The sequence below is a fragment of the Priestia sp. GS2 genome (assembly GCF_036409025.1).
GTDB classification, from domain to species: Bacteria; Bacillota; Bacilli; order Bacillales; family Bacillaceae_H; genus Priestia; species Priestia aryabhattai_A.
This window is the reverse complement of record NZ_JAZGJX010000001.1, coordinates 2,088,066-2,318,751: the sequence shown is the minus strand read 5'-3', so window position 1 is coordinate 2,318,751 and position 230,686 is coordinate 2,088,066. Positions and strand designations below refer to the sequence as shown.

The 230,686-nt window shown below is 36.3% G+C and carries 219 protein-coding genes, 2 pseudogenes and 1 riboswitch (2 of these 222 only partly in view); of the genes and pseudogenes, 170 read left to right on the top strand and 51 right to left on the bottom strand.

The annotated features are described in order from the left end of the window. The 14 genes from V2145_RS11970 to V2145_RS11905 form a co-directional block, all read left to right on the top strand. A protein-coding gene (locus V2145_RS11970) for an ABC transporter substrate-binding protein (RefSeq protein WP_330987785.1) crosses the window boundary here: on the top strand, positions 1-164 show its final stretch. It extends 1,159 nt beyond the left edge of the window; the window shows 164 of its 1,323 coding nt (coding positions 1,160-1,323); the start codon falls outside the window, past its left edge; its stop codon occupies positions 162-164. Positions 165-228: 64 nt separating this feature from the next. Next, positions 229-1,167 (top strand): carbohydrate ABC transporter permease, encoded by a 939-nt coding sequence (locus V2145_RS11965; RefSeq protein ID WP_311858521.1) that lies wholly within the window; start codon positions 229-231, stop codon positions 1,165-1,167. An 18-nt stretch (positions 1,168-1,185) separates the two neighbouring features. After that, positions 1,186-2,007, top strand: a complete 822-nt coding sequence (locus V2145_RS11960; protein WP_311858519.1) for a carbohydrate ABC transporter permease — start codon at positions 1,186-1,188, stop codon at positions 2,005-2,007. Between the two features lie 54 nt (positions 2,008-2,061). Then, on the top strand, positions 2,062-3,423 hold the full coding sequence (locus tag V2145_RS11955) for an FAD-dependent oxidoreductase (protein WP_330987784.1): 1,362 nt from the start codon (positions 2,062-2,064) through the stop codon (positions 3,421-3,423). 3 nt (positions 3,424-3,426) lie between these two features. Next, entirely contained in the window at positions 3,427-5,973 is a 2,547-nt protein-coding gene (locus tag V2145_RS11950; protein ID WP_330987783.1) for a glycoside hydrolase family 38 C-terminal domain-containing protein, read from the top strand. A 43-nt stretch (positions 5,974-6,016) separates the two neighbouring features. Continuing rightward, complete coding sequence (locus tag V2145_RS11945; protein WP_094909670.1) at positions 6,017-7,696, top strand: ROK family protein; 1,680 nt, start codon at positions 6,017-6,019, stop codon at positions 7,694-7,696. Between the two features lie 14 nt (positions 7,697-7,710). Beyond that, positions 7,711-8,604 carry an ROK family protein gene (locus V2145_RS11940; RefSeq protein ID WP_330987782.1) on the top strand — a complete coding sequence of 298 codons (894 nt, stop codon included), beginning with the start codon at positions 7,711-7,713 and terminating at the stop codon, positions 8,602-8,604. 11 nt (positions 8,605-8,615) lie between these two features. Beyond that, the gene (locus V2145_RS11935; RefSeq protein ID WP_330987781.1) at positions 8,616-9,569 is read left to right on the top strand and encodes an acetylxylan esterase; all 954 of its coding nucleotides are present in this window, start codon (positions 8,616-8,618) and stop codon (positions 9,567-9,569) included. Positions 9,570-9,584: 15 nt separating this feature from the next. Then, complete coding sequence (locus V2145_RS11930; protein WP_330987780.1) at positions 9,585-11,123, top strand: DUF4127 family protein; 1,539 nt, start codon at positions 9,585-9,587, stop codon at positions 11,121-11,123. Continuing rightward, positions 11,117-11,806, top strand: a complete 690-nt coding sequence (locus V2145_RS11925) for an N-acetylmannosamine-6-phosphate 2-epimerase (RefSeq protein WP_094909676.1) — start codon at positions 11,117-11,119, stop codon at positions 11,804-11,806. The genes V2145_RS11930 and V2145_RS11925 overlap by 7 nt, the downstream gene beginning before the upstream one ends. Positions 11,807-11,965: 159 nt before the next feature. Beyond that, positions 11,966-13,339 (top strand): HAMP domain-containing sensor histidine kinase, encoded by a 1,374-nt coding sequence (locus V2145_RS11920; protein WP_330987779.1) that lies wholly within the window; start codon positions 11,966-11,968, stop codon positions 13,337-13,339. 1 nt (position 13,340) lies between these two features. Beyond that, complete coding sequence (locus tag V2145_RS11915; protein WP_131886928.1) at positions 13,341-14,018, top strand: response regulator transcription factor; 678 nt, start codon at positions 13,341-13,343, stop codon at positions 14,016-14,018. A gap of 127 nt (positions 14,019-14,145) precedes the next feature. Continuing rightward, a complete protein-coding gene (locus tag V2145_RS11910; protein WP_311858509.1) occupies positions 14,146-14,718 on the top strand; it encodes a YdhK family protein in 573 nt (190 codons plus the stop codon). 136 nt (positions 14,719-14,854) lie between these two features. Further along, positions 14,855-15,940, top strand: a complete 1,086-nt coding sequence (locus V2145_RS11905) for a peptidyl-alpha-hydroxyglycine alpha-amidating lyase family protein (RefSeq protein WP_330987778.1) — start codon at positions 14,855-14,857, stop codon at positions 15,938-15,940. 26 nt (positions 15,941-15,966) lie between these two features. On the opposite strand, the gene V2145_RS11900 is transcribed toward V2145_RS11905, so the two are convergent. Continuing rightward, positions 15,967-16,707, bottom strand: a complete 741-nt coding sequence (locus V2145_RS11900; RefSeq protein ID WP_311858506.1) for an SDR family NAD(P)-dependent oxidoreductase — start codon at positions 16,705-16,707, stop codon at positions 15,967-15,969. Positions 16,708-16,817: 110 nt separating this feature from the next. Between V2145_RS11900 and V2145_RS11895 the strand changes: the two genes are divergently transcribed. The 21 genes from V2145_RS11895 (at position 16,818) to wrbA (ending at position 39,811) form a co-directional block, all read left to right on the top strand. After that, positions 16,818-17,654 (top strand): LysR family transcriptional regulator, encoded by an 837-nt coding sequence (locus tag V2145_RS11895; protein WP_330987777.1) that lies wholly within the window; start codon positions 16,818-16,820, stop codon positions 17,652-17,654. A 460-nt stretch (positions 17,655-18,114) separates the two neighbouring features. Continuing rightward, positions 18,115-18,351 carry a hypothetical protein gene (locus tag V2145_RS11890; RefSeq protein WP_330987776.1) on the top strand — a complete coding sequence of 79 codons (237 nt, stop codon included), beginning with the start codon at positions 18,115-18,117 and terminating at the stop codon, positions 18,349-18,351. Positions 18,352-18,535: 184 nt separating this feature from the next. Then, positions 18,536-19,324, top strand: a complete 789-nt coding sequence (locus V2145_RS11885; protein ID WP_330987775.1) for a sugar phosphate isomerase/epimerase family protein — start codon at positions 18,536-18,538, stop codon at positions 19,322-19,324. Positions 19,325-19,342: 18 nt separating this feature from the next. Continuing rightward, entirely contained in the window at positions 19,343-20,440 is a 1,098-nt protein-coding gene (locus V2145_RS11880; protein WP_210608471.1) for a Gfo/Idh/MocA family protein, read from the top strand. Positions 20,441-20,513: 73 nt separating this feature from the next. Continuing rightward, entirely contained in the window at positions 20,514-21,422 is a 909-nt protein-coding gene (locus V2145_RS11875) for a sugar phosphate isomerase/epimerase family protein (protein ID WP_330987774.1), read from the top strand. Between the two features lie 256 nt (positions 21,423-21,678). After that, positions 21,679-22,071, top strand: a complete 393-nt coding sequence (locus V2145_RS11870) for a C-glycoside deglycosidase beta subunit domain-containing protein (protein WP_210608469.1) — start codon at positions 21,679-21,681, stop codon at positions 22,069-22,071. Between the two features lie 29 nt (positions 22,072-22,100). Next, a complete protein-coding gene (locus V2145_RS11865; protein WP_330987773.1) occupies positions 22,101-23,090 on the top strand; it encodes a sugar phosphate isomerase/epimerase family protein in 990 nt (329 codons plus the stop codon). Positions 23,091-23,181: 91 nt separating this feature from the next. Next, complete coding sequence (locus tag V2145_RS11860) at positions 23,182-25,695, top strand: GH39 family glycosyl hydrolase (protein ID WP_330987772.1); 2,514 nt, start codon at positions 23,182-23,184, stop codon at positions 25,693-25,695. Positions 25,696-25,938: 243 nt separating this feature from the next. Next, complete coding sequence (locus V2145_RS11855) at positions 25,939-27,072, top strand: Gfo/Idh/MocA family protein (RefSeq protein ID WP_330987771.1); 1,134 nt, start codon at positions 25,939-25,941, stop codon at positions 27,070-27,072. A gap of 18 nt (positions 27,073-27,090) precedes the next feature. After that, on the top strand, positions 27,091-27,561 hold the full coding sequence (locus tag V2145_RS11850; protein ID WP_330987770.1) for a C-glycoside deglycosidase beta subunit domain-containing protein: 471 nt from the start codon (positions 27,091-27,093) through the stop codon (positions 27,559-27,561). After that, complete coding sequence (locus V2145_RS11845; RefSeq protein ID WP_330987769.1) at positions 27,548-28,525, top strand: sugar phosphate isomerase/epimerase family protein; 978 nt, start codon at positions 27,548-27,550, stop codon at positions 28,523-28,525. Before V2145_RS11850 ends, V2145_RS11845 begins: the two co-directional genes overlap by 14 nt. Positions 28,526-28,962: 437 nt before the next feature. Next, positions 28,963-30,384 carry an MFS transporter gene (locus V2145_RS11840; RefSeq protein ID WP_330987768.1) on the top strand — a complete coding sequence of 474 codons (1,422 nt, stop codon included), beginning with the start codon at positions 28,963-28,965 and terminating at the stop codon, positions 30,382-30,384. 247 nt (positions 30,385-30,631) lie between these two features. Continuing rightward, positions 30,632-32,044 carry a DHA2 family efflux MFS transporter permease subunit gene (locus V2145_RS11835; RefSeq protein WP_330987767.1) on the top strand — a complete coding sequence of 471 codons (1,413 nt, stop codon included), beginning with the start codon at positions 30,632-30,634 and terminating at the stop codon, positions 32,042-32,044. A gap of 73 nt (positions 32,045-32,117) precedes the next feature. Next, entirely contained in the window at positions 32,118-33,053 is a 936-nt protein-coding gene (locus V2145_RS11830; RefSeq protein WP_330987766.1) for an AraC family transcriptional regulator, read from the top strand. A gap of 100 nt (positions 33,054-33,153) precedes the next feature. After that, positions 33,154-34,101 carry a VOC family protein gene (locus V2145_RS11825; protein WP_330987765.1) on the top strand — a complete coding sequence of 316 codons (948 nt, stop codon included), beginning with the start codon at positions 33,154-33,156 and terminating at the stop codon, positions 34,099-34,101. A gap of 28 nt (positions 34,102-34,129) precedes the next feature. Further along, on the top strand, positions 34,130-35,236 hold the full coding sequence (locus tag V2145_RS11820; RefSeq protein WP_330987764.1) for an alpha/beta hydrolase family protein: 1,107 nt from the start codon (positions 34,130-34,132) through the stop codon (positions 35,234-35,236). 21 nt (positions 35,237-35,257) lie between these two features. Beyond that, positions 35,258-36,166 carry a fumarylacetoacetate hydrolase family protein gene (locus V2145_RS11815; protein ID WP_330987763.1) on the top strand — a complete coding sequence of 303 codons (909 nt, stop codon included), beginning with the start codon at positions 35,258-35,260 and terminating at the stop codon, positions 36,164-36,166. 24 nt (positions 36,167-36,190) lie between these two features. Beyond that, on the top strand, positions 36,191-36,946 hold the full coding sequence (locus V2145_RS11810) for a cyclase family protein (RefSeq protein ID WP_330987762.1): 756 nt from the start codon (positions 36,191-36,193) through the stop codon (positions 36,944-36,946). A 34-nt stretch (positions 36,947-36,980) separates the two neighbouring features. Further along, a complete protein-coding gene (locus V2145_RS11805; protein ID WP_330987761.1) occupies positions 36,981-38,135 on the top strand; it encodes an FAD-dependent oxidoreductase in 1,155 nt (384 codons plus the stop codon). A gap of 288 nt (positions 38,136-38,423) precedes the next feature. Beyond that, positions 38,424-39,032 carry a flavin reductase family protein gene (locus V2145_RS11800; protein ID WP_094909682.1) on the top strand — a complete coding sequence of 203 codons (609 nt, stop codon included), beginning with the start codon at positions 38,424-38,426 and terminating at the stop codon, positions 39,030-39,032. A gap of 167 nt (positions 39,033-39,199) precedes the next feature. Continuing rightward, complete coding sequence (wrbA, locus tag V2145_RS11795) at positions 39,200-39,811, top strand: NAD(P)H:quinone oxidoreductase (RefSeq protein ID WP_025910328.1); 612 nt, start codon at positions 39,200-39,202, stop codon at positions 39,809-39,811. 55 nt (positions 39,812-39,866) lie between these two features. Here wrbA and V2145_RS11790 read toward each other — a convergent pair whose 3' ends face one another. Next, the gene (locus V2145_RS11790) at positions 39,867-40,895 is read right to left on the bottom strand and encodes a serine hydrolase domain-containing protein (RefSeq protein WP_131886924.1); all 1,029 of its coding nucleotides are present in this window, start codon (positions 40,893-40,895) and stop codon (positions 39,867-39,869) included. Positions 40,896-41,058: 163 nt separating this feature from the next. After that, complete coding sequence (locus tag V2145_RS11785) at positions 41,059-41,817, bottom strand: MBL fold metallo-hydrolase (RefSeq protein WP_330987760.1); 759 nt, start codon at positions 41,815-41,817, stop codon at positions 41,059-41,061. Between the two features lie 117 nt (positions 41,818-41,934). On the opposite strand from V2145_RS11785, the gene V2145_RS11780 reads away from it, so the two are divergent. From V2145_RS11780 to V2145_RS11750, 7 genes are all read left to right on the top strand, one after another. Then, positions 41,935-42,348 (top strand): Lrp/AsnC family transcriptional regulator, encoded by a 414-nt coding sequence (locus V2145_RS11780; protein ID WP_330987759.1) that lies wholly within the window; start codon positions 41,935-41,937, stop codon positions 42,346-42,348. Between the two features lie 68 nt (positions 42,349-42,416). Continuing rightward, the gene (locus V2145_RS11775) at positions 42,417-42,884 is read left to right on the top strand and encodes a hypothetical protein (protein ID WP_025910331.1); all 468 of its coding nucleotides are present in this window, start codon (positions 42,417-42,419) and stop codon (positions 42,882-42,884) included. A gap of 145 nt (positions 42,885-43,029) precedes the next feature. After that, a complete protein-coding gene (locus V2145_RS11770) occupies positions 43,030-43,581 on the top strand; it encodes a sigma-70 family RNA polymerase sigma factor (RefSeq protein WP_061786297.1) in 552 nt (183 codons plus the stop codon). Beyond that, positions 43,566-43,973, top strand: coding sequence for a PadR family transcriptional regulator (locus V2145_RS11765; RefSeq protein WP_061786296.1), 408 nt, complete (start codon positions 43,566-43,568; stop codon positions 43,971-43,973). Before V2145_RS11770 ends, V2145_RS11765 begins: the two co-directional genes overlap by 16 nt. 4 nt (positions 43,974-43,977) lie before the next feature. After that, complete coding sequence (locus V2145_RS11760) at positions 43,978-45,243, top strand: FtsW/RodA/SpoVE family cell cycle protein (RefSeq protein ID WP_061786295.1); 1,266 nt, start codon at positions 43,978-43,980, stop codon at positions 45,241-45,243. A 140-nt stretch (positions 45,244-45,383) separates the two neighbouring features. Next, on the top strand, positions 45,384-45,875 hold the full coding sequence (locus tag V2145_RS11755) for a GNAT family N-acetyltransferase (RefSeq protein ID WP_061786294.1): 492 nt from the start codon (positions 45,384-45,386) through the stop codon (positions 45,873-45,875). Beyond that, complete coding sequence (locus V2145_RS11750) at positions 45,853-46,512, top strand: DUF3885 domain-containing protein (RefSeq protein WP_025911927.1); 660 nt, start codon at positions 45,853-45,855, stop codon at positions 46,510-46,512. Before V2145_RS11755 ends, V2145_RS11750 begins: the two co-directional genes overlap by 23 nt. Positions 46,513-46,549: 37 nt before the next feature. Here V2145_RS11750 and V2145_RS11745 read toward each other — a convergent pair whose 3' ends face one another. The 3 genes from V2145_RS11745 to V2145_RS11735 are packed head-to-tail and all read right to left on the bottom strand — an operon-like array spanning position 46,550 to position 47,543. Continuing rightward, positions 46,550-46,963 carry an ArsI/CadI family heavy metal resistance metalloenzyme gene (locus tag V2145_RS11745; RefSeq protein ID WP_330987758.1) on the bottom strand — a complete coding sequence of 138 codons (414 nt, stop codon included), beginning with the start codon at positions 46,961-46,963 and terminating at the stop codon, positions 46,550-46,552. Positions 46,964-47,012: 49 nt separating this feature from the next. Then, positions 47,013-47,315, bottom strand: a complete 303-nt coding sequence (locus V2145_RS11740; protein ID WP_094909687.1) for an ArsR/SmtB family transcription factor — start codon at positions 47,313-47,315, stop codon at positions 47,013-47,015. A 30-nt stretch (positions 47,316-47,345) separates the two neighbouring features. After that, on the bottom strand, positions 47,346-47,543 hold the full coding sequence (locus tag V2145_RS11735) for a hypothetical protein (protein WP_025907646.1): 198 nt from the start codon (positions 47,541-47,543) through the stop codon (positions 47,346-47,348). Positions 47,544-47,799: 256 nt separating this feature from the next. On the opposite strand from V2145_RS11735, the gene V2145_RS11730 reads away from it, so the two are divergent. The 9 genes from V2145_RS11730 (at position 47,800) to V2145_RS11690 (ending at position 55,651) form a co-directional block, all read left to right on the top strand. Further along, entirely contained in the window at positions 47,800-48,150 is a 351-nt protein-coding gene (locus tag V2145_RS11730) for an ArsR/SmtB family transcription factor (RefSeq protein WP_094909688.1), read from the top strand. 15 nt (positions 48,151-48,165) lie between these two features. Beyond that, the gene (locus V2145_RS11725) at positions 48,166-49,464 is read left to right on the top strand and encodes an arsenic transporter (RefSeq protein WP_094909689.1); all 1,299 of its coding nucleotides are present in this window, start codon (positions 48,166-48,168) and stop codon (positions 49,462-49,464) included. A 24-nt stretch (positions 49,465-49,488) separates the two neighbouring features. Then, a complete protein-coding gene (gene arsC / locus V2145_RS11720) occupies positions 49,489-49,908 on the top strand; it encodes an arsenate reductase (thioredoxin) (RefSeq protein ID WP_025907651.1) in 420 nt (139 codons plus the stop codon). 94 nt (positions 49,909-50,002) lie between these two features. Next, entirely contained in the window at positions 50,003-50,377 is a 375-nt protein-coding gene (gene arsD, locus V2145_RS11715) for an arsenite efflux transporter metallochaperone ArsD (RefSeq protein WP_330987757.1), read from the top strand. Positions 50,378-50,389: 12 nt separating this feature from the next. Further along, positions 50,390-52,162, top strand: a complete 1,773-nt coding sequence (gene arsA, locus V2145_RS11710; RefSeq protein ID WP_094909692.1) for an arsenical pump-driving ATPase — start codon at positions 50,390-50,392, stop codon at positions 52,160-52,162. A 44-nt stretch (positions 52,163-52,206) separates the two neighbouring features. Continuing rightward, a complete protein-coding gene (locus V2145_RS11705) occupies positions 52,207-52,635 on the top strand; it encodes a protein-tyrosine phosphatase family protein (protein ID WP_330987756.1) in 429 nt (142 codons plus the stop codon). A gap of 23 nt (positions 52,636-52,658) precedes the next feature. Continuing rightward, positions 52,659-52,943 carry an adhesin gene (locus tag V2145_RS11700; protein WP_076513916.1) on the top strand — a complete coding sequence of 95 codons (285 nt, stop codon included), beginning with the start codon at positions 52,659-52,661 and terminating at the stop codon, positions 52,941-52,943. 143 nt (positions 52,944-53,086) lie between these two features. After that, positions 53,087-53,968: an HAD family hydrolase gene (locus tag V2145_RS11695; protein WP_131886918.1), complete on the top strand. Its 882-nt coding sequence runs from the start codon at positions 53,087-53,089 to the stop codon at positions 53,966-53,968. 123 nt (positions 53,969-54,091) lie between these two features. Further along, positions 54,092-55,651: an APC family permease gene (locus tag V2145_RS11690; RefSeq protein ID WP_094909695.1), complete on the top strand. Its 1,560-nt coding sequence runs from the start codon at positions 54,092-54,094 to the stop codon at positions 55,649-55,651. Positions 55,652-55,694: 43 nt separating this feature from the next. Here the strand turns inward: V2145_RS11690 and V2145_RS11685 are convergent, their stop codons facing one another. From V2145_RS11685 to V2145_RS11665, 5 genes are all read right to left on the bottom strand, one after another. After that, on the bottom strand, positions 55,695-55,859 hold the full coding sequence (locus V2145_RS11685) for a hypothetical protein (protein WP_165932499.1): 165 nt from the start codon (positions 55,857-55,859) through the stop codon (positions 55,695-55,697). Between the two features lie 18 nt (positions 55,860-55,877). Next, a complete protein-coding gene (locus V2145_RS11680) occupies positions 55,878-56,855 on the bottom strand; it encodes an SDR family oxidoreductase (protein ID WP_094909696.1) in 978 nt (325 codons plus the stop codon). Positions 56,856-56,998: 143 nt separating this feature from the next. Further along, complete coding sequence (locus V2145_RS11675; RefSeq protein WP_311858490.1) at positions 56,999-59,467, bottom strand: heavy metal translocating P-type ATPase; 2,469 nt, start codon at positions 59,465-59,467, stop codon at positions 56,999-57,001. Positions 59,468-59,498: 31 nt separating this feature from the next. Further along, a complete protein-coding gene (locus V2145_RS11670) occupies positions 59,499-59,858 on the bottom strand; it encodes an ArsR/SmtB family transcription factor (RefSeq protein WP_094909698.1) in 360 nt (119 codons plus the stop codon). A 141-nt stretch (positions 59,859-59,999) separates the two neighbouring features. After that, entirely contained in the window at positions 60,000-60,503 is a 504-nt protein-coding gene (locus tag V2145_RS11665) for a peroxiredoxin family protein (RefSeq protein WP_094909699.1), read from the bottom strand. A gap of 195 nt (positions 60,504-60,698) precedes the next feature. Here V2145_RS11665 and V2145_RS11660 point away from each other — a divergent pair, with 195 nt between their 5' ends. The 18 genes and pseudogenes from V2145_RS11660 to V2145_RS11575 all read left to right on the top strand — a co-directional run bounded on the left by V2145_RS11660 (position 60,699) and on the right by V2145_RS11575 (position 81,998). After that, positions 60,699-61,193 carry a GNAT family N-acetyltransferase gene (locus V2145_RS11660; protein ID WP_094909700.1) on the top strand — a complete coding sequence of 165 codons (495 nt, stop codon included), beginning with the start codon at positions 60,699-60,701 and terminating at the stop codon, positions 61,191-61,193. Positions 61,194-61,397: 204 nt separating this feature from the next. Then, the gene (gene nikA / locus V2145_RS11655; protein ID WP_311858725.1) at positions 61,398-62,963 is read left to right on the top strand and encodes a nickel ABC transporter substrate-binding protein; all 1,566 of its coding nucleotides are present in this window, start codon (positions 61,398-61,400) and stop codon (positions 62,961-62,963) included. A gap of 20 nt (positions 62,964-62,983) precedes the next feature. Next, the gene (gene nikB / locus V2145_RS11650) at positions 62,984-63,919 is read left to right on the top strand and encodes a nickel ABC transporter permease subunit NikB (RefSeq protein WP_078989927.1); all 936 of its coding nucleotides are present in this window, start codon (positions 62,984-62,986) and stop codon (positions 63,917-63,919) included. Positions 63,920-63,924: 5 nt separating this feature from the next. Next, entirely contained in the window at positions 63,925-64,758 is an 834-nt protein-coding gene (nikC, locus tag V2145_RS11645; protein WP_025907661.1) for a nickel ABC transporter permease subunit NikC, read from the top strand. A 5-nt stretch (positions 64,759-64,763) separates the two neighbouring features. After that, positions 64,764-65,567 carry a nickel import ATP-binding protein NikD gene (gene nikD, locus V2145_RS11640; RefSeq protein WP_094909701.1) on the top strand — a complete coding sequence of 268 codons (804 nt, stop codon included), beginning with the start codon at positions 64,764-64,766 and terminating at the stop codon, positions 65,565-65,567. Between the two features lie 26 nt (positions 65,568-65,593). Further along, positions 65,594-66,424, top strand: coding sequence for a nickel import ATP-binding protein NikE (nikE, locus tag V2145_RS11635; RefSeq protein WP_330987755.1), 831 nt, complete (start codon positions 65,594-65,596; stop codon positions 66,422-66,424). A gap of 57 nt (positions 66,425-66,481) precedes the next feature. Next, a complete protein-coding gene (locus V2145_RS11630; protein WP_330987754.1) occupies positions 66,482-67,798 on the top strand; it encodes an MATE family efflux transporter in 1,317 nt (438 codons plus the stop codon). 85 nt (positions 67,799-67,883) lie between these two features. Then, the gene (locus V2145_RS11625) at positions 67,884-68,360 is read left to right on the top strand and encodes a nucleoside deaminase (protein WP_330987753.1); all 477 of its coding nucleotides are present in this window, start codon (positions 67,884-67,886) and stop codon (positions 68,358-68,360) included. Positions 68,361-68,471: 111 nt separating this feature from the next. Continuing rightward, on the top strand, positions 68,472-69,326 hold the full coding sequence (locus tag V2145_RS11620; RefSeq protein ID WP_330987752.1) for an MBL fold metallo-hydrolase: 855 nt from the start codon (positions 68,472-68,474) through the stop codon (positions 69,324-69,326). Further along, complete coding sequence (locus V2145_RS11615; protein WP_330987751.1) at positions 69,323-69,745, top strand: cytidine deaminase; 423 nt, start codon at positions 69,323-69,325, stop codon at positions 69,743-69,745. Before V2145_RS11620 ends, V2145_RS11615 begins: the two co-directional genes overlap by 4 nt. A 217-nt stretch (positions 69,746-69,962) precedes the next feature. Continuing rightward, on the top strand, positions 69,963-70,967 hold the full coding sequence (locus V2145_RS11610; RefSeq protein ID WP_330987750.1) for an aldo/keto reductase: 1,005 nt from the start codon (positions 69,963-69,965) through the stop codon (positions 70,965-70,967). 159 nt (positions 70,968-71,126) lie between these two features. Further along, positions 71,127-71,453, top strand: a pseudogene (locus V2145_RS11605) (DNA topoisomerase III); the annotation flags it as partial. A 379-nt stretch (positions 71,454-71,832) separates the two neighbouring features. After that, complete coding sequence (locus V2145_RS11600; RefSeq protein ID WP_330987749.1) at positions 71,833-73,575, top strand: ATP-dependent nuclease; 1,743 nt, start codon at positions 71,833-71,835, stop codon at positions 73,573-73,575. After that, positions 73,572-75,197, top strand: coding sequence for an ATP-dependent helicase (locus V2145_RS11595; RefSeq protein WP_330987748.1), 1,626 nt, complete (start codon positions 73,572-73,574; stop codon positions 75,195-75,197). The genes V2145_RS11600 and V2145_RS11595 overlap by 4 nt, the downstream gene beginning before the upstream one ends. Before the next feature lie 488 nt (positions 75,198-75,685). Then, positions 75,686-75,970 (top strand): site-specific DNA-methyltransferase, encoded by a 285-nt coding sequence (locus V2145_RS11590; protein ID WP_330987747.1) that lies wholly within the window; start codon positions 75,686-75,688, stop codon positions 75,968-75,970. An 8-nt stretch (positions 75,971-75,978) separates the two neighbouring features. Next, complete coding sequence (locus V2145_RS11585) at positions 75,979-77,487, top strand: site-specific DNA-methyltransferase (RefSeq protein ID WP_330987746.1); 1,509 nt, start codon at positions 75,979-75,981, stop codon at positions 77,485-77,487. A 15-nt stretch (positions 77,488-77,502) separates the two neighbouring features. Continuing rightward, positions 77,503-79,428, top strand: coding sequence for a site-specific DNA-methyltransferase (locus V2145_RS11580; RefSeq protein WP_330987745.1), 1,926 nt, complete (start codon positions 77,503-77,505; stop codon positions 79,426-79,428). After that, the gene (locus V2145_RS11575) at positions 79,425-81,998 is read left to right on the top strand and encodes a DEAD/DEAH box helicase family protein (RefSeq protein WP_330987744.1); all 2,574 of its coding nucleotides are present in this window, start codon (positions 79,425-79,427) and stop codon (positions 81,996-81,998) included. Before V2145_RS11580 ends, V2145_RS11575 begins: the two co-directional genes overlap by 4 nt. A 419-nt stretch (positions 81,999-82,417) precedes the next feature. Here V2145_RS11575 and V2145_RS11570 read toward each other — a convergent pair whose 3' ends face one another. The 3 genes from V2145_RS11570 to V2145_RS11560 all read right to left on the bottom strand — a co-directional run bounded on the left by V2145_RS11570 (position 82,418) and on the right by V2145_RS11560 (position 85,756). Beyond that, entirely contained in the window at positions 82,418-83,947 is a 1,530-nt protein-coding gene (locus V2145_RS11570) for an FAD-dependent monooxygenase (RefSeq protein ID WP_330987743.1), read from the bottom strand. 77 nt (positions 83,948-84,024) lie between these two features. Beyond that, positions 84,025-84,375, bottom strand: a complete 351-nt coding sequence (locus tag V2145_RS11565) for a DoxX family protein (protein ID WP_330987742.1) — start codon at positions 84,373-84,375, stop codon at positions 84,025-84,027. A gap of 196 nt (positions 84,376-84,571) precedes the next feature. Next, the gene (locus tag V2145_RS11560; protein WP_330987741.1) at positions 84,572-85,756 is read right to left on the bottom strand and encodes a YhgE/Pip domain-containing protein; all 1,185 of its coding nucleotides are present in this window, start codon (positions 85,754-85,756) and stop codon (positions 84,572-84,574) included. A gap of 184 nt (positions 85,757-85,940) precedes the next feature. On the opposite strand from V2145_RS11560, the gene V2145_RS11555 reads away from it, so the two are divergent. The 4 genes from V2145_RS11555 (at position 85,941) to V2145_RS11540 (ending at position 91,454) form a co-directional block, all read left to right on the top strand. After that, positions 85,941-86,546 carry a TetR/AcrR family transcriptional regulator gene (locus V2145_RS11555; RefSeq protein WP_330987740.1) on the top strand — a complete coding sequence of 202 codons (606 nt, stop codon included), beginning with the start codon at positions 85,941-85,943 and terminating at the stop codon, positions 86,544-86,546. A gap of 243 nt (positions 86,547-86,789) precedes the next feature. Next, positions 86,790-87,629, top strand: a complete 840-nt coding sequence (locus tag V2145_RS11550; protein WP_330987739.1) for a TnsA endonuclease N-terminal domain-containing protein — start codon at positions 86,790-86,792, stop codon at positions 87,627-87,629. After that, entirely contained in the window at positions 87,626-89,782 is a 2,157-nt protein-coding gene (locus V2145_RS11545) for a transposase (protein WP_330987738.1), read from the top strand. The genes V2145_RS11550 and V2145_RS11545 overlap by 4 nt, the downstream gene beginning before the upstream one ends. After that, the gene (locus tag V2145_RS11540) at positions 89,757-91,454 is read left to right on the top strand and encodes an ATP-binding protein (protein ID WP_330987737.1); all 1,698 of its coding nucleotides are present in this window, start codon (positions 89,757-89,759) and stop codon (positions 91,452-91,454) included. Before V2145_RS11545 ends, V2145_RS11540 begins: the two co-directional genes overlap by 26 nt. A 74-nt stretch (positions 91,455-91,528) precedes the next feature. Here the strand turns inward: V2145_RS11540 and V2145_RS11535 are convergent, their stop codons facing one another. Next, a complete protein-coding gene (locus V2145_RS11535; RefSeq protein ID WP_330987736.1) occupies positions 91,529-92,125 on the bottom strand; it encodes a GNAT family N-acetyltransferase in 597 nt (198 codons plus the stop codon). A 142-nt stretch (positions 92,126-92,267) separates the two neighbouring features. Here V2145_RS11535 and V2145_RS11530 point away from each other — a divergent pair, with 142 nt between their 5' ends. From V2145_RS11530 to V2145_RS11510, 5 genes are read left to right on the top strand one after another with little or no spacing between them, the layout of a single operon-like run. After that, positions 92,268-94,127, top strand: a complete 1,860-nt coding sequence (locus V2145_RS11530) for a TnsD family transposase (protein WP_330988139.1) — start codon at positions 92,268-92,270, stop codon at positions 94,125-94,127. Continuing rightward, positions 94,108-95,643 carry a Tn7-like element transposition protein TnsE gene (locus V2145_RS11525; protein ID WP_330987735.1) on the top strand — a complete coding sequence of 512 codons (1,536 nt, stop codon included), beginning with the start codon at positions 94,108-94,110 and terminating at the stop codon, positions 95,641-95,643. The genes V2145_RS11530 and V2145_RS11525 overlap by 20 nt, the downstream gene beginning before the upstream one ends. A gap of 10 nt (positions 95,644-95,653) precedes the next feature. After that, positions 95,654-97,384, top strand: coding sequence for a dsDNA nuclease domain-containing protein (locus V2145_RS11520; RefSeq protein WP_330987734.1), 1,731 nt, complete (start codon positions 95,654-95,656; stop codon positions 97,382-97,384). Next, positions 97,374-97,949 carry an ABC-three component system middle component 1 gene (locus tag V2145_RS11515; RefSeq protein WP_330987733.1) on the top strand — a complete coding sequence of 192 codons (576 nt, stop codon included), beginning with the start codon at positions 97,374-97,376 and terminating at the stop codon, positions 97,947-97,949. The genes V2145_RS11520 and V2145_RS11515 overlap by 11 nt, the downstream gene beginning before the upstream one ends. Before the next feature lie 2 nt (positions 97,950-97,951). After that, on the top strand, positions 97,952-100,867 hold the full coding sequence (locus V2145_RS11510) for an SMC family ATPase (RefSeq protein ID WP_330987732.1): 2,916 nt from the start codon (positions 97,952-97,954) through the stop codon (positions 100,865-100,867). Between the two features lie 248 nt (positions 100,868-101,115). Here the strand turns inward: V2145_RS11510 and V2145_RS11505 are convergent, their stop codons facing one another. Next, positions 101,116-101,346 (bottom strand): helix-turn-helix domain-containing protein, encoded by a 231-nt coding sequence (locus V2145_RS11505; protein WP_330987731.1) that lies wholly within the window; start codon positions 101,344-101,346, stop codon positions 101,116-101,118. Between the two features lie 122 nt (positions 101,347-101,468). On the opposite strand from V2145_RS11505, the gene V2145_RS11500 reads away from it, so the two are divergent. Beyond that, positions 101,469-102,767: a GIY-YIG nuclease family protein gene (locus V2145_RS11500; protein ID WP_330987730.1), complete on the top strand. Its 1,299-nt coding sequence runs from the start codon at positions 101,469-101,471 to the stop codon at positions 102,765-102,767. A 116-nt stretch (positions 102,768-102,883) separates the two neighbouring features. Continuing rightward, on the top strand, positions 102,884-105,040 hold the full coding sequence (locus tag V2145_RS11495; protein ID WP_330987729.1) for a type IA DNA topoisomerase: 2,157 nt from the start codon (positions 102,884-102,886) through the stop codon (positions 105,038-105,040). Between the two features lie 92 nt (positions 105,041-105,132). Here the strand turns inward: V2145_RS11495 and V2145_RS11490 are convergent, their stop codons facing one another. From V2145_RS11490 to V2145_RS11475, 4 genes are read right to left on the bottom strand one after another with little or no spacing between them, the layout of a single operon-like run. Then, on the bottom strand, positions 105,133-105,831 hold the full coding sequence (locus V2145_RS11490) for a hypothetical protein (RefSeq protein ID WP_330987728.1): 699 nt from the start codon (positions 105,829-105,831) through the stop codon (positions 105,133-105,135). Next, positions 105,824-107,473, bottom strand: coding sequence for a hypothetical protein (locus V2145_RS11485; RefSeq protein ID WP_061786386.1), 1,650 nt, complete (start codon positions 107,471-107,473; stop codon positions 105,824-105,826). Before V2145_RS11485 ends, V2145_RS11490 begins: the two co-directional genes overlap by 8 nt. Before the next feature lie 19 nt (positions 107,474-107,492). Further along, entirely contained in the window at positions 107,493-110,987 is a 3,495-nt protein-coding gene (locus tag V2145_RS11480; RefSeq protein WP_330987727.1) for a helix-turn-helix domain-containing protein, read from the bottom strand. Between the two features lie 4 nt (positions 110,988-110,991). Further along, the gene (locus tag V2145_RS11475) at positions 110,992-112,212 is read right to left on the bottom strand and encodes a hypothetical protein (RefSeq protein WP_076513887.1); all 1,221 of its coding nucleotides are present in this window, start codon (positions 112,210-112,212) and stop codon (positions 110,992-110,994) included. 204 nt (positions 112,213-112,416) lie between these two features. Between V2145_RS11475 and V2145_RS11470 the strand changes: the two are divergent. Then, positions 112,417-114,264, top strand: a pseudogene (locus V2145_RS11470) (DNA topoisomerase 3); the annotation flags it as partial. 86 nt (positions 114,265-114,350) lie between these two features. Here V2145_RS11470 and V2145_RS11465 read toward each other — a convergent pair. From V2145_RS11465 to V2145_RS11450, 4 genes are all read right to left on the bottom strand, one after another. Next, complete coding sequence (locus V2145_RS11465; protein ID WP_330987726.1) at positions 114,351-115,520, bottom strand: macrolide family glycosyltransferase; 1,170 nt, start codon at positions 115,518-115,520, stop codon at positions 114,351-114,353. Between the two features lie 368 nt (positions 115,521-115,888). After that, complete coding sequence (locus tag V2145_RS11460) at positions 115,889-116,842, bottom strand: ABC transporter permease (protein ID WP_330987725.1); 954 nt, start codon at positions 116,840-116,842, stop codon at positions 115,889-115,891. Next, on the bottom strand, positions 116,839-117,543 hold the full coding sequence (locus V2145_RS11455; protein WP_131886908.1) for a hypothetical protein: 705 nt from the start codon (positions 117,541-117,543) through the stop codon (positions 116,839-116,841). Before V2145_RS11455 ends, V2145_RS11460 begins: the two co-directional genes overlap by 4 nt. Beyond that, positions 117,543-118,394, bottom strand: a complete 852-nt coding sequence (locus V2145_RS11450) for an ABC transporter ATP-binding protein (protein ID WP_131886907.1) — start codon at positions 118,392-118,394, stop codon at positions 117,543-117,545. Before V2145_RS11450 ends, V2145_RS11455 begins: the two co-directional genes overlap by 1 nt. Before the next feature lie 127 nt (positions 118,395-118,521). On the opposite strand from V2145_RS11450, the gene V2145_RS11445 reads away from it, so the two are divergent. The 18 genes from V2145_RS11445 to V2145_RS11360 all read left to right on the top strand — a co-directional run bounded on the left by V2145_RS11445 (position 118,522) and on the right by V2145_RS11360 (position 136,556). Then, positions 118,522-119,112, top strand: a complete 591-nt coding sequence (locus tag V2145_RS11445; RefSeq protein ID WP_131886906.1) for a TetR/AcrR family transcriptional regulator — start codon at positions 118,522-118,524, stop codon at positions 119,110-119,112. 233 nt (positions 119,113-119,345) lie between these two features. Continuing rightward, complete coding sequence (locus V2145_RS11440) at positions 119,346-120,794, top strand: DHA2 family efflux MFS transporter permease subunit (protein ID WP_330987724.1); 1,449 nt, start codon at positions 119,346-119,348, stop codon at positions 120,792-120,794. A gap of 62 nt (positions 120,795-120,856) precedes the next feature. Beyond that, a complete protein-coding gene (locus V2145_RS11435) occupies positions 120,857-120,991 on the top strand; it encodes a hypothetical protein (protein ID WP_330987723.1) in 135 nt (44 codons plus the stop codon). A gap of 170 nt (positions 120,992-121,161) precedes the next feature. Beyond that, on the top strand, positions 121,162-121,998 hold the full coding sequence (locus V2145_RS11430; RefSeq protein ID WP_330987722.1) for a diaminopimelate epimerase: 837 nt from the start codon (positions 121,162-121,164) through the stop codon (positions 121,996-121,998). Positions 121,999-122,021: 23 nt separating this feature from the next. Beyond that, on the top strand, positions 122,022-122,837 hold the full coding sequence (locus V2145_RS11425; protein WP_330987721.1) for an SAM-dependent methyltransferase: 816 nt from the start codon (positions 122,022-122,024) through the stop codon (positions 122,835-122,837). After that, positions 122,824-124,131, top strand: coding sequence for an opine metallophore biosynthesis dehydrogenase (locus V2145_RS11420; protein WP_330987720.1), 1,308 nt, complete (start codon positions 122,824-122,826; stop codon positions 124,129-124,131). The genes V2145_RS11425 and V2145_RS11420 overlap by 14 nt, the downstream gene beginning before the upstream one ends. Before the next feature lie 18 nt (positions 124,132-124,149). Continuing rightward, positions 124,150-125,760, top strand: a complete 1,611-nt coding sequence (cntA, locus tag V2145_RS11415; protein WP_330987719.1) for a staphylopine-dependent metal ABC transporter substrate-binding lipoprotein — start codon at positions 124,150-124,152, stop codon at positions 125,758-125,760. Positions 125,761-125,816: 56 nt separating this feature from the next. Continuing rightward, positions 125,817-126,749 (top strand): nickel/cobalt ABC transporter permease, encoded by a 933-nt coding sequence (opp1B, locus tag V2145_RS11410; RefSeq protein ID WP_094909712.1) that lies wholly within the window; start codon positions 125,817-125,819, stop codon positions 126,747-126,749. A gap of 1 nt (position 126,750) precedes the next feature. Further along, positions 126,751-127,647, top strand: a complete 897-nt coding sequence (cntC, locus tag V2145_RS11405) for a staphylopine uptake ABC transporter permease subunit CntC (protein ID WP_330987718.1) — start codon at positions 126,751-126,753, stop codon at positions 127,645-127,647. Between the two features lie 4 nt (positions 127,648-127,651). Continuing rightward, complete coding sequence (gene cntD / locus V2145_RS11400) at positions 127,652-128,467, top strand: staphylopine uptake ABC transporter ATP-binding protein CntD (protein ID WP_330987717.1); 816 nt, start codon at positions 127,652-127,654, stop codon at positions 128,465-128,467. Then, complete coding sequence (locus tag V2145_RS11395) at positions 128,460-129,206, top strand: ABC transporter ATP-binding protein (RefSeq protein ID WP_094909715.1); 747 nt, start codon at positions 128,460-128,462, stop codon at positions 129,204-129,206. The genes cntD and V2145_RS11395 overlap by 8 nt, the downstream gene beginning before the upstream one ends. Before the next feature lie 12 nt (positions 129,207-129,218). After that, entirely contained in the window at positions 129,219-130,391 is a 1,173-nt protein-coding gene (cntE, locus tag V2145_RS11390) for a staphylopine family metallophore export MFS transporter CntE (RefSeq protein ID WP_094909716.1), read from the top strand. Positions 130,392-130,617: 226 nt separating this feature from the next. After that, positions 130,618-131,409: a SurA N-terminal domain-containing protein gene (locus V2145_RS11385; RefSeq protein WP_094909717.1), complete on the top strand. Its 792-nt coding sequence runs from the start codon at positions 130,618-130,620 to the stop codon at positions 131,407-131,409. A gap of 116 nt (positions 131,410-131,525) precedes the next feature. Continuing rightward, positions 131,526-131,891: a DUF3221 domain-containing protein gene (locus tag V2145_RS11380; protein WP_094909718.1), complete on the top strand. Its 366-nt coding sequence runs from the start codon at positions 131,526-131,528 to the stop codon at positions 131,889-131,891. 199 nt (positions 131,892-132,090) lie between these two features. Continuing rightward, on the top strand, positions 132,091-133,299 hold the full coding sequence (locus V2145_RS11375; protein WP_094909719.1) for an MFS transporter: 1,209 nt from the start codon (positions 132,091-132,093) through the stop codon (positions 133,297-133,299). A 282-nt stretch (positions 133,300-133,581) separates the two neighbouring features. Further along, a complete protein-coding gene (locus V2145_RS11370; protein WP_094909720.1) occupies positions 133,582-134,325 on the top strand; it encodes a GTP cyclohydrolase II in 744 nt (247 codons plus the stop codon). Beyond that, positions 134,322-135,413: a bifunctional diaminohydroxyphosphoribosylaminopyrimidine deaminase/5-amino-6-(5-phosphoribosylamino)uracil reductase RibD gene (gene ribD / locus V2145_RS11365; protein ID WP_094909721.1), complete on the top strand. Its 1,092-nt coding sequence runs from the start codon at positions 134,322-134,324 to the stop codon at positions 135,411-135,413. Before V2145_RS11370 ends, ribD begins: the two co-directional genes overlap by 4 nt. A gap of 267 nt (positions 135,414-135,680) precedes the next feature. Further along, positions 135,681-136,556 carry a helix-turn-helix domain-containing protein gene (locus tag V2145_RS11360; RefSeq protein WP_330987716.1) on the top strand — a complete coding sequence of 292 codons (876 nt, stop codon included), beginning with the start codon at positions 135,681-135,683 and terminating at the stop codon, positions 136,554-136,556. A gap of 474 nt (positions 136,557-137,030) precedes the next feature. Here V2145_RS11360 and V2145_RS11355 read toward each other — a convergent pair whose 3' ends face one another. After that, on the bottom strand, positions 137,031-138,761 hold the full coding sequence (locus V2145_RS11355) for a glycoside hydrolase family 13 protein (protein WP_330987715.1): 1,731 nt from the start codon (positions 138,759-138,761) through the stop codon (positions 137,031-137,033). Between the two features lie 239 nt (positions 138,762-139,000). Between V2145_RS11355 and V2145_RS11350 the strand changes: the two genes are divergently transcribed. The 5 genes from V2145_RS11350 to V2145_RS11330 all read left to right on the top strand — a co-directional run bounded on the left by V2145_RS11350 (position 139,001) and on the right by V2145_RS11330 (position 145,045). Beyond that, positions 139,001-140,251, top strand: coding sequence for an extracellular solute-binding protein (locus V2145_RS11350; protein WP_330988138.1), 1,251 nt, complete (start codon positions 139,001-139,003; stop codon positions 140,249-140,251). 21 nt (positions 140,252-140,272) lie between these two features. Next, on the top strand, positions 140,273-141,568 hold the full coding sequence (locus tag V2145_RS11345) for a carbohydrate ABC transporter permease (protein ID WP_330987714.1): 1,296 nt from the start codon (positions 140,273-140,275) through the stop codon (positions 141,566-141,568). Between the two features lies 1 nt (position 141,569). Next, entirely contained in the window at positions 141,570-142,406 is an 837-nt protein-coding gene (locus V2145_RS11340) for a sugar ABC transporter permease (protein WP_094909725.1), read from the top strand. A 75-nt stretch (positions 142,407-142,481) separates the two neighbouring features. Further along, positions 142,482-143,636, top strand: a complete 1,155-nt coding sequence (locus V2145_RS11335; protein WP_330987713.1) for an ROK family transcriptional regulator — start codon at positions 142,482-142,484, stop codon at positions 143,634-143,636. 74 nt (positions 143,637-143,710) lie between these two features. Beyond that, the gene (locus tag V2145_RS11330) at positions 143,711-145,045 is read left to right on the top strand and encodes an alpha/beta hydrolase (protein ID WP_330987712.1); all 1,335 of its coding nucleotides are present in this window, start codon (positions 143,711-143,713) and stop codon (positions 145,043-145,045) included. A 43-nt stretch (positions 145,046-145,088) separates the two neighbouring features. Here the strand turns inward: V2145_RS11330 and V2145_RS11325 are convergent, their stop codons facing one another. Both V2145_RS11325 and V2145_RS11320 read right to left on the bottom strand, forming a co-directional pair. Beyond that, the gene (locus tag V2145_RS11325) at positions 145,089-145,235 is read right to left on the bottom strand and encodes a hypothetical protein (RefSeq protein WP_165932497.1); all 147 of its coding nucleotides are present in this window, start codon (positions 145,233-145,235) and stop codon (positions 145,089-145,091) included. Between the two features lie 16 nt (positions 145,236-145,251). Then, entirely contained in the window at positions 145,252-145,473 is a 222-nt protein-coding gene (locus tag V2145_RS11320; protein WP_035319860.1) for a DUF3892 domain-containing protein, read from the bottom strand. 146 nt (positions 145,474-145,619) lie between these two features. Here V2145_RS11320 and V2145_RS11315 point away from each other — a divergent pair, with 146 nt between their 5' ends. The 4 genes from V2145_RS11315 (at position 145,620) to V2145_RS11300 (ending at position 148,718) form a co-directional block, all read left to right on the top strand. Beyond that, on the top strand, positions 145,620-146,297 hold the full coding sequence (locus V2145_RS11315; RefSeq protein WP_330987711.1) for a class I SAM-dependent methyltransferase: 678 nt from the start codon (positions 145,620-145,622) through the stop codon (positions 146,295-146,297). A gap of 72 nt (positions 146,298-146,369) precedes the next feature. Then, on the top strand, positions 146,370-146,723 hold the full coding sequence (locus V2145_RS11310; RefSeq protein WP_256993226.1) for a DUF4183 domain-containing protein: 354 nt from the start codon (positions 146,370-146,372) through the stop codon (positions 146,721-146,723). Between the two features lie 18 nt (positions 146,724-146,741). Next, positions 146,742-147,155 carry a DUF4183 domain-containing protein gene (locus tag V2145_RS11305; protein ID WP_094909730.1) on the top strand — a complete coding sequence of 138 codons (414 nt, stop codon included), beginning with the start codon at positions 146,742-146,744 and terminating at the stop codon, positions 147,153-147,155. Positions 147,156-147,668: 513 nt separating this feature from the next. Next, a complete protein-coding gene (locus V2145_RS11300) occupies positions 147,669-148,718 on the top strand; it encodes an N-acetylmuramoyl-L-alanine amidase (RefSeq protein WP_330987710.1) in 1,050 nt (349 codons plus the stop codon). 186 nt (positions 148,719-148,904) lie between these two features. Here V2145_RS11300 and V2145_RS11295 read toward each other — a convergent pair whose 3' ends face one another. From V2145_RS11295 to metA, 3 genes are all read right to left on the bottom strand, one after another. Beyond that, positions 148,905-149,387 carry a hypothetical protein gene (locus tag V2145_RS11295; protein WP_094909732.1) on the bottom strand — a complete coding sequence of 161 codons (483 nt, stop codon included), beginning with the start codon at positions 149,385-149,387 and terminating at the stop codon, positions 148,905-148,907. A 188-nt stretch (positions 149,388-149,575) separates the two neighbouring features. Beyond that, the gene (locus V2145_RS11290; RefSeq protein WP_442956782.1) at positions 149,576-149,926 is read right to left on the bottom strand and encodes a YkvA family protein; all 351 of its coding nucleotides are present in this window, start codon (positions 149,924-149,926) and stop codon (positions 149,576-149,578) included. A 735-nt stretch (positions 149,927-150,661) separates the two neighbouring features. Beyond that, entirely contained in the window at positions 150,662-151,570 is a 909-nt protein-coding gene (gene metA, locus V2145_RS11285) for a homoserine O-acetyltransferase MetA (RefSeq protein WP_330987708.1), read from the bottom strand. A 323-nt stretch (positions 151,571-151,893) separates the two neighbouring features. On the opposite strand from metA, the gene V2145_RS11280 reads away from it, so the two are divergent. From V2145_RS11280 to V2145_RS11255, 6 genes are all read left to right on the top strand, one after another. Further along, positions 151,894-153,582: a formate--tetrahydrofolate ligase gene (locus V2145_RS11280; protein WP_330987707.1), complete on the top strand. Its 1,689-nt coding sequence runs from the start codon at positions 151,894-151,896 to the stop codon at positions 153,580-153,582. Positions 153,583-153,704: 122 nt separating this feature from the next. Further along, positions 153,705-154,241 (top strand): hypothetical protein, encoded by a 537-nt coding sequence (locus V2145_RS11275; RefSeq protein WP_094909736.1) that lies wholly within the window; start codon positions 153,705-153,707, stop codon positions 154,239-154,241. 71 nt (positions 154,242-154,312) lie between these two features. Next, complete coding sequence (locus V2145_RS11270) at positions 154,313-154,789, top strand: glutathione peroxidase (protein ID WP_210608401.1); 477 nt, start codon at positions 154,313-154,315, stop codon at positions 154,787-154,789. Between the two features lie 107 nt (positions 154,790-154,896). Further along, the gene (locus V2145_RS11265) at positions 154,897-155,553 is read left to right on the top strand and encodes an HD domain-containing protein (protein ID WP_330987706.1); all 657 of its coding nucleotides are present in this window, start codon (positions 154,897-154,899) and stop codon (positions 155,551-155,553) included. After that, positions 155,534-157,432, top strand: coding sequence for an ABC-F family ATP-binding cassette domain-containing protein (locus V2145_RS11260; RefSeq protein WP_330987705.1), 1,899 nt, complete (start codon positions 155,534-155,536; stop codon positions 157,430-157,432). Before V2145_RS11265 ends, V2145_RS11260 begins: the two co-directional genes overlap by 20 nt. Before the next feature lie 73 nt (positions 157,433-157,505). Then, positions 157,506-158,630 (top strand): conserved virulence factor C family protein, encoded by a 1,125-nt coding sequence (locus V2145_RS11255; RefSeq protein WP_094909740.1) that lies wholly within the window; start codon positions 157,506-157,508, stop codon positions 158,628-158,630. Between the two features lie 32 nt (positions 158,631-158,662). Here the strand turns inward: V2145_RS11255 and V2145_RS11250 are convergent, their stop codons facing one another. Next, positions 158,663-159,520: a polysaccharide deacetylase family protein gene (locus V2145_RS11250; protein ID WP_330987704.1), complete on the bottom strand. Its 858-nt coding sequence runs from the start codon at positions 159,518-159,520 to the stop codon at positions 158,663-158,665. 209 nt (positions 159,521-159,729) lie between these two features. Between V2145_RS11250 and V2145_RS11245 the strand changes: the two genes are divergently transcribed. The 16 genes from V2145_RS11245 (at position 159,730) to rarD (ending at position 171,976) form a co-directional block, all read left to right on the top strand. Beyond that, a complete protein-coding gene (locus V2145_RS11245) occupies positions 159,730-160,164 on the top strand; it encodes a BrxA/BrxB family bacilliredoxin (RefSeq protein WP_094909741.1) in 435 nt (144 codons plus the stop codon). A 113-nt stretch (positions 160,165-160,277) separates the two neighbouring features. After that, positions 160,278-161,063 (top strand): class I SAM-dependent methyltransferase, encoded by a 786-nt coding sequence (locus V2145_RS11240; protein ID WP_330987703.1) that lies wholly within the window; start codon positions 160,278-160,280, stop codon positions 161,061-161,063. 191 nt (positions 161,064-161,254) lie between these two features. After that, the gene (locus V2145_RS11235; RefSeq protein WP_165932496.1) at positions 161,255-161,857 is read left to right on the top strand and encodes a YpjP family protein; all 603 of its coding nucleotides are present in this window, start codon (positions 161,255-161,257) and stop codon (positions 161,855-161,857) included. A 152-nt stretch (positions 161,858-162,009) separates the two neighbouring features. Next, positions 162,010-162,726, top strand: a complete 717-nt coding sequence (locus tag V2145_RS11230) for an anthrax toxin lethal factor-related metalloendopeptidase (protein ID WP_330987702.1) — start codon at positions 162,010-162,012, stop codon at positions 162,724-162,726. Positions 162,727-162,846: 120 nt separating this feature from the next. Then, positions 162,847-163,161 carry a thioredoxin family protein gene (locus tag V2145_RS11225; protein ID WP_131886888.1) on the top strand — a complete coding sequence of 105 codons (315 nt, stop codon included), beginning with the start codon at positions 162,847-162,849 and terminating at the stop codon, positions 163,159-163,161. 148 nt (positions 163,162-163,309) lie between these two features. Beyond that, entirely contained in the window at positions 163,310-163,813 is a 504-nt protein-coding gene (locus tag V2145_RS11220) for a DinB family protein (RefSeq protein WP_330987701.1), read from the top strand. A gap of 202 nt (positions 163,814-164,015) precedes the next feature. After that, positions 164,016-164,197, top strand: a riboswitch (cobalamin riboswitch). 162 nt (positions 164,198-164,359) lie between these two features. Beyond that, positions 164,360-165,301: an ABC transporter substrate-binding protein gene (locus V2145_RS11215; protein ID WP_131886886.1), complete on the top strand. Its 942-nt coding sequence runs from the start codon at positions 164,360-164,362 to the stop codon at positions 165,299-165,301. A gap of 82 nt (positions 165,302-165,383) precedes the next feature. After that, positions 165,384-165,992, top strand: coding sequence for an adenosylcobinamide amidohydrolase (locus V2145_RS11210; protein ID WP_330987700.1), 609 nt, complete (start codon positions 165,384-165,386; stop codon positions 165,990-165,992). 5 nt (positions 165,993-165,997) lie between these two features. Next, entirely contained in the window at positions 165,998-166,981 is a 984-nt protein-coding gene (cbiB, locus tag V2145_RS11205; RefSeq protein ID WP_094909748.1) for an adenosylcobinamide-phosphate synthase CbiB, read from the top strand. Continuing rightward, positions 166,956-168,032 (top strand): threonine-phosphate decarboxylase CobD, encoded by a 1,077-nt coding sequence (cobD, locus tag V2145_RS11200; protein ID WP_094909749.1) that lies wholly within the window; start codon positions 166,956-166,958, stop codon positions 168,030-168,032. The genes cbiB and cobD overlap by 26 nt, the downstream gene beginning before the upstream one ends. Continuing rightward, the gene (locus tag V2145_RS11195) at positions 168,032-168,592 is read left to right on the top strand and encodes a bifunctional adenosylcobinamide kinase/adenosylcobinamide-phosphate guanylyltransferase (RefSeq protein ID WP_094909750.1); all 561 of its coding nucleotides are present in this window, start codon (positions 168,032-168,034) and stop codon (positions 168,590-168,592) included. The genes cobD and V2145_RS11195 overlap by 1 nt, the downstream gene beginning before the upstream one ends. Next, positions 168,583-169,365 carry an adenosylcobinamide-GDP ribazoletransferase gene (locus V2145_RS11190; protein ID WP_330987699.1) on the top strand — a complete coding sequence of 261 codons (783 nt, stop codon included), beginning with the start codon at positions 168,583-168,585 and terminating at the stop codon, positions 169,363-169,365. The genes V2145_RS11195 and V2145_RS11190 overlap by 10 nt, the downstream gene beginning before the upstream one ends. Beyond that, positions 169,323-169,937, top strand: coding sequence for a histidine phosphatase family protein (locus V2145_RS11185; protein WP_094910151.1), 615 nt, complete (start codon positions 169,323-169,325; stop codon positions 169,935-169,937). The genes V2145_RS11190 and V2145_RS11185 overlap by 43 nt, the downstream gene beginning before the upstream one ends. After that, positions 169,889-170,326 carry a bifunctional adenosylcobinamide kinase/adenosylcobinamide-phosphate guanylyltransferase gene (locus V2145_RS11180; protein ID WP_094909752.1) on the top strand — a complete coding sequence of 146 codons (438 nt, stop codon included), beginning with the start codon at positions 169,889-169,891 and terminating at the stop codon, positions 170,324-170,326. The genes V2145_RS11185 and V2145_RS11180 overlap by 49 nt, the downstream gene beginning before the upstream one ends. Then, complete coding sequence (locus tag V2145_RS11175; RefSeq protein WP_094909753.1) at positions 170,323-170,895, top strand: cob(I)yrinic acid a,c-diamide adenosyltransferase; 573 nt, start codon at positions 170,323-170,325, stop codon at positions 170,893-170,895. The genes V2145_RS11180 and V2145_RS11175 overlap by 4 nt, the downstream gene beginning before the upstream one ends. A gap of 136 nt (positions 170,896-171,031) precedes the next feature. After that, a complete protein-coding gene (gene rarD / locus V2145_RS11170; protein ID WP_094909754.1) occupies positions 171,032-171,976 on the top strand; it encodes an EamA family transporter RarD in 945 nt (314 codons plus the stop codon). 97 nt (positions 171,977-172,073) lie between these two features. Here the strand turns inward: rarD and V2145_RS11165 are convergent, their stop codons facing one another. Continuing rightward, positions 172,074-172,400 (bottom strand): MerR family transcriptional regulator, encoded by a 327-nt coding sequence (locus tag V2145_RS11165; protein ID WP_025907707.1) that lies wholly within the window; start codon positions 172,398-172,400, stop codon positions 172,074-172,076. A 223-nt stretch (positions 172,401-172,623) separates the two neighbouring features. On the opposite strand from V2145_RS11165, the gene V2145_RS11160 reads away from it, so the two are divergent. After that, the gene (locus tag V2145_RS11160) at positions 172,624-172,761 is read left to right on the top strand and encodes a hypothetical protein (RefSeq protein ID WP_247600375.1); all 138 of its coding nucleotides are present in this window, start codon (positions 172,624-172,626) and stop codon (positions 172,759-172,761) included. A gap of 59 nt (positions 172,762-172,820) precedes the next feature. Here the strand turns inward: V2145_RS11160 and V2145_RS11155 are convergent, their stop codons facing one another. Continuing rightward, entirely contained in the window at positions 172,821-173,741 is a 921-nt protein-coding gene (locus V2145_RS11155) for a CobW family GTP-binding protein (protein ID WP_330987698.1), read from the bottom strand. Between the two features lie 253 nt (positions 173,742-173,994). Between V2145_RS11155 and panE the strand changes: the two genes are divergently transcribed. Further along, positions 173,995-174,930: a 2-dehydropantoate 2-reductase gene (panE, locus tag V2145_RS11150; RefSeq protein ID WP_330987697.1), complete on the top strand. Its 936-nt coding sequence runs from the start codon at positions 173,995-173,997 to the stop codon at positions 174,928-174,930. Continuing rightward, positions 174,927-175,694 carry a GIY-YIG nuclease family protein gene (locus tag V2145_RS11145; protein WP_094909757.1) on the top strand — a complete coding sequence of 256 codons (768 nt, stop codon included), beginning with the start codon at positions 174,927-174,929 and terminating at the stop codon, positions 175,692-175,694. Before panE ends, V2145_RS11145 begins: the two co-directional genes overlap by 4 nt. Before the next feature lie 44 nt (positions 175,695-175,738). Here V2145_RS11145 and V2145_RS11140 read toward each other — a convergent pair whose 3' ends face one another. Beyond that, positions 175,739-176,035 carry a hypothetical protein gene (locus V2145_RS11140; RefSeq protein ID WP_247600307.1) on the bottom strand — a complete coding sequence of 99 codons (297 nt, stop codon included), beginning with the start codon at positions 176,033-176,035 and terminating at the stop codon, positions 175,739-175,741. A 253-nt stretch (positions 176,036-176,288) separates the two neighbouring features. Between V2145_RS11140 and V2145_RS11135 the strand changes: the two genes are divergently transcribed. From V2145_RS11135 to proC, 4 genes are read left to right on the top strand one after another with little or no spacing between them, the layout of a single operon-like run. Then, complete coding sequence (locus tag V2145_RS11135) at positions 176,289-177,176, top strand: 5'-3' exonuclease (RefSeq protein WP_330987696.1); 888 nt, start codon at positions 176,289-176,291, stop codon at positions 177,174-177,176. A 46-nt stretch (positions 177,177-177,222) separates the two neighbouring features. Then, positions 177,223-177,570, top strand: a complete 348-nt coding sequence (locus V2145_RS11130; RefSeq protein WP_330987695.1) for a YojF family protein — start codon at positions 177,223-177,225, stop codon at positions 177,568-177,570. Positions 177,571-177,585: 15 nt separating this feature from the next. Beyond that, positions 177,586-178,251, top strand: a complete 666-nt coding sequence (bshB2, locus tag V2145_RS11125; RefSeq protein ID WP_330987694.1) for a bacillithiol biosynthesis deacetylase BshB2 — start codon at positions 177,586-177,588, stop codon at positions 178,249-178,251. Between the two features lies 1 nt (position 178,252). After that, positions 178,253-179,056, top strand: coding sequence for a pyrroline-5-carboxylate reductase (gene proC / locus V2145_RS11120; protein WP_330987693.1), 804 nt, complete (start codon positions 178,253-178,255; stop codon positions 179,054-179,056). Positions 179,057-179,104: 48 nt separating this feature from the next. Here the strand turns inward: proC and V2145_RS11115 are convergent, their stop codons facing one another. Continuing rightward, on the bottom strand, positions 179,105-179,500 hold the full coding sequence (locus V2145_RS11115) for a thiol-disulfide oxidoreductase DCC family protein (RefSeq protein WP_330987692.1): 396 nt from the start codon (positions 179,498-179,500) through the stop codon (positions 179,105-179,107). 155 nt (positions 179,501-179,655) lie between these two features. Here V2145_RS11115 and V2145_RS11110 point away from each other — a divergent pair, with 155 nt between their 5' ends. Both V2145_RS11110 and V2145_RS11105 read left to right on the top strand, forming a co-directional pair. Further along, positions 179,656-180,222 carry an RNA polymerase sigma factor gene (locus V2145_RS11110; protein WP_330987691.1) on the top strand — a complete coding sequence of 189 codons (567 nt, stop codon included), beginning with the start codon at positions 179,656-179,658 and terminating at the stop codon, positions 180,220-180,222. Then, positions 180,219-180,962 carry an anti-sigma factor gene (locus tag V2145_RS11105; RefSeq protein WP_330987690.1) on the top strand — a complete coding sequence of 248 codons (744 nt, stop codon included), beginning with the start codon at positions 180,219-180,221 and terminating at the stop codon, positions 180,960-180,962. The genes V2145_RS11110 and V2145_RS11105 overlap by 4 nt, the downstream gene beginning before the upstream one ends. A 44-nt stretch (positions 180,963-181,006) precedes the next feature. Here V2145_RS11105 and V2145_RS11100 read toward each other — a convergent pair whose 3' ends face one another. Next, complete coding sequence (locus V2145_RS11100) at positions 181,007-182,383, bottom strand: YjiH family protein (protein WP_397428355.1); 1,377 nt, start codon at positions 182,381-182,383, stop codon at positions 181,007-181,009. Positions 182,384-182,636: 253 nt separating this feature from the next. Next, a complete protein-coding gene (locus V2145_RS11095) occupies positions 182,637-183,071 on the bottom strand; it encodes an Hsp20/alpha crystallin family protein (protein WP_094909766.1) in 435 nt (144 codons plus the stop codon). Positions 183,072-183,407: 336 nt separating this feature from the next. Here V2145_RS11095 and V2145_RS11090 point away from each other — a divergent pair, with 336 nt between their 5' ends. Together V2145_RS11090 and V2145_RS11085 are read left to right on the top strand one after the other, a co-directional pair. After that, positions 183,408-183,806: a helix-turn-helix transcriptional regulator gene (locus V2145_RS11090; RefSeq protein WP_094909767.1), complete on the top strand. Its 399-nt coding sequence runs from the start codon at positions 183,408-183,410 to the stop codon at positions 183,804-183,806. A 361-nt stretch (positions 183,807-184,167) separates the two neighbouring features. Beyond that, the gene (locus V2145_RS11085; RefSeq protein WP_165932513.1) at positions 184,168-184,446 is read left to right on the top strand and encodes an AbrB/MazE/SpoVT family DNA-binding domain-containing protein; all 279 of its coding nucleotides are present in this window, start codon (positions 184,168-184,170) and stop codon (positions 184,444-184,446) included. Positions 184,447-184,475: 29 nt separating this feature from the next. Here V2145_RS11085 and V2145_RS11080 read toward each other — a convergent pair whose 3' ends face one another. Beyond that, on the bottom strand, positions 184,476-185,846 hold the full coding sequence (locus tag V2145_RS11080; protein WP_330987689.1) for an MATE family efflux transporter: 1,371 nt from the start codon (positions 185,844-185,846) through the stop codon (positions 184,476-184,478). 114 nt (positions 185,847-185,960) lie between these two features. Between V2145_RS11080 and V2145_RS11075 the strand changes: the two genes are divergently transcribed. Next, a complete protein-coding gene (locus V2145_RS11075; RefSeq protein ID WP_094909770.1) occupies positions 185,961-186,719 on the top strand; it encodes an SDR family NAD(P)-dependent oxidoreductase in 759 nt (252 codons plus the stop codon). 56 nt (positions 186,720-186,775) lie between these two features. On the opposite strand, the gene V2145_RS11070 is transcribed toward V2145_RS11075, so the two are convergent. Continuing rightward, on the bottom strand, positions 186,776-188,290 hold the full coding sequence (locus tag V2145_RS11070) for a phytoene desaturase family protein (protein ID WP_094909771.1): 1,515 nt from the start codon (positions 188,288-188,290) through the stop codon (positions 186,776-186,778). Positions 188,291-188,432: 142 nt separating this feature from the next. Between V2145_RS11070 and V2145_RS11065 the strand changes: the two genes are divergently transcribed. The 5 genes from V2145_RS11065 (at position 188,433) to V2145_RS11045 (ending at position 194,560) form a co-directional block, all read left to right on the top strand. Beyond that, positions 188,433-189,545 carry a glycosyltransferase gene (locus V2145_RS11065; RefSeq protein ID WP_131886879.1) on the top strand — a complete coding sequence of 371 codons (1,113 nt, stop codon included), beginning with the start codon at positions 188,433-188,435 and terminating at the stop codon, positions 189,543-189,545. Continuing rightward, positions 189,542-190,021: a glycosyl-4,4'-diaponeurosporenoate acyltransferase gene (locus V2145_RS11060; protein WP_311858437.1), complete on the top strand. Its 480-nt coding sequence runs from the start codon at positions 189,542-189,544 to the stop codon at positions 190,019-190,021. Before V2145_RS11065 ends, V2145_RS11060 begins: the two co-directional genes overlap by 4 nt. 620 nt (positions 190,022-190,641) lie before the next feature. After that, complete coding sequence (locus V2145_RS11055; RefSeq protein ID WP_094909773.1) at positions 190,642-192,573, top strand: LTA synthase family protein; 1,932 nt, start codon at positions 190,642-190,644, stop codon at positions 192,571-192,573. 198 nt (positions 192,574-192,771) lie between these two features. Continuing rightward, the gene (locus tag V2145_RS11050; protein WP_256993268.1) at positions 192,772-193,401 is read left to right on the top strand and encodes a 5-bromo-4-chloroindolyl phosphate hydrolysis family protein; all 630 of its coding nucleotides are present in this window, start codon (positions 192,772-192,774) and stop codon (positions 193,399-193,401) included. Positions 193,402-193,414: 13 nt separating this feature from the next. After that, positions 193,415-194,560 (top strand): toxic anion resistance protein, encoded by a 1,146-nt coding sequence (locus V2145_RS11045; RefSeq protein WP_094909775.1) that lies wholly within the window; start codon positions 193,415-193,417, stop codon positions 194,558-194,560. Positions 194,561-194,597: 37 nt separating this feature from the next. Here V2145_RS11045 and V2145_RS11040 read toward each other — a convergent pair whose 3' ends face one another. Beyond that, entirely contained in the window at positions 194,598-195,236 is a 639-nt protein-coding gene (locus V2145_RS11040; protein ID WP_094909776.1) for a hypothetical protein, read from the bottom strand. 1 nt (position 195,237) lies between these two features. Beyond that, positions 195,238-195,756, bottom strand: coding sequence for a hypothetical protein (locus V2145_RS11035; protein WP_094909777.1), 519 nt, complete (start codon positions 195,754-195,756; stop codon positions 195,238-195,240). Between the two features lie 185 nt (positions 195,757-195,941). Between V2145_RS11035 and V2145_RS11030 the strand changes: the two genes are divergently transcribed. Then, positions 195,942-196,079: a hypothetical protein gene (locus V2145_RS11030; protein ID WP_165932494.1), complete on the top strand. Its 138-nt coding sequence runs from the start codon at positions 195,942-195,944 to the stop codon at positions 196,077-196,079. A gap of 4 nt (positions 196,080-196,083) precedes the next feature. Then, the gene (locus V2145_RS11025) at positions 196,084-196,860 is read left to right on the top strand and encodes a polysaccharide deacetylase family protein (protein ID WP_094909778.1); all 777 of its coding nucleotides are present in this window, start codon (positions 196,084-196,086) and stop codon (positions 196,858-196,860) included. Positions 196,861-196,877: 17 nt separating this feature from the next. Here V2145_RS11025 and V2145_RS11020 read toward each other — a convergent pair whose 3' ends face one another. Beyond that, positions 196,878-198,353, bottom strand: a complete 1,476-nt coding sequence (locus V2145_RS11020; RefSeq protein ID WP_094909779.1) for a potassium/proton antiporter — start codon at positions 198,351-198,353, stop codon at positions 196,878-196,880. Between the two features lie 234 nt (positions 198,354-198,587). After that, on the bottom strand, positions 198,588-199,985 hold the full coding sequence (locus V2145_RS11015; protein ID WP_330987688.1) for a M28 family peptidase: 1,398 nt from the start codon (positions 199,983-199,985) through the stop codon (positions 198,588-198,590). Positions 199,986-200,233: 248 nt separating this feature from the next. Here V2145_RS11015 and V2145_RS11010 point away from each other — a divergent pair, with 248 nt between their 5' ends. The 7 genes from V2145_RS11010 (at position 200,234) to motB (ending at position 208,118) form a co-directional block, all read left to right on the top strand. Beyond that, positions 200,234-200,602, top strand: a complete 369-nt coding sequence (locus tag V2145_RS11010; protein ID WP_094909781.1) for a hypothetical protein — start codon at positions 200,234-200,236, stop codon at positions 200,600-200,602. A gap of 231 nt (positions 200,603-200,833) precedes the next feature. After that, positions 200,834-202,192: an L-cystine transporter gene (locus V2145_RS11005; protein WP_179289191.1), complete on the top strand. Its 1,359-nt coding sequence runs from the start codon at positions 200,834-200,836 to the stop codon at positions 202,190-202,192. 427 nt (positions 202,193-202,619) lie between these two features. After that, on the top strand, positions 202,620-204,116 hold the full coding sequence (locus tag V2145_RS11000; protein WP_330988137.1) for an aldehyde dehydrogenase family protein: 1,497 nt from the start codon (positions 202,620-202,622) through the stop codon (positions 204,114-204,116). Between the two features lie 147 nt (positions 204,117-204,263). After that, on the top strand, positions 204,264-205,514 hold the full coding sequence (locus tag V2145_RS10995; RefSeq protein ID WP_165932493.1) for a cytochrome P450: 1,251 nt from the start codon (positions 204,264-204,266) through the stop codon (positions 205,512-205,514). A 99-nt stretch (positions 205,515-205,613) separates the two neighbouring features. Beyond that, positions 205,614-206,279 (top strand): serine/threonine protein kinase, encoded by a 666-nt coding sequence (locus tag V2145_RS10990; RefSeq protein WP_131886878.1) that lies wholly within the window; start codon positions 205,614-205,616, stop codon positions 206,277-206,279. Between the two features lie 221 nt (positions 206,280-206,500). Continuing rightward, complete coding sequence (gene motA / locus V2145_RS10985) at positions 206,501-207,295, top strand: flagellar motor stator protein MotA (protein ID WP_094909785.1); 795 nt, start codon at positions 206,501-206,503, stop codon at positions 207,293-207,295. Further along, positions 207,288-208,118 (top strand): flagellar motor protein MotB, encoded by an 831-nt coding sequence (gene motB / locus V2145_RS10980; protein ID WP_094909786.1) that lies wholly within the window; start codon positions 207,288-207,290, stop codon positions 208,116-208,118. Before motA ends, motB begins: the two co-directional genes overlap by 8 nt. 33 nt (positions 208,119-208,151) lie before the next feature. Here motB and V2145_RS10975 read toward each other — a convergent pair whose 3' ends face one another. Continuing rightward, positions 208,152-208,481, bottom strand: coding sequence for a hypothetical protein (locus V2145_RS10975; protein ID WP_094909787.1), 330 nt, complete (start codon positions 208,479-208,481; stop codon positions 208,152-208,154). A 151-nt stretch (positions 208,482-208,632) separates the two neighbouring features. Here V2145_RS10975 and V2145_RS10970 point away from each other — a divergent pair, with 151 nt between their 5' ends. The 3 genes from V2145_RS10970 to V2145_RS10960 all read left to right on the top strand — a co-directional run bounded on the left by V2145_RS10970 (position 208,633) and on the right by V2145_RS10960 (position 212,566). Then, positions 208,633-209,325, top strand: coding sequence for a YqjF family protein (locus V2145_RS10970; protein WP_094909788.1), 693 nt, complete (start codon positions 208,633-208,635; stop codon positions 209,323-209,325). Between the two features lie 238 nt (positions 209,326-209,563). Then, a complete protein-coding gene (nhaC, locus tag V2145_RS10965; RefSeq protein ID WP_131886877.1) occupies positions 209,564-210,961 on the top strand; it encodes a Na+/H+ antiporter NhaC in 1,398 nt (465 codons plus the stop codon). A 198-nt stretch (positions 210,962-211,159) separates the two neighbouring features. Next, a complete protein-coding gene (locus V2145_RS10960; protein ID WP_094909790.1) occupies positions 211,160-212,566 on the top strand; it encodes an amino acid permease in 1,407 nt (468 codons plus the stop codon). A gap of 175 nt (positions 212,567-212,741) precedes the next feature. Here the strand turns inward: V2145_RS10960 and V2145_RS10955 are convergent, their stop codons facing one another. Then, on the bottom strand, positions 212,742-213,044 hold the full coding sequence (locus V2145_RS10955) for an antibiotic biosynthesis monooxygenase family protein (protein ID WP_330987687.1): 303 nt from the start codon (positions 213,042-213,044) through the stop codon (positions 212,742-212,744). 215 nt (positions 213,045-213,259) lie between these two features. On the opposite strand from V2145_RS10955, the gene V2145_RS10950 reads away from it, so the two are divergent. The 6 genes from V2145_RS10950 (at position 213,260) to V2145_RS10925 (ending at position 219,891) form a co-directional block, all read left to right on the top strand. Continuing rightward, positions 213,260-214,138 carry a peptidylprolyl isomerase gene (locus V2145_RS10950; protein ID WP_330987686.1) on the top strand — a complete coding sequence of 293 codons (879 nt, stop codon included), beginning with the start codon at positions 213,260-213,262 and terminating at the stop codon, positions 214,136-214,138. A gap of 31 nt (positions 214,139-214,169) precedes the next feature. Beyond that, positions 214,170-214,325 (top strand): hypothetical protein, encoded by a 156-nt coding sequence (locus tag V2145_RS10945; RefSeq protein ID WP_153301180.1) that lies wholly within the window; start codon positions 214,170-214,172, stop codon positions 214,323-214,325. A gap of 111 nt (positions 214,326-214,436) precedes the next feature. Next, complete coding sequence (locus V2145_RS10940; RefSeq protein WP_094909793.1) at positions 214,437-215,108, top strand: response regulator transcription factor; 672 nt, start codon at positions 214,437-214,439, stop codon at positions 215,106-215,108. 28 nt (positions 215,109-215,136) lie between these two features. Beyond that, positions 215,137-216,480 (top strand): sensor histidine kinase, encoded by a 1,344-nt coding sequence (locus V2145_RS10935; RefSeq protein ID WP_256993231.1) that lies wholly within the window; start codon positions 215,137-215,139, stop codon positions 216,478-216,480. A 147-nt stretch (positions 216,481-216,627) separates the two neighbouring features. Next, a complete protein-coding gene (locus V2145_RS10930) occupies positions 216,628-218,007 on the top strand; it encodes an allantoinase (protein ID WP_094909795.1) in 1,380 nt (459 codons plus the stop codon). Between the two features lie 393 nt (positions 218,008-218,400). Continuing rightward, positions 218,401-219,891, top strand: coding sequence for a peptide MFS transporter (locus V2145_RS10925; RefSeq protein ID WP_094909796.1), 1,491 nt, complete (start codon positions 218,401-218,403; stop codon positions 219,889-219,891). Between the two features lie 23 nt (positions 219,892-219,914). Here the strand turns inward: V2145_RS10925 and V2145_RS10920 are convergent, their stop codons facing one another. Then, complete coding sequence (locus V2145_RS10920; RefSeq protein ID WP_094909797.1) at positions 219,915-220,322, bottom strand: hypothetical protein; 408 nt, start codon at positions 220,320-220,322, stop codon at positions 219,915-219,917. A 220-nt stretch (positions 220,323-220,542) separates the two neighbouring features. On the opposite strand from V2145_RS10920, the gene V2145_RS10915 reads away from it, so the two are divergent. Together V2145_RS10915 and V2145_RS10910 are read left to right on the top strand one after the other, a co-directional pair. Then, positions 220,543-221,886 carry a 2-hydroxycarboxylate transporter family protein gene (locus V2145_RS10915; protein WP_330987685.1) on the top strand — a complete coding sequence of 448 codons (1,344 nt, stop codon included), beginning with the start codon at positions 220,543-220,545 and terminating at the stop codon, positions 221,884-221,886. A 26-nt stretch (positions 221,887-221,912) separates the two neighbouring features. Then, entirely contained in the window at positions 221,913-223,160 is a 1,248-nt protein-coding gene (locus V2145_RS10910; protein WP_094910154.1) for an NAD(P)-dependent malic enzyme, read from the top strand. A 30-nt stretch (positions 223,161-223,190) separates the two neighbouring features. On the opposite strand, the gene V2145_RS10905 is transcribed toward V2145_RS10910, so the two are convergent. From V2145_RS10905 to V2145_RS10885, 5 genes are all read right to left on the bottom strand, one after another. Next, on the bottom strand, positions 223,191-224,012 hold the full coding sequence (locus V2145_RS10905; protein WP_330987684.1) for a Cof-type HAD-IIB family hydrolase: 822 nt from the start codon (positions 224,010-224,012) through the stop codon (positions 223,191-223,193). 163 nt (positions 224,013-224,175) lie between these two features. Further along, positions 224,176-224,736 carry a DUF4825 domain-containing protein gene (locus V2145_RS10900; RefSeq protein WP_165932492.1) on the bottom strand — a complete coding sequence of 187 codons (561 nt, stop codon included), beginning with the start codon at positions 224,734-224,736 and terminating at the stop codon, positions 224,176-224,178. A gap of 70 nt (positions 224,737-224,806) precedes the next feature. Then, positions 224,807-225,538, bottom strand: a complete 732-nt coding sequence (locus V2145_RS10895) for a ZIP family metal transporter (RefSeq protein WP_131886871.1) — start codon at positions 225,536-225,538, stop codon at positions 224,807-224,809. Positions 225,539-225,575: 37 nt separating this feature from the next. Then, on the bottom strand, positions 225,576-226,271 hold the full coding sequence (locus V2145_RS10890) for a YetF domain-containing protein (RefSeq protein WP_131886870.1): 696 nt from the start codon (positions 226,269-226,271) through the stop codon (positions 225,576-225,578). 106 nt (positions 226,272-226,377) lie between these two features. Further along, positions 226,378-226,962: a TIGR00730 family Rossman fold protein gene (locus V2145_RS10885; RefSeq protein ID WP_094909803.1), complete on the bottom strand. Its 585-nt coding sequence runs from the start codon at positions 226,960-226,962 to the stop codon at positions 226,378-226,380. A 301-nt stretch (positions 226,963-227,263) separates the two neighbouring features. Here V2145_RS10885 and aspA point away from each other — a divergent pair, with 301 nt between their 5' ends. The 3 genes from aspA to V2145_RS10870 form a co-directional block, all read left to right on the top strand. Next, positions 227,264-228,694, top strand: a complete 1,431-nt coding sequence (aspA, locus tag V2145_RS10880) for an aspartate ammonia-lyase (protein WP_131886869.1) — start codon at positions 227,264-227,266, stop codon at positions 228,692-228,694. Between the two features lie 61 nt (positions 228,695-228,755). Next, a complete protein-coding gene (locus V2145_RS10875; RefSeq protein ID WP_094909805.1) occupies positions 228,756-230,084 on the top strand; it encodes an NAD-dependent malic enzyme in 1,329 nt (442 codons plus the stop codon). 145 nt (positions 230,085-230,229) lie between these two features. Further along, positions 230,230-230,686: the 5' portion of a PH domain-containing protein gene (locus tag V2145_RS10870; RefSeq protein ID WP_094909806.1), read on the top strand. Its footprint extends 26 nt past the window's final position; only the first 457 of its 483 coding nucleotides appear in the window; its start codon is at positions 230,230-230,232; its stop codon lies beyond the right edge, outside the window.

Genomic DNA, 230,686 nt, shown 5'->3' with positions numbered 1-230,686 from the left:
TATTAATTCCACCTACGGAAAACAGTGCAGACTTACGTGAAGCTACTAAAAATATCTTTGTGAAGAATTTGCAAGGGAAAGTTACGCCAAAAGAAGCTTTAAAAGAGTTAGCTGAGGAGTGGAACAAGTCGTTTGAAGAAACAGGTGAAGAAGTAACGTTTTAGGTAATAGAAAAAAGAATAGCTTGCTAGTAAGCTATTCTTTTTTGTTTATAAAGGAGAGTAGGGTATGGAGAGAGAACACGTTGTATTACATAACAAAGTAAACGTTATTTCGAAGAAAAAGCGCAAGGTAGGCATGAAACAATTATCCCCGTGGCTCTTTTTGCTTCCTTCTATCATCATTTTAGGAACGTTCTTAGTGTTTCCGATATTAGAAGCATTTAAATGGAGTTTATTAGATTATAAAATTATCGCAGGTACGGGTGAGTATGTTGGGCTAGCGAATTTTAAAGAGTTATTTGGTGATAAAAATTTCTGGACAGCTCTTGTTAACACATTAGTATTTTTAGTTATCGTTCTTCCGCTCAATGTTTTTTTGCCAATGATCTTAGCGGTTCTTGTAAATCAGAAAATTAAAGGTGTTTCGACCTTTCGAATTCTATATTACCTTCCTGTCATTACGCCTATGGTTGTAGCTGCGCTAATGTGGAAAATGCTTTATTCACAAAACGGACTTGTATCTGCAGTTCTTGTTAAACTTGGATTGTTTGATGCTCCAACGAATTTACTTGTACAATCAACAACGGCTCTAGTTGCAGTTGCTGTAATCACTGTGTGGAAAGGTCTAGGATATTACATGATTATTTACTTAGCAGGCTTGCAAAGTATCCCAAAAGATGTTTATGAGTCTGCTAGCATTGATGGAGCGTCGATTTTTCAACAGTTTCGCCATATAACAGTTCCAATGTTGACGCCTTCTCTCACGCTTGTTTCTGTGATGACAATCATTGCTGGAATGAAGGTTTTTGAAGAAATTGCGCTTACAACTGGTGGTGGACCATCTGGTGCTACAACCACGTTAGTTATGTACATCTATGAGAAATTTATGAGGTTAGATGTAAGCATTGCCTCAGCAGCAGGAATTGTGTTGCTAATCCTAGCAATTGGTGCATCACTTCTTCAAATGAAGGTAACAAGTAAACGTGAAGATGATTTAAGAGCTTAATGAGAGGAGAAGACATACATGCAACCGAAATTGTCTCAAAAATTCATCCTATACTTATTAATGATATTAATTACTTTCTTAACAATTGGACCCTTTATGCTTACGCTATTGATGGGATTGAAATCTCCAGGAGAAGGGATTTATACAAGCATTTTGCCAGCAAACCCAACCATAGATAACTTTGTAACTGCATTTGATAAAGCTAACTTCGGTACGTATTTTATCAATACGGCAATTGTAACCATAATAGCAATTCCATTAAATCTTTTATTTTGCAGCTTGGCAGCATATCCTCTAGCTCGAATGAACTTTAGAGGACGAAGTATAGTATTAGCTTTAATTATTTCTACAATGATGGTTCCATTTCAGCTCTACATGGCTCCTTTATTTCAGCTAGCTGGTGAGCTCGGGTTACGCAACACGTACCTAGGTCTTGTAGTCATGCAAGTTTCTACGGCATTTGGAATCTTTTTAATGCGACAAGCTTATTTGCGAATCCCAAAGGAATTAGAGGAATCCGCTTATTTAGATGGTGCAAATCAATTGAAGGTATGGTATCTTGTCGCCTTGCCGTTGGTAAAGCCAACGCTTGTTACCCTAGCAATTTTTACATTTATGGGAACATGGGGAGATTATTTGTGGCCTCTTTTGAATTCTACCGAAAGTAGTATGTACACCCTCTCTATTGGATTAGCGCAGTTATCTCAGAATTTTGATGGATCTAATTTAAAATTAATTAGCGCTGCTTCAATCTTAACTACGCTTCCAACATTGCTGATTTTTATTTGGCTTCAAAAGTATTTTATCTCTGGAGCAACGGATGGAGCTGTAAAAGGGTAAGGAGGTAAACTACACTATACACTTTTGGTTGTCATAGTTAAATCAGGGGAAGGGTTGAACGTATTGAAACAAATTATGTTTTTTAATCGGGCTATTCCTGTTATTTATGAAGTTGATTGTGTTGTTGTTGGAGGAGGCACAGGTGGTGCTGCGACAGCTATCGCTGCATTGGAAGAAGGGCTTACAGCCCTTGTTGTCGAGAAAATGATATCCCTCGGTGGAACCCAAACTAATGCCTTAGTATCACCTATGATGCCGACTTATGTAAAAAGTCAACGAGTGAACCAGCTTATTATTGAAAGGCTGCACAAAGAAAATATCAGCACGAGTGATGGTACCACAGCATGTAGTTGGTTTAATGTAGAAACCCTGAGCTATGTTTTGGAGCAGTTGATTATAGAACGAAAAGGGCATATATTGTATGACGCCAATTATATTGACTGCCTGAAAGAAAATAACAACATTTCATACATTATTGTCAATACATGTGATGGTCTCGTCGCAATAAAAGGAAAAACTTTCGTGGATGCGACTGCTGATGCTATGTTATCTCGAAGTGCCGGAGTAAGAGTGGAAGCTGGAAATGTGGATGGACAAAATCAACAGATATCTTTTCGTTTTGAAATGGGTGGAATAGACATTCCAACATTGCGGCACTATGTGTTATCAAAAAACGAACAATTTTGTCAAATTGAAAACGCCAGTTTTTTTGAAATTGCGATGGTACCAGGTAAGGGCCACGTCTTAGAACCCCTCTTTCAAAGCGCATACGAAGCAGGGGATTTAGTAGAAGAGGACCTCCGATATTTTCAAGCATTTACGCAGCCTGGAAAACCAACGGTAATGTCATTTAACTGCCCTCATATCCCAGGTGTTTTTCAGACTACTAGCCCCATGTTGCGATCTCAAGCGGTAACTAAAGGCCGTGAAATGATCCATCGTTTGGCCGCTTTCTTGAAAAAATATATCCCTGGATTTTCTAATGCGTATTTACTAAAGGAAGCGACGCAGCTGGGAATTAGAGAGTCTTATCGTATCATTGGAAAATACGTATTAACAGAGCAAGACTATGTAAATCGTGCACGCTTTAATGATGGAATTGCACAAGGTGATTGGTATATTGACGTACACAGTGTAGGGAATCAGTATGTAAATGAATCGAAGTATACAAAAGGTGAGTATTACGAAATTCCGTACCGATCGCTTATCACATATGAGGTTAGTAACCTAATAGTAGTAGGACGTCATATCTCTAGTACATTCCTTATGCAGGCTTCTTTGCGTATTCAGCCGACTGTTCGCAGTATGGCCCAAGCTGCTGGAATGGCCTGCGCTTATTCTCTAAAAGCGAATATTCCATTAAACGAAATTGATGGTTCGTATATAAAAGTGTTACTTGAACATATGGAGGCATAAAGCATGAATCGAATTAAAGAAGTACACATTTTAAACCATACGCATTGGGATCGTGAATGGTATGAAACGTTTGAAGAATTTCGCTATAAGCTTCGAAACGGTTTGAGATATGTTCAAAGACTTCTTGACGAGGGACAGATTGAATCCTTTTTTTTAGATGGGCAAACAATTGTTTTAGATGACTTTAAAGAGATTGTAAATGAAGCGGAGTATGAGAAGCTGCTTCAGTATATCAAAAATGGCAAAATAGAAGTAGGTCCATGGTATTTATTAGCAGATGAATTTTTAGTATCTGGAGAATCAATAATAAAAAACTTGGAACTTGGCATTAAAAAAGCAAAAGAGTCTGGGTCAACTTATAAAATTGGCTATCTTCCAGATACCTTTGGTCATAATAGTCAGATGCCGCAAATTTTCCAAGGTTACAATATTCCTTTTGCCCTTATATGGAGAGGTGCTGTGTCAAACACATTAGAAAATGAATGGGTTGGAGCAGATGGAAGTTCTGTTCGTACAGTGGTTTTGCCATTAAAAGAAGGATATTATCAAACATTTTTAAAACATAAAGGTTTCATTGAAGAGACCGATGATTATATAAGAAGAAGTGAGCCATATGTGACACAAGGAAAGCTCTTATTGATGAACGGAGCAGATCATACTTACACATGTGAGAACCTAGACAAGCGAGTTGCTCAATTAAATGAACAATTCCAAGATATTACGTTTAAGCAGTCGTCCATGTCAGCTTATATCAAAACGTATGAGGGCCAAAAGTTTTCTGAGAGGATCTACGAAGAGCAGCGTAATCCATCTAAAGTGTTTATTCTGCCAGGCGTCTATTCGACTCGTTCTTATTTAAAAAGAGATAATCAACGTTGTGAAGACGAGGCTGTCAGTGTTATGGAAGCTTTAAACGTTTGGACTAATGGAAATACAAACTCAGAACAGTTTATGGAATATGTTTGGAAGTTAATTCTACAAAACCAACCTCATGATAGCATCTGTGGTTGTAGCATTGATGCAGTTCATACAGAAATGGAGGTTAGGTCTCAAAAAGCACTTCACGCAATTGAACAGTTTAAAAAAGACATATTAAATAATGAATATCCATTTGAATTTTTAGATGAAACGGTTGAAAATTCGTACCTATATTGCATAAATAATCTACCGTTTGCAGCGGTGTATCCTGTATATGCTCAAATAAAAATTCCAGCAACACAAGATTTGGGAGCCATTAAACTGTTTTATAATGAAAAAGAACTATCGTTTGATTTATTAAAAAGAGAGCAAAAAGAAGGTTTTTTTCGGCATATTTTAGCAGAGCCACACTACGGTGAATATGTATACTACGATGTCTTATTCATGCTTGAGTTTAACGGTGTTGAGACAAAAAGAGTGGAAATTAAACGAGCGGTTGCTCACCAAGAGACCATTACGGACTCCAAAGAGACATTTATTGAGAATGAATTTTATCGCATTACTTGGGATAATAGGGGGCTAAAAGTTGAAAATCGTAAAACGGGAACGGTATACGATAACCAACATCAATTAATATCATCACTTGATGCAGGAGACACATACAACTATTCACCTCCTATTAATGATCAAACGAGTAAAGCTAACCTAGTAAAAGTAACAGATGTTGTAAAAGGAAAAAACTATCAGTCTCTCACGCTTCATTATGAAATGAATCTACCCGCTTCATTAAATAAAGAGAGAACAGGTCCAAGTAAACACAATGTGATGAACACAATAGTTACAACAGTAAAGCTCTATAAGCACAACAAGCAGATTTGTTTTAAAACAGCTGTTCATAATCAAGCGAAGGACCAAAAATTACGTGTGGGCTTCCAAGTTAGAGCAGCAGATTATAGCTATTCAGATACAGCGTTCGATGCAAGAAAAAGAGAAACAATTCGAGATAAACAGGTAGATGTGCCAAAAGATAAAGAGGCTATCATGAACCAATATCCAACGTATTCTAGTGTTATCGCAAATGATCATCAAGTTGTTCATCGAGGTATGCAAGAGTATGAAGTAGATAGGTTAGAAGATGAGGACTATGTATTCTTAACAATGATTCGAAGCGTTGGATGGTTATCTAGACGGGATTTGCGAACGAGAGGGAATGGTGCTGGGCCAAGCTTTGAAGTAAAAGGTGCACAGTGTTTAGGTCAATATGAGTTTGAGTACGCCTTAATAGTGGGAGAGCATAATCATTCGTGGAATAATGGAAGAGCGTTAAGACAATCAGTTGTTACTCAACAGTCCATGGCTTATGAACGTGAACAGCAGCTGTTTATCCAGTCTTCACAAAAGATTGTGCATTCATCATTTATGCAAGCAGGAAAAGGTGCGTTTTATATACGAATGTTTAATCCATCTGAGCTAAATGAACCCACAATGCTATCGTTCGGAATTAATGTCGCAGAACTGAGTGAAGTAAACTTTGATAATGAAATTATGTACACGTACGAGGCAAAATCAGACGTAGAAATATCGTTTAAGCCAAAGGAAATAAAAACACTTTTAGTCAAAAGAGGAGAGTAGCAGAACGATAGTGTTCTGATTTTAGAAATGAAGGTGATCGGTAATGAGAAAATTTATAGCATTTGATATTGGCGGTACGCTAATTAAATATGGTGTGCTTACGGAAGATGGAGTGTTTGTAGAAAAATATGAATGTGAAACAGAAGCACACTTAGGCGGTCCTCGTATTATTGAAAAGGTAAAAAAATATGGAAGTCAGCTTCTTGAGACAAACAGCGTTAGCGGGATATGTATTAGTACAGCTGGACAAGTGGACTCAAAAAAAGGGGAAATTCTGTACGCTTCTTCACTCATTCCAGAGTATACGGGGATGCCTTTAAAAAAAGAATTAGAAGCATATTTTAACCTGCCCGTAGAAGTTGAAAATGATGTCAATTGTGCTGGATTAGCAGAGTCGTGGATTGGAACAGGGAAAGATGCTAAAAGTATTTTTTGCCTAACAGTTGGTACGGGAATTGGAGGTAGCTTTATTCTAGATAATAAGCTGCACACGGGTCATAGCTTTAGTGCAGGTGAAATTGGATATATTCCCATTGAAGGAAGTCAATTTCAGGAGTTAGCATCAACTAGAATATTGGTTCACAATGTTGCCAAACGAAAAGGGATTCCAGAACAGCAATTAAACGGTAAAGGTATTTTTAACTTTGCCCGTCAAGGCGATGAAATTTGCATTCAAGAGATTGAAAGGTTGGTATATTATCTGTCAAAAGGGATTACCACAATAGCATATATGATGAACCCTGAGATGATTATAATCGGGGGCGGTATAACTGCACAAAAAGATTATTTATATCCTCTTATTATGAAACAATTACAAAAAGACGTAATGCCAGCTGTATTAGATAAAGTGCAAATTAAAATTGCAAGAAATTTAAATGATGCCGGAATGATTGGAGCACTTCGACACTACTTATTACAAGAAGCGTTACAGCCGTTAAAGAGTATTACAACTATTATCGAGTCGAATAGTCATAAGCTAACGAAAAGAGAGCAAATGATTGCGAAGTATATCATCCTAAACTTAGAAACGGTTCCAAACAAAACAATCTCTGAGATGTCACGTCAAATTAACGTTTCTGAAGCAACCATTACGCGATTTTGTCAGAAGCTAGAATTTGGATCTTACAACAAGCTGAGATTAATGGCGAAAGAGGCAACGGTTAGTACAAGAATTTATGAGCATTCAGAATTAACAAGCTTAACAGCAGTTAAGCAAACATATATGAATATGCTAGCTAAATTTGATAGCCTTTATAAAATTGAAAATGTTGAAGTCTTTAAAAAGCAGCTGAAAAAGGTGAAGCAAATCTATTTATACGGAGCAGATGACATGGCATTTGTTGCCACACAATTAAAGTATAAGTTCATGAAACTAGGAATAGCAGCTGATGCTTTTTCAAACTTATACGAAATGGAGATGTCTACTTATGCAATGAGAGAACATACAGTCGTGATAGGGTTGAGCTCCTCAGGCTATTCAACAGATGTAGTAAAGATGATGGAGCGTGCTAAAGAACTAGGGGCACTTACAATCAGTATTACAAGCCAACAAGATTCTCCTCTTTCCCATGTATCAGATATGCGATTACTAATTCCAGCGTCAGAGGATATTAACGGAGCTAGCTGCTCTATTAATGAGGTTTCTTCTTTTTATTTATTAGACGTTCTATTACAAGAATTAAAGAGTAATGAAATGGAAGTAAATCAAAAAAGCATTATGTAAATGGAGGGAGTTACGTGTTAATAGGGGCTGTTGAAGCGGGAGGAACAAAGTTTGTCTGCGGTGTTGGGAATGAAAAAGGGGATATTATTGACTATACGTCATTTCCAACAACAGGGCCTGAACAAACGTTATACGCTGTATACGATTATTTTTCTGCATACAATTTGCAGGCGCTAGGAGTAGGTTCATTTGGACCAATTGATTTAGATAGCCAAAGTAAAACCTATGGCTATATCACCGCAACTCCAAAAAGAGCTTGGACGAATTATCCGTTTCTTCAAATGTTAAAAGAACATTTTTCTATTCCGATTGCGTTCAGTACGGATGTAAACATAGCAGCTTTTGGTGAATATACCTTTGGAGCTGCTAGAGGTCTTAATAGCTGCATATATATGACAGTTGGAACAGGGATTGGTGTTGGTGCAGTAGTGGGAGGAGATATTTTACACGGAATGAGCCACCCTGAAATGGGTCATATTTTTGTAAAAAGACATCCGAGGGATTCCTTTTCAGGTGTGTGCTCTTACCACGGAGATTGTTTGGAAGGTTTGGCTTCAGGTCCAGCTATTGAACAGCGGTGGAATGAAAAAGCATATCACCTTCCTGTTCAACATCAAGGTTGGGAGATAGAAGCAGACTACCTTGCTCAAGCGTTAATGAATTATATCCTCATTCTTAGTCCTAAAAGGATAATCTTAGGGGGAGGAGTAATGAAACAGACACACTTATTTCCGATGATTCGCAGAAAGCTTGACTTTTACATGAATAATTACATACAACACCCATTACTTCAAGAGCTTGACACTTATATTGTTCCTGCATCATTGGGAGATTTAGCTGGTTTAAAAGGAGGGATTGCTTTTGCTAAGCAATTCATCACTCGTAATCCCAAGACTACCTCTGAGTAAGGAGGCATCTGATGGACAATTCTACATTCTTTCAATCGAATAATGTTAACGAAAAACCAAACTTAACAAGGCAGCCCGATTTTGAAGAGTTTTGGCGTACGCGCATAGAAGAAAGTACAAAGCAATTGTTAAATATTGAAGTAAATAAAAGGGCGTACTGGATTGAAGGGCTTGAAGTATCGGATGTATCTTTTAATGGGTTTCGAAATTCGCGTATTCATGCTGTATATATCCGTCCAAAGAGAACAACTCAAAAAGTACCTGCAGCAGTGGTGTTTCATGGCTACAATTGGAATACTCTGCAACCACATCAAATGTTTAAATATGCTATTCAAGGCATTCCAATATTGCTAGTAGAAGTACGCGGTCAGAACATTAAGTCTTCAGATAATAATGGTTATCCATATGGAGGTTCTGCAGGCTGGATGACTTTGGGGATACATAGTCCAGATGATTATTACTATAGCTATGTATATATGGATGCATATCGGAGTGTTGATGTGTTGAGAGCGCTATCAAAAAAATCTGTCGTTCTTGTTGATGGAAGTAGCCAAGGGGGAGCTTTGGCAGCAGTGACAGCGGCCTTACAAACTCAAATATGTGCAGCCTTTGTAGATATTCCTTTTCTAGCTGCTATTCATGAATCTATCAATCTTGCAACAGAAGGACCTTATCAAGAAATTAATCATTACTTTCAAGTGCACGATCCGCTTCATAAAACGAGAAATGACGTATTGAAAACGTTAAGTTACGTAGACTGTTTAAATTTTGCAAGTTACATTACATGCCCGACTCTAGTAGGTGTAGGACTAAAAGATGTTACTTGCCCTTCACCTGGTACTCTGGCTTTCTATCAACATCTATCAGCGAGAAAAGATATAAGAATATATCCAGAGTATGGTCATGAATTGCCGCCAATACATGATGAAGAGAAGTTAGCATTTTTAGCAGGTTATTTGTTATAAGAAAGGAGAAGTTACGTGAACATTGCATATCTACCAATTGATGAGCGTCCTTGTAATACAGATTATGTAAGACGCATTGCTGATTCTTCAGCAGAGGTTAAGCTTTTCTTACCGCCTCAAGAAGCATTAGGTTATAAGAAGCTTCCTGCTGATAAAGAAATGATTTGGAAATGGATAACGGACGTAGCCTCAGAAGTGGAAGCCATTATCTTAAGCATTGATATGTTAATATACGGAGGGCTATTGCCATCTCGAATTCATTATTTAAGAAATACAGAAGCAACTTTATGGATCGAGCGTTTGCGTTCTTTACGCAAGGAGCATCCAGGTTTACTCATCTATGCTTCAAATTTGATTATGCGAACTCCCAAATATAGTTCGAGTGATGAAGAGCCTGACTATTACGAAGAATGGGGAGAGCATATTTTCTTAAGGGCGTATTTACAGAATAAAAAGCAGCGTGAACATCTAAAAAAAGACGAAGAGTTACAGCTTCAAAATCTTATTGACACCATTCCGAAAAAGTATATAGACGACTATGAAGAGCGAAGAGCTTTTAACTCTACTATTAATACGAGCATGTTAAAGCTTGTAAAAGAAGGAACTCTTACATTTTTAGCGATTCCACAAGATGACAGTTCAGAATATGGTTATACCTCTATAGATCAAGCGAAAGTTATGAAAGGAATTGAAGCGCTTCGCTTACATCAACATGTACAGATGTATCCAGGAGCGGATGAGGTAGGGGCAACATTATTAGCTCGTGTTTATACTCAATTAAAAGGAAAGCGCCCACGAATTTATCCTATATGGAGCAGCACCTTAGGGCCTCAGCTTATCCCAATGTACGAAGATCGACCTTATCAAGAAAGTTTAAAAGCACACCTTTTTGCAGCCGGATGCCAGCTAGCTGAGACGGCAACGGAAGCGGATATCATTTTAGCTTACAATACCCCCGGGCGCGTAATGCAAGAATCATGGGACCAGAGCGATAAAGATATTACATATACAAGTTTCAGGCATCTACTAACCTTTGTAGATCAGATAAAGCAGTTTTTAAATCAAGGAAAACAAGTAATTGTGGCAGATTGTGCGTATGCCAATGGTGGAGATAAAGAACTGATTACGCTGCTTGATGAAGAGAGGTTATTAGACAGACTTTTATCGTATAAAGGATGGAATACAAACTGTAATTCGCTTGGTACAACACTTTGTCAAGGCGTACTTGGACTACAAGGGAACAAGCAAAAGATTATTGAAAATATTATCTATCACATTATTGATGATTATATTTATCAAGCAGAAGTGCGTATGAAGATGGTAGAGGATTTTTTACCATTACATAACCTTACATATTTTAATTTGAAAGATAAAGTTGCGTTAGTAAATAAAGAGCGTAATAAGAGAGTAAGGGATGCTTATCAATTATTAATTCATCACAGTTTTGAAACAATCACCCGTGTAGATGTTCAAACGTTTGCCCCTTGGAATCGAATGTTTGAGTGTGGTTTGATCTTAAAATGTGAACAAAGCGAGGTTTCTAAAAAATGTTAGAAAAGATAAAATCAGGATTAGTCGTGTCTTGTCAGGCATTAGAAGACGAAGCGTTATATGGTGCGGATATCATGAAGAAAATGGCTGATGCCGTTACTAGAGGTGGCGCAATGGCAATACGTGCCAACGGAATAAATGATATTCTTGCTATTAAAATGGCCATTAAAGTACCTATGATAGGAATTATAAAAAGAGAGTATCCGGATTCAGAGGTCTATATTACACCTACTATAAAAGAAGTAGAGCAGCTAGTTGAAGCAGGGGTAGAGTTAATTGCAATTGATGCTACTAATCGTTTGAGACCTAACGGTGTAGCGTTACAAGATTTTATTAAAGAATTAAAAAACAGATTCCCAAAGCAAAAATGGATGGCAGATTGTGCGACATTAGAGGATTGTTTAGGAGCTGAAGCTCTAGGTTTTGATTGCGTAGGTACGACGTTATACGGATATACTAAGGAAACGTTAAATAAAAAACTATACGAACATGATTTTGAATTCCTTAAGGAAGTTGTTGCTCATGTAAATGTACCCGTTATTGCAGAAGGAAATGTTCTTACACCTGAGCAAGCGGCAAAGGCTTTAGAGTACGGAGCACATGCGGTAGTGGTAGGAGGAGCGATTACGCGTCCCCAACAAATTACAGAACGTTTCGTAGCAGCAATTAAAGAGGTTACTAAATAATAAAGAAAAAGAGATGCCAACTCTATGATTGGTATCTCTTTTTCTTTGGTACTTATTTTAACAAGGTGAATAGAAACAAATTTTGTGAAGGGGTATCTGCACACTTTCTTCATATCTATCCTTTATAATAGATGTACATTAACAGGGGAAGTGAAAGAAGTGAATAAAGTATCCATTAAACTGGGACTATTGTTTTTAGTTTTCATCTTGGTTATTGAAGCAGGTTTATTTTTCTATTTATATACAGGATTAGCGAACACACGTATTTCAGAAGAGTTAGAGAGCTTGAGAGTAAGAGGAAATAGTCACCGAGAAGTATTAGAGCAACATCGTGATCCCGTAACGCTTAGTCACGTTGCATTGATGGAGTCAGAGACGGATACGGATGTTGTCATTACCAACATAAATGGGAAAGTGTTGAGTTCTTCAACTCCTCTTATTACAGGAGCAAAAGAGGCTGTGAATGAGTGGAGAGATAAACAGTTGCCTTATGAAGGGGAGATTTTGCAAAGAGATTGGAAACAAAATCCTTATATTGCAACAGCTTCTCCAATTGAAGTAAATGAACGCCAAGTTGGTACAGTGTATATGTTTAAAGATACGAAAGATATCAAAGGAATGATTGATCGCCTCCAGCATCACTTTTACATAGCTGGTGTTATTTCCATTTTATTCGCGATTGTTACAACATTTGCTTTATCAAAGCTAATCACAGCACCTTTAGTTAAAATGAAGCATGCGACAGAAAAGATTAGTCAAGGTCATTTGATGGTAAAACTGGGGGCGCATTCTCGGGATGAGGTTGGGCAGTTAGGAACATCCATTCAAGCGCTTGCCAATGAACTGCAGCGTTTAAAAAAAGAGAGGAACGAGTTTTTGAGCAGTATTTCGCACGAACTTCAAACGCCGCTGATGTATGTAAAAGGTTATGCAGATATGGCAAAGCGTCATGAAACAAGTGAAGAAAACCGAACAAAATATTTAAGGATTATTGAAGAAGAGGCTGCGAGAATTTCAAAACTTGTAAAAGATTTATTTCAGCTTGCTCGTTTAGATAAGAATACGTTTCTCATTGAAAAGCAAAAAGTTGAACTTCACTTTTATTTAGTAAAAATCTGTGAAGCATTTCAATTAGCTTTAAGTGAAAAGAATGTCCATATTGAACTAAATTGTCCTAAGCATGTAAACGTACTAATTGATGAGGAGCGTTTTATGCAAGTCATTACAAACGTTTTAGATAATGCCTTAAAGTATTCTGAAACAAAAAAGATTTTAATGAGCGTTGAAGAAGGTAATTCACACGTCAAGCTGTCTATTCAAGACTACGGAGTGGGAATTCCAAGTGAAGACGTCCCATACGTATTTGATAAATTGTATCGCGTAGATAAATCAAGGTCTCGAAAAAATGGAGGCTATGGTTTAGGGTTATCGATTGTAAAAGATATTGTAGAGGCACATGGTGGAAAAGTAGAGATGACAAGCATAGTAGAAAAAGGAACAACCGTGAGGATTTCATTGCCAAAGGAGCGTTAATATGACTGCGATTTTATTAGTAGATGATGAAGTGAGAATGCTGGACTTATTAGAACTGTACTTAGCTCCACATGGTTTTTCATGCATGAAGTGTGAAGATTCTACAAAGGTAGAAAAGCACCTAAACAACAACCCAATGATTCAGCTAGTACTACTCGATTTGATGATGCCTAAAAAAGACGGTTGGACAGTTTGTAATGAAATTAGAGCTAAGTTTAGAGTCCCCATTATTATGCTGACTGCTAGGGATCAAACGGAGGATGTTGTAAAAGGTTTAAATAGCGGAGCGGATGATTATATTACAAAACCGTTTAGTGAAGAAGAGTTACTGGCTCGAATACAGGCTGTATTGAGAAGAACCGGTGTAGAAAAGAAAGAGGTTTCCTATAAGGAGCTTCACGTAAACGAAGAAAGCAGAGAAGTTATTTATGAAGGTGAGAGTATTTCAATGACCAAAACAGAATTTGAGTTACTTTGTTTATTTTTAAAGCATCCCAATCGTGTCTTTCCTCGTGAAGATTTGGTTACGTTGATTTGGGGCTATGACACAGAAATTGAAGGGCGAACGGTTGATTCCCATATGCGTAATCTCAGGGAAAAGCTTAGAAGCGCTGGCTTTCCAATTGAGCAACACCTTCAAACTGTGTGGGGAGTGGGATATAAATGGGACGTTCCATAAATAATCGCATCTTAAATTGCGTTTCTTCATAAAATCTGCACATTTCTTTTTTACACTAAACGTATATCGTTAAACCATTCGTAAAAAACTAGTGAGCGAATGAGAAAATTGTAAAAGAGGGATGAAGATGAAAAGATCACTATTTCTGATTGGGCTAGCGGCAATGCTTGGTTTAGCAGGATGTGCAGGAAACAAAGATGAGAGCAAAGAGATGAATTCAGAAGATAATCAAAAACAAGAACAAAAAGAAGAAGATCATGCACATATGAATCACTCTAGCTCAGGTGAAGTACCAGAAGGTTTACAAGAAGCTAAAAGCCCAACGTATAAAGTCGGAAGTAAAGCAACGCTGATAACTGATCATATGCCAGGGATGAAAGGTGCAGAAGCAACCATTGTCGGTGCATATGATACAACAGCATATGTGGTATCTTACACGCCTACAAACGGCGGAGAGAAGGTAACGAATCATAAGTGGGTCATTCAAGAAGAAATAAAAGATGCGGGTGAAAAAGAGATACCAGCAGGAACAAAAGTAGTTCTTGAAGCAAATCATATGGAAGGCATGGAAGATGCAGAAGCAACGATTGATTCTGCTGAAAAAACAACGGTATACATGGTCGATTATATGTCTACAACTGACGGTGAAGAAGTGAAAAACCATAAGTGGGTGACAGAAAGCGAGCTTACAAAAGAATAAAAATAACAAAGCATAGGTTGAACCCTATGCTTTTTTTCTACGCCTTAGGTCTGAGTATAATTTCAAACCTATGACTTTGGAAAAAGTGTTGAAAACTGCTTATACTAATTAAGGAGTAAGCAAGGAGGAAGACAATATGAAGCACAAAAAGAAAATCATCACGGGCCTAGTACTAATAGGAGGAATCACTTCACTTCTACTGTTCTTTTCAGTGGGCAAAGCAAAAACCATCTATAAAGAAGCGCCTGTTACGATAGATATACCACAAATGTATGAAACCAATATCGTTTGGCCTGTGGAAGCAAAAGATAAAAAAACAGCTGGTGAAGCAAGTGGTGTAGCAGTTGATTCAAAAGACAATATTTATTATCTTCACCGAGCAACGGCTACATATGGAAATGATGAAGTAATTAATAAAGACACGGTTGTCGTGCTGGATGCTCAAACCAAGGAAGTCAGAGATACGTGGGGAAAAGGTTTATTTAAGTCTCCACATGGCTTAGAAATTGATAGCGAAGACAACGTTTGGATAACGGATATTTCTCAAAATAAGATTTATAAGTTTTCGCCTGAAGGAAAACTGTTAGGTACATTTGGGTCGGACTATCCGTTTTATATGGAAGCGGCTCTTCGAATCCGAAACGTCCTTCCGAAGTTTCCAACAGGAATGGATGAATATACCTTTGCGAGACCAACGGATGTAACTGTATTAAAAGATGGATCTTTCGTTGTGAGCGATGGCTATCGTAATCGCCGAATTGTAAAATTTGATCAAAACGGAAAATTCATTTGGGAAAAGAATTTGCTTGGTAACAAAGACGGTGAATTTAATTTACCTCATGGTATTAGCCATGACGAAAACGGGAATCTCTACGTTGCAGATCGAAATAATGCACGTATTCAAGTGTTCGACAAGGACGGTAACTTTCTTGATAGCTGGAATTCTAAAGAGTTAGGAAGACCGTTTGGCGTCGAGGTTGGTGATGACGGGAACGTTTATGTAGCGGATGGAGGTAACAGCTTATATCCAGAAGGAGGAAAAGGGTCTCATCAAGTCGTGGTGTTAAATACAAACGGTGAAGTTATTCAACGCTTTGGTTCGTGGGGAGAGAATAAAGGTCAGTTAAAAATCCCTCATGATATTGCTGTTAACAGCAAGGGAGATATTTACGTAGCAGAGCTAGAAAACAAGCGTTTACAGGAATTTAAGAAGAAAGATTAGCTATGGAGTAGGTCTCCATAGCTTTTTTAGGTAAGTGTTTGTCCATTATCAATTGTGACTACCTGCCCTGTAATAGATGGTTGAGTGAGCATAAATAAAATGCTGTCAGCAATTTCTTCAGGTGAGGATATACGCTGAAGCGGTAAATGCCCTGCAAGCTCATACATCTTTTCTTCATACCCAGTCCACCAAGGTGTATCAACAGCTCCAGGTGCAATACAGTTTACACGAATATGAGGTGCAAGTGTAACTGCGAGGGACTTTGTCATTGTATGAATAGCAGCTTTTGTTGCAGCATACGGAATAGATGAACCAATTCCAGTTACTCCAGCGACGCTTCCAATATTGACAATGGACCCACCTTTTTTCATATAAGAAACAGCTTCTTGTACGCAGTGAAACATTCCTTTTACGTTGGTCTTGTATAAAGAATCCCATATTTCACCAGAAGCTTTTTGTAAGTCATTCATTGCAATTTGACTGGTGATACTTGCATTATTAATTAAACCATCAATGTGCCCAAATGCGTGTACAGTTTGCTGAATCATTTTACGAACGTCAGATTGACTAGCTACGTCTGCTTTTGAAAGAATGGCTTTTCCTCCTAGTGTTTGAATACGTTTTTGCAGTATTTCCGCTTCTTTTTCTGAACTTCGATAATTAATAACGACTTTTGCGCCAGCTAGTGCAAGCTTTATAGCAGTTGCTTTTCCAATCCCGGTCGCGCCTCCAGTGATAATAAAAACTTTATCTTTTACATTTTCCACGTGAATCATCCCCTTCTATAGAAATGATTATATCTCCCCGGTAAAAATTAGTATAATAGTTATAAATAATACAGATATCATTTTAACTAATATCAAAGAGGAGAGCGGATATGGAAAGCAATGATTTAAAGATTTTTAAAGAAGTTGCAGAAAACAAATCGATTTCAAAAGCAGCAGAACAGCTAGGTTATGTTCAGCCTAACGTAAGTCAACGAATCAAGGTATTAGAAAACGAATTAGAGGTTTCATTGTTTAAACGAACGAATAGAGGTGTAAAGTTAACGAAAGAAGGAGAGATTCTAATTGACTATACAAATCGGATTTTAACCTTAATGAATGAAGTTAAAGATACGTTAGCAAGTGAAAAAAGCGAAAAAACCTTGACAATTGGAGCATCGCAAACTGTTTCAGCAGGTAAAATCCCACAGCTTATTACCGATTTTTTAGAAAACTATTCAACCGTTTTGATTAAAGTGAAAACAGCTCAAGAACAAGTGTTAATGAAATGGTTAGAAAGTGGAGATATTGATGGAATGTTTATTAGCGGCAAGTATGAGCCAACTGCTTTCCAAAAGGTCTATACTTATTTTGAAAGCATAGCTATTGTTTCGTTTGATAAAAATGTTCATCAATCAAAAGCGCTTATCGTAAACAGTGATTTAAATTGTGTATATCGAAAGAAGCTTCTAGCATATGCAAAAAAACATAACCAAGAGAATAAAAAGATAATCGAATTTGATTCTTTAGAAGCGGTAATGCAGGCTGTTCAAAACGGGTTAGGAATAAGTGCACTTCCTTTAAGTTTAGCTAACACAAGAAAAAATGAATGCTTTCATATTCAGCAATTAGTAGAAGGTCCTATTGAAATTCATTTTATCGTTAGGAGAGAACACGAAAAAAGTAAAGGGCTAAAAACTTTTTCTGGATTTTTACGAAACGAAACATAATTTATAAATACGTTGTTTCCCCCTCTAAAATTTGTGATACGCACTAGAATGACAAGTTCATTCAGCGTACAAACTAACAAAAGAAGGAGGCTATTATGACTGAGTAAGTAGTAAAAACAGGACACACGAGATGTTCATTATTGTTGAGCAACATGGTTATTTAAAATTACTTTGGTCGCGTTGTCATACCAATTGCAGTGCCTGCAATTTAAGAATCGTTTCACTTGAAGGCAAGGGAATTAGGAATTGTTTTTTCCATTTATACATATTCATATACAATTATGCAAACCCGTGTAGATAGTTTACTAGACATGTGCGGTATGAAGATTATGTCATCGGGTTTACTCACCGCAATATCTTGGTTAATTGCTACTCTTTTAGGAATTGTAGTTGGGTGACATTAAGTGAATTACGATTGCTGAGCAAAAGTCATTATAACAACGAGAGGTGAAAGACAATAATGCGCATTGTGAAGCCTTCTAAAATACTGATTACTTCTGTGTCTAAAAAGCAAATTACAAATGTCTTATTGTATGATTGTTGTATTGGGACACTAAGTTATGTTCTATTTGGATTTAATCATCGTGGTTTTTTTGCTTTTACAGGCATAGCAGGAAGTATCATCGTACCTATCTTAATGAAGAAGGCCTTTTCTACTTCTTTCTTTAATAAGAATTACATCATCAAAGTTAGATAGTATAAAAAGAGGTTAAAAATCACCCGTTGATTTTTAACCTCTTTTTTTGAAATGAAAAACGAAAAATATATATGTCTAAAAATGCTTCCCCTTTGATTAAGAGTTTGAAAGTCAGATTGACTCAGCTTCGATAAGATATATATAACAAAAGAATTATTGGAAAACAAAGGAGGGAGTTATTTTAATGCTTGAACTCGGTATCATTGCAAAACCAGTTGAAAAAAGCTTTCAATACGCACAGCAAAAAGAGCTTAGCTTTGTTGAGCTATGTATAAATGAAGGGCAAGATGTGTCAGCATTTTATGATCAAAAGGAGAAGTTAAAGCAGTATAAAAAAACCTATAACGTTAATGTTGGTTCGATTGGTAGATGGAAATCGCTACGCATTGACAAAAAGGGGCGCATCATTGAAGAAGAATTAGATAAATGTTTTCAGCTAATTGATGTAGCAAATGAGTTAGAGTGCTCTAACTTCGTATGTGGGTGTAACTATGTGGAGGAGCTATCCTACTATGAAAATTGTACAGCAGCCATTCAGTTTTTCTCACTGTTAATCGAGTACGGGAAACAAAAGGGTGTAGATGTGTCATCTTACAATTGTCGAAAAGGTAATTTTGTTCACAGTCCAGAAGTGTGGAAAATCGTACACGGTCATTTGAAGGAATTAGGAATTAAATTTGATCCATCTCATAGCCGTTACTTTGGAGGAGATTATCTGCAAGAGACAGTGGACTGGGGTCAGCGTTTTAAGCATGTACATTTGAAAGGCTCACTGCTTGTCAATGGAATAAGAATTGATGATCCGCCTGCAGGATTGGATCAAACAGATTGGAAAACATTTGTTTCTTTACTGAGAGTTAAAGGATATTTAGGAGGATTAAGCATAGAGCCTCACTCATCTGTTTGGACCGAAGAATTAGGTGAAAAAGGAATTGATTACACAATTAAATATATGAATGACCTATTAGTGTGACAAAAGGGGATGTTAGAAATGAAAAATGAAAAGTTAAGATACGGATTGATTGGAGCAGGAAGTAACGCTATAAAAAAGCATTTAAGTAACTACTTATTGATTCCAAATGTTGAGCTTATAGCTGTATGTGATGTGAATATCGAGCAGGCGAAAGCTGTAGCAGAGCAATATGGAGCAGACAGCTTCTATCAAAATTATGAAGAAATGATTAAGCTGGAAAAACTTGATTTTGTTAGCGTTTGCACACCTAATTCTCTGCACGCTGATATTGCTGTTTACGCATTAGAACATGGTGTACACGTACACTGCGAAAAGCCGTTAGCTATTAATGGTGCAGAGGCACAGCGAATTGTTCATGCGAAAAATCGAGCCAAAAAAAAAGTGATGGTGGGCCTTAATAACCGCTTTACGAACGAAGCGGTCTATTTAAAAAAATTTATTGATGCAGGTCACTTGGGAGAGATTTATAAAGCTAGAGCAGGATGGATTAGAAGAAGCGGGATACCAGGCAGAGGTACTTGGTTTACAAATAAACAAGTAGCAGGTGGGGGGGTTATGATTGATTTAGGGGTCCATTATTTAGATTTGGCACTATTTTTGATGGGAATGCCTAATCCATCATACGTTTCAGGAGCCATTCATCATCACTTTAATCAAACCACAACGCGTAACCGAAATGGTTACCAGGGAAATCCAAAAGGTATCTTTAACGTAGAAGACAGCGCAAGTGGCTTTATTGGTCTTGAAAGAGGCGCCACTATTCATTTTGATTTTAGTTGGGCGTCTAATATTGAAGAAGATCAAACGTTTATTGAATTAGCCGGTTCAAAAGGAGGAGCTACGATTATCAACGGAGAGTTGAAAATTTACTCAGAAGTTTTAGACACTTGCGTAGATATTTTGCCTAAGCTTCCTACTTCACATAAATTGATGAATGAATTTGAGCATTTTATTAGTGCCATTAAGAAACAAGGTGATTTAATGGCTCCAGCTGAACACGGTGCTTATATGATGAATATAGTTGATCATTTTTATGAATCAGCCGCTAAGCAGCAGCCAATCTTTTTTAAAGAAAACAAAAGTCAGTTTAAAGTCGCATCATCGACGTATGGATAAAGGCGATGACGTGCTATAAAAAGCGTTACCACTACTATACAGTGAAAAATTAAACGTGAAGAGGAGTTATTTTATGAAACTAGGTTTTAACAGTGCAATTTTGAATGGCTGTACATTTGAAGAAGTAATTGATTTTGCAGCGGATAATGGTTTTTCTTGCGTTGAACTTTGTGCTTGGCCAAGAGGAAAAGCGCTTCGTAAATACGCAGGAGTAACGCATATCGACGTCGATCTTTTAGATGTAGACTATATTAAAAATTATACCGAGGCAAAAGGAGTTCGTATTTCAGCTATTGCTTATTATCCTAATCCTTTAAGTGATGATGAAGAAAGGAACTGTCATGCAATTGCTCATATCAAAAAGTGTGTTGAAGCGGCTCATAAGCTTGATATTAACTTGGTAAATACGTTTATTGGAAGAAATCAGTATCAGACAATAGAAGAAAACTTACTTGTTGTAAAAGAAGTATGGAAGCCTATTGTTGAATTTGCGGAAGAGCTAGGGGTGAAAATTGCAATTGAAAACTGTCCAATGCTGTTTACTGGAGATGAATGGCCAGGTGGACAAAATTTAATGACAACACCAGCTGTTTTTAGAAAAGTATTCGAGCTCATTCCGAATCAAAACTTTGGCTTGAATTTTGATCCGTCTCACTTTGTATGGCAGCAAATGGACTATATAAAGCCAATCTATGAATTTAGAAATCGAATTCACCATGTCCATTTTAAAGATATTAAGATATATAAAAATCGTTTGGATGAGGTGGGCGTAATGGCAACCCCTCTTGAATATATTTCTCCGAAGCTTCCAGGGCTTGGTGATGTTGATTGGGGGAAATATATCTCGGCGTTGACTGATATTGGTTACTTCGGCTATGCAGTTATTGAAGTTGAAGATAAAGCGTTTGAAAGCTCTTTAAAAGCAAGAAAAGACTCTATTAATTTAAGTAAAAATTATTTAAAACAGTACTTTCCTTACTAAGAGTTGACCATGTTTTTCACCAAGAGTATTCAGCCAATCTCTAAAATCAAGATAGGAAAAGACTGAGTGAATGGAGTAATAATATAACAATAAGAATATTATTTGGAGAAATCGATTGTTGTCACGGCAAAGTAGTCAAGGTTATCTATAAGGGATGCTTTTCAATTCTTTGCTACTTTTCTAAAGCGTTTACAAAGTTTGATAGAAGCAAATGTGAAATAACCTAGCATATGGTGTAGATGGGGAGGAACGGTTAATGTTTGAACAATACATGATTTGTGAAGACGGTTTTAAAAATGTGAAAGAAAACAATGAGGTAATTGGTTTTGAGATTCAGCTACGCATTCCTTATTATAGAGGAATTGCCCTTTCTCTTATTAACAGCATTGATTTAAAAATTGATGAAGTAGAGATTCCGCATAAGGATTTGGTGTTTAAAATAGAAACTGGAGAATTTCCTTATGAAGAGCTACCAACCGTTATTAACAATCGCTGGGAATTTGGAGAAAAAGCAAGATTATTCGTTGCTAAACAAGGTGGATTAACAGAAGGTGCACATGAAATAACTGTAAATATAAGCTTGCGAATTTCATATTTGCCTTGGCCGAATATAGGAGAAGATACAAAGGAACTTGTACTTGCTAACTAAAATGATAATAGAAATTTGGAGGGATAAATATGGGGGAACAAGGGCTTATTAAAAGAGGTGTTTCTTTATATAGCTATCAAGAAGAGTTTTATAAAGGAGAACTAACGCTTGAGCAATGCATTGCAGAGGTATCTAAGACGGGTGCAACGGGAATTGAGCTTTTACCTGAACAAATGATAAAAAGATTTCCAAAGGTAACGGATGAATTTGTAGATACTTGGTTTGGGTGGATGGACCATTATAAAGTAGAACCCGTAGCATATGATGCATTTTTAGATAATAAATTGTTTGCAAATCGTTCACTCACCTTAGAAGAAAATGTAGAGATGATGATAAGAGATTTAAAACTAGCTAACAAATTAGGGTTTTCGATACTAAGAACGCTCGTTTCCACTCCTCTTGAGGTTGTTCAAAAAAGTCTTCCGTACGCAGAAGAGTACGGAGTGAAAATAGCGCTCGAAGTTCATGCACCATTTACGTTTGGTACCCCGTGGTTTGAGGAAAGGATGAACTACATCACTGACAGTGGAACAAAGTGGTTTGGAATTATGCCTGATTTAGGAATCTTTGTAAAAGAAATTCCGCCGGTTATGGAGCAACGGTATATAAGAGATGGTGGAACACCTGAGATTATTAAATTTGTGAGTGAAAGATACGCACAAGGGATGGATAAAGATGAAACGTTAGCAAACGTACAAGCAATGAAAAATGCAAATGAAGTTGATCGTAACTACGCTGAGTTTGCTCGACACCTGGTCTATACAGATCCAAACATTTTGAGGGATTATATTCCTTATATCATGCATGTTCACGGAAAATATTACGATATTACATCTGATTTGAAAGAACCAAGTATACCATATAAGGATATTGTTCAAGTTTTACAAGATGCTGGGTATAATGGATATATTAACAGCGAATATGAAGGGAATCGACATATTCAAGACTATGCCCAAGTAGATAGTATAAAGCAAGTTAAGAATCATCAAAAGCTCTTAAAAAGCTTAATAGATTCATAATAATAAATGCAGAGAAACTGCTCAGAAAGCAGTTTCTCTCTTACATGTAAACGATAAAAGGATGTAAAAGATGTTTGCTGGAGGTTATCTTATGATTAGCACTAAACCGTTGCAAAAGCCAATTGATTTAAAACTAATTGATATTTTTACTATGCAAGAAAGAAGCGTTTTGAATCATGCACATAAAGAAATTGAGTTAATCTATGTTGTGAAGGGAACGTTAGATGTCAAAGTTAGAGAGAAACTGTATCAATTAAACGAGCAGGATTTCCTCATTGTGAATTCTAATGAACCACATTCTTTAATGTCCAATGCAGATAATTTGTTTAGCATCATGCATTTTAATTACCTCCAATTATCTTCTTTATTGTCTCAGGAAAATATACAATTTACCTGCAATTCAATTGAAAATCCTCAGAAAGAAAACCAAAAGCTGTGCTTAATCATTGAAGAGTTACTATCTGTTTATCTAAAGCAACCTCATTCGTCAGTAGTGGAGGTGTTAGAAAAAACACTTAAATTGGTTTCAAGGTTAGAATCGTTTTACTTAGAGAAGCAAGAGAGTTTACTAGTTGATGTTGATTCCGTAGACAAAGGAAATAGTCAAAGGCTGAGTGAAATATTAGAATATGTTCGAGCACATTTTCGAGAGCCGCTATCTTTAGAAGAAGTAGCAAGCGTTCAGTATATTACTGTTCCCTATTTATCTAAGTTTTTTAAAAAACAAACAGGCAAGACATTCTCTCAATACGTAAATAAAGTTCGATTAGCCTATGCAGTTAACGAATTAACGTTAACTGATAAGTCAATTACGCGAATTGCTTTAGATAATGGCTTTCCTAACCTAGCAGCTTTTAATCGTGTTTTTACAGAGCATTATCATGAAAAGCCTATCGATTATCGAAAAAAGAAGCTCTTAGATAAGAAAAGCGAAGAAACAAAGATTATAGTGGAGGAAGCACAGGACACACAGAAGACGGTGAGAGAACTAAAGCACTATTTACGTACTAACGCAGCGTCTCAAGTTCATTTTGATCTCCTTGAAAATTCAGTGCAAGAAGTATATACGGTTAAAGCAGAAAAAGCTCAGGCCTTTACTAAGTATTGGAATAAAATGATTAACTTAGGATACGCAACCGATTTGTTAAGCTCAGATATGCAGGAACAAGTAGCGCTTTTACAAAAAGAGTTGAGCTTTACATATGGAAGGTTTTGGGGGGTGTTCAGCGATGAGATGCATATTGAAGACTATTCAACTGAACAGGTCAGCTATAATTTTTCTAATGTGAACAAGGTGTTAGACTTTTTAGTGAATCATCGCTTGAAACCTTTTATAGAATTAGGACCGAAGCCAAAAATCCTCTCTAAAAAATTTAATGACTCGCTTTTTTTGCAAAGAAGCAGTGAAAAAAATCCAGAAGATTGGAGAGGTTTAATTAGAGCGTTTCTTTTCAACTGCATCGAGCGATATAGCGTTGAAGAGGTTGAAAGTTGGTATTTTGAAATTTGGAGTCATGAAATTGATCCCATACAGGAACAAGAAAAAGAACGTTCAGAGACAACAAAGCGACACGATCCCAAACAGTTTGAAGAATATTTTCAGCTATTTAGCTATTTGAAAACAGCGATTAACGATATTATTCCAAGAGCTAAAGTAGGTGGGTGTGGCTTAACGATGGATGTTGAAAAAGAAAAGCTTAATTTGTTTCTTAGAGAATGGCACAAAAAAGACGTGCACCCAGATTTTTTATCCATTTCTCTTTATCCAATTGAAGTTGACCGGAAAACTACCAAAGTAAATAAACAAAACGTACTATCTGTGAATCCTAATTATATGGAACATAAAATTCAACAAGTAAAACATGCTTTAGGAAACTCAGGTTTTCAAAACCTTGAATTAAATGCTACTGAATGGAATATTTCTATTTCAAATCGAGAACTATTAAACGATAGTTGTTTTAAAGCCACATACATTACCAAAAATATAATAGATAATTTAAATGGGTATATTAATATAATGGGCTACTGGATGTGTTCGGATATTTTTAGTGATTTTAAGGATGCGAGAAGCTTAATTTATGGTGGGGCTGGATTATTAACAAAAAGCGGAATTCGAAAGCCAAGCTATCATGCCTTTACATTATTAAAACAATTAGGAGAGATTTTAGTTGCTAAAGGCGAAAATTATATTGTAACGAAAAAATCAGGAGATCGCTATCAGGTTTTGTGCTTTAATTACAAGCATTTTGACTACGCATATTACCTATCTCCAGAAGGAACAACAACAATTAATGAGCAATATAGCATTTTTGAGAATAATGAGGACTTGAATATTTCAATAGAAATACAAGGAGTGAGTAACGGAACGTATCGAATTAAAGAGCGCAAAGTTAACCGTCATTACGGAAGTGTATTAGATGAGTGGCTGAACTTTGGCTCAGTTGATGATATAAAACCTGACGAAGTAGAATACCTAAAGCAAAGGTGTGCTCCTTATATGTCGGTTGGACATGATACGATTGGAAATCATGCGATCAAGCTGAATGGAAAGCTAAAGCCGCACGAAGTAAGACTTTATGAAGTAACGTTATTAATTAGAGGTTAGAATCTATCTATAAGATTCTAACCTTTTTTAGCTAAGAAATTTTTAGTCAACTTTAATACTAGTTTAAAAATTAAGTAGTCTTTTTTAACCTTCCTGTTATTAGTAGGAAAAGCATTAAAAATAAGGCTCAAAATCGAAAGTTTACATATTAAAAAGTCAAAAGAAAAAAGAGTGATTCAGCGATAAAATTAAAGATGTAAACGGATTCAATTTAAATTATTAATGAAATGGAGTGTATATCTAATGAAGAAATTAAAAATTGGTATCATTGGCTGCGGAGGAATTGCAAACCAAAAACATTTTCCAGCTTTAACTCATTTAAAAGATAGATGTGAAATGGTTGCTTTTTGTGATGTAGTTGTGGAACGAGCTCAGAAAGCAGCTCGTGAGTTTGGAACTGGGGATGCAAAAGTGTATGAGGATTATCGGGAGTTATTGAAAGATGAAACTATTGATATTGTACATGTTTTAACACCAAACGTTATGCACAGTCCAATTACCGTAGCGGCATTTGAAGCTGGAAAGCACGTAATGTGTGAGAAGCCGATGGCTCACACTACTGAAGCGGCTCAAAAAATGATGGATGCATGGAAAAAATCAGGGAAGAAGTTTACAATCGCGTATCAAAATCGTTTCCGTGAAGAAATTCAAGCATTGCATAAGTCATGTGAAAATGAAGAGCTAGGAGATGTTTACTTTGCAAAAGCTCACGCGGTGAGAAGACGTGCAGTACCAACTTGGGGTGTTTTCCCGGATAAATCCCAGCAAGGTGGTGGACCTTTAATTGATATTGGAACACATGCCCTAGACATTACGCTGTGGATGATGAACAACTATAAACCTGTGTCAGTAACTGGATCAGTGTTTCATAAGCTAGGTCAGTTACCTGAAGCGACGGAAGGGAACTTATTTGGTGAATGGGATCCTGAAACGTTTGAAGTAGAAGATTCTGCATTTGGCTATATAAAAATGGAAAACGGAGCAACTATTTTCTTAGAGTCTTCGTGGGCATTGAACGTATTAGATGCGAGAGAAGCAGCAACAACCCTTTGTGGAACTAAAGGAGGAGCTGAGGTCATTTCAGGTATGGGCTTTAAAGAGAAAGAGCTTATATATAACTCTTCCCACCATGGACGCTTAGTGGAAGAGCGAAAGTCACCAATTGGAAACATTGCTTACTTTGAAGGCGGAAGCAAATCTCCAGAAGTATTAGAAGCAAAGCAGTGGCTAGAAGCAGTAGAAGAAGATAAAGAGCCGCTTGTGAAACCAGAAGAAGCTTTTGTTGTGACTAAAATTTTAGACGCTATTTATAAATCAGCAGAAACTGGTAAGGAAGTTGTGTTTGAACAGAATGAAAATGTTGCCGTATACAAATAAGAAGCGGGAGGGGATATCATGACTTTTGTAATGAGATTAGAATTTGTGGATACAGTATGCGACGACAGTCTTATTCATACCTATGTGAATAATCAAAAATTAGGCTACGAATTCCAAGTAAGACTTAGCTATTACCGAGGCCACTATTTATCATGTATTGAAGAATTGAAAGTAATGGTTGATGGTGAAGAAGTTGACCCAACGGATATGACGTTTTGTCTGAATAATAAAGAATTTACCATGGCACAAATTCCTTATTTAATTTCAGAGTTTTGGAAGGTTAATGAAGCAGCAACAATAAAGGTATATGCGCCTGGCGGATTGGAAGATGGAGAGCATACAATCGACGTAACGCTTTTACTACGCAATGCCTATATGTATGTTCCGGGTAACACCCCAAAACATAATTATGCTGTACTGAATTCTTCTGGTAGTAAAACGCTACCTGTAAGGGTAAAGAAGGGAGTAAAAGTCGATGAATCAAATTAAGCTAGGCGTTTCATTATTTAGCTTTTCGACCGATTTTGTTAAAGGTAAGCTCTCACTTGAAGATTGTATTTCTTCTGCTGCAGAAATTGGTGCTGAAGGCTTTGAGCTAGTTGGAGCAACGATGCTTCCTTCATATCCTTATGCGACAGATAAAGTAATTAATGAGTTTAAGGCAATGACAGATCACTATGGAATTGATTTTGTGTCCTATGGAGCAAGCGCCGATCGAGGCGTCATGACGGGAAGGGACCTCACTGACGATGAGTTAGTGCAATCAGCGATTTTAGATATAAAGACGGCTAACAAATTAGGGTGTAAGATGATGAGAGCACAGCCGCATCTATCGCCAGCTGCTATCGAAAAACTAGCGCCATATGCAGAAAATTACGGAGTAAAAGTGGGAGTGGAAATTCACAACCCGGAGATTCCATCCTCTCAAAAAACAAAGGCATATGTAGAGATGTTTGATAGAGTAGGATCTGAATATATTGGTCTTGTACCGGATTTTGGATGTTTCGCTACAAAACCTAATAAAGTATACTGGGACGAAGCGCTAGAAAAAGGAGCTCCTCTCAAGCTGTTGGAACTAGCAGCGAGCTTACGTTATGATGGTGTTCCAAAAGATCAAGCCATGAAGCGTTTAATTGAAGCAGGAGCTAATAATGCAGTTATGGGTGCTTTTCAAGGAATGTACGGCTTTGTCACATTTTCTCGCAAGCCGGATTTGGAAGGATTAAAAACTATTATGCCATATGTTATTTATTTTCACGGTAAATTTCACTATATGTTCGACCATCTTGAAGAAGCTAGCATTCCCTATGAAGATATCTTAAAAGTAATCCAAGGTGCCAACTTTAACGGATATATTATGTCTGAATATGAAGCATCTGACCAAGCTGTTGAAATGACTAGAAAGCATTTACAAATGGAAAAAATGTTATTAGGAAGACAATATCAAGTATAAAGTAGAGGCTGGGGCATAAGGGTTCAGTCAGTGATCTATCCGAACTATTGGGAGTTAACTACTTTCGATAGCTCGGATATTTTTTGTTAGTTCGGAATTCAGGTTTAAAAAGTAGTGTCATGGTGTGTAAGATAATAGGCTCTGCTTTCTCCCTGTGAAAGCTAGTGCCTGCAGCACTGGAACCTCTTTCTGTATTAAGAGCTATTGCAAAAGAAATAGATGAATTATTAATCTTCTTTTCTAGCATGAAAAAAGAAGGAGATTAAATATTAGCTGTTGTAGGTGTAAGAAATACATATCGACCGGGTGATAAGCTATATAAAATAAAAACAAGAAAGCGTTTTCTTTTTAGGGATAAGAGAGTGGATTGAAAGTAGAAGACAGAAAAATCTAATAATTAATTTAGCTGCTTGAATTATGTATAAGGGGTGAAGGGAATGGAGAGAAATTTAAATACGAGTCATGCGGTAACAGAAACGGTTGTTTCACATTCTACGGTAGAATCGTCTGAAAAGTTACCGTTATCAACAAAGATAAGTTATGGTTTAGGTGACTTTGGTAGTCAATTGTTCTGGACATTTAGCGGATCGTACTTAACAATTTTCTATACGGATATAGTAGGTCTTACACCAGCAATTGTAGCAATGATTATGCTAATCTCTCGTATTTGGGATGGAATTAATGATCCTATGATGGGCATGATTGCTGATCGCACAAAATCAAGGCACGGAAGGTTTAGACCATATATTTTGTACGGGACGCCGCTTTTAGCTTTATTTAGCGTACTCACCTTTACAGCACCAGGCTTTGGAGGGAGTCTAGAAGCTAAAATTGCTTGGGCTATCTTTACGTACATTGGGCTTGGGATGTTATTTACGTTAGTAAATTTACCTTATGGCTCCCTTGGAGCGGTTATAACAAAAGATCCTGGAGAAAGAACTGCGCTTAGCTCGTTTCGGATGCTTTCCACAAACTTAGGTACTATTTTACTTAGCATTATCACAATGCCGCTTATTGTTTTCTTTAGTGGAGGAGCGGGAGAACAGATAACGGCTCGAGGCTATACGATTACTGCTTTTATATTAGCTCTTATAGCTGTACCAATGCTGTATCTCGTGTTCTTTAAATGTAAAGAAGTGGTTCAGCCAACGTACACAGGAAAAATATCCTTTGAAAAATCATTAAAAGCTATATTTACTAGCAAATCATTAATCTGTATTTTCTTTATCTTACTACTATCTCTGACTGCATTTTTTGGTAGAATAGGCATTCAAATCTATTATTATTTATATGTTATTGAAAGAATGGATTTAGTTGCTTTATTCATGCCACTGCCAGCGATAGGAGCAGTATTCGGAATTATGCTTTTTGCGAGGTTTGCTAAACGATTTGGTAAGAAAAGAATGCTTTATATTGCTTATACAGGATCTGCGTTGTCGTTAGTATTTTTATATTTCGTTGATTACAGTAATTTACCACTGCTGTTTGCTGGTACCTTTGTATTCGGATTAATGCAGTTTTCAACACCAATCGTTGTTGCAATGGTTCCAGATGCCATCGATGAAATTGAGCATAAGAACGGCATACGCATTGATGGAACCGCTTACGCTGCAACGAGCTTATCCACAAAGTTTGCAAGTGCATTAGGTGGAGCTGGAACAGTAGCTTTATTAGGTTACTTTGGATATAAAGCAAATGCTGAACAAACGGCAGAAGCCATCAATGGTATTAATGTTGTGGTAAACATTGCTCCAGCGGTTTTATTCTTAATAGCCATTATCCCTGTTATGTTGTACGGTTTAACAGAAGATAAGCTAAAAACAATTCAGGATGATTTAAACCAACGTGCAAGCTCGTAAAGACAGCTCTTTCTAATAGTTACAGTTTAAATATGAAGCACGCATCTTCGATTATGGAGAAGCGTGCTTTATCGTGGTCAGAAGGATAACAAAAAGGTGTTAATTTTTAACCTGTGTGTATGTCTCTTAAAAGAAAAGATAAAAAATGACCGCATGTATAAAAAAAATGCGGCAGTTTTTAACCAGTAAAACAATTAAAATAAAAATAAATAAACATATCATATTGAAAATATAAGGAGTCGATCAAATGCAGGAACAAACGATAACACCGCCTGTTAACAGAAAGCTGTTGATGATGGTTCTACTGGCAGGTGTTTTTTTAGCTTTATTAAATCAAACGATTTTAATTACAGCACTTCCAAAAATTATCAGTGATTTTGGAATTCAAGCAAGTCAAGCGCAGTGGCTTATTACATCATTTATGCTTGTTAACGGTATTATTGTACCAGTATCAGCATTTTTTATTAGTAAATTTTCTACGCGCCAGCTCTTTTTTACCTCAGTCATCATTTTCTTAGCTGGAACAACGCTTGGAGGCATCGCTCCTACATTTTCCGTATTGCTTGCTGCGCGCTTTATTCAAGCTGTTGGAGCTGGAATTATCATGCCGCTTGTATCCAATATTATTCTATTAATTACTCCTCGGGAAAAAAGAGGATCAGCTATGGGGCTAATGGTGCTTGTAATCTGCTTTTCACCAGCAATAGCTCCTACGTTAGCGGGGGCAGTAGTTGATATATTTTCTTGGCGATATTTGTTCTACGGCACGCTACCTTTAACATTAGCCGTTTTAATCATGTCATTATTTTCGCTGAAAAATGTAACTGAAACCAATCAAGCTGAAAAACTAAGTATACCTTCTGTTTTCCTATCAACAATAACTTTTGGATCCATTCTCTATTCTTTAAGCTTAGCTGGAGAATTAGGGTGGATGAATCAACAGACAATAATGTTTGGAGCGGTTGGTATTGTTGCACTAATTGCACTTATTGTCCAACAATTGAAGCTAGCTAATCCAATGCTTGAACTGAGAGTATTTAAATATAAAATTTTTACATTTTGCTGTGTGATGATGACCGTTGCATTTGGAACAATGCTAGGGGTGGAAACGCTGTTGCCAATTTATACGCAGGAAGTGGAAGGAGTCTCTGCTCTTGAATCAGGACTCATTTTATTACCTGGTGCCGCCTTGATGGGAATTATGTCACCGTTTATAGGCCGTTTTACAGATAAAGTAGGAGCTAGATCACTTGTTATTGCAGGTTTTTTAACCATTACTCTCTCAACAATTCCTTTATCATTTAGCGGTTTACAGTCTTCGATTACATTATTAGTTGTTTTGTATACAATTAGAATGGTAGGGATTGGTCTTGTCATGACACCTTTACAAACAGCTGCGATGAATGCTATTCCTCAACGTTTAATTGCTCACGGGGTAGCAGTATACAGCACGTTAACTTCAATAGCTGGATCAGTTGGAATATCGGTAATTGTTAGCTTATATATGAATATGACGAATGGATTAGCCTCTGAAAAAATAGCATTAGGCACAACGTTTCTCATCATTACAATCATTAGTGGCTTCACAATACTATTAGCTCTTAAATTAACCAAACAACAACGTGTAGTACGCTCATCTGAAATGGCAAGTGAAAAATAAGCAGCATTGAAAAAGAGATTTACTTATGAGTAAATCTCTTTTTCGTATTATAAAACTAAAAGGAGCTACGAACATGAAATATCCTTACGAACAAGTAAGCGTGAATGAAGATTTACCTGTGTTCACCATAATGACAAGCGTAAAAGTTGTATCAAAGCATTGGCATAATCGAATTGAGTTCTTATTTTTACTAAAAGGACAGGTGGATGTGTTTGTTGGTAGTAAGAAATATACATTATCACAAAATGACTTACTCCTCATTAATAGCAACGAAGTGCATGGTGTTGAAAGTAATCATGATAATGTCATTCTTATGGTTCAAATCCCTATTTTGTTTATAAAAAAGTGCTATAAGTCGATTGAGCAAGTACAGTTTGAATGTTACTCAGCCGGAAAACAGAATCAGCAACAGTATAATGAGATTCGATCTTTACTCGCACAGCTTTATATGACTTTGGACAAAAAGAAGAATCATCATGATTTAAAAGTCCATTCTCTTTTACTAGATTTGCTTTATCAATTAGTTAGTCGCTTTAAAGTAGAGAAAGGAATACGAGCAGCCAAGAAAGATATTGAGCGAATGAGTCGATTAACAGAATATATTCATAAACATTATATGCACCCAATTACATTAGATGAGCTAGCTGCAATTGAACAGCTAACACCGCCTTATGTATCAAGATATTTTCAGAAGCAAATGGGGCAAACTTTCTTAAAATATGTAAACGGCGTTCGGCTGGAGCATGCTGTTCATTATTTAGTAGAAACGGACATGTCCATTATCCAAATTGCTTTAGAGTGTGGCTTTGCGAATCTAAATTCATTTCATAAATTATTTAAAGATACATTTCATACTACGCCGCAGCAATATCGAAAAATGCACGTACACCACTTAAGTAATGAAAGGAGAAAAAAGAATAAAAAACAATATGATTTTATTGAGAAAAACGATAGTCAATATTTACATAAATATTTAGAAAAAGATAAAAAACAGTATGATTTTTCTTAAAAAAGTAAACGTTTTCAAAGGTGTTATTTTCTATAATTAAGGTAGATAAAGCGCTGTAATGCAGCGTTCAAAAAATTCTTTATTATAGGAGGTAGTATAAATGTATAAAAATCTACATTATTTTTCCCATCTTGCACACGTTGAATTAATGAGTCCGAAATTAGAAGAGTCAGCTAACTTTTTCAAGAATGTTATTGGTTTAGAAGAATCAGGGCGCAGAGGGAAATCCATTTACTTCCGTGCTTGGGGAGAGCATTATCATCATAGTTTGAAAATTACGGAAGGGCCAGAACCGGGACTTGGCCATATTGGTTGGCGTGCTGATAGCCCAGTTTCTTTAGAAGAAGCAGCTGCGCATTTAGAAAAAATGGGTCAAGGAATCGGTTGGGTTGAAGGAGACTTAGGGCATGGAAAAGCCTATCAGTTTCAATCTCCAGATGGTCATTTAGAAGAAATATTCTGGGACGTCGAAATTTATGAAGCGCCGACGTTACTTCAAAGTAAGTGGAAAAATCGTCCGCAAAAAAATCCTGGACGTGGTATTTCACCTCGCCGTCTTGACCATATTACGCTACACAGTAACGATGTAGCCAAAGACCGCGAATTCTATCAAAATATTGGATTCCGCTACAACGAAGGAATCTTTTTAAATGCAGAAGAGCCTGGAAGCCCAGAAATTGGTGCTTGGCTTTCAGTAACCAATCTTTCTCACGATATTGCATTCTTAAAGTCTCACACTGGCAAACCAGGTGGTTTTAATCATGTATGCTATGCGGTGGAAAGTCGTGAAGAAGTATTATTAGCTGCAGATCACATTTTAGAGAGCGGATACGAGCTAGCGATGGGAGGTCCGACGCGTCATGCTCTTGCTGAAGGATTTTTCTTTTATGTAGATGAGCCGGGTGGCAATCGATTTGAATTATATGCCGGTGCCCATCTTGTCTTTGCGCCGGACTTTGGTCCATATCGTTGGAGTCTAGAAGAAAATCCAAACGATGCTTGGGGTCGTGAAATGCCTTGGGATAAATCCGGAAAAATCATTAAATAACAACGATGAGATGAAGGAGTGTTTGTGAATGTGGCGTTATTTTCCTGATAATTATATGTGGTCATATCAAATTGTAAGAATGATTAGCCAATCATATTTTGGGGGAGGAGAGGTTAATGAAATTTTAGATGCTGCGAGCAAAATGGAACTTGGCGATTTTGAAAGCTTTCATCGAGAGTGGATGAACACAGGTCATAAAGCGTTATCTAAAGCCAATGATGCAATGGATAAGGGTAATAAAGAAACCGCTCGTGAAGCTTATTTACGCTCAGCAAATTATTTCAGAACCGCTGAATTCTTTCTTCAGCCTGATGATGAGCGCAAAATTCCAACGTATTTAAAGTCAGTTGAGTCGTTCAAAAAAGGGAGCGAATTGCTAGACCACCCACCAAAAGTAGTGAATATTCCATTTGAGCACGCATCTTTGCCTGGTTATTTCTTTGAAGCACCAGGTCAAAAGAATGGTCCAATGATGGTGATGTTTGGAGGTCTTGATTCTACGGCTGAAGAGCTATATTATGGGCCGGCACAGTTTTTAAATGCACGAGGCATTTCGTTATTAGCTTTAGATGGTCCTGGACAAGGTGGAGCTCTTCGTCTTCACCATATCCATTCTCGTCATGATTATGACGTAGCTGGGACGGCTGCTTATGAATGGGCAGTAGATAATCTAGATGTTGATCGGGATCGAATTGGTGTTATGGCTGTGTCAATGGGAGGTTATATGGCTGCACGCTGTGCCGCTTTTGAACCACGATTTAAAGCATGCGCTATTTGGGGAGCTGTGTACGATTATAACGATGTATGGGCGAAGCGTCCTGACAATCATCCGCTAGCAAAAATTTTACAGCATATTTTTGGAGTGGAGGATATGTCAGCAGCGCGAGCAAAGCTTCAGCACTATAACTTAAGAGGAGTAGCTGACAAAATTAAAGCTCCAACTTATATTATTCATGGTGAAGATGACCATCAAAATAAAGTGGATAATGCGTATAACGTATACAATGACTTAACGTGTTCCAGACACCTGAAAATTGTTCCAAAAAGCAGCCCAGGCTCATCACACTGCCAGGTTGATAATATTACAGAAACCTATGAAATGTATGACTGGATCAAGGAACAATTAGAGAAGTAATTGAGGCAGGAGGCTATATAAATGAAATTTGTAACCTTTTATAACCAGGTAGGGAATCAACGTGCTGGTTGTTTGAAAGATGATCAAATAATTGATTTAGAGAAAGCTTCCAACGGAGACATTCCAAGTTCAATGCTAGAAATTATCCAAAACCAGCAAACCTATTTGCCTTTCATTCAAGAACTGTTAAAGTCAGAGGAAGTTTCTTCTCAGTCTATTGACGAGGTAAAGTTGGCACCACCTCTTTCTAACCCACCGAGCTTTCGTGATTTTGTTGCGTTTGAGAAGCATGTCAAAAATGCGACAAAGCGAAATGGTGATAAAGTGGCACCTGAATGGTACGAAATGCCAATCTTTTATTTTTCCAACCCTCACTCTTTGAAGGGACCAAATGAAGAAGTGAAGAGACCGGCTAAGTGTATGCGTCTTGACTACGAACTAGAGTTGGCGTGCATTATTGGTAAAGAAGGCATAGATATTAAAGCAGATGAAGCGGAAGAATATATTTTTGGTTATACCATTTTAAACGATTGGTCTGCGAGAGATCTTCAAATGAAAGAAATGAAAGTGCTCCTTGGACCAGCTAAAGGAAAAGATTTTGCAACATCCATTGGCCCTTATATTGCTACAAAAGAAGAGTTTGAACCATATAAAGTAAACGGACGTTTTGATTTGGAAATGACGGCTAGTGTTAACGGGGCAGTCCTTTCCAAGGGCAATTTTAAAGATGTATTTTATACGTTTGGTGAAATGATAGAAAGAGCATCAGAAGGAGTGAAGCTATACCCAGGAGATATTATTGGGTCTGGAACCGTTGGTTATGGATGTATTATGGAGTTTGGGATAGAAGTACACCGTTGGCTGGAGCCAGGGGATGAAGTGGAGTTATCAATTACAGAGCTTGGTTCATTAAAAAATATAATCGTTTAAGGAAGAAAGGATTGAATTATATAAATGAAAATCGTTGACCTTAGCGTTTCGATAGAAGAAGATTTGAAAGATCCGCTGCCATTTTCGATTCGATATGAAACGCATGAAGAAGGGGCAGATTTCGGAGCAAAATTAGTTGGAGTTTCTCCAGATGACTTTCCAGAGAGAAAAGGACTAGCAGGCGAATTTATGACTTTAACAAGTCATGCCGGAACCCATGTAGATGCTCCGTGGCATTACTGGCCCACAGTTGAAGGAAAGCCTTCTCGAACAATCGATGAGCTTCCTTTAGAGTGGTTTTTTAGCGATGGTGTTGTACTAGATTTTACCGATAAACCACCTGGATATGCGGTGACGGTCCAGGATCTAAAAGCTGAACTTAAGCGCATTAACTATATACTAAAGCCGTATGATATTGTCATGATTCGTTGTGATGCTGATAAACAGCGGTATAACGTTAAGTACAGTGAAATTCATGTAGGCGTGACGGCAGAAGCAACGCTATGGCTGACTGGACAAGGCATTAAAGTAATGGGGACAGACGGTTGGGGCTGGGATATTCCGTTAGCAGTTCAAGCAGCTGATTATAAAAAAAATCCAAGAGACGGGGTGCTATGGGCAGCTCATTATGTTGGAAGAGAAAAAGAATACTGTCAAATTGAAAAACTAGCAAATCTAGATCAATTACCACCTTATGGCTTTAAGGTTTCAGTTTTTCCCGTCAAGATAAAAGGTGCAAGCGGAGGTTGGACGAGAGCCGTAGCTATGCTTAATACGTAAACTAAACCTTTGTATAAAAGGAGAGTGATGAGTGATGAAAGATAGACAGGTACAAAATGTTTTAATTGTCGGCGGAGGCATTAGCGGTTTATCTGCTGCATTAGCACTCCAAAAAGCTGGAATTGAAGTAGAGGTTGCTGAAAAAGAGTTAGACTGGAACGTTTACGGGGTTGGTATCATTCAACCACCTAACGCGCTTAGAGCGCTAAACGAAATTGGGTTAGCAGACGCGTGTATAAAACAAGGAACTTCCTACTCGGGCTTTGATTATTACACAGGGCAAGGTGACTTTTTGTTTTACACTCCTTCTCCAACAATTGAAGGGTACCCTGGCGTCAACGGAATTTCAAGACGAAAGCTGCACGAGATTTTGTTTAACGCAGTAGAAAAAGCAGATACGAAGATTTATATGGGCACAACCGTGAGTCAGATTCAAAACGATGAACACAAAGTAACGGTAGAGTTAGATAATGGTATAACGAAAACGTATGATTTAGTAATTGGATCAGACGGAGCAAATTCAAGCCTGAGAAACCTACTTTTTACCGATGTCGAGCAGCGCTATAGCGGTCAGGGAGTATGGCGCTATAATTTGCCACGACGAAAAGAAATTGATAAAGGTCTCTTTTATTATGGAAAAGATTCAAAAGCTGGATTGGTGCCGATGTCTGAAACAGAGATGTATCTGCTTGTAACGACTCATGAACCTGGAAATCCCAAATTTCCTAAAAGCGAGCTCCATTATTTATTAAAGAAGCGGATTTCTGTATTTGGAGGTGTCATTGCGGAAGTAGCTGAACATATTGTTAATCCAGACGAAGTGGTATATCGTCCAATTTTTACGCATTTAATGCCAAAACCTTGGTATAAAAACCGCGTCGTGCTCGTTGGAGACGCTGCACACGGTACTGCTCCTCACTTAGGTCAAGGAGCATCGATTGCAATTGAAGATGTCATTGTACTAGCAGACTTACTAAAGCGGAACTTTAGTGTTTCAGAAACGCTAGAAGCATTTATGGAAAAGCGTTTTGAGCGCTGTAAGCTTATCGTTGAAAATTCTAATCAGCTTGTAGAATGGGAACTGTTAAAAGCAGCAGGTCAGCTAAAAGAAAAAGTTGACGTAGGAAAATATGTAAAAGAAACGCTTGAAAAAATGAATGCTCCGATACTAACGGAATTGAACGTGTAAGCAAATTTTTAGTTGTAACCGCTATCGCAATGCTATTAGCCGAATCTACCTCTAGGTTCGGTATTCTTTTGAAAGTTTCTGTTAATTAGCTGTTGACAGAAGAGAAGCATTCGTTTTATAATTATCTCGAATTCAAGATAAAAATAACTTCTTTTTACGGCTTGCAAAAGTAAAATGCATATTTTTTTCGACAAATATCTCGAATTCGAGAATTATGATATAGAGATTAGAGTTTATGCATTTTATGACCGTGGAATTAAATAGTAAAACGAAGTAGGAGTGAGTTCATTGCTATCAATTGATCCATCTGCACAAACGGAAAGAGAAAACTATAAGCTTCTAACGGGAAGCATTATTCCAAGACCGATTGCTTTTGTGACAACGCAGTCAACAAACGGAATAATTAACGCAGCACCTTTTAGCTATTTCAATATTGTCTCTGCAAACCCGCCGATGATTTCGATTTCAGTCCAGCGTAAAAGCGGCGAAATGAAAGATACGGCAAGAAACATTATGGAGAAAAAAGAGTTTGTGATTCACATCGTCGATGAAGACAATGTTGAGCAGGTGAATATGACGGCAGCTAATCTTCCAGCTGAAGAAAGTGAAGTCGAAGTAGCTAAGTTGATTTTGACCGAAAGTAAAAAGGTTTCGGTACCGGGAGTAAAAGAAGCAAAGGTTCGCTTTGAATGTGTACTTGAACAGGCAATTCCCTTAGGAGAAGGTGAAGAAACAAGTACCGACTTGCTTATTGGAAAAGTTGTTCAGTATCACATTGAAGATCAGCTATATGATAAAGGGCGAATTGATCCACACGGCCTTAAAGCTGTTAGCCGCTTGGCCGGCAATGACTACGCTAAACTTGGTGAGACTTTTACAATTGCAAGACCAGAATAATAGCAGTTTCATGTAACAATACATCTTAGAAATAAAACAGAATACCGACTTAAGGGGGTGATTTTACTCATCCAGATGAAACAGCGGTATGAATACGCATATAGAGGTGAAGAGAAATGGGATTTTTAGATAAATTATTTGGAACATCAACTAAGGAGGAAGAAAAAATGGAAAATGTAAAATTAGCGGTTATCTACTATAGTTCAACAGGTACAAACTACCAAATGGCGCAGTGGGCAGCAGACGGTGCAAAAGAAGCAGGTGCAGATGTAAAAGTATTAAAAGTACCTGAAACAGCTCCACAAGCAGCAATTGATTCAAATCCAGCTTGGAAAGCACACGTAGAAGAAACAGCTGCTGTACCAGAAGTAACGCTTGCTGATTTAGAGTGGGCTGATGCAATTATCTTTAGCATTCCAACTCGTTTCGGAAACGTACCAGGACAAGTTAAGCAGTTCTTAGATACAACGGGTGGACTGTGGTTTAACGGTAAATTAGCAAACAAAGTTGTTAGTGCGATGACATCTGCACAAAACGCACACGGTGGTCAAGAACAAACTCTTTTATCTCTATACACAACAATGCATCACTGGGGCGCGCTTGTTGCGTCACCAGGATACACAGATCCAGTCATTTTCAGTTCAGGTGGGAACCCTTACGGAACAAGCGTAACGGTTGACCAAAATGGGAAAATGGTTGAAGATGTGGAAGCAACAGTGAAGCATCAAGCAAAGCGTACAGTAACAGTAGCTGGATGGGTAAAACAAGGCAATCAATAATAGCGTAAAAGCTCAACGTTAATTAGACGTTGAGCTTTTTTATTTACATAAGCATTTAATAAGAGTTAAAAAGTTCTTCTTCAACAGCTTTCATGATAGGAAAGGCCCCATGTGATTTGTTTGAGCAAATAACTGCAGTGACAGAGCACTTTGGATAAAAAGCAGAGTGAAAGCTAACCCCTGGGTCATAACCCATAATATGATATTTGAAAATAGCTCTTTCTCTTTTCTCTATCCACACCCCATAGCCATAAAAACTATTTTCATTATTGGTTTCAGTATGAGGGGTAAGCAAACGCGTAGTATATTTCTTACTGAGTAGCTGATGATTTAAAAGAGAATTCCACAAGCGGTTCATGTCATAAACCGTTACAAACGCTCCGCCATCTGCACCTCCTTTAGCAGGAAGGGAGTAAATATTTGTTTTCCACTTGTTGTCTGGAAAGTCAATGTAGCCAAGTGCTGTATGATTTGGCAAAGCATCGAGTTCAAAATAGCCAGAGCTTGTCATATGTGCTTTATGTAGGATCTCTTTTTCTACGTATGTATGAAATGAAAGCTGAGTTGTTTGCTCTATAATTAAGCCGAGTAGGATATAACCGGCATTATTATAATGAAACTGCTCTTCAACTTTATACTTCATCGGTTCATATTGGAAAAAAGGAAGAAATTCTTCTAAGTTTCTTATTTTGTACATTGGGGTTTTTGTCCACAACTCTTCAAAATCATCCATCACTTCTTCATCAAAATAGTCAGGTATTCCAGCTGTATGCGTTAAAAGGTGATGAACAGTAATGGTTTCATCAAAACGAGGAAAATCAATATCAAGGCAATCTTTTAATCTTGTTTCAAACGAAAGGACGCCTGCTTCTACAAGCTGACAAATCGCAATAGCTGTAAAGAGCTTACAGCCAGATGCAATACCATATCGCGTAGCAAGGCTATTTTTTATTTGGTCAGCTCGATTGGCGTAGCCGTAGCTACTTTCAGCCAGTATATGGTGTTCATCTTTAATAAGAATACTTCCAGAAAAGTTAACTTTCTTTTGGATATCGCTAATAACGCTTAAAATATTCGTATTCAATGTAGTTCCCTCCGCCATCGTTCAGATCTTTTGAAATTATCTAATCCTTTCTCTATGTAGTTACATATTGCAATTGAGATTTCCTTCTAAATGATGTGAGAAGGACATTAGATAAAAGTATAAATGAGCCAGGTTCTTCTGAAGAACCTGGCTCATTAATCTATTAAAAGGAGTAAGCTTCACCGTCTTCTGGAACGAGAAGATGACTACTGAGTTGTTTTTCAGTAGCAAAAAGCTTTAATTCAGCTCTTGATAGCGTCCAATGATTTACGGCTTCCATATGAACGGAAATAATAGTTGCTTCAGGAGCAAACTGATGAACATGCAGGATGTCTTCTTTCCCCATCAAAAGTGAACCGCCTTCAAGGAATTGATTATCTCCACCATTTACAACAATAACGTCTGGCTGGTGGGCTGAGAGATTCTCTTTTACTCCTTCATACCAAACTGTATCACCTGCAACGTACAGCGTTTTTTCATCTTCATGCTTAAAGACAATTCCACACACTTCCCCAGTTAGCTTAAGAATCTCACCGCGGCCATGTTCACCGTTTGTTTTAATTAGCTGTATGCCTGCAAATTTTGTCTGTTCAGTTAACACTTCAATGTTTGTAAAACCAGCTTTTTTTACTTCAGCTTTATCCGCTTCATTTTGTACGAATAACTTTATATCGTTGTCTAATAGTTCTTTAGCAGTCTCATCAAAATGATCTAAGTGCAGGTGAGTGAGAATCACTGCATCTACATTTAATAATTGTGTTACAGGTACTGGTAGCGGCACAAGTGGATTACGTTGATCTTGTCGTACAGAGTTTGGAAATGGAGGGTACGTACCTTGATCCGCTAACATAGGATCAATTAAAAAGGTTTTATTCGCATAGGTAAGAACAAGAGTTGCATTTCGAATTTGTTGGATCTTCATGTTTTTAGCTCCTTTTCTTTAATTTACGTATAGTTTATAGTAAAAGTAACCCAATATTACATAGTGAAAATCAAGTGTTTTCACCGTTTTACTTGATTAATGAAAGGATTTGAAATTATGTTAGACCAAACCGACTTGTCCATACTGAAAGAGCTATCCAAAAACAGTCGGATTACGATGAAAGAGCTGGGTGAAAAGGTACATTTAACTGGACAAGCAGCTGCATCGAGAGTCTTAAAGTTAGAGGACGCTGGTATTATTGAGCAGTATACGATTAAAGTAAATCAGCAAAAGCTTGGCTATCATGTTCATGCAATGATCACTATTTATACAACGAGTCCTTATCATGAGGCTTATTTATCGTTTATTAACACGCAGCGTGACTACGTCGTTCACAACTATAAAATTAGCGGAGACGGCTGTTATCTATTAGAATGTAATTTTCCTTCCAATCAAGAGCTGGACCAATTTTTAGAATCTTTAAACGGTCATGCTAACTATAAGCTGTCTATAATTATTAACAAAAGCTGACTAAAAAAAATTGCGCTGAATAGTTTAATACAGAATGTAAAACTCAAATAATGCAGCAGGGGGATACGATGAGAAAAGTTTCTTGGTTAAGCATAGGAGTGTTTTTAATCTTTATCGTCACTGCGTGTATAGCTGAAGATTATGATGTGGGTCCACCTACGGCGCATCTCTACGCAGAAAATGCTTCGTCTGTAAGGTTAACAGAAGCGAATATTAGCTGGGCTTCATCAAGCGGAGATGTAAGTAAAACGGTAGATGATATTTGGGAGTTCGCCTTATCACAAAAGGACATTAACGCTTCTAGAAATGAAAAAGTATTTCTAGATTTTGAAGAAAACAAAGAAAACGGTGGAGATATTTGGACGAACCCAACTATAGCAGCTAATCTTTGGAAGGAAGAGCAAAAGGTTGAACTTAAAATGAATGAAAATCGAGAATTTGAAATGCCTAAAAGTACAGGTAGATATGTGTTGGAAGTTACCTTTACAACCTCAAGTGGTACTGCTCAATACGTAGGAAGTATACTTGTTAAATAATATGTTGAATGCAAAAACCTCACTTCCAAGTGAGGTTTTTTATTAATGTAGACTGTTTTTCTGCAGATGCCAGTTTAATAAAATAATAGAAATTTAAAACCTTTTTTTTGTAGCGTCGTCTAATAATGTGAAAGGAGAGAAAGAAGTGAAAGAATGGACTGCAGAATGGATTAAAGTAAATGATTATGACTTTGTCATAGATGAAATTATGGATTGTTATGGAGATGATATATTAAAGCTGGCGTATTCTTATGTACATAGTAAAGAGATTGCGGAGGATTTAGCTCAAGATATTTTTATTAAGTGTTATAAAAATCTTCACACATACAATGGTAAATCAAAGTTTAAAACATGGCTTTGGCGCATTGCTATCAATCATTGTAAAGATTTTTTGAAAAGTTGGTATAACAACAAAGTCATTATGACTGAAAATCAATATCCCACTTCTTACATAAATAGATCAGGGATAGAAGAAAAGGTTATTCAGAAGCAGGAAGACCAACAATTAATTTCAGCAATCATGCTGCTTCCGGTTAAGTACCGAGAGGTTATTTACCTATATTATTTTGAAGAGAACTCAATTAAAGAAATTGCACTGGTGACTGAAACCGGTACTAATACCGTTAAAACAAGGCTTAGACGTGCGAAAGCACTTTTAAAAAATGCACTGGAGGAGAAAAAATGGATAAGCGTTTAAAACAATTAAAACAAAAAGTAAATAAACAAGCGTTTAATAGCTTAAAGTTTACCTCTTTTCATAAGAGGAAAGTGAAAGAAGCCATCTTACGCCATCAGCATAGTGAAGGTGAAATTCTCGTAGCAATTATGCAATTGCTAGTAAGTGAACAAAATGGGTATGAGCTTTGCAGTTTAATACGCAGCAGAGGAATTTTTCACTTTGAAAATAATGAAGGGGCTCTATACGTCTTATTACACGAATTAGAAAGTCGACGATTAATTGATACAAGATGGTCTACAGAAGAAATTAAGTATTATTACTTAAATCAACAAGGGAAGAAAGCGTTGAAAAAAGCAGAGAAGCGAATGCAATCCAAAAAGTTGAGCTTTCATGAAATTTTAGAGGGGTAACGCTATGATTAATCAGAGAAATACATTTTTACAAACGATAAAAGAACAAATTAAATCAAAAGAGGCTCAAGAATACGTAACAAAAGAACTTCAACATCATTTAAACGAGGCAAAAGATTATTGGAAACAAAAAGGCGTAGATTCAGATGAGGCAGAGCAAAAGGCCATCTTACATATGGGCAACCCTATTGTATTAGGTCAAAAGCTAAATCAGATTCATCGACCTAAAATTGACTGGATTACAATTAGTTTATTAATTACGAGCCTTCTATTAGGTTTTCTACCACTAGTTGCGATAGGCTACGCTCAAGTCAATTACTTTTTAGTGCATAAGTTATTGTTTATGGTCTTTGGCATAGCGCTTGCCATACTTTTGATGCTTATTGATTATAGAAAGTTGATGAATAAGGGGCTGGGATTTTATTTAGTGGGCTGTTTTTTACTTTTATATATTATTTATAGATCTGACTCAGGGGTATTTTCTCTTACTGTAAAAGTAGGACCGCTCACAATTGAAAGCCTAATGGCTCTGCCGTTTTTCTATTTAACTTGGGCGTCTTTTTTTCAAAGTCGGCAATTTAAAATTTGGCAATTTATGATTTTATTCACTATAAGCGCTATTTTGTTTAGCATGACGGCGAGCGCAACCGCATTCTTTATTTATGGTGTGATGACCTTTTCTATGATTTGGTGGAGCAAGTTTAATAAAATAAAAATCATGTTAGTATTAGGTAGCTTTTTTATGATGATTTTTATTTATATAGGAGTTTCTCTACAGCAAATGAAGGCTTATCAAATCGAAAGCCTATTAGCATTTCTTAATCCTTATGAATTCGTTACCGGAAATTCTCTAAGGTTTCAAATCCCACAGGTTCATGAAATGATAAAAAGCTCTGGTTGGTTTGGAACAAAAGAAACAACTGCGTTTATTCCAGAAGCTCACACGAATTTTGTTTTTCTTAGTTTTATTTATCATTACGGCTGGCTATTAGCTCTTATTCTGTTAGGAATTCTTAGTCTCTTGGTGATTCGGATTGTACAAGTAACGGGTAAAATAAACAATTCGTATAGTAAACTGCTATTAGTTGGAGCTGTAAGTGTATATGCAACGCAACTGATTGCAAACGTTGGAATGCTGGTTGGCTTTTTCCCATTAACAAGCATGCCAATGCCTTTTATTAGCTATGGTTTGATGCCCATTGCTCTTAATTCCTTTTTTATTGGAATGGTGTTGAGCGTATATAGACGAAAAGATATAGCAATGAACTAAAGACAAAGAGCTTCTCTTTTCGTTTTTCTACTTTACATAATAAGACTATACGCAACTATAACGGTTATCCAATATATGGACATAGTGAGAGCTCTAAATTAAAATTAACACCAGCAAATCTAGTTACAAGGGGAATAGATATGGCACATACATATAAAATTGAAAAAGCAGTGCTAAGTGATGTAAAGGGGATCATTTCACTGAGAGTTGAACTGTTAAAAGAAGTGAACGAGATTAAAACACAGGAAGAAGAAAAGACAGTGATGGAAGCAACGGAAAGATACCTAAAAGAAGCGATGGAAAAAGGGGAGTTTGTCTCGTTTGTTGCCAAAGATGGAGAAGAGATTGTTAGCGTAAGTGGCTTATCTTTTTTTACGAGACCACCTTATTTAGAAAACTTAAAAGGCAAGGAAGCTTATCTCTTAAACATGTATACGCTCCCTTCTCATCGGAAGCAAGGATTGGCGCGAAGAATCCTTCAAGAATGCATGAAAGAGTGTCAAAAACGCGAAGTGAAAAGAGTGTGGCTACATGCTTCACAAGCGGGAGAGGCGCTGTATAAAAGCATAGGATTTCAGTTTAAAGGTAGTGAAATGGAGTTGTTTTTGCATGAAAATGAAGGAATATCTTAATAAAGCGTTTCCTGAAGTTGAGCTAATCCCAAGCCTTTATTATCAATGGGATCTGAGTATCCATTTTACGCTGGGGCAAAATAGTTATCAATTGACGGATAAGGGTGAAACAAACATAGGTTACTTTGCGAAGGTTTACAATCAAGTACACACAATATTTAATGAGGTTTTCGAAGGGGATGATGAGCTATTTCTTGTGACAAATTTATATAAATATATAGGAGAGAAACAACCTACACGGAAGCTAAACGTCTACAACCGCTATGTTAAAAATAAAAGGTTGTTAACGCATCTTCAAGTTGAGACATACCCGTATCCGTTTGAAATTGAAGAAGGTAAGTATGAAATGCAGCAGTTTTCTTTACGTTGTAAGGTGAGAGACATTAAAGTTAATTCGCTTATAAAAGCTGCTATTCATGAGGACTTTCCCCTAAAGCCAAAGCTTGGTGGCTATCCACCAGGTTATCCAGATGTATTCTTCGTTAATGTGACGAAAAACGTAATGTTATTTATTTACGATGACCGAGGCTGTGAAGTGCTTGGTCTTGATAAACAACAGATGAACAATATCTATAAAAAATATAGGAAATGGGTTGATGAACTCGATCGTGGGAAAATAGAACGTAGCTTACAATAAACAGTAAGGAGCTACAAGCTCCTTACTGTTTCGTTGTTTAAGAACAGCATTCACATTCCGTAGTATCTGCAGCAGGCAAAGTGGCTTGATTATCTTTTGTATAGAAAAACTCCCATTCGTTGCCATCAGGGTCTGTTACCCAAAACTTATCCTGTAGGGCATAGCAGCAGTTTGTATCCATTTCCTCACGAGCAAAAAAACCTTCTTTTTCTAAGCGGACTTTATGTTCATGGATTTCGCTAGCAGCTTCTACTTGAAATCCAAAGTGATTTATTTGGTTTCCATTTACTTCATCCCGTACGTTTAGCGTGAAATTTAGCCCAGGTTGATTTAATAAAAACTTCGCATAATCTACTTTTACTTTCACAGGCTTAACTCCAAAAAGCTTTTCATAAAAAACGACTGATTTGTCTAGATTTGTGACGTTTACCCCTACGTGAACATATTTCATAAAATATTCCCCCTAAGAATTTTTTTGAGTTTTTAGCAGAACTAATAGGTTAAGATGAGCAAGAGCTTTCTTTACGGAGTAAACAGCAGAGCTCATCCGATAAAAGGTGATTTACTTCTTCATCGTTTAATGCGTAATAGCTCCATGTGCCTTTTGTTTCTTTCGTAATTAGATTAGCGTCTAGAAGAATCTTTAAATGATAAGACAGCTTAGACTGAGGTATACCAAAAAAATCCGTTAAATCACATACGCAGGTTTGACCGCGCTGACACAGCTCATGCATAATTTCTAATCGTCGTTCATCAGCAAGTGCCTTAAATTTTTGTTCATATTGTTTGAATGAATGTGTCATAGTAATGCTCCTTAATCAATTTTTTTTGATTTATTGTGTAAATGCAAGGTAGGCTTTTTCAAAGTTAGAATAAGTTGTTTTGCCTCTAAGAAGTGGATCATAGTTGAAGAATCGTTTAAATATAAGCTCTTTAGCTTCATGTGCTTTCATCGTTTGAGTGTTCATAACTAGTTGAAAATAAGAAATAAAGTACTCTACTGAAAGGTTTCCAGAATTGTTTACTCTCACTTGTTCATCACCTTCACTTTCTTCATCAAATTTTCTTGATGAATTAAGCATAAATGGAAATTTCAGATAAATCAAGTTGTTTAATCAAATTTTTTTGATTTATTAAGATTAGCTTATGCCTCAAGACGTTCATACTTTTTTCTTTACCGCTTATACTAAAAAAGTCTTGAAAATTATTTCAAACAATATTATAGTTTATATAAACATATAAGCAAATTATTATATATTAATTCATTTTTGTATGGGAGGTGTCACGATGGAAACTAAAACGGTCGTTGAAATGGAAAAAGCGGCTCAAATTCTAAAGCTGCTCGGTGATAAAACGAGATTATCTATGATGAAGCTGATGGAACATAGTGAGTGCTGTGTATGTGAATTCGTTGATATTTATGGTGCAAGTCAGCCTGCAATCAGTCAGCATCTCCGCAAGCTAAGAGATGTAGGGCTAGTAAGAGAAAGACGAAAAGGACAATGGATCTTTTATTCGCTTAATAAAGAAAGCGAGAATTATCATTTTATAATTAGTATACTTGCGTCGATACCAAGCCAAGATCAACGCTTAAAAGAGTTAGAAGAAAAAGGGCTTCGTATTAATTGTTGTGAGTAATTGGAGGGTTAAAATTTGACATCAGTTGTTTTAGCATCACTGATCTTTTTGGTGACTTTAGTGTTTGTTATCTGGCAGCCAAAGAATTTATCGATTGGCTGGTCGGCGATGGGGGGAGCAGTTATTGCCCTTCTAGTTGGCGTTGTTAACTTTGGTGACGTTTGGGACGTAACGCAAATTGTTTGGAACGCTACGTTAACGTTTATTGCTATTATTATTATCTCATTAATTTTAGATGAAATTGGCTTTTTTGAATGGGCAGCCCTTCACATGGCGCGTGCTGCTGGTGGAAATGGTATTCGTATGTTTGTGTACGTTTCCTTACTTGGCGCGTTAGTTGCTGCATTTTTTGCAAATGACGGTGCGGCGCTTATTTTAACGCCGATTGTACTTGCAATGGTTCGAGCATTAAAACTCGATGAAAAGATGGTATTTCCGTTTATTATTGCAAGTGGATTTATAGCTGATACAACATCGTTACCGCTTGTGGTAAGTAACTTAGTAAACATCGTGTCTGCTGACTTTTTCGGTATTACGTTCTCGGAATATGCGTCTCGCATGATTATTCCAAATTTCTTTGCACTGTTTGCGAGTATTTTAGTACTGTATTTATATTTCCGAAAAAGCATTCCAAAACGCTATGATGTAACGCATTTGCAGGAGCCAGTAGCAGCGATTAAAGACCAAAAAATGTTCCGTTTATCTTGGTTTGTCTTAGGGCTACTTCTAGTCGGTTACTTTGTAGGAGAGTTTATAGGCGTGCCTGTTTCTATTATTGCAGGTATCATTGCCGTATTCTTCTTGCTTATGGCAAGAACAAGTCCTGCAGTTCAAACAAAAACTGTATTAAAAGGTGCACCTTGGGCAATTGTCTTCTTTTCAATTGGTATGTACGTAGTTGTGTACGGTCTTCGTAATGCGGGGCTTACTGAAGTGTTAGCAAACGTCATTCAAGCAGTTGCCGACCAAGGGTTGTTCGCGGCAACAATCGGTATGGGCTTTATTGCAGCGATTCTATCATCCATTATGAATAATATGCCGACTGTCATGATTGACGCATTAGCTATTGATGCCACTGCGACATCTGGAACCATTCGAGAAGCACTTATTTATGCTAATGTTATTGGATCTGATTTAGGTCCAAAGATTACCCCAATTGGTTCTTTAGCTACTTTATTATGGCTTCACGTTCTTTCAACAAAAGGTGTGAAAATTTCTTGGGGCACGTATTTTAAAACAGGTATTATCTTAACCATCCCAACATTGTTCATTACGCTTGTTGGTTTATATATTTGGTTACTCATACTTTCATAACAGACAAAAAAGGAGATGCTACACATGACAAAAAAAACAATTTACTTCCTATGCACAGGTAACTCTTGCCGTAGCCAAATGGCAGAAGGTTGGGCAAAAAAGTATTTAAGTGATGAATGGAATGTATACAGTGCAGGTCTTGAAGCACATGGGTTAAATCCAAATGCTGTAAAAGCAATGAAAGAAGCAGGTATTGATATTACAAATCAAACATCTGATGTAATTGACCCTGAGATTTTAAATTCTGCAGATTTAGTAGTGACGTTATGTGGTCACGCAGCTGATCACTGTCCAGTGACGCCACCACACGTAAAGCGCGTGCACTGGGGCTTTGATGATCCAGCAAAAGCAGAAGGAACAGAAGACGAAAAATGGGCGTTTTTCCAACGAGTACGTGATGAAATTGGAGCTCGCATTCAACGTTTTGCTGAAACTGGTGAGTGAAAAATAGATAAGTCGAGAGCTAGCCTCTCGACTTTTACTATATATCTAATATAAGTATATTATTATACACTTTTATTAGAGAGGGAGGTTGAGCATGAAGAAAATAGAGATTTTTGACCCTGCAATGTGCTGTTCAACAGGAGTTTGTGGACCCAGTGTGGATCCGGAATTAACTCGAATTGCTACTGTTATATCTCATCTTAAAAAAGGCGTAGTAGAGGTTGAACGCTACAATCTAACAAGCGATCCAGGACATTTTGTAGAAAATCAACAAATTAACGCTCTGCTTATGAGTAAGGGAACAGACTGCTTACCGATTACTCTTATAGATGGAGAAGTCAAAAAGATCAGTAACTATCCTACAAATGAAGAAATATCAAAATGGCTGGAAGTAAATCTAGAAGATTTAAAAGTGAAAAGTAAAACCGCAAGCATGCCGATTACTTTAAACATCACAAATAACAAGTAGGAGGTAAAGTTTATGTTTCAACCTTTACAGCCTAGTAAAGTTAATAAAACACCGTTTTTATTTTTTACAGGAAAAGGTGGTGTGGGGAAGACTTCCACCGCATGCGCAATGGCTGTAGCATTAGCGGATGAAGGGAACCAAGTCCTGTTAATCAGTACAGATCCTGCTTCTAACTTACAAGATGTGTTTGAAGTGGAGCTGAACAACAAGCCTGCGAAAATTCCAGCCATATCTAATTTATACGCTTGCAATTTAGATCCTGAAGAGGCAGCGCGAAGCTATAGAGAAAAAGTTATTGATCCCTATCGTGGAAAGCTTCCTGATTCAGTAATCGCGACTATGGAAGAGCAATTATCTGGAGCTTGTACAGTTGAGATTGCGGCATTTGATGAATTTACAAACGTACTGGGAGATAAAGAGCTAACGCAGCAGTTTGATTTTATCTTGTTCGATACGGCGCCAACAGGCCATACGTTACGCTTATTACAATTACCAACGGCATGGACGGGATTTCTTGAAGAAAGCACACATGGAGCTTCTTGTCTTGGCCCGTTAGCTGGTTTAGGTAAAAAGAAGGAACAGTATGCGAAAGCTGTAGAAGTACTTTCAAATCCAGAGCAAACAACGCTACTGTTGGTAGCAAGACCAGATGCCGCTTCGTTAAAAGAAGCAAATCGAGCTTCACAAGAGTTAAAGGAAATCGGTATAAAAAACCAACTCTTAATTATTAATGGTTTAATGAAAAGTTACATGAGTGGAGATTCAGTATCTACAGCTTTTTATAAAAAGCAGCGAAATGCATTAAAGAATCTACCTGTTGAATTAAAACAGCTGCCAACGTATTCACTTCCTTATGTATCCTATTCTTTAACGGGTGTCAAAAGCCTACGCTATTTATTCAAATCATATGTAATGCCAGCGGTTGAAGTCAAAGGTGTTAACCTAGTGAATGAGCACCTTTCATCATTTAAAGATGTGGTGGATGATTTCTCAACCACCGGTATTAAAGTTATTTTTACAATGGGAAAAGGCGGAGTTGGTAAGACTACTGTAGCATCAGCTATCGCTGTTGGTTTAGTAGAAAAAGGTCATAGAGTTCATTTGACAACAACAGATCCAGCAAATCATATTGATTCTCTATTAAGTTCGACTGAAAACAACGATAGGTTAACAATTAGTAGTATTAATCCTGAAATAGTAGTTGAAGAATATAAGAATCAGGTAATTAAAAAAGCCTGTCAAGAGCTTGATGAAGATGGAATTCAATACTTAAAAGAAGATTTAAATTCTCCATGTACAGAAGAAATTGCGATTTTTCAAGCCTTTGCAGATGTAGTAGCAAAAGCAAAAGATGAAATTGTAGTAATTGACACAGCGCCAACTGGTCATACATTATTGCTACTGGATGCTACACAATCCTATCATAAAGAGCTTGAACGCTCGACTGGAGAATTATCACAAAACGCCTTAGATTTACTTCCACGGTTGCGAAATCAGCAAGAAACGAGCGTTGTTATTGTATCGCTAGCAGAAGCGACGCCCGTTCTTGAATCGAGTCGTCTTCAAGAAGATTTAAAGCGAGCGGGAATTATGCCGAAATGGTGGGTTGTAAATCAAAGCTTATATGCAACAAACACAGCTGATAGTCTATTAAAAGGACGAGCTTCTACTGAGAAGCTCTGGCTAAAAAAAATCAGTGAAGAACTAACTTCACATGTTTCAGTTATACCATGGCAAGAGGAAGAAAAAATTGGGTATGAAAAAGTGAAAGAATACGCTAAATAAATAGAATGTTTTTCAATACTACTAATCAGTTAGAGGTGAAAGTAATGAGTGCTAAAAAGTATCAGGAATTAATTGAAAATCGTATTTTTATTGGTGGAGCAGCAGATGCAAAAGAAATGATGGAAGATGAGAAAGCAGATGTTATTTTTGATTTGCGAGCTGAAGCCTTGGAGCATGATGTACCAGAGATTCGTGTACATGTACCTATTGTAGATGACGCTAAACAACAAGACGAGTACGTTCAAAGAGCAATTAACGAAGTTGTCAAAGCGTACAAAGAAGGCAAGAAAGTATATTTTCATTGTGCTGGAGGAAGTAATCGTACGGGTACTGTTGCGATTGGAACATTGCTTGCACTAGGTGAAGCTAAAAGCCTGGAAGAAGCAGAAGAGAAGGCAAAAGCAGTTAGAACAAAAATTAATGTAAAGTCTGAAATGAAAGAGTCTCTTCAACGATTGTTTCCTGAGGCTTAAATGAAAAGAAGGGGGAGAGCTACATGAATATCTCAAACGAAGCGAAAAAAATGTTACTAGAGGTCTTTGCAAGTCAAGGAGGAAGTGGCATTCGTTTTTATTCTGAAGGACAGGGTTGCTGCGGGCCGCAAATAGGACTTTCATTAGAGGCTCCTGGCACAAATGATCAAGTTCAAGAAATCAATGGAATCTCCGTTGCAATAGAACAAGAAGTGTTATTTGCAACACAAGATTTAACACTTGATGTACAAGAAAATCCGCAAGGGAAAGGTTTTGTGTTAGTAGGAGTCAACAATAGCTGTTCTTAAGTTAAGCGGAACAAAAAGACTGCAGATTAGTGCAGTCTTTTTCGTTTCGTAGCTCTTGTGTAAAGCTACATCCTTTGAGTTTAAGAGGGAAAAACGATATACTTGACGAAGTGAAGATTTTTAAGTCAGGGGGAATCATTGTTATGAGTTTTATGCCTAAAGCTATTTTCTTAGATATGGACGGTACGATTTTAAACCGCTCAAATCGAGTAACAATTGAGACAAAAGAAATTATTGATGACCTACGTGCACAAGGAATCTTCGTCTTTATTGCAACAGGAAGAGCTTTTGATGAAATAGCAGAGCTAGTGCCTGAAGGCTTTGAAGTAGATGGATTCATTACATCCAATGGTATGGCAGGACATGTGGGAGGCGAAATGGTCTTTAAGCATTCACTGTCACGCGAATTGGTTGAAAAAGTCATTGGAAAAGCAAGGGAAAACCAAGTTTATTACGAATTATTCCCATATGGAGCACCGCGAATGACGCTTCAACAAGACAGAGAATATGTTGAACATGAAGTTCGTGAGCCAAAACCAGAAAGCGTTGAAATTAATGAATGGCTTTCAAGAAAAAAAGCTATCGGAGAAGAAATTCAGTGGCAAGAGAAAATAGAAGGCAGTGAATTCTCCAAGTTTTATTTCTTTGCTAGAACCTATGAACATATTAATAAATGGAAAGCGGAGCTTGAAAAGTTAAAGCAAGAAATGGATTTTACAATGTCCATTTCATCTCCTCATAACGTAGAAGTGATGGTTGCGAATGTGAATAAGGCAACTGGAATTCAACAGATGCTAAAGCACTATAACTTACCTCATGAAGATATCTTAGGTATCGGTGACAGTAATAACGACCTGCCAATGTTTAAGTACGTTGGATATGCAGTAGCCATGAAAAATGCCGGTGACCATATTAAAGATATTGTAGATGACGTAACAGAGTATAGCTGTGATGAAAACGGCGTTTATCATTATCTTTCTAAATTTAAAGTGAAAAAAAACAATCCCATTATGCCTAACGCATAATCTAAAAAGCTAACGAGCTACTTTGCTCGTTAGCTTTTTTATGTATGAAAAAGTTATAAAAACAAAACCTAATGTTAATAGTTAGCGCGGTTGCGTTAAAAACAACGTCTAAGGAGAACATCTATGAGCAATTCATCGTTTAAAAAAACCATTTCGTTATTAGACTTAATCCTTATTGGTCTTGGGGCTATTTTCGGTTCTGCGTGGCTATTTGGAGTCAGTAATGTCGCTTCAATGGCAGGTCCAATTGGAAGCTTTTCATGGCTAATTGGTGGGGTTATTATTTTATTGATTGGTCTTGTATATGCTGAACTAGGGGCAGCTCTCCCAAGAACAGGGGGAATTTTGCGATACCCCGTGTATTCACATGGACCACTCGTTGGGTATTTAATTTCTTTCATTACAATTGTTGCTTATACAAGTTTAATTTCGATTGAAGTAACGGCTGTGAGACAATACGTATCGTTTTGGTTTCCAGGCTTAACCAAAGCAGGATCTGAATCCGCAACGGTATCTGGTTGGCTTTTACAATTCGCCTTGTTAACGTTGTTTTTCTTACTAAACTACTGGAGTGTAAAAACATTTGCTAAGTCGAATATCATTATCTCAATTTTTAAATACTTTGTACCGCTGACGGTTATTGTTGTGCTGGCATTTTATTTTACGCCAGCGAACTTTACGGTACAAGGATTTGCACCTTTCGGGGTGCAGGGAATTCAAACAGCCATTTCAACAGGTGGAGTTATGTTTGCATATCTAGGCCTTCATCCCATTGTGTCGGTAGCGGGAGAGGTTAAAAATCCTCAGCGAAATATTCCGATTGCTTTAATTGTTTGTATTTTGCTATCAGCTATTATCTATACGACGCTGCAAGTTCTGTTTCTAGGAAGTATTCCAACCGATATGCTTTCAAATGGGTGGGAGAAAATTCAAAGTGAGTTTTCACTACCGTTTAAAGATATTGCTGTCATTCTAGGCTTGGGCTGGCTGGCTACTCTTGTTGTATTAGATGCCATCGTTTCACCAGGAGGGAATGGAAATATTTTTATGAACACAACAGCTCGATTAGTATATGCATGGTCGAGAACAGGTACGTTATTTAAAGTATTCAAAAAAGTAGATAAAGGTACGGGGATTCCAAGGCCATCACTGTGGTTATCGTATTTGCTATCTATTTTTTGGACACTGCCATTTCCATCGTGGAACGCTTTGGTTAACGTGTGTTCGGTAGCGCTCATTCTTTCATACGCCATTGCACCAGTTTCTATCGCTGCGTTTGAACGTAATGCAAAAGATTTACAAAAACCATTTAAACTAAAAGGTATGGGCATTATTGCACCAATTTCATTCATTTTTGCCTCATACATTGTTTATTGGTCAGGATGGACAACCATTTCGTGGCTATTAAGTTCACAGCTTGTTATGTTTATTCTCTATCTTGTTTTTAACAAATATGTTCCGACAGAACAAGTGTCTCTAGCTCAGCAGCTAAAGTCAACGTGGTGGCTAGTCGCTTACTATGTAGTTATGATTATTATTTCTTATTTAGGTTCATTTGGCGGAGGGCTTGGAGTGTTAGGGAACCCTTTAGATCTATTTTTAATTGCTGTTATTTCCTTAATGATTTACTACTGGGCAAAACATTCTGGCTTGCCAAAAGCCATTATTGATGAAGATGATTAACAAACAATAAGCCCCCTGATACGTTACGTATCAGGGGGCTTGTTTAAATAACTGGTTTATTCATTTTATAATTTGGATAGCAGTAATAAGGCGGTCTAGGACCAATTTTTGGCATGGACCACGAATTATGAATGTACACCATTTTTACTTTATCATCTGATTGAGTTACTAACAGCAGCTGTACCTCTTTATTAAATTCATATTTCATTCCGTTCAGCTCCTCATACTAAGAATTTGTTGACTCTCCGCCGTCTACGTGTAAAACTTGCCCAGTAACGAACCTAGAATCATCAGATGCTAAATATACATATGTTGGGGCAAGTTCAAACGGTTGGGCTGCACGCTCGAGTGGATTAAAGGAGCCAAATACGGCCACTTGATCTGAAGAAAAGCTAGCTGGAATAAGAGGTGTCCACGTTCTACCAGGAGCTACGGCGTTCACACGAATTCCTTTTTTTGCTACGCTTTTAGCTAAAGCACGCGTAAATCCAACGTTTGCAGCTTTCGTTGCAGTGTAGTCAATAAGCTGTTTTTCACCCACATAAGCAACAACCGAAGCTGTATTAATAATTGAGCTTCCTTCTTTTAGATGTGGAAGAGCTGCTCGCGTCGTATAGAAATGAGAATAGATGTTGACTTTAAACGTTTCATCAAACTGTTCATCCGTAATATCTACAAGGTCTAGCTGCTGAAATTGAATGCCCACATGATTGCAAAGGATATCAAGCTTACCAAACGTTTCAATTGTTTGGTCAACAATGGCAACGCACTGCTTTTTTTCTCTCAAATCACCAGGCAACAGCAAACAGCGCTGACCGAGTTCTTCAACCCGAGATTTTGTTCGATTTGCATCTTCGTGTTCGTTTAGATAGGCAATGGCGACATCAGCGCCTTCCTTTGCAAATGCAATGGCAGCGGCTGCACCAATTCCGCTATCGCCTCCCGTAATTAGCGCGACTTTTCCTTTAAGCTTTCCGCTTCCTTGATAGTTTGGATTTTCAATGATTGGAAGCGGAACCATTAATTTTTCTACCCCTGGTTGACTAAGCTGACGCTGTTCGGGAACATTGATGGGAATTTCTTTAAACTGAGTAATATTCCCATAGTTTGGATAAAGGGGATAAGGATTCTTTTGCATTTCGCTCTTGAATTTTTCTTGTAATTCTTTAATTTGGCGCAACTGTTCTTGATCTCTCTCGTTCATATGAACCTCCTATAGAACAAATTTACTTCTATAGCATCTCTATGTTCACTGTGATAAACAAATGAAGAGAATATTTCTTTTGAAGGGGAGTATTCATAAAAAAAGTAGGAACATAACGCGTGTTAAGTTCCTACGTAATAAGGTTATTCTTTCATTTTTAATAACCGTAAACTATTTAAGATAACGAGTAAAGCTGCGCCTGTATCACTTAATACTGCAATCCAAAGCGTCAACCAACCGGGAAAGATAAAGATTAACGCAATAGCTTTAATGATAATAGAAAACCAAATATTTTGCTTGATAACCTGTAAAGTTTTGCGACTAAGCTTTATGGTGTGCGGAAGCTTCTCTAGATTATCAGCCATGAGAACGATATCCGCTGTTTCCATTGCTGTATCTGTCCCAGCTCCGCCCATTGCAATGCCAAGGTCAGCGGTAGCAAGAGCAGGAGCATCATTAATTCCATCACCCACCATTGCGGTTTTATAACCTTCAGTCTGTAGTTTTTGAATGGCTTTTACTTTGTCTTCTGGCAAGAGGTTAGCAAAATATCGCTCTACGCCAGCTTCTTTAGCAATAGTTTTGGCAGTTCCTTCGTGATCACCCGTTAGCATGACAGTTTGTTTAATACTTGTATCTTTTAAGTTTCGTAAAGCAGATACAGTTGTGCTACGAATGGTATCTGCTACGCTAATCACACCTAAAAGCTCTTTTTCTGTTCCTACAATAATAATCGTTTTCCCGCTTTCTTCAAAACGCTCAACGTGAGTCTGCAAATCTTCAAAAGTAGTTCCTAGTTCAATGAACAGCTTTTTATTTCCAGCGTAATAATTAGTTCCGTTGATGGTTGCCTGAACACCTTTTCCGGTAATGCTTCTAAAGTTAGCTCCGTCTAACGTATCAACGTTTCTTTCATCCGCGTATGCCACAATGGCTTTTGCAATTGGATGATTAGAATAAGCTTCGAGGGTTTTTATAACGGCAAGTAAATCTTGTTCAGATTTCAATGCAATTACATCTGAAACAGCTGGTTTTCCTTCTGTTAGTGTTCCGGTTTTATCAAACGCAATGGCGCTTATAGAGCCGGCTTTTTCTAAAAAGGTTCCGCCTTTAATTAACACACCATTTTTTGCGGCATTGCCAATGGCTGATACAATCGCGACCGGTGTGGAAATAACTAAAGCACAAGGACACGCTACGACTAAAAGTTCAAGTCCTTTATAAAACCATTCTCCCCAAAGCCCATCAACTAAAGGTGGGAGTACCATAACAAATAAAGCTAAAATAAAGACAATAGGTGTATAAATAGCAGCGAACTTATCAATAAACGCCTGAGTAGGTGCCTTCTTTTCCTGGGCTTCTTCAACTAGATGAATAATTTTTGAAATCGTTGTATCTTTCACAAGCTTTGTTACTTTAATTTCAAGAGAGCCGTTTTCATTAATTGTGCCAGCATATACAGTATCACCAACCGTTTTATCAACGGGAATGGATTCTCCTGTAATAGGGGCTTGATTAATGCTCGAATTACCTTGGATAATTTCTCCATCTAAAGGAATACGGTCTCCTGGCTTTACGACTAGAACATCACCAATCGCGACGGCTTCAACCGCTTTCTTGATTAAAGTATGTTCATTTTTTATCCAAGCATCAGGAGGGGCTAAATTCATCAAGTTACGAATAGAGTTTCTTGTTTGTTCAATGGATCTTGTTTGAAGCATGACACCTAAAGCAAAGAGCCAAACAACAGTAGCACCTTCTAACCATTCACCAATAATAGCTGCTCCGAGTGCAGCAACGGTCATTAAAACATTCATATCGAGTGAACGGCTTTTTATCCCGTAGTACGCACTTTTTGCGGGCTTGTAGCCGCTAATAATCATCGCGATGGCATATAAAACGTTACTTATTAATAATGGAATTCCAAAGAAAGAGCCGGTGAATCCCAATGCAATAAGTACACCAGAAGTAATTACCGGAAGCGTATTTGTTTTTTGAGAAGAAGAAACTGTTCTGCTACTCGTAATCAAGGTAGCTGTATAGCCGGCTTTTGATATTTCACGAATAATCTCTTCTGTAGGGTTGTCGTGGTCAACCTGCGCTTTTCCAGTTGAAAAGTTGACGCGAACATCTTGAACACCAGATACATTTTTTAAGTGATTCACAATGGTATTTGCGCAAGCTGCACAGTCTATTCCTTCAATTAGGTATGTCTTTGAGTTTTGGTGATGAAGAGGCTCAATGTCAAAACCAAGCTTTTCTACCTGACGTATAATTGGAGAGAATGCAGATGAATGAGCAGCGGAAACCTGTAATTTTCCCGTGCTGTAATTTAGGTTTACATCTTGAATGTCCTGTAAATTTCGTAAGCTCTTTTCGATGGTAGCAGCACACGATGGACAGTCCATTCCATAGATGCGATATGTTTCAATTTGTCCAGAGCTTGCTAGATTAATAGATTTAGAGAGTTCACTAGTACAACAAGACGAATGTGTATGATGCTTTTGTAAACTGGCACTGCTTGAACCGCAGCAGGATGCTGCTTGTGTTTCATGTTGTTCTTGGCAACAGCTTTTTTCTCCTTCATGGTTTTCTCGATTTGAATGTGCCATTTCTTTCAACTCCTCATAGTATACAAAAAGCTTAGCTCGTTACGGATGAATCGTTTGTAAACATCGTTATCACTAATTGCTTAACGTGCTCATCAGTTAACGAATAAAAGGCAAGTTTTCCTTCTTTTCGATAGCTCGCAATATCTAAATTGCGTAATAGTCTTAGGTGATGAGAAGCAGTAGCAACCGTGCATTCCACAATATTTGCTACATCACATACGCATAGTTCATCACTTTGACAAAGAGCAAGCACAATTTTTAACCGTGTTTCATCTGCTAATGCCTTGAGTGTTTTTGTGACTGCTTGAATGCTTTCAGTATGAATCGATGGCTTAATTCGATTAACTTTTTCTTCGTTGAAACAATAAATATCACAGCGATCCTTTGCCATAGAGGTCTCCCTTCATTCAAATAATCGTTTGAATATAGTATATTACAGAGATAATAAAACGTTCAAACAAATATTTGAATATAAACAAGATATGTACACAAAAAAGCACATCATGCAGCGATGATGTGCTTTTTCGGTCTCTTATTTTAGGTTCTTTTTAATATACTTGATAATCTTTCGAAGCTCTGTTACAGCAGGGCGGCCAAATGGGCCCGTTTGCTGTTGTTGGTATAGAAGCTTGCCACTTTCATCAACAAGGAAATAAGCAGGTTCACCGTGCGTTCCGTGATCTTCATATGGAGAATCTTCACTATGATAGTATACATCGAATGCTTTTAATGCCGTTAAATCTTTGTCTTGTAATATTGGGAACGTCAAATCATTTTTTTCTGCTAGTTCTTGCAAGCTTTCTTGTTGGTCCGTTGAAATCGTTAATAGATGTACGTTTTGTTCATCAAAGAAACTTTTATGTTCCTGAAAATCTTTTAATTCGCTTTCACAAACTGGACACCATGCTCCGCGGAAAAATACGATTAAATGCCAGCTTTTATGTTCCTGTTGATGCTGATCAAACGAAAATGTTTCACCTGTAATTGTTGGTAGAGTAAAGGTAGGAATTGTATCTCCTAATTGAAACTTTGCCATTATGAATCTCTCCTTTAATAAAAGTTTGAGTAACTACTTTGTAAGCTATATGTATAATACCCCGAATCCGAAGTTTGTAATCTTAAAAAATACTATTCCTTTTTATAGAAAGAGATGAAACTTTAGTAAGGTTGAGTTAGGATATAAACGGAGGAATACATAGAATCCAAAATAATAGTGAAAGGAGAACCCACGATGTACATAACGTATCATACACCAAAAGAACAAGATTTAAGCGAGTTAATGGTCATTGAAAGACTGGGCTTCACTCCTGAAGAAGCGGCAACTGAAAGCGCAATGAAAGAAAGAATCCAATTTATAGCTGATTCGTTTATCATTGCCAAAAATAAACAAGGGAAAATTACTGGATACGTCGTAGGCCCAGTCATTTCTACACGTTATTTAACGGATGATTTGTTTGAAAAAACGAACCTAAATCCAAAGGAGGGAGGCTTCCAAAGCGTACTTAGCTTAGTTGTTCATCCAGATTACCGAGGGCAAGGGATTGCTCGTAAACTATTACAAGAGTTGGAAGATGTGTGCGTGAACCGTAAAAGAGAAGGAATTACGCTTACTTGTTTAGAAGAACTTGTTCCTTTTTATGAAGAAAACGGTTATTATAATGAAGGAAAATCAAACTCTACCCACGCAGGTGAAGTTTGGTTTAATCTCGTAAAAGAAATGTTGTGAAAATAGAGTAGGTTCGAAGTGTGGGTTGTTTTCTATACTAGTAGTACAAATGATTTATGAATATGCAGAAATATTCACAAATATGCTTAGGAAGTATTGACAATACAGTTTCTTCTTCATACAATTGAAAATGATTATCAGAGTCATTCGAGAGGGGACAACACGGTGTTTAAGAAGAAATTTTATTACAGTATTTTTATAAGTATGCTTTTATTATCAGTTTTTTTAACAGCTTGTACTAATAGTGCCAGCGAGGTAAAAAAAGACGATAATATGTTAACGATGGCTTGGCCGAGAGATGTGGGAGAAATGAATCCACACGTATACAATCCGTCCCAATTATTTGCACAATCGATGGTATATGAACCATTAGTAAGCTATCAAGAAGGCGGGAAATTACAGCCTGAGCTTGCTGAATCTTGGGAAATATCTGAAGATGGCAAGAATTATACGTTTCACTTACGTAAAGGCGTGAAATTCTCTGATGGCACTGATTTTAATGCAGAGATTGTGAAAAAGAATTTTGACGCAATTCTTAAAAATAAAGATTTACATAGCTGGTTAGGCTTTATGAACAAAATTGACCAGGTTAATGTAATTGATGACAACACGTTTCAACTATCTTTAACCGAACCTTACTATCCAACAATTCAAGAGCTAGCAGTTGTTCGACCAGTTCGCTTCTTAGGAGAAGCAGGTTTCCCTAAAGACGGAGATACGTCAAAAGGTGTTGAAAAAGAAGTGGGAACAGGGCCTTGGATTTTAGATGAATACAAAAAAGATGAATATGCAATTTATAAGCGAAATGAGAACTATTGGGGAGAGGTTCCAAAAGTTGAGAAAATTAAAGTGAAAGTAATTCCTGATGCAGAAACGAGAGTGCTTGCTTTTGAAAAAGGTGAAGTAGACTTGCTCTACGGTGAAGGCTCAATTAGCTTGGATACGTTTAAACAATTAGAAGCGAATGATACCTATGAAACAAGCATTTCAGAACCTGTTGCAACAAGACAGCTTGTCATGAACACGAAAAAGGAACAGCTTGCAGATGAGCGCGTTCGTCAAGCACTACAGTATGGTTTTAATAAAGAAGCAATGGTTGAAGGCGTGACGTCAGGCGTAGAGGAGAAAGCGGATAATATTTTACCGACGAATTTTCCATATACAAAAAATCTTGACGCCAAACCAGTAGATTATGATGTGAAAAAGGCTGAAGCGTTGTTAGATGAAGCTGGATGGAAGTTACCAAAAGGAAAAGAAGTGCGAGAAAAAGACGGACAGCCACTAGAAGTGGAATTAATGTATGACTCAGCAGAGAACATTCAAAAAACAATGGCTGAAACGCTGCAGGCTGAATGGGCAGCTCTTGGTGTAAAGCTAAACATTGTTGGCGTGGAGTTAGCTGAGCAAGTTCAGCGATTTAAAGGTAATGAGTTTGATATTAACTTCTTTAGTAACTATGGGGCTCCTTATGATCCTCACACATTTGTAAACGTTGTGGCTTCAGACGGTTACGGCTTTAAGGAAGCTATTTCAGCTTACTCTAACAAAGATGAGCTGATTAAACAAATGGTAGAAGTTCCAAAAACAACGGATGAAAAAGAACGACAAGAGTTATATACATCAATTCTAACATCTTTACAAGAGCAAGGGGCGATTGTACCTATCTCTTATATTAAGAAAACAGCAGTCTATCAAAAACAAGTAAAAGACTTTACTTTCCCTGCTAATCGAGATGAACATCCATTTGCAGGTATTAACATTAAACAGTAAGTAGTTAAGAGGTGTGCGTTATGGGCTATTTTATACTAAAACGAATGATGTCAATTGTTCCTGTATTTCTTTTTGTAATGCTTATTACAACTGGAATGATTCATCTTTCGTCTGTTGATCCAGCTGAAGCATATTTGGCAGCAGCCCATATCCAGCCAACAGATGAGATTTTAGAGCAAAAAAGACAAGAATTTGGATTAGATCAACCATTTTTTCTTCAATATGTACATGCAATTATCAGGATATGCCAGCTTGACTTCGGCATATCCTATCTTTCAAATCAGCCGGTTTTAGATGAAGTAATGGTCCGCTTGCCAGCTACGCTGCAGCTAGCTTTTGGAAGCTTTGTAATTGCGATCATTGTCAGCGTCCCTTTAGGGTTTATCGCTGGAATAAAGAAGAATAGTGCTGTTGACCATATCAGCCGAGTCATCTCTTTTTTCGGAGCATCTATTCCTACATTTTGGTTAGGATATATTTTAATCTTTTTCTTTTCTGTTAAGCTTGATTTGTTTCCGGTGGAAGGGATTGGGACTTGGAAGCATCTTGTGTTGCCAGCGATTACCCTTGCTATTCCGCTAATTGCTATGTATACAAGGCTACTGCGTACGAGTGTTCTAGAGAACTTAGAAGAACCCTATGTGTTATTTGCTAGAACACGAGGAATTAGTGAGAGGGTAATTATGACAAAGCACGTCTTACGGATTGCTATTTCTCCAATGATTACGGGACTTGGAATGAACCTTGGTAAGTTGCTTACAGGAACAATCATCGTTGAATCGGTCTTTTCGTGGCCTGGGTTTGGCCGCTATTTTATTGAAGCAATTTTTAATCGAGATATTCCTGTCATTCAATGCTATGTGTTAATTGCGGCTGTTTTATTTATTGTTAGTAGTTTGATTGTGGATTTAATTCAAATGTACATTGATCCTCGGATTTCAAGGAAAGAAGGATAGTAGTGATGAAGTTAGGCATTTATAAACTATTTAAATCTCAAAAGGTAATTGCAATTTGTTCGATTATATTAGGGATTCTTTTTATCACTGCTATATTCGCTCCTTTCATTGCGCCTAATGATCCAATTGCTGTTAATCTAGCTCATAAGCTTCAGTCACCGTCTTTTGAATATCCGCTTGGAACGGACCATCTAGGTCGCTGTACGTTTTCACGTCTTTTATATGGAGCGCGCATTTCATTGGGGTTTGCGACGCTTATTTTCGTTTCATCACTGGTAATAGGGTTATTGGTGGGAGCCTTTTCAGGATATAAAGGTGGTTGGATTGATCAGTTTTTAATGAGGCTATGCGACGGTATTATGGCGTTTCCAAGTCTAATTCTTGTTCTTGGACTTGTTGGTATACTTGGACCAGGACTTTCACAGGTTGTTTTTGCCTTAATCCTTGTGCAGTGGGCTTATTACGCGCGGATGTTTAGAGGAATGGTACTGAGCTTAAAAGAACAAAATTTTATTGCTGCTGCGAAAGTTAGCGGTTCATCACAATGGAAGATTATTCGAAAGCATATCATCCCAAACGTACTGCCTCCACTTGCTGTCATGGGAACACTCGAAATGGGATGGGCCATCATGGATATATCTGCAATGTCTTTTCTTGGGCTAGGAGTCCAGCCTCCAACACCAGAGTGGGGCGCAATGATTCATGAAGGAAAATCCTATATTCGAACAAACCCTGAACTAATGCTGTATCCAGGCTTAGCCATCATGCTTGTCGTGGTTACGTTTAATTTATTAGGTGAAGCTTTATCAGAGCGATATGGAAGCAAACGTCAGTTCTAAAAGGAATGAAGAAGTTGGAACATATTTTACAAGTGAAGAATTTACACGTATACAAAAAAACAGCGAGTGGCCACACTTCTTTGGTTCAAAATATTAATTTAAATCTAAAGCGTGGCGAAGTGCTAGGGTTAATAGGAGAAAGTGGCTCAGGAAAAACTGTCACCAGCACAGCAATCCTACAGCTGTTTCAGCAAAAAAGCGTACATGTCGATGGGAGTATTCTTCTAAACGGTAAAGAGCTTAACGGACTGGATGAAAAAGAAATGCGTACTGTTCGTGGTAAAGAAATTGCCTTTATCATGCAAAACCCAATGAATGCTTTCACGCCGGTTTTTACAATTGGGCATCAATTTGTTGAAACGATTCGCTCTCATACAAAATGGAATAAGAAACAAGCTAGGGAGATGGCTGTAGAAGCGATGAAAGCCGTCAATTTACCTAATCCAGCCAACATTTTAAAGCAGTATCCTTTTCAGCTAAGTGGGGGCATGCTTCAGCGCGTGATGATTGCTTTTGCGGCTTGCTTAAATCCAGCTGTTATTATTGCAGATGAACCGACAACTGCTCTTGATGTTTATAATCAAAAGAAAGTATTACTTCATTTAAATAATATTCGCGCTGATTATGGGTCAGCTATTTTATTAATTTCGCATGATTTAGGCGTGATTGCTGAAATGGCTGATCAAGTAGCAGTTATGAGAAAAGGTGAAATCGTAGAACAAACAGATGTATTTAAATTATTTGATTATCCAAAGCATGAGTATACGAAGAAGCTTTTACAATCTAGACCCATGTTAAATCTAGATTAATCATTAATTCGTAAAGAGGTGAAGAAATGACTTTATTACAAGTAAATAACGTTAGCCATCGCTATAAAAGCAGAAGTTTTTTTAAAAAAGAAAGCCATTCAAGAGAAGTGCTTTCTGATATCTCATTTTCTATAGAAAAAGGAACATGTCTAGGACTGCTTGGGACAAGTGGAGCCGGTAAAAGTACGTTAGGGAAAGTAATCCTTGGCTTAGAACAGCCTGAGCATGGTAAAGTCTTATTTCAAGGTCATAATCTTTACAAAGCAGGTAAGAAAACTCATCAGCAAATTCGCCGTGATCTTCAAGTGGTGTTTCAAGATTCATATTCTTCGGTTAACCCCCGTTTAACAGCAGAACGCATTATTGCTGAACCGCTAGAAAACTACGAAAGCTTAACGATAGCACAGCAAAAGAAAGCTGTTATCGAACTGTTGGAAAGAGTAGGACTTAGTGAAAATGATTTGAAGAAGTATCCTCATCAGTTTAGCGGTGGACAGCTGCAGCGAATTAATATTGCAAGGGCAATTGCATTGAAGCCAAAATTAATTGTATTAGATGAAGCGGTTAGTAGCCTGGATATGGTGACCCAAACATTAATACTAGAGCTATTGCAAGGATTAAAAGAAGACTTCCAGCTATCTTATCTTTTCATTACGCATGATATTAAAGCTGCGTATACAATCAGCGATAGAATTGGAGTATTAGAAAAAGGAAAACTAGTACAACAGTATGATTCAAAACATGAGTTTTTCACTTCGGAACATTCAGCAGTGAAAGAAATGAGAAGCTCGATTCTTGCAGAGCATCCGCGCTTTCGTTCGATTGGAACAAAAGAAAAAGCGTATGCCCATGCGTAAAAAAGCCTTGGTTTTTATAATCAAGGCTATTATCTTTGAAAAAAGGAGCGTGGCTTATTGAATTATCGTACATATCTTGCTTTAGCTATTCCACTCACCATTTCAACGATGACGACACCCTTATTAGGAGCTGTCGACACGGCCGTGGTTGGACGACTTTCAGATCCAGCGTATATTGGCGGTGTAGCAGTTGGAGCCCTTATTTTTAATACATTATACTGGCTGTTTGGTTTTTTGCGCGTTAGCACATCTGCTTTTGCAGCACAAGCTAATGGAGCCAACAGCTCTGAGCAAGGAATACTTGCATTGTCGCGTCCATTTTTAATCGCTCTAGCCGTTGGACTTATTTTTATTATGCTACAGGTACCGATTCAGCGTGCAGCTTTGGCAATTGTGTCTCCAGATGCGGCAGTAAGCCGATTCGCAGTTGAATATTTTACAATTCGTATATGGGGAGCACCCTTTACATTAATGAACTATGTGATTTTAGGTTGGCTAATGGGAATGGCTAAAATCAAGCATTCGCTCTCGTTGCAAATTATCACGAACGTGTTAAATATGACGCTTGCCATTTTATTCGTAGAGGTTTTTTCTTTTGGCGTTAAAGGCGTTGCAGCTTCTACATTAATAGCCGAAGTCACAGCGTTTATTTTAGGACTATTAATTGTTTCTAAAGCATCTCCGTTTAAGTGGAAAACACCTTCAGTAGGTATTCTATTTGATACAGCATCTGTAAAAAAAATGTTTAATGTGAATAAAGATTTATTTATACGTACGATTTGTTTGTTAGTTGTTATTAACTTATTTACAGCTAAAGGTGCTTCGTTCGGCACGGAATTTTTAGCAGCTAACGCAGTACTATTTCAAATTCACTATATTATGGCTTATTTCTTTGATGGCTTTGCAAATGCTTCAAGTATTCTTGTTGGAAAAGCAGTAGGGTCCCAAGATCGAAGTTTGTATATCCAAACTTTATCTCTATCGAGGAAGTGGGCCGTCATTGTAGCTTTTGTAATAGCAGGAGTATACGCAGCTTTCTTAGAACCAATCGTTAAGCTCTTTACGACTTTACCCAGCGTGATTACGCTTGCGACTGAATATGGAGTATGGCTCATTTTATATCCTTTTGTGGCTTGTTTTGGGCTTGTTATGTACGGGGCATTTACTGGAGCAACATATATTGCACCAATTCGAAACTCAATGATTTATGCGATGCTTTTATACATAGGTGCACAGGTCGTTGCGACGCCTATATGGCATAATCACGGGCTTTGGCTGGCGTTTATTTTATATACGGTTGGAAGGTCGGTATTTTTAGTTATGTATCTTCCTAGCTTAAATAAACGATTTTCAAGTCAACAGAACGCAGCTTAATAAATGTTTCAAAGGGTAGAAAATTGGAAAGAAACACGCGCATCAGTTATTCTGTAAATAGAATAACTGATAGGAGGCAATATAGATGATTACAGAACAGGATATAAAGCACCTTAAGCGCTGTGTGGAATTGGCTGAAAGCGCGCTTGAAGAAGGAAACCAGCCGTTTGGTTCTATTCTAGTTTCAGAAGATGGCAACGTGCTTTTTGAAGACTATAACCGTATTTCAAGCGGTGACGATACGCAGCACCCTGAATTCTCAATCGCGCGCTATGCAGCCGAGCACTTATCAAAAGAAGAGCGAGCGCGTGCAATTGTTTATACATCAGGTGAACACTGTCCCATGTGCTCAGCTGCGCACGGTTGGGTTGGTTTAGGGAAAATTATCTATGCAAGTTCATCGAACCAGCTAGCCCAGTGGCTGCACGAGCTAAACGTTGCTCCGTCACCTGTGCGTAACCTATCGATTCAAGAAGTGGTGAAGGATATTGAAGTAGAAGGACCTGTCCCTAAATTAGCTGAGGAAGTTCGGAAGCTGCATGTGAGGCTTCATCAGAAATAATGAGAGTAAACCTGCTGAAGATGATCAGCAGGTTTTTTATTGTATACGCTGTTTCAATTAATCTTAAATTTTCGTACAATAAAAAATAGTAAGATAAAAAAGGAGAAGGTTATGTTAAAACCTATTGGTAAACACATTTATTATTTAGATCATCAGCCTGAAACGGACCGACCTTTGCTAGCAGCTGTTGTTGGGGAGAAGCACTGTCTAATGATTGATAGCGGTAATTCACCTGCTCATGCTGAACTATTTCAAGCGCAGCTTCAAAACGTTACGGAAAAAAAGATTGATATTGTCGCGCTTACTCATTGGCACTGGGACCATACGTTTGGACTACAAGCTATTGATGCTGTAAGCGTTGCACATGATTTAACAAAAGCCAGATTAAAAGACTATCAGTCGTTTGCATGGGATGACGAGGCGCTAGATCAACGAGTGAGAGATGGAATTGAAATTGAATTTTGTCAGGAGATGATAAAAAAAGAGCTGCCTGACCGCTCTAATTTACATATTCAAACACCTGTTATTACATTTGATAAAAGCCTAGAAGTTGATTTAGGGGGCATAAGCTGCCGAATCGAGCATATTGGAGGCGACCATGCAGAAGACTCCTCAGTCATCTACATTCCAGAAGAAAAAATGGTGTTTTTAGGCGATTGTTTAAGCCCTGACTTTTATAGCGGAAGCTGGAGCTATGATTCTAGTAAGTTAGAAAAGGTTATTGAACAAGTACGCTCTTACAATGCAAACTGGTATGCAACATCTCATGATCATGTAGAAACAAAAGCTGAGCTCTTTAAATATCTCGACCAGCTACAGCAGCTATCCAAAATTGCTGAAGATTATCTGTCTGAACAAGAAATGCTTACTAAGTTTAAGGAAGAGGTACATAGAAGTCCTAATGAAGAAGAAAAAGAGCTACTGGACTATTTTCTACAAGGTAACCGAAAGAAGGAAAAGCAATGAAAGTATTAGAACTTAATCAACATGATTTGGAATTAATTGAAGCGGCTAAGCAAAAGATTACGGCACTGTATGAAGATGATAAGCATCATGTAGGAGCAGCTATTCGCTTAGCAACAGGTGAGATTATCTCTACTGTTCATATTGAAGCGTACATTGGCAGAGTGACCGTTTGTGCAGAAGCCATTGCTGTTGGAAGTGCCGTTTCAAATGGCTATAAAAGCTTTGATACGATTGTAGCTGTAAGGCACCCTTATAGTGATGAAGAAGATCGAACCATTCGAGTGGTGAGTCCATGTGGAATGTGTCGCGAGCTTATTTCAGACTATGCACCAAACTGCTACGTGATATTGGAAGTAGACGGTAAATTAGTGAAAACGACAGTTGGAGAGTTACTTCCTCTTAAATATACAAGAAGATAAAAGAAGTAATGATTAATGCTCGGAAAGTCTGCTAAGGAAAAGCAGGCTTTTTTTTAATGAAGAGGTTACTTTTTAGTGACTATATTACTTGGAAGTACGTACTTTTTTTATCTCTTTATACGCGTCATAATGAATACATATCTAATGAATGTGATTGTTTATAAAAGCTTATAAATGGTTAATTTACAGAATATAATCGTAAAAGGAGATGCAAACAATGAAAGAAATACTAAAAGGTAAGCTTGGATTCGGTACAGCTCCACTTGGGAACATGTACAGAAACATTCCAGAAGAAGAAGCCATAGCTACAGTAGATGCTGCATGGGAAAATGGAATTCGCTATTTTGATTCAGCACCTTTTTACGGAGCAGGATTAGCAGAAATTCGACTGGGAAAAGCACTATCACACAGAAATCGAGATGAGTATGTCTTAAGTACAAAAGTTGGACGAGTCATCTTAGACGAGTTAGAAGATCCTTCAGCTCGTGATTTTGGTGAAAAGGGTGGCTTGTTTGAATTTGGAAGGAAAAATAAAATTATTAACGACTATAGTGCAGATGCAACGCTCCGTTCCATTGAACAAAGTCTAGAACGTTTAAAGACTGATCGTATCGACTTTGTTTATATTCACGACGTAGCGCAAGATTTTTACGGAGACGAATGGCTAGCTCAATTTGAATCAGCAAGAACAGGGGCTTTTCGAGTGCTGACTCAGCTTCGTGAAGAAGGGGTTATTAAAGGTTGGGGGCTTGGTGTCAACCGTGTCGAGCCGATTGAAATAATGCTTGAATTAGAAGAAGCAAAACCAGACGTATCGCTTTTAGCTGGGCGCTACACGCTTTTAGACCACGAACGTGCACTACAACGGGTAATGCCATCAGCAGTAAAACACAACATGGCTATTGTAGTAGGGGGGCCATATAGTTCCGGAGTTCTTGCAGGTGGCACACACTTTGAATATCAACCAGCATCACCGGAGATTATAGCCAAAGTTGAAAAGATGAAAGCAATTGCTGAGCGTCATCATATTACCATTAAGTCTGCTGCTTTACAGTTTTCACTTGCAAACCCTGCAGTGTCGGCTGTTATCCCAGGAGCTAGCCGACCTGAGCGTATTTTAGAAGATAAAGAAGCATTAAATACAGCAATTCCAGCCGCTTTCTGGGAAGAAATGCGTAAAGAAAATCTTGTGGCACCACATGTACCACTACCGGCTAACTAAGTGAAAAAAACCTCATCTTTCTACTTGTGTAGAGATGAGGTTTTTTTATTTGATAGGGTGCTAATCACTCCAACATACTCTTAAAAGCATTTATATGATAAAATAATACAATTGAGCAACGCTATTTTAATGAATTAAAGATATAAGGTGATTAACTAAATGAAGGTAATTATTGCAGAAAAACCAGATCAAGGGCTAAAGCTAGCGTCGCCTTTTTCGTTTAAAAAGCGAGACGGCTATGTGGAGATTGCTCCGAATCATTTGTTTCCAGAAGGAGCATATTTAACGTGGGCAATTGGACATTTATGTGAGCTTGTACCACCCGAAGAGTACGATCAAAAGTGGAAAAAATGGTCGCTTGATACGCTCCCGATTGTGCCCACGCAGTTTCAACATCGCGTAACGAAGTCAAAGTGGAAGCAGTTTTCAATTATTAAAGATTTACTACATAGACAAGAAGTGAATGAAGTTATTATCGCAGGTGATCCTGCGTTATCTCTATAAATATATGTGCACATAATTAATTATAATTATCCTATCAATTGAGTTACAAGTATTTTCTAATCTTTTAGAATATGTACATAAATAAATACAATGCACATAATTAAACAGAATATACATAGAAGCGCAGAATATTCTAGAAGACGTTTGTGCTTTAAATAAAAAACCTCCACAATCTTTGAGTAAATTAAAGAGATGCTGAGGGTTTTTTTTATAAGAATTTTAAGTTCGTATAAACATATTTTTACAAAGTTCTTCTTGTTAATTATATATTTTTTTGAAAAATACACATTTATGCCTATTAATTGGTAAAATAGTTATATAGTTCTTAATAACTAAAATACTAATCTAGGAGGGCATTCTTTTGTATATCAGCGAAGTCAAATTAAGAGGTTTTCGCAACTTTAGAGATGCAACTATAAATTTTAATGAGAGAACTTTAGTTATAGGTCAAAATGATATAGGTAAATCTAACCTTATATATGCTCTTAGAATACTTTTAGATAAAAGTATTCCCGAAAGTGATCTAGAACCAAAAGAAAGTGATTTTTATGTACATGAAGACACTAAGGAGTTATCTATTCAAATTAAATTTTGTGATGTGACAGAAGAGTGTTTACGTTCAAAGTTTAAAGGAAACATTAGTGAGAATAATGAGCTATTTCTAAGATATAGAGCCTTTAAAAATGATAGAACCTATACTTTTGAACATGGAAAAGATGAACAGTCATTCGATGATTTTGAAATTAGGTATTACTTAAAGGTTTTGAATTTAAATTATGTGAGTACTAAACGAGACCTACATAAATATATCAATAAAGAAAAGAAAAATTTAATAGCCCAAGCTAAAGAATCTCGAGATGAATTAACTGTAGAAATTGATAATACAAACTTGGATAAGATAAATCGTAATTTAGAAATAACTAATAAAAGAATCCGAAGTTTACACTATGTAAAGGATGCTACGAAAGTTATAAATAAAGAATTAGAACAACTATCAATTCATCATACAGGAAATGAAGTTAAATTTAGTACGTTTACTACAAATTCAGAAGACTTTATTGGCGATTTAGAGCTCATTTCTGAGGTGAATGGACAAAGGCTGAAAATAGGAGGAGATGGAAGAAACAATCAGATTTTTCTCTCTTTATGGTCTAAGTCTAACAATCCTTTAAACGAGGAAACTCCTACTAGTGTCACTTTATTTTGTATTGAAGAACCTGAGGTTCACTTACATCCACATCAACAAAGAAAATTGGCTGATTATCTGGTGAATAGTTTTAACAATCAAGTTATTATAACATCTCATTCGCCTCAAATAGCATGTGAATTTAAGCCTGATTCAATAGTGAGATTATTTAACAATTTTCCAGATACAAAGGCTGCAAATGAAGGATGTTCAGGCGAGTTTAACCAAGCAATAGATGATTTCACCTATAGGTTGAATATTATACCGGCAGAGGCTTATTTTTCTAGAGTTGTCTTTTTAGTAGAAGGCCCCTCAGAGCTACTGTTTTATAAGTCTCTAGCTCAGCAATTAGAAATTGATCTTGATAAATATGGAATCAATATTTTAATGGTAGATGGAGTGGGGTTTGACGTTTATATCTCAGTATTTAAGGAATTAAATATTCCTTGTGTTTTAAGAACAGATAATGATATCAGTAAAGTCCCATATAAAGATGAATATAGATGTGCTGGAGTTCAAAGGTGTATAAACTTGTATAAAAATTTTTTTGAGCCAGAAGAAGAGATTGATGAGCTCATCGCTCAAGAGGAGAAATTAAAAGGGTTTTCTAGCCAGGACCTAACAGAAGAACTAAATATACTTGTAAGAAAATTTGCAGATAAACTTCAAAAAAGAGGAATTTATTTATCAAAAGTAGATTTAGAAACAGATATGGTAAGATCACCATTAAAAGAGTCAATTCAAACTTTCTTGAACCGTAATGGAGAGGAAACCTTAATAAATCGTATGCAAGATAAAAAGGCAATATTTATGTACCAATTTTTAAAAGCCCAATCTAAGGAGCTGGGAGTTTTAATAGATGATCCTCTGGCAAAGCCTTTATTACTATGTAAAGAATTAGCGAGTGAGCAAAAATGAATTTTAGCAGAGAACAAGAAGAAATCATCAAATATGACAAAAGCCTGGTAGTACTTGCTAATCCAGGTAGTGGAAAAACTTTTACTTTATCTCATAAAATTAAATCTATTTTACCATCGCTTTATGATTATCAAGGAGTAATAGCAATTTCATACACTAACAAAGCCAGCGATGAACTTAAGGATAGATCATTAAAAGGGTATATAGACAAGAAAGCATCATTTTTTGGAACAATAGATAAATTTTATTTAACTGAAATTATTTATCCATTTGGAAATCATATATTTAATAAACATACTGAAACAGCAGACTTTGAAATTATTGACAAAGAAAGTGATAACAAAAAAGTAAAGAAATTTAGAAAATTAATTTCACGAGAAGATTTCAACCCTTCTGATAAAGAAGTAGTCAATTATTTAAAATATTTTTTTGAAAATGGTCAGATTTTAATAGAAACAGTAGGTATGCTAGCTATATATATAGTTGATAATTGTGTTACCTGTCAAAAATACTTACAGGCAAGATATACACATTTAGTTATTGATGAATACCAAGATTGCGGATGGGAACAACATAGTATATTTCTTAAGCTGCGTAAACTTGGGTTAGTTTGTATTGCTGTGGGTGATGAGAATCAATCAATTTATGGTTTCTCGAATAAAAGCTCTAAGTATTTACTCAAATTGATTGAAGATCAAGAGTTCAAAAGCTTTTATTTGAATAAAAACTACCGATGTCATTCATCCATTGTTAATTATTCTTTAAAAATGCTAGATGCTAATTTTTCTGTAAGTGAGACAAAGGAAAAGAGATTAAGAGCACTCAGAATTCCAGGGACACAAAAAGATATAGTTAAATTCATAGAGAAGAACGTTATGAATATAATGAATAAATTTGGAGTTGAGAATTATAACAAAATAGGTATATTAGTTCGTGGAGAGAATACAGGCAATATAGTAGAAGAAAATTTAAATTTGCCTTTCAAGTACTTCAAGAATACACCTTTAGATAGTGACTCCAGCTTGTGGGGGGGGGTCTTTAAAAAATTATTGTTATGGGCATTAGATGAGAATACAATTTCTTATGAATTTGTAGAAGAATATTTTGATGTAACTAAGTTATCTAAAGATGCCAAAGGTGTTATAAAACTATTAAATAGTGTTAAACAAGAAAATAATCTAAGTGAAATGAAACCTACTTTAATAGAAATAGCCCAAAGAATATATCCTAATGCTAATAATGATAAATCTATTTCAAGATTGGAAAAGACGCTAAAGTCTGAAGAATATATGAATTCTTATCGCCCTGCTCTTGATAACGAAATTCAAGTAATGACATTGCATAAATCTAAGGGGTTAGAATTTGATATAGTCTTTCATCTTGATCTATATGAATTTGTTATACCTCAACAAAAAAAAGTCGATGGTATATGGGATTATGTTGATTATAGACAATGCCTGAATTTACATTATGTAGGTGTAACAAGAGCGAAAGAATTTTGTTATTTAATTACTAGCACACATAGAATTAATGGTAATGGGGAAAGAAAAAAGGCTGAACCTTCAAAGTTTTTTTATCTTCCTGGGTTGAACAAATTAAGACATGTGAATAAATCTAAATAACAATTGAGTTGCAATCCCGTTGGCTGATAGTATCTGTTATTGGGATTGCTTTTGTTTTTCTATATAAATTGGTAGATATTTGCTTTCTTTATAACTTTTATTCTTGCCAATAGTACATTCATTTTCTGAACCTGTTGCGGATTTATTCAGATATTTTAGGATGGATATCTAATGGTGTTTACTCGTTTTGGTTAGATACTAGTTGAACAATAAGAAGTATAGTAAGATTAAATAGATAATATGTTCATTATGGTTTGTTAATTAAATGGAGGCGGAAAACTGTGAGTATTGGCTAATGTAAGAGCCAGTTCTTCTGTTTAAAACTTAGAATACCAATTGAAAGAGTTACAAGCATTCGGATGTAATAAGGTTTTTAAAGAATTGAACAAAATATAGTTTTATTTGGAGGATTTTAAGTGGAAACGAAGTTACAAGAAGAATTAAATCGTATTCTTTCAGATTTTCCTCACTAATGGCATGAAGATAATTTGCTAAAGAATAAGGTAATCGATGATTTGCGTAATTATGAGCCAAAATTATTGTCTGCGTTACTTGCGAATGAGGCAATCAAGAATACATATTCAGTAGATGTTTTAGAGAGTTCAATCTTTAAAATTGATGAGTTTGTTAGTATGTTGCGATCTAGAACATATTGGGGAAATAGTTACACAAAATTTAATACTGAAATAGGTCTTACCACAGACAATCGATACATTAAACATAGCACGGCACGGATGTATTTCTTGATTTTCCTTATAAAGATTGTGTTCTAGAAGGTGGGATGTCTTCAGAAGATAAAGGAAAAAGAGAAACCTTCTATCATAAAACACTAGCAAAAGAAGAGATTGATATACTTTTTTCTCCTAAAGTGTTCTCTAATATTACAAAATTTGATTCAGAAAAAGAATTTATTCCTAATTCATTATCAACTAAAGATAACCTTGTGATAAAAGGAAATAATCTTATCGTGTTACATTGTTTAAAAAACACATTCGCTAAGAAAATAAAGCTTATTTATATAGATCCCCCGTATAATACGGGCGGAGATAGTTTTAAATATAACGATCGGTTTAACCAGTCTACTTGGCTCACTTTTATGAAGAATCGTTTAGAATTGGCACGTGACCTTTTAAGTGATGGTGGATCAATCTGGGTTAACATTGATGATAATGAAGCACATTATTTAAAGGTTATGATGAATAGCATTTTTCCAAATGGATTTGTTGCAAATGTAATCTGGCAGAAAAGAACATCTCCTGATTCGAGAAATTCTCTAGGAGATGCGCACGATCATATTCTAGTTTACAGTAATAATAAAGAAAAGTTCAAAAAAGATTTAAAGCAATTACCACTAACTAGTAGTCAAAAAGAGCAGTATACAAATCCTGATAATAATCCTAAAGGGCCTTGGGTTTCTACGGATTTCACAGCCCAAGGATATAGACCAAATCAAATGTATAAAATTACGACACCTGGAGGTACAGAGTACTATCCGCCAGAAGGGCGTTGTTGGAAAAACTTAGAATCTGAGTTTTGTAAGTTACTTGAAGAAGGGAAACTGTGGTTTGGACGTGATGGGAATGGGCGTCCACGGGTTAAAAAATATTTAAGTGAATCTTCAGGAACAATGTCATGGACGTGGTGGAGTAATAAGGAAGTTGATCACAATCAAGAAGCAAAAAAAGAATCAATTTTACTTTTTGGAGGAGATCAGCCATTTTCGACCCCGAAACCAGAAAGACTTTTACAACGAATTATTTCTTTATGTACAGAAGAAGAAGATATAGTTCTAGATTTCTTCGCGGGTAGTGGAACTACAACAGCTGTATCTTATAAATTGAATCGTCAATATGTAGGCATTGAACAAATAACTTATGGAATTGATTATATGCCTGAAAGATTAAAGAAAGTAATAGAAGGAGAACAAGGAGGAATTTCTAAAGAAGTCAATTGGCAAGGAGGCGGTAGCTTTGTTTACGCAGAATTGTATGATTTAAACCAGCGTTTTATAACCCGTATCCAAGGTGCCAAATCAGATGTGGAGCTTAATATGATTTTTACAGATATGATACAGGCTGCGTTTTTTGACTATAAAGTTAACCTTGATCGGTTGACCAATGATGATAGTAGTTTTAAGACTTTATCATTGGAGGAGAAAAAACAAGTATTGATTGAAAGTCTTGATGCAAATCAGCTTTATTTGAGCTATTCGGAGATCGAAGACGTACAGTATGAAATTCCTGAATCGGTGAAAAAATTTAATCTTTCATTCTATAAAAAACTAAAATAGTAAGGAGTTATCAATTTGGACACACAGGTACAACAAAATATTAAGCAAGTTCTTAGCACGTTTTCTCAATACTGGAATGGGGAAGAAATGCTTAAAAATAAAGTAATAGATGATTTAAGAAAGTATAAGAGTGAGTTAATTGAAACCTTGCTTTCGAATAATGTGATTAGAAACTCATATTCAATCGACATCAATGGAAATATTATTTTTAAAATTGACGAATTTATTAGTATGCTGCGGTATAAAAATTATTGGGAAAATAGTTACACTCAATATAGTAATGAACTTGGATTAACAGGCGAGGGGAAATATCTTAAATATAATACGGATATAGTTTTAGATTTCCCCCACAAGGACTGCGTATTAGAGGGCGGCATGACAAAAGAACATATAAGCTGCAGTGAAATTTACTATCATACTGTATTGGCGAGAGAAGAAATTGACGTGATGCTCTCTCCTAAGGTTCTAATGAATGTAAAGAAATATAGTGATGAGGGTGAGAAAGAAGTAGAACATTTCAGCGAAACAGACAACTTAGTTATAAAAGGAAATAACCTAGTTGCTTTACATTCATTAAAGAAAAGATTTAATGGCAAAGTCAAATTAATTTATATAGATCCTCCATATAATACTGGGGGAGATAGCTTTAAATATAATGATCGCTTTAACCATGCAACATGGTTAACTTTTATTAAAAATCGCTTGGAAATTGCTAGAGAATTACTTTCTAATAACGGTTCTATTTGGATAAATATAGATGATGATGAGGGGCATTATTTAAAAGTTTTAGCTGATGAAATCTTTGGGAGGAATAATTTCTTAGCAAATATTGTTTGGCAGAAGAAGTATTCCCCACAGAATGACGCTAAGTATTTTTCTGATATGCATGACCATATACTTGTATTTGCAAAAAATAAAAGTGAGTGGAAGGCGAATCCAATGCCTCGTACGGAAGAGATGAACTCAAGATATACTAACCGTGATGATGACCCGAGAGGTCCATGGAAGGCAGGGGATTTTTCGGTGAAGACTTATTCCGCAGATTATGATTATGAAATTATAACTCCGGGCGGAAGACGTGTTTTACCTCCAAAAGGACGTTGTTGGGCTACTAGTCGGGAGAGATTTAACGAACTTGTAAAAGATAATAGAGTATGGTTTGGAAATGAAGGAAATAATGTCCCTTCAATTAAAAAATTCTTGTCTGAAGTAAAAGATGGCATGGCTCCTATCACAACATGGTTTGGAGAAAATCTTTATGAGAATGAAGAAATAGAAACTTTTTGGCACTATAAGGATGTAGCACATACTCAGGATGCGAAGAGAGAATTACTTAACTTAGACATAGATTTTTCTACACCAAAACCTGAAAAGCTTTTACAGCGTATTATTAATATAGCAACAAATGAAAAAGATTTAATCCTAGATTTCTTTATGGGTTCAGCTACAACACAAGCTGTTGCGATGAAAATGAATCGTCAGTTTATTGGGATTGAACAAATGGATTACATTGAGGATGTATCAATTCAACGTTTGAAAAAAGTAATAGAAGGAGAACAAGGTGGCATTTCCAAAGAAATAAATTGGCAAGGTGGAGGGGATTTCGTCTACACAGAATTATATGGTCTAAATCAAAATTTTGTCTCACGTATTCAAAATGCAGTGTTAGATGTAGACCTTGATTCAATTATTACAGATATGATGCAAACGGCTTTCTTTAACTATAAGATCGATCTTGATCGATTGACCAATGAAGATAGCAACTTTAAGAATCTTTCTCTCGAAGAAAAGAAACACGTGCTGATTGAAAGTCTTGATGCAAATCAAATGTATTTGAGCTATTCAGAGATTGAAGATGCACAGTATCAGATTCCTGAATCAGTGAAGCAATTTAACCATTCCTTCTTTAAGAAAAAAGTTTCAGGTGGTGAAGAGTCATGAGTAATGAGATTCTTCACGCCAGAATAGAGAAGCGTTTCAACGATATCTTTGAAATACCACCAGAAGTACCCGATTACATTTATGCAAACTTAAGTCATAATCTACGTCCCTATCAAGAAGAAGCATTACGCTATTTTATGTATACGCAACAGTCAGACGCAGCAAATATATCCTTTAATCATTTACTGTTCCATATGGCGACGGGCTCAGGGAAAACGCTGATGTTGGCCGCAACCATACTATATCTGTTCAAAGAAAAGGGACATCAAAACTTTGTTTTCTTTGTAAATAGTGATGCCATCATTAAAAAGACGTTTGATAACTTGACAAATATAGCATCACCAAAATATCTTTTTAACCCAGAAGGAATCGTGATTGACGGAACAACCGTTAGTATCCAAGTGGTTGATGTATTTCCAGCTTTTCCAGCTGATCATACAATTTATTTAAAGCTGACAACAATCCAGAAGCTTCACACAGACTTGACTAACCCACGTGAAAATGGTCTGACGTATGAATCATTAAATGAAACAGATCTAGTGCTATTGGCTGATGAAGCACACCACATAAATGCTTTGACAAGGAGTGATAAGAAGAAGCTTAATACAAAAGAGCTAGAAGAAAAAACATGGGAGAGTACAGTTTCTAAATTGCTAAGGCAACGTCCATCTAACCGGCTGATTGAGTACACAGCAACTATCGATTTGAATAATGATGCACTGTTCCAAAAATATCAAGACAAGATCGTTTTTCAATACGATCTGAAGCGTTTCATGGAAGATGGTTATTCTAAGAATGTGGTCTTGCTTCGAGCGAATGAAGATGATAGGCAAAAGATGCTGAACGGGCTGCTGCTCAGTCAGTATCGAAAATATTTAGCTCAGGATCATGGGGTTACTCTTAAACCTATTATCCTTTTTAAGTCTAATAAAATCGCAACGTCGTTAGAAGCCAATAAGACCTTCTTATCCCTGGTAGAAGAAATGACAGCTGAAGGGTTAAAAACTGTTGTAGATCGTGGTGTATCTCTATATCAAAATGTCCAGAGTATTTGGTACAAAATGTTTGCTTATTATAAAGAAAAAGATTTTGACCAAGTAGTAAGGGACTTAAAGTGGGATTTTACACATCAAACCACGTTAAATGCTAATGATTCATCGTTTTTGTCTGAGGGTAATGCGTTACTCCTTAATACATTGGAGGATGAGAACAACCCAATTCGTGCTATTTTTGCAGTGGCTAAGTTGAATGAAGGGTGGGATGTACTGAATCTGTTCGACATTGTTCGTATAAGTGAAGGAGCATCTAGTACTAAGACTACAACAGATAGTGAAGCTCAACTTATTGGACGCGGAGCACGTTATTATCCATTTATTCATAGAGAAGAACGCTCTTATGTCCGTCGATTTGACTTTTTGGGAAGTGACTTGAAGGTTATTGAAACCTTGCATTATCATACTATCAATGAAAATGCGTATATCAAGAACCTTGAAAAATCACTAGAGGCTGCTAATATTCAGGTAAAGGAGGATCAGTACGAACGTTTGGAAGCTAAAGTGAAGTCCAAAATTCGAAAAATGGACTTTTTTAAGAATGGTAAAATCTATATTAATAAACTTGTTCCGACTTCTGCATCGGATTATGAATCGTTTAAGGATTATAATGTCTCTCAAGCCTATGATGTCCAGTATGAAACGGCAATTGAGCAACAATATCTATCTGGTCAAATGACAACCAATGGATCGAAGCGCCATGAAGAACAGCTTCTTATATCTAGAGTACTTCTTCAGAAGGCCATTCAACGTAATCAGTTTTATTGTTTCAACAACTTGAGGACTTATATACCGAGCATTTCTAGCATGAAACAGTTCATTGAAGACAAGCGCTTTTTAGGAGGTCTAAAAATTAACTTGTCACTTCCTAATGGGATGACAGCTCAAGATTTAGCACCAAAAGAAAAATTATCAGTTGTTGAACGCTTTTTAACATATGCTGAGAAGAACATTCGATCTAATTACATGAAAGAAAGAGGTACCCCTGTTTTTGAAGGAGTAGCCATGTCACAGTTGATTGATGATTATGTAGTAGAAATGAATAAAGTTAATAAACGTATAAATGTAACACAAGTGGTTCGGGCACGTAATATGCGAGATCATGATTGGTATATTTATGATCAGGCGATTGTAAATGGTTTAGAAAGTAGCCTGATTGATTTTATTAACGATTATGTAGAAGAGTTAAGAGAGAAGTATCAAGAAGTATATCTCATTCGAAACGAACGAAAAGTCAAAATTGTTGAGATTGGTCAGGTACGAGGATTTATGCCAGATTTTCTATTGTACCTCAAAGACTCAGACTATACGTATCAAGTATTCATTGAGCCAAAAGGTACTAATTTACGAGAACATGATGAATGGAAGCAAGAATTCTTACTTTCGCTTTCCACTAGAACTGATATTGAAATACTAAATGAAAATGACCAAGTTCGTTTACTTGGAATAAAATTCTACTCAGATGATAGAGAGTTGAAACAAGCTTTTCGAGAAGATTTTAAAGAGAAAATACTTTAAAATGATAAAAAAGGCAAGAGAATGATGAACGAGTTTTTTTAGAGGAACCAATAGTGTGATGTAATTTTATAAAAAAGATTGATCATTTTAAACAAAGTTCGCTAATTTAAAATAAAGGTTGATCACTTAAAATAAAGATTGATTAAAAATAACCTCAATGGATATGGTGTCCATATGAGGTTATTTTTTTATTCTAAAATTAAGATAAGCGAAACTCAACCAGACCATCGTATAGCCCCTGTAACGATGTGCGGCATTCAAGTTTCCTCCTCCACTCAGCGTCAAACACAGGGAAAGGGAGATGCTGGTTTAGAGCATCCCCCTTTAGAAATTCTAGCGATTTTATTTTACACATTCTAAGGACTTTACCACGTTTTATTGCAGTCAATATAATTGGAATTTACCTCGATATTGGCTATTTAATTTAGATTAAATGGAGCGATTTTAAATTTAGTGAGATATTCATTCAAAGCACTTACATTTTGATCTTTATTTGCTAGAGCAACATAACCATCAGGTCTAATTAAATAAAGAGCATCTTGTTGAAAACCTACACTATCCATTTTTTGTTCCCATGTAAACTCATGAACCTTAAGAGAGTGTGATTGTGCAAATTCAATTAGATCCTTATTTGCTTGTCCGTAAATGTGGATTTGCCAATCAAACGACTGTAATGGTTTGAAATTGTCACTATGAGCTGTTTCAATCCAAGGTAAGCGCTCACCAGCAACAATCTTTCCGGCAGTACCGTTACTAAGTTTGCTATCTCGATAATTGATTTCGGTCTGCGACACTACTTTGAAAGCTTTCTTTTTTGCAGTTGAGAATCCAAATAAGAAAGGCACAACATAAGGCATGAAAACTTTACGTAATAAACTCCCACGAACATGGCGGCCAACAATGGTTTGGAACACTTTATCGGTAGTCGATGTTAAGATGCGAGCAAATGCTATCCGTTCTGATTCATAAGTTTCTAATATTGAGGAGTCAGCTTTTCCTTTAATAACTGCCGCAAGTTTCCATGATAAATTTATAGCATCCCCAATACCTGTATTCATACCTTGCCCTCCTGCAGGGCTATGAATGTGACCAGCATCACCTGCTATAAAGATGCGACCTTTTATAAATTGTTCACTTACACGATGATGAACACGATAAGTAGAGAACCAATTGACCTTAGTGGTTTTTAACCCAATTTTCCTTTCGATATAACTACTGATGTCTTTATATTCCATATTCGAGTAATTAGTTAATTCTTTTGGAACAATACCAATAATTCTTTTCATTTTTTCATTTCTAACAGGCATATACGAAATGAATCCTTCATCATCCATATACATATACATATTTTCCATACCGGCTCCTCCAGCCTCAGATTCTACATCTGCCACGAAAAACAATTGATCGTAGGTTCCGCCGGGGAATTCTATTCCAAGACCTTTTCTTACTGTGCTGTGCGCACCATCACATCCACATAGATAATTAAACTCGGTACGTTCTTCTAGACAACCATCTTTTTTTAATGTTGCTTTTACTGTATCTCCATTATCTGAAAAAGATGTTAATTCTGTATTCCATTCTACTTCGATTCCTACTTTTTTAAGCTCATCAACAAGAATTTCTTCATGTTCATCTTGAGGAAAGCTAAGGATATAGGGGAATGGACTTAATCCCTCACCTAAATCTGGAAAGTTCAATTTTGCTTTGTCTTTATCTCCTTCACGTATAGTTAATGCTGTCATCGGCAGACCTTTATTCACTAATCTGTCAGAGAACCCAAGTTGTTGATAATGTTCCAATATACGCGCATGAACTACTAAAGCACGAGAGGCTGTCCCGGGGCCAGAATTTTTTTCTATTATCCGAATTTGTACTCCGTGATTAGCCAGACTACGTGCCAGAGCAAGTCCAGTAGGACCAGCTCCTACGATTAATACTTGTGGTTTCATTATTGTGTCCCCCTAAAAGTAGAGTGTTTAAATATATTTTCAACAAATATGATTGTTATATCCCTTGAAATAAAATTTTAATATGGTATAGCAACAACAGATAATAAAAGTAAAAAGAGTACATTAATTGAAATAGCCTTGTACTCCTTTCTTCGCAAATGAAGGACAGCTGCTAAAACCATAATAATTGAAAGCCCTAATGCTGATAAAGGCGTTAACCAAGTCAATACTGCTAATAGATTAGGTAGAATTAAGCCAAGTCCACCCAGTAGCTCAGAATATCCTATAAAGATTGTTAAGGTTTTTGGAGAGTTTTCAACCCAATCTTGTTTTGCCTTTATTTTTTCATAATTGAACACCTTCATTAATCCAAACAAAATAAATAATATACCTAAAGCGAGCTGTATTACCCATAGTGTGATATCCAAAGGTATAACCTCCTTAAATTTTTTGCTCCTCTAAACTAAAATATTAAACTGAAGTTTCATTTATCATAGCTAATGGTACATATGACAGTCGGGTTTTGAATTTGAAACTTTTTAGTTTTGTACTAAAAAATAGGTAATGTAAATTAGAACTTCTTTTGGGTCCACCTAAGGAATTATTTGCTAATAGTTTTAAGCTCTAGCCATGTTGTATTCCTTTTTGTTGAACAGGCTTTAAAGCCGATAATAAAATGACACAAACGCTTAGGCTAGCCATTATTAATAGAATTAGTGATGGACCATCAAAACTAAATGTGCTACCAAAATATAATAATTCTCTGAGCCCCTCCACACTAAAGCGCATTGGTAACCAATAATAGATCCAATCTCGATAAAATGCTGACATAAATTCGGGTGGCATAGATAATAGTGGTACTCCGAAGAAGAATAATAAAGCAAATATTCCAATTCCTTTAATGCCGAACCAAGCTGTCACAGCAGATATGAGCATAAAGAAACTAAAGTACGACAAAGCTACAAATAATGCTGTATCATTAAAATTAGGTACATGAAAACCTAACCAATTGTCTACAATACTGATTAATCCGAAGCCTACAATAATGGCTAAAATGGCCCCTATCGAGATTAATATTAATTTTGAAAGAAAGCTTTCTCTCCTACTTTTAATGTTAACTTTGTTTATTGAAATAAAAACTATGGCTGCTCCAATAATACTACTCATCCAAAGGGGCTGAATAAAAGAGACCGGAGCATTACCATTGGCACTATTTAACCCCACAGCGTTAATATTCGTAACGTCTACGTTAATAGGGGCTGCTAAAACGGATGCCTGCTTTGTTGATATTTCTCCACCTTGCTTTTCAAACTCAGCTAGTAGTTGAGAGGATAGATTTTTATTAAGGTTATCAGTAATACCTTTAAGCATTTGCCCAGCCATTTTTGCTGCAGTAGCATTCATTCCCTCATTTATTAAAATTTCAATGTTAGGAAATGAAGGATTAGGCGTTTGAAGGGATGCTTGTTTTTGACTAAAACCCTTAGTAATGACCATTGCGGCATAATACTTCTGATTATTTAATCCTTCTATAACAGTCTCTTTATCCGGTACCTTAATCCAATGAATCACTGGAACTTCTCCAGAGCTCTTTTTTGCCAAGTCCCCAATTTTTTCAACAAATGTGTTACCCATGTTGATTTTTCCTTTATTCCGAATGTCAAATCCTTCGTCTTCATTTACAATAGCAATTGGTAAACTTCGAGGACTGGGGTTGACCGATGGTACTAGTGTGAGCGAGAAAATTAGAACGACTGTTAGCACAAGAATTGGTGAAAGCAAGAATAGTTTTTGTTTTAAAAATTTCATGAGATTCATGCTCCTAAAAATAATATATTTTATCAACACTAAGTTGAATAGTGATCACAGTATCTATTATAATTTGAATAATTGGTAATGCAATAAACAGTAATTTAGAATTTTGTCGCAAAATCAACAGTAAATAATATTTTTGTTGATTAAAATAAAAAAATTTAGACAGGAAGTTGGATGAATGTCAGTGCAATCAGTTGATCGGAGAATTATTCGTACGAAAAGAAGGATTAGGGAAGCACTAGCTCAGTTAATAGAAGAAAAAGGATTTGAGACAATTACGATTAGAGATTTAACAGAAAGAGCAGATATAAACAGAGGTACTTTTTATTTACACTACCGTGATAAATTTGATTTATTAGAGCAATGTGAGTATGAAATATTCCAAGAAATTGAAGATGTTGCAAAGGGAGTAAATCTAGAAGATCTAAAGAACTTTAACGAAAAACAAAAGCCATTAGTGTACACTGTCAAATTGCTAGAATACATTAAGGACAATGCTACTTTTATGAAAGCAGTTCTAGGCCCTAACGGAAAAGTTGTGTTTCAAATTAAATTAAAAGAGTATATAAAATTGAATGTTGGAAAAGTTTTTTTAAAGGAAACAAAAGAGGAAAACATGAAAGTGCCAAAAGAATATTTAGTTTCATATCTTGTTTCTGCTCACTTAGGTGTCATACAGGAGTGGTTAGAAAAAGGATTAAAGGAGGAACCAAAAGAAATTGCATTATATATTGCAACAATTTCCTTTATGGGACCATTTGAAGCAGGTGGTTTCAAAAAATAACTTGAATGTAAATAAGGTTGTTCTGTAGGTATAAACCTTCTATAGAGGTACCTTCTACTTTCTGCTGTAGTTTATAAAAAAGTTCACATATTTTAAATGTGTTTAAAATAAAGATTGATTAAAAACAACCTCAATGGATATGATATCCATATGAGGTTGTTTTTTTGTTCTTAAAGCACCGAGGCTGAAGGGAATTTGTATAAAAGGATATAGAATATCAGATTTTTAATTTGGGGTGATGATATGTCCAAACGCAAACGTTCACCATCAACTGAAAAGAAGTTAAAAGACGGTCGTGGACAGGGGTTGGGAATAGAATATAAACCATGGGTTAAGATTCAGGATGTCCCGTCTTTAGGTCGTTCAACACGTCTAAAAGGAATCAAAATACCAAGACAATTTGAGTTTCTGTCAGACTTGGAGCGAAACTACTTTTATTTATTGGAATTCTCTGACAGGGTAGTTGATATGAGAGAACAGTATCCATTATTGCCGATTGATGAAACTATGGTCATTGCCGATGAATTGGGTATTAAACATCCAACAGATCCTAAAACAGGTGAACCAATTGTGATGACAACTGACTTTTTAGTAACAATTAGTCACAATAAGCAGCTTCAACACTTAGCCCGAACTTTGAAGTACAAAGATGAGTTAATGAATGAACGAATACTTGAAAAGTTTGAAATTGAGCGAGTTTATTGGGAAAGACATGATATTAACTGGGGCATTGTTACCGAATTAGAAATCCCAAAAGCAATGGCACATAACATTGCGTTCTTTCACGGCTATTCGGATCTTTCTGTTTTCGAAGGATTTGGAGATTTGACAGCATATGATATAGAAGATATGAGTGTTTATTTTATTAGTAAGTTGCTAACCCAAGATCAAACAGTGAAACAGATTGCTAAAGAATTTGAAAGAGATTTCGGCATGGTTGTTGGTTGTGGTCTTTCGCTATTTAAATATTTAATCGCAACGAAAGCTATAGAAGTGGATATATTAGAAAAATTAGTAGTAAATCAGATTCAGGAAATTAAAACAGTGCGAAAAGATTATTCAGATAAGGTGAGGGTGATATGATTTTTTTCAATCAAGTGTATCAATATATAGATATAGAAGAAAAGAATCGTATTCGTGTTATAACTATTGATAATCCAATTGTCTATTTTGTTGATCTAATTGGAAATACATCGATGCCAAAAAAAATCTTACTATCTGATATTGAAACAGAACTTCAGAGTGGTTTAATAATTCCAATTCCAGACCCATTTTCGAAGAGTTATTCTGATAAAGATTTAACAGAAAAGCAAATTCAAAAGCGTGAAGAAGACTGGAAAATTGTCTCTGAAGGCTGGATTAAATTCAAAGATGCACTACTTAACAAAAAAGAACGGGATACAATATTTGAACAAATTGCACAGCAGCATAGAATCGCAAAGATTAAGGTAAAGCGAATTTTCACACGTTTTTGGCAGCGTGGATTAAATAAGAACGCACTTCTTCCTGATTATATGTATTCAGGTGGTAAAGGTAAGGAACGTCTTTTATCTACGGAATATAAGGTTGGACGCCCAAGATTGTATTCGTCCACTGAGAAAGGCATTAATATTACGGAAGATGTTAAAAAGCAGTTTAAATATGTAGTGAAAAAATATTATCGAAAAAAAGAGCAATTATCTTTAACTAATACATATGAATATTTGCTAAGAGAATTTTACTCAGACAAATATTATGAGGGTAACCAGCTTAAGTTTAAGATTTGGGATGGCTCTAGAATACCTACATATCATCAGTTTTACTATTGGTTTAAGAAGCTAGAAGAACCAAAACTTGATTTTCAGTTGCGTTATAGCCAAAAAGAGTTCGAATTAAATCATAGGCCGATTTTAAGTCATTCATCTTTAGAGACGGATGGACCAGGGACGCGATTCCAAATTGATGCAACTATTGCTGATGTATATTTGGTAAGTTCATTTGATAGGCAATTGATTATAGGTCGTCCAATTGTTTATGGAGTCATTGATGTATATTCACGCTTAATTACAGGTGTTTATGTTGGTTTGGAAGGTCCTTCTTGGGTTGGTGCCATGATGGCTTTAGATAATATGGTGACAAACAAGGTGGATTTTTGTTCGAAATATGACATTACGATTGAGGAAGGACAATGGCCAGCCCATCACTTACCTGAAATTATTATTGCAGACCGAGGCGAGTTTGAAGGGTATTCTGTGGAAAGCTTAATTAACAATTTTAATATAAAAATTGAAAATACGTCCCCATATCGTGGAGATTTAAAAGGGATTATTGAACGACAATTTCGTACAATTAATGGGAAAATAAAACGCAAAGCACCAGGTGCTATTCAAAAAGAATATCGTGAACGGGGAGACCGAGACTATCGTTTAGATGCAAGTTTAAACCTTGAGGAATTCACGAAAATTATTATTCATCTTATGCTACATCATAATCAGAAAATCATAAATCAATATCCATTAGAAAAAGAGATGATTGCAGAGCAACTAACAGCATCCCCTATTCACTTATGGAATTGGGGCATTACAAATAAAAAAGGTAATTTACAAATAGTAAGTAATCAAACGATCTTGAGATTAAATCTATTACCTAAAGGAAAGGCCCGTATTACAAGAGCTGGGATTAAGTTTAAGGGCTTAGCATATGGTTCTGAAAAAGCTTTAAATGAGCAATGGTACTTGAAAATGAATAATCAAAGTATCGAGGTTGTTTTTGATCCACGTTCAATGGATCGAATTTATATTCCACATGCGGGTGGGCTCAGTTTTGATACATGTTATTTATTAGATACAAGTGTGCAATATAAAGGGGATTTCCTGGAAGAGATTGAATTTTATCAGCAACTTTTACAAGAAACTAAGACTCAGGAAACCAATAAACAAATCGAAAGTACAATTAATGCAGATGTAGCAATTGAATCGATTATAAAGAAGGCAGTAAAGCAGAAAAAAGAAACACCTGTTCACTCAATAAGCAAGGTTAAAAAGTTGAAAAACATCAGAGCGAATAGACAGGCTGAAAAACTGCTGAATAGGGAACAGGAAAAGTTTGATTTAGGAGTTGAACCAAAACCTAAGCCTGCAAAAATTGTTGAATTTACAATGTTAGAAACGGAAGCGTCATCTATAAAGAAGTCTGGTTCACGTTTAATGGAAAAACTTAAAAAGAAGCGAGATGAGGAGTTTGGTAAAGATAAATGATCTTGTTCTTAAAGGTGATTTTGAAGAAGCAATTTATAAAAATCAGGCCTTATCTGAGTATCACAATAATCCTTTTATTGAAGCGCTTCCTCCAATTTTTGATGAAGATGATGTTTTAGAACGCTTTATGGTGACACCTCGTATTACGATGCAAGATAAACAAGGTACAACGAACATTCGTTACCATGTTTTGAAACGTATTAAAAATTTTATTCAGCCATTGCCAATTCATTTTGAGGTAGAACGAAGACTATCTACATTAATTCGAAGAGGTTATTTAGCCAGGAATCCTTTAGATAAAACATTTTTGGAGCGTATTCGAGTGTTGCACCAATTGCGAGAAGATGAAGATGATTCACATAAATTTATCAATGAGCGCCTTAATTATATTCGTTCAACAGCAGATAGCTTATCGATTATTGGTATATCAGGTATTGGGAAAACAACTGCAATAGAGCGCTTATTACTTATGTATCCGCAAGTCATTAAGCATGATATGTATAAAGAGTTGCTATTTAACCGAACACAAATTGTTTGGTTGAAAATTGACTGTCCATATGATGGAAGTTTATCGACACTATGTAAAAGCTTTTTTAAAGCAATTGATGACTTGTTGGGAACACGTTATTTAGAAAAGTTCGGTTATTTAAATCGTATTACTTCAACGATGTTGTTACATATGACTTCTTTAGCAAGCATGTACGGAATTGGTGTCCTTGTCATTGATGAAATCCAGCATCTTTTACACTCGAAAAATGATCAAGAGGAGATGCTGAATTTTTTCGTGACTCTATCCAATACAGTAGGTATTCCAACAGTAATAATTGGTACTGCGAAGGCGCAGCGATTATTTAAAGGGAATTTCCGTCAAGCTCGTCGTGCTGCAAGTGATGGTGCGATTATTTGGGATCGGATGGATGAAACTAGTGAAGAATGGGAGTTCTTCTTAGAAACATTGTGGGAACTCCAATGTTTAAAAACGTCTTCCGAACTTACTGATGATGTAAAAAAGGCATTTTATGATGAATGCCAGGGAATAACTTCTGTTGCAGTATGTTTATTTATTCTCGCTCAAGAACGAGCAATGTTTGACGAGGATAATGATAATGAAATCATTAATGCCAAAGTAATCAAAAAAACTGCTAAAATAGATATGCAAATCATTCAGCCTATGATGAAAGCAATACGGACTAATAATTTTCAAGAAATGATTAAATATGAGGACATTATGATTAATTTGGATGAACTGATGCTTAATCATAAGCGTGATTCAGAGCTTGAAGGACGAATCCGTAAAGGTTTTAAAGAACGGCAGCATACTTTAGATTATAAAAGGCGAGATATGATTGAAAACTTATGTGTGGAAATCTCTGCATTAGGAATTTTCAATAGTTTAAATGTAATTGACATAAAAAATCTAGTCACAAAAATAATTGGGAATAATTCGATTGAGACAGATTTTAATATATTAAAAACTGATGCAATTCAACAGGCAATTGCGCTAAATCAACAAAAGAACGTGAAGAAAGAGCCTAAGATAGAGAAGAAAGAATCACTGCCTTTGTTATTGCTAAGAACAAAAGCAGTGGAAAAAAAGCAACACCCATATGATTTATTAAAAACTAAAGGTTATATAAAACAACCCTTAAAAGAATATTATTTCAATTATTAATTGATGGGGTAAAATCATGAAAACACAATAGAGCATGGCTATTACGCCATGCTCTAGTTCATTGCGAGATTTTTTTAATTGCTTTGGTTGGGAAACTTCCCCTCCCCACAGAGTCCTTTATGTTCCGAATTATCCCAATAAATATCCGTCGCTTTATTTGAATTGTTAATATCGTCGTGCCAAATAACATTAAAATCATGTTTTTTATAGAAAGAAGCTAATTTGTCAAAATGATCTGAGTCTGCGTATGAAATCCACCCTGTAATCTTTTGAATTGAGTTCTCTTTTGCAAACTCTATTAATGAATTAAGCAAAATTGAACCATATCCTCTGCCTGAATTTTCTCCAAACACTTCTATATCACAGAGCTCAATATCTACCTCACTCTTGTAAATAGCGCTTAAACGAACTCGGTTTAATACAATCCCTTTTTTATTAATAATTTTTAGTTTGATGAGAAACAATCCGAATTTTTCCTCTTTATCTAAACTAGTGTGATATACAATGATTTTTTCTTCTTTCTTGTTGATAATATTTAAAAGATCATTTTCATCGTTCTCTTTAATTTTTTTAATTTCTTTGCTTACTTCTACATCTAAATCCTTTATCTTGGATTTTGAATATATCCTCTTATCTCTATGTTCTTTGAAATTCAATATGAAATCAAACATAAAATATTCCCTTTCCTATCGAAGGATTTATTTATAAATTGTAAGCAACAGTCATGGCTAAATTAAATATTCGTTTAATGTCTAAAACTCTAATTGAATTGACAGGATATTAACAAGTCAATAAGTAGGGGGACATTAAGTGATGCTACCGTTCTTTACAAATCCATACCCAGATGAATTAATATATTCAGCGATTTCACGTTATCACTTTTATAATGGCAATCATGATTGTAAAGATACGTTAGAAGAGATGTTTGGCAATCGTTCTGTGATACCGAGTTTAGAGATTGGGAGCCATTTTTCTGTTTTGGCGCAAAAGTTAGGATCTCATTATTCAATTAAAGATCTATTAGCTAATCATACAATTTATCCTTACTATGATATGTTTCTTTCTAATCTACGGCAGCAGGAAATTTTACGAGATGTTGTCGGAGATGGTAAAGGTCTTTACACAAGGTTAGGAATGGTGGCTGGAAGTATCTGTAGGAAAAATGATATGTATTATTGTGCTGAATGTGCTAAAACAGATATAGATCGGTATGGTGAGCTATATATCCATCGAGAGCATCAGCTACAAGGAGTTGTTTATTGCCCACATCATGAATTGCCTTTAAAGAAATATCCAATAACACCGAATGTAACGAGTCGAATCAAATTTATAAGATTTGAAATAGGAAAGATCGATTTAACATATAAATACGAAGTTGACCCTCATGCAGAAATCAATATCTATTTAGCAAAACAAGCATATAAACTATTGCAGCAACCATTGCAAACATTAACACTACAAGATGTTACGATGAAATATCGTGGCTTATTAAGAAATTTAAATTTGGTTACTACTTCCAATCGGATTCGACAAAAGGAGCTTTACGAGAGATTTGAACAGAAGTTACCTTCTGCTTTTCTAGAGCGATTTGAAAGTGTGTTGGATGTTACAGATGAATACAATTGGTTAAAAATGATTACAAGAAACATTAAGAGGCACGTGCACCCTTTTCGACATCTATTAATGTTATACGTGTTAGAGAAAGATGTGGATGATTTTATAGGCTTAAAAGCAGATAGAGGTCCTTTTGGCAAAGGGCCATTCCCATGTTTGAATCGTGCGGCTGTGCATTATAAAAAGTCAGTTATTCCAATTGTTAAAGTAACCAGAGATTTTAAAACAAATGCCCCAATTGGTACTTTTACTTGCTCTTGCGGATTTATCTATGCGCGAAAAGGGCCTGACCAATCAGTAAAAGACCAATTTCATATAGGTAGAATAAAGCAATTTGGTCATGTATGGCACGAAAAATTAAAGCGATTATCAAAAGGAGGGGTAAGTATAAGAACAATTGCTAGAGAGCTAGGAGTCGATTTTAAAACAATTAAAAGGAAATTATCGGAAGGTGTCGAAATTAGTAAAAAAGAGCAAGTAGTAAATCAGGCGTTAATGGAAGAATATAAACAAAATATTTCGGATATAATGAATCAATTTCCTCACCTCTCCCGTTCTTCCTTGAGAGAGAAATGTAAAAAACAGTATATTTTTTTATACCGCCATGATAAAGACTGGTTAATGAATAAATTACCTTTTAATAAAAATAAACTGGAACCTACCAAGGTAGTTGATTGGGTTAAGCGTGATAAAGAATATGCAGCTAATATAATAAAGCAACATTGTGAATTATTAGAGCTAGAAAAGCCTATCCGTATTACAATGTCATTAATCGGTAAAAGACTTGGTATTTTAGCGAAGTTAGAGAGACATTTGGATGAGTTACCAAGAACTAAAAAACTACTTTTAGAGATTACAGAACCTGTTCAGCAATTTCAAATTCGACGTTGCTGCATAGTGATTGACAACATGTGGCTAGAAGATCAACCCCTTCAGTTGTGGAAAGTCCAGCGAATTGCAGCTGTGAAATCGCATCATTTCCATGAAATTAAACCACAACTTGAGTCATACATAAAGCGTAAGCAGGATGTGACAAACGATGAGCGAACAACAAGTTAAGTTAAAACATTGGCCTTTTAAAGATGGAGAACGAGTACAATTAATATGGATTAGTTCGCCTTTTTCACACGATAAGAAAATCATGAATCATGCTTATTTCAGAGCTAAAGGAAGAACAGAAAAGCTTTTGGTTGATTGGGGTACATTACCAGCTTTAGCGATTCAACATTATTATATGAACGGTGATGTTAGTAAAAGTATCGCGCCAGAAGGAACAAGGGAAATTGAAATGACTATTTATCCAAGTGCTGTAGGCTATTTCGAGAAAGAATGGAGCATTTACGGCACAAATGATAAAGATATGTCACGTAGCTTTATCGTTTCTTTTAATAACAAAAACTATATTCTCCCGTTAATCGAAGTCGTACGAAGTATTTTAGCACCAAATCGTTTTTTACTTTATCGACTGTTTGAAACAAACTCATTTCCACAATATTTTATTGAGCAGACAGAAGCGAATAAAATTCATTTGGATTTTTCCTCACTGTATCATCGCAAATACACCAAAGACAATTTTCTCTATCAGTTAGTTTGGCTACTTTCCAATCAAGGTTTGAGAAGAATATTTGAAAATGTGTCCTACACATTTATCAATACAGGATTTGTAAAGTTTGATTGGTTATTTTCAAAGCCAATTACGATTAAAGCGATTGTTAAACCAAGTTCAAATGGTGGCACAATCCTTAGAATCACGAATGTGAGGAACAAACAAATTTTGTATAATGAAATTTCATTTTCACACCCTGAAATTGTACAAACTGAAAGGTCAGGAGAAGCTAAAAAGTATACATTGCATTGCAAAAGCGGTAATGGTAGTCAGCAAAACGAACTAACGCTTGATGAAGAAGTTGAAGGTACCACTAATAACTTTGATTTGATTGAAATGGGTAATCAAGTGCATGAGTATGTGAAGCTACCTAAGGTAACGAAAATACGAAGGAATTCTAATAAGCAGCGTACTTTTGAGGATGAAAATACGAAGAGATATATAATTGATGATCATGGTAGAAGGTCTACCTCGGATGTTGGTGGAAGTAGGGTTGCTAGAGGTTTAGAAAATAAATCGCTTTACGATATAAAGGTACAAGGTGAATTGGGAGAGTTTATCAAAGTACTGGAGAAAATAGAGAATAATCCCCAGGTGCAGTTAATAAATGTCATTCAAGGGTGTTTGAAAGAATTTTCTGATACAAAAAAGTTTGTTTATTTGAGTGATGGTGTTACTGAGAGGAAGTATGTGATTGCTGAAATTGTTCTGTTTGCAAACCAAGTAGTGAGTGTAATTGAAGTGGAGCGTAAAGGTATGGCACTGTCCACTTTAATATGTAAATTAGAAATGCAGCAGGATAGAAATTATTGTTATAAACAAATTTTAAGGGGGTTAGTTAATAATAATGGGACATGGAATAAAAAGCAGTTGAGTTTTAATGAAATAAAATTTTTAACGCTTAAGCACGGTAAAAAAGAAGTTTTGCATAGAGCTAATCTCTTAGTAAATAAATCAATTAAATGGTGAGGAGAATTCCATGTTAGAAACATTAGACATAAAGAGGAAAAAAATTGTAAGTACCTTAGAAGATTATATGGCAGACTTGGAAGAACAAGAAAAACAAGAGATTATACTACATAAAGAGCAAATAATAACTAGTCTTATGTCTGGGGAATTCAGGGACTTAGGCGGATTAACAGCTATGAGAGGATTTGTCTATCAATATTATGTATCGATGTACTATATAGTGTCTATGATATATCAAAAGCAGGATAATTGGTGGAATTCAGTAGTGTTAGAATATTTCGATGATATTACTTTGATTGGTGAAAATAAAATTCGATTTGTACAAGTAAAAACAGTAAAAGAAGGGGGAACTAAATCTCATGCCGCCAATGATTTTGTCAAAAGGAAACCATTGAAAGACCCCGATAATCCTAAGATACATTTTAATAGTTGGGTTGAAAAGAATGTATTAAACTATGACTATTTCTTAGAATCTAATTTAATTAAGGAAGTTGATAAAAGTACTTACAACCCTCAATTTGAAATAGTGACTAATACTAAACAGAGTAGTTTGTCTAATTTGATAAATTATACAGGGAATATTTATTTTGAAATTAAAGATGCTATAAATTCTGAAGATAGATTAAAAGCAGCTATTTTAAAGCCGATTGAAAATTTAGGTTTTGAGTTTGGGGATACTTCACTTAAAGAAATTGACTACTATTTAAAAAGGCTTTATATCAATAAATTTGGTTCAACAAGAGAGCTTTATGAAAACATTATAGACATGATTGAAGAAACAATTTCTATTACTGATATTAGAGCCAAATCTATAGCAGAATATGTATTTCAAAAAATGTTTGCTTTTGTTATATCCAATAGTCATGAAGATAATGAAGATCGTATAAAAAAGGATGAATTAATAATAACTAAATTACAGATTGAATATTTAATAGCAGGATGGGTTACTGAAGCTAAAGAATTAATAAGTGAACGTTCTTATTACGATAGTGCCTGGGCAATCTTTAACAGGGCTATAGTGGATTTAGAGTCAGAGTTCAAGGAACAATTTGCTAATGAAAAATTAAAAGTCGAATTACTTAAAGAATTGCAATGGATTAATGAACATATAACAGAGAGTAATAGAGGAAATAGTACATATTGTGTATTAGTACTTAATAAGATATTTAATGGGAATAACAATCTGTCGATGTGGGATTTTGAACATGGTGATATTAAAAGCAATTTAAAAGAATCATTAAGGTTTATAATATATTTTCTTGTCTTTTATGAGGAACATTCTGAAGTTTACAATACTGCTAAATTGTTATTTCACGAGGGGCATTCAAGTGTGATAGAAAACATTCTTTTTACATTATATCATGCTCGAAATATTTCGAATAAAGTAACATCTATGGAAAAAATAAAATTCAGTCTAAATGAATGTTATATCTCGAGACATATTACTTTAGATTTATATTGTTTACTTATAGGAACAAAAAAAGATGTTATAAATCCGACAGCCTCAAGTATTTCAAGTATGTTTAAAGTTACAAGTGCAAATAGTAATATGCATAAAATTACAGATGTACCTGATAACATGCGTTTTGTTGATGTGGGTGAAGTAGAGGATTTATTTGAAAGCTTTAAGGAAGGTGGGATTGATTTAGATAGTTTTAAACACAATGAGCTACTGCCAAGATGGAAAGAATATTTGGATGGGATAGTAAATAATTTGAAGGAGAATTACATTGAAGGTTGAAATAGTAATTGATTTTTTACACTTAAAAAGGTTTGAGCAATATCAATTTGAATCAGAGCTTATGACTCAATTCGAAGAGCATAATATAAATATTTGGGCTAGCGATACGAGATTAATAATGTTAAAAGAATACAGAACACAAAATTCATTGATAGATTGGGAAATAAAAGATCAAGCATGTATTGCGAGTGTATTTTATCATATCCCTAAAAAATATCTAAATAATTTATACTTTTTTATGATTTTAAATTTTAATAATGATGAAATTGAATTAAGACTAAAAATAAATAAGATAGAAAAAAATGAGTTAGTTTGTAAAAAATACATTTTAAAAGATATAGATGAGTTAAATAGAATCCCATTTCTAATGGAAAAAGCTCCAGAAAGCGATACATTTGCCTTTGATCAAAAATTTAAAAAAAGAATTATGAAATTTAATGAACAGAATGATGGCGAAGGTGATCTGAGTTTAGAAAAAGTGATGGATGACTATTTTAATAATTATTTGAGTAATAAGCAGGCTAGTAAATTAAAAATAGATAGCTTATTACAAATAGGAGATTAAAAATGTTTATAGGGAAAATAATATTAAACAATTTCCGCATTTTTAGAGGAATACATGAGTTTGATTTTTCAAATAAAAAGGTAATCGTAGTAGAAGGACCGAATGGGCATGGAAAAAGTACTATTTTTGACGCGATTAATTGGGTTATTTCGGGAAGGATTTCTAGATATGTTGGTTCGTCTGAACATCAACAATTTAACTACATTATAAATAATGATGCTTATATAAGTAGCGTGACCGAGGCGTCGGTTGAAATATATTTTAATAGCGAGAAAGAGTTAACAATCAAAAGAATTGTTAAAAGGAATGGTTCCACTAAATTATTTATAAACGGTCAACAATTAGGGTTAAGAGAAGGACAAAAAAAAATAGTCCAATTGTTAGTTAATGAAAAAATAGTAAATGATCATAATCTACTTGATTCTATTGATTTGCTTTCTTTTATAGAATCAACCTTGATTTTATCACAGGAAAATCTAGAAGAATTTGTTAGAGGAAATAAACCGACTGAAAGATATTCTAAGTTAGAACAAATTTTAGGCTTATCAAGATATGGACAAGACTTTAAGGATTACTTACAGGAGTTAAAAAAAGAGTACTTGACGGAATGTAATCAAATTATTTCAAAACAAGAAGATTTAAAGCGCAAACGAGAGTTGTTAAATGCAGAGTACCAACCTAAACTGCAACAAAGTGAAAGAAATGGGATTAAACCAAAAGCGAAAATTTTAAATGAACTTAATTCATTTTGGGGGAACTTCCAGAACTACTCACTTAAATCATTTAATAGACCCAAAAATTTCTATGATATTACTATAAATGAATATGAGATTTTAAAAAAGTATATTGAATCTATAGAAGATGAATTAAAGAGGTTCGATTTTTTAAAATTTGAGATTGAACAAAAAGAAATTTATGTAGATAGTATAGAGTATAACGAAAAAATAATGAATTATAAAAACAATATATATGCAATAAAAATGAAAAAGTTAAAACGTGAAAAAGGTATAGAAAAAGCTGATTTAATAAGAGAAAAATTAAAGAGCATTTCTTTAACTAATAATTATTTAATTAATATTAAAATTGAAAAGGAAAATATAGAAGTAGACACTAGTAATATCATTAGAAAGTTGGAGATAGTCTCCAATAATGTAGGGGTAGATTATGTAAGTTTGTCTTATGAGAAAGTAACTGATTTTATTGAAGAATTTAGATTAAATAATAATGTTTTACAGAAATTATTAGAAAAAAATAGCGTTTTGGAACATGAGAACCAATTGGCTTTACTAACAAGTAAAGCAGAGATGTTAGTAACAGCATGCACCCATAAAAATAAGCTTGTGAAAGATTTGCAAAATAGAATTAAGAAAATTGATAAGCAAATTCTAGATTTAGATAATCAGAAAAAAAGTAATTTAGAGTCTCAAATAAATACGATTATACATGAGGTGCAAACTCATTTAATAAATAGTAATAAACAAAAATGTTTAGTGTGTGGTTCTACTTTTAGTAGTAATGAAGAATTAAAAAATACTATAAGTATGCAGTTAGAAAGTTCAAAAAGGTTAGTAAACGGAATAGAAATAGCTTTAAATGAATACAAGGTTCAGAAAAATAAGTTGAATGTGGAGCAAAACTTAGCAGAACAAGAATTAAAAGTTTCTCAGCAGGAGCTAGAAAAATTAAAGGAAGAAATAATAGAATTGAAAAATAAAATTGTAGTTATGCGTCTTAATAATACAATTAATATAGAAGATATCGGGGAAATTCAAAAAGAAATAAAAAAAGGACAAAATTATAAACAGAACAATGAAAATAAGTATAAGGGCTTTATCGAAATTAAAAAAGGATTAGATTTAAGGAATGATTTGAAGCTGAAAATTGAGAAGATTTCTGAAGAAGAGAAAGAAAGCCTTACAAAACATACAAGCCGCAGATATTTGATTGGGGACCAAAGAAAACTACAATTAAAACTAAATAATATAGAAAGATATATTAATATCGCTAGAGTAAAAATTCAAGAGTACGATAAACAAATGTTAGAATTGAATCAGATTATTCAAGGTTTGAAGAGAAAGCTGGAGCAACTAGTCCAAATTAAAAGTGAATTAAAAAAGATGATTAGTTGTGAATTAATACTAAATAGTAGCGAGATATTAGATTTTATTTTAAAAAATATTAGTTTGTTAGAAAATGAAAGATTAAAATCTAGAAATCTTATAGTAACAATAGAAAAATATATGGATGACATTAACTTAAGAGATATGGAATTAAAAATTAAAGATTACGATCAAGATAATTTAGTTTTACTAAAACAAATTGATCAATATGGCAAAATAGATGAAAAATTGAAAAGTTTATTTACTTTTCATACTCAAGTACAAAGTTCTTTAGTGAATGAATATTTGAATGGTCTATCCTTGGCAATAAATAATTATTTTAGACAAATTTCGCCACATTCTTACTTTAACTATATTGATTTAATAACGAAAAAAAATGAATTATTTATACTTTTGAAAGATAATCAAAATGGGTCTATAGATATTGAAAGTGATATGGGATATTCAGTAAATGCTAGTCTTACTTTAAGCGCTGCACAATCAACTATATTAGCAATGAGTATATTCTTAGCTTTAAATAAATCTCAAAATTGGAGTGAATTAAATGTAATAGGAATTGATGATCCGTTTCAAAATCTAGATGATATTAATGCATACTCTTTCATAGACGTTCTGTCTAATTTAGTTTCAGTAGAGGATAGACAAATTCTGATTAGTACCCATGATTCGGACTTTGCTAAATTAACAGTCAAAAAAATGAATTTAAACTCAGAGGATTATGCATATATAAAAATACAGTCTTATACTAGAGATGCTATAGAGATTCAATCTGAGCATTATAGGTCCCTCGGGGAATAAATATATATAGTTTAATCAATCTTTTTTATAAACGGTAAATACTTATGAAATCTAAACACATGCATTTTGATCAATCTTTATTCAAAACGAAGATTTCCCCTATGATTATTATCAATGTTTGTAACACTGTTTTTATCAGACTTTATTTCAAACCAACATGTGAAAGACATAACATCAAATTCTTAAATATAAGAAGAAGCAGTTTACAATAACTGCTTCTTTTTTATTTTCTAGTATTGATTTAAGCTTTACTTTTGTTTTAATAAGTTTTCTACATCTTTTACAATTCTGTATGGTTTTACTTCTAATACTTTTGAAATAGAAAACAATGTATTAATAGTTGGCTTTCTTTTTCCTCTTTCTAAAAGGCTTATGAAAGTACGATCTAAATCTGCTCCAAAAGCTAGCTTTTCTTGACTAATGGAACGCTCTAGACGATATTTCTTTATTACTATCCCAAATGCTTGCTCAATATCCAAGAAACCACGCCCCTAAAAGTCTATAAGACTATTCTTAAAGAGCAATAAAGTTTGTTCTACAGACTATAGTCTACAAGCGTTTTTTTTTATAAAATATTTTTAAATAGAAGGAGGTTTGGATAGTGCACCTTTATAGAAAAATGAAAGAAACCATTAGCCATTTTCAGGAAAGGTACTTGAGTGAGAAAAAAGCAAAAGAGTTAATTGATAGCGAATTAAGTAACACTAAAAATAAACTTATGAGTATGGAGGAAGAGAATAGAAAGTTACAGGAATATATTGATGAGATAAATAGAAAGTACCAAAATATAAATAATAAGTTATGTATATATGAAACAGCAGAGAAAAAATCCGTTAAGGAAGTATACGAGCTTCAACAGCAAAATAATCGCTTACAGAATTTACAGCGCTCATACTTGGAAAGAATTAATAATCAATCCAAAGATTTATCAAGGTTAAAAGTTCTTGCTGAATATTATAGTTCAAGTAAACATGACTTTAAGTATGAGCATAGAAAATACCTACTAAATATTGTAGAAAAAGTTCTTTTGTTAATTAAAAAATTGCTTGTTATGGGGAAGCAAAAAGTGAGAAGAGTAAAAGTTATTTATGAAATTAAAGGGCAATTGGCTCAGTATGAGAGTTGTTTCTATAAAAACAATTTTAAGTTAGATCTGGATGCTAAGAGGATATTAGAAAAGATCAATGTTTACCTTGAAAAATGGGAAAACTTTTACGAAGGGTATAAATGGAACGCAAGGGCTGTAGAATCTAGAGATGTAAATTATATTGAAGATCTTCTTGAGGAATTGCATTATCTTAGTTTATATAAACGCTTTGAAAAGTATACTGAAAGAGTTGTAAGTGTTGAAATCCTTTATCAAGTTTTAAAAAATAAAAAGAAGATACAAAGAGATTATTCATTTAGAAGATTCCATAATGAAATGGAGTTAATGGCCAAACAAAAGTATATTAATTTTGAGAAGTTCATTATCAATAGAGTGTTTTTTGGCGAAATTTATACGATACTTAAGTCGTTTAATCAGATAGAATACAATTTTAAGTTACTCAAAACGCATGGTATGTATTATTTTCTATATGTATATGGAAGTTATGAAAATAACACTGTTAAAGTAGGAGTAACAAAACAGAATTTGGCAAATAGATATCTAAAAGCCCAAGAAAGTTACCATGAGCATTTCTCTAGAGGGAACCTTCAAGAGATAAAAGTAATAAGGAGTTTAAATGCTTTAAACTTAGAATCTTATCTTAAGAAAAAATTTACACAGCAACGTCATCCACTTTTTAATTCTACAGAATGGTTTCTACTTACAAAATCTGAATTGAAGTATTTCACGAATGATGAATATAAAAAAGATGCTGATTTTATGAAGATACTTAATTATAAATTAGATGTGTAACTACCTCACCTAGAGTACTTTTCTACCTATTTATATTGCTATATGCTTTTATATGATAAAATAATGAAACTGAGTAAGTTTATTTTGGAAATTTTAAACGTAAGGTGATTAATTAAATGAAGTTAATTATTGCAGAAAAACCATCTGTCTCAAAGAATATTGCAGATGCACTAAAAATAAAAGGCCGACAAGATGGCTACTTTGAGGGAAACGGCTATATTGTCACGTGGGCATTTGGGCATTTACTTCAGTTATATGATGCAAAAGATTATGATGATAAGATGTCTACATGGAAAATGGAAAACTTCCCATTTATTCCACAAGTCTTTAAGTATAAAGTTAAAAGCAATCCTCGTGATAGAGAAAAGCCTGATACAGGTGCTAAAAAACAGCTGAAAATTATTCAGAGCTTGATGAGAAGACCTGATGTTGATGGAATTATCTCGGCTTGTGACTATGACCGTGAAGGTCAAGTCATAGGTGATAGTATCATTTATAACCTCAAGACTGATAAAACTGTTTATAGACTTTTATTGAACGAATGGACACCGGCTGAGGTTATGAATGGCTTAGAAAATATTAAGTTGAATACAGAATTAAGACCTTTACAGGATGCTGGTGTTAGCCGTCAATGGGCTGATTGGGTTATTGGAATTAACTTAACCTCTGTTGCAACTCTGAAATACCAGAAAGGCAAAGGGAAAGCCTTGAACATTGGTCGAGTTTTATTACCAACTTTAAAAATTATTTATGATCGTGATAAAGAAATTGAGAATTTCATTCCAGAGAACTATTACAAACTTCAGGCAACTTTTAAAACGAAGGATGAACAAGAGTATGAAGGAACGTATATTGAAGGTAAAGAAGAGAAATTTAAAAGTAAAGAAACCTTAGAAGAGATTCAGCAAAAACTGATTGATAAATCAGGAATTGTAAGCGATAAGCAGGTGCAAAAAAAGAAGGAGTACCCGCCATTTTTATTCAATTTATCTAACTTACAAGGATATATTACGAATAAATATAAAGGTTGGACCTCTGATAAAGTGTTAAAAGTAGCGCAATCTCTGTACGAGAAAAAATTCATCACATATCCACGTACAGCCAGCGTAGCTCTGGAAGAAAGTTTAGTAGGTAAGACGGCAAAGGTTCTAGAAACGCTAACAGAAGATTTACCATACAAAGACGAAGTGAAGTTTGTTAAATCAAAAAGAATTTTTGATAACTCTAAAGTAGAGAGCCATAGTGCAATTGTGCCTACTTATTTAAAACCTAAAAAGCTATCAACTGATGAAGAACAAGTTTATCAAGCCATTAAAAATAGATTCATTATGCAATTTATGCCTGTAGCTGAGTATGAAGAAACAAGAATTGAAACGAAAATTACTGGTGCGGATTTAAAAGGGGTATTTATCTCTAAAGGAAAAGTTCAGCTCGTAGAAGGGTGGAAGAAAGTAGAGAAAGTTCAATCTAAGGATACGATTCTGCCTCTTGTACAAGTTAATGAGGACGTAGATTTAGTGAAGCATGAAATCACTACACACGTGACAAAGCCACCTAAGCAGCATACAGAAAGAACGTTGCTTCGAGTTATGGAGACATGTGGAAAGAACTACGATGGAGAAGGTACGGATGAAGAAAGCCTAAATGCGATTTTAAGTGGATTTAGTATCGGTACACCTGCAACAAGAGCTGAAACGATAAAAAAATTAAAAGATGTTGGTTATATAACAACGCAGAATAAGAATTTACTTTGTACGGAGCTTGGAAGAAAGTTGATAGAAACATTCCCTATAAAAGATTTATTTAATCTTGAGTTCACAGGTCGTCTTGAAAAATCATTGAATGATATTGAGAAAAGAAACTTTACAAAAGATGAGTTCTTACAGTTGATTTTTGATTTTACTACAAAGGCAGTAGAAGCAATCAAAAATGAGAAAGAAGTTACAATTAACGAAGTAGCTTCTCAGCGTAAATCGAACGAAATAATAGGCAAATGCCCAGTTTGTGGTCATACTGTAATTGAGGGGCAAAAAGGGTTTGGCTGTAGCAATTGGAAAAATGGCTGCAAGTTTGTTATTTGGAAAAATGATAAGTTCCTAGCCACAATGAAAAAGAAGCCTACTAAGACTATGGTAAAGGCATTATTGAAGAATGGTATTGCTCCTGTAAAAGGCTTAACGAGCAAAAAAGGGAATAAATTTGATGCGAACTTAAGGTATGAGAAGAATGCTGATAATGAGTATTTTAGTTGGAAGATGGAGTTTGATAAATAGTAATTTTTATAACATATATAGGGGAAGAGAATAAAGAAGAACGAAATAACAGTCTAAGCAGCCTAATTCTACGGGAATAGGCTGCTTATATTTTAAATATCAAACTTACTTATAAGACTTTTCATATTTTTTTCTTTTTTTGATTGGAGCTTCATTTCTTCTTTTTTTATAATATTTTTATCTGAAATGTTAGGAAAGTGAGAATATAAGTCTTTTAAATCTGCATTCTTTTCTGCATCTTTATTAAAATTAAGTAAATTGTCTTTGATGTTTAACTTATGGACTTCTGAACGATTTTCATCTTGTAAGTGAGGGAACATACTAGAAAGTGTAATTGTATTATAGAGCTGTTCGTAATGTTCAGCTTTCTTTTTTTGTTGAGTTATTTCAGATTTCAATTCTTTAATTTCCGTAAAAGCTTTTTTATATTGTTCTTCCTTTTCTCTATATTTTTTTAATTCATTGTAGAGCTCATAAATTAGAACTTCTACATTGAGTAATTCATTCTTTAAAAGACTCTTATTATTACCGTATTTCTTAAATATTAAATCAAAATTAGGTAATGTAACCTCATTGTCTTTGGTGGTACTTATATTCGATAGCACTGGTTGGTTTAATTCAGCAATAAAACACTTCATTCTACGACTCCAAGTATTTCTCCCCACGCCTGTTTCTTTTTGCAAAAACGAAGGGGTTAAAAGTCTACTTTGATTGTTATATTTCACTTCGATTGCTAATTCTTTTAGTTGCTCGTCTGTCCATTCTTGCGGTTTTCCGCGTTTATTATTCATCGCGTTTTTCACCAGAAAAGTTCACCTCCATAAGTTTAGCATCTATAGTTGCTTTCATATCCATATAACTTAATAAGTTTCTTGAAGTAGATTTTAATGAATCATTAGTTGTATTTCTTAAAAAATCTGCAATAGTGCTGGATAGGCCTTTCATTAATTCGATAGATTCTTTGATTCTCGTTTCCAATATCTCTGAAGTATTAGCTAACCATTCTATAGCTTCTTGATTTTCATCTACAGAAGGATTAAATCTATAATTAGGACAAAATTTACAATCTTCAATGCAAGTACCAGGAAAAACATCTTTTTGTTCTGTACAGTCTCCATATTGTACTCTACCTACGATATTTTTTATATTGTGATGTATTTTAGCCTTGCCTCTATCATATATGTATCTTCTCCACCCAATTATTCCATCACCTAGGTTATTTCTTATTTTGTTTTCTACCTTTTTTTGGGCTAAACGATATACATAAGATTGAGAAAAATGTTCTGCATGCGAAAAATAACTATGTTGACTTTTTAAATCTTCTTGTCCTGCCATCCTAGCAATAGAAAGCATGTTAAACCCTTGTAAACACATATTGATTATTGCGAAATGTCTTGTGTCTCCTGATCTTATTCGTTCAATGTTATATTGACCATAAATGTTTTCTACTACCTCTTCGTAAAATTTCTTCTTTAAATAATCAAAATCTCGTCTATTCATACGCTTATTTTTTTTCTTTGCCTTATTTTTATTAAACATTGTTAATAATTCAGAAGAAAAAAGGAAAGGACCATTTATTCCTAATAACTCAATTTTTTTGATAGATTCATATAAAAAACTATAGGTTTTCTTGTCAATCTCGATTAGATCATAATGTACAACAAAACCAGGAGAGTTTGATTTATTCTTTATCCTAGGCACTGAGATTTTGTAAGGAGATAACTGACTATCAGTAAATTTCAAACAATCAATTCTTAACAACAAAAACTCTGATGGTCTTATAGGCAATATATTAGTAAGTAACCACCATAACATAATTGGCAAAAACTTCATGGTATCGTCAGACGGATATTTTCTAAAATAATCGTTAACAATATCGTCAAAAATCATAATATCTTCAAATACAGGTAGTTCTCTAGAAGTAGATTTGTACGAAGGCATTTTGTGGCATATAGTTATAATCTCTTCGTAATTTTCTATCTTATAAAATGATAGAAAACTGGTAACAGCTGTAGCAGTGGAATATCCTCTATATGAGTATTTGTTAGTTTGAATCTCTAGTATAGCTTCAAAAGCTCTTGAATTTCCAAATCCATCTGTTTCGATAATTGTTTTTTTTAGTATTGCCAATTCGTTATATACAGTTAGGGGAGACCTACCAGAAATTAATCTAAGTATGATATAAGCTTTCAGCGCTGTGTTGAGCTTGGAATGTATTTCTACATCAAAAGTTAGAATAATAGGGTAATCTAATAATTCGTCTGGAACGTTCCAGTGTACATCCTCATATTGACCGAGAACAAAGCCTCCTTCTACTAATTGGTGAAACATTTGTTTATATTCATCTAACCTAAAGGTTTCCCATTCTACATTTTTTTTCTTCTCAATCGCTGTATTTTTATTACTGGAGCCTATTTTCATTCTTAATTCCATTACTTATTACTCCTTTAACTTATTCAATTGGAAGTTTATGTGCTAAGTTCTCAATCTTTGTCCAAGTTTCGTTTATTTGAATAAAACTACTTACCATCTCATCCCCGAAAGCAAGGCGTGCTTCTTTCCAAATAAGTAAAGCGTGTAATAGAAATTTAGTATCTTTTTTTATTAGCAACGGGTTTGATTGGGAGTCAATATTTTTAATTAATCTATCTAATTCCTCCTTAAGTTGAATCAGGAGGAGGTTTTGTGGGATTACATACTCACATGAATGGCAGCTAGCAAGCTTAGGATATTTACAATTAGGATAAATTAGACATTGAGCATGTTCACTCTTGGATGGAAAGTCTCCTTTAGCCAAATTTATAAGAATATCTTTGATATCATTATGTGAATAATTTAATAGCTGTGAAATAACTGAACGTCTTTTTTGATAAATGTCTCGTAAATAACTTTTCATACTAGTAGATTTGTTATTCAGAGGAACCAGGTGTTGATAGCTTTCTATAAACTTAGCCAAGTTTTCTAAGGAAAATGGAGCAACTTCTTGCCTTGCGCTTTCAATCAATTTAGTACGTTCTTCCAAATCATGATTTATCGCATTATATTGTGAAACGTATAAAATAATATAATTGTAGAGCCATCCAAAGTGTCCTCTTCTAAAAAGGTTATGTGAGACACGATTTATAGAGCCATCTTTGTTAGTGGTCTGTATATAAATTGCTGTTGTTTCGGCTTTTGTATGTGATCTAGCTGTTTGTGTGAGATGTAAAGACAATTCACTATCATATTTATCGTCTTCAGTTATTGAATAAAAAAGGTAAGTTGCTACAGATCTATTTAATTTTTGACTTCCAAACTGGAAATTTTCCTCACCTGTTAATTGATTAAAAAATTTTTTATGTCTGTCCTTGCCTTCGGTTCTTATAGAATTGTATGAACCTTGAAAAAAGGTACCTAACAGTGAATCAGCAGATTCATCCTTTCGATGCAATTCACTAATTATTAAAGAAGTGGCTAAAGCATGAACTAGGTCAGGTGCTACAACAAATGTTAAAAAACTTTTCGTTTTACTAGAGCGTTTGTTTTTGAAATGGATATATAATTGATTTATGATAGACTGACTCTGAAGATCAGATAGAGTGTTTGTTTTAAACCAATTAATGTTTTTAATATTTAATCCCTGTAAATGGATATTTGGAGTATTTAAAATTAAATCTTGCCCTCTAATAAAGTCGGTAAGTAGGAGGGTTACATACGCCCACATATTAGCGTAATATCTATCCTTTACTGCCATTGCAGTGTGAATTTCTATCTTCCGAACGTATTTATATAGCTTATGAAACAATGAGGGTGCATAAATGTCTTTGGAATCAGTTTTTTCTTTTCTCTCTTTTAACAGAACGATTTCTTCATCAGGAGTAATATCTTTAATGCTATGAGTGTATTTAAGAAATCTAATAAATATTTTTTTCTGTTCTTGAACAAGGGGAGAATTTGTATCTAAAAATGAATTTATTTCTTCAGGTGTTAATAGGTATAGTTCTTTCTTTATTTCCAGAATTATTTGTTGATAAAAGCGTTTAAATAAATTAATTCTATCTTTTATATAAGCTGGTGAACCCGAGATATTATTAGTTTGTATTAAACAATAATCAAGAAATAACTGTTTGGTTTCCACAAATATTGTGTTTTGGCTTTCTATAAAATCTTTTAATTCTTGAAATCCTACTTCTCCAGAATAAGCTATTTTCATTTTAGACTTCTTTTTTTGCTGTTCAAAGTCTTCTATATCTTTGAGAGGAATATGCCACCGCCCATTTATCTTAAGAGCATTAGGAAATTTCTTTTTTGTAATTAAAAGGGTTATTGCTCCTGGATTACAATACTTTAAACGTATATTTGCTTCTTTTGTGCTTAAATAGCCAGAGGGTACCTTTAAAGAGTTTTTATAATTCTCAATATTCTTAGACGGAATCCACCACTTACCAGACGTTTTAAAAGCATTAGGTAGGTGTTTTTCTTCAATCATTCTTCTTATTTTAGATTTTGTCTTATAGCCCAGTTCTTCTAGGGTTTGAGAAATATCTAGACAGTTCTTTTTTTCGGCTTTTCTAGGAGTATACCGTTCTTTCCTTATAGGCACATTCTTTTTTTTATTATCTAGGTATGAGGAAATATCCTTAGACGGAATCCACCACTTACCAGACGTTTTAAAAGCATTAGGTAACTTTTTTTTCTTAATAGCTAGTAGAACAGACGAATTTGTTTTAAATCCTAATTTCTTTGCGGATTCTTTTACATTAAAGCAATCAAATGGTCCAGGAGATTTTTTAAATGCTTCAATGTCGCTTCTAGGAATCCACCACTTTCTATGGATTTTAAAAGCATTTGGAAGCTTATTTTGTTTAATTAAACTCACTACATAGGAGCTAGTTTTACATCCAATTTCTTTTTTTGTGTCTTCCATATTTAAACAATCATTGGGTTTAAGCGAGAGTTCGTATTTTTTAATATCTTCAATAGGAATACGCCATTTGTTATTCACCATTAAAGCGTTCGGAAATCTCTTTTCTTTTTTTAGTAAATTTAAAACAGAAGTATTTGAATTGTACCCGAGTCTCTTTGCAACTTCTTTTATGCTGTAATATTTGTCAGAAAAGTACTTATCATCTGTCCTAAATGCTTCAATATCGTTGATGGGGATTTTCCAATGTCCTTTTATAATAAAAGCATTAGGGAATTTATTTTTTTTTAGATAATACATAATATTCCCTCTAGACTTATATCCTAATTCCTTTGCGGCTTCTGTAAGGCTCATAAAATTTTCTTTAGTGCCAATATTTTTTGAAGCTTTAAATGTTTTTATATCGCCTTGAGGAACCCACCATACATTGTTGACTTTGATAGCATTTGGCAGTTTCTTTTCTTGAATCAGTCTGAAAATTCCTGTGTATCCTAGTTCTTCAGCAGTTTCTCTGGTAGTAAGGTAACCTTCTGGACGAATAAAATCTTTAAAGGGTTCCAAGTCCTTAGGGGGAATACGCCATTTTCCTTTTAGTTTGAAAGCATTTGGAAAATGATTTTTGTGAATCATATCCGTAATGTATGCCGCAGATGTATTACCAACTTCTATAGCCACTTGCTTAACAGTCAAACACTGTAACTTCTTTTCATATAAAGATAAGTCATCTAAAGGAATACGCCATTTTCCATCAAACTTAAAGGCATTAGGAAAATCATCTATATTATTAAACAAACTATCCAGACTCTTATATCCCAGCCTTTCTGCAGCTTCCTTAGCACTTAAAAAGCTCTTATCATTTTTGGCTTTTTCATAAGTTTCAATATCTTCAATGGGAATCCACCATTTATTATTAGACTTAAAAGCATTAGGGAATTTTTTATCTTGAATCAACTTATGTATAGTACTAGTTGATCGTATTTTCAATCTTTGAGCAGTTTGTTTTACATCTAAACAACTATCTGCAACGTTAAACGAGTTTTCCAATTGGCTAATCTTCCTCCTTAATTAGTCTAGGTATATAATGTTGATGCATGTGAGACATTTTTTCTTCTATCTTTTTATGAATTCTTTCAGTGGAAACCATATATGTCAAAGAAGAGGTAATATCTGAATCACCTCGAAGGTGTGCTATTTCATAAGGGTTCTCCGCATCCTCAGCAATCATATTAGTGAAGGTTCCTCGTCCAATATGAGTTGACCACTTTTGGTATTTCAGGTGCTGGGCTAAAAGCTTTTGCTCGTTATCACCATGTTCTTCTAGAGTTTTAATAAAAGTGTCTTTTATTTTTTGAAAATACTGCCTGTAACTTCTTTGAGATAGCGCTTTTTTATCTCTGTTTACGAATAGTGCATCACTTTGGTCCAAAGGGATAAATAATCTTATGTGATCTTTAAATAGAATTTGTCCCCAATCACTTATTTGCATAACATGTTGAGTCCTTACTTTTTTCACTGAGGCATCTTCTTTTAAATCTGGGCGAAAGTTTTGCTTAGCTAATTTTAAAGTGAAATCTCCTGTTTGCATCCTCCTTGATACTTGTGTTCTTTTTAAATTTACAACCTCAGATATTCGGAGACCACCAAATATTTGAAAATATATTCCTAAAGCAATTGGCTTGGCTACTAATGTAGCTATTTCTAGAAAAAGAGGGATGTATTCATTGGGCAAAATATGTTCAATTTCTTTTGGCTTTTCATTTGGATATAAAGGGTGGAATGGTGATTCATAATAGGAAAAAAATTGTGCCTCTTTTTTCGTAAATAAGTCTTGTGAGATGTGATCTAAAACGTGGTGTTTTGTTAACCAATAATAAAATGATGTAAGAGTTCTTTCTGCACCTTTTACAGTTGTTCTGTTTACACCTTCTGAAGATAAACTATTAAGATACTGAGTACCATGAGAAAACTTTAAATCTCTTAATGTATTTACGTTTAAATTCTTTTTATTTAACAATAAATAATTTAGAAATTTAACAATGTTATTAGCATGCTTGCGTTGGGTATTAAATTCTCGACTCTTCCAATTGTCAAAGATGAATTGAGTAAGAGGATGAATAACATGAATATCTAAGTTGGTATCTTTAAGTATGATTGTTGCAAAATGTTTCTTTTGTACTCTACCGTCGTTGTAAAAAACGTAATCAATCCAGATAGGTAAGGTTCCAAATTTAATTGGTTTGTCATGCTCTAAATAGATTAAATTATCCATAAAAACCTCCACACCAATAATTTTGTACAATTCTGTACTATGCTTTCATAGGAGATAAACCTAAATGAATTTTAGCAATAGAAGCTATTATGTGCAATAATAAAATCTGAATATTTAGATTAAACTTATTCTTTTCCTTTCCCTCAACGTTTAGATTGAGTACAATTATGTACAATAATATTATGTGCATAATTATAGAGATAAGCTGAGCGTGAAGGGGAGGCAATCATTCGAATCATCCTAACGCTTTGTAAAAACAGCAAGCCGATGAAGCGCCTGTGGATTTCTTCGCTAACGCCAAAAGCAGTGGTAAACGGTTTTGAAAACCTGTTAGAAGAACAAGAAACAAGAGATATTTATTACGAAGCGTTAAGCCGAGCGTGTGCGGATTGGTTAATCGGAATGAACGCTTCTAGAGCATACACGCTCTTGCTTCAGAAAAAAGGAATTTCAGACGTTTTTTCGACAGGACGAGTGCAGACGCCCACGCTTGCTTTGATCGTTAAGCGCGAGCACGAAATTGAAAATTTTAAGTCTGAACCGTTTTGGGAAGTGCTGGCTACTTTTAATATGGACAACAAAATATATCACGGTAAGTGGCATAAAGACGGTGAGTCTCGCTTGACCGATGAGCAGATGGCCCATAAAATTATGCAGTTTTGTAAAGGGAAAAATGCGGTTATTGATTCCATTGAAAAGGAGCGCAAAGAGTTTCAAGCACCGTTTTTATTCAACCTTTCCTCATTACAAGCAACAGCTAATAAAATGTTCAAATACTCACCGCAAAAAACGCTTGAAATTGCGCAAAAGCTGTATGTGAAAGGGATTATCTCTTACCCAAGATCTGATTCTAGCTACGTGACAAAAGAAGAAGCGGGAATGTTCCCAGAGACGCTTGCAAAGATTAGTGAGCTTGGTGCATTTAAGGAATTTTTCCCTCTTCCTATTGAGTCCATTATGAATAATAAACGGTATGTAAACGAAAAGAAAGTCACGGATCACTATGCCATTATTCCGACAGAGCAGGTGACAGATCCAGCTAAAATGTCAGGGGAAGAAGCCAACATTTATACGCTCATTGTCAAAAGATTAATTGCGGCACATTATGAGCAAGCCATTTTCGACTATACGACCATTCATACGCTCGTCGAAGGACGGGCAACGTTTATTTCAAAAGGAAAAGAGCAAATCCAAGAAGGCTGGCGCAAAGTGGTTTATGGGAAGCAAAAAGAAAAAGACGCGGATGAGGATGAACAAGACCTGCCTTCACTAGAAGAAAAAGAAGAAGGAATTGTTCAGGATGTAAAGGTGAAAAACGGAAAAACACAGCCTCCAAAGCGCTATACGGAAGGTCAGCTTATTACGCTAATGAAAACAGCCGGAAAGCATTTAGATGACAATGAGCTTGTAAAAGTGTTAACAAAAACGCAGGGGCTAGGAACAGAAGCCACGCGTGCAGGAATCATTAGCGTCCTACGTGATCGCAAGTATATTGAAGTGAAGAAGAATCAGGTGTTTGCCACGAATAAAGGAAAAGTACTAATTCAATCAATCGGACCAAGTATCCTTGCATCACCTGAAATGACGGCTAAGTGGGAGCAGCGTCTTCATGAAATTGGTCAAGGAAAAGCATCTTCTCAAGAATTCATGGAACAAGTAAAGAAGCTTTCTCTTAAATTAATTGAGGATGCAAAGGAACAAAGCAACCAATGGTCGTTTGACGGCTTTGATCTCAGTGAGTTCAAGCAAACAAGAGGAAAAAAAGGTGGTAAAGGCAAAACGACTGGAACCAAAGTGGGAAGCTGTAAAAAATGCGATGGTGACATCGTTGACAAAGGAACGTTTTACGGCTGTTCCAATTATCAAAGTAATCAGTGCAGTTTTACATTTTCAAAAAAGATTCTTGGCAAAACAATTTCGCAGGCAAATGCGAAAAAGCTGTTAAAAGACGGACAAACGAACCTTATAAAAGGCTTTAAAAAAGGAGACAAAACCTTTGACGCGAAGCTTGAGCTCAAAGGAGATAAAACGCAGTTTTTGTTTGAAAACTAAATGATGAAAATTTGTTGTTTCTAAAGCTGAAGATTAAACAAAGAACGGAGCTGTCACCTAACAGCTCCGTTCTTTGTTTAATTTCTTTATAGCTTACGCGCAACAAATCGATCAATAATACGGACCGCTTCTTTAGCACCGCCGCACTCTTGAAAGCTTTGGTTAATAGACTGAATTCCTTTTGTATACTGTTCATTAGCAAGCACTTCGTTGACCGCTTTTTTGAGCGTATCTGAATTGACGTGCTCTTTTTGCAATCTGTATCCAGCATCAAGTTCGGTTAAGCGCTGGGCAACCATCGGCTGGTCTTTATCATGGGGGATAACCACCATTGGAACGTTAAAATGAATGGCTTCGTTTACGCTGTTCATGCCTCCGTGCGTAATAAATACATCTGTGTGCTCAAGGACCTTTAGCTGAGGCACGTAAGCAGAAATGATAAAGTTTTCAGGTGCTTCTTTAATTTGATTCATGTCAGCGCGTTCACCTGCAGCAATGACCACTTTACCATCGAAGTCTGCAAAGGCATCAATGCACATGTTGAAAAAAGCTTCAGTGTGATCAAGTACCGTGCCCATTGAGATAAACAGCACTTGTTCATTCTTTAGCAGATTGATAGGAAAGTTATCTTTATCAGCACGGTTAGGAAAAGTCGGACCAATGAAGACTTTTGATTCATCAAATTGCTCATTGTTAGGCTGGAAATATGAGCTGGTAAATACAAATGTTAAATTAGCAGTGTTGTTCATAAACTGCTGGATGTTTTCTGGCTCCACACCGTACTGCATCTTCATTTTTTCAAGAAGATTTAGCGCTTCTTCATTTGGTTGTAAGTGAGATAGAGGCATGTTTTTGTGAAATTCCTCTGGAAATAAAAAGGAGGCTGATGAGCACACGCCAGGAATTTGTAAGTAGTCTCTTACAAGCTGGCCAGCACCAAATTTTTCGTAAAATACAAAATCAAATGTAAATTCTTCACATAATTTCTTTGTCACTTCTAACGTATCCAGGGAATTTTGAATATTCATGTTTAAAAACGTATGTAACCCTTGTGTGGAATGCGTATCAATTTCCAGTTTGCTTAACAAATCAGGCTGAAGGTGTACGGTTGCTCCTGCGCCTTCTAAGCGCCCCCTGAATTTTTCAGCTGTAATATAGTGGACGCTGTCACCTCTTTCTGTAAAAGCTTTTACAATACCGATAGTAGGATTGACATGTCCTTCTGCAGGAAAATTAACCATTAAAATGTTTGCCACTTAAACCACGGCTCCTTATCTATATACTTAAAATCTGTTAGGTACTGATTTTAAGCAAATGTAGTAAGCTCCCCATTCATAAATAAATGGTAGGCAATGGAAACATTTTTATCATACTTTTTGAAAGGGCGCAATAAATATGGCTTCTATAATAGTAATATAGTGGAAAATAGTGAAATGGATATATGAAAGCCTGTTCCAATAGTCCCTAAAAATAAAAAGGAAGACAGCAGAAATAGAAGTTGAAAGAGTAAAGTTGATTTTAATTGCGGAGGGTTCAAGGAAGTAGATAGCTAAAATTATAACCAAAACAGTAAGGGACCTACAGGCGATGATTTGTAGGTTCCTTACTGTTACCTGCTGAAAAATTAATTGGAGTTTTTTCTTCCGTAAGGCGTTCTATGCCAGTTCACTATGATAAATAGGAGAGCTATAATACATAAAGTGAAACTTAGGTATAAATAGGATAGATCTAAATCGTTTGTATATAAACTATAGATTAGTTGAAGAAACCAATAAAATGGGTTAAACATAGCGATTATACGTACAATATCTGATTCTAAAAATAGACCTAATCCAGGAATCGATATAAGAAAAACAAATGTAATTGGCTTCAAGATGGCGAGAGCTTGTGTCTCGGTTGACGCGTAAAAGGCCATTGATAAACCAAGTACTGTGCCAAGCAAAATGCCGATAATTATGATGAACAATATCGGTACTATGTTAAAAGGAACGTTTAATATAAAGCTACATACAACAAAGTCAACTAAAGTAATGATAGAAGCGACCGTTAGTTTAGCTAAAACAGGTATAGCAGGATGAGCAGGTTGAACATGCTGTAAGTCTATTGTTTTATTTTTTCTCTCTTCCACTAGGCTAAATAACAAAATCATTCCAAAGAACAAAAATGATCCGTAAAGGTTAAAAGCATACACTTTATTAAACAATGTAGGACTAAGCTTTCCAGCTTCAATTGGTTTACCATCTAGTATTGCTGCTGCTTTTTTTACAGACTCAGGAGATTCTCTGCCATCAGTGATTAGTTTACCATTCATAAAGCCTATTTTAGTGTCTAAGTCCCTTACCTTAGTTTTCATGTCCTCATAAGAACTTACTTCATAGACCATAATTTCAGCTGGTATAGTTACAGGTTGTTTTGTATCTTTCAGTACTACAATCTTTGGCATATCTGAATATGTCTCTGTTATGCCAGAAGCACCAAAGGCAGTAAATATAGGAAAAGCGATGATAAGCCAGATTAATATATTGCGACGTGCGAGTAGTAAATCTTTTAGCATAAAAGTAAAAAAAGTATTCTTCATAACCTGAACCCTCTCTCAAACATTAACTTTTTAAAGATAAAAATACTGGCTACATAAAATATAATTGAAAATAAAAACAATCCAGTATATGAACTAGGCGCAGGACCTTCAGTTAGATATAGATAGTAATAGGTCTTAATAAAGGGTTCAAATGGATTGAATGGAATAGAATCAATATTCCATAGCGGCAAAATAGCTCTAATCATAACTGCAAAGATAAAACCTGTAACAATACTACCTACTAGCATGACAATACTTTGTTTTTTTACAATCATAGCTAACAGAACACCACTGCTAATCATTACTAGAGAAAGAATGAGGGTCAAAAATAAAAACTGTATAACAAACTCTATTTCGTTTATTCTTGGGATCACAGCCAGAAATGAAGCTATTAAAATAATAAGCAAAAGTAGTACATGTTTACTAAAGAAGTACTGGGTAATACTTCTGCTAGTTCTCATAACTTGTATCATATTTGTATCAATATCCTCGGATATTTGCATTGCAGCCATCCAGAACAAAAGATCAATTAAAATAACAACATTAAAAATGGTTAGCCATGGCATCCACTGTTCGACCCATTGAATATGTTGAAAACCAAAAGACAGAACGTTAATTCCTAAAGCCATACAAAAGATATATCCGAAAATTAAAGCTACTATATTATTTCTAATTAGCTTAATAAATTCAATTTTAATCATCATGCTTCTCCTTTTAGTCCTCGACCTACTACTTTAATGAAAATCTCTTCAAGGCTAGCTTCTTGAGAATGAATGCTGTCAAAACTCTTACTATTTATAATGTCAGTTAGCATAGTTAAATCATCTTGTTTGGAGAAAGTTTTCTTTTGTCCGTTGTGTTCAACTGTAACTACTTGTTTACCAAATCGCTTTTTATAATTTTCTGGTGTATCTAATTCAATAATCTTGCCTTTATTGAAAAAAGCAATTCGATCACATAGTTTTTCAGCTTCATTCATATCATGCGTTGTTAGAAACATGGTAGTGCCGTTTTTATTCAAGTTTAAAATAATTTCTCGTACATAAGCTGCTATTTCTGGGTCCATACCTGATGTAGGTTCATCCATGAATAGAACTTCTGGCTTTGTAACTAAAGCTCTTGCTAAAACCAGCCTTGTTTTCATACCTTTAGAATAGTCCCCAGCTTTTTTATCTTTGGATTTAAACAAGTCCATTTTCTTTAACATATCAAGAACTTCTTCTTTAGGTGTTCCATAGATTTTAGCGTGCAACATTAAGTTTTCGTATCCAGTTAATGTAGGGTACAGTACATCATTTTCAAAAGCAATTCCTATCTTCTTATAAAAAGAATATTTTACTTTAGACATATCTTGACCCAAGATAAATACTTTACCGGGTGGAGGAGAAATAAGCCTTGTTAATAGCTTAATGGTAGTGGATTTACCTGCACCACTTGGGCCTAAAAATCCAAATATTTCACCTTTTTTCACTTCAAAAGATAAATTGTTTACAGCATGACTTTTTTTGTCATAAGAATATGTTAGTTCATTTACTTCGATTGCTTTTTGCATAAAATATTTCTCCCTTTTCTTATTTTTGAAACAAATTTAACTTTTTGTTTCATTTTTTATAAATCTTATAATGATTTTGAAACAAAATCAATGATTTGTTATAATATTTTTGAGGTGAAATAAAATAATGGATGGTTTTAAAATTAGAACGGATAAAAAGAGAGAGTTAATTATTGAATCAGCTCTTGAATTGTTTAAAGTGCTATCTCCTAGAAAAGTTTCTATTCGCGATATTGCATCAAAAGCAAAGGTTTCAGTAGTTACAATCTACAATTACTTTGGAAGCAAAGAAGGATTAATGACTGAAATTGTGAGGTTTGTGCTGTTTCAACAGCTGCAACTTGCTCAAGAGATTACTAAATCTAAAGTAAAAATGGATGAAAAAATAGCTAAGCTAATCTTTACAAAAACAGAACTTCTTACTCAATTTCATCCAGAGTTTATCGAATTAATGATGAATGATCCAGCAATGAAAAAGATGATAGAAGAAGAATTTATTTCAAAGACTTATGAATTAATAATAGAGTTTATTAATGACGGTAAGCGTGAAGGTATATTTTCAAAAGAGATTCCAAATGAAATGATTATGAAAGTAATCGAACTTTACAGACAAGATATGGCTTCTAAAAGTAGCATTTTATTTAGCGGAAAAAATGTCAACGATCATGAAACCATTTTGAGGATTCTCTTATATGGTATATCAGGGTATAAAGAATAAGGTCGAAAGTCTAAATTACATTTTAATTAATATAATTAGTAAAATTAGATTTATCTTTATAATAGTTTGAGTATCTAAAAAGATTTTAAGAATGTCTTAAAGTCTTTTTTTATTTTTAACAAATCATTAAACTTGTATGATAATCCTATAAATGGTATATTTCTTTAGGCTGAGGACATTACTTATATACTGTTATGTACTTATAAAAAGATAGTAAGAGGGAGGAATTTACTATGAGTAACCAGCAGGCTGCACAGGCTCCGAATGTAAAAGCTTTGCCGATTATAGCTTCGTTTCTGATCGCTGGGTTCATCGGATTATTCAGTGAAACGGCTTTAAATATGGCTCTGCGTGACTTAATTATTGGCTTTGGTATTCATGAGACAACGGCACAGTGGCTTACAACAGGATACTTATTAACGCTTGGTATTTTAGTACCAATTTCAGGTTTCATTCTTCAATGGTTTACAACGAGACAGCTATTTATTGCGTCACTCATTTTTTCCATTATTGGCACGTTTATTGCAGCAATCGCACCAACATTTAGCGTGTTAATGATTGCTCGCGTGGTGCAGGCCATTGGAACAGCACTTCTTTTACCCCTAATGTTTAATACGATTTTGGTCATTATTCCGCCTCATAAGCGTGGAAGAGCGATGGGGATTATCGGTCTTGTAATTATGTTTGCACCAGCGGTTGGTCCAACAGTATCAGGGTTGATTTTAAAAACACTTACTTGGCACTGGATCTTCTGGATTTCACTGCCATTACTGCTTGTGGCATTAGTGTTTGGAGCATTTTTTATGCAAAACGTTACAACACCAACAAAGCCAAAAATTGATATTCTGTCCATTATTCTTTCAACCATTGGCTTTGGTGGGATTGTGTACGGCTTTAGCAGCGCTGGAGAAGGCGGGGGCTGGGGAAGTACCGAAGTAATTATCGCGCTTGTTGTTGGAATTTTAGGATTGGTAGTCTTTTCAATTCGTCAAGTAAAGATGAAAGAGCCAATGCTTGATTTAACAGCATTTAAGTACCCAATGTTTGTTGTTGGTCTTCTCTTAATTTTAGTTTCGATGATGGTTATTTTGTCATCCATGATGATTTTACCATTATACTTGCAAACATCACTAGCTCTATCAACATTTGCAGCCGGATTGATGCTTCTTCCAGGAGGAATTGTGAACGGACTTCTTTCACCTGTAATGGGTGGGCTATTCGACCGTTTTGGCCCTAAGTGGTTAGTTATTCCTGGTCTTATCATTGTAGTAGCGACAATGTTTGGCTTTTCAACGATTTCACTTGAAACGTCAACATCGCTTATTGTTGCTTTGCATATTGCTCTTATGATTGGCGTTTCCATGATTATGATGCCGGCTCAAACAAATGGTTTAAACGAGCTGCCACCAGAGCTTTACCCACACGGTACAGCAATTATGAATACGCTGCAGCAAGTAGCCGGTGCAGTAGGAACAGCGGTTGCAATTTCAATTTTATCGTCAGGTTCCAGAAGCTTTATGGAATCTGTATCAGACCCAACCGATCCATTAAATGTAGTGCTTGCGTTTACCAAGGGTGTTCAAAATGCCTTTATCTTTGGTGCAATCGTGGCTGTTGTTGGTTTGATTATTTCGTTCTTTATTAAGCGAATTATTGTAGATAACCAAGAGCAAGCACATTAAGATAACGAAAAGAGTGGTTCTAGATTGAACTGCTCTTTTTTTATTTTTATAAAAGTAAAAAAATGATTAAAATTCAAGTATATATAAAGAGGAAGTTGCGTGTACAAAAAGACAATGAGTATGGAGTTGGAAAGTTTGAGCAGGTGTACAATCAACTAGGCTTAAAAGATTTAAAATCAGGAGAATTTAAGGAGTAAAGCGGAAAGGAAGCTAGGTTTAATGACCTAGCTTCCTTTATTTATGAAAAGAAAATGAAATTTTATACACTGTTGACACTATTTAGAAAGCGAGTTATAATCCTTGTTATTGAAAATAGTAATCATTCCTATTTTCTTGTGAGTATAAAAATGATATAGAGGTAGATGTGATGAAGCAAGAGGTAGAGTTTATTAAATTAAGTCCTACACAAAACATGACAATCTTAGTTAAGAGTCATCATTTCAACGGAGACTATCAACAAATAGCTTTAAAGATGATGGCGTACGATCATGTGTATGCAGAGCAAGTAGGTTTTATTAAAGAACCCAAAGATGGAAATGCAGATGGGCACCTTCAAATGGCTGGAAATGAATTTTGCGGAAACGCTTGTATGTCTTTAGCTGCATTTATTGCCCATCAAAGAGACATTGAGGAAAATGGGATATCACATTTATCGATTGAAGCTTCAGGAGCTGAGGAGCTGATTGCCTGTCAGGTGCGAAAAGTAGAAGATGACTATAAATGTCGCATTGCGATGCCGCTACCTAAACGAATTGAACCCAGAGTTATAGAGTACGAGAATACATATGTTCATGCTTACTCAGTTGAGTACGAGGATTTTCTACACATTGTGCTTGAAGTAGACGAAGTTGATGAAGAGATGAAAACAGCAGCAGAAGTACTTGCACGCTCCCTAGAAGAAAGTTTCCCTGAAACAACGCTAATTGGGGTGTTACTATACGAAAAAGTCAGATCTTACTTAGCCCCACTCATCTATATTCCTAAGCTAAACAGCATGGTATGGGAAAGGGGATGCGGATCTGGAACAGCTTCAATAGGTGCGTATCTTGCATTTTTATCAAAACAAAAGATTAGTGCAGATATTAAGCAGCCTGGCGGTGGTATTCGTGTATTTGGAAAGTATGAAAATGGATTTGTGAGCCATGTGCAAATTGAAGGCACAGTTCGCATTGTTGCTCAAGGAAAGGCATTTGTTACTGTATAAAACGTAAGATTGGAGATGATTGTGTGGAAGAACTATTAAAGTTTAAACATAAGCTACTGGACTTTTCAGGTAAGTTTAATTATTGGGCTTCACAATACGACAGTACCGCTCAGCATTGTGAAGAGCTAGAGAAATTAATTAACGAATATACAGCATTTATTATTGATGAATCTAACAGAGAGAAGTGGTTCTTACTTCAGGTAGAAGACATCAATGAGGAACTACTTACAGAACTACAGCAGATTTCGGCTCGTTGCGTAGCGATTATGGAAAAGTATCGCGCTCTTCAATTGCTTGGTGGACAATCAAACATTACTGATTATTTCAAAAATATCGAGTCTTGTATTGAAGAAGAGTTTGGTAATTTCCAAGTGAAACCCACTTCTAAAGTTCTATTAGTTGGCTCTGGAGCTTTTCCGATGACGCCACTATTGATTGCAAAAAAAACAGGAGCAGAGGTTATTGGTATTGATATTGACGACGAAGCCATCGAGCTAGGTGGAGAAGTATTACGCATACTAGGTGACGGACTGAATGTGCGAGTTCAAAATAGTCAACTGGACCAGTTAGAGTGCTTAAAAGATATTACCCACGTTATTTTCAGCTCTACTGTGAAGGAAAAATACGACTTATTAGATCAGCTATATAATCTAACGAGAGATGAAATAACGATTGCTATGAGATATGGTAACGACTTAAAATCACTGTTTAACTATCCACTTAAAGAAGTCAATAGCGAAAAGTGGATGCTCGTTGAACAGGTGTTGCGTCCGAATCAAGTTTTTGATATCGCGCTTTATCAAAAACAAAGAAAGGGTGAAGCAGTTGAAGTCGTTTAAGAATGTTTTGGTGTTGGGAACTGGACCAACCGCTTTACAGCTAGGATTAAACTTTAAGAAAGCTTTAAGCAGTAGAGTTGGTATTGCAGGAAGGACTTCTGTGCGTTCAGAAAAATTTTTTGCTTCCTTAGCTGAACACGGTCATCTCGTTCAGGTAGCTGTTCAAAATCGAAAGCATGAAAAGATGCAGGGGCAATTTATAGTTGATGATATATTTTTTCAGTATGAAGAAGTGGTTGGAGAATGGGATACGCTTATTTTAGCCGTCACAACTGATGCATATCTAGACGTATTAACCTCGCTTCATAAAAATACGTTAAAAGATGTGAAGGCCGTTATATTAATATCACCGACTCTTGGCTCAAATTACTTAGTACATCACTATATGAAACAGTTTAACCCTCAGGTTGAGGTCATTAGTTTTTCTACATACTTTGGAGATACACGTTGGTTAAGCTCTTATCCTTCAAATCAAGTGTTAACAACGGCTGTAAAAAAGAAGATTTACTTAGGCTCTACGAACTCTTCGTCTGAAGCGGTTGAAAAGCTTGTTAATCTGTACAAACAGTTAAATTTAACAATTGAAGTAATGAAAACACCGATTGAAGCAGAGACGAGAAACATTTCTCTATACGTGCATCCTCCTTTGTTTATGAATGAATTTTCACTCAGCTATATTTTTAAAGAGGAAAAGCATCTGAAATACGTATATAAAATGTATCCAGAAGGGCCGATTACGCCTTCATTAATTAAGAATATGCTCAATCAATGGAAAGAAATTATGAGCATTATTTCAAGGCTTAACGTTAAACAATTGAATTTACTGAAATTTATGACGGAAGATAATTATCCTGTACGAAGAGAAAGTTTGTCTTTACACGATATCGAAAAGTTCAGTGAGTTAGAGAGTATTCACCAGGAATATTTGCTGTATGTACGATATGCATCTTTACTCGTCGATCCATTCTCAGAGCCCGACCAACATGGGCGCTACTTCGACTTTTCAGCAGTTCCGCTTCAAACCGTATTTGTGAATAAAGAACAAAAGTTTGATATTCCACGAATGCCTAAAGAGGATTATTATCGGCTGAAAATGATTCAAGCAATCGCTAGATACGTAGAGTGTGATTGTCCAACTATTGATCAGTTTTTAACAGCGTATAAAGAGAAAGTAAGGGCATTCTCAGAAGCTTATGAAGATGTAAAGCTTTCAGCCGCATTTTCAAATTTAGCATTTGAAGATGATATAAGCATGATTTATCAAGCTCTTGATAAACAAATAGTAAAACAATAGAAAAATGGAGGAACAAACGTGAAAAAAAGAAAATCATTTACACTAGCAGTGCTTACATGTGCAGCTTTACTTGCTACAAGTGCATGCAGTGACAACGAAAAAGCTAGTACAAGTGCAACAAATAAAAATGAAATTACCTATGCAACATCCAAGGATATTAACGATATGAATCCACACCTTTATCCAGGTGCAATGTCAGCACAAGGAATGGTGTATGAATCACTTGTAGAAAATACGGAAGAAGGAATTAAACCGCTTCTTGCAGAATCTTGGGAGGTTTCAAAAGACGGTAAAACCTACACATTCAAGCTTAGAGAGGGTGTAAAGTTCCATGATGGAGCACCGTTTAATGCAGAAGCAGTTAAGAAAAATATTGATGCGGTGCAGCAAAATGCAGAAACACACTCATGGATTAAGCTATCTACTAAAATCGTAAGCTGTAACGTGGTAGATGACTATACGATTGAACTTGTTTTATCAGAGCCATATTATCCGACATTAGTTGAATTATCTATGACGCGACCTTATGTTTTTATCTCACCGAATGATTTTAAAAATGATGGAACAAAAGATGGTGTAGATGGTTATCATGGAACGGGTCCATATGTTCTAAAAAAGCATAAGGTGGACAACTACGCAACATTTGAAAGAAACGAAAGTTACTGGAATGGAAAGCCAGAAGTTAAGACAATTACTGCTAAAGTCCTTCCCCAAGGAGACACGACGTTTTTAGCATTGCAAAAAGGTGAAGTGAACTTTGTCTTTACGGATGACCGGGGTGCAGACAGCATTGATGTAAAAGCAATGCAACAGCTTGTTGATTCAGGTGATTATCAGCTCGTTAGAAGTCAACAAATGAATACAAAAATGGTTGTAGCCAACAGCAGTAAATCAACTAGTCCAGTAAGTGAAACAGCAGTTCGTGAAGCAATTTGGTATGCGATTGACCGTAAAACAATTAGCGAAACCATTTTTGAGGGTACAGAAACTCCAGCCAATACTTTGTTTTCTAAAAATGTTAATTATGCAGATGTAGATCTTAAGAAGCGTGGCTACGATGTGAAAAAAGCTAAAGCACTTTTAAGTGAAGCAGGCTGGAAAGAAGATAAACAAACCGGTATTCGCACAAAAGATAACCAGCTGCTTTCAATGACGCTTTATTATGACAGCAACTCTGCGTCTCAAAAAACGCAGGCTGAGTTTATTCAAAATGCACTTAAAGAAATTGGAGTAGAAATTAAGTTGACGGGAGAAGAGTCAACGTCAATAGCAAACCGAAGAGCAGCAGGAGACTATGACTTACTATTTAACCAAACGTGGGGATTAGCTTATGACCCTCAAAGTACTATTGCTGCGTTTACTTCAGATGCCTCTTATTTGCATACAACAAAGGGAATTGCTCACGCCGATGAGCTATACAAAAAAATTGAACAAGTAATGACGTCAACTACTGAAGATGAGCGGAAGAAGCTATATGCTGATATTTTAACGATTGTGCATGATGAAGCGGTGTTTATTCCAATTACAAACGGAAACGTAACCGTAGTAGCTCCAGAAAATTTAAAAGGAATTTCGTTTAAACAAACTCAGTATGAACTACCGTTTGAACAGATGAAGTTTGAAAAGTAAAAAGGGGAGATTTCCCCCTTTTTTAGTGGTTGAAAATAAAGAAAGGAAGATAAAGCATGGGTGTATATGTTGTAAAAAGGCTGCTGTTAATGATTCCGCTGCTGTTTATTATTTCGTTTCTAACATTTGTACTAATCAATTTATCTCCCGAAGATCCTGCTAAATTAGTTTTGCAAGCGCAAGATGTTCCAGTGATTACTGATGAGCTTATCGCTCAAACAAGGCAAGAGCTAGGGCTTAATAATCCTTTTATCGTTCAATACTTAAACTGGCTCGCTTCGTGTCTTCAATTGGATTTCGGAAATTCTTATGTTAAGGATGAAACTGTTTGGGTGCTCTTAGGGCCGGCTTTTTTTAATACGTTAAAATTAACGCTCGTTTCATCAGTAGTCATTATTAGTTCTTCCATCATTTTGGGCATTGTCTGTGCATTAACAGAAGGCAGATTACTGGATCGTTTTATTAGAGGGACATTCTTTTTCTTATCAGCACTTCCAGCATATCTAATCGGCATAGTAATGGTTTGGTATTTTTCCGTTACGCTTGATTTGCTTCCAACAAGCGGACTTGAATCGTACAAAAGTTATATTTTGCCTGTTTCGGTAATTGCCTTTACTCATATCGGACTATACTTTCGCACTGTGCGTAGCGCTATGCTCGCAAACCTAAACGAAGATTATGTTTTGTACGCTAGAGCTTCGGGGTTATCTGAGAAAAAAATCATAGCCGCTGTCTTAAAAAATTCTCTTCAAGTATCCATCTCGATTTTTTGTATGTCCATTCCGCTTATCTTAGGTGGGACGGTTGTTATTGAAAATGTGTTTGCATGGCCAGGGCTAGGTAGTTTAAGCATCAAGTCCATTTTAAGCAGGGACTTTCCTGTTATTCAAGCATACGTACTTATTATCGCGGTGGCTTTTGTTGTGTTTAATACAATCTCAGACATTGTTAACACAGCGTTAAACCCGAAGCTAAGGATTGGTGAATAGGATGCAACTATTAAAAGGCTTGGCAAAAGATAAGCTCGGACTCGCTTCATTTGTGATTATCGTCCTAACGTTGATTGTGGGGGTTTTTGCACCGGTCGTTGCGCCAAATGATCCCGTTAAAGTGAATATGGCTTTACGATATGCTGCCCCTTCACTTGAATATTGGCTAGGTAATGATCACTTAGGGAGGTGCGTATTATCCAGGCTTATTTACGGTATTCGTCCTAGTATTATCTATGTATTAATCGCGCTATCATTATCAGTTGTACTCGGGGGACTACTAGGATTCATTGCGGGATATTTTAAAGGTGTTATCGACTCTATTATTATGCGAGTCTGTGATGCTATGCTTTCTTTTCCTGTGTACGTCATTACACTTGCTGTTGTAGGTATTCTCGGGGTTGGCTTAGAAAATATTTTAATTGCGTTTATTTTAATGAAGTGGGCTTGGTTTGCACGCGTAATCCGAGTTTCCGTGATGCAGTATAGTGATTTGGAATATGTAAAATTTGCGCGAGCGTCCGGATTCAATCATTTCACCATTATTTATCGTCATATGCTTCCCGTCACCTTTGCCGATATTGCGGTCATATCAAGTAGTTCAATTAGCTCTACCATTTTACAAATTTCAGGTCTTTCGTTTCTTGGATTAGGCATTCAAGCGCCAAATCCAGAATGGGGTATGATGCTGAATGAAGCTAGAGATGTTATTTTTACAAAACCAGAACTGTTACTGCCTCCGAGTCTAGCAATTATTACAGTGGTTCTAGCTTTTAACTTCTTAGCAGATGCGCTTCAAGTTGCGTTAAACCCGAAGCTTGCGAACTCAAAAGCTAGAATGCAAAAGGAAGCGCACATCGTAACATCACCGTTACATGAAAAGGAGGTTGCGAAATAACACCATGAGTCTATTAATAGTAGAAACGCTGCAAGTAATTGATAATCAGACAAATACGTCCATCATTCATAATAGTTCATTTCAAGTCGATAAAGGCGAATGCTTAGCCTTAGTCGGAGAGAGCGGTAGTGGCAAGTCAATGACATGTAAGTCGATCATGCGTTTGCATAAGAAAGGAATTAGCCAATCTGGTCGCGTGTTATTAAAGGGAGAAGATTTATTTCAGCTTTCTGAAAAACAAATGAGAAGTAAAAGAGGGAAAGAGCTTTGCATGGTCATGCAAAATGGCATGAGTGCTTTCAATCCTTCTAATCCTGTTGGAATGCATTTGATGGCTACCCTCAAGCAGCATACGGATTGGAGCTACCAGCACCTGGAGAGTAAGCTTATCGATGGAATGAAGCGTGTGCGTCTACAAAGTCCAATGGATGTCATGAACAAATATCCACATGAACTTTCAGGAGGAATGCTTCAGCGATTGATGATTGTCCTAGCGTTACTGCTAGAACCAGATGTCTTAATTGCTGACGAGCCAACGACCGCATTAGATACTATTTCTCAGTTTGATGTAATCGAGCAGTTAATCAATTTACGAGAAAATATTGGGTCAGCCATGATTTTTATTTCACATGATCTAGGAATTGTAAAGAAATTGGCAGATCAGGTACTTGTAATGAAGGATGGGGAAATCGTAGAAAGAGGGGCAACACAAAATGTTTTTTTACAGCCTCAACATCCATATACGGAATATCTTATCTCAACAAAGCGTACGCTTAGTGAACATTTTCAGAAAATGGTAGGGGGGGCTGTCGATGCTTAACGTATGCGAAGTTGAAAAATCATATACATCTGGAGGGCTCTTGTCCAAAGAGAAAAAGCAAATCATTAAAAAAGTTAGTTTTAAATGCGTGGCAGGAGAGTGCCTAGGTATTATTGGTGAGAGCGGTAGCGGTAAGTCAACGCTAGGACGTTTAATTCTTGGCATTGAACGCCCGGATAAAGGAGAGGTTTTACTCGATGGTATAAGTACCAGGAACGTACAAGCACGCGTGGGGAAAATGAGCGCTGTGTTTCAAAATTATACGTCTTCCTTGAATCCTTTTTTTACGGTTAAAAAAGCCATTCAGGAGGCTCTTCAAATCGTAAAAGTACCCAAAAAAAATCAAGAAAAAGAAATAGAAAAATTACTACATCAAGTAGGGCTTCCTGCGTTTTATAAACATAAGTATCCACACGAATTGTCAGGTGGAGAAGCACAAAGAGTTTGTATTGCAAGAGCCATTGCAACAAAACCCAAATACCTCTTACTCGATGAAGCCGTCAGCTCATTAGACATATCTGTTCAGCTTCAAATTTTAATCTTATTAAGGGAATTAAGAAGCGCTTATGACATGAGCTATATCTTTATTACGCATGATTTGCAGGCTGCAACGTACCTTTGCGACCGGATTATGATTTTTAAAGAAGGACAAGTCGAAGAGGTAGTGTCAGTGAGCAATTTAAAAAACGTGAAGTCATCATATGCTAAGGCGTTGTTGAACAAAACCATTAGCTTATAGGAGGGGAAAACAGTGAAAGGAGCACTATCTTGGCCCTTTTTACGTTTATACGCATTAGTGCTTCTCTATTTTAGTGCTAATGCCATACTAAACGTGGTTATTCCGTTAAAAGGAGACAGCTTAGGAGCAACAAATACAACAATTGGTATCATCATGGGTGCTTACTTGTTTACGACAATGTTTTTTAGACCATGGGCAGGCTATATTATTCACAAATTTGGTCCTGTTAAAGTGCTACGCGTTATTTTGCTGATTAATGCCGCAGCGCTAATTTTATATACCTTTACAGGTTTAGGCGGTTATTTTACCGCTCGTATCCTTCAAGGCGTTTGTACGGCTTTCTTCTCCATGTCACTGCAAATCGCCATTATCGATGCACTTCCTGAAGAAAATCGTTCACAAGGGATTTCTCTTTACTCTTTATGCTCGTATATTCCCGGGATTATTGGGCCTCTGTTAGCTATTGGTATTTGGCAGGCAGATAATGCGAGCTATTTTACGATTTTGATGGTTGCTCTTGCGATTTTGACAGGAATAGTAGGGTATGGTTCCACAATGAATACGCATAACGAAGTGAAAAAATCACCTCCTCCTCTTGGAATGAAAGAGTCGTTCAGTCAGCTTTTTAAAAATCCTTACTTATTTAAATGTAGCGTAATCATGCTCGTATCCTCTATGGTGTTTGGAGCAGTTACAACCTTCATTCCTCTTTATGCAGAGCAGTTGGAAAATAGTCACGCCGGCATGTATTTAATGATTCAAGCAGCTACTGTTGTTGCAGCGCGCTTCACGCTAATGAAAAAAATCCCTTCAGACGGCAAGTGGCACTCTCTCTATATGGCAGGTACACTATTAATGCTGGCACTAGCAGCTCAGTCAATTAGCTTTGCTGTTGTTGGAGGAGCTTTTTTCTTTTATGCTGCAGCCATTTTAATGGGAATAGCTCAAGCAATTATTTATCCTACATTAACGACATATTTAAGTTTTGTATTGCCAGCTACTAATCGTAACGTTCTTCTTGGATTATTCATCGCTACAGCAGATTTAGGCGTTTCATTGGGCAGTGTAGTTATGGGACCGGTTGCAGATGCTTTATCCTATTCGGTCATGTACGCGGTTTGTGCAGGTTTAGGTGCTTTGATGATTCTCTTTTCTTATGACAAGCGTAAACAATTTGTTAATTGAATATGCTTATTCCGTAGAGTGTGATATGTTATACATACTGATTTGGTAGGTTTTTACCATCTTTCTCAGCAAAGGTGTATAAAATGACGAATCTTTTCAATACTGTTACAGATATGTAAAATTGATCGAATTACTTTCTTTTTAGAAGTAGTTTCGATACAATGCCCTCAAGATGTTTTCTAAACGAAAGCAATTTTTTGAAAAGACGAAAGGAGCTCTATTAACCATGAAGAAATTGAAATACCCTTTCATCGTTGGACTACTTTCCGTAGCGCTTGCAGCATGTGGATCAAATGATGCTAGCGACAGTGCGGATAAAAAAGAAGATTCGAAAACAGCTCAAACGGAAGAACAGCAGCAACAAACAAAAGAACAAGAAAAGCAAATGAAAGAAATGCAGGAGAAATTAGAAAAGCAGCAGGTAGATGAAAAGAAAACTGTAGCGCTTGTAAATGACGAAAAGATTTTAGGGTCTGAATACAATCAAGTGCTTCAAACATCTCAAATGCAAATGCAGCAAATGGGACAAGACCCAACAACAAAAGATGCTGCTAAGCAGGTTAAAGATCAAACAATCGATAGCTTAGTGGGACAAACGCTGCTCATTCAAGATGCAACGGAAAAAGGTTATAAAGCATCAGAAGAAGAAATTAATAAGCAAATTGAAGATGCTAAAAAGCAGTATGATTCAGAAAAAGAATTTAACAATGTATTAAAGCAAGCAGGTCTCAATATGGATCAATTAAAAGAGCAGCTTGGTGAAAGTATTCAGTATAATAAGTATGTAGAAAAAGAAATTAAAGCTGATGAAGTAACGGATGAAGAAGTGAAAGAGTACTACGACCAATATGCGAAGCAAGCAGAAAGTGCAGGATCAGATCAACAGCAGCAGCTGCCAAAATATGAAGAAGTAAAAGATCAAATTAAAGGTCAACTTGAACAACAGAAGAAACAAGAAAAAGTAGGCGAGCAAGTTGAAAAGCTGAAAAAAGAAGCGAAAGTTGATGTGAAAATCTAACTTTTACTTAATCAAAAACGACCCGTATACATACGGGTCGTTTTTGATTAATTGGAAAAAGAGGTAAAAAACACGTTATAATAAAAAGAACCTTAAAATAGGAGTAGATAAAATCGATGAGAAAACAGGTTCTTGCATTCATAGGATTAATAAGCTTTATTATGGTTTTAATAGGATGCTCAAGTCAACAAAGCGAAGATAACAAAGGGTACGTAATCCAAGGTCGCATCATGGAAGTGAAAGAGAATGAAATTTTAGTTGCGAACGTCATTCCTAGGGACGTAGCGCTTAATTATACGACAAGCGAAGTATTAGGTGATGATACCATTCAACCGATTTACTTAAAGGTGCCGGATTCATCCGTTACCTACAAAAAAGGTCAACTGGTCAAAGCGTGGTTAAAGAAAGGTGAAAGTGTCAAGTACACAGTTCCAGCAAAAGGGAATGCCGAAGAAATCCAAGTGATTAAAGAAGGTAATTAACAACCAGGCAAAGTGGAAAGTATGTAATCCACTTTGCCTGGTTGTTTTCTGAGAGCAGAAAACGGGAATGAAGGTGCCAAAAAGTGGATTGACATGAAAAGAAATCATCACTATAATAGTTTTAGTTCATATAATTTGTATACAAATTATTTTTGTGGAAAACAATATGATATTTGTTTAAAGGAAAGGAAGGAATGAAATGAGTAAGTCAAAGCTATGGACGAAGGATTTTGTAGCCGTCTCGATGACGAGCTTTTTTATTTTTGTTGTTTTTTATATGATGACGGTTACGCTTCCTTTATATGCTACAGACATTTTACAAGCAGATAAAGGAAGTTTAGGACTTATTGTTACAGTGTTTTTAATTTCAGCCATTATTTTTCGCCCGCTCTCCGGTAAATGGATGATTACCTTTGGTCAGAAAAGAATTTTAGTCATTGGAGCGGTGCTTTTTTTAATTGGTTCAGTTTTATATAGTCAAGTCAATTCACTTTCAAGTTTGCTGCTGCTTCGCGTACTGCACGGAGTTGGATTTGGAATGGCAACAACAGCTACTGGGGGGATTGTAGCAAACGTTATTCCTGATGATCGTCGTGGAGAAGGAATGGGGTACTTTGCTACATTTATGAACCTCGCGATGGTAATCGGACCGTTTATGGGATTAACACTAGTCGAAGCAGCTGGACATTCAGCTGTTTTTACAGTAGCAATTGTAGCCTCAGTGTTGGGGTTACTGTGTAGCTTGGTGCTAAAAGTTCCAACGCTAAAAGTGGTGAAAAGCTCTACAGAGGTGAAGGTTTCTCTCCTAGCAAGCCTATTTGAATTCAAAGCACTTCCCATTGCATTAGCTGGATTTGTACTTTCATTTGCGTACGCAAGCATTATTTCGTTTGTGTCTGTCTTTGCTAAAGAGATGAACTTTACAAGCGTAGCAAGCTATTTCTTTGTGGTGTACGCAGTTTGTTTATTATTATCTCGTCCTTTTACAGGAAAATGGTTTGACCGCTACGGTGAGAACTTCGTTGTGTATCCAGCAATTCTACTGTTTACAATCGGCGTGTTCCTTATCAGCCAAGCGTCTTCAGGAACGACTTTCTTACTTGCTGGTGGTTTAATTGGAATTGGGTTTGGAACGTTAACATCAAGCTTACAGTCTATTGCCATAAAGGTATCTCCACCGCATCGTCGTGGAGTTGCCACAGCGACGTTCTTTGTTTTGTTTGATTCAGGACTGGGAGTTGGCTCCTCTGTCTTAGCAATTGTCTCTGGTTCAATTGGTTATCAAGGAATGTATATTGTATGTGCTGTGATTGGTATAGTGGCACTTGTAGCTTATTACGCACTACATGGCCGCTATTCAAAAGTTGCCTCTAGGGTAGCGTTGGAAAAACAAGTAGTAAATAAATAAAAAATAGTGAAAAAGCTTAGAAAAGCACGGTGAAGAAATTGTTCGCTGTGCTTTTCTTTCGTTTGTTTACCTTTATAAAATTATATATAGCACATTGACGCGTAATAAATAGTGTTCAAACTATTTACTTTGAGATAAAGTGATTTACAAATATAAAGATAACTTTTATAATGAAATTAACTTACAAAAAGTAACTAAATGAAATGTAAAGCATCCAAATTGGAAGGATGACATTAATTAGTTTAAAATAAGAATGTAATGTGATTGTCAGGAGGAACGAATATGTTAAATGAAAAAGTGATAGATGCACTAAAAGATAAAGTAAACGTGATTAATAATCAAGATCATTATATATACGTTGTAGGTCCAATTCGTTTACCAGTTAATTTAGAAGGAGAAACAAAAATCTTTCAATGGTATTCTTGGTTACGTTCCGATGATGTGGAACAAGGAGAACTTAGCTTAGAAGAACTGGTTGAACAGATGAATTCTGCTAACTTGGCCGATTTACAGCAGTCTAGCGTACTTGTATATGGAGACTTTAAAGAAGCGGACCAGGCATTAATTCGCATGCACAGTATTTGTCATACAGGTGATATTTTCGGCAGCAAGCGCTGTGACTGTGGATTCCAGCTGAAACAATCCATGAAGATGATTACGGAAAACGGAGCTGGTGCCTTATTTTATTTAGCAAATCATGAAGGAAGAGGGATTGGCTTATTTAGTAAAGCAATGGCTTACGTGCTTCAAGAAAACGGATTTGATACGGTTGAAGCGAACGAAGAGTTAGGTTTTGCTGATGATACTCGTCAGTATAAAGAAGCAATCAGCGTGCTAAAGCAGATTCGTAGAAAGCCGGTTATTTTAATTACAAATAACCCGAAAAAGCTTATAGCATTAGAAGAAAACGGTGCTTCGTTATCAGGACGCATTCCACTTTGGGGAGACGTATCAGAGTTTAATGAAAAATACCTTCAAACAAAAGTGCAGCGCTCGGGTCATTTAGGTGAGGAGGTACTGGTTTGAGTAGTCATGAATTTTACATGAACATTGCAATACAAAATGCAAAAGCTACAAAAGGGCAAACGGACCCAAATCCACTTGTTGGATGTGTGATTGTAAACGATAATCGTATTGTGGGAATTGGTACGCATTTAAAAGCAGGGGGTCCTCACGCTGAAATTCATGCGCTAAATATGGCTGGTGAGTTAGCCAAGGGAAGCACGGCATACGTTACGTTAGAACCGTGTTCGCATCATGGTCGCACCGGTCCTTGTGCAGAAGCGCTTGTTCGAGCAGAAGTTTCAAAAGTCGTCATTGCTACGCTTGACCCAAATCCACTTGTGGCAGGACGAGGAGTAAGTATCTTAAAGAATGCAGGCATTGAAGTTGAAGTAGGAATATGTGAAGAAGCATCCCGTCAAATGAACGAGGTGTTTAATCACTTCATTACGATAAAAAAACCATTTGTTATTTTAAAATCTGCCATTACCCTAGATGGAAAGATCGCAACGGCGTCTTCTCACAGTAAATGGATTACGTCAGAAGACGCTAGAAGAGATGTTCATCAGCTTCGTCACGAAACAGGTTCAATTCTTGTGGGTGTTCAAACAGTGATTGAAGATAACCCTTCCCTCACAACACGCCTTGAAGGCGGCCGCAATCCAGTTCGTATTGTGTTGGATTCAAAACTAAGAACACCAATCGAAGCAAAAGTCGTAACGGATAAAGAAGCACCAACTTGGATTTTTACAACGAGTAACCATGATGGTGAAAAAAGAAAACAGCTTGAAGAACAAGGAGTAAAAGTTTTTGTTACAAGCGGTGAAAAACATGTGAACTTATCTGAAATGCTTGAAATAGTGGGTGAACATTCGGTTTCTTCCCTTTTAATCGAAGGAGGAGGACAGGTGAATGCATCGTTTATTGAACAAAAGCTAATCAATAAACTTGAACTTTACATTGCGCCTAAAATTGTAGGTGGTAAAGAAGCCCCAACTTTTGTAGAAGGCAAAGGCATTGAGAAAATGTCAGATGCACTAGAGTTTACAAACGTTACGGTAATCCAATTAGGGAAAGATTATAAATTTAGTGCGTATCCAATTTATGAATAAAAAGTAACTTCTAAAAAACTGCATTCAATCTGTTAGGTGTATTCTAACAGATCGAGATGCAGTTTTTTTCTATACTCTATTTAATAAAAATTAGGATTAAATTTTTCGGAATTTTAGAAACTAATTTTGTTTTTTACCGTTTTTTTAACATAAGGACCTAGAACCGGTTTAAAAAGCGGATTTTGAGTCTTTACATAAAGGAATTTGTTTAAGGGAAAGAGAAACAAATACTATTGGTTGAAAATCTATATAAGGGTGAGGAATGAGATGAGAGAGTATAGAATTGGGCGTGTCATGAGAGAGCTTCGAAAAATGGCGGAGCTAACGCAACAAGAGTTAGCAAGAGATATTTGTACCCAAGCACAGATTAGCAAAATTGAAAATGGTGAAGAATATCCTTCTAGCATTACGCTGTATAAGCTATCAAAGCGACTAGGCGTAGATGTAAACTATTTTTTTGATACAGTTGAGTCTCCCCGACTAGACTATGTGGATGCAGTTAAATCACTTATTCGTCAATATATTCGTCAAAGGGACTATGAGGCGATTGATCATATTATAAAGAAGGAAAAAGAAAGTCCACTGTTTCAAACAACGCTAAATAAGCAGTTTTTAACATGGCATGAAGGGATTTGTACGTATTACTTGCATAAGCAAAAAGAGAAAGCATTTAGCCTTTTATATGAAGCAATTGACTATACCAAGCAGTCGAAGACGTTTTACAAAGAAAAAGAAATAGAGATCTTAAATAGCGTAGCTATCATTTATCATGAAGAAAAAGAATATGAAAATGCAGAAGAATTATATAGACAAGCGTTAAAACATATAACGGCACTACCACAAATTCGTCAAGAAATGCTAAAGGTTCGTATTTTATACGGACTATCAAAAACATTAGCTGATATGAAACAATACGAAGAGTCGACTACCTACAGCAGCAGAGGGATTGATCTTTGTATAAGCAATGAGTCTATGTATTTATTTGGTGAACTTCACTACCAAACTGGTGAAAATTTAATTAAGCTTGGGAGAGTTAAGCAGGGAAAAGAATACTTAGAGAAATCCGTTCATATCTTCCAGTTACAAAGGAATGAAAAGTTCACAGAGTTAGTGAAAAGTGAAATCAATGAACTTTTTGTATAAAAATAAAAATATTCCTATTATTATAATTATCGAGAAAATAAAGCGAATTAGAAGAATAAGGCCGCTTAAACAGGTATATTCGCCCATATCAGCGAATTCACGAAAAAAAATCTTATGCTACACTAACATTAATCACAATAAGGGGAGGAAATATCTATGAAAAAATTATTAGTAGGATTAACATTAGCACTTACACTGGTGGCAGGCGTAGCATCAGTTGGTGCAGTCACTCAAGAAAACCAAGTAGCAACTTTAGGTTTACCGAACCAACATTGATCATAGCGATTTTCTTAATATCACAATAATAAGTCCGCTGTAGAGCTTTTTTCAGTAGACCCCCTCTATGAAATAAAAATATAAGTTAAGCCCAACCTATTCTTGGTTGGGCTTTTTTTGTAATTAAGGAGAGGTTTATCACAAGTTAAATAGCTAAAAATAGCCAAAAAGCCATGACAATAATCATGGCTAGTTTGGTTATTTCATTTTACGCACAATCACAAATTCACTCTCGTTTAACATCAAATCATTTGATACGTGCTCATTTGTCCATAAATCAAGACCGTCAGCAAATGAAGTTGGAAGACTAACATTTAATGAACGATTTGTTGGATTAATAATAATGAGTAACTCTTCATCATCAAGCGTTTTGCGATAGCTTACAAGAGATTCATTCATAGCTTGGAACGCGAACTCTCCCTTGGAGAAAGCTGGGCTTTGTTTACGAAGCGAAATAAGTTTTTGAACAAAATGAAATACATCAAGATCCTGTTTATTTGTATCCCATTCCATACACTTACGACATAAAGGATCATCTCCACCTGTCATGCCAATTTCGTCACCGTAATAAATACAAGGTGTTCCGATAAAGGAAAGTTGGAACAAATAAAGCAACTTTAAGCGATTTGTATCCTCTTCACATATAGTTAAAATTCGTGCTGTGTCATGGCTACCTAACAGGTTAAAAGCAACCTCGTTTACGTGCTGGGGATAAGATTGCAACACGTGAACGAGCTCGTTTTGGAACTGCTCTACGGTAGTTTCTTTTTTTGCGAAAAAATCAATTGCTGCGTTTGTAAAGCGGTAGTTCATTACAGCATCAAATTGATCTCCCTGCAGCCAAGGCATTGCATCATGCCAAATTTCACCTAGGATATATGCGTCCGGTTTAATTGCTTTTACTCGGTTGCGGAACAATCGCCAAAAATGATGATCTACTTCATTCGCTACATCTAATCTCCATCCGTCAATATCAAATTCTCGGATCCAATATTCCGCTACTTCTAGTAAATAATTTTGCACATCTTTATTTTCTGTATTTAACTTTGGCATGGCAGGCTCAAAGGCAAACGTACGATAAGATAGCTGGTTTCCTGGATTAAGGGGGAATTCGGCAATATGAAACCAATCCTTGTATTTCGAGCTTTCACCGTATTTTATAACATCTTGAAACGGTTCAAAATAGTAGCCGCTATGATTGAAGACGGCGTCAAGCATGATTTTAATACCGCGTTTGTGACATTCGTCTACAAGTCGCTTAAATGTCTCTTTATCTCCAAACTGTGGGTCAATTTCAAAATAATCAATTGTATCGTATTTATGGTTGGTCATTGCTTTAAAAATAGGCGTAAAATAAATGCCGTTAATTCCTAGTTCAGTAAGGTGATTGAGATGGTTAATGACCCCTTCAAAATCGCCACCAAAGAAGCTGCTTTGAGTAGGTGCTTCTCCCCATGACAAGACGTTCTTTGGGTTTAATTCTGGATTTCCATTCCCAAAACGCTCAGGGAAAATCTGATACCAAACTGTGTCTTTTACCCATGAAGGAGAAGAAAAGACATCTATTTGATTTAAGAATGGAAAGGCAAAATAGTAGTGACAGTGGGTAGGAACATCTTCAAAAAATCCTCTTTCCGTATACGTTAAGGATTCTTTTCCATCATTGCAAATAAACCCATATCGTAAGCGAGCATGTGGGGGGCGAATGGTAGCCTGCCAATAATCGAACAAGTCATCCGAACCTACAAGTTTCATAGAGCTTGTTGAATAAATCCATTGACCATTTTCCCATATGTAAGGGTCCCCATGAATAAGAGTCACATCTTGTAAATCTCCTTTTTGCGCTTGCAATCGGATATGTAGAGTTTCTTCATCGTATGCGTACGCAAAATTATTTTTCGGGCGATGATAAATAGAAGAACGAAGCATTAAAAACATCCTTTCAAATTTAATTTATTAATTTGTTTAATTAATATTAATAACAACTTTATATTATGAGTAATTTTAGGATGTGTCAATAGAAATGAAAGGGTGTTCAATTTAAAATATCATAAAAAAAGATGGTGTAAGTGCTTGCAAGAATGAAAAAACCGAATTATAATGATGAACCATAAACTTATTAATTAAAACAATTAATTAATTGTTGGGTAGGGGGTTTTATAATGAAGATAAAGAAAATAATTGCAGCTCTCTCTATTTTGACGCTTGTCAGTGCCTGTGGCATTGAAGAAAAGAGAGACGCTGAATGGAAAAAGCAAGATGAGGAAAAGCCTAAAAAGCTAGTGATATGGGAAGAAAAAGGAAAAGGAATAGCGTTGCAGCCAGCTATTAAAAGTTTTGAGGAAAAGTATGGTATTAAAGTGGAGTACAAGGAATTGGAGATGTCCAACGAAATTAAAGAGAAAATTCGATTGGACGGTCCGGCTGGAACGGGCCCTGATGTATTAACTTTACCTCATGATCAAATCGGTCAGCTAGCACTAGAAGGTGTCATTGCACCGGTGAACGTGGATTCATCAATCGTATCGACATTTACAGACCAGTCCATCCAGGCAGAATCTTATGACGGGAAACTTTACGGACTACCAAAAGCTATTGAAACACCTATTTTTCTATACAACAAAGATCTAATGAAGCAAGCGCCTAAAACGATGAATGAGCTTTACGAAATTTCAAAATCTGATCAAAAAGCAGGACGATATGGCTTCTTAGCTCCATGGGATAATTTTTACTTTGCCAATGCTGTATTGAGTGGTATGGGAAGCTATGTGTTTAAAGAGGAGAAGACATCGCTAGATTCAACTGATATTGGACTACATAGTGACGGGGCGATAGAAGGAGTCAGCTACATCTCAAAATGGTACAACGAAAACTTGTTTCCAAAAGGTATTATTGGTGAAAATGGTGGCTCTACATTAGAAGCTCTTTTTTCAGAAGGGAAAGTGGCCTCAGTCATGAGCGGCCCATGGTCTTTTGAAAGCTTTAAAAGTGCGGGAATTGATGTTGGCGCTACAACCTTACCACTCTTGCCTAACAACAAGCCAATGAAAACATTTATCGGAGTAAAAGGGTGGCATGTAAATAGCTTTTCCCCTTATCAAAAATGGGCTACAAAGCTAATTGAACATTTAACAAATGCTGAAAATGCGAAGGTTCGATACGAAACAGTAGAGGAAATTCCACCTGTTAAAAGCTTAGTTAATGATCCTTCTATTCGAAAAAACGAAAAAGCCAAAGCTATTATTGATCAAGCTGCAGTAGGAGAGCCAATGCCGAACATTCCGGAAATGAGTGAAGTTTGGGGGCCAATGGTAACAGCGCTTCAGCTTGTTGCAAACGGAAAGGAAGAGCCGAAAACAGCTTTAGACGACGCAGTTAAAACAATCAAAGATCAGATAGAAGCGAACCACGGAAGCTAACTTGAAGGGAGTAAAAAAGAAATGAAAATTGCATCTAATGAGCAAACTATGATGACGTCGCATCGGAAAGTAGCGCTGGGATTGTCAATTATTCCAGGACTAGGTCAGCTTTACAATCGTCAATTCTTTAAAGGCATGTTTTTTCTACTATTAAGTAGTGCATTCATCATTACGTTTAAAGACCTGGTGAATGAAGGGCTTTGGGGGATTGTTACGTTAGGTACGAAGCCGTTTCGAGATCATTCTATTTTTCTATTAGTTCAAGGGATTATTGCTCTTTTGTTGCTGATAGGGGGAGCATGCATTTATGCGTTTAATTTATACGATGCATATCAAAATGGTAAGAAAAAAGATGAGGGCAGAACCGTTCATTCTTTAAAGGAGCAGTATCATAACTTAGTAGACAATGGCTTTCCATATCTCATGATTTCTCCAGGATTTTTCTTGCTAATTCTGGTTGTTATATTTCCAATTATTTTTATGGTGCTATTAGCATTTACAAACTATAACCTTTATAATTCTCCACCCGCTAGGTTAGTAGAGTGGAATGGATTTAATAATTTTATTGATTTATTTAAGATGGATATTTGGCGCAATACATTTATTTCTGTATTCTCATGGACGGTTGTTTGGACGTTTTTTGCAACTATTGGGCAGATAGCTGTGGGGATGGTTCTTGCCATAGCGGTAAATCAAAAAGACATTAAATTTAAACGGGTGTTTCGAACCATTTTTATCTTGCCTTGGGCCGTTCCAGCGTTTATTTCAATCCTTATTTTTAGCGGGATGTTTAATGAAACATTTGGTGCAATTAACAATGATATTTTAGCGTTTTTTGGTATAAATCCAATTCCGTGGCTTACAGAGCCGCTTTGGACGAAAGTAGCGTTAATCTTTATTCAATGGTGGGTTGGCTTTCCATTCGTATTTGCTATGATTACAGGTGTTCTTCAATCTATTCCTGAAGAGTTGTATGAGGCAGCAACAATTGACGGGGCATCCTTATGGCAAAAGTTTCGTCATATTACCCTTCCAATTATTTTGTTTACAACTGCTCCAATTATGATTACGCAGTTTACAAGTAACTTTAATAACTTTAATGTTATTTATTTATTTAACGGGGGTGGACCGGCAGTTGCAGGACAAACAGCCGGTAGCAGTGATATTTTAATTTCATGGATTTATGAGCTAACTTTATCATCTGCTCAGTATGGAAAAGCAGCCGCTATTACAATGGTTTTATCTTTAATTGTTATTAGTGTCGCACTATGGCAGTTTAGACGTACAAAATCGTTCCAAGAGGAGGACATGATGTAACATGAACAAAAGAAACTTCGTTCGTAAATTGATTACTTATAGTGGATTAGTGATGGCGAGTGCAATTGTTATTTATCCAATTTTATGGATTATCGGATCTTCTTTAAACCCAGGAAGTAGCTTGTCAAGTTCATCCATGTTCCCAAAAAACCCTACGTTAACCCATTATAAAGATTTATTTACCGGTGAAGGTACCTATTACTTACAGTGGTACTGGAATACGCTCAAAATCAGCGTCATCACTATGCTCTTAGCAGTTACGCTCGTTGGAGTGATGGCGTATTCATTTTCGCGTTATCAATTTGTGGGACGCAAAAATAGCCTAATGTTATTTTTAATTTTGCAGATGGTTCCACAGTTTTCTGCCCTGATTGCAATTTATGTATTAGCATATTTAAGCGGCGTATTAGATACGCATTTAGCCTTAATTTTAATTTATGTTGGCGGACTGTTACCGATGAACACGTGGTTAGCTAAGGGATATTTCGATACGATTCCAAAAGAGTTAGACGAATCTGCTCGTATTGATGGAGCAGGACATTTTCGGATTTTTTACCAAATTATTTTACCGCTAGCAAAACCAATTTTGGCTGTTGTTGCATTGTTTAGCTTTATTACACCCTTTACAGATTTTATTTTGGCGACAGTTATTCTCCGATCAGAAGAGAAGTATACCCTGGCTGTTGGATTGTATCGAATGATTAGTGGACAGTTTGGAAACTCTTTTACACAATTTGCTGCTGGTGCCGTTTTAATTGCTTTGCCAATAGCCATTCTCTTTTTAGCTCTACAAAAATACTTTGTATCTGGCTTAACGGCTGGAGGTACAAAGGGATAACCTATTATTTTAATGCGTGCATGGTATAATAAAAGATACAAGTAAATACGAAGATGTAATAGGAGATAGAGAAATATGGTATTAAAAGGTCAAAATACAGCGCGTACAAAACAGCTAAATCAGTCATTAGTACTAAGAGTTTTGCTGCAAAACGGACCGATGTCGAGACAAAAAATTGCTGAGATTACACAGCTAACACCAGCAACAATTACTTATATTACAGCTGAATTGATTCAGGAAGGCTTTATCGTTGAGCGCGGAGATGTTCAAGAAGGAACAAAGCGAGTAGGTCGAAAATCAATCGCATTAGATTTACAAGGCAATGCTTATTGGACAGTTGGAGTCCACATTAGCATGGAGACAATTCGAGTGGGATTAGTAAACTTAAAAGGTGAGACACGAAGTGTTCAAAGGATTCCTGTTCCAGTAGATTTTAACCAGGAGCAGTATTTAGAGTTTGTGGCAGGCACAATTAGTCGGTATATTAATATGCAGGAAGTAGACGTATCGAGCATTGGAATCGGTTCATTGGGAGCAGTTGATTTGAAAGAAGGAAAGCTCTTAGGAAACGATATAATCGGCTGGCCTGATGTGCCCATTGTGCAGTATTTAAAGCAGAAGTTAAAGCTCCCTATTTATTTTGATAATAATGTAAGTGCACTAGCTTTAGCAGAAAAGATGTTTGGACATGGAAAGCAAGTTGCTGATTTTATGTGTCTATACCTTGGGTATCGTATCGGTGCAAGTTTAGTGTTGAAAAGTGAGTTATACCGTAGTGGGTTAACAGGAGCAGGTGAGTTCGGCCATATGACATACTTGCCAGATGGAAAACCATGCTGGTGCGGAAGCAATGGCTGCCTTAATCAATATGCATCAGAACAGGCTATCGTAGAAGAGCTTCAAGCTCGAGATATTCAAGAAGTGCTACAGAGAGTAGCAAACCAAGAGGGAAAAGCTAGACGAGTTGTTGAAAAAGCAGCGGAACGAATTGCGGTGGTTCTTGCCTCATTTGTAAATATGGTTCATGTTAAAAAGATTGTTGTGTCAGGACCGTTAACTCTTGCGGGAATTGAGCTTACCTCCATTATCAAACAGGAAGTGAATGAGCGATCTTTTTTAGCTAGAAAAGAAGAAGTAGAAGTTATTTCATCAAACTTGGGAGAGCATGTTGAGATTATTGGCGCAGGAAGTTTAGCTTTATGGTATAGCGTCTATCAAAAGCAATTGTAAAGGGTGTGAAAAGCGCTCTTTTCTTTTAAATATATTATTTAATTTAATGAATTAATTTAAAAGGGTGAATTAGTTTGAGCAAACATTCAATTGTTGAAATTTTAAATTTTAAATCTAGTTATTTGCAGAACGAACGTAATTTGTATGTTTATTTACCACCTAGTTATGAACAAGCACAAGATACCAAGTATCCTGTGCTCTATATGCACGATGGTCAAAATATTTTTCATCCAGCTTTTAACGGCCAATCCTGGAACATTCATCATGTTGTAAATAAACTTATTGAACAAGGAGAAATGCAAGAGATTATTATTGTTGGAATTGAAAATATGAAAGAAGAGCGGGCGAATGAATATAGCTTTCATACACTTGATGAAGATAGCTTGCAAGTCCCTCCAGCTCTTGCTTGCATTCAACCGAAAGGAGAGCTTTACGAAAGATTTATTGTTAATGAAGTGAAGCCTTTTATTGATGAGCAGTTCCGCACCAAAAAGGAAGCGAAGTATACGGCGCTAATGGGTTCTTCTAGAGGTGGAGCTATCACATATCATATTGGATTAAAGAGACCGGACGTGTTTAGCATGCTTGCCATTTTGTCTCCATACTTTTATTATGTTGATCCTCATACACTTCAAGAATTCAGTCAAGTGAATATTCCTGTTCAAAAGGTAAATCACAAAAAGATATGGGTTGATGTTGGTGAATACGAAGGAGTTCTAATTCGCGTTGAGCACGTAAAAGATATAGCAAATAAGCTATTAACGTGTGGATATCAGTATGGTGAAGAAGTAGCTTACTATCAAGACGATACAGCAGCTCATACAGAAGCAGATTGGGAAGCGAGAGTTCATATGCCACTTCTATACTTCTTTGGGAAAGAAACGAAACTAGCTGCTGTGGAATTAAAAGGGCGATCTATCTTTGGTTTAAACGAAAAAGCAGGTTCTCTAAATGCGGTGAAAACATATAGCAATGGTGTTAAAGTAACTGAGCTTCAAGGTGAATATCAGGTTGCAGATAAACGGGTTGTTTCAATTGCCAAAGACGGAACGGTTATTCCTAAGTCTGTGGGCAAGACTGTTGTTCAGTTTCAGAGCGAAGGAATAAAAACTTCAAAAGAAATTGAAATTGTAGATTACGTATCTGATAGAGTGCCAGTTTCCATGCAGGTTAAAAGCATAGATGCACTACCAGATGTATTAAGAATTTACGCTGATTTACCTCTTAAGAGGGTCGATTCTTACCATTTTTATAATCAGTTTATTCTCCCTATTGATACTGGATTAGGCTTTCGCTTTTACCTTGACAATGGAAAAGGAGAAGTTAAAGAATCAGGTGCTCCAGTTTATCATCGTATAATGATTACAGATCCAATTCATAAGAAATTCACAGTGGAAAAATGGTTATAAAAAGCAAGGGTCCTCTGCGACTCTTGCTTTTTATATGCATTATTTAATTTGTTTTGCTATTTTGATCTTTATTACGTTTGTTTCCTTTTGAGTTATCTCCACTTGCAATCTCTTCGCCCATTTCAACCATTTGATGCTGAGTTTTCGGGTTGCTTTGATTTGCACTACCCTTATTGTTTTTCTTTGTCATAATCATCATTCTCCTTTTAAAAAGTTGGTAATGAATCTAAGTTGTTTGTTTCATCCCGGTCTGGAACGCTGCGAATATATGTATCGCCATCTTTTCCAATAAACGTTGTAACGTGTTCGATTTCACCTGCTGTTACGCGTTTCATTGCTTCATCGTAGCTTAATACTTGACCAGTCTGTGTTTTAAATTCGGTTAAGTTTCCCTTATCATTTTTACGAACCGCAATAAATCGATCCATGCTTTTCACCCTCTTAGTTATGATTATGAAGAAACCTACACAGTTTTAGCATGGCTAACATAAAGACTTTTATTCGTTTTAAAAGGTAAAGAAGCTTTCATCACGAATAACATAACAATGAAATATTTATAGTAGGAGGTACATAGATGACAACATTTAACTGGCATAAAGAAGCGCATTCACAGTGGAATGAAAAGGTTTCGTTTTGGAATCAAAAGAGTGAAAATATGTGGAAAAGCGGCAGTAGAAAAGGAGTTATCCCTTTAGTTCAACAGCACATTAAGAAAGATGGTATCGTCATAGATATTGGGTGTGGTGACGGATACGGAACGAGGCTGTTAGCAGAAGCGGGGTACAAAGCATTTGGAGTTGATTTATCAACAGAGATGGTTGAAAAGGCCAAAGAATTACATCAGGATGTTGCTACGTTTGAAGCAGCAGATGTGATGGATCTACCTTTTGATGATAATGTAGCAGATGGTGTAGTCCTCATTAATGTACTTGAATGGACAGAACGGCCATTAGAAGCATTAAATGAGATTAAACGAATAGTGAAACCACAAGGACACGCATGTGTAGGTATCTTAGGGCCGACAGCACAACCAAGAACAAATAGCTACCGACGCTTATACGGAGAGAACGTCATCTGTAACACCATGATGCCGTGGGAGTTTGAACAGCTTGCCTCTGAAAATGGTTGGGAGGTTATAGGTGGTAAAGGTGTATATAAAAAAGGAGTTAATCAAGAAACAATTGTATCATTGTCCCCTAACCTGAAGCAGTCTTTAACCTTTTTGTGGTTATTTATATTGAAGAAAATGTAAAAAAGATAACATAAGACAAATGTAATTCAACATACCAATGAAGTAAGATTGTCAGATTAAAGAGGGATGAACGTGGAGCGAAAAAAACATGACATAACAAAGGAAAGTCGACCTCGTTTAATGCTTCCTGAAATAGGGCAAGTTGAAAAATGGTTTAAATTATCTCAAAAAGTGAACGTGACTCAATTTTGTACACAATCTGATGGGAAAAAGCGCGTATATAACAACAAGGATGCGGTAATCGATCACTCAACCTCTATGATTTTGGACCCTTGTTATGTGTCATACATTAATCTATTCGTTAATGGAGTTTTACAGCCTGCTACCTTATATGAAGTAAAAAGAGGCGTACTTATTTTAAAATCTGCAGACGTTCCAGCAAAGCATGTTCCCCTCATTCTACAATTTATTAAAATTGAACCTTAGGAAAGGTGTGAGGAACATATGCCAGCTGAATTAATTAAGCTTTTTATTACAGCTTCTAGCAACGTTACGGGGACAGTTGATACGACGACTACCACAGAGGTAAGTCCGGATTCTTTAAAATTTGTGGCAATTGTTACCGCAGGAATGGTAGTGGGGGGGACAACGACCATTCCCGCTACTTCCTTTTTAGACGATAATGGAGACCCCGTTGCAGCACTGCCTACACCGGCAGCAGATAATGTGTATAACGTTTATATCAACGGAGTACTCCAACAAGCCGGACTAAGCGTTATTACTCCTGCGCAGGTGACAATCAGTGCAGATGTACCGGTTGGTGTTCCTGTAGTATTAGAGCTTGATGATTTTGCAGATGTAACTTCAACGTCTACTTCTACTACGAACTTGGACGTTGATACAATCATTAATACGTAAGCATACTTCGTATATGCAAAAAAAAGGGAGTAACCGATGTTACTCCCTTTTCTACGTGTGTGAACCTATATAAAAGGAAAGGAATCTCTGTATCTAATGTAAGGTGGTTTCTTTAAACTCATGAATGACACTTGTTATTAAGAGAATATCTTTGTAAATCTCGTCTCTGATGCTTGAACATGAACAATTGCGATAATCTGCCAGCAACCGATTTAACTCGTGGTGAAACAGAAATGCTTCTTTTTTTGTAATCATTTTAAAAACTCCCTAACGTTTCAGTAAAGACTCCTGAGGTATGATGAGGAGCTGATAAACAGCTATACTGTTTATCATTAACGGATTCATTTAACATCATTCTGTTAAAAGTCTCTTTATATAGTATTTACTCTGTATTTACATAAATTAAACCTCAAGTTGCAGTGTTTTTCTCTAGAAAATAGTGGGAATGGGTTTCTGTACGTGTCGCTATAAGCGAGCATAGCATAATTTAAATATAAGGAGGAGACAAGCGATATGAAAAAAATTTATCTTGATGCAGGACACGGTGGACAAGATTCAGGAGCTGTGTCAAATGGGCTTCTTGAAAAAAATTTAGTACTAAAACTGCAGCAATACATGATTCAATTTTTAAATAATCAATATGCAGGATTTACTATTCGCACTACGCGTACAACAGATGTTTTCTTGTCACTAAGCGAAAGAGCAAGTCGAGCAAACGCATGGGGAGCAGACGCATTTATGTCTATTCACGTGAACGCTGGAGGTGGAACAGGGTATGAAGATTATATTTATACAGGTCGAAGAGTTAGCTCTGTTTCATTACGAAATGCAGTACATGACGAAGTAAAGAAAATAATAAGTGGTTACAATCATCCAAATCGAGGGAGAAAAACAGCCTCTTATGCCGTGCTTCGCCGTACGAATATGCCAGCTGTTCTAACTGAAATTGCTTTTATTGATCGAGCTGCAGACGCGACTTTGCTTAAAAATGAATCGTTTTTACAGAATATAGCCTACGCCTATGCAAAAGGAATGGCAACTTTTTTAAATTTACCTACAAAATCAGGAGCTATACCTAAGCCAACTCCAACACCAGTTCCAATTCCGCCAAAAGCACCAGCACCACAACAGCCAGCAGCATCACAGCCTTCAGCTCCCCCGGCTTCAACTTCAGGAGATGCTGTTATTCGTACTATCCAACAAACATTAAACTCTCGCTATAAAACAGGTATTGCTGTAGACGGGGTTTATGGCCCTAATACAAAAGCAGCGCTTATTAAAGGTCTACAGTCTGAGCTGAACACGCAATTTAATGCGGGCTTAGCCGTAGATGGAATTTATGGAAGTAATACAAGAAATGCCGTTGTAAATGTCGTAGAAGGAGCTCGTGGAAATTTAACATGGATTGCACAAGCGGCTCTTTATATTTCTGGTCAGAATCCGGGCACTATTGATGGCATCTTTGGTATTAATACGTTAAATGCAGTCAAAGCATTCCAGCGCAGTAAAGGTCTCTCCTCAGATGGAATTATAGGTACGAATACGTGGCGTGCATTATTTTAAAGAAATAAGCGGACTCTATATAGAATCCGCTTTGTTTGTGATTAGGTGCGTTCATTTACACTTGTACAGAGTGCAAGGTTATGCAATTAAAAAGGAATCATCAACGCTACTGACATAATAATCTAATTGACTTTTTATTGCTGTAAATACTTAAGTTAAGGGTCCTATAAAAATAGAAAATTTAGTTTACTCACTGATTTTGGGGCTCATTTCTAGTTTTTTTGGCTTTTCAATAAACTTTTGAAAAGCATAATTCAAAAGAGCTAGCGAAAAAGAAATAATGAAAAGTATTGTAGAATTAAACTTTTTAAGTTGATAATGACCAATTTTTTGAAAAAGTGAATTTAAAGGATGAGAAAAAATAAGGTCTATTATTAAATTAACAAGTGAATATAACAAAAATCTACCATTTGTAAAATGAAACACCCACAGATTAATTGTAAAGAAAGGTCCAAATATAAAGGCTAATGCATCAAAAACCATGTACTTGATTCCACCTTCTACTTTCCACCACTTAAAAATAGTATTTAAAAGTGTTTGAACCAGTAGTATACATGAGCAAAATAATGTGACTGGCAAAAATCTTTTAAAAGATTTTTTAGGAAGAAAAAGAATAACAATTACCCATAATACAATGGCGTTAAAAATTCTAAAAAAACTTGCATTCAAAATAATCACCCTAATTTTTCTTCTAGTATGTGTTATTTAGTTGATTTCATTCTATATAGAGTGAAAAATAAAGACGATTACTTGACGAAATGGCAGAGTCTTAAGTGGGAATTAATGTGCATTTTAAGAAAGTTATGCAGTTATCTATTTTGTTTATCAAGAAGATAGCGGTACTTCATCATTTGAATTCACTTCAAAAGCTCATACATAACTTTGATAATCCAAACCAAAAAAGTTATCCAAATTAATACAATAAGAAAGCCAACAAACCAATTTTTAGGCCTTTTATTTTTCTTTAATTCTTCTGCTTGGAGTTGATAAGATTCAATTATATGAGAAGGTATTAGTTTTAATGCAAGAGAAATCCCGATAGGAACAATAATTAGGTCATCAAGATAACCCAATACGGGAATAAAGTCTGGAATTAAATCAACAGGACTAAATGCATATGCTACTACGCATATTGCAACAACTTTGGCGTAAAGTGGAACGCTCTTATCTTTATAAGATAGAAAAAGTACAAATAAATTTTGTTTCAATTTTTTGCATAGCTCTTTAATTTTATTATTACATTTTGTTTTTTCATTAATGTTTAAACCCTCCATTCAGCCCAATTATAAATTAAAATAAGTTGGCAGAGTAACTTATTGATGAATAATTGAAAAAAGCAGAATAACAATCTGATGGAAATTATTCAAATAAATATTAAAAATATTTACGGTATTAAATAAGGTAATGAATCAATTAAAGAGGTATTAATTGCTGAATGTATTAGCCAAAAAACTGTCAATTTTAATTGTAAAAATAATAAGGTTGCGACTATAAAAGATGTTAATAAGATTTGTGATTTATTCATTTCACTTCCAAAAGGAAAACAATTGCAGCCAAAATAAGTATGCTTTTTAAAGGTGCTTATGGCTGGCAACAATAAAGGTGCAGTAGCTACTTAGAGAGAAGACTGAAATTGTATCGTACTCAAAGTTATTTGAGACTAGATAACGAAAATCATTTATTGTTTAATATCACTATATAAGTATGTAGCAAACAGTTAATGAAGTATTGTTAAGACTATAAGTGACATATGGTGTATTTATAAAAAAGAATATAATATAAAAAAGGTCGCATGGATTGACCACACGACCACATAAATGACCACGCATTTTCGTTATTTAAAGTACACTAGGATTTTCAAGGGAGTTGGAGAACTCCCTGAAACCGTTGATATACAAAGGTTTTGCGTAACCTCAAATAAAAATGAGTTCAGAGCGATTCTTTCATTTCCATTCATAAGGCGTTTCTTGGTAAACATAATAGTTTAGCCAATTCATAAACAAAAGATTTGCATGTGAGCGCCACGTTTTGAGCGGAGCACGGGTTGGATCGTCATTCGGAAAATAGTGCTCAGGAAGCTTTGCATCCATTCCTTTTGTTTTGTCGCGCATAAACTCATCTTGTAGTGTTTGGACATCATATTCAGGATGACCCGTCACAAATATGAACTTTTCATCCTTTGACATGACTAAATAGACACCAGCTTCTTCTGAGTGTGATAGCAACATTAAATCAGGGTGAGCTCTCACTTCGTTTAAGTCCACATCTGTATGGCGTGAATGAGGAGAGAAAAAGAGATCATCAAAGCCTCTAAGAAGCTTAATAGGCTCTTGAAGAGAAGTATGTGTAAACACACCTGTACACTTTTCGTCAAGCGGTCTTTTATCAATGTTAAAATGATGATATAACCCAGCTTGAGCTCCCCAACAAATATGCATCGTTGACGTAACGTTTGTCTTACACCAATCCATAATTTCAGTTAGCTCTGACCAGTAATTTACATCTTCAAATGGAATATGCTCAATTGGTGCACCGGTGATGATCATGCCGTCAAACTTTTGGTGTTTAATTTGCTTAAAGGTTTTATAAAACTGTTCCAAATGATTTTTACTCGTTGTCTTTGCTTCATGAGTTGCCGGGTGCAAAAGCGTAATATGTACTTGCAACGGTGAGTTCCCCAGCAGGCGAAGCAGCTGTGTTTCCGTTTTTTCTTTTTCAGGCATTAAATTTAAAATCGCAATATTTAAAGGGCGAATTTCTTGATTAAATGCCCGTACATCATCCATGATAAAAATACGTTCTTTTTCTAAAATTTCTTTTGCTGGTAGATCACGCGGGATGTTAATAGGCAATAAAACTTCCTCCTGTTTTTTCGTAATATAACGTGCAATCAATCCCTATATAGGATGAACGCACAGATTTTTATCTCTTGAATGGTTTTTCAAAGACGATTTTCATTTCTATATACAATACACTATTATATGAATATACAGAATATTAATCAACTGAATTTTCGAAAAAGTATAGTTTCTTATTCGTAATTTAAGCCAAAGGTGATACAATATACAACAGTAAGTGCTAGATGATACTTAGATAGGACTAATATACATAAATAAGGTTCTTTTAATGGTAAAAAGAGCGTGCATTCATTTGTATGAAAAAGGAGAAGGATAATATGACAACCAAGAAACAAGTGAAAAGTGATTTACAAATCGCTCAAGAAGCAAGAATGAAACCGATTAAGGATATTGCAGCTCAGCTAAGTATTTTAGAAGAGGAGCTTGAGCCATACGGTCATTATAAAGGAAAGCTTTCACTAGATATTATGGAACGCCTAAAAGACCAAAAAGACGGTAAGGTTATTTTAGTGACGGCCATTAACCCGACTCCCGCAGGTGAAGGAAAGTCTACGGTAACTGTAGGGTTGGCACAAGCGCTTCAACAGCTGGATGAAAAAGCAATTATCGCGATGCGTGAACCTTCTTTAGGTCCAGTCATGGGGATTAAAGGAGGCGCAGCTGGTGGTGGCTATGCTCAAGTTGTACCGATGGAGGACATCAATCTTCATTTTACGGGAGACCTTCACGCCATTACAACAGCAAACAATGCCCTATCAGCTATTATTGACAATCACATTCACCAAGGTAACGAATTAGGAATTGATACGCGTAAAGTAACGTGGAAGCGCGTTGTTGACTTAAATGATCGTGCACTTCGTCAAGTAGTAGTTGGACTTGGCGGCCCAGTTCAAGGTGTACCAAGAGAAGATGGTTTTGATATTACAGTAGCATCAGAAATTATGGCTATTTTTTGTTTGGCAACAAGCGTTCAAGATTTAAAAAAACGATTAGCTCGCATTGTAGTGGGTTATACATATCAAAATGAGCCAGTAACAGTCGCTGATTTAAATGCAGAAGGAGCACTAACTCTTCTTTTAAAAGAGGCGATTAAGCCTAATCTCGTCCAGACGTTAGAGCATACGCCAGCTCTTATACACGGCGGTCCATTTGCTAATATTGCCCATGGATGCAACAGCGTTATTGCAACGAAGATGGCGGCTAAACTAGGTGATTATGTTGTCACAGAAGCAGGATTTGGTGCTGATTTAGGAGCAGAAAAGTTCTTAAATATTAAAGCTCGAATGGCAGATATTCAACCTGAAGCTGTTGTGCTGGTTGCAACCGTACGCGCATTGAAAATGCACGGAGGTGTTCCAAAGACTGAGTTAAGTAAGGAAAATATTGAAGCGCTACAAGAAGGCATGAAGAATTTAGAAAAGCATATTGAAACAATCCGAGCATTTGGAGTTCCATGCGTCGTAGCAGTAAATCGCTTCATTACGGACAGCAAGGGAGAAATTGAAACGATTATGAGCTGGTGTGAGGAAAATAACATCAGAGTTGCCCTCACAGAAGTGTGGGAAAAAGGTGGCGCTGGTGGTGTGGGCTTAGCGAGAGAACTTCTTGATATGATGAAAGCAGAAGAGTCGAACTTCGCACCGATTTATGATGTATCCGCGACAATTGAAGAAAAAGTAGATACGATTGCAAAAGTAGTATACGGAGCAAGCGGCGTAGACTTTTCGTCTAAAGCTCAAAAGCAAATCGCTCAGTTTGAACAATATGGCTGGTCCTACTTGCCGATTTGTATGGCCAAAACACAGTATTCGTTAAGTGATGACCAAGATTTATTAGGAAGACCTGAAAACTTCCGCATCACAATTCGTGAGTTTAAGCCATCGATCGGTGCAGGTTTTCTAGTTGCTTTAACAGGATCCATTATGACGATGCCTGGCCTCCCGAAAAAACCAGCAGCGCTAAATATGGACGTTGACGAGAACGGACAAGCAGTAGGAATCTTTTGATAAGAAGAGGCGATGGGTGCATCGTCTTTTCTTATTTTTTCCAAAATGCGTATGTTATTATAGGAAATGGTTAGAACAAGTAAAAGGTTAAATTATTTTATTGTAAAGAAAGTAGTGGAACAATGTTCGATCCAATTGTATTTGATAACTTAAAAGTGGTTGTGGAAGGAGAAATATACGATTTAGATTTATCGGGACAGGTATCGGTTGTAAATCGTGAAGACTTAATGGACTTAGCTCGTTTTACAAGAACGTATCGTATTTCATTTCAACAGCATTCGTGCTGTACGGCAACCTTAGCGCTTTCAACTGATTTAGATAATATTCACGCTGAATTAACGCCGTCTCGGCAGGAAAAGCCCGGCTGTACGGTATTTATCTCTTTTTATATGAAGCAAGCTGTTGCTTATACAAATGAAGACTGCAATGAAATCCGAACGCTATGTGAGAAGGTATGGGGAGCAAATCGAGTAATTGAACAACGAGTCATTCATAAAGTGGATACTAACGAATATGAAAATGAAGTAAAAGTGGTATTTAATCGTTTTGTTTATGAAGACCAAGTGGCCGATTTAATCGAAATGATTGACTATATGCTCCAAACAACAGACCAGTTGAAAAGTTACTATGATCAGCAAACACAAGATGAGAACTTATAAATTGTTGAAACGACACCTCATGCATTACAATAAAGGTATGAACGATACTTTACTAAATGGAGGTCGAATGTATGTCAGTTTATGAGTATTCTGCAAAAACGATTAAAGGTGAAGAAGTGTCGCTTTCCCAGTATGAAGATAAAGTTTTGGTCATTGTTAATACAGCAAGTAAGTGTGGCTTTACTCCTCAGTATAAGGAGCTTCAGGCACTTTATGAAGAAATGAAGGATCAAGGTGTAGAAGTTCTTGGCTTCCCTTGTAATCAATTTGGTGGTCAAGAGCCGGGGAGTGCGGGCGATATTGAACAGTTTTGTGAATTGAATTACGGAGTATCTTTTCCAATGTTTGATAAAGTGGATGTAAAAGGTGAACATGCACATCCTTTATTTACATACTTAGCCGAAGAGGCGCCTGGTGTGTTTGGATCTAAAACGATTAAATGGAACTTCACCAAATTTCTTGTGAACCGTCAAGGGGAAGTAATTAAGCGCTATGCGCCACAAACTGCACCAAAAGATATAAAGAAAGACATTGAAGAATTAATTTAACAAACAGCAGGTGAGCATAGTGTTCATCTGCTTTTTTGTTACTCAAACACCCTGAGCTTCTTTGTGGTAAAATAAATTGAATAAATGCGTTTCATAAGGAGGCTAAAATGAGGCGAACGATAAAAGAAGCAGAAGCATTTGTGAAAGAAAAGCTCGCACATGACACTACGGGCCACGACTGGCAGCATATTAATCGCGTGCGTAATTTAGCTATGCTCCTATGTGAAAAAGAAGGCGGCAATAAACAGGTAGTCGAACTGGCTGCTTTATTTCATGATGTTGTAGATGATAAACTAGTGGTTGATGTTGATAAAGCATATAAAGAAGTAGAAGAGTGGCTGATGGTTCACAAAATTAACCAAAAGGATTGTCATCATATTATACATATTTTAAAAACAGTGTCTTTTAAAGGTGGAAACCGACCGAAAATGACGACGTTAGAAGGAGAAGTTGTGCAAGATGCGGATCGCTTGGATGCAATTGGAGCAGTAGGTATCGCGCGAACATTTATGTATGCAGGAGCTAAAGGGACACCCTTATACAACCCTTCAATTGAGATTCGAGACGTGATGTCAGAGCAAGAATATCGAAACGGAAAGTCAACGGCCGTTGCGCATTTTTATGAAAAGCTACTGAAGTTGTACGAAGGAATGAATACATACACAGCTAAAGTAATTGCAAAGGAACGCCATGACTATATGCTTGGTTTTTTAGCACAATTTAAGAAAGAGTGGAATTATAAAAATGAAAATGATTACGATTGAAGAATTAACAAAAACGTACGGAGAAAAGAACTTATTTAATCACTTAACCTTTACCATTACTGAAAGTGAGCGAATTGGATTAATCGGTGTCAACGGTACAGGAAAGTCAACGCTGTTAAAAATTATTGCGGGGCTGGAAATAGCAGATAGTGGGGAAGTAGTGCACGCGAAAGATTACCGTATTACGTATATGCCTCAACACCCTGATTTTAATCCTGAACTTACAGTACTAGAGCAGGTCTTCAGCGGTGACACGCCTCTTCTTCAGCTTTTAAAGCAATATGAGCTTGCACTGTACGAGCTTCAGCGCGATGCTTCAAGTGAAAAAGCACAGCAGAATTTATATAACCTTCAGCAAAAGATGGATGCAATGAATGCATGGGAAGCAAACTCTAGTGCTCAAGCTGTTCTAACAAAGCTTGGAATTACAAATATGCAAGAGAAGATTGGGGCATTATCTGGTGGTCAGAAAAAACGTGTCTCTATTGCTCAGAGCTTAATTCAAACGCCAGATCTTTTAATTCTAGATGAGCCGACAAACCACTTGGACTATGAAACTGTAAAATGGCTAGAAGAATATTTAGCAAAGTATCAAGGTGCCGTTTTGCTCGTGACGCATGACCGTTACTTTTTAGACGCTGTGACGAATCGCATCTTTGAATTAGATGGTGGAAATTTATACAGTTACAAAGGAAATTACGGAGCGTTTTTAGAAGGGAAAGCACTTCGTGAAGAGCAAGAAAAAGCAACTCAATCCAAGTTAAGTAATTTATATCGTAATGAATTAGCGTGGATTCGACGTGGTGCCAAGGCACGAACAACGAAGCAAAAAGCGCGAATTCAGCGATTTGAAGAGCTTGAAGGAAAAGTAGGAAGTACTGAAAAAGAGGGACTGGATATAAGCTTAGCAGGCAGTCGTTTAGGGAAGAAAGTTGTTGAATTAAAAGAGGTGTCAAAAGCATTTGAAGGTAAGACGCTCTTGAACGATTTCACTCATATTGTAAAAAAAGGAGATCGTATTGGGATTGTCGGTAAAAATGGAAGTGGGAAGTCAACGCTTTTAAACATGCTTGCTGGTCGTATTGAACCCGATAGTGGAGAGGTTGATCGTGGGCAAACCGTTAAAATGGCGTACTATACGCAAGAAAGTGATGATATGGACTTAAATAAACGAATGCTAGATTATATCAAAGAATCAGCTGAAATTGTCCAAACGACGGATGGGAAAGTTATTTCAGCTTCGCAAATGCTTGAACGTTTTTTATTTCCTTCTCATGCACACGGAACGCCAATTCGAAAGCTTTCAGGTGGAGAACGTCGTCGCCTTTATTTATTGAAGCTTCTAATGACATCACCGAATGTGCTGCTGTTAGACGAGCCAACAAATGATTTAGATACACAAACCCTAACGGTATTAGAAGATTATTTAGAGGAATTTCCCGGCGTTGTTATTACCGTTTCACATGATCGCTATTTCTTAGATAAAGTCGCTGACTACTTGTTAGTATTTGAAGGAGAAGGGGTCATTTCAGCTTATTACGGAGCTTATACAGATCAGCTGGAAGAAGCAAGACGTCAAAAGCAAAAACAAGTGCAAGAGACCAAAGTAAAAGAAGAAAAGCCTAGAGTCCAAGAAAAGCAGAAAAAGCGTCGTTTATCATATAAAGAGCAAAAAGAATGGGATGAAATTGAAGACAAAATTGCAGCGAAAGAAGAGGAAATTGAACGCTTAACAGCTGAGATTGAACGAGCTGGAAGTGATTACTCTAAAGCTCATACCTTATCAATGGAACAAGAGCAGGCAAACGATGATTTAAATGAGCTGCTAGAACGCTGGACGGAGCTTTCGGAACTGATTGAAGAAATTGAAAATGCATAAAAAGCAGGTGATTAGACCCTCTGTTTTTGAGCGTGTTACAATGTAAAAAAATGAATTTGAGGAGTATGAGTGTATGAAGATTAAATCAATTGAACCCACACCAAGTCCGAATACAATGAAAATCAACTTAAATGAAGTGTTGCCTGGAGGAAAAAGCAACAACTACAATAAAGATAATAGTCATGAAGCCCCAGCAGTTATTCAAGAAATCATGAAAGTTGAAGGTGTAAAAGGTGTATATCACGTTGCTGATTTCTTAGCAGTTGAGCGTAATGCAAAATATGATTGGAAGCAAATTTTACCTCAGGTTCGCGCAGCTTTTGGAGAAGACGTACAGGGTGAGGCTGAAAATCAGCAGATTAATGAACATTACGGAGAAGTAAGCGTAGCTGTTCAGCTATTTAAAAATGTTCCTATGCAAGTAAAGTTAACGGACGGAACAGAGGAGAAGCGATTCGGTCTTCCAGAACGGTTTGCAAAAGCGGTTGCTGAGGTTCAGCAATTTGCATCAAACGTTGTATTAGAGCGTAAATGGAAAGAGCAAGGCGTTCGCTACGGTGAACTACAAGCAATTGGAGAAGATGTTGTAGAAGAGTTATCAGCGGCCTATCCTGAGGAGCGTTTGAATCGACTTGTCCAGCTTGCAAAGCAAGAAGAAAGTGGAGAGCAAGTTGTAAAGCCACGCGAAGCCTATAAAGTAACACAAGAAATGTTAGATGAAGAAGAATGGACAGTTCGTTATGCTCATTTAGAGCAAATGAATCCTACAGAGGAGGATTTACCCGTACTGAATAAAGCACTTGATGATGAAAAAGCATCCATCCGTCGCTTAGCAACTGTCTATCTTGGAATGATTGAATCGAAAGAAGTCCTTCCATTTTTGTATAAAGCTTTAAAAGATAAGTCTGTCACGGTTCGTCGTACTGCAGGAGACTGTATGTCCGATTTAGGATTTGAAGAAGGAATTGTTGCGATGTGTGAAGCACTGCAAGATAAAAGTAAGCTTGTACGCTGGAGAGCAGCGATGTTTTTATACGAGGTAGGAAACGATACAGCATTACCAGCTTTAAAAGCAGCTGAAAATGACCCAGAGTTTGAGGTCGATTTACAAATTAAACTAGCAATTGAACGAATTGAAGGCGGAGAAGAAGCCAAAGGCTCCGTTTGGAAACAAATGACGGAAAGTCGTAAAGGGTAAGAAAAAAAAGAGCATTCAGCTGAATGCTCTTTTTATGTGTGAGAAGGAAATTGCAATGGTTTCATTGTATTATTAATAGTCATAGACTGATAATGATTAGAATGTAAATACGTTAATATAGTAGGCAAAGACTGTGCGGTAAAAGGTTTATCGTGAAATAAGATAACAGGTGTTTGACCGCTTGCATTAACGTGTTCAATATGTGGCTCGATGGACTGGATAATTTTTGGTGCAGAGCGTAACGCCCAATCCTCACTATCAATATTCCAATCCCATAGCTGATAACGAGAAGTCAGCTGTGTTCTATGTGGTTCTTTTAAGTACGGAACGCTACCAAACGGTACACGGATGAGCTTGCTGTCAACGCCAGTTACGTCTTTAAGAGTGTTTAGGCACGTTGTCATTTCGTTTAAAGCGGCTCCATCTTTCCCATACATCTGATGAATATCATGTGAAACTCCGTGACACCCGACACTATGCCCTTCAGCAACAATGCGTTTAGCGATGTCAGGATAGCGATCAATTTGATTCTTTAATAAAAAGAACGTTGCTTTAACGTTATAGTCTCTTAGAGTATCTAAGATTTTTGGAGTATCATTGTTGGGTCCGTCATCAAACGTAATAAAAACTGGTTTAGTAAGCGGTTCGTTGCGGTCGTTTAGCGTATTTGCTAAATATGCGCTGTGATGCAATGTGTTTAACGTCTTATTCGCATAGTTTGCACTATTTTCTTTTTGTGGCATTGGTGTGTAAGCCAATGGTTCTTTTACGGCTAGGCTCATTGTTTGTGCATTCGTATATTTACCGATTACTGCCAATAAAAGAAAAATGAGTAGTGCTAAGCTAATTCCAATGTACAAGTGTTTTGGTTTCTGTAAAGCCGGTCTCAATGAAAAAATCCTTTCTGTGTATAAACTTCTAACTATAACTATAGTATAAAAAATGGAAGAATAATAGTAAAATACGGCAAAAATTGAACGAATTTTAGTAATTGCGGCTTCTTCTCAATTTATGTAATACTAAAGGGAGCTCCAGCTAGATTTTTCCTGGCATTTGTAGTATGATGTGTGGATGAATCATTGTAAGGAGGAAGATTACGATGTCAATGGCATATGAAGAATATATGCGTCAGCTTGTGAAGCCGATGCGTGAAGAGCTAACTCGTGCAGGGTATAAAGAGCTTACAACAGAGGAAGCGGTAACAGAGTTTATGGAAAATGCAGAAGGTACAACGTTTGTTGTTGTCAACTCAGTATGCGGATGTGCTGCTGGATTAGCTCGTCCTGCGGCAACACAAGCATTTTTACATGCTGAAAATAAACCGAATCAAGCGATTACCGTATTTGCTGGCCAAGACAAAGAAGCAACGGCAAAGATGAGAGAATATTTTGGTGATATTGAGCCATCTTCTCCATCAATGGCGTTATTAAAAGGTAAAGAAGTTGTTCACTTCATTCCACGTCATGAAATTGAAGGTCAATCATTAGAAGCTATTTTTGAAAATGTTTTAGATGGTTTTAACAAGCACTGCTAATTTATAGTGTGCTACGAAGTAGATGAATAACGTAAGGCGTAAAAAGGATGTCTTCAGGCATCCTTTTTCTTCTGTGTAAAAAAATGTAGCTTAGGAGGAAAGGAGTAAAAATAATGATTGTAACGACAGCTGGCAGAACGGATGAGGAAATGATCAGCTTTGCTAAAAGCGTAGCAAATGATTTACACATTCCATACGTTGCTCGAGCGAAAGCATCTGTAAAAACGTTGCAGAATAAAGAAAAATCAAATCTTTTAGTTGTTGGAAAAGAGCGAATGGAACTACATATTCAAGAAGTAGAAGAACCATTTTTCTTTCACCCAAACTCAGCAATGTTTCGTGCAAAGCGGCTGTTAAAGGGTGAACTAGACCCGTTCATTCAAGCCACAAAATTAACAGCTGGTATGAGTGTATTAGACTGCACCCTTGGCCTGGCTTCTGACAGTATTATAGCCAGCCTTATCACCGGAGAAAGCGGGCTGGTAAAGGGGCTGGAAGGGAATCGCTTTATGGCCTATTTATTAAAGCATGGCTTAAAAACGTGGAAAAGTGGCATTTGTGAAATAGATGAAGCGATGAATAGAATTTCTGTTGTTCACCAAACTTTTGAAACATATCTTCATTGCTGTGAAGATAATTCATTTGATATCGTCTATTTTGATCCCATGTTTGAAGCAAATCTCTCTGAGTCTAACGGAATTCAAGGGTTAAAGCAGCTTGCTTTATACACAGCGCTAACGGAGGAAGTAATAACGCAGGCAAAGCGAGTTGCAAGGAAGCGTGTTGTGTTGAAAGATCACTATAAAAGTACGCGTTTTCTTGATCATCAATTTCATGTATATAAGCGCAAAACAGCAGCTTTTCATTACGGTGTTATTGAGATAAATGAAAGTAAATAAACTGAAAACATGGTTTATATTCACCATAAAAGAGGTAGAGGGAAACTAAAACCAGCATCAAAATTTTTTTGACTATATCTTTTAATTGAGAAAAAAGTTTTAAAAAAAAGGTGAAAAAAATTGAAATGTGATACAATACACACTATATTAAAAATAGTTGAATGAAAGAAGAATTGAAAGGACCGATAATGATGCCTAGATGGTTGAAAAGAATGCTCGTTGTATTAATTACGGTATTTACATTTGGGCTTGTCACGCCACCTGAGTATTTATACGTTGATGACGCGAAAGCCGACAAGCAGCATAAATCAGGATATATACGTGATGTTGTGCCTTCCACAACCACGTTTGAAGATGCTGAGCTTCCCTCTATTCACTTTAAGTTTGAAGACGTTGATTCATTTGTTGCATATGCAATGGACCAAGCAGAGAAACAGTCCGTTGAAAAATTTGGAACGAAAATTGGACCTGTTATTGAAGATGAATTTCGTGGTGCTGTCCTACCTGAGATTGAAAAAGTCCTTACTGATATTGGTACAGAAAGAGAACAAGATATTACAAACCTAGAGATAAGTGAACATCCAGCTTCGGGTTACGGAGAGAAAATTTTTCATGTATATGATCTGCAGTCTGGGCAAGATTTGATTCGCTTTCATGTGCGGCGGGAGAATCCTCCAAAAGATGGATATTGGTTTAACTTCCATTATCATAAAGCAGAAGATAATTTTCAAAAGCACTATACGTTAGGGAAAATTTATTGGAACCGTAATATGCCTCCAAAATGGATGTCGTAATTAGGTTCAGTGACTAAAACTAGATTTTGATAAATCTAGTTTTTTTGTATTTCTCCTCAATAATAGGCTATGTAAGAAGAGTAGATGCCAAGATTTGCTTGGAAGTCTTTTCTGTTTTGTGTGATAGCATAAAGCTAGGGGAGGAACAGCAGGTGAAAAAGAGAATCTTATTTGTTTGCATGTTGTTGCTCGGAATCGGTCCGACAATAACATATTCTTCGTTTGAACGAAATTACACGCTATTAAAAAATGTGGATGTTGGAATGGAAACAAGCAACCAATCCTACATTTCTCGCTATCTAAATGAAATAGTTTACGTACCAAAAGACAGCTATAACGAACAAGAAGTAATGACCAGCTTGCACTATATTAGTCGCATACCGTCACCGCTCTTAAAAGAAATGGTTGAAAAAGAAATTAATATAAAGTTATTTAATGGGCAACTAACTGATGAGCCAGGTTTTCTGTTTTTAAGAGGGAAAGTACCAAGAGGCTATGAGCTTTCGAGTAAGGTATGGGATGATGTCCCTGGAGCAGGAGGTTCAAAAACGGTTTATGTGAAAATTGGTCACAGCGAAAAAGGGCAAGGGCACGGTTCGGTAAACTTAGAACTGCACGAGATTGCTCATACGGTGGATCGTCATATCTTGCACAATCTCCGTCATAAAGATCAATTCTTAAAGGTTTGGAACGAAGAAAAACAGGTTCTATTTCCGAATCAGCACTACTTTTTACACTATCCAGAAGAATACTTTGCTGAGGTGTTTGCAATGTATTATGCAAATTCCTTCACCCGTAGTTATTTAAAAGAAAATGCTCCACAAACAACTCGTTACTTACAAAAGGTCATTGATGCACGGAACTTCTAGGATACCAAGCAAGTAATATGATAAACCAAAACAAATTCGTTATAATAGAGATAAGTGATTTGACAAAGATTGTTAAACATGAACATAATTGTATGAAGTTTGTTATTGGAGGATTTATTAATGAAAAAAATTACGGAAGAAAAACAGTTTCATGAACAAATCAAAGGAGAAGAGCTAAGCGTTGGTATCTTCACTACAACATGGTGTCCAGATTGTAAACGCCTTGACATGTTCATTGATGAAATTATTGAAGAAAATCAAGATAAAGCTTGGTTTGAAGTCGATAAAGATGAATTTGAAGAACTTTCTGCAGCAAATAATGTAATGGGAATTCCATCGCTTCTTGTCTATAAAAATGGTGAAAAAATTGCACATCTTCACAGTGCAAACGCAAAAACACCTGAAGCAGTGCGTGAGTTTTTAAGCTCAATCTAATTTGAAAGCTACTTGTTTATATGAGCAAGTAGCTTTTATTGTATAGAGTTTTGAACCCGATTATTAGATGAAAAACAAGCTTGTAGAATACGAACGTATGTTTTATAATTCTTGTATGGAAATAAAAGGTGATACGGAGGGGGTTTGAATGTACATAACAGTAGAAGACTTTATTAAAGAATGGAACCGGGAAGCCCTGCTTACTCAAAAAGTTTTAGAAGGTCTAACTGATCAAGCGTTAACTCAAAAGGTGTATGCAGAAGGCCGCACTCTAGGAAGAATTGTATGGCACTTTACAACAAATATTCCAGACTATTTGGTTCATTTTGGGGTGGAAATAGCTAAGCTAGAAAATGCTGAACATATGCCCTCCTGTGCTAAAGAGTTTGCGGAAACTTTCAATAAAATCAGCTTACAGGTAGCAAAAGCGATTAGCCAGCAGTGGACAGATGAAACATTAAAAGAAGTACAAACAGCCTTTGGGCGACAAGAGACGAATGCTCAAATCTTAATGGGATTGATTAAGCATATTATCCATCATCGTGGACAAGTTACGGTTCTTATACGTCAAGCTGGGCTTGAACCTTTTGGTGTATACGGTCCCACAAAAGAAGGATGGGAAGGTAGAGGCGTTGAAAATCCTCCTCTTTAAAGATAATTGGGCTATAAAAAAAGAGTCTTTTTAAAGACTCCAATGACTTACCCCTAAATTTTCAGCCTATCATAACCATACAATAGCAAAAGCATCTATGCCTTACTATTACTTTGATAGAACTTCTGACCTGAAATGTATGAACGTTATGTTGATTTTCTATTTCCATTTTGAATGGAGTGCGTTATACTAAGACAGGTGAATAATCGTGAAGCAATAAGGTCTCAATTTTAACATTGAGTGAAAAGGGAAGTTTGGTGCAAGTCCAACGCGGTCCCGCCACTGTAAACGTTAGATGTCTAAAGATGCCACTGTTTGAAAAATGGGAAGGCTTAGTACATCATATACGTAAGTCAGGAGACCTGCCTTATTGTCAACTGTGAAACCTTCGAGGAGAGGGGAAGCAGGGTATTTGACGTACATAAACAGTGCGAAAGTCATTCGCATCATTTAACGTTACCTGCTTTACTTTCGATTGAAAGTAAAGTTTTTTTATGTGTGCTGAGCGACTTCATAACCGATACATAAATAGGAGGGGTTATCTAAATGAAAAAGTGGTTATCATCTGTTATTGTTGCGATGTTCCTTGTTGTTCTTGCAGCCTGTGGCGCAACTGATGAAGGAAGCAAACAAACAGAACAAACAAAGCAAACAGAAGAGCAAGCTGTTACGGTTAAAGATGCAAGAGGAGAAGAAGTAACGGTTGAACAAGCACCTAAGAAAATTGTTTCTCTTATGCCAAGTAACACGGAAATCGTTTATGAGTTAGGTCTTGAAAAGGAATTAGTTGGCGTAACGAGCAACGATGATTATCCTGCAAGCGTGAAAGAAAAAGAACAGGTAGGGGATATGAATATCAACGCGGAAAAAGTTATTTCATTGAATCCAGACCTAGTGTTAGCTCACGGTTCGAGCATGGGAATGTCGGATGAAGTTTTCAAGCAGATTGAAAGTGCAGGTATTCCGCTATTCGTTGTAAACGATGCAACGGATTTTAATACCGTGTATGAAACAATTGAAAACATCGGGAAGCTAACGAATAAAGTAGAAGAAGCAGATAACACGGTGAACGAAATGAAAGCTGCTGTTTCAGAAATTGAAGAAAAAGCGAAAGAAATTAAAGATGAAGATCGTAAGAAAGTATGGGTAGAAGTTTCACCTGCACCTGAGATTTATACAACTGGTAAAGGTACTTTTATGGATGAAATGATTAAAACAATCGGAGCAGAAAACGTAGCTGGAAATGAAGAAGGTTGGGTAAAACTTTCGGAAGAGAAAGTGGTTGAGCTAAACCCAGATACAATTGTTACAACCTATGATGGGGACGCAAAAGAAATTAAAAGCCGTCCAGCATGGAGTGATATTACAGCTGTAAAAGAAAATCAAATTGTAAACGTTGATTCTAATAAAACAAATCGACCTGGACCACGAATTGTAGAAGGGTTAGAAGAGTTCGCAAAAGCCGTATATCCTGAGGTGTATAATTAATCGAGAAAAGGACCATATTCCAATTCAAAAAGGAATTGGTCCTTTTTTATCGTTACGTCTTCAGCAGGATGATGAATTATTAATGATGAAAACAAGTACACCGTTTAAAGCTTACAATTCAGGTGTGCTAGGAGACGGCATGATTGAGACCAATGTTTTTTATAATCGCTTTGTAAATAAATACTACCGTGCTGATTCACCAGCCGAAGAATATAGAGCATTTTTAAAAGAAAAAAGCTTCGTTTATGATAAAGTAGTAGGGTTAATGACGGCTGTTTATTTGCGCAATAAATCGGTTTATACATATTGTAAAGACGGTCTGACAATCTCATCCATTATTACTGCCGGGGTTGGTAATGCTGTGGATTTGACGAGTGATGATATTACTCCATTTTCTTCAAAGCCTGGGACAATTAATATGTTCATATTCATTGACGGAAAGTTAACGGATGCTGCGTTTTTACAGTTATTTATTGCAGCAACAGAAGTGAAAACCCGAATGCTGTATGAGTTAGGAGTGCAAGATCCAAACACACAGACACTTGCGACAGGGACATCTACGGATAGCGTTTGTATTGCTGCGAGCCAAAAAGGTAGCTTGTATGAGTACGGCGGATCTATGACGGTTCTGGGACAAGCGGTAGGAAAGCTCGTTAAACTAAGTTTACTTGAAACAATTCAAAAAAGGTGATGTGTATGGAATTTCAACAATTAATTGTAGCGCATTTGTTAGCAATCTCACTAGCGCTTGTATTAGATGCTATTATCGGAGATCCTGTAAATTGGCCACATCCCGTCAGGTGGTTTGGAAGCTGGATTTCTTTTGTTGATAAGCGTTTAAATCAAGGTAAGTTTCAACGAATGAATGGTTTGTTTCTTGTATTAAGCATGGTAGTGTGGTGTTTTATACTACCTTTAATTCTTTTAACTGCCCTATACGAAACCTCATACTGGATTGGAATTATAGTTGAAGGAGTGGTAATTGCTACAACAATTTCAACAAGGTCTTTGGGAGAAGCTGCCTATAAAGTAGCACACCCTTTACAAAAAGGTGACTTACAGGAAGCACGCTTTCAAGTGGGGATGATTGTGGGAAGAGATACTGATCAGCTTGATGAAAGCGAAATTGCTAGAGCAACAGTTGAAACAGTGGCGGAGAATACCAGTGATGGCATTACAGCTCCTTTGTTTTTTGCTTTTTTCTTAGGTGGAGCGGGTGCTTTTTTTTATCGAAGTATTAATACGTGTGATTCAATGGTTGGCTATAAAAATCCTATGTATGAAAAGTTTGGATACTTTAGTGCGAAGTTAGATGACTGGCTGAATTTTATCCCTAGTCGGCTGACAGCGTTTATTATGGTTATTAGTAACGTAATGCACAGTGAATTTACAGCAAAGCATGTGTTTAGCATAATTAAAAGGGATGCACCTAAACACCCGAGCCCAAACAGCGGCTATGGTGAAAGTGCTGTTGCAGGTTTGCTTGGCATTCAGCTCGGAGGTCGAAACACGTATAAAGGAATTGTTTCAAATCGTGCGAAAATGGGAGATCCCCTTTATTCTTTAAATGTTAGTCATATTTTTAAAACAGTCCAAGTGATGAAGCGGACCGTTTGGTGTACTTGGTTTTTTTATTTGATAGGAGGGATATTGATTGGCATTACCTACACATGGAGCTAATCCGGCTGTTTTTCTAGAGGCGATAGGCCAAAATACAGAACGTTCATTCATTGATTTTAGCGTAAATACAAACCCTTTAGGGGCACCAGATATCATCAGTGAAAATTGGGATGTGCTTAGAGAAATCGCTTTTTCTTACCCTGATCCTGACGTGCAAAAGTTAACGGGTCTCATTGCCCATCACCATAAGCTTACTTCTGGTGAAATATTAGTAACAAACGGTGCAGCAGAAGCCTTCTTTTTGCTTGCTTCCATATTTTCAAACGAAAAGGTAGGGATTTTACAGCCTACTTTTATTGAATATGAACAGGCGAGTTTAGCTCATGGCTGTGAAATCATTCATATTTCTCTGGAAGAAACAGATAATTGGAATTGGAATATGTCGGAAATAAAACAAAAGCTTCCAATCTTAAAAGCGATATGGATTTGTCATCCCAACAACCCTACCGGACGAATGTATGACATAAATGAGTGGGAAGAGCTAATTGACTTAGCTCATCGTGAGAAGACTTATCTGGTTGTTGATGAAGCGTTTATTGATTTTGTAAAGGACGCCTCTTCGTTTGATCGGTGGATTCAAAGGTGTCCATATTTAATTGTTGTTCGGTCTATGACAAAAATGTTCAATATTGCTGGAGCAAGGTTAGGGTATGTTTTAGCTCATCAAGACGTTATTACTAAGTTGAAGCAAAAGCAGCCCCCTTGGAGTGTGAATGGTGTGGCGCAGCAAATTGGGCAATGGTGCTTATCTGAAATCGAGTTCGTGAATAAGACGGTCGAGTACATTGATAAAGAAAGAAATCGAGTGATAAACGAGTTGCAAAACCTAGGATTTAACGTATCTCAGTCAGTAACTAACTATTATTTATGCAGCATCCCAACGAGCTATACTGCCGATGGGTGGCTGGCATTTTTAGCGCAAGAAGGAATTGTAGCAAGACATACTGAAAATTTTCTAGGTTTAAATGGTCGATATGTTAGATTAGCCGTCAAAACAAAAGTAGAGAATGACCAGCTCCTAAGCGTGTTAAGAAAAGGAGTGGAAGCTTAATGTTAGTGTTTGTCACTGGTGGTGTTCGCAGCGGAAAGTCAGCAGCGGCAGAGTCCTTTGTCGAAAAACTAATGATCAATCGCGCTATCTATCTAGCGACTAGCCGCGTCACTGATCATGAGATGCAAGAGCGAATTGAGTTGCACCAACAGCAACGAAGTAACTCAGGGTTGTCGTGGTTGACTATTGAAGTTCCCAATAACATATCTAGTATTTATTCATTGATTCAAGAAACGGATCTTATTTTGCTAGACTGTGCGACAAATTGGCTGGCAAACGAGCTTTTTACCAAAGAGGAAAAGTGGCAATCTACCTTGAAAGCGAACGAGCTGGTTAATGAAATGATAGAGGTGATTCATCAATTGAATAAGCGATGTCAGCACCTTGTCATCGTATCAAATGAACTGTTTGAATCGGGTGTTCTAAAAGGACCGACGTTTATCTACATGAAGTTACTGGGAAGGATTCATCAAGAGATTGTGGATCAAGCAGACGTAGCGATTTCTGTAGAAGCGGGTATTCCCTATTACTATAAGGGAGATGAAACAGCATGGCAGTAAAAGAGTGGATAGTCATCGCACGCCTAGCCCTTCAGTTTTTTACAATTCTACCAACGGCAAAAACGATTCAATGGACGGAAAAGCGCACGGCGAAAGCACTTTATTTTCTACCGTGGATTGGTGCTTGTATAGGGGCAGTTAGCTATAGTTTGTTTGTAGGTCTGGAGTCGTTAGGAGTGAGCTCTGTGACTATTGCAGTTTTGCTTATGGTAGCCAGCGCAATACTCACAGGAGGCTTACACTTAGATGGGTGGATGGATGTGAGTGATGCTTATTTCTCACACCAACCAAGAGAAAAAAAACTTGTGATTTTAAGTGATCCTAATATAGGTGCGTTTGCGGTGTTATCAATTTTAGCCCTATTAGCTCTTCGTTTTAGCGGAATAAATGAGCTGATGAACACTCATCAATCAATTGATTTAGCTGCGTTTATGAGTGTGTTTATATTGCCGCGTATTGTAGCAGGATGGATTTTACTTTGGGGTCAGCCAGCCAAAGAAACAGGATTAGCTTCATACTTTCAAAAGGGTTCAACTGAAAGACAAAAGTGGATTTATGCGACAATGAGCATACTAATGATTGCAGGTCTTGTCTATTTCATGGAAAATAAAGCTGTGATTTTAATTGGTGCAATGGCTGTTTTTATCTGGATTAAATTTTATCGTGCTCAGTTTGGAGGCATTACGGGAGATGTTGTTGGAGCAACGATTGAAGGAGGCGAGACGCTTGTATGGGTGAGTATGTGGATATGCTATTTATTCGGCACGGTTTAACAGAACCCAACAAGCTGCGCCAGTACATTGGATGGAGTAATCCGTCGCTAAGTAGCGAAGGGATTGCACTGTTGAAAGCGTCTAATATGGTGCCAGACCTAGTCGTTGGAAGTGATTTGTATCGTACGCAAGAAACGGGCGCAATTTTATTTCCGCAGCAGCCCTATGTAGCTTTAAGAAACTGGAGAGAGCTCTCATTTGGCGATTGGGAAGAGTGTACGTATGAACAGTTGAAAAATGATTCAGCGTATCGAAAGTGGATTGATGCTCCTTTTGAAGAACAACCGCCGAACGGAGAGGATTTCGAAGCCTTCTCTAGTCGAATTTGGAAAGCTTGGGATCAAACAGTCGACTTGATGTTGCAACAAAAAGCTAGTTTAACAGCCGTTGTCACTCACGGTGGACCTCTTCGTTTCATTGCCTCTTATTTTCTAGAACAATCCTCATTTTGGGATCATTCTTTTTCGTATGGAGAAGGAATCCGACTGCGTTTCAATAAGGATGATATAAGGGAGAGAAAGCCATGCATTTCGTATTCGGTGGTGCGTTCAATGGAAAGCGAAAATGGATAAAGAAACAGTATGATAACCAAATTACAGCGTGGTATAGTGCCTATGAAAATCCGATAAAAGTGCCTACACTCGTAAAAGGAGATCAATACATAGTTATAGAAGGAATAGAACGATACATTAAAGAATTAATTGATAGTGGTAAAACTGTTGAGGAAGTGTGTTGCTACTTCAATGAACAATTACAAGCATGGCGAGCTGAGAATTTGCTAGCAAATATAATTGTTATTGGAACAGAAATTGGAAAAGGGATTGTTCCATTAAACCAAAATGACCGCAGTTGGCGTGATGCATGTGGCTATGTCTATCAAATGCTTGTAGCAGAAGCGGAAACAGTTGATCGCATCTGGTATGGAATTTCGAATCGAATAAAGGAGGATATAAAGGAATGAATATCTATACAAAAACAGGAGACAAAGGGCAAACGAGTTTAATAGGAGGGCGTGTAAATAAAGACGACATTCGAGTGGAAGCTTACGGAACAATCGATGAGTTAAATAGCTATGTAGGTCAAGCGATTGCTCAGTTAAATGACAGTGTATTTAATGAATTAAAAGAAGAGCTTGTGACTATTCAACACGAGCTATTTGACTGTGGAAGTGATTTAGCTTTTGCTAGAGATGACCACCCTTATAAAGTTGAAGCAAGTATGATTGAAGTGTTAGAGCGAAAAATTGATGAGTATATGAAAGAAGCCCCTGAGATTGAACGTTTTATTTTGCCAGGCGGAACACAAGCGGCAGCCACACTTCATGTGTGCCGCACGGTGACAAGAAGAGCAGAAAGGTTAGTTGTTGGGGTTCAGCGAGAGTTTAAAATTAACGAGGCGGTCCTTCAATATTTAAATCGTTTATCCGATTACTTCTTTGCAGCTGCTCGCATTGCCAACTCACGAGAAAATGTGAAAGATGTTGAGTATATTCGCAGTGCAAAAGTATTTAAAAAAGGAAAGACAAAATAAATAAAAGCGTGTGGATAGTTTTATCCACACGCTTTTATTTGTGAAATATTCGAAACCTGAAATAAATGTCTGTAAAAAAATATTGGTTACCTCTATAATAAGAACAGTGTAAAGAAAGAGAAAAGAGGTTAGGAGAATGAATAAGGGTACAGTAAGACAGCCGTATCAAGCTGGCTTGATATATACGGCTAGTGCATATGTTATGTGGGGAGTGTTTCCACTATATTGGAAGCTAGTAGATAACGTTCCTGCAGACGAGATTTTAGCACACCGTGTGATTTGGTCGTTTTTATTTATGATACTATTGCTGTGCATAACGCGGCAGCTTGGTAATTTGAAAGAAACGGTTGGTTATTTATTTCGTCATCCGAAAAAAACGCTCATTTTATTTTCGGCGTCTTTATTAATTAGTCTTAATTGGTTTATTTATATTTGGGCTGTCAATAATGAAAGGATTATTGAAACCAGTCTAGGTTATTATATTAATCCTCTTGTGAGCGTTCTGTTAGGTATTGTTGTTTTAAAAGAAAAGCTGAATTTTTGGCAAATTATCTCAGTTGGTCTAGCTGCAATCGGTGTGCTGTTTTTAACACTTCATTATGGAGAGTTTCCTTGGGTATCGTTAGGGCTTGCGTTTAGCTTCGGTATATATGGACTTGTGAAAAAGACCATTCAGCTAGAAGCTAAAGTTGGTTTGACTCTAGAAACGTTTATGGTTATGCCAATTGCACTTGTGTATTTTGTTATACTATATGTAAAAGGGCATTCTAGCTTTGTATTGAGTAACCCGACAACTAGCTTATTGCTAATTGGAGGAGGGGTTGCAACAGCAATGCCGCTTTTATATTTTGCAAAAGGCGCCCCTTTAATCCCGTTATCTATGGTTGGATTCTTACAGTATATTGCACCGACGATGACCTTACTTTTAGGTGTTTTTGTTTATCATGAACCATTCTCTAGCGTTCATATGATTGCCTTTTTATTTATTTGGGGCGGATCGGTTATCTTTGCGCTAGCAAAAACAAAGTTTATGATAACTCATCAGCCAAAGATTCGAAAGAGCCGTTCAGTAGGCTTGTAATAGAGAGTTCAACATCTATATGTTAGATGTTGAACTCTTTTTATGAGGAAAATGAAAGGAGACGGTGGTATTAGGAATGCACACCACCGTATGTATATTATAGCTTGCGTTGGAAGTGAGCGTTTAACTGCCCGCGCAGCATTTGATTTTTTACTTCTTTCATTTTTCTTTCTTCATCTTTTTTTGCTAGCTCAGTTCGAATTTCGCTTGTTTGTACCCCTTCTTCAATACGATCTGCAATTTCCATTAACCGTTCTACGTCTGAAAAGGAATACTTTCGAATTCCTGTATTCGTACGCTCTGGAAACAATAAGCTGCGTTTTTCGTAATAGCGAATCTGTCTTTCAGATAGTCCTGTCAATTCTTTCACGATGCCAATTGACATAACCTTTTTGTCACGATAAGATGCTTCATTTGTGGACAATCTCCCTCACCCCTGAGTGTATGATAATTATGTTATATCCTTTATTATAAAGGAAAAAAATACAAAAAAGTTATAACATGTTATATATTCTAACACAATTATGTAATGTTTTTTAGATAAATGTAAGGAAAAATAACAAAGATAATGAAATTAGGAAATAATTCTTATAAAATAGAGCTGAGAAAGCTAATAAGAAAGGAATAAAAAGATGAGCGATAATGAAATGATAAAGAAACAAGTTCTAAAGCTTGCTACGGAAATTATTGAATTGGATGTAAAAAGAGATGAAAAGTTTGAAGAGTTAACCGTTTTAGCAGGTAACCATGCTTACGAAATTCTAAGAAGAGTCCAAAATGGATAGTAAGGGATGAACAATCCCTATACAATAAAAAAACTCCCGCTGCAGCGGGAGTTTTATATTTATCCTTGATCTAAAACTATAAGCTCTTTTTTTAACTGTTCATGACAAAGATTTTCTCCAATAATAACAAGGTTAGTTGGCATTTTCATCAGCTCTTTCATATATAAAGGCATTCCGTATGAGTATTGAAATGAATACGTATCAGGAGAATGTGTGAAACGTAGATACCCTTTCATTCGATAAATCGTATCTGGTGTATGGCGCAGCCAATCTTCAAATTTTTCAAGGTCAATCGGGTTTTTGAATTCGTAAACAAATGTTTTTAAGTGTAAATGTTTTTCAACATGAGCTTGCTGATGTGCTTGTTTCTTTGAAAGCTGAGCGTTTGTTAAAAGCTTCAATTGAATAGACGAATAACTTGTAAATAAGCAAGTTGCTTGTGGATTAATCGATTGAATTTCATACAATAGTGTTGCTTTAGCTGATTCAGATAATGTATCAGATTTGTTTAATAAAATGACATCCGCATGTCGAATTTGTTCTTGGAGTAGCTTTTGTAATTGAATACTTAAGCTACCTCTGTCTTGCCACCTGTGAACATCTACTGTTGTTACGATACACTTTACAGTAACATCGTTAGCGAAGAGTGGGGACATACATGCATCTAATACTTCGATTGGATGTGCTACACCTGTTGTTTCAATATAAATAGCATCTAGCTTGTTTTCTTGTAAAAGCGAATGGAGCTGTGTTTCAAACTGCCCTTGAATGGTGCAGCAAACGCATCCGTTTAGTAATTCTTTAAGAGGCGTATCTTTTTCTACTTCATCGGAGTCGATAGAGATTTTGCCAAGTTCATTCATAATAACGGCGATTTGACGGCCGTTTTCTTTTTCTTGCTTTAATGCATTTTTTAACAATGATGTTTTCCCGCTTCCTAAAAAGCCGGATAAGATATAAATTTCAGTTTTGTTTGTCATTTTTCTAACTCCTGTATAAAATCGAAATGATTATGATTTATGATTATATACCATACACTATGTCTGCATTTTTGTATATATCTATCTAGGTAATAGATTAAAAGCATACTTACTCTACTACATAAATGGTATCACAAATGAAAATAAATTGGAAAAAGCGAAAAGATAAAATGAATATTCTCAATTTTAAAACGTTATTATGCTAAAATGGAATAATAGATAGCAATTGTATAGAGGGAAAGGGAGATGCTTTATGCGCATTTTAGTATTAGGAGCTGGCGGAGTAGGTGGCTATTTCGGTGGGCGTCTTGCTGAAAAAGGAGAAGATGTTACATTTTTAGTTCGAAGTCAAAGAAAAAATCAGCTTGAAAAAAATGGATTAGTCATTAAAAGCATTCATGGTGATTATTCATTTTCTCCCAAGTTAATTACAACCACTAGTGAGGGAGTGGAGCCCTTTGACTGCGTTTTATTTTCGACAAAAGCATATCATCTGGATCAAGCGATAGCTGATGTAAAGCCCTTTATAGGAAGTGGTACGACGGTTGTCCCACTTCTAAATGGGATTAATCATCTGTCGGCGTTGCGAAGTGCTTTTGGCGAGAATAATGTAATAGGCGGTCTTTGTTTTATTGAAACGACATTGAACGCAGACGGAGAGATTGTTCAAACAAGTCCTGCACATCGAGTCGTTTATGGAGAGTTTAATGGTGAAAAAACAAATCGAATTGAACGCTTAGAAGCTGCGTTTCGTCATACAAAAACGTCATTTGTACTCAGTGATCGAATTGAACAAGAGATGTGGCATAAGTATCTATTCATTACAACACTTTCTGGAGTTACTACCTTAATGCGTTCCCCAATTGGACCTATTCGTGATGTAGAAGGAGGTAGAGTGTTTATTCAGTCCCTTCTTCAAGAAGTATATGAAATCATGGTCAGAGAAGGTGCTCCGGTTACAGAGGGAATTGTACAGCAGCATATGAAAACAATGGAGTCGATGACGTATGGTATGAAATCATCTATGCAGCGAGATATTGAAAAGGGATATATGACTGAAGCGGATCATCTTCAAGGATACCTCCTGCGGTTAGCGCAAAAATATGATGTGAAATCAGACATTTTACATATTGTCTATCAACATTTAAAGATATATGAGAAAGTTCAAAAAGGGACTGATAGTCAGTGAGTTTAACAATTGATTTTGCAAAATTAGATGTCATAAAGTCTCTTGTGCCAGTACAACAGGTACAAAGTTTATCCTCAAAAAAAGGTCTATACTTTCTCTTTGATGAAGAAAAGGAACTTGTCTATATTGGTAGTACAATGAATTCATTAAAACAAAGGGTATTTGCACATCTGAAAAACGGTGATTTTCAAGAAAACCACCCTATTGCGTTTATCGGCTGGTTGGAAATAGAAGGTTCAAGAGAAACGATTGAAGCTCTTAAAACGATGCTAATTAATGCATATTTCCCCATCTATAATCAATATGGAATTAAGTATAAGCATGAGCGTCCTCTAAGAGCTGAGCATACTAATTGTCAGGTAGAGGTAAAGAAAGCTACAAAGCCTCCTACATCTAAAGTTAAAAAAGTTGGTGGAAACAAGCGTTTTACTTCGGCTAGTGTGAGAGAAATGGCAAATGGAGATGAAGCGAAGAGGTTATGGTCTCGCAGTGAAGCACGAGCGATACTCCATTTATCCGATGCTGAGATTATTACTTTGAGTGAAAGGTTGTTGGCAGAACAATATTTCTTTCAACGTGATATGAAAAAGAATCTTATATTTACGCTAAAAGATTTGGTTGTCATGCAGGTTTTATTAAATATTACTCAGCACCATGTGGTGAAGAAAAGAGAAATGAAAGAGGCTATTCGCTTAGTGCAAAAATTTGGATTAGTTGAAGCGCTTAGAATTTCTGAGCGGTTAATTACGAAAGTAAATATGTAGACGACAAAACCAAGCTGTATGTTAATACGGCTTGGTTTTAATGCCTAAGCAATTTCATCGATAACCCGTGGAAGGGCAATGATAGAAAGTATACATAAAGAGCTAACTACGTGATGCATTTCAAAGATAGCGATAATGAAAAACATAATGGACATGTATAGCTGCAATCCTTTTAATATCCAGGATCTTTGTGCAAGAAAGAAGTCACTTAACACGAATAAGAAAAAGATAAGCGAACTGCATACTATGATGACCGTGCTTGACATCGTATGGTTATAAGCACTAATAAGTAATAGTGTAATAAGTAATACAACGGCCGTTGTTTTTAACAATTTTATCATCATTTTCACCTTCAATACAAAGTGATCTGTGTTTTTATTTTATAGCATAGTCAATAAATCGGAAAGTCAAACACCATAAGTATAACAACAATTTAACATCTTTATAATGTATTTACAAAAGTTGTCTCCTAAAACTAGCTCTAAGGCTGTTAAATTGACGATTAACGGTCATAATGCTATAGTATGTTTTCAAAAAATCAAGCTAATACAGCAATGTGGAACGTTGTTAAACCAGTAAAAAGGACGTGTTTGTTTGAGCGAAAAACTATTATTAATTGACGGCTTTAATTTGCTGAGCCGCTGTTACTTTGCTACATCATATGGGCGGGAAGAAGCTGATTTGCCTCGCAATAGCAAAGGGTTATTTACAAATGCGGTGCGTGTAGTTGTTCAAAAAATGAATAACTTAATTAAGCAATATGAGCCGACGCATGTCGTTGTTGCATGGGATGTAAAGCGTAACGAGACAAAACGCAAACAAGCATATAGTTTCTATAAAGAAACGAGAAATGAGTTACCAGCATCATTAATTCAACAGTATGAGACACTGCGTGCTTTCTTTGAAGCTGTAGGAATTCCTCAGCTCTCAGTTGAACTCTATGAAGCAGATGATGTTATTGGTGCGTTTTCTTTAAAATGGACAAAAGAAAAACAATCCCAAGCGTACATTTACAGCAATGATCGCGATTTGTTTCAGCTGTTAAATGAACATGTATCGCAAATTGTGGCCAAGCCGAAAATAGGTGATGTTGTGTATACAGCTATGGACTTTACAACTGACTATGGCATATCGCCTTCTCAGTGGGTGGATGTAAAAGCTTTGTTAGGCGATAAATCAGATAATATTCCAGGTGTTCCTGGGGTAGGTGAGAAAGCTGCATTACCTCTTATACAACAATATGGTTCAATTGAAGGAATTTATGCACAGGTTGAAGATTTAGACGCAACTTTTAATCGATATAAGAAAAAACTAAAGAGTGGTCAAGAGTTAGCTGAATTGAGCTTAGAGCTTGTAAAGATTGATACGGATATTGAAGTGGTTAATCAAATTGAGTGGATTACAGTAAAATTTGAGCGAAACTTAGCACTTTGGGAAGAAGAATTAACTCCGCTAGAACTAAACATTATGCTTCAAACGTAATTTTTAGTAAAATACAAAAGAGGAAAGCTTGAAAGGAGTAAAAACGTTGCAACCAATTGATAAAGAGAGCGTACAAACAAAATTAGAAACTTTTTTTCATAATGATATATATGTTCACCTTGAAACAACAAATGGAGCATATGCATCTCATGTAAATGCAAAAGCAATGAACGTAGGAGCATTTATCCGCAATGGGAAAGTGAACGTATTAGGCGGCAAAATTACAGGCGAAGGACCATATCGCGTAGGGCTTCAAATTGATTTAGGTTGGATTTATGCTGAAGGCTTAACAGACTGGGAAGTTGACGAGCATAACAGATTACTGTTAGCAGGCCACGATTCCGATGGTCGTCTAGCCGTTGCGTTTCAATTAAGTGAAAAACCGTTTGAGTAAGAAAGGAGAATTATTGTGCAAGAGCGATTATTAATTGTATTTCCACACCCCGACGATGAAGCATTTGGAGCAGCTGGAGTGATTACTTTAGCAAGGCAAAAAGAAACACCGGTTACATATGCTTGCATTACGCTAGGTGAAATGGGAAGAAACATGGGGAGACCATTGTTTGCTAACCGAGAAACGCTTCCTAAGATTCGGAAAAAAGAACTTCAAGATTTAGCTGAAGTTTTGGATATTCAAGACTTACGTATGATGGGTTTACGTGATAAAACACTAGAGTTTTTAGATATTGAAGAGTTTGCTAATCGTATTGAATCCATTATTCAAGAAGTAAAACCAACTCATATCATTACTCACTATCCAGGATTTGCGGTTCACCCTGACCATAATGCAACTGGAGCAGCTACCCTTCATGCAGTAAAAAGAATGCCAAAAGAAGAGCGACCAATCGTCTGGTGCCATGCATTCTCACATGATCGCATCGAGCATATTGGTCACCCTGACGTTGTGATCGACGTATCGAGTGTAAAAGACAAGAAGATTGAAGCATTAAAGGCACACCGTTCACAAACGGAAGCGATGTTTGACGGCGTGGAGGTTGATGCTTTATTATCTAACCCGCAGCTTGAAAGAATGCTTCTTCGAGAAGAATTCTGGACGTATAAGTGGGACGACTAAGATGAAAAATCAAAAAGTATTATTTATTGGAGCAGGTCGAATGGCAGAAGCTATTGCAGCTGGTTTAATCCATACGAATGCTTTTATAAATGAACGCATCGTCATGACAAACCAACGCGATAGAAAACGATTAGAAGAGCTTCAAGAAAAATATGTTGTCAGTGTGACCCAAGACTGGGAAGCAGAAGTCGAAAGTGCTACAACTATTGTTTTAGCAATGCCACCTGAAGTGCATGATGAAGTTCTTAAAAAACTCTCTAGGCTTGTAACCAATCAGTTTGTCATTACAGTTGCAGCGGGAATTGGCCCTAGCTATTTGGAAGAAAGGCTGCCAGCTCATACAGCTGTGGCATGGATCATGCCAAATACAGCAGCTACAATTGGTGAGTCAATATCGTTGTATGCAGTTGGCAACTCGCTGGACGAAAGTCATAAAAAAGCGCTAGCAGTTATTTTAAATAGTATAGGCTCCTCTCAGCTTTGTACGGAAGATGAAGTGAAGTACCTTACGGCTATCACTGGGAGTGCGCCTGCGTTTGTCGCTTATTTCTCAGAAGCATTAATTGACTCAGCTATGAGCTACGGAGTTTCTGAAGAAATTGCGCAAAAGCTTGTTTTGCAGATGATGTCAGGTTCTGCTAATTTAATTAAACATATAGCAAACCCATCAGCTGTAAGGCAGCAGGTAACTACGCCTGGAGGTGCGACAGCAGAAGGATTAAAAGTGATGGAGAAACACCGCTTTAAAGAAATGATTCAACAAGCTGTGAAGGCTACTAATGCAAAGGCGAATGGAAGCATCTAATGGTATTAAAAGAGAACGTCTAATACGACGTTCTTTTTTTGCGAAGAATTAATCAATAAATCGCTTCTTCATATCTGGTGTTGGAATCATGCACTCATTCTGTTTTCCAAACCATTTATAGCGGTTTTTAGCAATGATTTTATAAAAAAAGTTGCGAAGTGGTGTTGGAACGATAATAAAAACATAAGCAAATTTCCAAGGTGATTTTAGGTGCTTAGCAATTTTTAAAGCTGCGGTGGATTCAGTGTAAAGCTTCTTTCCCTCTAAATAAATGACGCTATCAAGTTGATTGCTTGATAAGTTAAACTCGCTTAATAAATGAGCAGCCCCTTCTGATTGCAGAGATGCAAACGAAAATACAGCATGGTGATCGTTCTTTATAATGAATTGAACACTGTGGTTGCAAAGGTTGCACACACCATCAAATAAAATAATCTTCCTCACGTCTAAAAAACCTCCTGCTTAGGTAACATTTAACCTACTTATACTTGTGTTTTAGCAAAAAGAAAGGTACGTTTAAAAGATGTAGGTAAAGTGATCCAAAAAGGTACGTTATTACGATTATATAATAGGACTCAGATGAGTTAAAGGAGAAAGGTATGAAAGAACAAAATGATGTTATTTTATACAACCGAATAAAGCAAAAAGATCAAGCTGCTCTTGAATTGTTATACGACAAGTATGAACGGATTTTATACTCTTTTGTGTATCGATTAACAAGCCAGGCTGATTTAGCTGAAGAAGTTGTACAGGAAGTATTTATTAAGATATGGAGAGGAAAAGGTGTTTATCATGAAGAAAAAGGGAAATTTTCTTCGTGGCTCTTTACAATTGCTCGAAACACAGCGATTGATTTAATTCGAAAGCGAAAATCAGATCCTATTTTTTCAGATGAAGTGTTTGATTATGTAGAGGATAAACAGGCAAAACCAGATGAGGAAGTAGAGTGGCAAGAGGAAAAGCTTCGCGTGCAAGAAGCAGTTTCTCAGCTTTCTGAAGAACAAAAGCAAATCATTAACGCCGTTTATTTCAGAGGGTTAACACAACAAAAAATAGCAGAAGAACACGAAATCCCTTTGGGGACAGTTAAAGGTAGGGTGCGGCTAGCATTGAAGAAATTAAAGACTTATTTGAGTAATGACTTGGAAAGGAGAGCTGATTCATGAGCATGTGTGACAAGTTAATTGATTTCTATAACGACAATTTAACACTTGGTGAAAAGAAAAGCTTCCAGTCACACCTTCAAACATGTTCAAGCTGTCAAGAAGAGCTCCAAGAACTTGAAGAAGTACTTGGTGACTTAACGTTTTTAGCAGCAGAGCAAGCGCCTCCTCCAGGTATGAAAGAACGCGTATTAGCAAATGTATTTCATGAAGAAGGACAATCGAGTGAGTTATCACATCATAAAGAAGGGATTAAGCAGGAGAAGAAGCTAAGAGCGACTAGCAGATGGATGCCGTTATTAGCAGCGGCCTTACTTTTCTCATTAGTCGGAAATGGTTATCTACTGTTAAAGTCAGACAGTGAGCATGAGGTAAGTGAGGGTCCAAAACTATCCCAGCCTGCGACTTCTATTCAAACAGTTACTTTACAGCCCGCAAATCCTAAAGAAGGAAACGCAAACGCTTCTATTGTAGAAGACAATGGAAAAGTGAACGTGGTCATTCAAGCAAGCGGTCTTCAACAGCTTCAAAAAGATGAAGTCTATCAAGTGTGGCTTATTAAAGGTGACAAGCCTGTTCCTGCAGGTGCGTTTGTAGCTGATGAAAATGGGAACGGAACAGTGATTTATCAAATGACAGAAGAGCAGCGGAAACAACAGTGGGATACGATGGCAATTACTCTGGAGCCTAATGCTAACAATGAATTGCCACAAGGTGATATTGTGCTTAGCTCTGTATTATAATTATAAAAAAAGGTTTCATCGAATTTTGATGAAACCTTTTTTTATTAAAATAGTATGTTTGCTACGATAACAGCAATTGGAAGCGTAATAAGCGTGCGAAGAATGAAGATGATTACAAGATCCAAGAATTTGATTGGAATTTTTGAACCTAAGAGTAATCCACCAACTTCTGACATATAAATGAGCTGTGTGACAGAAACACAAGCAATAACAAAACGAGTCAATTCACTCTCAATACTCGATCCAATGACGGCGGGCAGGAACATGTCAGCAAATCCAACAACCATTGTTTGAGCAGCCTCTGCTGCTTCTGGTACTTGTAAGAGTGCAAGCAATGGTTCAAATGGTAAGCCAATCCATTTAAATACTGGCGTGTATTCTGCGATGATTAGTGCAGTTGTACCAATTGCCATTACGACAGGTACAACGCCCATCCACATATCAAGGATGTTTTGGATTCCGTCTTTAAAGAACGCTTTAACTCCTGTATTATTTTCTGCTCGATTCAACGCTTTTTTCATTCCCCACGAAAAGGACGTATGCTCTTTTGGAATAGTTTCGTCTGCCACGGTATGGTCTTTTGCATTTTCATGATACGTATCAGGTTTTCTTGATAACGGCGGGATACGCGGCATAATAATAGCTGAAACCAATCCAATAAGCAACACGGTTAAGTAATATGGGATAATATATGCTTCTAACTTTAAATAAGAAAGAATAACAATTGTAAACGTAATGGATACAACTGAAAATGTTGTACCAATTACCGCAGCTTCACGCTTTGTATAATAACCTTCTTCATACTGTTTACTTGTCAATAGTACACCAATTGTTCCATCACCTAACCATGATGCAAGACAGTCAATAGATGAACGTCCTGGTAACGTAAAAATTGGACGCATAAACTTTGTAAACAGAGCACCACATAGCTCTAGTAAACCGAAATTTAGCAGAAGAGGTAGTAAAAGGCCAGCAAATAAAAATACAGAGAATAATACGGGAATTAAATCATATAAAAGCGTCCCACCTGTGTTTTCTGACCAAACAGCCTCAGGTCCAATCTTAAAATAAGTTAAGATAACATATACAGCACCAACAAAGCGTGTAATAGTCCACACCCAACTAACAAGGAAAAGAGAGGATAGGAAAGAGCTGTTCTTTATAAAAGCCGGCTTGGTTAATTTAAATAAGATTGTAAAAGCTGCTGTTGCAACAACGATGATTGTCATGATTAATGGAAGCTGACTCTCAAGCATCGTTTGTACAGCATTTGCCAAAATAGCAATAGGAATAGTTAGTTCTCCCTTATAAGAAAACGGAACAATAAATAAGAAAATCCCTAGCAGAGAAGGGAGTAAGAATATCAATAAAGTTGATAAAGCAAACTTTTTTTCAGTAAGGGGTTGTTTCAATACTTTCACCTCATTATGCACATACATAGTTATTCAAAAGAAGTATGCTCAAATTTTGTATAAATTAGAGCAAGGTCTGGCTGTGTTTAAATGCATAAATCTATAAAATGATTGTATGTTTAAAACAGCAACGTTATAAAAATAACACACTTTATAGGAGAGTAAAAGTTATTAATTTAATTTAAATTTTCGGAATAAAAAGCATTTTTTAGAGCTAACTGTATGGGAGTGAAATACAAATAAGCAGCTTTGTTACGGCTGCTTATTCTTCATTAAATTCAATTGCAATCTGTTGGTTTACTTCTTGCTTTAAGAGTTTGATTTCTAACAATCCATTGCGGTACTTAGCTTTAATTTCATTTTCTACAAATTGAAAAGGAAGCTTAATCGTGCGCATGAATACTCCTGTATGCCGTTCATTAATCTTTAAATGCGGTTTTGCAACTTCATAGGAATAGGGAAGCTGTCCCTGAATGGTAAGGGTGTTGAGTTCTACTTTAATTTCTACATCTTTAGCTGATTGAAGACCAGGAAGCTCAGCCACAATAATTCCTTCTTTTTCAGTCTCATAAAGATCAATTGCTGGGAATTTTTTAGGTAGAAGTGTGGTAAAGTCGTTCCAAAAGTGGGTTCCTAACATCTCTTCAACTTTGTCATGCAGAGAACTCCAATCTAAATCATCAAAGTGTTTTGACATAATAGCTCCCTCCTCATTAACCATAATTGATTATTTATAAGACGCTGTGGGTTTGTTTTATATATATGAAGGAGAAGCTCTTTTTTTGACACGATTTTTTAATAGGTGTTCGTTCGTGGTAGTTATTAAGTAATAAAGTAAGATAGTTGAAGAAATCACCTTCTATGGTATATATTATAAAATAAAGAACATAGGTTCTTGTTTTGACGAAATAACAAAGTTTTAACTGGGATTAAATATTTAGACTTATGTTATTAAAAGCAGGATTATGAGAGTGTAAGAAAGTATAATTATTATATAGTGATTCTCAAGCAAACTTGAAGTGGAGGTATACGTATGAGAGAAAAACGAACGTCTAGTGGATTTCTATTAAAGCAGCGTGCTTTTTTAAAGTTATATATGATTACAATGACCGAGCAAGAGCGCTTATATGGACTCAGGCTTTTAGACGTCCTGCGTGACGAATTTCGACCGTTTGGTTTTAAACCCAATCATTCGGAAGTATATAAAGCTTTACATGATTTAATTGAAGATGGTGTATTAAAACAAGTCAAAAAGAAAAAAGAAGGAATGAAGCTGCAGGAAGTAGTATATTACAAGTTTGCAGCCGGTGGAGAGGAAAAAGCAAAACTATATAAAAAGCAGCTAAAAGTGGAACTAGAAAGATGTGAGGCAATGATTCAAAAAGCCATTCGGGATAACTTTAGCGTTGTTTCAAGAGGTATTCAATCGTGAATACCTCTTTTTAACTGAAAAAAAGTTATTTGTAAAGAGGGAATTTCGTCCAATTTCTACTAGTAAAAGTTATATTATGGGTCAATAGTAGTGAAAAAGATGGGTTTATAGGTATAAATTGGTTTAAATACACACTTTTAACATATATGGATAGATTATTTTTTAAAGACTATGTACTATTCATAAATAAAGATTGAATTGATATGATACAAGTTGTACATAAATTTAAAAACGAAAATGCCACGTTTTGAGAATCAAAATCCACGTATGAGGACCAAATAAGAGCATTTTAGAACTAAGGATGTACAAGATTTTATTGCATGAAGTGAATGATTTACATCGTACGAAAGGAATGGAGATTATGAAGTCTACAGGTATTGTAAGAAAAGTAGATGAATTGGGTCGCGTTGTAATTCCAATCGAATTGCGACGAATTCTAAACATTAATACAGGTGATCCAGTCGAAATATACGTAGATGAAGACATTATTATTCTACAGAAATACAGTCCATACGGTGCTTGTGCCGTAACTGGTGAAATTGCGAGTGATAACCTTACGTTTGCTAATGGGAATGTCGTGCTAAGTAAAAAGGGAGCGGAACGACTTCTAAACGAGCTTCAACGTACTTTAAACAAATAAAAAAGAACGTCATTTGACGTTCTTTTTTATTATGCAGTTTTTGAAGCTTGGCCTGATAAGATAAATCGTTTTTGAATCGTTTTAAGGCGATAACTTAATCCAATTGCACCTACTGCCAAACCGCTAATCAGTCCAATCCAATATCCAAAAGCTGCAAGCCCCGTATAGTTTGCCAATATATATCCTAGCGGTAAACCAATTACCCAATATGAAACCAGTGCCATAAAGAAGGTAATATTCACGTCTTTATATCCTCTAAGAGCCCCCTGAATCGGTGCTTGAATTGCATCGGACAATTGAAAAAAGACCGCATAAACTAAGAAATGAGTTGTTAAGGCTAATACTTTAGGATCTGTTGTATATAAAGCAGCTACACTTTCTTTGAAGAAAAATAAAAAGACTGCCCCTAAAAGAGCTAAGCAAACGGCAAGTAAAATACCGATACGACTGTACATCTTTGCATCTTCAAACCGCTTAGCACCTGCTTCAAACCCTACAACAATTGTTAAAGCCATTGAAATGCTGAGCGGAATCATATACAGAAACGATGCAAAGTTTATTGCTGCTTGGTGAGAAGCAATTGTCACCGTGTCATATGTGCTCATAAATAATGTAACGGCTGAGAAGATACTTGTTTCAAAAAAGATAGCAAAGCCAATTGGAATGCCAATCCCAAGTATTTCTTTAAACGAAGAAAAAGCTGGTTTATAAACTGTGCGAAACACCTGAAATGACTGAAAAGGATCTTTTCTTGTGATGATCCAAATTGCCACAGCCAAAATGCACCAATAAGTAATAGCCGTAGCATATCCAGCTCCAACGCCCCCAAGCTTAGGAAAACCGAGTTTCCCAAAAATCAACAGGTAATTTAACGTAACGTTAATAGGCAAGCCAAGAAGGGTAATAAACATCGATGTTCTTGTTTGGCCGAGTGCATCAATAAAGTTACGTAACACGGTATAAATAAATAGTGGGAAAATACCAATTGATAATGCAACTAAGTAATCTAGTGCAATCTGAGCCACGTCTGGGTCTAGGTTCATAGCGTTTAGAATGGGAGTTACGACAAAGAATCCAATGACAATAACAATAAAGGCCATGATGATTGAAACGTATAACCCTTGAATAACTGTAAACGCAACATTTTTCTTCTTATCAGCCCCAATTAGCTGAGCTACAATAGGAGTCACGGACATCAAAATACCGCTTAGTCCAGTGAATACAGGCATCCAGAGGCTTGATCCAATAGCAACTCCGGCTAAATCATCTGCCCCAACACGACCTGACATCATCGTATCAAAGAAGCTCATTGAAAACATTCCAAACTGCGTCATTAAAATAGGTAATAAAATAAATAAAAATTGCTTGGTCTTTTCCGTTTTAGAAAATGTTTGATTCATGTTTGTACTCCTATCCGTCAAGTTCACACGAGAAAAATTATACCACGATGAGGCTTGTTTTTGCGAAAGAATAGTTAATATATTACTATTAAATAAAAACAGGGAGGCGTTAACATGGATTTAAAGCTACAAGGTAAAAAGGTGCTTATAACAGGTGGGACGAAAGGGATTGGCCAAGCAATAGCCTTACTTTTTGCAGAAGAAGGAGCTGATGTTGCAGTTGCAGCTCGAAGTGAAAAGGACTTAGAACGATTAAGTGCGAGGTTTCCTAACATTCATACATATAAAATAGATGTAACGAACGAAGACGAGCGTATTCAATTGATGGAAAATGTCGTAAAGGACTTTCAAGGCATCGATATTCTAATTAACAATGCAGGAGGAAGCAATGGAGGAAAAACGCTAGAAACAGATTTATCATTATTTTATGAGGCGATGGAGCTTAATTATTTTTCTGCTGTTCATTTAAGCAAGCTTGCAGCAGAATACATGAAAAAGCAAAAAGCAGGCTCTATTGTAAACATTACTTCTATTTTTGGCCGAGAAAGTGGAGGGAAGGTAACATATAACAACGCAAAATCTGCTTTAATTAGCTTTACTAAGTCATTTGCAGATGAAGTGATTTCTTATGGTATTCGTGTTAACAGTATTGCGCCTGGGAGCATTCTGCACGAAACAGGTAATTGGAAAAAGCGATTAGAAGAAAACCCTGAAAAGATTAACCAGTTTGTACAAGATCAAATTCCAGCAGGTCGTTTTGGAACTGTAGAAGAAGTAGCTAACGCTGTCGTTTTTCTAGCATCTGAAAAAGCTTCGTGGGTTGTTGGCGCAAGCTTAAATGTGGATGGTGGGCAATCAAAAATGAATTTTTAATAGTAAAAGCTCGCATTCCAGCTTTGTAATCTGAGCGGGATGCGAGCTGTCTATTATTAACCGATATGCTTTTTATTAATAGAAGGTAGCTGAAAATCTTCATTAATTGCATCAGCAGTTAGTTGACCCGATAGAGTAACCATCGGAACGCCACCGCCAGGGTGAGTAGAGCCACCAACAAAGTATAAGTTTGAAAGGATTTGACTACGCGCAGGGATTTTAAAGCCACCATTCTTTTTACGATCAGTTGCTACTCCGTAAATAGAGCCTCCGTTTGCACCGTATAGCTGCTGGAGAGTGTTTGGCGTAAATCTTTCTTCAAATTCAATGCTATTGCGCAAGCCGTTAAGACCCATTGCTTCAAGTTTCGTAAGAACAACATCTCTGTATTGCTCTTCAATGGCGTTCCAGTCTTCACCTTCTTTTAGTGGAGGAACGTGTGTTAGAATGAATAAGTTTTCCTTTCCGTCAGGTGCTTGTGTTGGATCAGATTTAGATGAAACACCAATGTAAATAGTTGGATCGGAAGCAATTTCACCTTCATTAAAAATAGTATCAAATTCTTGCTTTTGATCTTTTGAGAAAAAGAAGTTATGGTGAGCAAGCTGCTCGTATTTTTTGTTAACCCCTAATAACAAAACTAATCCTGAGACAGTTGGTTCATACTTAGCAAGCTGTTCTGTATGTTGCTTTGCTTGTGGGTGATTTTTCAGTAATGTTTTATAAGTTGGTATTACTTCTAAGTTAGAAACAACTAAATCTGCAGCTAAGCTTTCTCCGTTTTTCAAAACGACACCTGATGCTTTTGAACCTTCAGTTGTAATTCTCTCAACTGGCGTATTTAGCTTGATTTCTACGCCTAATTCATCTAATAGTTTACCAATTCCTTCAGCAATCTTATACATCCCGCCTTGAACATAATAAATGCCAAGGCCTAGCTGTACATGAGCCAACTGCGTTAAGACAGCAGGTGCATGATAAGGAGAAGAGCCGATGTACATAATTAAAAAATTAAAGAGCTGGCGTAAGTGTTTGCTTGAGAAATATTTACGCGTAGTTGCATCCATCGATTTCATCGGATCCATCTGCAGCAACTCTTTGACAGTATGCATAGAACGTAAGTCGTTTAGGCCCGTTAAGCTTTTTTTATAAAAACTTTTCAAGTTTGATTCATACATTTTATGTGCATAGGATAGGTAGTCAAAAAAGCCGTTTACATCTTCTGGTGCACACTTTTGAATTTCTGTAATCATTTTTGGTAAATCGCTTGTTAAGTCGATTTGAGTTCCATCCGTAAAAAATGTGCGCCATTGAGGTTCTACACGCTTGATACTCATGTAGTCATGCACGTTTTTCCCTGCACTTTCAAAAAGTTGTTCTAACACCCAAGGCATTGTAAGGATAGAGGGACCCGTATCAAATGAGAAGCCTTTCCCACTACGCATGTTTAACTTCCCGCCGATACGCTCTCCTTGTTCTAAAACGGTTACCTTATAGCCGTCAGAAGCAAGACGAACTGCTGCTGATAGACCACCTAAGCCTGATCCAACGATAATTACTTTTTTATTCACTATAATTCCTCCTTATAAACTAACGAGTAGTTGGTAAGCATAATAATAAAAATTACCATGCATATTTTTAGAAAAAGAGTTTTTCATAACTGTTTGTTTTGCCTAATTTTTGTAAAAATATACATTCATAAGGAGAAAAATAATGTCATTTATAGTGGTCATGCTACTTCTTACTTCACTCTTAATTACTCGCATTCCAACGTTTCACCATGTGCGCTTTCAAAAGCCGTCTTCTATAGAAACAAGGAAAGTTTCCGTTATTATTCCAGCTCGTAATGAAGAGCATAATATCAAAAAGCTTTTAAGCACGCTTAATGATAACCGTTCCAACTTGTATGAGATTATTGTTGTTGATGATGGATCTACAGACCAGACTGCTCATATAGCTGCAGAGATGGGAGCAACTGTTTTGAAGCCAAAAAAGCTACCAAAAGGATGGTTAGGAAAATCTTGGGCATGCTGGAATGGTGCAAAAAAGGCAAATGGCTCTATCTTATTGTTTTTAGACGCGGATACGTGGGTAGAAAAAGGTGGAATTAAACGAATTCATGATGTGTTTGAATTGAAGAAAGGTTTTTTATCTATCCATCCGTATCATGGCGTTAAGAAGCCTTATGAATCATTATCTGCCTTTTTTCATTATATTGTTTTTGCTTCGGTAGGGGGCTTTCACCTATTTAATCAAAATGGAACAGCATCAGGTGGATTTGGTCAGTGTTTGGTTTGTGAAAAAAGCGAGTATTTTCGCTATGGGGGTCACCAAGCAATTTGCGGAGAGGTAGTTGAAAATATGGCTTTTGCTAACTACGTTCGTGAACAGCAAGGGGAAGTTTACTGCATGGGTGGTAGAGGTGCAGTCAGCATGAGAATGTACCCTAACGGAATTAGTGAACTCATAAAAGGATGGAGCAAAAGTTTTGTATCGGGAGCTGGAAAAACAGAACCGATTTATTTGTTTCTTGTAAGTTTATGGCTTACCGGTATGATTCACTATGTGTTTTCTCTGCCGCTTCTTATACAACAATACCCGATATTGGCTGGAACTAGCTATGTATTAATGGGAATTATGTTATTCAGTAAACTGCGGCATATCGGAGCGTTTTCTTATGTAACGAGTTTTCTTTTTCCTATTCACCTCTTCTTTTTTTTAATCGTGTTTGCATGTTCACTGTTACAAACAACAGTGCTGAGAAAAGTTACGTGGAAAGGGAGAAAGATTCAAGTTGATCATGCAAAAAAGAGGTTTTTTAAATGATGAACGTTAGCCCTGTCTTTATTACATGTATAAACATTAGCGCATGGCTTTTTTTTCATATGGCTGCCTCCTACGTTTGTGGAATCATTCCCATAACATTTTTTGAGAAAGATTACCTCATCTTTAAACGAATGAAGTGGGAGACAGATGATAAATACAAAAAGGTTTGGATTCATAAGTGGAAAATTCTTTTACCGGATGCAGGTAAGGTAATGAAGCATGGTTTCTATAAAAAAACTTGGGAGTCTCGTTCTGCTGAGTATACGGTTCGGTTTTTAATGGAAACAAAAAGGGCAGAGCTTACTCACTGGATGAGCATCTGTCCAGCATTTCTCTTCTTTCTTTGGAATTCACCTTCTGTAGGTTGGGTGATGGTATGTTATGCTTGCGTTGTTAATATACCATTCATTATTATTCAACGTTATAACCGTATTCGTATTGCACGCATTTCGCAGCGTCTTCTTACTTCAGAATAAAAGTAGTACGTGTCGACTTTTTATTATTGATATTCATATGTATAAAGGAATAGCTAAGAAAAAATTTTTATTGTTTTATTTGCATTTTATGTGGGTAAAGAAGACGGAAACAATATCACTTGGTCTCTCTTCTTTATCAACTTTTCTTTGAGATCAATTACGAGGCAGTATAGTGAATTAGCGTTAGAATAATTAGTAATGTAATTGCGATAGAGAGTTTTTTCTTTAAAGAAAAAAAAGGAAGGGCCTAAGAAATACAATTCATTGTGTTCAACGTATCGTCGCCGTGTTAAATCGGCAAACTTAACATAATAGTAGTAAAATGCTTAATCAAAAAATAAATTAAGCAAAGGAATAAATTTATTTTTAAGTAGATGTTTGTACAGGCTGGGCATATAAATAGAAAAAGCAATGAACTAGTTATTTTTTCTTGTTTTCAATAAAATATACAACAAGAGTGTTGACAATTTTTTATAAAGAGTTAAAATGTGAAAGAACAGTTTAGCTCTCTTACAGTTTTTGTAAGGGAGATTTCTTTTTACGAATTTAGACTAACATTCATCCAGGTTTACGTCTAAAATAAATGAGCTCAAATTTCGAATAGATATAGAGGTGGGAATATGAAACAGCTCATGACAAACGGAAAAAACATTTTTGTTAAGCAATTGCCGCTGTTTTTAGTTGCGGTGTTGTTATTTTGGATTAAAACTTATGCCGTTTACCAAATTGAATTTAATTTAAGTCTTGAGAATTTTATCCAAAAGTTTTTACTATTTATGAACCCACTCGGTTCAGCAATTATCTTTTTTGCTTTTGCCTTACTATTTAAAGGGAGAGGAAAGGTACGAGCATTATTAGGTATTAACTTCTTATTATCATTTATTTTGTATGCAAACGTTGTGTATTATCGATTCTTTAATGATTTCATTACAGTACCTGTTTTGACTCAATCGAATAACTTTGGTCAATTAGGTGGAAGTGCAATGGCTTTAATTCAGCCAACAGATATTCTGTATTTCATTGACTTCTTTGTTTTAATTGCACTTGTAATGTGGAAGAAGTTTGATTTACCTACAACAATTAGTAAACGTACTGTAACAAGCGTATTTTTAGTCGGAGTTCTAGTTGTAAGTGCAAATATTGCTATTGCAGAAACAGATCGTCCACAGCTTTTAACACGTACGTTTGACCGTAACTATTTAGTTAAATATTTAGGTGCATATAACTATACAGTTTATGACATTATTCAAAGCTCGAAATCGTCAGCGCAAAGAGCTCTAGCTGACAGCAGTGACGTAACAGAGGTTGAAAACTATGCAAAGGCAACTTATGCTGAGCCAAATGAAAAATACTTTGGTAAAGCTAAAGATATGAACGTAATTTATATCTCACTTGAATCATTACAAACATTTATGATGGGATATGAATTAAACGGTGAAGAAGTTACGCCGTTTATGAACTCACTTAGAAATGATAAAAACACGCTTTATTTTGATAACGTGTTCCATCAAACAGGTCAAGGTAAAACATCGGATGCGGAGTTTATGGTAGAAAACTCAATATTCCCATTACCTCAAGGTTCTGTTTTTACAACAAAAGCAAATAACACGTACCAAGCTGGATCAGCCATTTTAGGCCAAAACGGCTATACAAATGCAGTATTCCATGGTAATGGTAAGACATTCTGGAACCGTGATGAAATGTACAAGTCATTTGGTGTCGATAAATTCTTCGACTCAGCATATTACGATATGAATGAGGAAGATACGCTAAACTATGGTTTAGAAGATAAGCCATTCTTTAAAGGTTCTATGCCTTATCTAAAAGAATTAAAACAGCCATTTAGCGCAAAGTTTATTACGCTATCTAACCATTTCCCTTATCCATTAGATGAGGAAGATCAAACAATTGAGCCGCATACTACAGGCGATAAATCAGTTGACCAATACTTCCAAACGTCTCGCTATTTGGATGAGGCATTAAAGCAGTTCTTTGATGATTTAAAAGCTTCTGGTCTATACGATAACACGATGGTTGTTATGTATGGTGACCACTATGGTATTTCTGAAAATCATAAGCGAGCAATGTCTGAAGTACTTGGAAAAGATGTAGGTGACTTTGAACAAGCGCAATTACAGCGTGTACCACTGTTTATTCATGCTCCTGGTTTAGAAGGTGGCGTGAAGCATACGTATGGTGGTCAAGTTGATATTCGCCCAACAGTTATGCATCTACTAGGTATTGATACGAAAGACTATATTGACTTTGGTACAGACTTGCTTTCAAAAGATCATCAGGAAATTGTTCCGTTCAGAAACGGTGACTTTGTAACACCTGAGATTACAAAAGTAGACCAAAAAGTATTCAATAATGAAACTGGTGAGCAATTGCCAGAAGAAGAAGCAAAAAAATATGATAAATACGATGAACTGGTAAAACAAAAGCTTGAGTTGTCCGATAAGCTTGTGTACGGTGACTTATTACGTTTCCATACTCCAGAAGGCTTTAAACCAGTAGATCGTTCTCAGTACGATTACAATAAGCGTGACTAAGAAGAAAGCGAAGGCAAAACATGCCTTCGCTTTTTTATATGAATTGAAACTTATTTACGTTTCGTTCGTATATAACGTATAAAGGTAATTTATTTTAGAACTGGAAGTTAAATGGTATAATATTCTTACCTTACTAAATGAAATAAAACGATGTTAAACATAAATAGAGAACATAAGGAGTGAGCGGACGTGAAAGTAATGACATTCTTAAAACGATTGTTTATCGTATGGACTGTTGGTACAGCTACGATTCCAATTAGTTATTTAGGGTTTAATGTAGGGGTAGGTGACAGCATTTTATTAAGCTTTGGCACTGCTGCACTAACAGGAATATTCTTTATCTTTAAAAGCGTTAGAGTTGCATATAAAGACCCGTATAGGGAAGAGCTTGCCTATATCAAGCATCAGGTAAAGGAAGCGCGTAAACAATTAAAAGTTATTAGTAGTTCTCGCTTTAAGCTAAAATCAATTCACATGTGGACAGAGCTTTCTAAGCTATACAGAGTAGGAAAGAGCATGGTTGATATGGTTGAAAAAGAGCCTGAGCGTTATAAGAGTGTTCAGCCATTTTTTACAAATTACCTGCAAGCAACGGTGACGGTTATTGAACGCTACGTATTTTTATTATCTAAACCTACTAAAAGTATTGATGTAAAAGAAAGTATTCATGAAGCTGAAAATGTGATACATGAACTCTCAGCACAGTACGATCAGCTTTTAAATTCTGCTCTTTCTCAAGATGTACTAAGTTTAGATGTAGAAATGAAGGTTTTAAAGCAACATTTTCAAAATGAAGAGGAATATGCGCCAATAAATCGAATGAAGTAAGGATGGGGTTTATATGAAAGAATTGGAAAAAAACCAATCGCTAGATGAACTTTTAAACGATCCGTTTGCATCACCCACTTTGGCTACACAGGCTGATCAACCGGTAGCTAAGCAGCTTTCAACGTACAATAGTTTAGCGCCTGAATATCAGGAAAAAGCACAAAAGATTGCTGAGCAAATTGACTATAAAAACCAGCAGGCTATTCTTCAGTATGGCGTAGCTGCACAGTCTGAGCTTTCCCAGTTCTCACAGTCTGTTTTACAGCATGTGCAAACGAAGGATACAGGTCCTGTGGGAGATGTAATAGCTGATCTAATGTCTAAGATACGTCAGGTTAATCCAGATGATTTTACAACGAAGAAAAAAGGGTTTATCGGGAGAGTATTTTCTGGATTGTCAAAGCCAATTCAAAATTTATTAACTAAATATCAAAGTATTAACGTTGAAATTGATAAAATTGCAGACAAATTAGAGCGCTCTAAGCAAATGCTTTATCGTGATATTACGATGTTGGATAGCTTGTACGATAAAAATAAGCAGTTTTATGATGCGTTAAATATTTATATTGGAGCTGCAGAGTACCGCCTGGAGTCACTTCGAAACGAGGCACTTCCTGCACTTCAACAAGAAGCAAAAGCGAAGAATGACTACTTAATGGCTCAGGAAGTAAATGATTTGAGCCAATTTATTAATCGCTTAGAAAAGCGGGTTCATGATCTGAAGCTAAGTAGACAGATTGCCGTTCAAAGCGCACCACAAATTCGTTTGATTCAAGAAGTAAATCAAACGCTTGTAGAAAAAATTCAAAGCTCTATCTTGACAGCAATTCCCCTCTGGAAAAATCAAGTGGTGATTGCTACTACGTTGTTGCGACAAAAAGCCGCAATGGAAGCTCAAAAGCAAGTATCTAAAACAACAAACGATTTATTAACGCGTAATTCAGAAATGTTAAAGCAAAATACAATTGAAGTGGCAAAAGAAAACGAGCGAGGAATCGTGAATATTGAAACGCTTAGACAAACACAATCAGATTTAATTACTACGCTTGAAGAAGTATTGAAAATTCAAGAGGAAGGCCGCACGAAGCGAACAGAAGCAGAAGCGGAGCTTTATCAGATGGAATCAGACTTGAAAACCAAGTTAATGAATTTAAAATAGATGGAAAAAGCCGAACAAAACTGTTCGGCTTTTTCCTTTATAAATTCTCGATTGAGCGAGTCATTTCTAAAAAGGCATTAACATTTTCTGTTTCAACCGGAGTAAAAATGGTAAGTCGCATAGCCGGACGTTTGTCAGATTCTTTCACTAAGTACGAAGTAGTACGATCCTTGTCGTTGCTGGCTGAATATACACTGCGAAATGAAAGATCCTCATTATAGGATGTGACAGAGTTTTTTTGAACATCAGCAGATACAGCTTCTAATCCTTTTATGGCTTCTTGCTCTATCTTATCCCAGTCCACGTTATTAGGGAGAACTTCAATACGCATCCACAAAGCATCATTAGCATCGTAGTAGATGACATCTTTTCGAGGTTCTTCTTCTGTAAACGTATATCCTTCTAGGACATATAAAGAATACTTTTGATTTTCACTAGTTTTTAAAAATCCCATTTTCTCCTCTTGCATACCTTCGTTTTCATACGTCAGCATTTGCTCAGGAAGTCGAATGGTTTGTTCATCAGATGAAGTATCTGAGGATTCTTTGGGTGATCTCTCTTTTGGAACTTGATCACTTGTGCTCAGAGAAGAGTCATCAGACTTAGAGTTTTCTTGTGCTGTTCCACAGGCTGTCAGCATAAACGCTGTCAAAAGAATTAACAGATATTTTTGCACGCTACCTCTCCTTTAACTGAATGCTATTAATCATATCGAACAATTGTTGTTCATCAGGTGAATTTCTTTTTACGTTGGTTGTAATAATGAGTATTTGTGCTCTACTAGGAACCTTTACGATATATAAGGATGCTTTTTCTTGATGAGTATAGGCTTCAAAAGCAGTAATGAGTGGCTTCTTAATGTGGTGCTGGTCGGCAATCATTTTAGCTTTTCCAAATTGTTCTTCAAAAGTAGATGTAGCTGAATTGACCGATGTAAGCGTATTTGTTGTATCGACTTTTAAGACTTGAATTCTCATCCACGTATGAGGGGATTGAGTCGAGAAAATGATGTCTTTTCCCTCTTCTTCTTTTTGTAATTCATAGTTAGGTAATACCTCTATTGAAAAACCTTGATGACTGGATGCATTCTCCCTTACGTTTTCTTGCTCATGTGCTAAAGGGGATATATTTGTTTTTATTTGAAGGGCACTAAGCGTAAAGATAAACAGAGCTACTATTACTATTCGATAGGTCATACACAGTCTCCTTTATCTGAAGTGAAATTATCAAAACCAATCTTAAATGCTCATGACATTCGATTTCTTACATTTTTCCCCATTCCATTAAAAGTAAACGCATTACCTGCGTTTTTATCGATTTGTTTTCATGTATTTGGGAGAACCTAAAAGAACATTCTAAACAGAAAGAGAGTGGATATTGAGTGAACGAAAAGCCGAAACAAGAGGAGTCGTTAGAACATTCATACGTGTGCAGTGAATCATTCTTTGACAATGACTTACGAGCCATTGTCATATCACAGCTAGAGCAAGATCAAATAGAGAAACAAGAAAGAAGGTAAGCGTATGAAAAAAAGTCTTTTGTTTCTTTGCGTATTTCTCTTTTTCGCCGGTGCATCGAACGGACAAGCAGCAAAAAAAAGTCGCTTTTACTATGAGAAAAAAGGTGATATTGTTTGGGAAGTTCCAACAAGTGAAGAAAAGATTATCGCATTAACGTTTGATGATGGGCCAGATCCGACATATACGCCGCTTATTCTAGATTTACTAAAGGAATACAATGCAAAAGCTACATTTTTTGTTGTAGGTGACCGAGTTACTCAATATCCTACAATTGCAAAAAGAGAGATTAAAGAAGGGCATGAACTCGCAAATCATACGTATAGTCATCTAGAAGTTCGCGGTCAAGATACTGCAAAAATAGAAGGAGAGATCGAAAAGGCTGATGAAAGAATTCAGCAGGTAACAGGTATTAAACCTTATCTCTTTAGGCCTCCTACTGGTTACTATGACGATAAAGTGGTGAAAGCAGCTAAAAACCAACAATATACGGTTGTATTATGGTCGTGGCATCAAGACACGTTTGATTGGAGAAATCCTGGTGTAGACAGAATTGTTCATCAAGTATTGAAAAATGCAAGCTCTGGAGATATTGTTTTGTTTCACGATACAGGTGGAAATCGTACGCAAACAGTTCAAGCACTAAAACAAATACTGCCTGAGTTAAAAGAAAAAGGATATCGTTTTGTTACAATTTCAGAGCTTTTAAAGCATCATCCAAACTATGAATCCCTTTATTTAATGCAAAAGGAAAACACAAACAAAGGCACTCCTTTAAAATAGGAGGTGCCTTTGTTTGTTTAAAGTGTAGATACTTCCTCTTCAGAAGGGTTCTTTTTCTTTTGAAAATATTCTGTAACGCGCTCGCGTTTCTTTTTAGATACAAGAACATATAGAGTATCCCCAGAGAAGATCTTAGTATTTCCGCGAGGTGTAATTAGCTTTTCTTCACGTATAACAGCTGTAATTAAAATGTCTTCCGGTAAGGGAATTTCTTCAAGTGATTTTCCGGAAATTGCAGCATCTGGCACTAGCTTCAGCTCAATCATCTCATTATTAGTTTTTCCCATAGAAACAAGTTCTAAGCTGTGTGGGACTACTTCTTTTTCACCATCTGAAAAATTCAAGTAATTAGCAAGCGGAGAAATTGTTGCTCCTTGCAATAACGCAGAAGTAAGAACAACGAAGAATACCACGTTAAAGATAAGCGCACTGTTTTCAAGACCAGCCATCATTGGGTATGTAGCTAAAACAATGGGAACAGCTCCCTTTAACCCTCCCCACGAAATGAATAGCTGCTCTTTCAGTGTATATTTGCTAAAGAGCATGCTGATGAAAACACCTAATGGTCGAGCAACGAGCATTAATAAAAACGACAGTAAAATACCTTGCCATGTAACCTGGATAAGTTCTTTAGGAAAGACGAGTAGTCCTAAAATAATGAACATAAGAATCTGCATCATCCAGGCAAATCCTTCATTAAATCGTACAATAGCATGACGATACGTTAAATGGGAATTTCCGATAATAACAGCCATTATGTAAACAGCTAGCAAGCCACTCGCTCCAATAAAAGCAGTGACACCATATGTTAAAGCTGCTAAAGCAAGAGATAATACTGGATAAAGGCCGGACGAGTCTAAATTAATGCGATTAATAATCCATACAGAAGCTTTTCCTAGCACTAGTCCCATTATTAATCCCATTCCCATTTGCCAGAAAAAATCGAGGAAAAGAGTAAAGATAGGTGATTCAGGTACTTGGATTAGTTCAATAATTGAAACAGTTAAGAAAATCGCCATTGGATCATTAGAACCTGACTCTGCTTCTAAAGTTGACGTGAGCTTTTGACGAATGTTTTTGGATCCTAAAACGGAAAAAACGGCTGCTGCATCAGTAGAGCCAACAATTGCTCCAAATAATAAGCCCTCTAGCCAAGTAACATCCAAAATATACTTTGCTAACACACCGGTTACAACAGTTGTAATTAAAACCCCTAATGTAGCAAGAGAAATAGAAGGGCGAGCAACGCTTTTGACGTCAGTCCACTTCGTTTGAATACCACCATCAAATAGAATGATAATGAGAGCAATTATTCCGACACCTTGTGCTAAAAGAGCGTTGTCAAAGTAGACGTAATGACTGAGTATCATACCTACAATAATAAACAGTACGAGGGAAGGTAGACCTAAACGAGAAGAGAATTTTGCTGTTAGGACTCCCGTAACTAGAAGAATGGATAAAAGGAAAATTAAATTGTCAATCGTAAAACTCAATGATTGTTCACCTCTTTTTCATAATTAAGTTGAATTTACTTTTGAATGGGTAACAGATAAAAAGCTGTTAGCAAACGTCAAGTTCATTATGTTCCTCCTTATAATAACCAAATCTACAGCAAAAAAGCTGTATCAATAAAAGTATACCATAATCGTCAGAATAGAAGGGATTATTATGCTTCAGCATGTTTTAATTAAAAAAGAACCCGGTTCTATAACCGAGTTCTCTTATTTTTATTTCAGATCTTGCTGATAATAAAGCTCAGGTGCTTTAAATGATTGTCCTCTTTGAGCTTTTGGTCCTTTATGATCTGGTCGAGCGCGATCATACACGGCAGTTCCTACAATTTCAGCAACATCTTGAAGTTTTTCTTTACTGATTTTGTCAATGCTATCTTCTGGAGTATGGTACCATGGCTCAGCTGGATCGTGAATAAATAGTGCAGCAGGGATGCCCGCTTCTGCGAACGGCACATGGTCACTGCGTCCACCTTCTGAATATGGAGTAGCAGCACCATTTAGACGTAGGCTTGAGGCTTGAGCTAATTTTGTTACGAAGTTAGCTTTTCCATCTGCTGTTTTCAATACTAAGTCACCAGCATCGCGACTACCAACCATATCTAAGTTAAACATACCAACGATACGATCTTTCTCATCGTGAGATAAACCATCCACGTACTCTTGAGAACCAATTAAGCCAAGTTCTTCAGCTCCAAATGTTACAAAGCGTAGCTCTGTATCTGTTGGTAGAGACTTTAATACGCGAGCTAATTCAATAACCATTGCTGTTCCAGATGCGTCGTCGTTTGCACCAGGCGCACCCTCAACTGAGTCATGGTGAGCCCCAATTACGATAATATCATCCGTGTTACGTTTCTTTTCAGTTGGTGATTTTGTTGCGGTTACGTTATATGAAATACGTTCGCTAACTTCAGCACCTTCAATATTTACAGTAGCCGTTAGAGTGCCTGCTTTTACTTTTTCAAGAAGCTGTTCACCCTCTGCTTTTGATAAAGCTACAGCTGGCACATAACTATCATTAGCTCCACCAAGCGTTCCGTTTAACTCACCATCAGCATTATTATAAATAATTACGGCTTTAGCTCCCTTTTCGGCTGCATTTAACACTTTTTCACCAAAGCTAATAGAACCACGTTGAATCAGTGCAACTTTACCTGTTAAGTCTTGAGTCGCTAACTCTTCTTTTGTTGCAAGACCAGCATAAACAACTTCAGCGCTGACATTACCGTTTACGCTGTATGTGAAAGAGCTAGGAGAATAGCTTGTCCCATCTGCTGAAAGTTCAACTTTAGATGCTTCAGTATAACCAACGAATGTAAATGGCTCGACGTTTGCTTTATAACCAAATGACTTTAATTTTTTCTGGATATACCAAGCTGCTTTATGCTCAGCCGCAGTTCCAGCTACACGAGGCGTTTTTGCTAAATACTCAATATCATTGTAGATGTTATCTACATTGATTTTGTTGAGAACCTTTTTATCTACCGCATTGTAAGCTTGACTCGATGAAGACTGAGCGACAGGAGCAGCTGCAGTATATGTACTAGATATTGAAAGGGCTAAGCTTGTTGCTAAAGCAACGGAAACAATTGTCTTTTTTGTTTTTTTCATTGTGTTCCTCCTTTGGGAAATTATAGATACAACTTAAAATTTATAATATTCATAAAAATAAAAAAAGGGCAAATATTCCTATTTAGTATGGGTGTTTTAGGGAAAATGCTATTTTTTTATGTCTAAAATTATAAAATTGACAAGAGGTTGTAAAAGAAAAGTAATCAAACCGTTATCGAATTCTTATTGATAAAGTTTCATGGACATGATGTAATAAAAGAAATAAGTGAAGCAGGAAGGGTAAAAGAATGAGAGATGCATATCAAAAGATTATATTGCCATATACGCCTGAGAATCTAAGAATGTTATTGTTACAAGTTTGTGATGATGAAAATATGTTTTCGCATCAAGAGCTCGCTTATTGGTGTGACAAATTTACGTTACATTACTATGAATACGATGCAGATGAAAAGCAGTGGATGAGTGATATGCAACAGCCTGATGCACGCCAAGACTTGGCGAGATCGTATGCTATCGCAAAAGATATTGGTTGGCAGTGGTATTATTACATGTCAAGAGGTACAACATTATCTGATATACAATATACGGATTTACACTACTTAGAGCTCCCAAAGCATTTATTTGTTAGGTGGCTAAATGAATTGTATGAAATGTAAATACATATGCAAAAACACCCCTTAATCAAGGGGTGTTTTTTTATGTTGAACCTTTAATGATAATAAATATGAACAATGACAAACAATTAAAGTGAAAAAATAGTAAAAAAAACGAAAACCGAGTTGACTTATTGGAATTGTTATAATATAAATAAAGGAGACTTATATTTGGAAAGTATTGTAGGAGGAATTATTTTGACTTCATTATTAGTTATTCTTAACATCATTATCATGCTGGCATTAATCGCTGGTTTATATATGATGCAAAAAAAATACGTTTCATTTTCAAAGCGTGTATTCACAGCTTTAGGACTTGGAATTGTATTTGGATTTGCTCTTCAATTTGTATATGGACCAACATCAGAAGTGACAGCTCAAACATCAGATTGGTTTAGTATTGTTGGTAGTGGTTATGTTAAATTTTTACAGATGATTGTTATGCCACTTGTGTTTGTTTCAATTGTGGCGGCGTTCACTCGTTTAAAATTAACGAGTAACATTGGGAAAATCAGTGGTCTAATTATTGGAATTTTAGTTGGAACAACAGCCATTGCAGCAGCAATTGGGATTGTGACAACAACAGGATTTAATTTAGAAGCTGTACAGATTGAACAAGGTGCAGCTGAAACTGAGCGTGGAGCAGCATTAGAAGAGAACTTGTCGGGAATGCAAGCCCAAACAATTCCACAGCAAATCATTGAATTGTTGCCTGCAAATCCATTTTTAGATTTAACCGGAGCACGACCAACTTCAACAATCGCAGTAGTTATCTTTGCTGCATTTATTGGAATTGCTTATTTAGGCGTAAAGCGTAAAAAACCAGAAGAAGCGGCTCTCTTTTCAAAAATTATTGATATGATTTATGCAATTGTGATGCGCGTTGTTACATTAATATTGCGTTTAACGCCATATGGTGTATTAGCCATTATGACAAAGACAATTGCTACGAGTGATATTGATGCCATCGTCAAGCTTGGTAAATTTGTTATTGCGTCTTATGTAGCGTTAGCAGCAATGTTTGCAGTTCATTTACTTTTACTAACGCTTGTTGGTGTAAACCCGGTTACGTATGTAAAAAAAGCATTTCCAGTTTTAACATTTGCTTTCACATCGCGTACAAGTGCAGGTGCATTACCGTTAAATGTGAACACGCAAACAAGACAGCTTGGCGTTCCAGAAGGAATTGCAAACTTTGCAGGATCATTTGGTTTATCGATTGGTCAAAATGGTTGTGCGGGTATTTATCCAGCAATGTTAGCCGTTATGATTGCACCAACGGTAGGTATTAATCCTTTATCACCATCGTTCATCGCCACACTGATTGCCATCGTAGCTATTAGCTCGTTTGGAGTAGCAGGTGTAGGTGGAGGTGCAACATTCGCGGCACTTCTTGTTTTATCTGCACTAGACTTACCGGTTGCGTTAGCAGGATTGCTTATTTCAGTAGAACCTCTTATCGACATGGGACGTACAGCATTGAACGTAAGTGGAAGTATGACAGCAGGTGTTATAACTAGTAAAGTAACAAAAGAATTAGATACAACAGTTTATAATGATAAAACAATTTCGCCTGAAACGGCAGAAGCATAAAAAAGTTGGGACATAAGTATTTCAGCTAATGATTTATCCGAGTGATCGCGAGTTAACTACTTTCGATCACTCGGATATTTTTTGTTTAAAAACTTTTTAAATAGAATAGTTGAATGAAGTGTAGAGCACGAGACTTACGAGGAGAAGGAAAGCAAGCTGAAATCTCGTAGCAAGGAGACTGCATTTCCTTCCTGTGGAAAGCGAGTGTCCGCAGCGCAATGGAATGAACTTATTCTTACAACCTAGCGACTGTAGAAAAAGTCATGATTCTTTTTTGAAAGTAAATCATTTAGCTATGTATCACTCTCTTTTGTGTGAGAAGATTAAAATTTCTAAATAATATGACATATCAGTTGATTTTTTTGAAAAGGGTAGTGTAAACTAATTCTTGGTAACGCTTTCTAAAATTGAAGGAGGTATGGATTTGATGCAAAATATTGGAGCAAAACAAGTTGAGGTAAGTCCAAAACTGAAGCAATTTTTACAAGGTGTAAAGAAGCTATATATTAACGGCCAATGGGTGGAAGGGGCATCTGGAAAGACATTCGAAACAGTAAACCCTGCAACTGGTGAAAAGTTAGCAGATGTAGCTGAAGGGAATGCTGAAGATATTGATCGTGCTGTGTTAGCAGCTCGTGAAGCTTTTGACAATGGACCATGGACAAAAATGTCTGCGGCGGAAAGAAGTCGTTTAATTTATAAGCTTGCTGACCTCATGGAAGAACATAAACTTGAACTTGCTCAATTAGAAACGCTCGATAATGGGAAACCAATTCGTGAAACATCAAATGCAGATATTCCTTTAGCTATTGAACATTTTAGATACTATGCTGGTTGGGCAACGAAAATTGTTGGACAAACTATTCCTGTACAAGGTGCATACTTTAACTATACGCGTCATGAACCACTAGGAGTGGTTGGCCAAATTATCCCTTGGAATTTCCCGTTGCTTATGGCAGCATGGAAGCTGGGTGCTGCCTTAGCTAGCGGTTGTACAATTGTACTGAAACCAGCAGAACAAACGCCTTTATCAGCTCTTTATCTAGCGGGTCTTGCTGAGGAAGCAGGCTTTCCTAAAGGAGTGCTAAACGTCGTTCCGGGATTTGGTAAAACGGCAGGCGAACCGCTTGTAAACCACTTACAGGTAGATAAGATTGCCTTTACGGGATCAACAGCGGTCGGAAAGTCGATTATGAAGCAAGCGAGTGAAACCCTAAAGAAAGTAACGCTTGAGCTTGGAGGCAAATCTCCAAATATCATTTTACCTGATGCAGATTTATCAAAAGCTGTTCCGGGAGCGCTGGCAGGTGTAATGTTCAACCAAGGACAAGTTTGTTGTGCAGGAAGTCGATTATACGTACAAAAAAAATTATATGATAATGTGCTAGCAGACTTAGTGGCACAGTCTAAGGTAATTAAACAGGGTAATGGATTAATAGAAGATACGACAATGGGCCCGCTTGTGTCTGCACAGCAACAGAAGCGAGTCAAGTCATATATTGATAAAGGTGTAGAAGAAGGAGCGGAAGTATTAACAGGAGGTTCGCTTCCGTTTGAAAAAGGGTATTTTGTGGAGCCGACAATCTTTGCCGATGTTGATCATTCCATGACAATTGCACGAGAAGAAATTTTTGGTCCTGTTGTTGCAGCTATGCCATTTGATGATTTAGATGACTTAATTGCTAAGGCAAACGATACGGCATACGGATTAGCAGCGGGCGTGTGGACACAAGACTTGAAGAAAGCTCACCATATAGCTCACGGTATTAAAGCGGGAACAATCTGGGTTAACTGCTACAATGTATTTGATGCAGCTAGTCCGTTCGGTGGCTATAAACAGTCTGGGATTGGAAGAGAAATGGGTAGTTATGCGCTTGATAACTATACAGAAGTAAAAAGTGTATGGGTTAATATGGAATCTTAAAACAATTTCTGAAACAATAGCATATCTATTTGTGAAAAAGAGTAGTCTTTAGTGGACTACTCTTTTTTAATTATACGTTGCATAAACCATCTAGTATTTTGCGGAAGCAATTAGTAACTACTAATTCCATAGAAAGAAGTGATGGATATGAAAGGAATACAAGGCCCGTCAACCTATCGTATGACAGGCCATTTGAAAGATTTTCAAGAAAGTCCGCTTTTGTTTTTGCGCCATCTCAGTGAGTATGGGGAGACAACACGTTTTCGGCTAGGTCACCGAAAATTTTACTTAACAACAAATCCTCAAATGGTAAAAGATGTTGTATTTACAAAAAACAATAGCTTTGTAGATGTAGGGATTAAAAATGTTGTTCGAGCACTTCATGTTCATGATTTATTTGAATTTAATTTTTTGTTGGGAATGCCAAATATAAAATCTTCTTTTGTAAAAAAGCATTTTTCTACCTGTCGAATTGATCATCGTACGATTATACAATCGTACTTATCTTTATGGAAAAGTGGAAGTTTAAGAATATTTAATGAAGAAGTGCAAGAGTTGGCACTATGGTTGTTAGCACATAGCTTTTTTGGTGTAACCCAAAATCATGACTTGACAACCCATTTGAAGAAGATAGCTGAGCTACGCACTAAAAGACATCAACCTTCAATGGTAAAAGTACGCCTTCCGAAAGTGGGAAAGCAAAATCAGATAGAGACAGATGCTATAGCAGGCGTTGTTTCCTGTCTTCAATCTCGTTATGATAATCAATTAGTGGATGAACAGCGTTATATTTACGATACACTTGTTAATGAAGATGAATCTGGTATTCTTCAGCGATTCTTTATCACGTATGACTTAATTTGTAATGCATGCAGCTGGCTAATGTATACGCTTTGTGAGCATGAGGATATTCTACGACATGTTCAGCTGCTAAAAGGTCATGAGCAAGATGAATACATGCGTATGGTTATTTTAGAGTCGCTGAGGCTCTATCCTCCAATTTGGTTATTTGGAAAACAAGCGGTAGAAACTGTTCAAGTTGATAACTATGTGTTTAAAAAAAATGAAACGATTTTTATTAGTCCTTATAGCCTTCATCGAAATGAAGCTTATTTTTTAGAGCCTCATGAGTTTTTACCTGAGCGCTTTTGTTTAGACTTAAACGTAGACATACCAAAGCATCTGTACTTACCGTTTGGTATGATTGCAGAAACTGAGGCTCAAATGGAGTATGTTATGACTATGGCAAGGGCAATTGTCCTCCCGATTGTAACGTCCTTTGATATAAAAAAAGTGCGTTCTATCATTCATCCAAAGGGAGAAATCTTATTGGAGATGAAAGAACCTTTCTCTATTGTGATAACAAAAGAAAAATTACCGATTGTAACGTCTTTGTAAGAGACTTTCTAACTATTGCTACACTAACGTATTGACATTAAACTCATTGAAATCTATCATTAAGTGCATCTATTATGAAAGGTACAGATAGAGGAGCTTATGGATAAACTACTGAATCAATTTATTGAACTTGTTGAAACATCCTTACTGCCTAACTTAATCATTAAAAGTGAAAATGAACATGACCCTGTTGTAGTCGAGTATGTACCTGATGAATGGATCTTAATTGGAAAAGGCAACTACGCAGCTGTTTTTTATCACCCTTTATATGAAGGTCTAGTAGTGAAAGTATATGGTCGAGCGTTTGAAGAGGTAAAAAAAGAAGCAAATGTCTATAAAAAATTAGGAAAGCACCCTGCTTATTCTCAGCTTTATTATTATACAAATAACTACTTAATTCTAAAGAGGCTACAAGGCATTACGCTATACGAAGCAGTTCAAAAGCGGGTTATAATTCCGTTAACAGTTATAGACGATGTAAACGAAGCATTAGCTTATGCTAAATTAAGAGGACTCAATCCCTTTGATGTTCATGGGAAAAACGTAATGATGAAAGATGGGCGCGGATACGTAGTTGATATTTCGGATTTCTATAAAGAAGGCATTGATAAAAAGTGGACGGATTTGGTGAAAGCTTATCACAAAATCTATGTGCCTATTATAAAAAAGTACCACCTTGCGATTTCACCATCTTTATTAAATCTAACAAGACACGTCTATCGCTTGTATCGCAAAGTAAAAAATAAATATAAAAATTATGTATGAAGGTCATCTGCTCTTAGTTCGTTATTAAAAGCAGATGGCCTTTTTATGTTGAAATAGCTATCTTATATAAACCTTTAAATTCTTAGGGAAGCACTCTGGTACTGACATTTATTTTAAGAAAAATAGAAAAAGTATTCAAAATTTCGTTTTAAATGTCGAAATAAAAGACAGGTATACTAAAACCACGATGCATTGAGCGGACAAAGATAGGAGACATAGAAATGGATAAAACATCTTTTTTGGGTTTGATTTTAGCACTGATTGCACTAATGGTAGGGATGTTTCTTAAAGGTGTCAGCCCAACAGTTTTAATAAATCCTGCGGCCATTTTAATCATTATTGTAGGCACAATCGGGGCGGTGGTCATTGCGTTCCCCACAAGTGAAATAAAAAGGGTACCTAAGTTATTTGGCGTTCTTTTTAAAGAGCCAAAAATGGCTACGCCAAAAGATCTTGTGTTTATGTTTTCTGAATGGGCACAGGTTGTTCGAAAAGAAGGCTTATTATCATTAGAAGCAAAAACAGCAGAGGTGGAAGACCCCTTCTTACAAAATGGATTAAATTTAGCAATTGATGGACAAAGCGCAGATTACATTAGAGACGTGCTGTCTGAAGAAATTGAAGCGATGGAAGACCGCCATCAGGCTGGCGCAGCTATTTTTTCACAAGCAGGTACATATGCACCTAGTTTAGGAGTACTTGGAGCAGTCATTGGCTTGATTGCCGCTTTAGGAAACATGGCTGACACAACTAGTTTAGGACATGCTATTAGCGCTGCGTTTGTTGCCACATTACTAGGTATTTTTACGGGATACGTTTTTTGGCATCCATTTGCTAACAAATTAAAACGGAAGTCTAAGCAAGAAGCCAAAATTAAATATATGATGATTGAAGGTGTTCTTTCTTTACTAGAAGGCGAAACACCTAAAGTGATTGAACAAAAGCTTGCATCCTATTTGCCAACAGCTGAGCGTAAGAAGCTATTGCAGGAAAGCGAAGTGGTTGAAAATGAGTAAGAAGCGTTCGCGAAAACAAAAAGAGGATGCTCATGTTGATGAGAGCTGGCTATTGCCATACGCGGATTTATTAACGCTATTACTTGCCTTATTTATTGTTTTGTTTGCCATTAGCTCGGTTGATGCTCAAAAGTTTCAAGCTTTATCAAAAGCCTTTAATGAAATGTTTGAAGGGGGAACAGGTGTGTTAGAGTTTCAAACACCACCTACTCCTAAAGAAGAAAATCTCCCTGCTGAAGACCCGACGGGAAAAAATGTAGCAAGAGATAATGGAATGGACCCAACTGAAAAAGAAGGAGAAAAGCCGTTAACAGAAGAAAACAAGCAGAAGAGTTCTCACGATGCAGATCAGCAAGAATTATTGACTGTTCAACAAAAAGTAAATACATATATTGAGCAAAATGGTCTTAAAGACGAGTTGCAGACCTCACTAACAGATGAAGGGCTACTAATTTCAATTCGCGATAACGTCTTTTTTGCATCTGGAAGAGCGGATGTTCGATCCGAAGATATAAGTCTTGCAAAAGAAATTTCAAACTTGCTCGTGATGGATCCTCCTCGTAATATTATCATTAGTGGTCATACTGATAATGTACCGATACGCAATGCAGGTTTTCAATCAAATTGGGAGCTTAGCGTTATGAGAGCGATTAATTTCATGAAGGTTATTCTAGAAAATAATCGCTTAAACCCAAGTATGTTTAGTGCAAAAGGATTTGGTGAATTTAAGCCCGTAGCCTCGAATGAAACGAATGAAGGCAAGAAGAAAAACCGCCGAGTAGAAATTTTAATTACGCCTCGAACAGAAGCAGAAAATGAGTAAAAACACGGTTTAGTCCGTGTTTTTATTTTTGTATTATAATAAAAGACGACGATTTTCATAAGTTCCGCGCACTAGATTAAGCTCTTCTCCCTCTAAAATTAAATCAATTAAAGCACCATTAAATAAATCAGATACTTGTTTTTTATCATTTGATTGCAAGTATTCAACTCGATACCATTTTTCATTATAACTAAAGTACATAAAGCGTCCCCACGTATAGTCTAGCCAGAATTTAATTGGTTTTCCATTCACAAGCTTCTTTACGTATCCCCAGCTTCTTCCTTGGTGTGAATCGGTCATTTTAGGCTGAGCTGAATTAAATACTTGATAATAAAGTTTATTGTTTAAATCATATAGCATCATACCTAAGCCACTCCTTTTTACTCGTTATTAATTAGTAGTATGCAAGGCAATAGAATTTAGAAGTAGTAAATAGACAAGCTTTCGTCATTTTAAAAATGATGGGAGTGTATACTAAAGAAAAGCTATCTAGAGTTGAAAAGAGGTGTTGATAATGGAAAGCAATTGGCTGATGAAACAAGTTTGGAGAAATCTATTATTTATACATTGGCCCGTTTCTGCAAAAGAGCTACAAAAACTTTTACCAGAGCCTTTAACAATAGATACATTTGAAGGGAAGGCGTTTATTTCACTTGTTCCTTTTACAATGACAGGCATTCGCTTTAAAGGTACGCCGTCTGTCCCATGCATATCTCAACTTCATGAATTGAATGTACGAACATATGTGAAGTATCAAGGCGAACGGGGTGTTTATTTTTTTAGTTTAGACGCAACGAATGCTCTTGCGGTATGGATTGCTAGACGCTTCTTTCATTTACCTTATCTACATGCTGACATAATGGTTAATAAATATAAGGATTCGATCAACTTTGAATGTACAAGGAAGCATAAAGGGTTTCAACAGGAAGAGATATTGTTGACGTATAAGCCTATATCAGCTCCTTATCATACAAAAGAAGGAACTGTGGATGAGTGGTTAACAAACAGGGACCGTCTCTTTACCGTGTACAAAAAGAAAGTTTTTCGAGGGAAACTTTTTCATGACCCTTGGATTTTACAAGATGGACATTATTCTATGAGAAAAAATACGCTTACGACAGCTTACCCACCAATAAATAAGGGTGAAACAATTGTGCATTATGCACAAGATCTTGTTACATATTTTTATCCTTTTCAAAAGATGTGAAGAAGTCAATATAAATAAAGTCTTGAATGATTCTACAAGGTTGTGGTACTATTTGCCTTGTGAAAATAGTGAATATTACATGGGGTAAAAATGGCCTTTTTAAATGTGAAAAGGTGAATGAACGGACGGTATATTTACATAAATTTGTTCAAATTATACATTTTTATCAAAAGATGTATGCGCTTTTACATCCTGCAGCCATTTAGTATTCAAGTCATAAGTTTAGGGGGATTTGATTTTGAAAACACCAAGGTTACCTTCAATTGGTGAAATTGTAATCGTGTTACTTTTATTTCTAGCGGTTGTCGTTTCATTTGCACTCATTTTCGAACTTCCCATCCAATTAGCGCTCTTTATATCATGGTTTATCGTTATTGCGCTAGGTATTCGCTTAGGATATAAATATAATTTTTTACAGAAAGCGATTACAAAAGGGATTGGGAACGGGTTAGAAGCTATTCTAATTTTATTAGCAGTAGGCGCTCTAATTGGAACATGGATTTCTGGAGGAATCGTTCCATCATTAATTTATTATGGTTTAGAGTTTATTAATCCTACGTTCTTTTTATTAGCCACTTTAGTTATTTGTTCAATCACTTCTGTTGCAACGGGTACATCATGGGGAACAGTAGGGACAGCAGGTATTGCAATGATGGCAATAGGGGAAGGAATGGGAATGCCTCTACCACTCGTAGCTGGTGCAGTTATTTCGGGTGCATATTTCGGAGACAAGCTATCTCCGCTATCTGACAGTACAATCTTGTCTGCTTCTATGGCAAAAGTAGATGTAATTGCTCATGTGCGAGCAATGCTTTACTTAGATATTCCAGCTTACATTGTTACATCTATTTTGTTTACCATTGCTGGATTTATGTATGGTGGTAATAACTTTGATAGTGAGCGAGTAGAGTTTTTAAAATCATCTTTACATGACGTGTTCCAAATCAACGTGTGGATGCTTATTCCAATGGTTGTTGTTATTGTGTTATTAGCATTAAAAAAGCCGTCACTACCATCAATTGCAGTGGGTTCTTTACTGGGTGTAATATGGGGAGTGCTTTTTCAGGATTTAAGCGTATCAAGTGCTTTTAATTCAGCTTATAGCGGGTTTTCCATCGAGTCAGACATAACGTTTATAACAGAGTTACTCAACCGCGGTGGGATTGAGAGTATGGTTGGTTCAATTATTGTTATTATTTTTGGGTTAGGCTTTGGAGGTCTTCTAGAAGAGTTAGGTGTACTCAAAGTACTTCTTTCTAAATTTGAACAGTTTTTAACAAATGCAGGAAACGTGACGACTGCTACGATTTTTACAGGTTTATTAGGGAATATTTTTGGTTGTGCTATGTACGTATCGCTTATTTTAACGCCAAAGATTATGCAAGATAGCTATGACCGTCTAAAAATCAATCGACTTGTATTAGCGCGTAACTCCGAAGTAGGAGGAACGTTAACCTCGGGTATGGTTCCATGGACTGATAATGGTATCTTTTTAGCTACAATCTTAGGTGTATCAACATTCGCTTATCTACCATTTATGTGGTTAAGTTTTGTTTCTATCATTATTGCTATTATCTATGGTTATACTGGAAAGTTCATTTGGTATACAACGGATGAAAATAAAAACGTTAGCTAAAAGCTAGCGTTTTTTTTTATGTATTTTATCTGAAAACGTTATCTTTATATTTTGTATTCATGAAATGTTGTAAAAAATCAGAAAAATGTTATAATCAAACAATGATTCTGATAGGAATACTTGCTTTTCGTGAAAATAGTTATAAGGAAAAGTGAGTAAACGAATGTTGGGAAAGATAGAAGGAAAGAAGTGAAGTTAATGGCACAACATGAAGGACAAAATGATTTAAAACGGACGATGAAAAGCCGTCACTTATTTATGGTTTCGCTCGGAGGTGTAATTGGAACAGGTTTATTTTTGAGTTCTGGTTATACAATCGGACAAGCTGGTCCGGGAGGAGCAATGCTTGCCTATTTAGTTGGTGGTTTTATTATGTATTTGGTGATGCTTTGTTTAGGTGAGCTGAGCGTAGCTATGCCACATGCAGGTTCATTTCAGGTGTATGCTACAAAGTTTATCGGACCAGGAACAGGATTTGCTGTAGGGTGGTTATATTGGTTAACTTGGGTTGTCACCGTAGGATCAGAGTTTATTGCAGTAGGACTATTAATGCAGCGCTGGTTTCCAGATTCGCCGGTATGGATTTGGAGCGTATTATTTGCGATTACCATTTTTGTATGTAACGCAATGTCAGTTCGCTTTTTTGCTGAATCAGAGTTTTGGTTTTCTCTTATTAAAGTAGTAGCAATTATTGTATTTATTATAGTTGGAGGAATGGCTATTTTCGGTTTTATTTCAATCGAGGGGCAGTCTGCGCCACTCTTTTCTAACTTTACAGGAGAAGGCGGTATGTTTCCGAATGGATTTACGCCAGTCTTAGCCACGATGGTCGCTGTTAGTTTTGCATTTTCAGGTACAGAGCTAATAGGAATAGCAGCAGGAGAAAGTGAAAACCCAGAGCGTGACGTCCCAAAGTCCATTCGCAACATTGTGTGGCGAACGTTCTTCTTTTTTATTGGAGCTATCTTTGTGCTGTCCGCACTTATTCCATGGAAGGAAGCCGGAGTGACAGAGAGTCCTTTTGTTACGGTATTTGCGCGCATAGGTATTCCATACGCTGCTGATATCATGAATTTTGTTATTTTAACAGCACTGCTTTCGATTGCCAATTCAGGATTGTATGCGTGTGCTCGCATGCTTTGGTCTTTGTCTAAGCAAAATATGATTTCCCCTGCACTTGGAAAGGTGACGTCAAAAGGAGTACCATTAAATGCTTTAATTGTAAGTATGGCGGTTGCTTGCTTATCACTTTTAACTAGCGTTTTTGCAGCTGATACAGTGTATATGGTATTAGTCGGTATATCAGGATTTGCAGTAGTAGCTGTTTGGATGAGTATTGCAGCTTCTCAGTATATGTTCCGCCGCAAGTATATTAAAGAAGGAAATGATGTAGGGAAGCTGGTCTATAAAGCGCCACTTTATCCTATTGTTCCAATTCTTGCATTCTTATTATGCTTAGCATCTTGCGTAGGATTGGCATTTGATCCAAGCCAGCGTATTGCTTTGTATTGTGGAATTCCTTTTGTCCTGCTATGCTATGCAGTTTATTATTGGAGACGACGTAAAGGATTAAAGGTATTTACAGATCAAAGTGAAGCAAAGTAAGAAAAGCCGCTCGTTTCTATAAATAGAAACGAGCGGCTTTATTATCTAACACATGTTTTTAACATTTAACACAGAAAAACACCCTATCCATTCCGAACTGGTTAAGTGTCCCGCAACAAGCGAAATGGTGATGGATAGGGTGCTAAGTTAAGAATAAGCTTTTTGAATCGGAATGTCAATGTTTAGAGGTTTGAACAGTTATATAATGATCCATTGTTATGTTGGGTTCGAAAAAACGTCCCATTTGTTTGTCCCACTCTTCAAATAATGAAGATTGAACAAAGTTCACCATATGGCTTTCGATAGTTTCCCACTCGACAATAATCATATATTTTGTATCCGTTTCAACGCATCGATGAATAGAATGGTCAATATATCCTGGTACGGATGCGATAACGCGAGCAGCTTGATGAAATGCATCTTCAAACTCTGCTAATAAATCTTTTTTTATATAAAAAAAAGCAACTTCTTTAACCATGATGTCCCCCTGTTTCTTCTATAGTATGATAAATAACTTCAAAGATTATCTCACATGGTGAATAGTCAGAGCAAACTTTTTTGACGCTTTCACCATCTTTTCATTTTGTTTTTGTATAGTTAAAAACGTAGAAAGAAAACTGTTCAAAAAGCTCATAATTTTTACGCTTACATACATAGCGTAAGTCATGGATGGAAGTTAGGAGAGGTAAGAAAATGGATAAGAAGAAAAAGAAAAAGCTTTTTTCTTTTCTTGGTATCATTACTGCTGGTGCTATCATTGCGGGTGTTGTATATCAAGTCAATCGCACCGATGCAGTAGCGAGTGTTGATGGAGACAAAATCACAAAGGATCAATTATATGAAGTGTTAATGTCTCAAGGTGGAACTGACGTTTTGGATTCAATGATTGAACAAAAAGTCATTAATAAAGAAGCTGAAAAGAAAAGCGTAACAGTTAGTGAAAAAGAACTTAATAAAGAGCTTGATGCATTAATCACATCATATGGCGGGGAAGACACGTTTAATCAAGCTTTAGAAGCAAGCGGTATTAAAGAAAAAGAAGTTAAAAAAGATTTAGAAACAAATTTAAAGGCTAAAAAATTAGTAGAAGATACAATTGAAATCTCTGAGGATGAGATGAAATCATATTTTGATGAAAACAAAGATTCATTTGATCAGCCGGAGCAGGTAAAAGCAAGCCATATTCTTGTAAAAGATGAAAAAACGGCTAATGAAGTGAAGAAAAAACTGAGCGATGGTGAAAAGTTTGCTGATTTAACAAAAGAATATTCAACCGATACAGCCTCTAAGGAAGATGGAGGAAACTTGGGATACTTTAGTAAAGAAGATATGGTGCAAGAATTCAGCGATGCAGCATTTAACTTAAAGGTTGATGCCATTAGCAATCCGGTAAAAACGGAGTATGGTTATCATATTATAAAAGTAACTGATAAAAAAGAAGCTCAAGATGCAAATTATGAAAATAGTAAAGATGAAATTAAACAACTTTTATTAGAGAATAAATTTCAGTCTGAATATTCAACTTGGTTAGAAGAAACGAAGAAAAAGTATGACATTGAGAATTTTTCGTAATCCATTATTCTAAATAAAGTGAGGAATTAAAATGAAAACACAAAAGCCTTACAATAAGTTAGAACAAATTGTAGAAAAATTAAAAGAACGCGGTGTGCGAGCTGAGATATGCCGTCGCGTGGTACAAGTAACAGAAAGTGTAAACAATCAATCAAATTCTCATTCTCAACATGCTTTTAACCGTTGACATAGATAAAATGAATAAGGACATAAACAATCAGCAGGTAAACCTACCTGCTGATTGTTTATGTCCTAGCGATAAAGTAGTATATTTATAAATGAATGGAGCTGAGAAAATATGAATGTTTTATTAGCAGAAGATGATTTACAACTAGGAGAGCTAATAAGTTATATGTTAAAGAAAAAAGCAGGCTTTAACGTCGAGTGGGTGACGGAAGGGCGTGATGCTTACCTATATGCTACTGATGCACATTACGATATTCTCATCCTAGATTGGATGATGCCCAACGGAGATGGAGTAGAAATTTGCCAGCAGCTTCGAAAAGAAGGGTATAATGGGGCTATCTTAATGCTAACAGCGAAAGATGCTGTTCAAGATCGTGTACATGGATTAGATGCCGGGGCAGATGATTATATGGTGAAGCCATTTGAAATTGATGAATTGTTGGCTAGACTAAGAGCTTTGTCTCGTCGCAACTATGCTCCAATTGTTGAAGAAACTGTTGAAATTGATCAAATTACCTTAAACCGTTCAAGTCAAATGATGAATAATGGAGACAAATCAATTCAGCTTAGTCCAAGAGAGTTTCAGCTATTGGACTTTTTACTGAAAAATAAGGGTCAGGTTCTATCAAGAGATATTATCTTAGATCGCGTTTGGGGCTATGAGTCAGATGTATCCATTAAAACTATTGATGCAACGGTCAAGCTTTTGCGAAAGAAACTAGATCATTTTGGGAAACAAGAGCTAATCCAAAGTATACGTGGAGTAGGTTATAAAATTGACTAAAAAGTTAATAAGAAGAGCTCGTAACCGCATGAAACAAGATTTATTTAGCAAAACGCAAAATCGTCTTACCTTTCGATACAGTGCACTGTTAATGATATTTCTGCTTTTATTTGTATTTATCGTCTACTCACTTGTGTACGTTGTGATTAGCAGCAATCAGCAACAAAGCTTAAACATGCTGCTCAAGCAAGAAACAAAATTTGTGAAAAGTCTTTTAGTTGAGCAAAGTGACCGAGTAGAAGATGAATACCAAGATATTGTTGTGGCTAGAGAAGACGCATTCTTTTACTATGTCGTCAGCCCAGAAGGTCAATTACTAATGGGGAGTGAAGCAAGTGAAGGATTGAGGCCGAAATTGTTAAATTTAATTAACGGTTGGATTCCAATTGAAAATGAAGTGCGTAAAGAACGTATTGAAACAATTCGTCCCAATGTTGAACAGTTTGAGCGAAATGGTCATGCTGAAGATGAATTTAAGGTAAGTATTGACTTGCTTATGACTGGACAGCCAATCTTCTATAAAGGTGAGTTTTTAGGGATGCTTTACATTGGCAAAAATGTTTCGTTCCTATATCAATTGCTAAAGTGGCTGTTAGTAATCATGTTATCGTTAACGGTTTTATTTGTAGGCGTAGCTATTTACATGAGTCGCTTAATGTCAAAGCGTGCAATGATTCCTATTGAAACTGCGTTTTTAAAGCAAAAAGAGTTTGTAGCCGATGCTTCTCATGAGTTGAGAACACCATTAAGCGTAATGTTATCATCTATTAATGCACTAGAAATGCAGGACGAAGTAAATGAAGATCCCTTTTCTAAAAAGCTCGTCGGTAATATGAAAGCAGAAGTAAAAAGGATGACGAAGCTTGTAAGTGATTTGCTCACGCTTGCTCGATCAGATGCTAGCAAAAACCAGCAAGCCTTTAATAGATTTGATGTTAAGAAAATGGTTGAAAAAGTAATACAGTCCGTTGAACCACTTGCTCATTCTAAAAATATTAGCTTACACCTAGAAGCACCTAAGCAGGTAGACATTTCTGGAGATGAAGAAAAACTTACACAGCTTATGTATATATTGTTGGACAACGGGATTAAATACACTACTCCAGGCGGACAAGTAGAAGTGTTTGTTAAGCAAAGAACGAATTCAGTTGAAATTCGAGTGACTGATACAGGTGTCGGTATCCATAAAGATGAACAAAAAAGGATTTTTGATCGCTTTTACAGGGCGGACAAATCCAGGTCTAGACAAATGGGTGGGCATGGGCTTGGTTTAGCTATTGCAAAATGGATTGTTGATATGCACAAAGGGACAATTAAAGTGGACAGTGAACCTGAGAAAGGAAGCACTTTTCGAATTAGTTTACCTCAATAAAAATGTGCCAGATACTATCGTATCTAGGCACATTTTTTGTCTAGTTTGCACAAAACATCTTTTAAAAAAGGGTAAATTAAACGATGAAAAAATTAGAAAATTCAGTTATGTTTAAAGTAATCTAATGCAAGTGGAAGGGGTTTATGGATGAAAAAATATGACTTGCTTATTAAAAGTGGAACGGTTGTGTTAGAAAATGAGGTACGCACAATAGATATTGGCATATATGATGGTAAAATAATGGCTTTAAAGTCTACTATTGATACTAGCCAAGCAAAAGAGGTAATAAGAGGAGAAGGAATGCATATATTACCTGGGGCTATTGATATACATGTTCATTTTGATGAGCCTGCAAGAGAACATTGGGAGGGGTTTGATAATGGTTCAAAAGCGATGGCAGCAGGAGGGTGCACAACTTATTTTGATATGCCTCTAAATGGTGTTCCTCCTACCATAACGAAAGAAGCATTTTTAAATAAAAAGCAGCTTGGAAACAAGAAATCATTTGTAAACTTTGGATTATGGGGAGGATTAGTACCTGGTAATAAAGATGAACTTGAAAAAATGGCAAGGCAAGGAGCAATTGGTTTTAAAGCGTTTATGTCAGAAGCAGGATCAGAGTTTGAATTTTCGGACGGACTTACGTTATATGAAGGTATGAAAGAAATTGCGAAGTTGGGCAAGGTTCTTGCCTTGCATGCGGAGAAAGACAAAACGATTAAAGAGCTTCAAAAACAAAAAGAGAAAAAGGGGCTTACATCAATTAGAAGTTATTTAGAGACAAGGCCAATTGAAGTGGAAGTGGAAGCAGTGAAAGAAGCATTAGAATATGCTAAGCAAACGGGATGTTCACTTCATTTTGTACATATTAGTAGTAAGGAAGCTGTTGATTTAATCGTACATGCTAAAAAAAGAGGAGAAGATGTTACTTTAGAAACTTGCCCACACTACTTGCTGTTTGGAGAAGAAGACTTTGAAGAAATTGGAGCGCTGGCTAAATGTGCACCTCCGCTCAGGTCAGCGGCAGAACAAGAGAAATTGTGGTCATCGATTGAAAAAGGTGAAATCGATATGATATCTTCTGATCACTCTCCGTGTCCTATGGACTTGAAGCAATCAGACAATATATTTGAAGTGTGGGGAGGAATATCGGGAGGGCAGTATACGCTTCAGGCAATGATCACAGAAGGATATCAAAAAAGAGGCGTGCCCCTTACTAAAATTGCACAATTAACTTCAACAGCTCCTGCTAAGCGTTTTGGATTGTATCCTCAAAAAGGTAGCATTCAAGTTGGGGGAGATGCAGACTTAACAATTGTTGATTTAAAAGACTCATACACCGTAAAGCAACAACACATGTTTTTTAAACACAAGCATAGCATTTATGAAGGCTATAAATTCAGCTGTACAATTCGCTATACGATTTGTGGAGGTGAAATCGTATACGAATCTGACACTAATACGTTTGAGCAACCTCTTAACCAGTCAAGATTTGTGCAACAAATAGAAAATACAAACGTACGTTGAGGATGAAAGCATTCATCCTTTTTTTATTGTATAATTTTTATTATATTGGAAAATTATATAGGATAAAGGACATACCTTTAAAAGAATACTAGGGTAAAAAGAAATAGAAAATATTAGTTTGATATTATAAAAAATCAGTAAAATGAATAATTAAAATAAAAAAATACAAAACGTTTTTTATTTAGGATAAGCTAGGTATAGAGCTATATCTGAAGCTTAAATAAGAAAAAAGTTGCATAAAAATATGTTTATTTACATTTTTTTATATTGACAGAATCATTTTATAAGAATAAAATTTTATTGTTTCTAATTTTATATCATCATAATTTTTTGATATTTTAAAAATTAGTAAACAGGGGAAAAAGGGAGAAAGATAGAGAAAGGATGTAAAATATGTCGCTTGATAAAGAGAAAATTGTCCAAAGTGTTCCTCAAAAAGGATTTTTTGGCCATCCAAAAGGATTATTTACGCTATTTTTCACTGAGTTCTGGGAGCGCTTTTCCTATTATGGAATGAAAGCACTTCTAATCGTGTATTTATACACGGAAGTGTCCCAAGGTGGATTAGGTATTGATAAGGGAACAGCAGCATCTATTATGTCCATTTATGGAGCGCTTGTTTACATGTCAGGAATTATTGGCGGATGGATTGCTGATAGGATACTAGGAACCTCAAGAACAGTGTTCTGGGGCGGCGTGTTGATCATGATTGGTCATATCGTTTTAGCTATTCCAGCTGGGTTTAACGGCGTATTAGTAGCTATGTTGTTTATCATTTTAGGAACAGGTTTATTAAAACCAAACGTTTCAAGTGTTGTGGGAGACTTATATAGAGAGAACGACAACCGACGTGATGCCGCATTTAGTATTTTCTATATGGGGATTAACTTAGGAGCATTTATTGCTCCATTAATCGTATCTACGCTTGGAGAAAACTATGGGTTCCATTTAGGTTTCGGTGCCGCAGCAGTTGGAATGTTAGGTGGATTAATTGTTTTTTCTATGACAAAAAAGAAAAACCTAGGTTTAGCAGGTACAGAAGTTCCAAACCCGTTAAAGCCTGGTGAACGTAAAAAAACGTTTGGAATTATTGGTTTAATCGTTGCTGTGCTCGCTATCTTCTTAATTGTAGCAGGAGTAGTAGGCTTCTTAACTCTAACGAATGTTATTGCGTTCATTAGTTTCCTAGCTGTTATTATTCCAATCATTTATTTCACAGTTATGTATCGTAGCTCAAAAACTACAAATGTTGAACGCTCTCGACTACTTGCATATATTCCACTGTTTATTTCTGCAGTTATGTTTTGGGCAATTCAAGAGCAAGGATCAACAATTTTAGCAATTTATGCTGAAACATCAACACAGTTAACATATGGAAGCTTTACAATTCCAGTAGGTTGGTTCCAATCACTTAACCCATTATTCATTATTTTATTAGCACCTGTATTTGCTAAGCTGTGGGTGTCGCTTGGAGACCGTCAACCATCTACACCACAAAAATTTTCTTTAGGCTTGTTATTTGCCGGTTTTTCATTCTTAGTAATGGTTATCCCGTCAGTAACAGGTGATGCAGATCATTTAACAAGTCCGTTATGGCTTGTATTAAGCTTCTTCTTAGTTGTAATTGGTGAGCTTTGCTTATCACCGGTTGGATTATCAACAACAACAAAATTAGCGCCAAAAGCATTCTCTGCACAAACGATGAGCTTGTGGTTCTTAGCAAGTGCAGCTGCACAGGCAATCAACGCACAGATTGTTCGATTCTATGAAGGAATTTCACAATCTGCATACTTTGGATTATTAGGTGGAATATCTGTTATTCTGGGTATCATCATTTTCCTTTCTTCTTCAAAAATTAAACAATTAATGAAGGGGATTAATTAATAAAAGCCGTCAAAAGACGGCTTTTATTTTTTTGATCCAAAGATATTCATAAATGACCGGTAACTTTGATCATCTTCTTCACCGTTATAAGTAGGAAATTGAAAGAGTGTGTTCATTGCATTCGTTGAATTTTCAGTTTCAGCAATAATTTGATAGATATGAACGGCTTCGGATGTATAACCCTTAGCATGTGCATTTTTTATTTGATTTAGCGTTAAATGAAGTGAGAAGACTTCTTTACGAAGCTGTACCTTTGTGTGCTCGTCCAAATAAAGAAATTTCTCGTAATAAAGATTGGACGCTTGATTAAAGACCCCAAGTCCATTTTCAAGCTCATTTACAGCAATGTGCCTAATCGCTTCATCATCTAACCGTGTAAACGGTTCTTCAATCATTAGACCCAAAACGATGGCTGTATCAGGTTTCAGCATAGCTATTCCCTCCTACTCTCAATTCGTCATTATTATATATGTATGAAAACATTGTTGGAATATTCGTTACACTTTTAAGGCTAGCCGAATATGGCAAGCTCTATACATTTTAATCATTTAATTTTTTTAGTTACAAAATTGCTTTAAAAGTTACAAAACGTATCAAGTTGTCTGAACATTAAGTATCATAGACTTTGTAGAAAGACAGGAGGTTAAGGTAATGGGTACAGCTCGTAAATTGGAAACGTTTTCTGAATATCAACAACCTAAGAAATCAAAAGGGCTATGGTCCAAAATTAACGATGTAAAAGTAGGTGTACTGCCACTTCCACTTTATGTTGTGTTAGCGCTAATTGTTTATGGAGCATCTGTTTACAATCAGCTTCCACCAGATATGATTGGTGGGTTTGCAGTTATTATGGTAATGGGGATTTTACTTGGCGACTTAGGTATGAAAATTCCTATCTTAAAAGATATTGGTGGGCCAGCAATATTAGCACTGCTTGTTCCTTCCATTCTAGTTTTTTATAATTTGATTAACCCTGCTTCTATGGAAGCGGTAACAACGTTGATGAAAACATCAAACTTTCTCTATTTTTATATTTCAGTGTTAGTAGCAGGAAGTATCTTGGGCATGAATCGAAAGGTTTTAATTCAAGGATTCACCAGAATGTTTATTCCATTAGTTGTTGGGACACTGGCAGCAGTGGCGGTTGGTATCCTTGTGGGACTACTATTTGGTTATGAAATTAAGCATACTTTCTTCTATATTATTGTCCCAATTATTGGGGGAGGAATTGGTGAAGGTATTCTACCACTGTCCCTTGGTTATTCTCAAGTGCTGGGTAATTCAGCAGAATCGTTTGTATCACAAATGATACCAGCTGCTGTAATTGGAAATATCGTAGCAGTTATCTGTGCCGGTATGATGAAACGCCTAGGAGAAAATAAGCCGGAACTTACGGGTAACGGTGTATTAGTTAAAACAGCGGGCGGAAATCAAATGGATGAAGAGACTAATATTGATAAGCCTGTTGATTTCTCTTTAATGGGTGCAGGTGTATTAATCGCTTGTTCATTCTTTATCTTTGGTAGCTTAGCTCATAAATTTTTAGGAATCCCAGGTCCAGTATTAATGATTGTAGCAGCAACACTAGTTAAATCTTTACAGCTTATGCCGAAAAAGATGGAACAAGGATCTTATCATTTATATAAATTTATTTCATCAAGCTTAACATGGCCACTAATGGTTGGATTAGGGATTTTGTTTATCCCATTAGATGATGTTGTGAAAATTATTACACCTGCTTATATCGTAATTTGTGCATCTGTTGTTATTGCAATGGTAGGAACAGGTTACTTTGTTGGTAAACTATTAAAAATGTATCCGGTTGACGCTGCCATTGTTACCGGCTGCCATAGCGGTCTTGGAGGAACTGGAGATGTTGCCATCTTATCAGCATCAAATCGAATGTCACTTATGCCGTTTGCTCAGGTAGCAACTCGTTTAGGAGGCGCATCTACGGTAATTATTGCAACATTATTAATGAAAGCATTTAGCTAATAAAAGAAGGGACGTTGACAAGCAAAATGACATTACGTGAAGAAGCACTTAAAATGCATAAAGAAAAACAAGGAAAACTTGGTGTACATTCTAAAGTAGAAGTTCAAAGCGCAAAAGATCTAAGCCTTGCTTATTCACCAGGAGTAGCAGAGCCGTGTCTTGAAATTGCAGACGATGCTGAAAAAATCTATGATTATACGATGAAAGGAAATTTGGTTGGTGTTGTTTCAAACGGGACAGCCGTTCTTGGGTTAGGTAATATTGGGGCGGGTGCTTCCATGCCAGTTATGGAAGGAAAGGCACTGTTGTTTAAGTCATTCGCAAACGTCGATGCATTTCCTATTTGTTTAGATACTGAAGATCCAGACAAGATAGTTGAAACGGTTAAGCTTCTTGAACCTACATTTGGCGGTATTAACTTAGAAGATATTGCAGCACCTTACTGTTTTGAAATTGAAGAACGTTTAAAGAAAGCTTGTAATATTCCAATCTTTCATGATGACCAGCACGGGACGGCAATTGTTACGGCTGCGGGATTATTAAATGCGCTGCGCCTAGCAAATAAAAAACTTGAAGATATTAAAGTTGTAGCAAATGGTGCTGGTGCAGCAGGTGTTGCAATTGTGAAACTTCTTTTAAGCATGGGTGTAAGAGATGTTATATTATGCGATACAAAAGGAATTATTTATGAAGGACGCCCTGTTGGCATGAATCCATTTAAAAAAGAAATGGCGCGCATGACGAATAAACATCAACAAGAAGGTACCTTAGCTGACGCATTGGTAAATGCAGATGTTTTTGTTGGGGTTTCAGCAGCAGGAGCCGTTACACAAGAAATGGTTCGCTCAATGAACGAAGATCCAATTATCTTTGCAATGGCGAATCCAGTTCCGGAAATTATGCCAGAAGAAGCAAAAGAAGCGGGGGCTTTGGTAATTGGTACAGGTCGTTCAGATTTTCCAAACCAAGTTAATAACGTATTAGCTTTCCCAGGTATTTTCCGCGGGGCATTAGATGTACAAGCAAAGGAAATTAATGAAGAAATGAAAGTAGCTGCAGTATATGCAATTGCTGGACTCATTAATGAAACAAATATCCATGCTGACTATGTAATTCCAGATCCGTTCGATAAGAGGGTAGCAGCTCATGTTGCAGCTGCCGTAGCGAAAGCTGCAATGGATTCAGGGGTGGCAAGAAAACAAATCGATGTGGAAGCTTTACGCAGCAAAATGCTTCAAACGAACGAAGTGCCAGAGCTTGTTACAACAAAATAACAAAAAAAGCCAGCGTCAGCTGGCTTTTTTTTATTTAACGGCTAAACGACTTAAAACAAATTCTTCTACTACCTTAGCAACACCATCGTCCATATTTGTATCTGTTACGTGATTTGCTAGCTTTTTAATATCTTCAGGTGCATTACCCATTGCGACGCCTAAGCCTGCAAATTCAATCATGGCCACGTCATTATAGCTGTCACCCATAGCAATAACTTCTTCACGCGTAATACCTAGCTTTTGAATAAGGAAATTAAGGCTTGTTCCTTTCGTTACGCCAACCTCTGTAAACTCTAAAAAATATGGTTTTGAACGCATAACGCTTAGCTGTCCATCAAGCTGTTTTTGTAACTTTTCTTCAACATGAACAAGCTCTTCACCTGGTGCGAGCATTAAGACTTTTACAACGGGTTCTTTTACTGCTTTAACAAAGTTGGGTACTAGTTTAATAGGTAATCCAGTAATATCACTTTCAATATTCGTAAACTCGTTCTCTACTTCCGTAACAATCTCATCTCCTACATAGGTATGAATTAATACGTTTTCTTGTTTGCTTAATGCATCTAATTGATGAACGGTTTCAGGCGGTAATGTACTGCTAAACAATTCTTCCTTAGTACGCCAATCAATAATCTTTGCTCCGTTAAAAGAGAGGATAAAGCTTCCGTAATCAGCTAGTCGAAGCTCTTCAGCGATATGAACCATACCATAGGTAGGTCTACCGGAGGCTAGCACAACTTTTACTCCGGCCTCCTGCGCGTTCATTAACGCTTGCTTTGTACGGGGAGAGATTGTATGGTCATCTCGTAAAAGAGTATCATCTAAGTCTAGTACAATCATTTTATAGGCCATTTTCATAATTCCTTTCTACGACAATATGTTCATATCGTACTACAAAAGGACGGGTAGTTCAATTTTTGTTCAAGTCATGTGAAAAGGAGTGCCTAAATCACACACATAAGATTGAAAAGGCAAATAAAAGCGAAGCAGCTAAAAGATGCTTCGCACATAGCGGTTACTCTAGTTCTGTAATTGGATGACGACGAAAAAACTCGTTTATTTGATGCTCATTGCCATCATTTTCAGCGCTAACGTTTTGAATGCCCTTTGAAGCATTTGGTTTAAGCGGATGTTGATGGAATGCTTCTAATTCTGCACGTGTAATCGTAATGCTTTGAGGAACAACAGTATGAACGTTAAAGTGGACAGAATCAGCATAGTCAATTAATCCAAGTAATATTGTTGCGTTATTAAAAACTCGTTCTTTAGTAAGGTTTGCTGACCAATTGTGTTCAAACTGCCTACTTGTTTCCGTTGATGCTTGTGTATAATCGACGGAAATATAAGAAGGGGATCTTTTGGTTTGCAACGTTATGTTATGAACATTTTCATGTCCAGGAAGTTCATTGATAATGGAAGTAGCATCATGTTGATTTTCATTATACGAATAGTGGGTAGCTGTTGGTTTTTTAACTTCAATTGAAGCATTCTTTTGAGAAGCGTCATTTATAGAGTTGCATCCAACTAATAGGGTGATAAAAGCAAAAAAATAACATAAAAAAACAAGGTTGCGCATGATAAGTCTCCATTCTTTGCTTGAAAATAATATTGTAATTATATACATTAAAGAGATAAATTTACAATAGTTAATAAGAAAAATAATCTAAAACGACCGAAGTTAAAAGGCCAAGTGACGTGATGAAACCCGTAACAGGGCCACCTTGTTCAAAAGCTTCGGGAAGCATCGTGGAAGCTACCATTGCGATAATACCTCCTCCCGCAAATGCAGCAATAAAGCTCATTGTATAAGATGAAGCCTGTTGCAAAAACATGAAGCCTCCTAATGAACTGATAGCAGAAATAAGAACCACTGATAGCCATAGAAATACAACTTTTTTGTGTGAGAACGAGTTTTTAATAAGTCCGGTTGTTCCGGAAATACCTTCTGGAAGGTTACTGATGAAAATAGACATAACGAGCAGTGGACTGACTTGATTCTGTTCAATTAGACTTGCTCCAATCATAATTGATTCTGGAATAGCATCCATTAATGTCCCCCCGAAAATAGCTAAACCTGAACTATTTGTATACTGAGGGCTAGAACGCTTTCGATTAAGACCACCTTTCCTAGCTAACAGTAAATCGAATACTGTAAAAGTTGCTGCTCCAACAATAAAACCTAAAGCAGTTGAGAGCATGCCACCTTCTTTGACAGACTCCTGTAGAAGTTCATAGGAAGCAGCGCCAATTAATACTCCCGTTCCAAATGCCATAATATATGAGTTTACACTTTTTTTCATAGGCAAAAAAATAGCCATCATAGCGCCTATAAAAACGGCAGAGCCAGATAAAGCTCCCCATAAAAAAGCAGAAGTCATTGATATCACACTCTCTTAAGATGTAATCTACATACTGTTAAGTCGGTTTTTCTTTTTCGTATAAATCAATATAGATAAAGCCAGTACGGTCAATTTGACCAAGCATTACATCAGAAATGCTCGCGATATTACGAGTAGAAAGCTGTTGGTGTACCCAGTCGAGCGTAAAAGAGGACGCAGTTAACTCTTTTTCAACAAGTTTTCCATCTTTAATGAGGAGTCGAGGTAGGCCATTGCTGCTTGTAACAATGTTCATTGCTTCCATCGTAACTGCTTGCTGGCTTGACTTTAACTGCACGCTAAAACCACCGTTTTGTTCAATAAGGACCGTCTCTACGTCTTGAAAAGAAAAGATACTTTGAAGTCTAAGCTGACTAGCAAGCTCTTCGACGTTTAACCGCGCCTTCCTTAAATTTTGTTCAAGAATTCGCCCATTCTCCATTAAAATGATGGGTTCCCCATTGTTTAGTAGCCGAAATTTATCAAATTTCATTGAAAGGTAAGAAAATAAAATTTCAAGAACAAGAATGATAACCAAAGCTGGTATATAGTTAGTAAAAGGTTGATTATGATCAACCGCACCTTTAGCAGCAATGGACCCAATGGTGATTCCAACAACGAAGTCACTAAAATTCATTTTTGATAGCTCTCTTTTTCCCATGATTCTGGTTAAAATAAGCAGAGAAAAATAAGCTAATATTCCTCTTAACAGCAAGTCGAAAAGGTGCTCCATGCCACCATCTCCCTAATCTCTCTTTTTTTAGAGAATGTCCAAAGGGGATAGGAAATATGTAAGCGGCAAATAAAAAAAGAGTACAGTAGTGTACTCTTTTCTTGATTCATGAAGAAGCATTGTTCCATTTTGTGTAAGGGGTGGAAGGAGAAGTGAAGTTCATCATTGATGAAATTAACGATTGCGGGCTGCTTGAAATATTGATAAGCTGAATGGCTGATTCTTGTGAAAAGCCCTCTGTTACAGCGTGTTCAACCATACTCATTAACGCATTATAATATCCGTTCACATTGAGTAGTCCAACTGGCTTTTTATGAATACCAATTTGGGCCCAACAAAGTGCTTCAAATAGTTCTTCAAAAGTACCAAACCCTCCTGGCAGGGCAATATAGCCATCAGCCAAATCGTGCATGGCGGCTTTTCTCTCGTGCATGCTGCTTACTTCAATCAATTCTGTAAGCGCGGTATGAACAATCTCACCGCTGAAAAGCCCTTTTGGCATAATGCCTACCACGTGACCGCCATGCTTTAACATTTCATTAGCTACTTCACCCATCAAGCCCATTTTCGATCCACCATAAATTAATTTATAATCATGTTTAGCCATGTACGCTCCCAGTTCTACAGCAGCATTTTTATAGTGGTGGTGAACACCGGAATTGGCTCCAGCAAAAACACAAATCGCTTTCATGTGCATTCCTCCTTTTCACAATGTATAGTAATAACATTTCGTTTATTTATGATAAAACCCTTTTTTATGATAAAAAATAATCGATTCCATAAATGAGAACGTACGTTTTTGTTTTGATACTAAAAAAAGTAAAACCTCTTTTGGAGTTACCTTGATTATTAGTATAATTTTCTTTATAATCAAAGCGTATATTAAGTGTTTAATAGAAGGCGTCATGCAGCGTAGTACGCTAGTTAAAACGGAAAAGCTGAGAATTAAGCACACTCATATAAGAATTAACTAATAGAAAGTAGGTCGCGGTATGGCGAAAAAGGAACAGCAAAGTCGTATTGAAAAAGATTTTCTTGGCGAAAAGGAACTTCCAAAAGACGTATATTACGGTGTCCAAACAATGCGCGCAGTTGAAAACTTTCCAATCACTGGATACAAAGTAAACAAAGAAATGATTCGCGCTCTTGCGATGATCAAAAAAGCAGCTGCCATGGCAAATATGGATACTAAACGATTATACGATGGTATTGGAAGCGCTATCGTACAGGCGGCTGACGAAGTGATTGCAGGGCAGTGGCATGAGTATTTCATTGTGGATCCTATTCAAGGTGGAGCAGGTACATCAATGAATATGAATATGAATGAAATTATTGCAAATCGTGCATTAGAGCTAATGGGCCATGAGAAAGGAGATTATGTAAAACTTAGTCCGAACAGTCATGTAAACATGTCTCAGTCTACTAATGATGTGTTCCCTACCGCTATTCATCTATCAACATTGCGCCTATTAGATGATTTATTAGCAACAATGGGTAATATGGTAGAAGTCTTTAAAAAGAAAGCAAAGCAGTTTGATCCAATTATTAAAATGGGCAGAACGCATCTTCAGGATGCAGTACCAATTCGTTTAGGACAAGAATTTGCTGCATACAGTCGTGTTTTAGAGCGTGATATTAAACGTATCAGCCAATCCCGCCAGCATCTATATGAAGTGAATATGGGAGCAACTGCAGTAGGAACGGGTTTAAATGCTGATCCGAAATATATTGAGAATGTGGTGAAGTATTTAGCTGATATTAGCGGACTACCGTTATATGGAGCAGAGCACCTTGTGGATGCAACGCAAAATACAGATGCTTATACAGAAGTATCAGCAGCTTTAAAAGTCTGCATGATGAACATGTCTAAAATTGCAAACGATTTACGCTTAATGGCTTCTGGCCCACGCGCAGGCTTAGCGGAAATTAGTCTTCCTGCTCGCCAGCCCGGATCTTCGATTATGCCTGGTAAAGTAAATCCAGTAATGCCAGAACTAATTAATCAAGTGGCATTCCAAGTTATTGGAAATGACCATACGATTTGTTTGGCTTCAGAAGCAGGGCAGCTTGAGTTAAACGTAATGGAACCTGTGCTTGTCTTTAACCTATTGCAGTCTATTAGCATCATGAACAATGGCTTTGACGCGTTTACAAAATACTGCTTAGAAGGTATTGAGGCAAACGAAGAGCGATTAAAAGAATATGTAGAGAAAAGTGTAGGCGTTATTACTGCAGTTAACCCACACTTAGGATATGAAGTTGTTTCTCGTATTGCAAGAGAAGCTATTATGACAGGGAAATCTGTACGAGAACTTTGCTTACAACATGACGTATTGACAGAAGAAGAGCTAGATTTAATCCTAAACCCTTATGAAATGACGAATCCAGGTATTGCAGGCAACTCACTTTTTGACCGTCAATAATCGTAGGACAAGTAGACAGACTAAGAATTAACACTAAAATGATAAAAATGGAGGAGTCAACATGAGCAATATTATTCGTACTTTAATGATTCAAACACCAAGTGTACCAGGGAATTTAGGACGAGTAGCTACGGCAATTGGTCGCGTAGGTGGCGACATTGGAGAAGTTGAAACAGTTAAGGTAGGCCATAACTATACGCGAAGAAGCATTACCGTACAAGTTGAGAGCGAAGAACAACTAGAAGAGTTACTAGATGCAGTTCGTAGCTTGGATGGAATTACGCTGCACACAGTTTCAGATGAAGTTTTACACGCTCACGAAGGCGGAAAAATTCAAATGAAAAGTAAAATGAAAATTGAAACGTTAGCGGATTTACGACGTGTGTACACACCAGGTGTAGCCAACGTATGCATGGCGATTAAAGAACAGCCAGAAAAAGCAAAAATTTATACAAGCATTAGCAACACTGTAGCTGTTGTAACAGATGGGACAGCAATCTTAGGTTTAGGTAATATTGGACCAGTAGCCGGTATGCCTGTTATGGAAGGGAAAGCAGCCCTTTTTGATCAGCTTACTAATATTAATGCTATTCCTATCTTATTAGATGTGAACAGTCCGGAAGAAATTATTCAAACGGTTAAAAATATTTCACCAGGATTTGGTGGTATTTTACTTGAAGATATTGGTTCTCCGCATTGTTTTGAAGTGGAAGAGCGCTTGAAGAAAGAGCTGGATATTCCAGTTATGCATGACGATCAGCACGGAACGGCGGTAGTTACGTTAGCTGCAGCTATCTCAGCATGTCGCAGTGCTGGTGTTAACTTAAAACAAGCGCGTGTTGGTCAAATTGGACTTGGAGCAGCTGGTATTGCAATTTGCCGCATGTTGATGGCATATGGTGTTGAAAGCGTAGTTGGGGCTGATAAGTCTGAAGAAGCAAAAGATCGTCTTCGTTCATACGGTGGCGAAACAGTTGATAGCCTAGAAGAGTTAATGAAGCAAAGCGATATTGTTATTGCAACAACAGGTGTACCAGGACTTATTAAGAAAGAATGGGTACAAAAAGGACAAATTATTTTAGCTCTATCAAATCCAAAGCCTGAAATTGAACAAGAAGATGCATTGGAAGCTGGAGCAATTTATGCGACAGATGGACGCTCTGTAAATAATGTATTAGGATTTCCAGGTATCTTCCGCGGTGTACTAAACGCTGGTGTTCGCGATATTACTCACAAAATGCTAGTTGCAGCTGCAGAAGCAATTGCAAATTCAACAAAACCAGGTGATTTAGTTCCTCATCCGCTAAATGTTAATGTACATGAAGCTGTTGCCGAAGCAGTAGAGCGCGCAGCAGTACAAAGTGACGTAAAAAAGAATGTTTATCAATAATGAATAAAAAAACTGCACTGAAATAATTCAGTGCGGTTTTTTATATACAAATTAGAAAAAATATGAAAAAATACATATTATTGAAACTTTTTGGGTAGCACAAGCGTATAAAAAGAAAGAATAAATGAATTGAGAGGATATATATATGGAAATTACACATTTACAGGGGAAGCTACCTTCCGCAGCTAAAAGCGCAATGAGAATTCAAGCGTTGTTGCCACATATAGTATGGTTAGCTGGCACAATTGGTTATTATGTTCTTGTTTATTTTTTTAATTGGTGGATTTGGATTTTTTGGGTTTCTGGAGCTTTGCTAATTGTTAGCTTTGTTGTGTATGTTGTTATCGCCCCCAGCATTTACATGAAAGTGTATTCGTACCAACTAACAGAGACGCATATTGAAGTACAAAAAGGTTTGTTTATCTGGAGTCATACAAAAGTGCCGATTGTGAAGGTACAACATGTGGAAACATCTACGGGTCCAATTTTACGTAGATACGGTCTTGCCTCAATTAATGTTGTAACAGCTGCAGGGTTTCTTGAGTTTCCAGCTTTACAATCAGAAGATGCAAATAACTTACGCGAAACAATCGCAAAGATGG

Excerpts from the sequence above, each read along its gene's own strand:
- V2145_RS11965 (WP_311858521.1), top strand. The coding sequence starts at position 229 with ATGGAGAGAGAACACGTTGTATTACATAACAAAGTAAACGTTATTTCG.
- V2145_RS11960 (WP_311858519.1), top strand. The coding sequence starts at position 1,186 with ATGCAACCGAAATTGTCTCAAAAATTCATCCTATACTTATTAATGATA.
- V2145_RS11950 (WP_330987783.1), top strand. The coding sequence starts at position 3,427 with ATGAATCGAATTAAAGAAGTACACATTTTAAACCATACGCATTGGGAT.
- V2145_RS11945 (WP_094909670.1), top strand. The coding sequence starts at position 6,017 with ATGAGAAAATTTATAGCATTTGATATTGGCGGTACGCTAATTAAATAT.
- V2145_RS11935 (WP_330987781.1), top strand. The coding sequence starts at position 8,616 with ATGGACAATTCTACATTCTTTCAATCGAATAATGTTAACGAAAAACCA.
- V2145_RS11925 (WP_094909676.1), top strand. The coding sequence starts at position 11,117 with ATGTTAGAAAAGATAAAATCAGGATTAGTCGTGTCTTGTCAGGCATTA.
- V2145_RS11915 (WP_131886928.1), top strand. The coding sequence starts at position 13,341 with ATGACTGCGATTTTATTAGTAGATGATGAAGTGAGAATGCTGGACTTA.
- V2145_RS11910 (WP_311858509.1), top strand. The coding sequence starts at position 14,146 with ATGAAAAGATCACTATTTCTGATTGGGCTAGCGGCAATGCTTGGTTTA.
- V2145_RS11905 (WP_330987778.1), top strand. The coding sequence starts at position 14,855 with ATGAAGCACAAAAAGAAAATCATCACGGGCCTAGTACTAATAGGAGGA.
- V2145_RS11895 (WP_330987777.1), top strand. The coding sequence starts at position 16,818 with ATGGAAAGCAATGATTTAAAGATTTTTAAAGAAGTTGCAGAAAACAAA.
- V2145_RS11890 (WP_330987776.1), top strand. The coding sequence starts at position 18,115 with ATGCGCATTGTGAAGCCTTCTAAAATACTGATTACTTCTGTGTCTAAA.
- V2145_RS11885 (WP_330987775.1), top strand. The coding sequence starts at position 18,536 with ATGCTTGAACTCGGTATCATTGCAAAACCAGTTGAAAAAAGCTTTCAA.
- V2145_RS11880 (WP_210608471.1), top strand. The coding sequence starts at position 19,343 with ATGAAAAATGAAAAGTTAAGATACGGATTGATTGGAGCAGGAAGTAAC.
- V2145_RS11875 (WP_330987774.1), top strand. The coding sequence starts at position 20,514 with ATGAAACTAGGTTTTAACAGTGCAATTTTGAATGGCTGTACATTTGAA.
- V2145_RS11870 (WP_210608469.1), top strand. The coding sequence starts at position 21,679 with ATGTTTGAACAATACATGATTTGTGAAGACGGTTTTAAAAATGTGAAA.
- V2145_RS11865 (WP_330987773.1), top strand. The coding sequence starts at position 22,101 with ATGGGGGAACAAGGGCTTATTAAAAGAGGTGTTTCTTTATATAGCTAT.
- V2145_RS11860 (WP_330987772.1), top strand. The coding sequence starts at position 23,182 with ATGATTAGCACTAAACCGTTGCAAAAGCCAATTGATTTAAAACTAATT.
- V2145_RS11855 (WP_330987771.1), top strand. The coding sequence starts at position 25,939 with ATGAAGAAATTAAAAATTGGTATCATTGGCTGCGGAGGAATTGCAAAC.
- V2145_RS11850 (WP_330987770.1), top strand. The coding sequence starts at position 27,091 with ATGACTTTTGTAATGAGATTAGAATTTGTGGATACAGTATGCGACGAC.
- V2145_RS11845 (WP_330987769.1), top strand. The coding sequence starts at position 27,548 with ATGAATCAAATTAAGCTAGGCGTTTCATTATTTAGCTTTTCGACCGAT.
- V2145_RS11840 (WP_330987768.1), top strand. The coding sequence starts at position 28,963 with ATGGAGAGAAATTTAAATACGAGTCATGCGGTAACAGAAACGGTTGTT.
- V2145_RS11835 (WP_330987767.1), top strand. The coding sequence starts at position 30,632 with ATGCAGGAACAAACGATAACACCGCCTGTTAACAGAAAGCTGTTGATG.
- V2145_RS11830 (WP_330987766.1), top strand. The coding sequence starts at position 32,118 with ATGAAATATCCTTACGAACAAGTAAGCGTGAATGAAGATTTACCTGTG.
- V2145_RS11825 (WP_330987765.1), top strand. The coding sequence starts at position 33,154 with ATGTATAAAAATCTACATTATTTTTCCCATCTTGCACACGTTGAATTA.
- V2145_RS11820 (WP_330987764.1), top strand. The coding sequence starts at position 34,130 with ATGTGGCGTTATTTTCCTGATAATTATATGTGGTCATATCAAATTGTA.
- V2145_RS11815 (WP_330987763.1), top strand. The coding sequence starts at position 35,258 with ATGAAATTTGTAACCTTTTATAACCAGGTAGGGAATCAACGTGCTGGT.
- V2145_RS11810 (WP_330987762.1), top strand. The coding sequence starts at position 36,191 with ATGAAAATCGTTGACCTTAGCGTTTCGATAGAAGAAGATTTGAAAGAT.
- V2145_RS11805 (WP_330987761.1), top strand. The coding sequence starts at position 36,981 with ATGAAAGATAGACAGGTACAAAATGTTTTAATTGTCGGCGGAGGCATT.
- wrbA (WP_025910328.1), top strand. The coding sequence starts at position 39,200 with ATGGAAAATGTAAAATTAGCGGTTATCTACTATAGTTCAACAGGTACA.
- V2145_RS11785 (WP_330987760.1), bottom strand. The coding sequence starts at position 41,817 with ATGAAGATCCAACAAATTCGAAATGCAACTCTTGTTCTTACCTATGCG.
- V2145_RS11780 (WP_330987759.1), top strand. The coding sequence starts at position 41,935 with ATGTTAGACCAAACCGACTTGTCCATACTGAAAGAGCTATCCAAAAAC.
- V2145_RS11775 (WP_025910331.1), top strand. The coding sequence starts at position 42,417 with ATGAGAAAAGTTTCTTGGTTAAGCATAGGAGTGTTTTTAATCTTTATC.
- V2145_RS11765 (WP_061786296.1), top strand. The coding sequence starts at position 43,566 with ATGGATAAGCGTTTAAAACAATTAAAACAAAAAGTAAATAAACAAGCG.
- V2145_RS11760 (WP_061786295.1), top strand. The coding sequence starts at position 43,978 with ATGATTAATCAGAGAAATACATTTTTACAAACGATAAAAGAACAAATT.
- V2145_RS11755 (WP_061786294.1), top strand. The coding sequence starts at position 45,384 with ATGGCACATACATATAAAATTGAAAAAGCAGTGCTAAGTGATGTAAAG.
- V2145_RS11750 (WP_025911927.1), top strand. The coding sequence starts at position 45,853 with ATGAAAATGAAGGAATATCTTAATAAAGCGTTTCCTGAAGTTGAGCTA.
- V2145_RS11745 (WP_330987758.1), bottom strand. The coding sequence starts at position 46,963 with ATGAAATATGTTCACGTAGGGGTAAACGTCACAAATCTAGACAAATCA.
- V2145_RS11740 (WP_094909687.1), bottom strand. The coding sequence starts at position 47,315 with ATGACACATTCATTCAAACAATATGAACAAAAATTTAAGGCACTTGCT.
- V2145_RS11730 (WP_094909688.1), top strand. The coding sequence starts at position 47,800 with ATGGAAACTAAAACGGTCGTTGAAATGGAAAAAGCGGCTCAAATTCTA.
- arsC (WP_025907651.1), top strand. The coding sequence starts at position 49,489 with ATGACAAAAAAAACAATTTACTTCCTATGCACAGGTAACTCTTGCCGT.
- arsD (WP_330987757.1), top strand. The coding sequence starts at position 50,003 with ATGAAGAAAATAGAGATTTTTGACCCTGCAATGTGCTGTTCAACAGGA.
- arsA (WP_094909692.1), top strand. The coding sequence starts at position 50,390 with ATGTTTCAACCTTTACAGCCTAGTAAAGTTAATAAAACACCGTTTTTA.
- V2145_RS11705 (WP_330987756.1), top strand. The coding sequence starts at position 52,207 with ATGAGTGCTAAAAAGTATCAGGAATTAATTGAAAATCGTATTTTTATT.
- V2145_RS11700 (WP_076513916.1), top strand. The coding sequence starts at position 52,659 with ATGAATATCTCAAACGAAGCGAAAAAAATGTTACTAGAGGTCTTTGCA.
- V2145_RS11695 (WP_131886918.1), top strand. The coding sequence starts at position 53,087 with ATGAGTTTTATGCCTAAAGCTATTTTCTTAGATATGGACGGTACGATT.
- V2145_RS11690 (WP_094909695.1), top strand. The coding sequence starts at position 54,092 with ATGAGCAATTCATCGTTTAAAAAAACCATTTCGTTATTAGACTTAATC.
- V2145_RS11685 (WP_165932499.1), bottom strand. The coding sequence starts at position 55,859 with ATGAAATATGAATTTAATAAAGAGGTACAGCTGCTGTTAGTAACTCAA.
- V2145_RS11680 (WP_094909696.1), bottom strand. The coding sequence starts at position 56,855 with ATGAACGAGAGAGATCAAGAACAGTTGCGCCAAATTAAAGAATTACAA.
- V2145_RS11675 (WP_311858490.1), bottom strand. The coding sequence starts at position 59,467 with ATGGCACATTCAAATCGAGAAAACCATGAAGGAGAAAAAAGCTGTTGC.
- V2145_RS11670 (WP_094909698.1), bottom strand. The coding sequence starts at position 59,858 with ATGGCAAAGGATCGCTGTGATATTTATTGTTTCAACGAAGAAAAAGTT.
- V2145_RS11665 (WP_094909699.1), bottom strand. The coding sequence starts at position 60,503 with ATGGCAAAGTTTCAATTAGGAGATACAATTCCTACCTTTACTCTACCA.
- V2145_RS11660 (WP_094909700.1), top strand. The coding sequence starts at position 60,699 with ATGTACATAACGTATCATACACCAAAAGAACAAGATTTAAGCGAGTTA.
- nikA (WP_311858725.1), top strand. The coding sequence starts at position 61,398 with ATGCTTTTATTATCAGTTTTTTTAACAGCTTGTACTAATAGTGCCAGC.
- nikB (WP_078989927.1), top strand. The coding sequence starts at position 62,984 with ATGGGCTATTTTATACTAAAACGAATGATGTCAATTGTTCCTGTATTT.
- nikC (WP_025907661.1), top strand. The coding sequence starts at position 63,925 with ATGAAGTTAGGCATTTATAAACTATTTAAATCTCAAAAGGTAATTGCA.
- nikD (WP_094909701.1), top strand. The coding sequence starts at position 64,764 with ATGAAGAAGTTGGAACATATTTTACAAGTGAAGAATTTACACGTATAC.
- nikE (WP_330987755.1), top strand. The coding sequence starts at position 65,594 with ATGACTTTATTACAAGTAAATAACGTTAGCCATCGCTATAAAAGCAGA.
- V2145_RS11625 (WP_330987753.1), top strand. The coding sequence starts at position 67,884 with ATGATTACAGAACAGGATATAAAGCACCTTAAGCGCTGTGTGGAATTG.
- V2145_RS11620 (WP_330987752.1), top strand. The coding sequence starts at position 68,472 with ATGTTAAAACCTATTGGTAAACACATTTATTATTTAGATCATCAGCCT.
- V2145_RS11615 (WP_330987751.1), top strand. The coding sequence starts at position 69,323 with ATGAAAGTATTAGAACTTAATCAACATGATTTGGAATTAATTGAAGCG.
- V2145_RS11610 (WP_330987750.1), top strand. The coding sequence starts at position 69,963 with ATGAAAGAAATACTAAAAGGTAAGCTTGGATTCGGTACAGCTCCACTT.
- V2145_RS11595 (WP_330987748.1), top strand. The coding sequence starts at position 73,572 with ATGAATTTTAGCAGAGAACAAGAAGAAATCATCAAATATGACAAAAGC.
- V2145_RS11585 (WP_330987746.1), top strand. The coding sequence starts at position 75,979 with ATGTCTTCAGAAGATAAAGGAAAAAGAGAAACCTTCTATCATAAAACA.
- V2145_RS11575 (WP_330987744.1), top strand. The coding sequence starts at position 79,425 with ATGAGTAATGAGATTCTTCACGCCAGAATAGAGAAGCGTTTCAACGAT.
- V2145_RS11570 (WP_330987743.1), bottom strand. The coding sequence starts at position 83,947 with ATGAAACCACAAGTATTAATCGTAGGAGCTGGTCCTACTGGACTTGCT.
- V2145_RS11560 (WP_330987741.1), bottom strand. The coding sequence starts at position 85,756 with ATGAAATTTTTAAAACAAAAACTATTCTTGCTTTCACCAATTCTTGTG.
- V2145_RS11555 (WP_330987740.1), top strand. The coding sequence starts at position 85,941 with ATGTCAGTGCAATCAGTTGATCGGAGAATTATTCGTACGAAAAGAAGG.
- V2145_RS11550 (WP_330987739.1), top strand. The coding sequence starts at position 86,790 with ATGTCCAAACGCAAACGTTCACCATCAACTGAAAAGAAGTTAAAAGAC.
- V2145_RS11545 (WP_330987738.1), top strand. The coding sequence starts at position 87,626 with ATGATTTTTTTCAATCAAGTGTATCAATATATAGATATAGAAGAAAAG.
- V2145_RS11540 (WP_330987737.1), top strand. The coding sequence starts at position 89,757 with ATGAGGAGTTTGGTAAAGATAAATGATCTTGTTCTTAAAGGTGATTTT.
- V2145_RS11535 (WP_330987736.1), bottom strand. The coding sequence starts at position 92,125 with ATGTTTGATTTCATATTGAATTTCAAAGAACATAGAGATAAGAGGATA.
- V2145_RS11530 (WP_330988139.1), top strand. The coding sequence starts at position 92,268 with ATGCTACCGTTCTTTACAAATCCATACCCAGATGAATTAATATATTCA.
- V2145_RS11525 (WP_330987735.1), top strand. The coding sequence starts at position 94,108 with ATGAGCGAACAACAAGTTAAGTTAAAACATTGGCCTTTTAAAGATGGA.
- V2145_RS11520 (WP_330987734.1), top strand. The coding sequence starts at position 95,654 with ATGTTAGAAACATTAGACATAAAGAGGAAAAAAATTGTAAGTACCTTA.
- V2145_RS11510 (WP_330987732.1), top strand. The coding sequence starts at position 97,952 with ATGTTTATAGGGAAAATAATATTAAACAATTTCCGCATTTTTAGAGGA.
- V2145_RS11495 (WP_330987729.1), top strand. The coding sequence starts at position 102,884 with ATGAAGTTAATTATTGCAGAAAAACCATCTGTCTCAAAGAATATTGCA.
- V2145_RS11490 (WP_330987728.1), bottom strand. The coding sequence starts at position 105,831 with ATGAATAATAAACGCGGAAAACCGCAAGAATGGACAGACGAGCAACTA.
- V2145_RS11485 (WP_061786386.1), bottom strand. The coding sequence starts at position 107,473 with ATGGAATTAAGAATGAAAATAGGCTCCAGTAATAAAAATACAGCGATT.
- V2145_RS11475 (WP_076513887.1), bottom strand. The coding sequence starts at position 112,212 with ATGGATAATTTAATCTATTTAGAGCATGACAAACCAATTAAATTTGGA.
- V2145_RS11460 (WP_330987725.1), bottom strand. The coding sequence starts at position 116,842 with ATGAAGAATACTTTTTTTACTTTTATGCTAAAAGATTTACTACTCGCA.
- V2145_RS11455 (WP_131886908.1), bottom strand. The coding sequence starts at position 117,543 with ATGATTAAAATTGAATTTATTAAGCTAATTAGAAATAATATAGTAGCT.
- V2145_RS11450 (WP_131886907.1), bottom strand. The coding sequence starts at position 118,394 with ATGCAAAAAGCAATCGAAGTAAATGAACTAACATATTCTTATGACAAA.
- V2145_RS11445 (WP_131886906.1), top strand. The coding sequence starts at position 118,522 with ATGGATGGTTTTAAAATTAGAACGGATAAAAAGAGAGAGTTAATTATT.
- V2145_RS11440 (WP_330987724.1), top strand. The coding sequence starts at position 119,346 with ATGAGTAACCAGCAGGCTGCACAGGCTCCGAATGTAAAAGCTTTGCCG.
- V2145_RS11435 (WP_330987723.1), top strand. The coding sequence starts at position 120,857 with ATGATTAAAATTCAAGTATATATAAAGAGGAAGTTGCGTGTACAAAAA.
- V2145_RS11430 (WP_330987722.1), top strand. The coding sequence starts at position 121,162 with ATGAAGCAAGAGGTAGAGTTTATTAAATTAAGTCCTACACAAAACATG.
- opp1B (WP_094909712.1), top strand. The coding sequence starts at position 125,817 with ATGGGTGTATATGTTGTAAAAAGGCTGCTGTTAATGATTCCGCTGCTG.
- cntC (WP_330987718.1), top strand. The coding sequence starts at position 126,751 with ATGCAACTATTAAAAGGCTTGGCAAAAGATAAGCTCGGACTCGCTTCA.
- cntD (WP_330987717.1), top strand. The coding sequence starts at position 127,652 with ATGAGTCTATTAATAGTAGAAACGCTGCAAGTAATTGATAATCAGACA.
- V2145_RS11395 (WP_094909715.1), top strand. The coding sequence starts at position 128,460 with ATGCTTAACGTATGCGAAGTTGAAAAATCATATACATCTGGAGGGCTC.
- V2145_RS11385 (WP_094909717.1), top strand. The coding sequence starts at position 130,618 with ATGAAGAAATTGAAATACCCTTTCATCGTTGGACTACTTTCCGTAGCG.
- V2145_RS11380 (WP_094909718.1), top strand. The coding sequence starts at position 131,526 with ATGAGAAAACAGGTTCTTGCATTCATAGGATTAATAAGCTTTATTATG.
- V2145_RS11375 (WP_094909719.1), top strand. The coding sequence starts at position 132,091 with ATGAGTAAGTCAAAGCTATGGACGAAGGATTTTGTAGCCGTCTCGATG.
- V2145_RS11370 (WP_094909720.1), top strand. The coding sequence starts at position 133,582 with ATGTTAAATGAAAAAGTGATAGATGCACTAAAAGATAAAGTAAACGTG.
- V2145_RS11360 (WP_330987716.1), top strand. The coding sequence starts at position 135,681 with ATGAGAGAGTATAGAATTGGGCGTGTCATGAGAGAGCTTCGAAAAATG.
- V2145_RS11355 (WP_330987715.1), bottom strand. The coding sequence starts at position 138,761 with ATGCTTCGTTCTTCTATTTATCATCGCCCGAAAAATAATTTTGCGTAC.
- V2145_RS11345 (WP_330987714.1), top strand. The coding sequence starts at position 140,273 with ATGAAAATTGCATCTAATGAGCAAACTATGATGACGTCGCATCGGAAA.
- V2145_RS11340 (WP_094909725.1), top strand. The coding sequence starts at position 141,570 with ATGAACAAAAGAAACTTCGTTCGTAAATTGATTACTTATAGTGGATTA.
- V2145_RS11335 (WP_330987713.1), top strand. The coding sequence starts at position 142,482 with ATGGTATTAAAAGGTCAAAATACAGCGCGTACAAAACAGCTAAATCAG.
- V2145_RS11325 (WP_165932497.1), bottom strand. The coding sequence starts at position 145,235 with ATGACAAAGAAAAACAATAAGGGTAGTGCAAATCAAAGCAACCCGAAA.
- V2145_RS11320 (WP_035319860.1), bottom strand. The coding sequence starts at position 145,473 with ATGGATCGATTTATTGCGGTTCGTAAAAATGATAAGGGAAACTTAACC.
- V2145_RS11315 (WP_330987711.1), top strand. The coding sequence starts at position 145,620 with ATGACAACATTTAACTGGCATAAAGAAGCGCATTCACAGTGGAATGAA.
- V2145_RS11305 (WP_094909730.1), top strand. The coding sequence starts at position 146,742 with ATGCCAGCTGAATTAATTAAGCTTTTTATTACAGCTTCTAGCAACGTT.
- V2145_RS11300 (WP_330987710.1), top strand. The coding sequence starts at position 147,669 with ATGAAAAAAATTTATCTTGATGCAGGACACGGTGGACAAGATTCAGGA.
- V2145_RS11280 (WP_330987707.1), top strand. The coding sequence starts at position 151,894 with ATGACAACCAAGAAACAAGTGAAAAGTGATTTACAAATCGCTCAAGAA.
- V2145_RS11275 (WP_094909736.1), top strand. The coding sequence starts at position 153,705 with ATGTTCGATCCAATTGTATTTGATAACTTAAAAGTGGTTGTGGAAGGA.
- V2145_RS11270 (WP_210608401.1), top strand. The coding sequence starts at position 154,313 with ATGTCAGTTTATGAGTATTCTGCAAAAACGATTAAAGGTGAAGAAGTG.
- V2145_RS11265 (WP_330987706.1), top strand. The coding sequence starts at position 154,897 with ATGAGGCGAACGATAAAAGAAGCAGAAGCATTTGTGAAAGAAAAGCTC.
- V2145_RS11260 (WP_330987705.1), top strand. The coding sequence starts at position 155,534 with ATGAAAATGATTACGATTGAAGAATTAACAAAAACGTACGGAGAAAAG.
- V2145_RS11255 (WP_094909740.1), top strand. The coding sequence starts at position 157,506 with ATGAAGATTAAATCAATTGAACCCACACCAAGTCCGAATACAATGAAA.
- V2145_RS11245 (WP_094909741.1), top strand. The coding sequence starts at position 159,730 with ATGTCAATGGCATATGAAGAATATATGCGTCAGCTTGTGAAGCCGATG.
- V2145_RS11240 (WP_330987703.1), top strand. The coding sequence starts at position 160,278 with ATGATTGTAACGACAGCTGGCAGAACGGATGAGGAAATGATCAGCTTT.
- V2145_RS11235 (WP_165932496.1), top strand. The coding sequence starts at position 161,255 with ATGCCTAGATGGTTGAAAAGAATGCTCGTTGTATTAATTACGGTATTT.
- V2145_RS11225 (WP_131886888.1), top strand. The coding sequence starts at position 162,847 with ATGAAAAAAATTACGGAAGAAAAACAGTTTCATGAACAAATCAAAGGA.
- V2145_RS11220 (WP_330987701.1), top strand. The coding sequence starts at position 163,310 with ATGTACATAACAGTAGAAGACTTTATTAAAGAATGGAACCGGGAAGCC.
- V2145_RS11215 (WP_131886886.1), top strand. The coding sequence starts at position 164,360 with ATGAAAAAGTGGTTATCATCTGTTATTGTTGCGATGTTCCTTGTTGTT.
- V2145_RS11210 (WP_330987700.1), top strand. The coding sequence starts at position 165,384 with ATGATGAAAACAAGTACACCGTTTAAAGCTTACAATTCAGGTGTGCTA.
- cbiB (WP_094909748.1), top strand. The coding sequence starts at position 165,998 with ATGGAATTTCAACAATTAATTGTAGCGCATTTGTTAGCAATCTCACTA.
- V2145_RS11195 (WP_094909750.1), top strand. The coding sequence starts at position 168,032 with ATGTTAGTGTTTGTCACTGGTGGTGTTCGCAGCGGAAAGTCAGCAGCG.
- V2145_RS11190 (WP_330987699.1), top strand. The coding sequence starts at position 168,583 with ATGGCAGTAAAAGAGTGGATAGTCATCGCACGCCTAGCCCTTCAGTTT.
- V2145_RS11185 (WP_094910151.1), top strand. The coding sequence starts at position 169,323 with ATGGGTGAGTATGTGGATATGCTATTTATTCGGCACGGTTTAACAGAA.
- V2145_RS11180 (WP_094909752.1), top strand. The coding sequence starts at position 169,889 with ATGCATTTCGTATTCGGTGGTGCGTTCAATGGAAAGCGAAAATGGATA.
- V2145_RS11175 (WP_094909753.1), top strand. The coding sequence starts at position 170,323 with ATGAATATCTATACAAAAACAGGAGACAAAGGGCAAACGAGTTTAATA.
- rarD (WP_094909754.1), top strand. The coding sequence starts at position 171,032 with ATGAATAAGGGTACAGTAAGACAGCCGTATCAAGCTGGCTTGATATAT.
- V2145_RS11160 (WP_247600375.1), top strand. The coding sequence starts at position 172,624 with ATGATAAAGAAACAAGTTCTAAAGCTTGCTACGGAAATTATTGAATTG.
- V2145_RS11155 (WP_330987698.1), bottom strand. The coding sequence starts at position 173,741 with ATGACAAACAAAACTGAAATTTATATCTTATCCGGCTTTTTAGGAAGC.
- panE (WP_330987697.1), top strand. The coding sequence starts at position 173,995 with ATGCGCATTTTAGTATTAGGAGCTGGCGGAGTAGGTGGCTATTTCGGT.
- V2145_RS11140 (WP_247600307.1), bottom strand. The coding sequence starts at position 176,035 with ATGATAAAATTGTTAAAAACAACGGCCGTTGTATTACTTATTACACTA.
- proC (WP_330987693.1), top strand. The coding sequence starts at position 178,253 with ATGAAAAATCAAAAAGTATTATTTATTGGAGCAGGTCGAATGGCAGAA.
- V2145_RS11110 (WP_330987691.1), top strand. The coding sequence starts at position 179,656 with ATGAAAGAACAAAATGATGTTATTTTATACAACCGAATAAAGCAAAAA.
- V2145_RS11105 (WP_330987690.1), top strand. The coding sequence starts at position 180,219 with ATGAGCATGTGTGACAAGTTAATTGATTTCTATAACGACAATTTAACA.
- V2145_RS11095 (WP_094909766.1), bottom strand. The coding sequence starts at position 183,071 with ATGTCAAAACACTTTGATGATTTAGATTGGAGTTCTCTGCATGACAAA.
- V2145_RS11090 (WP_094909767.1), top strand. The coding sequence starts at position 183,408 with ATGAGAGAAAAACGAACGTCTAGTGGATTTCTATTAAAGCAGCGTGCT.
- V2145_RS11085 (WP_165932513.1), top strand. The coding sequence starts at position 184,168 with ATGAAGTCTACAGGTATTGTAAGAAAAGTAGATGAATTGGGTCGCGTT.
- V2145_RS11080 (WP_330987689.1), bottom strand. The coding sequence starts at position 185,846 with ATGAATCAAACATTTTCTAAAACGGAAAAGACCAAGCAATTTTTATTT.
- V2145_RS11075 (WP_094909770.1), top strand. The coding sequence starts at position 185,961 with ATGGATTTAAAGCTACAAGGTAAAAAGGTGCTTATAACAGGTGGGACG.
- V2145_RS11065 (WP_131886879.1), top strand. The coding sequence starts at position 188,433 with ATGTCATTTATAGTGGTCATGCTACTTCTTACTTCACTCTTAATTACT.
- V2145_RS11060 (WP_311858437.1), top strand. The coding sequence starts at position 189,542 with ATGATGAACGTTAGCCCTGTCTTTATTACATGTATAAACATTAGCGCA.
- V2145_RS11055 (WP_094909773.1), top strand. The coding sequence starts at position 190,642 with ATGAAACAGCTCATGACAAACGGAAAAAACATTTTTGTTAAGCAATTG.
- V2145_RS11050 (WP_256993268.1), top strand. The coding sequence starts at position 192,772 with ATGACATTCTTAAAACGATTGTTTATCGTATGGACTGTTGGTACAGCT.
- V2145_RS11045 (WP_094909775.1), top strand. The coding sequence starts at position 193,415 with ATGAAAGAATTGGAAAAAAACCAATCGCTAGATGAACTTTTAAACGAT.
- V2145_RS11035 (WP_094909777.1), bottom strand. The coding sequence starts at position 195,756 with ATGACCTATCGAATAGTAATAGTAGCTCTGTTTATCTTTACGCTTAGT.
- V2145_RS11025 (WP_094909778.1), top strand. The coding sequence starts at position 196,084 with ATGAAAAAAAGTCTTTTGTTTCTTTGCGTATTTCTCTTTTTCGCCGGT.
- V2145_RS11015 (WP_330987688.1), bottom strand. The coding sequence starts at position 199,985 with ATGAAAAAAACAAAAAAGACAATTGTTTCCGTTGCTTTAGCAACAAGC.
- V2145_RS11010 (WP_094909781.1), top strand. The coding sequence starts at position 200,234 with ATGAGAGATGCATATCAAAAGATTATATTGCCATATACGCCTGAGAAT.
- V2145_RS11005 (WP_179289191.1), top strand. The coding sequence starts at position 200,834 with ATGCTGGCATTAATCGCTGGTTTATATATGATGCAAAAAAAATACGTT.
- V2145_RS11000 (WP_330988137.1), top strand. The coding sequence starts at position 202,620 with ATGCAAAATATTGGAGCAAAACAAGTTGAGGTAAGTCCAAAACTGAAG.
- V2145_RS10995 (WP_165932493.1), top strand. The coding sequence starts at position 204,264 with ATGAAAGGAATACAAGGCCCGTCAACCTATCGTATGACAGGCCATTTG.
- V2145_RS10990 (WP_131886878.1), top strand. The coding sequence starts at position 205,614 with ATGGATAAACTACTGAATCAATTTATTGAACTTGTTGAAACATCCTTA.
- motA (WP_094909785.1), top strand. The coding sequence starts at position 206,501 with ATGGATAAAACATCTTTTTTGGGTTTGATTTTAGCACTGATTGCACTA.
- motB (WP_094909786.1), top strand. The coding sequence starts at position 207,288 with ATGAGTAAGAAGCGTTCGCGAAAACAAAAAGAGGATGCTCATGTTGAT.
- V2145_RS10975 (WP_094909787.1), bottom strand. The coding sequence starts at position 208,481 with ATGATGCTATATGATTTAAACAATAAACTTTATTATCAAGTATTTAAT.
- V2145_RS10970 (WP_094909788.1), top strand. The coding sequence starts at position 208,633 with ATGGAAAGCAATTGGCTGATGAAACAAGTTTGGAGAAATCTATTATTT.
- V2145_RS10960 (WP_094909790.1), top strand. The coding sequence starts at position 211,160 with ATGGCACAACATGAAGGACAAAATGATTTAAAACGGACGATGAAAAGC.
- V2145_RS10955 (WP_330987687.1), bottom strand. The coding sequence starts at position 213,044 with ATGGTTAAAGAAGTTGCTTTTTTTTATATAAAAAAAGATTTATTAGCA.
- V2145_RS10950 (WP_330987686.1), top strand. The coding sequence starts at position 213,260 with ATGGATAAGAAGAAAAAGAAAAAGCTTTTTTCTTTTCTTGGTATCATT.
- V2145_RS10945 (WP_153301180.1), top strand. The coding sequence starts at position 214,170 with ATGAAAACACAAAAGCCTTACAATAAGTTAGAACAAATTGTAGAAAAA.
- V2145_RS10940 (WP_094909793.1), top strand. The coding sequence starts at position 214,437 with ATGAATGTTTTATTAGCAGAAGATGATTTACAACTAGGAGAGCTAATA.
- V2145_RS10935 (WP_256993231.1), top strand. The coding sequence starts at position 215,137 with ATGAAACAAGATTTATTTAGCAAAACGCAAAATCGTCTTACCTTTCGA.
- V2145_RS10930 (WP_094909795.1), top strand. The coding sequence starts at position 216,628 with ATGAAAAAATATGACTTGCTTATTAAAAGTGGAACGGTTGTGTTAGAA.
- V2145_RS10925 (WP_094909796.1), top strand. The coding sequence starts at position 218,401 with ATGTCGCTTGATAAAGAGAAAATTGTCCAAAGTGTTCCTCAAAAAGGA.
- V2145_RS10920 (WP_094909797.1), bottom strand. The coding sequence starts at position 220,322 with ATGCTGAAACCTGATACAGCCATCGTTTTGGGTCTAATGATTGAAGAA.
- V2145_RS10915 (WP_330987685.1), top strand. The coding sequence starts at position 220,543 with ATGGGTACAGCTCGTAAATTGGAAACGTTTTCTGAATATCAACAACCT.
- V2145_RS10910 (WP_094910154.1), top strand. The coding sequence starts at position 221,913 with ATGACATTACGTGAAGAAGCACTTAAAATGCATAAAGAAAAACAAGGA.
- V2145_RS10905 (WP_330987684.1), bottom strand. The coding sequence starts at position 224,012 with ATGGCCTATAAAATGATTGTACTAGACTTAGATGATACTCTTTTACGA.
- V2145_RS10900 (WP_165932492.1), bottom strand. The coding sequence starts at position 224,736 with ATGCGCAACCTTGTTTTTTTATGTTATTTTTTTGCTTTTATCACCCTA.
- V2145_RS10895 (WP_131886871.1), bottom strand. The coding sequence starts at position 225,538 with ATGACTTCTGCTTTTTTATGGGGAGCTTTATCTGGCTCTGCCGTTTTT.
- V2145_RS10890 (WP_131886870.1), bottom strand. The coding sequence starts at position 226,271 with ATGGAGCACCTTTTCGACTTGCTGTTAAGAGGAATATTAGCTTATTTT.
- V2145_RS10885 (WP_094909803.1), bottom strand. The coding sequence starts at position 226,962 with ATGAAAGCGATTTGTGTTTTTGCTGGAGCCAATTCCGGTGTTCACCAC.
- aspA (WP_131886869.1), top strand. The coding sequence starts at position 227,264 with ATGGCGAAAAAGGAACAGCAAAGTCGTATTGAAAAAGATTTTCTTGGC.
- V2145_RS10875 (WP_094909805.1), top strand. The coding sequence starts at position 228,756 with ATGAGCAATATTATTCGTACTTTAATGATTCAAACACCAAGTGTACCA.